The organism is Pandoraea sp. E26 (assembly GCF_000681415.1).
GTDB classification, from domain to species: domain Bacteria; phylum Pseudomonadota; class Gammaproteobacteria; order Burkholderiales; family Burkholderiaceae; genus Pandoraea; species Pandoraea pnomenusa.
In genome coordinates this window covers 1-230,686 of sequence record NZ_AYXJ01000002.1, presented here as the reverse complement: position 1 = coordinate 230,686, position 230,686 = coordinate 1, and the positions used below count along the sequence as shown (strand labels likewise).

Here is a 230,686-nt window from a genome sequence, read left to right as displayed (position 1 = left end):
CTTCGAAGCCTTCGCGCTCGAGTTCGCGCATGGTGTCGAGCACCGCCTTGTGCTCGGTCTTCACCGTGATGAGGTGCTTACCCTTGCCTTGATAAAAGTGCGCCGCGCCCTTGAGGGCGAGGTTGTTCGACTCGGTGGCGCCCGACGTCCACACGATCTCGCGCGGATCGGCGTTCACCAGCTTGGCAACTTCCTCGCGCGCCTCTTCCACCGCCTGCTCGGCAGCCCAGCCGAACGAGTGGCTGCGCGACGCCGGGTTGCCGAACTGCTCGCGCAGGTAAGGCAACATCTTGTCCACGACGCGCGGGTCAATCGGCGTCGTGGCGCTGTAATCCATGTAGATGGGGAGGTTGAGGGTGTCGTTTTTCATGGGGTGCTCCAGGATCGTGCCGCGGCGCCTGTTATGAACGGGCCATATCGAAGACCGAATTGGGAATACGCGCTGCAATGGTCTGGTTGTTGGTGCCGGACTCGCGCGTGTCGCGCAGAACAGCCTGCTGGGCCTGCTTGCTGCGCTGCTGCTCGACGAGGTCGCGCAGCGAAACGGAATCGAGATACTCGACCATCTTCTGGTTGAGCGTCGCCCACAGCTCGTGCGTCATGCAATGACCGCGATGGCCGTCCTGGCCCTTCTCGCAATTACCCTTGCTGCCGCACTGGGTGGCGTCGAGCGGTTCGTCGACCGCAATGATGATGTCGGCCACCGTCACCTCTTCCGCGCGACGCGCCAGACTGTAGCCGCCGCCCGGCCCGCGCACGCTCTCCACGATTTCGTGGCGACGCAGCTTGCCGAACAACTGTTCCAGATAAGAGAGGGAGATTCGCTGACGCTGACTAATGCCCGCAAGCGTCACGGGACCCGCGTCCTGGCGCATGGCCAGGTCGATCATCGCCGTGACGGCGAAACGGCCTTTCGTGGTAAGTCTCATGATGATGCAGGGGATTAATCTCGACTATTTTCGTCAAGTATAAATTCCCTACGAATTTAGTCAAGTACTTCTGGCCCACTTTTTGCGAAAGTTCCGTCGCCCGCTTGTGAAATTTCTCATTTTTCGGGACGAATGTCTGGCTGCGGGGAGCGCAGCGGGAACAGCAGCACCAGGGGATTGCGCAGCACGGCGCGCCAGATGGCGCGATGGAGTTGCCGGCGGTCGCCCAGTCGCAGTGCACGCGATCGGAGCGCCATGTGGAATGCTAACGCAAAACTGACGCCGACGTTGAGCAGCGCCATCGATCCGACCCCGGCCACCGCCAGCCACAGGGCCGGGTCGTGCAGCACCGGCAGCCCCAGCACCCCGATGGACGTAGCGATCGCCCCCGTCGACAGCGTGACGTGACGGACTTCGAAGGGCAGCGCAAAAGCCGTCAGCACCGCCGGCACGAGACCGAGCATGAAGCCGAGCGTCAGGTTCCCCAGCACCGGTGCGATGTGCCGACGGCACCCGTCGGCGATGCGCGCCGCGCCGTTGCGGCCGAAGACGAAGCGCAGCCGGCGGTTGTAGGCCAGCACGTCGCCGATGCCGTGAAGCGCGAACCAGTTGTCCGCCCATCCGGAGATCAGGCTCGAGCACCAGAGCAGCACGCCGGTGAGTGCGGCAAAGAACGGGGTGACCCCCAGGATCGAGAACGACGCCAGCGTGGCATGCGCCTTCTCCGGCGGGATCGTGTTCATGCCGAGCGCCGCCGATACGGACCACTGCACCAGCAGGCAGAACGGGAAGACCATGGCCAGATTTCCGAAGATGGCAGCCGCCTGCGTTCGCACGAGGGCGAGTACCTCGCCCACGAAGGCGTCCATCCCGGCGGGCGTATCGACGTCGTCGAGCTTGCTCGCGATGGCCGGCGCGGTCATGGCCGGCTGCTTGGTTGCCAGCGTGAAGTGGCAGAAGTGCATGAAAAGAAAGCACAGCGCATAGTTCGCCCCGGCCAGGAAGCCCTCCACGATGGTGGGCAGGTGCGCACTCGTGATCATGAACTTCACATACACGGTGACCACCGTCACGAGCCCGCCGCCACAGGCCATTTTCAACATCGTGAAGTATTCGCTGCGATTGCGGGCGATGTAGTGCTCCCCGGTTTCCGCACTGCGCTCCACGACCTTGCGCGCGAGCAGGCCGAACGACGTACGCGCGAGCTCGCCCACACTCTGGCTGGCCTTGTTCGCCCGCACCAGGTCGGCGAGCAGCTTGACCCGCGCGACGGCCCGGTCGCCACGCTCGCCCTGCGTAAGCCATGCGTCGAGCAGGCGCTCCAGGCGGCGGATTCTCGCTTTCGCGCGCTCGACCTGGAAGACGATGTCCACGCTCACGCCGTTCTCGTCGAGATGCGCATAGACCTGACGCACGGCGCGGCCACAGTCGTCGAGCAGCGCACGAAACACGTTGATCTGCTGGACGAAGCGCTGCGACGGTGGCGCGCCGTGCGCGAATGCCTGGCCGGCGTCCTCCAGTTCCTGCATGGCCCGCCCCAGCCGGTAAAACGGCGATTCGGTCACGCGCGGATAGGGCAGGCGCGAGCGCACCGCCTGCGACAGACCGGTCGACGCAATCTGGTCGACGAGGTGGTGCATCGCCGCGAGCAAATCCTGCGCAAAGGGATTCCAGTCAGTGTTCTCGTCCTCGCCTTCGCCGAAATGCAGCAGCGCGATGAGGTCGGCCAGCAATTCGGGCGGCATGGCCGCGATCCAGTCGGCGGCGCGGCCGTCGGGGAACATCAGCGAGCACAGCGCCGAGAGATCGCGGCGCGTGGGCGGCGGCGGAATCAGCGCCTTCTCGATACGCTCGACCAGGGCGCCCCAGAACCCGGGACGCACCGGCATGCCGGTGTCGCTGAGCAGCGAGATGGCGTCGCTTTCGTGGATCACGCTGCGCAGCGTGCGCGCCACCGGCAACCGCCACGCCGGATTTCGCCCGAGCATTTGCAGCAGATAGCGCAAACGCGTGTGCGGGCGATACCTCGCCGTCTCGCCCTCCTCCCGATCTTCGTTGACGAGCGCACCCCGCTTCTGCACCCAGTGCGCCAGTTCGATCAGCCACTGATTGCGAACGGCAAGCGGCGCGCCGGGGTCGGCGTGTGCGAGCAGTTCGTCGAGCTGATGGCCGGCGTGACGGGAGGCACGCCACTTGCGCCAGTACGAGGTAAGCGAATTGAGCATCGATGGGAGAGGCGAGAAAACGGATGAAAGGAGTCGCGAAAATGCCGTGGAAACCGCGCAGGTGCCGCGAACGCGGCAGTGGCGACAGCAGCAAGGACGGCCACACGCCGGCGATGGGGCGAATGATAGCGCCATCGGGACTGCTGGCGAAATCGTCGGGAGCGGCGCACACGCGCGCGAACGAGGATTCGCCCGGTGTGCGCCGGGAACGCGGCAGAGCGCGGCCGATGATCCCGGCAAGCCGCGCGCCTCCCTGGAGCCGGTCAGGCGCCCTGTCGAAGCCGTCTGAGCAGGCCGTCGATGCCGTCTTCGATGTAGTCGAGCACCGTCTCGAAGCCCTGCGCGCCGCCGTAATACGGATCGGGCACCTCCTCGGCGTCGTGCCGCGTGGCGAAGTCCATCAATCGCACAATCTTGTGACGATGCTCGGCCGGACAATCGGCCATCAGCTCAGCCACGTTGGCGTTGTCCATAGCCACGATCCACTCGAAGCGCGCGAAATCGCCTCGCTCGACGCGTCGCGCGCGCAGGGCGCTCAGGTCGTAACCGCGACGCTCGGCCGCCGCCTGCGTGCGAGCGTCGGGCGCATGACCAATGTGATAGCCGTGCGTGCCCGCCGAATCGACCTCGATCAGATCGCTCAGCCCGGCTTCGGCCAGACGGTGACGAAAGATGCCATCGGCACTGGGCGAGCGGCAGATGTTGCCCATGCAGATAAAGAGAACCGAGGTTTTTTTCATTGAAGTCAGTGAGTTGAGCGAAGCATCGAGCCACACATGGCAGGTGCCGGAACGTCCTGTCGTCAGCCTGTCGGACTCATGACGTGCGAACCGGTTCTGAACACCGGCTCGCCCTGCTCCCCGATCCGGCGATCGGAAGTCGCGTCGCCGCGGGCGTTCCCGAGTTTGCCCGGAAAGATCGGAAATACTTCCTTCCGAGCGCCGTGCCATTTCGTGACCGGCGCGGCAAATGCGTCGCCGACGCCCAACGCGACACGTCGGACGCGGCACGACGCGAATCATCGAAGCATCTGCGGTGGCTCGGGAGCGGGGGGCATAGATTCTGCTCGACATCGAGGCGTTCGTCGACGATTTCCGGTGCTGGGCGTGACGCTCCCGCCACTGTTCAGTTCACTCCGCCCGGATTGGCGATCCGCAACCTCCAGCCCCCATCGCGGCCCTTTTCCATCACGTGCGTGGCCGTGCCGCGCGTTTCGTGATCACGCCCGTCCGGCAGCGTGACGCCCAGCGTCCAGTCGAGCAGGACGAGGGCAATGTCGCCGCTCGTCACCACTCGGCGCACTTCGCTACGGATACGGGGGCGCAATGACAGCAACCGAGCCAGGCCAACACGCAAACCGGCCGGACTTTCCCGCACCTCGAGACCCTCCGGCATCCGCATGGTGGCCATGTTGCTGAACACGCCGAGCACGGCATCGAGATCGCCGGAATTCAACGCGGCATCGAAGGCGGCCGGGACCTGATCCGGCGAGCGGCAGATGACCGAGTCGCTTTCGATCGCCGCGACGAATCGCGCGATGCATCCCGCCACTTCACCCGGCGCCTCCAGAGGAGACAAGTGCCCCGTTTCGGGAAGGACGTGCAGCGCCGCATGCGGGATGCGCGGAAGCAGTTCCGCCTCAAGCGTTTCAATGCTGTCGACCTTGTCGAGTTCACCGGAGATCACGATGGTGGGCACGTCAATCGACGCCGTCGCCGCAGTGATATCTTCGCGCATGGCAATGTCGGGCCAGGCCGCCTTGGCCTGCGGCGCCCCTCTCAAACTATCCTCGATGACTTGCTCGCGCTGAACGGCGCTCAGCGGTCTTGCGGTCAACACGTGATCGATGACGAACGACACGGATTCACGCGTTTGGTAGGCGCCCGTCAACGTTGCGCGTTGGGCGTCGGAGAGGCGCGTGGGCGACGGCGGCGATGGTGCGACAAGGACAAGCCCCCGCAGGCCGTCCGGACGGCGCGAAGCGATCAGTTGGGCAACCTTCCCACCCATCGAATGACCGATCAGAACGTAGCGCCTGAGTCCCAGAGTGTCGATGACGCCTTCCGCGTCAGCGGCGAGGTCGGCGATGCGGTAGCCATCGGCAGGTGCCTCGGAATCGCCCCAACCGCGGTGATCGGTGGCAACGATTCGGTACTTGTCCGCGAGCTCGTCCGCCACCGCATCCCATGTGCGCGCAGAGCCGCCGTAGTAGTGAAGGAACACCAGCGCCAGCTCGCCGCTGCCCCGCTGGTTGACGTGAATCCGCGTACCGTTCGACTCGATGACCATGATGGTGCCCTCGGCTGTTAGTTGAGGCTCATATCGTAGATACGATTCCGTGGATCGATAATTGCCCGTTTAGTTTGTTCAGTCGATAATCCTGCTATCGAATCGGAGGGCAACATGGATCGACTGACGAGCCTCGCCATATTCGTCGCCGCTGTCGAGGAGGGCAGCCTCGCCGCCGCGGCGCGCCGCTTCGGGCTGTCCGCTGCGATGGCCGGCAAGCACGTAAGTGCCATCGAGGCCGAGTTGAGTGCGCGACTACTGCATCGCACCACACGCCGCTTGAGTCTGACCGAAACCGGCCAGACGTACTACGAACGGTGCAAGCGGATTCTCGAGGCCTTCGACGAAGCGAAGCGGGAGGCGAGCGATACGCAAGCCACGGCGCGCGGTGTGTTACGCATCGCGGCGCCCGTCACGTTCGGTGTGATGCATCTGGGCGAAGTCGTGGCGCGCTACATGGCGGATCATCCGAACGTGAATGTGGAGGTGCAGCTTGGAGATCGCTATGTCGACCTCATCGAGGCAGGCGTCGACGTCGCGATCCGAATCGGCCGCCTGGAAGACCCTGGGCTGGTGACGCGCAGACTCGCGCCGTGTCGAATGGTTTTGTGCGCGTCTCCCGCGTACCTGGAGCGCCACGGAACACCACGCACCCCGGAAGCATTGATGCAGGCGCAACGTCTGGCGTTCAGCGAGGCCGTGTCGGCGGGTGACTGGACATTGCGCGACCGCGAGAATCGCGCGCATGTCATTGACGGACCGTGTCGGATGACAGCCAACAACGCCCAGATGTTGCTCGCTGCCGCGATCGGAGGTGCGGGCATCGTGTATGGCCCGACCTTCGTGCTCGGCGCGCACCTCCAGCGCGGCGAACTAGTGGAACTGTTGCCGGCCTACCGCGCCGCTGACCTGACGATTCAGGCGGTTTATCCGAGCACGCGGCGCATTCCGTTCAAGGTGCGGCGGTTCATCGATTACCTCGCGGAAGCGTTCGGCGATGAACCGCCTTGGGATCGGAAGACGACGCCTTAGGTCGACGTCATTACCTGTCAGCACCAATCCCGGTGCCATCCGTCGGTTCAGAAGTCAAAATGAAACGACGCGCGTGCCGCCCAAGGCCACAATCGGCGGCCGACGCTGAACGATTGCGAGTCAGTGAAGCGGTGCGACGCGTTCTCCGCTTCGGCACGATTCTGCACTCGTCTTGTCGGAGCATGGGGGCAGCGCCGACATCGGGTCGCCCGAGCCGACAGGCCGCTTGCCGTCGATCGCAGATCTTGCCAACTGGCGGCACGCTCGGGCCGCGTCGGCGCGTGCATCGAACGCGACACCGGAATCGGGCTTGAGAGGAATGAAGTTGTCGAACGGCGCGCTGCGATGCCGGCAAAGTCCAATGAACGAGTACAGTTCCACATCGTCATTGGTTTGAATGCACTGAAGATACATCCAGACTTCAAAGCCATTCATATCACCATCGAGCATTTCCCACATTCAAGCCCTCACGGTGTTCGCGCGACTGAGTTGTCGGGGGCCCGCACCCACCGCCCATTATTTGCCGCGCAATTGGCTCCCCTGAAAGCCCCATTGGAACGCAGAATCGTGACGGGGAGAAGTCGAGTATTTGCCCCTAATACGTCCGGTCTAATTCAATCCCGGCCCCCCCTTCCAAACATTGGGCCGCGCTTGATTGGCAGACCTGACCAGCGCGCCATGCGCGACCGCCGAATTGCCCCGATCGCCCCCGCGCCGAAGATTGCGGGCACCTCTGCACGCAATGCTTGCGCCCCGCCAACCCGATGCCATTCAGAGCGTGGGCTTCGATGCGTTGAGAATCAGCCGCAGGCCCAGCAGGGAAATGGCGCCGGCGGCGATCCGATCGATCCACGTCTTCGCTCGGAGGTAAAGCCCGCGTGGTCCCTCGCTCGAGAAACACAGCGCCACAATCGTGTACCAACCGCATTCGACGGCGAACACCATGGGCGGAAGCACGATGTAGCACCAAAGCGGCGGGTGCTGCGGCAGCAACGCGGCAAAGATACTGCCGTACCAGATCGCCGTCTTGGGATTGCTCAGTTGCGTTGTGAGCCCCATCAGGAACGACTTGCGACCACTGCGCACGAGACCCGAATGCGCGTCGTGGACCGTGACGGGACGCCCGGCGTCCCGCCAGATCTTCGATGCGACGTAAATCAGATACACGCCGCCCGCGATCTTCAGCCCGATATAGAGCCACTCCACCGCCTGCAACAACGTATAAAGCCCGGCCAGCGCCACGCCGCCGAAGACGAGGCCACCCGCGCCCATTCCGAGCGCCGTGGCGAGCCCGTCGCCGCGCGACTGACCGATGGCGTTGCGGGCGACGAGCACGAAGCTGGGGCCGGGAATCATGGCACCCAGCCACAAAGCGGCCAGGATGGCGAGAACGGCTGCCGATGCGCTCATGAGAATGACTCCTTGAAGTCGAGGATTTACCGGCGCGAATGTTCGCGCAACCACTGAATTCCCGCCTACGGCGTCGGCGCGCGAGCGCGTCAGGCCTTCGGCCCCAATTCAGTCTCGCTGGCCCCGTCGGTGCCGAACACCAGCGCCTTCACATGCAGCAACTGGTCGCGCACCTTGGCGGCCTTCTCGAACTCGAGATTGCGTGCATGCTCCTGCATTTGCTTCTCGAGCTTCTTGATCTCGCGGGCCAACTGCTTTTCCGACATGTCCTGATAATGGGCCTGCTCTTTCGCCTCCGCCATTTCGGCCTTGGCATCCTGCGGATCGTAGACTCCGTCGATGATGTCCTTGATGCGCTTCTTCACGCCCTGCGGCACGATGCCATGCGCCTCGTTGTGCGCCATCTGCTTCGCGCGCCGGCGTTCGGTCTCGCCGATGGCCCGCTTCATCGAATCGGTCATCTTGTCCGCGTACAGAATGGCCGTCCCGTTGACGTTGCGCGCCGCCCGCCCGATCGTCTGGATCAGCGAGCGCTCCGCACGCAGAAAGCCCTCCTTGTCCGCATCGAGAATTGCCACGAGCGACACTTCCGGAATATCCAAACCCTCGCGCAACAGATTGATCCCAACGAGTACGTCGAAAGCGCCCAAGCGCAAATCGCGGATGATCTCCACGCGCTCGACGGTGTCGATGTCGCTGTGCAGGTAACGGACCTTCACGCCGTTGTCGGACAGATACTCGGTCAGTTGCTCGGCCATGCGCTTCGTTAGCGTGGTCACGAGCACGCGCTCCTCCACGGCCACACGCTTGTTGATCTCCGAGAGCACGTCGTCGACCTGCGTGCGCGCGGGACGCACCTCGATGATCGGATCGATCAGCCCGGTCGGCCGCACCACCTGCTCGACCACTTGTCCGGTTCGCTTGTTCTCGTAATCGGCCGGCGTGGCCGACACGAAGATGGCCTGCCGCATCTTGCGCTCGTACTCCGCGAACTTCAGCGGACGGTTATCGAGCGCCGACGGCAGGCGGAACCCGTAGTTCACGAGGTTCTCCTTGCGCGCCCGGTCGCCGTTGTACATGCCGTTGAACTGCCCGATCAGCACGTGCGACTCGTCGAGGAACATCAGCGCGTCGGGCGGGAGATAGTCGACGAGCGTCGGGGGCGGCTCGCCCGGTGCCGCACCGGACAAGTGCCGGGAGTAGTTCTCGATGCCCTTGCAGAATCCCAGTTCCTGCAACATTTCCAGATCGAACCGCGTGCGCTGCTCGAGGCGCTGCGCCTCGACCAGCTTGCCCTCCTTGTAGAAGAAGTCCAGTCGCTCGCGAAGCTCGTCCTTGATCGTTTCGATCGCACGCAACACCGTCTCACGCGGCGTCACGTAATGAGACGACGGATATACGGTGAATCGCGGCACCTTTTGCCGTACCCGGCCCGTGAGCGGGTCAAACAGTTGCAGCGTGTCGACTTCGTCGTCGAACAGCTCGATGCGAAGCGCCAGTTCGGCGTGTTCGGCCGGGAAGACGTCAATGGTGTCGCCACGCACCCGGAACGTGCCGCGCCCGAAATCCGTCTCGTTGCGCGTGTATTGCATGGCAATCAGCCGCGCGATGATTTCGCGCTGCCCGAGCTTGTCGCCCTGGCGCACCGTCAGAATCATCTGGTGGTATTCGCTCGGGTTACCGATACCGTAGATCGCGGAGACCGTCGCGACGATCACCACGTCGCGCCGCTCCAGCAGGCTCTTGGTTGCCGACAGACGCATCTGCTCGATGTGCTCATTGACCGACGAGTCCTTCTCGATGAAGAGGTCTCGCTGCGGCACGTAGGCTTCCGGCTGGTAATAGTCGTAGTAGGAGACGAAGTACTCGACCGCATTTCGCGGGAAGAACTCGCGAAACTCCGAGTACAGCTGGGCGGCCAGTGTCTTGTTCGGGGCGAACACGATCGCCGGGCGCCCGAGGCGCGCGATGACGTTGGCCATCGTGAATGTCTTGCCCGAGCCCGTCACACCGAGCAACGTCTGAAACGCCAGCCCGTCTTCCACGCCTTCGCTCAGCTGGGCGATGGCCGTCGGCTGATCGCCCGCGGGGGGAAAGGGGCAATAGAGCTGATAAGGCGAATCGGGAAACGTCTGGAACTTGCTTTCGTCGAGATCGTGGTCAGCCGCAGGAGTCATGGCGAGGCGCAAGCATGGAGGACGGAATCTGGCATTTTAGCGCGTCGGACGATTCCCTGAATCCGATGGGTGACAAGCCGGACACCGCACCGCCCCGAACGGCGCGACCGGCGCCACCGGCGTGCAGCCTTGCCGCCGTTCGCAACAACGGCAGCCGATTTCGCCGGCTTCTGGCCAATTTCTGGCATTCCGTGGCAGTTTTCGTGCCGAAATACCGCCAATTCGCGTGACGGGCCTGGGTGTTTACCACAAGCGCGGTCAATCTTCGCTAAAATACCGTGTTGGGCCGATCCTGCGTCCGTTGGCGCCGACCCGCTGCATTTTCCTACTACCTGCCTCGAGCCGTCGAAATGACTCTCTTCTCCGCTGTCGAACTCGCCCCGCGCGACCCCATTCTTGGCCTGAACGAAGCCTACAACGCCGATCACCGTCCGAACAAGGTGAACCTGGGCGTGGGCGTGTATTTCAATGCGGAAGGCAAACTGCCCCTGCTCAAGGCCGTGAAGGCAGCGGAAGAACAACGCGTGGCCGCCGGCCTGCCGCGCGGCTATCTGCCGATGGAAGGCATTGCCGCCTACGACAAGGCCGTGCAGGAAATGCTGTTCGGCAAGGAGTCGCCCGTGCTGGCCGAAGGCCGCGTGGTCACGGCGCAGGCGCTCGGCGGCACTGGCGCACTGAAGATCGGCGCGGACTTCCTCAAGCAACTGAACCCGAACGCCACCGTCGCCATCAGCGACCCGAGCTGGGAAAACCACCGCGCGCTGTTCACCACGGCAGGCTTCAACGTCGTGTCGTACCCCTACTACGATGCCGAGTCGCACGGCGTGAACCTGCCGGGCATGCTCGACATGCTGGGCAAGGAACCCGAAGGCACGATCGTGGTGCTGCACGCATGCTGCCACAACCCGACCGGCGTCGACCTGACGATGGACCAGTGGGCGCAAGTCGTGGAGGTCGTGAAGGCCCGCAAGCTCGTGCCGTTCCTCGACATCGCCTACCAGGGCTTCGGCGACGGCATCGATGCCGACGCCGCCGTGGTACGCCTGTTCGCTGCGTCCGGCCTGAACTTCTTCGTGTCGAGCTCGTTTTCCAAGTCGTTCTCGCTGTACGGCGAACGCGTGGGCGCGCTGTCGATCGTCACAAGCAGCAAGGACGAAACGACCCGCGTGCTCTCGCAGCTCAAGCGCGTGATCCGCACCAACTACTCGAACCCGCCGACGCATGGTGGATCGGTCGTTGCCGCCGTGCTGGGCAGCGCCGAGCTGCGCGCCCTGTGGGAAGAAGAGCTGGCCGAGATGCGTGAGCGCATCCGCGCGATGCGTCTGGCGCTCGTCGAAAAGCTCCGCGCGCACGGTGTGGACCGCGACTTCTCGTTCGTGATCAAGCAGCGCGGCATGTTCTCGTACTCGGGCCTGACCGCCGACCAGGTCGAACGCCTGCGCGAAGAGTTCGGCATCTACGCCGTGAGCACGGGTCGCATCTGCGTGGCCGCGCTCAACGACAAGAACATCGATCACGTCGCGTCGGCCATCGCCCAGGTGCTGCGTTAATCGCGCGCTCGAGCACCCCCGGAACGGCGCGAACCGGCGCCGATCGAAAAGCCCGCCTTCCGGCGGGCTTCTTCATGCCCGGCGCCTGCTGCGGCGCAGCATCGATAGTTATCACCAATGACGCCAATTAAACAAAACTATCGGGCTGATGCGCAAATGCCATATATCAGGGTTATGCTGCGTTGCACAGCCGCGATAAACGGTTGCATAATTCCTTCATCATCCGCCTCAGGGCACACAACATGCTGTATCAGATTCATGAGTACAACCGAGCGTGGCTGAATCCCCTCACCACGTGGGCCAAGGCGGCGGCGACGACTTTCGTCAACCCGGGCAGCCTCCTCGCCATGATGCCGGGCGCCCCGCGCATCGCCGCCGGATACGAACTGCTGTACCGGCTCGGCAAAGACTACGAAAAACCCGAATTCAACATCAAGGCGGTCGAAGTCGACGGTCACAACATTCCTGTCGTGGAAATGACCGCGATGGAAAAGCCGTTCTGCCGCCTGCTGCGCTTCAAGCGCTACGCCGACGACGCGAGCGCCGTGGGCCAGCTCAAGGATGACCCGGTCGTGCTGGTCGTGGCACCGCTCTCGGGCCACCACGCCACCCTGCTTCGCGACACCGTCACCACGCTGCTCAAGGATCACAAGGTCTACATCACCGACTGGGTCGATGCCCGCATGGTCCCGCTCGAAGCCGGTGCGTTCCATCTGGACGACTACGTGGCGTACATCCAGGAGTTCATTCGCCACATCGGCGCCGAGAACCTGCATGTGATCTCCGTTTGCCAGCCGACCGTGCCGGTGCTCGGGGCGATCTCGCTCATGGCGTCGAATGGCGAGAAGACACCGAAGACCATGACGATGATGGGCGGGCCGATCGACGCGCGAAAGAGCCCCACGTCGGTCAATTCGCTGGCGACCAACAAGTCGTACGAGTGGTTCGAGAATCACGTGATCCACCCCGTGCCGGCGAACTACCCGGGCTCGGGGCGTCTTGTGTATCCGGGATTCCTGCAGCACGCCGGCTTCGTGGCCATGAATCCGGATCGCCACCTGAAGTCGCACTGGGACTTCTACCTGGACCTCATGCGCGGCGACAATGACGACGCCGACTCCCATCGTCGCTTCTACGACGAGTACAACGCCGTGCTCGACATGGCGGCCGAGTATTACCTCGACACGATCAAGACCGTCTTCCAGGACTTCAGCCTCGCGCGGGGCACCTGGGACGTCGCCGGTCAGCGAGTCCGTCCGCAGGACATCAAGACCACTGCCCTGTTCACGATCGAAGGCGAACTGGACGATATCTCGGGCAGCGGCCAGACGCAGGCCGCGCATGAGCTGTGCACCGGCATTCCTGCCAAGCGAAGGGCCCATTTCACGGCGCCTTCGTGTGGTCACTACGGCATCTTCTCGGGTAGCCGCTGGCGCAACGTGATCTATCCGCAGATCCGCGACTTCATTGCCAGGCACGCCTGATCGCAAGCCGTCGTTCGTCGGATAAAAACAAACCGCCGCGCGGGCCGAAGCCCCCGCGGCGGTTTGTTTTTTCCTGCATGCCGCAACGCGAACGAACGCGGCCGCGCTGCCTCAGCGCATACGCAGCGTGTCGAGCAGCATCCGGGTGTTGAACGCGGAATAGGACTTGCGCGACTCCCCGACCATCACATCGCGCCCCATGACGATGGCCAGCGTGTGGCGATTCGACATCACGTAGTAACCCATGGCGGAAATCGTCACGTAGAGATCGACCGGATCGATGCCCTCGCGAATCTCCCCGCTGGCCTCGCCCCGCTTGAGCGTCTGCGCGAGCAGCTCCACGATGGGTGAGATCCGCTGGCGAATTTCGGTCGACTGCCGCATCGACCGGGCCTCGTGCAGATTCTCGTTGTTGATCAGTTGGATCAGCTCGGGATGCTCGGCGTAGTAATCCCACACGAAGTGGGCCAGCTCGGCCACCGCGTCGAGCGGCGCGAGCACGTCGAGTCTGAGCGCGTGTTCGGCGCGGTTGAATTCGCCATAGACCTCTTCGAGCACGGCCAGATAAAGCTGGTCCTTGTTGCCGAAGTAGTAATACAGCATACGTTCATTGATGTCGGCCCGGCGAGCGATGCTATCCACGCGGGCACCGCTGGAACCCCGCTCCGCAAACTCCTCGATCGCCGCGGCAAGAATGCGCTGGCGGGTACGTTCGGGGTCCCGTTTGATCTTGGTTTGGGATGTGGTCATGATCGGCCGGTCGTTCTCAACGGGCGGAATTATGGCACATCGGTTCAGTGTTTCCGCAAAATGCAGGATAATTTGACTTTCCGCAGAATCCCCCGCAAACGACGTGTCCGAAGTCACCGCGCTCGCGCAGCGCATCGATGCCCTATTGCCCCAAACGCAGTGCACCAAGTGCGGTTACGAAGGCTGCCGCCCTTATGCCGACGCGATTGCCAGCGGCGAGGCCAGTTACAACCAATGCCCGCCCGGCGGCGCGCAGGGCGTGGCACGCCTGGCGCAACTGCTCGGGCGCCCCGTCATCCCCCTCAATCCGCAGAACGGCATCGAGCGCCCGCGTCCGCGCGCCGTCATCGACGAATCGCTATGCATCGGTTGCACGCTTTGCCTGCAGGCCTGCCCGGTCGACGCCATCGTCGGCGCCGCCAAGCTCATGCACACCGTCATCGAAGCGCGCTGCACCGGCTGCGATCTGTGCGTCCCGCCCTGTCCGGTCGACTGCATCGACATGGTGCCGGTGACGGGCGAGCGAACCGGCTGGGACGCCTGGTCGCCCCCGCAAGCCGACGCCGCCCGCGCACATTTCGAAGCCCATCAGGCACGCCTGGCGAAGGAAAAGGCTGAACGCGAAGCGCGTCTGGCCGCCCGCGCGGCGCGTGTCGCGCAAGCCGGTGGATCGAAAGGGCCGGACGCCGGCGCCGTCGTGCCCGCTGTCTCGCAGGTCGAAACAAGCGCGCCCCCCCAGTCGCCCCAGGACGCCGACGCCGCAGCGGCAGCGGCCCGCAAGCAGGCCATCATCCAGGCCGCGCTGGAGCGCGCCCGGCAAAAGAAGGCCGCGCTGGCGGCCGAGGGACTGGGTCCGAAGAACACCGAGAATGTCTCCGCCGCCGTGCAAGCTCAGATCGATGAAGCCGAAGCGCGGCGCAAGCGTCTGGGGCTTTCCCCGGCGTCGCCCCACGGTGACGGCGACGATGCCAAAACGGTCTGAGACGCCACACGCCACCCCGACAAAGCCACATCCGACCGACGCGCCAACGCCATGAACGACGCCAAACGCCGTGCCCTGTTCGAGACCCTGCAACGACTCAATCCGAACCCGACGACGGAGCTCGAGTACACGTCGCCGTTCGAATTGCTGATCGCCGTGTTGCTCTCGGCCCAGGCGACCGACGTGTCCGTGAACAAGGCCACGCGCAAGCTGTACGCGGTGGCCAACACACCGGCGAAGATGCTCGCACTCGGGGAAGCGGGCGTATCGGAGTACATCAAGACGATCGGCCTGTACCGCACCAAGGCGAAGAATGTCATCGCCACCTGTCGGTTGTTGCTCGACGCGCACGGCGGTGAAGTGCCGCGCTCGCGCGAGGCGCTGGAGGCGTTGCCGGGCGTGGGTCGCAAGACCGCGAACGTCGTCCTCAATACGGCCTTCGGCGAGGACACGATCGCGGTCGATACGCATATCTTCCGGGTGGCGAACCGCACCGGCCTGGCGCCCGGCAAGGATCCGCTCGCCGTGGAACTCGCGCTCGAGCGCGTGACGCCGCGAGAGTTCAGGCACGACGCGCATCACTGGTTGATTCTGCACGGTCGATACGTATGCAAGGCCCGCAAGCCCGAGTGCTGGCATTGCGCGATCGAACCGCTGTGCGATTTCCGGCCGAAAACCCCTGCACCGAAAACCTGACGCGCGAACTCTCGCCACCAACGACAACGGGCGGCCCCGACATCGGGACCGCCCGTTTTGCATGACGCGCTCGCCGCCCGACCCGGCTTCCGGGCGGGCCGCACGTGCGTGCCTTAGATGATGCGCGCGGCCTCGTCGAACGACAGGCGCGGATTGCGCGGGAAGAGCTGCGCGTGATCGCCGTAGCCCAGGTTGCAGATGAAGTTCACGCGCCACTCGGTGCCGCCGAAGAACGTGTCATTGACCTTCTGGGCGTCGAAGCCGGCCATCGGTCCGCAATCCAGACCCAGCGCACGCGCGGCGAGGATGAAGTAGCCGCCTTGCAGCGAGCTGTTCATGTGCGCCGCGCCAGCGGCCTTGGCAGCGTCGCCCGAGAACATCGGCACCATCTTCTCGGCGCCGTTCGGGAACAGTTTCGGCAGGTGCTCGTAGAACTTCAGATCGAAGGCGATGATTGCCGTCACCGGCGCGGTGCGCGTCTTTTCGACATTACCGGGTGCCATGCACTCGAGCAATTTCGCCTTGGCTTCCGGGCTCTTCACGAAAACGATGCGTGCAGGCGTGGTGTTGGCCGACGTCGGGCCCCACTTCACGAGTTCGTAGAGTTCGCGCAGCGTCTCGTCGCTGACCGGCTTGTCGAGCCACGCGTTGTGGGTGCGGGCGTCGGTGAAAAGTTGGGCGATGGCTTCTTTGGCAATGCTGCTCATGACGAATGACCTCGGGTGATGGTTGGCGAACGATGCGCGATTGTACCGTCGTCGCGCCGCGCGTGCTGACGCGGCAAAATTCGCTACCGCGGGCCACCCGGGCGACCTTCATGCTCCCGGGGCACCGCCGCGCGCGGAGAGCCAGAGTACGCCGCCGAGAATCAGTACGCCCCCTCCCCACTGGGCGATGGAGAGCGTTTCGCCCAGCAACATGGCCGCGAGCAGGACCGTAACCACGGGTTCGAGCGTCGAGAGCATCGACGCGCGCCCGGCCCCCAGACGCTGAAGACCGGCGAAGAAGGTGAGAATCGCAATGACCGTCGAGCACACGGCGATGGCCAGCAGCGCCGCCCATCCGCCGAAGCTGCCCGGCCATTGCAGCGAAACGCCCTGAGATGCGCGTATCGCCACCATGGCGCCGAACGACACGGTGGCGGCCAGGCAGACGAGCGTCGCGGTCGCTCTCGCGTCGACTCCACGTGTGAGACGCGCGCCCACGACGATGTACCCCGAATAGATCAGCGCCGCCGCCACGGCCAATGCCATGCCGAGCGGTTGCCCCTGCCCCCCGCCCACGGTCAGTGCCGTGCCCAGCGAACACAGCGCGAGCGCGCCGAGCTTCACCGGCGTGAGGCGCTCATGCAGGAAGATCGCAGCCAGAATCGTCACGAACACCGGATAAAGGTAGAGCAGCAGGGCAACGAGCGACGCCTGCGCGTATTGCAGCGCCCCGAAGAAGCACAACGACTGCCCGACGTAGCCGATGCCGCCCATGAGCGCGATGCCGATCGTCTGGCGGCGCGACGGAAACGACACGCGCCGCACCCGGCACCAGATCAGCAGCAGCGCAGACGCGACAAAGAAGCGGAACAGGAGCATCGCGTACATATCGGCCCCGGACGCCGAGGCCGCGCGCGCGAAGATGGCCATGGCGCCGAATGCCGACGCCGACAGGGCGATCAGCGCCACGCCGCCCCATGCCGACGGCGGCGGGACAGACGGCATGGCGGGAACGCCGCCGGAGGCGGCAGGCATGCGGGGGCTTTGCGACATGATTGGGAAAATTGAGCGACAATACGGCGTGTTTACAAGGGTTATCGGCGCGTTACGTTCACGGCGGACCGACCCGGCATACCGCGGCAATGCATGCGCCATTGTAGCCACGGCATGCCTTACCCGAACCCCACGGAGTCCCCATGTTCAATCCGAGCCGCGACGAAGTCCGGCAATTCTTTTGCACCACCTGGCACAAGCAACGCAGCGGTGGCATTCTCACGCCGCTCGAGACGATTGCAGCCGACTGGATTCAGGAGCACCCCGAGTATCACGATGCGCTCGACGATACCGAGGATGCGAGCAGTCGCGACTATTCGCCCGAGGCCGGGCAAACCAACCCGTTCCTGCATCTGTCGATGCATCTGGCGATCAGCGAGCAGGTCTCGATCGATCAGCCGCCAGGCATCCGTGCCGCCTACGAGAAACTGACGAACCGCCTCGATTCACCGCACGAGGCGCAGCACCGGATCATGGAGTGCCTCGGACAAACGCTTTGGGAAGCGCAGCGCAGCGGCCAGCCGCCGGACTCCGACGCCTACCTCCAGCGCATCGAGCAGCAGGCCTCGCGATAACGCCTCGCCAGACGACAGAAAACGACGGACACCCATTGGGTCACCGTCGTTTTCTTGTCTGCCGGACGGCAGGTCCTCCCTCACGACACCGCCCCTCCTCGGGCGCGCCTCGCGGGCCCGTACCGGGGGGCCGTCGTCGCCCTTACTTCTTCGTGACGAGATCGCCGGGAAGCGATTCCACGTAGGCGGCGATGTCCTTCAATTCTTCCGACGTGAAGGGACGCGGCTTGCCGTCCTTGCCCACCGTGGCGGGATTGGACATGACCTGGGTCTTCATGATGGCATTGGAGCGGCCAAACACCAGGCTCGTTTCGTTCTGGTAGGCACGCAGCGCGTTGTAGACGTAGTCGGCGTATTGCCCCGCCAGCTTCGGATATTCGGGGGTGATCGGCGCGTTCAGATTGGCGCCATGGCAGCTCACGCACATGCCCTTCTCCACCAGCGCCTTGCCATTGGCCACATTGCCGGCAGCATGCGCCGAGCCGGCGAACATGGCGCCGACCAGCAGAGGCATCAGGGATGCCGCCAGGGCGGCCTTGGTCGTCGCATACATCGAATGCTTCATCGTGTTCTCCTCAGCCACGCACGTTTTACTTCTGGGGATTGACCGGCGTCGACGCCGACTGCGCCGCGTAGTAAGCGGCGATGTCGACGATGTCCTGATCGGACAACGTGGCTGCGATGGCGTGCATCGACTGGAACTTGCGATCGCCCTTCTTGTATTCGTTCAGCGCGTTTTCGATGTATTTCGCGTTCTGTCCGCCGATCCTGGGCACGTGATACACCTCGGGGAACGCGGTGCGATAGTCGGGAATGCCGTGGCATCCGATGCACATGGCGACCTTGCCCTTCGCCGCTTCGATGTTTGGCGTGAGTTCGGCCGCATGCAGCGTGAGCGACGTGCCACCAAGCGCTAGCGCCATCATCGTGAGGAACTTTTTCATGGTCTTCTTGGGAACGTTTTTGGTTGGAATACCGGCCCGCAACACGCAGGTCCGCGTCCCGGCTCCAAGGCCGCCGACCTGTGAAAAAAGCAATCGATTGTAACCTACCCACTCCGCCCCGCAAACTCGGGGGTGACCCGCACAGTTCTCCGAAGTTTTTGCACAAGTCCTTGACGCAAAGGCAGATTTTCGCCGCTCAAGCGAGCCGTATGCGCAATGTCTTATACTGAACTTTTTCCCTGACCGGCCGACTGGCCGGCTGTTTGCGGACGGCTCCGATCATGCGCTTTGAAGGCTCTTCCCAGTACGTCGCCACCGACGACCTCAAGCTCGCCGTGAATGCTGCGGCCACGCTCCAACGTCCGCTGCTCATCAAGGGCGAACCCGGCACCGGCAAGACCATGCTCGCCGAGGAAGTCGCCGCCGCCCTCGACATGCCGCTGCTGCAATGGCACGTGAAGTCCACGACGAAGGCGCAGCAAGGGCTTTACGAATACGACGCCGTGTCGCGCCTGCGCGATTCGCAACTGGGCGACGAGCGTGTTCGCGACATCGCCAACTACATCGTCAAGGGTGTGCTCTGGCAGGCCTTCGAGGCCGACCGGCCCGTGGTGCTGCTGATCGACGAGATCGACAAGGCCGATATCGAATTCCCCAACGATCTGCTGCGCGAGCTCGACCGCATGGAGTTCTACGTCTACGAGACGCGCCAGCTGATCAAGGCACGGCATCGCCCGCTCGTCATCATCACGTCGAACAACGAGAAGGAGCTGCCCGACGCCTTCCTGCGCCGCTGCTTCTTCCACTACATCAAGTTCCCCGAGCCGGCCACGATGCAGTCGATCATCGACGTGCACTTCCCGAACATTCGCCGCGAACTGGTCAGCGCCGCCATGGCGACGTTCTTCGAGGTGCGCGAGATCCCGGGGCTGAAGAAGAAGCCGTCGACCTCGGAGCTGATCGACTGGCTCAAGCTGCTCATGGCCGAGGAAATCGGGCCGGAGGCGCTGCGCAGCGCCGACAACAAGCTGGCCATTCCGCCGCTCGCGGGCGCGCTGCTCAAGAACGAACAGGACATGCATCTGTTCGAGCGTCTCGTGTTCATGAATCGCGCCAACCGGTAAGCGCGCTGCCGTCATGCTGATCGACTTCTTCTACACCCTGCGCGCGGCAAAGCTGCCGGTCTCGGTCAAGGAATACCTGACGCTGCTCGAAGCGCTGCAGCGTCAGGTCATCGCGCCCTCGCTGGACGAGTTCTACTATCTGGCGCGCCTCTCGCTCGTCAAGGACGAGAAGCACTACGACAAGTTCGATCAGGCGTTCGGCGCGTACTTCAAGGGCGTGCAGCAGGTCGTCGACGCGTCGGGCGAAGTGCCGCTCGAATGGCTCAGGAAGCGCATGCAGCGCGAACTCTCGCCCGAGGACAAGGCACGCATCCAGGCGCTGGGCGGCCTGGACAAGCTCATGGAACGCCTCAAGCAACTGTTCGACGAGCAGAAGGGCCGCCACGAAGGCGGCAGCAAATGGATCGGCACCGGCGGCACGTCGCCCTTCGGCAACGGTGGTTTCAACCCCGAGGGCATTCGCATCGGCGGCGAGAGCAATGGCAATCGCACCGCGGTGAAAGTGTGGGATCAGCGCGCATACCGGGATTACGATGACACCGTCGAGCTCGGCACGCGCAACATCAAGGTCGCACTGCGCCGACTGCGCAAGTTCGCGCGCGAGGGTGCGGCCGAAGAACTCGATCTCGACGACACCATTCGCTCCACGGCCGCCAACGCGGGCTGGCTCGATCTGAAGCTGGTGCCGGAGCGCCACAACAATGTGAAGGTTCTCATGCTGCTGGACGTGGGCGGCTCGATGGACGACCACATTGCGCGCACGGAAGAGCTGTTCTCGGCGGCAAAATCCGAATTCAAGCATCTCGAGTTCTATTACTTCCACAACTGCGTCTACGACTTTCTGTGGCGCCAGAATCGTCGTCGTCACAGCGAGCGCTTCGAGACATGGGACGTGCTGCGCAAGTATCCGGCGGACTACAAGCTGATCTTCGTGGGCGACGCCACCATGAGTCCGTACGAGGTGCTGCAACCGGGTGGCTCGGTCGAGTACAACAACAAGGAAGCCGGCGCGGTATGGCTGCGCCGCTTCATCGATCGCTTTCCGCACCATGCCTGGCTCAACCCCGAGCCCGAGGCGATATGGCAGTATCGCCAATCGATTTCGGTGATCCGCCAGCTATTTGCCAATCGGATGTATCCCATCACGATCGCCGGACTCGAATCGGCCATGCGGGTGCTGAGCAAGTAAGCCCGCCGTCACACGGTCGGTGCGGCGCCCGTGCAGCGCCACGGCATGGCCTCGCGCCGCTGCACCGCCGCACTGCGGCACGACGGCGCATTAGCAACCCACCACCGATGCACTACCGGCGCACTACCGACGCAATAACAACGTAATAACAACGCAATAACAACGTAACGAGAGACACCTTTCCATCATGACGTCCAGCACGACCTCCCTGCCGCCGCTCCGCCCCCTGGCAGACACGTCGCCGTCGGCCATCGTGGCCGGCTTCGTAGCGATGATGACGGGCTACACCAGCTCGCTGATTCTGATGTTCCAGGCGGGCCAGGCCGCCCATCTCTCGCCGGCGCAGATTTCGTCCTGGATCTGGGCGCTGTCGATCGGCATGGGGGTGACCACCATCGGGCTGTCGCTGCGCTATCGCACACCCGTGGTCGTGGCGTGGTCGACGCCGGGCGCCGCGCTGCTGATCACGTCGCTGCCTGGCGTGCCCTATGGCGAGGCCATTGGTGCCTTCATCGTCTGCAATGCACTCATTGCGGTGTGCGGGTTGACGGGCGGCTTCGAGACGATCATGCGCCGGGTGCCGCCCGCGCTGGCGTCTGCATTGCTTGCCGGCATCCTGTTTCGCATCGGGCTGGAGATCTTCGTCGCCGCGCAGCACCAGACCGCGCTCGTGCTCTCCATGTTCTTCACCTACCTCGTGGTCAAGCGCTTCGCGTCGCGCTACGCGATCTTGCTGGCGCTGATCGTGGGCACGGCCGTCGCGGGCGGACTTGGCCTGCTCGACTTCAGTCGTTTCGACGTGTCGCTGGCCAGACCCGTATGGACTACGCCGTCGTTCTCGCTGTCGGCGACGATCAGCATCGCGATTCCGCTGTTCGTGGTGGCGATGGCCTCCCAGAACGTGCCCGGACTGGCCGTGCTGCGCGCCGACGGCTATAAGGTACCTGCATCGCCACTGATTTCGACGACGGGCATCGCCTCGGTACTGCTTGCGCCGTTTGGGTCGCACGGGATCCATCTGGCGGCGATCACGGCCGCCATCTGCACCGGGCGCGAGGCCCATGAAGACCCCGCCAAGCGTTACACCGCAGCAGTCTGGTCGGGCGTGTTCTACCTGATCGCGGGTACCTTCGGCGCGACCATTGCCGCCTTGTTCGCGGCGTTCCCGAAAGCGCTCGTGGTCTCGATCGCCGCCCTTGCGCTGTTCGGCTCGATCATGAACGGACTGGCCAACGCCATGCACGACACCAGGCAGCGCGAAGCGGCGCTCATCACCTTCATGGTGACGGCCTCCGGGCTGACGCTGCTGTCCATTGGCTCGGCGTTCTGGGGCCTGATCGCCGGCGTGCTGACGCTGGCGATTCTTCAGTGGCGTCGCGCCTGAATCGATCGCGCACCGTGCGCCGCCGCCGCGCCCGGTGATACCATCCCGCGCGCAGCGACACTTCAATTCTTACGTAACCGCAGGAGCAGCAGAACCATGGCAGTGATCGAACCGACTCCGGTCTTCAAGGACAACCTCGCGCAGATGACGCAGCAGGGCATCACCATCGACGGCATTGCACGCATCGAGTTGCACGACACCGCCGGCGCGCTCGTCGCGACCATCGAGAACGCCCCGGGCAAGCAGGGCTCGCTCGCCGTGTACCACTACCTCAAGCAGGCATTCGGCACGCTCGACGCCAAGGCAGCGCAACACGGTCTGGCCGTGTTCGCGGAACACACGGCCGACGCGCGCAATCGTCCGGGGGCTCACCCGAACGTCGATCGCCTGCTGGCCATCGTCGCCGGCGGCGAAGCGCTGCGCATCGAGGAAGTGCCCGCGTAACAACGGACACGCACGGACACGCACGGACACGCACGGGCATGCACGGGCATGCGGGCAACGGTGGAATGCCGCCGCATGCGAATGCCGCGCCCCCCAACGAAAAAGCCAGCCTCCCGGCTGGCTTTTTCATTGCATGCGCGCGGTGCGCTCGCGGTCAGATCGTGAGCACGGGACCGCCATCGCCATTGGCGGAACGCAGTTGCTTGACCCAGCGCTTCGCGGGCAAGCCCGTCGCTGCTTCCACTACCTTCGCGCGCGCCTCCACGTCCTTCCATTGCACGGACAGCAGCGGTCCATTGAAGGCCAGCACGATGACGTTGCCATCGTGCACTTCCGGGAATTCGATCACGCGGTTGTCGAATGCCTGACGCAGGCGGCGAATGTTCTTCGGATAGCTGTCGTGGTCGCCGAACAGGTTCATCGTCAGCATGCCCGGCTCGCGCAGCGTGGCGCGACAGGCCTTGTAGAACGCCGGCGTGTCGTGCACCGGACCGCGTGCGGTGGCGTCGTAAAGATCGACCTGCAGCACGTCGACGGTGCCGTGATTGGCGGCGTCGGTCACGAAATCCCAGGCATCCATTTCGCGCACTTTCAGGGTGCGGGAGTCGCCCGGCAGATCGAACATCGTGCGCGCGGCGACGACCACGGCCGGATTCAGCTCGACGGCGGTGACCTGCGTGCGCGGAAACTGTCTGGCGCAAAACTTCGTGATCGAGCCGGTGCCCAGCCCCAGTTGCACGACGTGCTTCGGCGCGCGCATGAACAGCAACCACGCCATCATCTGCTGCGCGTATTCGAGTTCGATACGGTCAGGCTTGGACAAACGCATCGCGCCCTGCACCCATTCCGTGCCGAAATGCAGGAAACGCACGCCCCCGATCTCGGAGAACGTCACCGGTGCGAAACGCGGCTTGTAGGCGGGACGCTGCGAGCGGGCGGACGACGCGTCGGCGACGAAGGCTTCGGCTTCGATGGATTTGCGTTTGATGAGGGTCATGTGTCCTTCTGTGAAACTCGGGAAATTCCGATGGGTTCGCATTGTACCGGGTTCGCCCCGAGTACCGACGACGCCGCCTCATACCGACACCCCCGACACCGCCCGACACGTCCGACACGCCCGATGCGCTCGACACAACCGGTGAGCCCGATGTGCGCGCATACGCACGACACGCAGCAAACGCCGCGTTCGCCGCCCCTGCCAGGCGCTCACGTCAGCCAGTCGCGCAACGCGAGCCACGCATCGCGCTTGGTCGCGTAGGGAATGGTGTATGCCGGGCTGCTCGACGGCAGAAGCAACACCGGCAGCGCCAAGCCGCCTTGCGCGAGCGCACGCTGGCCGATGCGGGCCGCCGTCCCGCCGTTGAACGCCACGGCGCGCAACGTCGGCAACGTGCCGATCAGACCCGCGAGGTCGCTCCCGGCGTGCAGGCGAATGTTGCTGTCGAGGCTGCCCTCACGGCGCGCCTGCGCCACGACATCCCACAATCCGACGCCATGCGCGAGTACCGCCTCGAGCCGCTGCGCGTAGGGCAGCGAAGGCAACGGTTCGCCGATCACCTCGCCCACCAGATGCCAGAAGCGATTCTGCGGATGCGCGTAATACTGCTGCTGCGCGAGCGAGACTTCGCCGGGCAGGCTGCCGAGAATCAGCACGCGCGTTCGCGCGTCCACCACCGGCGGGAAGTTGCGTTTCAGATCGGAAAGATCGCCAGGCAATGCCATGGACGGCTCACGCATGCGCCTTTGGCCCCGATGCGCTCTGGCGCGCTTGTGCGGCATGTGCGGATTCGGTCGCTTGCAGGCGCCGCCAGAAGCGGGGCAGGAAGGCTTCGGTGACCAGCAACGGTGCTCCGTGTCGCAGGAAAACCGAGCGCCGCGCCCACAGCCGCGCACGCGGGTTGGCACCGATGAGCGGATCCCGGGCATCATGCCGGGCACGGCCGTGCAGCAGATGGCGCGGCCCCAACGGACTCGACACCAACACGGATCGCGTGACCGCGGGATCGTGATAGAGCAGATCGGCCAACGGGCGCGTGCGCAAACGGCGCATCGCCTGCCAGATCGACCGGCTGTAAGTGAGCGGCGTCACACTGTGCGCCACGACCACGGGCTCGCCATCGACGAGCAGGATGACGTCGCGCGCCCACATCGGCGTGCGCGGCGCCACACCGATCGCGCGGCACTGATCGGCATCGGCCGGCATGACGCGCTCGGCAACGACACGTACGCTCACGCGCCCGAGCGCACACAGATGACGCGTAAGCGCGCCGCCCCGCGTCAGCCAGTCCTTGTGATGACGCGAGAGCGCCGGCGCCGGGACGGCCTGCCAACGCCGCCCGCTTACATCGAATCGGAAAGTCATGGCTCGGCATTATAAGGGGGCTGCGCACCCCCTTGCTTGCTCAGGACAGCGCGGGCGGGCGAGAACCGCATCGGCACATCGCCCGCGCGAGCGGCGCTCAGCGTGCCGTGAGCAACAGCGCGTTAGTGCGCTTCACGAACGCGGCCGGATCTTCCAGACTGCCGCCCTCGGCGAGCAGCGCCTGATCGAACAGCAGGTGCGTCCAGTCGGACAGATCGGCGCTCTCGGCCGTCAGTCGCTTGACCAGCGCGTGGTCCGGATTGATTTCGAGAATCGGGCGGAACTCGGGCATTGTCTGGCCGGCGGCTTTCATCAGACGCTGGAGCGTACCGCTCATGTCGTTCTCGTCCGAGACCAGGCACGACGGCGAATCGGTCAGGCGGAACGTCACGCGCACGTCCTTGGCCTTCTCGCCGAGCACTGCCTTCATCTTTTCGACGAGCGGCTTCAGGTCGTCGCTGGTCTTCTCCTTGGCAGCCTTCTCTTCGGCATCTTCCAGCGCGCCCAGATCCAGATCGCCGCGTGCCACGCTCACGAGCGCCTTGCCGTCGAAATCGTGCAGGTAGGAAAGCATCCATTCGTCCACACGGTCCGTGAGCAACAGCACTTCCACGCCCTTCTTGCGGAACACTTCCAGATGCGGGCTGTGGCTTGCCGCCACCCAGCTCTCGGCCGTCACGTAGTAGATCTTGTCCTGACCGTCCTTCATTCGGCCCACGTAGTCCGCCAGCGACACGGTCTGCTCGGCGGAATCGTTGTGAGTGCTCGCGAAGCGCAGCAGCCTGGCGATGCGCTCGCGGTTCGCATGGTCCTCGCCCGTGCCTTCCTTGAGCACCTGACCGAATGCCCCCCAGAACTGCGCGTACTTGTCCTGCTGGTTCTCGGCGAGGTCCTCGAGCAGGCTCAGCACGCGTTTCGTGCAGCCTTCGCGAATCGCCTTCACGTCGCGACTTTCCTGAAGGATTTCGCGCGAGACGTTCAGCGGCAGATCGGCCGAATCGACCACGCCGCGCACGAACCGCAGGTAGTTCGGCAGCAACTGCTCGGCATCGTCCATGATGAACACGCGCTTGACGTACAGCTTCAGTCCGCCATGCGAATTGCGGTCCCAAAGGTCGTACGGCGCGTGGCCGGGCACGTACAGCAGCTGCGTGTATTCGCTGCGGCCTTCCACGCGGTTGTGCGTCCACGCGAGCGGCGGTTGCGTGTCGTGCGCGATGTGATGATAGAACTGCGTGTACTGCTCGTCGGTGATGTCGCTCTTGCCGCGGGTCCACAACGCGCTGGCCTGGTTGACGGTTTCATCGGCCTCGGCCGGCACCATCGCCTGTTTGTCCGCATCCCATTTCTCGCCGCGCATGACGATCGGCAACGAAATGTGATCGGAATACTTGCGGATGATCGATTGCAACTGCCACGACGAGAGCAACTCGTCCTCGCCTTCGCGCAGATGCAGGGTGATCGCCGTGCCGCGCGCGTCGCGCTCGATGGTCTCGACCGAGAAGTCGCCCTCGCCCGTCGACGACCAGCGAACGCCTTCGGACGCCGGCAGGCCGGCGCGGCGCGATTCGACCGTCATGCGGTCCGCCACGATGAAGCCCGAGTAAAAGCCGACACCGAACTGGCCGATGAGCGCGGCATCCTTCTGCTGGTCGCCCGACAGACGCGAGAAGAATTCGCGGGTGCCCGACTTGGCGATCGTGCCCAGGTGCGCGATGGCTTCCTCACGGCTCATGCCGATGCCGTTGTCCTCGATGGTGATGGTGCGGGCGTCCTTGTCGAAGGACACGCGAATCTTGAGCTCCGGATCCTGCTCATACAGCGCGGCGTTGTTGATCGCTTCGAAGCGCAGCTTGTCGGCGGCGTCCGAGGCGTTGGAGATCAGCTCGCGCAGGAAGATTTCCTTGTTGCTGTACAGCGAATGAATCATCAGTTGCAGAAGCTGTTTGACTTCCGCCTGAAAGCTCATGGTTTCTTGCGCCATGGTCGGGAACCTCGTGAATCGGTGAGATGGATGGAATGTCGACGCGAACCGCCGCCGGGCGCACTTGCGCGCGCGCTGCCGCGCCGGCGGTACATGCTGGAACATAGGGACGGGCGACCGGCATTTCAAGGCCGCCGGAAGGGTTATTTTGCCGCGAGATGCACGACGATGTGGCGCGTACCGACAAGACTCGGCGATGGCCCCGCCACCGCCGGTGGCGCGCACCGCAGGTTACGGACCTCAGGCCTTACGCGGCCATTTCAAGCTGGCGGGCGAGGAACATCAGCATGGCGGGGTCGCTGGAACAGGCGATGTTCATGCGCATCCACGTGCTGGGCGCCTGACGCGGCGAGAACAGCGCGCCGGGCGCGAACAGGAAGCCCGCCTCGTGACCGGCCGCCGCGATTGCATTCGTGTCGACGCCCGTGTCGACCCAGAGGAACATGCCTGACGTCGGATCGCCGAACATGCGCATTCCCATGCGCTCCAGGTTGCGCCGCGCGCCGTCGCGAACCTCGTCCAGGCGCGAGCGCAGACGCTCCACGTGGCGCCGGTAGTGTCCCTCGGTCAACGCCTTGTAGACGATGCGTTCGTTGATCTCCGGCGTGGTCGAGCCCGACAGCATCTTGTGGTCGACGAACGTCTTTGCCAATGCTGGCGAGCAGGCCACGAACGCCACGCGCAGGTTGGCGGCGAGCGTCTTGGAGAAACTGCCCATGTAGATCACGCGCTTGAGCTGATCGAGGCTCGCCAGGCGCGCGACCTGCTGGTGCGGTGGGCACAGGTCGCAGTAGATGTCGTCTTCGAGCACCATGAAGTCGTACTGCTCGGCGAGCCGCAGAATCTGGAATGCGCGCGCCGGCGTGAGCGATGTGCCGGTCGGGTTCTGCAGAATCGAATTGAGGATGAGCAGCTTCGGCCGGTGCTGCTGCACCAGACGCTCCAGCGCCTGCATGTCGAGCCCGTCGGGGGTGTAGGGGACCCCGACCGTGTGGGCGCCCTGCGACGCGATCCGGCCGAACACGACGAACCACGCCGGATCGCCCACCAGCACGGTGTCGCCCGCGCGCACGTAAAGCCGCAGCAGGAAATCGACCGCTTGCGTGATGCCCGACGTCAGCACGATCTGCTCCGGGCGTGCGCCGATTTCCAGTTCGGCGAGCTGGGTCTGAAGCTGCATGCGCAGCGGCAGGAAACCGTGCGGATTGCCCGCCTGCAACAGATGCGCGCTCGACTGACGGCTCATCGAGCGCATGGCCGACGTCATCATGTCGGCGTCGAGCCAGCTCGACGGCAGATATCCCATGCCCGGCCCGCGCTCGGGCGCCACCTGATGCAGCATGCTGCGCACGAGCCACGCCACATCGAGCGGCCCCTGGGCCACCATGGGTGCGGCAGCGTTCTGCGGCGGCATCACCGGCCGTTCGCGCACGTAAAACCCCGAGCCGCGACGTGCTTCGAGATACCCCTGCGCCACCAGCCGCTCGTACGCTTCGACGACCGAGAAACGTGACACGCGCTTGTCTTCGGCCAATGCGCGAATCGACGGCATGCGCATGCCGGGCAGGAACACGCGCTCCTCGATACGCAGGCTCGCCCAATGCACGAGCTGATCGACGAGCGTCATGCGCGCGGTGTCGAGCGCCGCGTTGTCCGCAAGGACCAGCGGGGAAATGCGGTTCGTTGTCGTCATCGTCCATCCACCTTCGCGCCCCCTCGGATGAGGGGCGCGCTGCGCCAAACCTACGGAACGCACCGGTTGTGCCGGTGCCGGCGTTTGCGGTGGGCGCCTCCGACAGGTGACGCCCTTCCGGCTGACAGTTGCCTCGTGGTCAAAGTGTCAGCCCCATTCCGCTCATGGGTCGCCACTTTACGCCAGCCACATTCCCTGTCAATCCCGAACTGTACCGAAGATTAGATGCGCATCTGTATCGGTACTGTACCGGCATTAACCGATAAAGTGTCCCCTCAACTGGAGACCGCCATGCGTGAAATCCGACTCTTCGAACTGGACCGGGATCAGACCGTCTTCTGGCAGAGCCCGGCTGCCGACCTGCCGCAATCGCTTCAGGTCCTGCAAGGCCTGCTGTGGCTGACGGTGGAGGGCGAACCCGCCGACCACTGGTTGCGGGCGGGCGACAGTTTCGAAATCCGCGCGGGCCAGCGCGTGTGGCTGGGAACCTGGAACGAAGGCGCCCGGTTGCGCGTGAGTCAGCCGGCCCCCACACTCTCGGCCATCGCCGGATCGCGTGCACCGCGCGCGGGCCGCCTCGCCTGGCGTCTGGTGTGGCGGGATCTGTCGGCCCGCCTGACGAGCCGCGCGGCGACATGAGCGCTGCGCGGATGCACCGGTATCGCGTCGCCGTGCACGTTGTCGAATGCGCGACGGCCCCACGAGCCGGAGTAAGCTATCGGTTTTGCCGTCTGAACCCACTATGTCCACACCCCACGCCCTGAAACTGGACCATCTCGTTGTCGCCGCCGCCACGCTGGAAGCCGGCGAGGCGCATGTCATCGAGCAACTGGGGTTGAAGGACGTCGTGCCGCAGCGCGGCGGCAAGCACGCCCGCATGGGTACCCACAACAGCTTGCTGGGTCTGTGGGGCGGCGTCTATCTCGAGATCATCGCGATCGATCCGGAGGCACCCGCACCTGCGCGCCCGCGCTGGTTCGGGCTTGACGACGACGCGGTGCAGGCACGGCTGGCGCGCGGCCCGTATCTGGCGCACTGGGTGGCGCGCGTGGAGCGGCCTCGCTCGCTGCCGCGCTGGCAGGCGCAATACCCGACGCGCCTCGCGCCGGTGATCGAAATGCAGCGCGGCGTGCTGACGTGGCGGATCGGTGTGCCCGAGGACGGCAGCCTGCCTGCATGGCAAGGCGCCGGCGAGGGCTTGCTGCCGACGTTGATCCAGTGGGATTCGCCGCACCATCCGAGCGAGTCGCTGCCGTCCTCGGACTGCGCCGTGACCGCCTTGCGCGGCTTTCACCCCCGGGCGAGCGTCCTCAACGAACAACTGCAATGGCTGGGGGGCGACGCCTTGATTCGCATTGAAGACACGCTGGTCGAGCCGTCGCTCGCCGCCGAAATCGAAACCCCCGACGGGCCGCGCACCTTGCGCTGATCCGACACCGCCCACGATGCCCGGCACAACGCATGGCGGGCAGACGGACCCCGAGACACACGAGGCGACATCATGAATTCGCGCGAATCGCAGGGCATGCTGATCGGATTGATTGGCGTGCTCATTTTCAGCCTGACACTGCCGATGACGCGCATCGTCGTGGCGGAGGTCAACCCGCTGCTCAACGGACTGGGTCGCGCGCTCGTCGCCGCCGTGTTCGCAGGGGCGCTGCTTTGGTGGCGACGCGAACCCTGGCCAACGCCGCGTCAGCTCAAGCGCCTCGCCGTCACCTCGCTCGGCGTGATCATTGCCTTCCCCGTGTTCTCCGCCTGGGCCATGAAGACGATTCCCGCGTCGCACGGCGCGGTGGTCAACGGCCTGCAGCCCTTCTTCGTTGCCATCTATGCCTACTGGCTCGGTGGCGAGCGTCCGTCGCGCGGCTTCTGGGTTTGCGCCCTGGCGGGCAGCGCACTGGTGATCGCGTTCGCACTGCGCGCCGGGGGCGGTAGCCTGCACGCGGCAGACGGTCTGATGCTGCTCGCCGTCGTCATCGGTGCACTCGGTTATGCCGAAGGCGGCAAGCTCGCGCGCGAAATGGGTGGCTGGCAGGTGATCTGCTGGGCGCTCGTGGTGTCCGCGCCGGTATTGCTCGTGCCCGTGGGCTGGCTCGCGTGGCATCAGCCGTGGCCGGTGAGCGCGAAGGCCTGGGGCGCGTTCGCCTACGTCACGTTGTTCTCGCAATTCATCGGGTTCTTCGCGTGGTACGCGGGCCTCGCCATGGGCGGCATCGCGCGCGTGGGCCAAGTACAATTGCTTCAGATTTTTTTCACGATTGCATTGTCCGCGCTGTTCTTCGGCGAACAGGTCGACACCGTCACTTGGCTGTTCGCCGCGGGCGTGGTACTGACCATTGCACTCGGCAAGAACATGAAGATCGGCGCCTCGCGACTCACGGGCAAACCGGTCTGACGACGCTGCGGCGGCGCGTGCGATCCTTGCGCCGCCCCGCGTCTGCCCCCTGACGCCTGCGCCTGCCCTCACGCCTTCGGCACCCGCGGCGTCCGACACTCGCGGCGATACGCAAACGCCGCACCATCCAAGCGAGACCATCATGCATGATTGGCAATATTCGGAACGTGCCCGCAATCTGACCAGCTCGGCCATTCGCGAGATCCTGAAGGTCACGGAGCGCCCGGACGTCATTTCATTCGCCGGCGGCCTGCCCTCGCCCGCCACGTTTCCCGTCGCCCAGATGCGCGCTGCCGCCGATCGCGTACTGACCGAATCGCCGCAGGCCGCCCTGCAGTACAGCGCGACCGAAGGCTTCGCGCCGCTGCGCGAATGGATCGCAAAGCGCTACTCGCGCGACGGCCTTACGCTCGCCCCCGAAAACGTGCTGATCACCACGGGCTCGCAGCAGGGGCTCGATCTGATCGGCAAGATCTTCATCGACGAAGGCAGCCGCGTGCTCGTGGAAGCGCCAAGCTATCTCGGGGCATTGCAGTCGTTCTCGCTGTTCTCGCCCGAGTACGTGCCTGTGCCGACCGACGACCACGGCCTGCTGCCAGAAGCGCTCACGCCGGCGTTGGTGCAGGGCGCACGCTTTCTGTACGCGATGCCGAACTTCCAGAACCCGACCGGTCGTCGCCTGCCGATGGCACGCCGCGAAGCGTTGGCGGCCGTGGCCAGGCGCGACGGCCTGGCGATCATCGAAGACGATCCGTATGGCGAGCTGGACTACGAGGGTCAGCGTCTGCCGAGCCTGATGTCACTCGCGCCCGAGCACGTGCTTTACATGGGATCGTTCTCGAAGGTGCTGGCACCGGGTCTGCGCCTGGGGTTCATCATCGGGCCGCAGGCCGTCATCGCCAAGCTCGTGCAGGCCAAGCAGGCCGCCGATCTGCACACGCCGAGCCTCACGCAGCGCATCGCGTACGAAGTCGTGAAAGACGGCTTCCTCGACACGCACATTCCGTCGATCCGCACGCTCTATGCCGCGCAGGCGAAGGCGATGCTCGCCTCGCTCGCCCGGCACATGCCAGCCGATGCGACGTGGACGACGCCCGCCGGCGGCATGTTCATCTGGTTGACATTGCCCGCAGGCATCGACACCATGCAGTTGCTGGAAAAAGCGATTGCGCAGAACGTGGCGTTCGTGCCCGGCGCTCCGTTCTACGTCGGCACGCCGCAGTCGAATACGCTGCGACTGTCGTTCGTGACGGTGCCGCCCGACAAGATCGAAGTCGGTGTGGCGCGTCTGGGCGCGCTCGTCGCCGACGCGCTCACGCGCCGCGCCGCCTGATCGGTGCGCGTGCCGGGGCGGTGTGGCTCGCACCGACCTGGCGCCAGGTGCCGCTGGCCCGCCACGCCGGCCACGCCCGCGCATCGCCAGCGCACTCGCCGGCGCCGTTCGATCGACGTCAATGACGTCCTCGTTGCGCCGGCCCGAATCCCATCAACGCCTCTGCAAGGAAGCTGTACATGTCCGTCTACGACAAACTGAAGCAACTGGGTATCGAACTCCCGAGCGCCGGCGCCCCCGCCGCCGCTTACGTCATGAGCGCCCAAACGGGCAATACTGTGTTCCTCTCGGGCCACCTGCCGAAGAAGGATGGCAAGATCTGGACCGGCAAGCTCGGCAAGGACGTGAGCGTCGACGAAGGCAAGGCCGCCGCGCGCGCCGTCGCCATCGAACTGATCGCCACGCTGCACGCACACACGGGCGACCTGAACAAGGTCAAGCGCATCGTGAAGCTCATGAGCCTCGTGAATTCGACACAGGAGTTCACCGAGCAGCACCTGGTAACCAATGGCGCCTCCGAGCTGATCGCGGAAGTGTTTGGCGACGCCGGCAAGCATGCCCGCTCGGCCTTCGGCGTGGCGCAGATTCCGCTGAACGCCTGCGTCGAGATCGAACTGATTGCCGAACTCGCGTGAATCCGGCATGCGCAAGGCGGCGCAACGTGCGCGCCTTGCGAACGGTGAATACGACAACAGCCACTCTCGGGTGGCTGTTGTGCTTTCGGCGGAAGCCGTTTCCGGCGTCGATCAGAGCGGCTTGACGTTGCCGTAAGCGCGACGCATGGCAACGGCAACGCCCAACGAGACGACCACCGTGACCGTGAGCAGCCCGACCACGCCGTACCAGCCGTGCGACTTGAGCATCACGCCGGAATAACTGCCAAGCAGGCTCGAGCCCAGATAATAGAAGAACAGATACAGCGCCGAAGCGATGGCCCGCCCCTGCGTCGCGCGCCGTCCGACCCAACTGCTCGCGACGGTGTGCGCCCCGAAAAAGCCGAACGTGAAAATCGCGAGGCCAATCACCACGCCCAGCACCTGCGACGCGAGCATCGTCAGCAACCCCACGAGCGACAGCGCGACCAGCACCCACAGCAGCCGCGGACGCCCCACGCGGTCCGACAGCGGGCCTGCGATGAACGAACCCACCACACCGATCAGGTACATCGCGAAAATCGCGCCGATGGCGGCGTGCGGCAACTGAAACGGCGGCGCCGACAGGTGAAAGCCCAGATAGTTGTAGATGCTCACGAAGCTGCCCATCATGAGACCGGCAAACAGATAGAGGCCCAGCAGCGCCGGGTCGCCCAGATGGCGGCGCGCATGTCCGAGCGCCTCACGCACCGTCATGTGGCGCGGCGTGAATCGACGCGACTGCGGCAGGCTTCGCGCGAACTCCAGGCCCATCGCGAGACACACCAGGCCGATGGCGGCAACCGACACCCGCCACGAGAACATGTCGGCGACGAAGGCCGAAAGCACGCGCCCTGCCATGCCGCCAAGAATGTTGCCCCCAATGTACAGCCCCATCGACATGCCGAGCGAGCGCTGGTCGATCTCCTCGCTCAGGTAGGCCATCGCGATGGCCGGCAATCCGGATAGCGCCAGTCCCTTGAGCGCGCCAAGAATGACAACCGTCTGGAAGTTGGTGGAAAACGCGCTGGCGATCGTGAGCACCGAGGAGCTCAGCAACGCGATCGTCATCATGCGCTTGCGGCTCACGCGATCGGCCGCCACGCAGGTCACGAGCAGCCCCAGCGCCATCATCATCGTCGCCCCCGACACCGACCAACTGGCCTGCGCCGGCGTGATACCGAACGTGGTGGTCAGCAGCGGCAACAGCGACTGCATGCAGTACAACTGCGCAAACGTCGAGAAGCCGCCGAAGAAGAGCGCCCGGCTGATGACGGCGTACTCGCGCGTGCCTCGGGCGATGCCCGCCGGAAGCGCGGACGCCGATTCGCCGCCTGCCGCCGCGCCCTTGGGAAAAGGAAGGGAATTCGTTGATGCCATGACGCCGGCCCGCCTCGCGCGAGCCAAGAATGAAATGTATACGACGAATGATAGGTTTGCCGTTACCCATCGTCCAATATATATTTAAGCGACATTTTCATATATAAAAGCAATCAATCGAGCACCGGCAAGGAGGCAGGGGTGGAACTGCGGCACTTACGTTACTTCATCACCGTGGCCGAGGAACTGCACTTCAGTCGGGCGGCGGAAAAGCTCAATATCGGGCAGCCCCCGTTATCGATGCAGATTCGCGCCCTCGAGGAGGAATTGGGGGTGGCGTTGTTCGAGCGCTCGCGGCGACGCGTCTTCCTGACGGCGGCCGGGCGGACATTCCTCGCGCGCGCGCGTCAGATCCTCGCGGATGCCGATGCGGCGCGCCGGGAAGTTCAGCAGATTGCCGGGCTCGATGCCGGGGAACTGCGCATCGCATTCACGACCTCGGCGCCGATGACGAATCTGATGAAGCGCGTGCTGACCGCTTATCGGCAACGATATCCGCGCGTGACACTCACGTTGAGCGAGTCGCCCTCGGAGCGCCAGCGCGATGCCTTGACCGAGCGCACGCTCGACATCGGTCTGCTGCGACAGGCGGAGGACGCACCGCCCATGTCAGGGTTGCATTTCGAAACGTTGATCGACGAAGCGCTGGTGGTCGTATTGCATCAGGGGCATGCACTGGCGCACCGGGAGAGCCTGTCGATCGCGGATCTGGCGAACGAGGCGTTCATCATGCATCCGCCCGACGTCGGGACGGCGGTCGATGGAAAGATCCGTCGCATGTGCGAGCGTGCGGGCTTCGCCCCGCGCGTCGTGCAGGAAGCGCGCGAGTCGACGACGATCGTCGCGCTCGCCGCCAGCGGCCTGGGCGTTGCGGTATTGCCCGAGGCGGTGCGTTGCATCCAGATCGAGGGCGTTCGCTTCAGGGCCCTGAGCGAGCCCGACGCCCATACCCCGCTGCTGCTGGCAAAGCGTCGCGACGACACCAGTCCGCTCGTTCAGGCCTTCGCGGCAATGTGCCGCGAAGTGGCCGGGCAGCTCGACGCGACGTCGCAGCAGGCAGACTGAGACGATCAGCCGCGCAGCGACGCGGCCAGCCCGATCACCACCACGCCGAGCACGAGATTGAGAATCACGAGGCGGCGAATGCCGTTCACCGCCGCCGCGCCGTCCGGCCACGACTGCGCCTGCACCGCCCGCTGCAGGCGCGGAAACAGGGCAAACCGGATGTGACCGAAGACGAGCATCATCACCACACCGATGCCGGCCATCGCATGCACTGGCCAGCGCGCGTGAAGGCCGCCCATGCCGAGCATCATGTGACCGCCCGAGAGCAGGATGACCACGATGGCCACCCCGACCCAGGTGAAGAAGCGCGTGAGCGCCGCCTCCCACAACGGCAGGCGCTGCTGCGGCGAGAGCTCCGACGACGCCGGGCGCAGGCACACCAGCGCGAAGAACATGCCGCCGATCCAGACGGCGACACTCACCAGATGCAGAAACAGACTGAAGGCATAAACGCTCATGCGTGACTCCCGTCAGGATGCCGAGGGCGCGGCGGGCAACACCGGCTCGAGCGAACGTGGTTTGAACGTCGCGAACTTGACGCCCGGCGCACGCCCCTTGCGCGCACGCTTGCCGATGTTCGGCGCCAGCGATGCGCCCGAGAGGGCCTCCGATTGCAACTTGCCGCCACGCACTTCGCCATGGACGATCACGCCGGCTTCGCTGATCGGCACTGCCGACACCAGCGTTTGCTTCGCTTCCAGTCCAATCAACGTAACGCCGCGTCCACCGCCGGTGAGCGACTTCATTTCGTCCATGCCGAAAACGAGCAGGCGACCGTCGCTCGACAGGCACGCCACGGCGCTTGCCCCCTGCCAGATCGGCGTCGGGGCCAACGGCTCGGCGCCCTCGTCGATGGTCATGAACGACTTGCCCGCCTTCACGCGACTGACCATGTCGCCCAGTTTGGTGGTGAAGCCGAAGCCCGCCGTCGTGGCCAGCAGCAATGGCTGCTCGCCCGACGCCGCGTAGTAGTGCAACAGCCGGGAGCCCGATTCGAGCTCGATCAGCGACGTCAGGGGCACGCCGTCGCCGCGCCCGCCCGGCAGTTGCGACACCGCCACCGAGTAGACACGGCCGTTGCTGCCCCAGGCGATGAGCGGATCCACGGTACGGCATTCGAATGCGCCGTACAAGGCGTCGCCCTGCTTGAACGAGAAGCCCTGTGCATCGAGCCCATGCCCCTTGAGCGCCCGGACCCAGCCCTTGGCGGAAACGACCACCGTGACGGGTTCATCGACCACGCGCGCCTCGGCCACCGCACGCTTCTCCTCCTGGATCAGCGTGCGCCGCTCGTCGCCGAACTGCTTCGCGTCGGCTTCGATTTCCTTGATGATCAGACGCTTCATCGCGCTGTCGTTGGCCAGCAGCTCCTCGAGCCTGGTCTTTTCGTCGCGCAGCGAGGCGAGTTCCTGTTCGATCTTGATCGCTTCCAGACGCGCCAACTGACGCAAGCGAATCTCGAGGATGTCCTCCGCCTGACGCTCGCTCAGCTTGAACGCGTTCATCAGCGCGGCCTTCGGCTCGTCCGACTCGCGAATGATCCGGATGACCTCGTCGATATTCAGGAAGACGATCATGCGGCCTTCGAGAATATGAATCCGGTCGTCGACCTTGCCCAGACGGTGGCGCGAGCGGCGCGTGACCGTTTCGAAACGGAAGCCGATCCACTCGGTGATGATTTCGCGAAGCGACTTCTGTCCCGGGCGCCCGTCGGCGCCGACCATCACCAGGTTGACCGATGCGCTCGATTCGAGGCTCGTGTGCGCGAGCAGCATCGTGATGAATTCCTGCTGGTCGATGCGGCTCGACTTCGGCTCGAACACCAGGCGCACCGGCGCGTCCTTGCCCGATTCGTCGCGAACGGCGTCGAGCATGCCGAGCACGGACTGCTTGAGGTTCTGCTGCTCGGGCGTGAGCGACTTCTTGCCCAGCTTGACCTTCGGATTGGTGATTTCCTCGATTTCCTCGAGCACCTTCTGGCCGGACGTGTTCGGCGGCAGCTCGTAGACCACCGCCTGCCACTGGCCGCGCGCCATCTCCTCGATCTTCCAGCGTGCACGTACCTTGAGACTGCCGCGCCCGCTTTCATAGGCGGAGCGAATCTCCGCGGCGCTCGAGATCAGCTGGCCGCCACCCGGGAAGTCCGGGCCCTGCACGTGCGTCATCAACTCCGCGTCGTCGAGCTTCGGATTGCGGATCAACGCCACGGCCGCCGACGCCACCTCGCGCAGGTTATGCGACGGAATCTCCGTTGCCAGGCCCACGGCAATGCCCGAGGCCCCGTTGAGCAGCACGAACGGCAGGCGCGCCGGCAACAGACGCGGCTCTTCGGTCGAGCCATCGTAGTTCGGCACGAAATCGACCGTACCCGCGTCGATTTCATCGAGCAGCAGTTTCGCGATCGGCGTCAGGCGCGCTTCCGTGTACCGCATGGCCGCCGCGCCGTCGCCGTCGCGAGAACCGAAATTGCCCTGGCCGTCGATGAGCGGATAGCGCATCGAGAAGTCCTGCGCCAGGCGCACCAGTGCGTCGTACGCGGACTGATCGCCGTGCGGATGGAATTTACCGAGGACGTCGCCGACCACGCGCGCCGACTTCACCGGCTTGGCGTCGGCCGCGAGGCCCATTTCGTTCATCGCAAACAGAATCCGGCGCTGCACCGGCTTCTGACCATCGCAAACGTCAGGCAGGGCACGGCCCTTGACCACGCTGATGGCGTAATCCAGATAAGCACGCTCGGCGTATGCGCCGAGCGTGAGCGTGTCGTCATCCGACGGTTGCGTAAAGAGATCTTCTACTTGTTCCATAAAACCTGTGGGTTTGCTGCGAACGTTTGGCGAATGTTCGGGGAGACGTCGACCGCGAGATCATACCAAGCTCGTCGGCACATTTCGGCAAAAAGCATGGGCGAACGGCAAAGCAAGTCGCGAATTCAGATTCGTGCGGGGTTGGCATCCGGACGGCGTCGCCGACCATCCGTCGTGGCCCGGGGTCGGGACGTGCGCTAGTCCGTGGCCGGCGGCGACGACAGCGCCGACGCCGGCGCCCGTGCCGACGCGTTGGGCAGCGTTGCCGGCACGACCGGCAGACCGGAGGGCGCGCCGAGGATGACGTGAATTCGCCCGTCACGAGATCCGCTCACCCGCGCCCCGCCGACCTTCGCCGCGCCCGCACGCAGTGGCGCGCCGGCGGCAGCGATGACGGGCGCGTCCGGATTGAAGCGGCGGTAAAGCTCGAGCACCGCGGCGACGTAGTCGCGCGTCTCGGCGTAAGGGGGAATCTGATTGGCGTGGCGCGCCACGGCCCCTTCGCCGGCGTTGTAAGACGCGAGCACGAGTTCGAGACGATTCGGATAGCGCGATTGAAGATCACGCAGGTAACGCGCCCCCGTCAGGACATTCGTCCGCGGATCGGTCAGCTTGTCGGCTACTGTGCGTCGTGCGTCGGCACGCACGCCGTAGCGCTCGCCCGTGGTCGGCAGCACCTGCATCAGCCCGACGGCGCCCTTCGGGGATACGGCGTCGCTGTCGAAGCCCGATTCGGCGGCGATGACCGCCTTGAGCAGCGCCGCATCGACGTGAAACTGCTTCGACGCCTGCGCGATCAGGGGCGCGAGTTTCTTCAGGTTGGGATGGCGCGCCAGCGCGTCGTAAAGGCGCGACCGGTCCGCGCCGCTGACGACACCGCCTTGCGACGCACGCAGGTCCACATTGCCGCTCGTGCCGAGCACCAGGCGATAACGTGCATCGAGCTTGCGCGCCGCAAGGTGCGCGACACCGTTCTCGTCGACGTAGCCATAGAGTTCGGCGTGCGCGAGCGGTGTCGCGGCAAGCAGCGCGGCTGCCAGCGCGACGCCCGCAAAACGCCTCAGGGACGCGGGCCGACGGATCGCGCGAAGCCGATCCGTCATCGGAAGTTGATTATTGCTGGCCTTTGACATGCACCTTGATCGTCTGGCTCATGGCCGGACCGTACGACCGGTGCGCACCGTCGGCGAACTGCATCGTCAACGTGTGGTCGCCCGGCGTGAGATTGACCGTCGTCTCGGTCTGGCCCTTGCCGAAATGCAGATGCGAGTCGTCTGCGGGTACGACCTGACCTGCCGGAATCGGATCGCCGTCGATGATGAGATGGTGATGGCCGGTGTTGGCCACCACTTCCCCAACCGGTTTGACCGTCATGCCCTCGACGCCGAACTTGACCACCACCGGGTTGCTCACCACGGCCCCATTGGCGGGCGCTACGAAGAAGACGCGCGGCTGGGCCGACTGTGCCAGAACGGCAGTGCTTGCGCACGCGAACGCCAACGGCACGACAATGCAACGCATGGAACGCAACATAACGCGACTCCCGGTAGGGTGGAGGTTGGATTATCCCATTATGTGAGCGCTCACGCTCGCCTGGACGTGCGCGAGGCTCCTATCGTGGGAAAGATTGCGAGCCGCTCAGATGTCGGCTTCGACTTCGTTGCCCTTGGCCTCGAGCCAGCTGCGGCGCTGGGCCGCCTCGCCCTTGCCCATGAGCATGTTCATGCGTGCGACCGTGGCATCGAAATCGAGGCCGCCAAGCGCCACCGGGCTCAGCCGGCGGGTATCGGGGTTCATGGTCGTTTCCCAGAGCTGCTCCGCGCTCATCTCGCCCAGCCCCTTGAAACGGCTGATCGACCACGCGGTCTCGCGCACCCCGTCCTTGCGCAGCTTGTCGAGAATCGACTCGAGTTCGCCTTCGTCCAGCGCGTAGAGCTTCTGCGCGGGCTTCTTGCCACGGGCCGGCGCATCCACGCGATACAGCGGCGGACGCGCAACGTAGACGTGGCCCTTGGCGATGAGTTGCGGAAAATGCCGGAAGAATAGTGTGAGCAGCAGCACCTGGATATGCGAACCATCGACGTCAGCATCGGAGAGGATGCAGATCTTCCCGTAGCGCAGGTTCGACAGGTCCGGCGTATCGTTCGCGCCGTGCGGATCCACACCGATGGCCACGGCGATATCGTGCACTTCGTTGTTGGCGAAGAGGCGATCGCGCTCGGTCTCCCACGTGTTGAGCACCTTGCCGCGCAACGGCAGGATCGCCTGAAACTCCTTGTCACGCCCCATCTTCGCCGACCCACCCGCCGAGTCGCCCTCCACGAGGAAGAGTTCGTTGCGCGTGATGTCCTCGGTCTCGCAATCGGTCAACTTGCCGGGCAGCACCGCCACCCCTGAGCTCTTCTTCTTCTCGATCTTCTGACCGGCGCGCGTGCGCGCCTGGGCCTGACGGATCACGAGCTCGGCGAGCTTCTTGCCGTGCTCGACATGATGGTTGAGCCACAGCTCGAGCGCGGGGCGCGTGAACGACGACACGAGACGCACGGCATCGCGACTGTTCAGGCGTTCCTTGATCTGCCCCTGGAACTGCGGATCGAGCACCTTGGCCGAGAGCACGAACGACACGCGCGAGAAGACGTCCTCAGGCAGCAGTTTCACGCCCTTGGGCTGGAGATTGTGCAGTTCGATGAAGCCGCGCACGGCCTGGAACAGCCCCTCGCGCAGGCCGGATTCATGCGTGCCGCCGGCAGGCGTGGGAATCAGGTTGACGTAAGACTCGCGCACTTGCGCACCGTCTTCGGTCCAGGCCACGACCCACGCGGCGCCCTCGCCTTCCGCAAAGCTGTCTTCGTTGCCGTCGGCGAAACGCTCGCCTTCGAACAACGGAATGAGCGGCTCCGCGCCGTTGAGCGATTCGACCAGATACCCTCGCAGGCCATGCTCATAGAACCAGCTCTGCGCTTCGCCGTTCTTCTCCTGGCGCAACGTGACGCGCACGCCCGGCAACAGCACGGCCTTCGAGCGCAGCAGGCGTTGCAACTCGCCCAGCGGCAATGTGGGGCTATCGAAGTATCGGGCGTCCGGCCAGACCGTGACACGCGTGCCACTCCTCTTCTCGCCACGTTGCGCAGCACGCGAGTGCAGCGCAACGCTGACGTTGCCGCCGTCGGCGAATTCGAGCTCGGAGACCTGACCGTCGCGCCAGACCGTCACGGCCAGCCGCGTGGCCAGGGCGTTCGTCACCGACACACCCACGCCGTGCAGGCCGCCCGAGAAGGTGTACGCGCCCCCGGCAGCCTTGTCGAACTTGCCACCGGCGTGCAGCCGCGTGAAGACGATTTCGACCACCGGCACGCCTTCTTCCGGATGGATGCCGACCGGAATGCCGCGACCGTCGTCCTCGACGCTCACGGAGCCATCCCGGTTCAGGGTGACGAGAATCTCCTTGCCGTACCCGCCAAGCGCTTCGTCCGACGCGTTGTCGATGACTTCCTGAATGATGTGCAGCGGGTTTTCCGTGCGGGTGTACATGCCCGGGCGTTGCTTGACCGGCTCAAGGCCCTTGAGGACCTTGATGGACGCTTCGCTGTACTGGGCAGGCGTATTTTTTTTCGACATAGCGTGACTGAATTGGGGTTCGGCGCCCGCCGATTATCCACACTTCCTGTGGACAACCACGGGGAAAACCCATTAACACATGACAAAAGTGACGCCGGATCAACGACTTGAGTTGCGGCGCCCACATAATGGGCACTCGGTGCCCGTCCGACGTGCGGACGGCACCGCATGAATCGCGGCCTATTGTACTGTCACTCGCGGCGCCTTCGGGTTAGCGCGCCACGGTGCCAACGCAAGACGGCCGGACAACCGGCCGCCTGCGTGTCTTTCGTGTCGCGAAGGGAACCCCAACGCGACGAGCGCGATCAGGCGCTCTCGCCGCGCTGCTTCGCCTCGAGCACTTCCCAGCGTTCGAGCGCCTCGAGCAACTCCAGTTCAATCGCCTCGAAACGTTCGGACAGTGCCGCCCCGGCCGCCGGATCTTTCACAAAGATCGAACCGTCCTCGAGCCTGGCGGCCGCGTCTTTCTGCTCGTTCTCGAGCGCGGCGATGCGCTCGGGCAGCCCGTCGAGTTCACGCTGCTCCTTGTAGCTGAGCTTGACCGTGCGGTTCGTGCCGCGTCGGGTTGCGCTCGCGGCTTCCTTCGGCGCAACGTCCGCCGGCGCATGCTGTGCCGAAAGCGCCGCCGCGCGCGCGCTCTGCACCTGCCAGTCGGTGAAGCCGCCGACATATTCGCGCCAGTGGCCGTCGCCCTCGGCGGCGATCACCGAGGTCACGACGTTGTCGAGGAACGTCCGGTCGTGACTCACCAGGAACACCGTGCCGCTGTACTCCTCGAGCAATTCCTCGAGCAGTTCGAGCGTGGGGATATCGAGATCGTTGGTCGGTTCGTCGAGCACGAGCACGTTGGCCGGACGCGCGAACAAGCGCGCGAGCAGCAAACGATTGCGCTCGCCGCCGGAGAGCGACTTCACCGGCGAGCGGGCGCGCTCCGGCGAAAACAGGAAATCGCCCAGATAGCTCATGACGTGCTTGCGCGTGCCATTGATTTCGATCCAGTCACTGCCCGGGCTGATCGTGTCGAGCAGATTGCGTTCCGGGTCGAGTTGCGCGCGCATCTGGTCGAAGTACGCCACCTGCAGGTTCGTGCCCACGCGAATCTGTTCGCTGTCCGGCGCGATCTCGCCGAGGATCAGCTTGAGCATGGTGGTCTTGCCCACGCCGTTCGGTCCCACGAGACCGACCTTGTCGCCACGCATGAGCGTCGCCGAGAAGTCGCGCACGATCACGCGACCGTCGTACGACTTGGTGACGTTGGTCAGCTCCGCGACGATCTTGCCCGACTTCTCGGCCTGCGCCACGTCCATGCGCACGTTGCCCTGGATCTCGCGACGCTCGGCCCGTTCGTTGCGCATGGTCTTGAGTCGTTCGATGCGCGACACGCTGCGCGTGCGACGCGCCTCCACACCCTTGCGGATCCAGACTTCTTCCTGCGCGAGCAACTTGTCGAACTTCTCGTTCTCCACGCGCTCGACCTCGAGCTGGGCCGCCTTACGTTCCTGATATTGCGTGAAGTTGCCCGGGTAGGAGAGCAAATGTCCGCGATCGAGTTCGACGATGCGCGTGGCAACGCGATCGAGGAAGCTGCGGTCGTGGGTAATGAACAGCAGTGCACCGCGATAGCCGATCAGCAACTCTTCGAGCCAGCGAATCGCCTCGAAATCGAGGTGGTTGGTCGGTTCGTCGAGCAGCATCACGTCGGGCTTCGCCACCCAGGCCTGCGCGAGCGACACGCGCTTTTGCATCCCGCCGGAGAGCGCGCCCACGCGGGCATGGCCGTCGAGGCCGAGCTGCGCGATGGTGGTCTCCACGCGCGTCTTGAGCTGCCAGGCGTCGGCGGCGTCGAGCGACGACTGCAAACTGTTCAGGCGGGCGAGCAGCGCGTCGTGCTCCGCGCCCTCGGGTGCGTCGGCGAGCGCCTCGGCCGTGTGGTCGTAGTCGGACAGCAGCACGTGCAGATCGCCCAGCCCGAGTGCAACGGCGTCGAACACGCTTTGCGCCGGATCGAACTGCGGCTCCTGCGGTACATAGACCGTATTCAGGCCGGCCTGACGCGCAACGAGGCCGTCGTCGGGCGCGGTCAGCCCCGCCACGATCTTGAGCAGCGACGACTTGCCGGCGCCATTGCGTCCGATAAGCCCGACGCGCTCACCGGCTTCGAGCGAAAAATCGGCATTGTCGAGCAATGCCACGTGACCGAACGCCAACTGGGCGCCGGTGATGGAGTACAAGGCCATGTGTCGGGAAACGCGTGAACTGCGATGGAAGATATTGTAGTGCCGGGTGCATTGCCCCGGCCGAAATTGCGGCACCCGCGGCGACAACATCCGCCGCGCCGCCTTGCCGACGCGCGTCTAGGGGCTCGCTGGCGCACGCAGCATTTCGATGTGCATGATGCCGTCTTCGTCATAGGGCTCGCTCGCCTTGACGAATCCAAAGCTACCGTAAAACGCCTCGAGGTGGGCCTGCGCACCGATTCGCAGTGGGGCCTTTGGCCATTTCGCTTCGGCGATGGCCACCGCGCGCGCAAGCAATTCGCGCCCGAGCCCGGTGCCCCGGTGCGACGCCGCCGTGATCACCCGCCCGATCGACGCTTCGTCGTAGGCCAGCCCCGGAGGTAACAGCCGCAGGTACGCGGCAATCTGTGGTTGATTCGACGCGTCACGCGATTGCGCGACAAGATGCAGGCTTTGAGGGTCGCGACCGTCGATGTCCTGATACGGGCATTGTTGCTCCACCACGAACACCGCGTTGCGCGCGGCCAGAATGCGGTACAGCAACGTGGCGCCCAGTTCATCGAACGACTTGCACATCCATTCCATTCCCGACTCTCCAGCCTCGCGACGCAAAGGCGGGACTATAGCACCGTCGCAAAACGGCGATGCCGCATCTCGCACACAAGGGGGAAGGGAAAAACCGGCTTACTGATAATAGACGATGCCCTGCTCGATATCGGCACGGGCGTTACGCTCCGCGTCGTCGAGGGCGTTGCCCTGCGTGGCGAAACCATAGGCGGTCTGCACCTGGTACGCCCCTACCTTTTCCAACCCCTGACGGGTCGGGCGATGAATCTCGTAGAACGCGTCCCAGCGAGCATTGTCGCGCTCGACGGCATGGACGACGTACTGGAATTCCTGATATTGGGTTGTTTTCATTTTGTATTCTTCCTACTGCAAAAAAATTGACTAATAACTATTCCTCTCGAATCGGCTTACGGTGGTGAGAGTGCAAATTTGCACAAATGTTTCCGTGAAGTGCACGCAGCGTAGCGACCGAATGTGACAAAGACACGACATTCGCATGACCGACACAAGCGACAAAAGCGACACAAGCCCACGGCGCTCACTGGGTCAGGCCATGTCGGACGCGCCTGAGCGCGAATTCGATGCAAGACGGTGCAGGCCGCGTGCGCACCTGGATTGCGCAAACCTGACGCAAGGCGGGTGATCTGAACGACTTCCTGTTTCGGGGAACGATGACCGCGCATCCGGTACGGACGGCGGCGGGAGCGCCTGAGCGCTCGGAGCGGTGGCCACAACGCGTCGCGCGACACCTCTGTAGTGGTTTTCGTGTCGTGCGCTCGCTTTCGCCGGACAGGCAACGCTTTTGCCCGGCAAGGCATACCGCTGAAGACTGCCCTCAGGGCTCCCGGAATTAGCGGGAAATCGAGTGCAGTTGACGAATGATAGCAGAAATCGACGCACCGTGCCGTTTGACGCGTCGACTCGATGCAAAACGCCCGACGTCAGCGGCTTGCCGAAGGCTCGTCCATCTGCCGCAGGATCCAGTACATGTAGCCGGCGAACGCGCCGAAGATGACGTGCCCGGCGAGCATCGTCCAGCCTCGCGATTCGATGAACCACGGGAAAAGCTGCGTCATGACGTAGAAGTTCACGGCATACACGGCCAGACCGAACACGGCGCCCGCGACCGATACGGTCACTACGTCCGAATCCAGCCGGAACGGGGCGACGATCGCGCCCAGCACCACGCCGAGCACCACACCGATGGTGGCGTGGACGACCAGCGCCATGGCGACGATGGAAAGATCGAACGTGGCGGGCTGGGTAATGATGCCCGGCCCGAGGACGATGGCCGCCACCATGCGCGGCGGCACCCAGGGACTCTGGCCGGAGACCAGCAGCACCATGAGCATTTCCACGGCGGAGAAAAAGGCGCAGGCGACGAAACCGGCCACGGCGGCGGCGGCCCAGTCGGGCGAGCGGTGCGTGTAGCGATGCGAGTGGAGGTGCAGTTCCATGATGTCCTCCCGGAAGGGTCACTCACAGAGCCGCCGGTGGGACCGGCAGTGTTTTCAGGATAGGACAATCCAGCCGCGGTGAAGGGCGGGCGTACCGGGCGACGCTATATACTGGGTCACAACCCGCCGCCGGCGGGACTTCAGGGAGATATCGTATGTCCAGTCTGATTGGCTTGCTCGTCGCTATCGTGCTCGTCGGAATCCCCGTCTGGCGCATTCTGACCCGGCTGGGCCTGTCGCCGTGGTTCACGATATTGGCCTTCATTCCGGTGATCAACATCATTTCGCTGTGGCTGCTCTCCTATGCCAACTGGCCGGGGCAGCGCGCGTCCGCGCAAGCGCCGACGGTCTAGTCCCGCCGCGCGGGTGCCTCGCATGCGCGGGGCATCGCGCGGGCGCCCGGGGCGCCTGCGTGTCGGCGCATCGATGCTCGCCCGTGGTGCAGTGCGGTACGGTAGAATATTCGCCAAACTCCGAACACTGGACTGGCATGAGCACAGAGCTGAACGCGGCATCCAATTTCATCCGCAACATCATTGACGAAGACAATCGCTCGGGCAAATGGGGCCAGCGCGTCGAGACGCGCTTTCCGCCGGAGCCGAACGGATATCTGCACATCGGTCACGCCAAGGCGATCTGCCTGAATTTCGGCGTGGCGCGCGACTACGACGGCGTGTGCCATCTGCGCTTCGACGACACCAACCCCGAAAAGGAAGAGACCGAATACGTCGACTCGATCATCGACATGGTCAAGTGGCTCGGTTTCAGCTATCAGACGCCGCAAAAGGAACACCTGTACTTCGCGAGCGATTACTTCGAGCAGCTGTATCAGGGTGCCGAAATCCTGATCCAGCGCGGCAAGGCCTATGTCGACAGCCAGAGCGCCGAAGACATGCGCGCCAATCGGGGCACCCTCACCGAACCGGGCAAGGATTCGCCGTTCCGCAATCGCACTGTCGAGGAAAATCTCGACCTGTTCCGCCGCATGCGCGCGGGCGAATTCGCCGACGGCACGCACGTGCTGCGCGCCAAGATCGACATGGCGTCGCCCAACATCAACCTGCGCGACCCGGCGATCTACCGGATTCGGCACGCCCACCACCACCGCACGGGCGACGCGTGGTGCATCTACCCGATGTACACGTACGCCCACCCGCTCGAGGACGCCATCGAGAACATCACACACAGCCTGTGCACGCTGGAGTTCGAAGACCAGCGCCCGTTCTATGACTGGGTGCTCGGTGAACTGGCCGATGCGGGCATGTTCACGCGCCCCACGCCGCAACAGATCGAATTCGCACGCCTGCAACTGACGTATGCGATCACGAGCAAGCGCAAGCTGCGTCAACTGGTCGACGAGAAGTTCGTCGACGGTTGGGACGATCCGCGCATGCCCACGCTGGTCGGCCTGCGTCGCCGCGGCTTCTCGCCCGAGAGCCTGCAACTGTTCTGCGAGCGCATCGGCGTTGCCAAGTCGGCGTCGTGGATCGACATGAGCATTCTCGAGCAGGCATTGCGCGATGACCTCGATCCGAAGGCACCGCGCGCGACGGCCGTGCTCGATCCGCTCAAGCTGATCATCGACAACTACCCCGAAGGCAAGCAGGAAGACTGCCAGGCGCCGGTGCATCCGCACTTCCCGGAGCGCGGCATGCGCACGTTCCCGATCTCGCGCGAGCTGTGGATCGAGCGCGAAGATTTCCAGGCCGAGCCGGTCAAGGGCTTCTTCCGGCTCTTCCCGGGAAACAAGGTGCGTCTGCGCTACGGCTACGTGGTCGAGTGCACCGGTTTCGACACCGATGCCGACGGCAATGTCACGGCGGTGCACTGCAACTACTTCGAGGACAGCCGTTCGGGCACGCCGGGCGCGGACAACTACAAGGTCAAGGGCAACATCCACTGGGTGAGCGCGGCGCACGCGCTGGCCGCGGAAGTGCGCATCTACGACCGCCTGTTCCTGGACCCGCATCCCGATGCCGGCGAGAAGAACTTCCTCGACGCCCTCAACCCGAATGCGAAGCGCGTCACGCAGGCGTACATCGAGCCGGGGCTGGTGAGCGCGGCGCCGGAAGATCGCGTGCAGTTCGAGCGTCACGGCTACTTCGTTGCCGACCGCCACGACGCGGTCCCGGGCAAACCGGTGTTCAACCGCATCGTCTCGCTCAAGGACAGCTGGGCAGTGAAGCCGGCCAAGGGTGGCGGCAAGTAAGCCCAGGCGTCCCGCCCCTCAACGCAAAACCCGCGCTCCCGAGCGCGGGTTTTTGCTTTGTGCCTTCGCTCTCGCCTTCGCCTGAAATATCGACTATAAGGCGCGCGCACGCCCGTCTGCGTCGGTTCGGCGTATGCTCGCGACCGACATCGCCGGATACCCAGTCCGGCCTCGACTCACCGAATGCGCGTTCTCATTCGCCAGCCGCCGCTTCCGACGCCCGTCCATGCCCACGCTCCGCCCTTCGTCAATGCAGCCCGCTACGTCGACCTCGCCGGGGGCGGCGCCCTCACCGAGCTCACCGAGCTCACCGACATCACGGAACGCGTCGATCTCATCGACCGCACCGACCTTGCCGTCCGGCGGTGGGGTCCTCCAACGCCTGGCGGATGAGTTGCATGGACTGGCCGCGAACTTCGCGCAAATCTACTTCATTCCGTCGGCTGGCGCCGGTGTGTTGCTGCTCGCGGTCCTCGCGCTCGCCGATCGCCCTGCCGCCCTCACCGGGCTGGCGGCCAGCGCCATCGCCTCGGCGATCGCCATCGCGCTGCGACTGCCGGCCGAGCAGCGACGAAAGGGGCTCGTGGGTTACAACGCGGCGCTCACCGGCATCGCATTCGGCGCGCTTTGGCAACCCGGCGTCTCCGGCTTCGTCTGGCTCGCGGCATGCGTGGCACTGACCGTCGTCGTGTCCGCCGGACTCGCGCGCCGCCGGTTTCCAGCGCTCACAGGCCCCTTCATCGGCGTGATGGCGCTCACCTGGGTCGCACAGTCCTGGGTCGGTCTGGTGCCACGCGCGGGCGCGCTGGCCTGCGACGCCGCCACGCCCGGGTTCGTATTCTGCTCGGTGGGACAGGTGGTCTTCATCGCGCCGCTGGTGCTCGGCCTGCTGACCTGGTACGTGCTGGCACTCTGGAACGTTCGCGCCACGCTTTGGGCGCTCGCGGCGGCGGTAGCCGTCTGGGCAGGCCTCGTATCCGCCACCTCGCTCGTTTCACGGACATTGCCGACATGGCTGGCCTCGCTCAGCTCGCTCACCTCGTTCGGCCTGTCCTGGCCGTCGATCGCGGCGCAGGCCGGGGGCATGGGTGTCAATGCGTTTCTCGCCGCCCTGGGCCTCGGTGCCTTCGGTCGCCCGGCCTCCCAGCGCTTCGCGGGCGCTTGGCTGGCCAGCATCCTGTGTGTCGTGCTCGGTCACGCCCTCGCGTCGATCGGCTGGCCCTACTTCACCCTGCCGTTCAATCTTGCGGTGTGGACGGTGCTCGCCGTCTCACGAGCGCAGCCGTCGCCGGAAAGCGCATAAAAAAATGCCCGGAACGGTCGACGTTCCGGGCACTCGCTCATCGCTAACCCCGTTTCGAGAAGCTGCCGTCTGCGCGGCCGTGGAGATGACTCAGCTTCCCTGTGTGGTTTTGGCCTGCCCTCGCTCACGTTCGCGCCCTTTCGGGCGCCGGAGCATTTTCAACTACGGCTTGTTGTTATCGCTGCTTCTTCCCTGACGCCCGCCAACGCCCCCCGACGTTACGAACCGCTGCCGAAGCCCAGGCCTCTTGCGTGCCATACCTGTATCAACGGCTGTTGGCGGGAAAAGTTGACCGGGGTATACACCGATCCCTTCGCGGATACCTCGCCCGATCGACGGGATCAACCGGCGCCAGGCGCGCCACTCGCCTCGGCCGATGTCGCCGGCGATTTCACGATTGCATACCGCGTCAGCGTCTCCTGACGCGCCACGTCGTGCGCGACCAGCGGCTCCGGATAGTTTCGCCCCAACACCACGCCGGCGTCGCTCAAGGTCTGCGCATCGGCGCGCCAGGGCGCATGCAGCGCCTTGTTGGGCAGATCAGCCAGTTCGGGCACGTACTTTCGGATGAATCGCCCTTCGGGGTCGAACTTCTCCGACTGCGTGACCGGGTTGAAGATGCGAAAGTACGGCTGGGCATCGCAACCGGTCGAGGCGGCCCACTGCCACCCGCCATTGTTCGCCGCCAGATCGAAATCGTTGAGGGCCTGCGCGAAGTACGCCTCCCCGCGCCGCCAGTCGATGCCCAGATCCTTGACCAGAAAGCTTGCCGTCACCATTCGCAGGCGATTGTGCATATAACCGGTCTGATTGATCTGACGCATCGCCGCGTCGACGAGCGGATACCCGGTGCGCCCCTCGCACCAGGCCAGGAACGCAGCGTCCGCCGCCTTGCCCGTCGCCCACTCGATCGCGTCGTACGCCGGCTTGAACGCCCGGCCGTCCACGTGCGGGTGATGATGCAGGATCATGAAATAGAAGTCGCGCCAGATCAGCTCGCCGAGCCATGTCTGCGCGCCGCGGCCGGCCTCCCCGCCGTGCTGCATGGCAGCGTGCGCCTCACGCGCGAGCGTGCGGATCGACACGGTGCCGAAGCGCAGGTGCACGGACAGATAGCTCGGTCCACGCACGGCCGGATAGTCGCGTCGTTCGTGGTAGTGCGCCATGCGTGGCAGGAAGTCGTCGAGCAGCTGCTGCGCGCCCGACTCCCCCGCGGGCACCGCGATGCGGCGCGACTCGGGCACATCGAAGCCCAGCGTCGCCAACGACGGTATCGCCCCGTTCCCGGCGCGCGGCGGTGGGGCCAACCGCTGGAAATCGGACGGCTTGCCGTGCGGTGCAAGGTCGACCGGCCTCACCTGCCTGAGCCAGGCACGCTGGTACGGCGTGAATACGCTGTAGGGCTCGCCCTGAGCGCTCAGAACCTCGTTCATCTCGAAGATCACGTGGTCCTTCACGAGTTCGAAAGCGATACCCTGATCGCCCAGCGACCGGGCGACGGCACGGTCGCGCCTGAGCGCAGCCGGCTCGTAGTCCCGGGCGGCGAACACCGCCTGCACGCCGAGCGTCTTCGCCAGTGCCGGAATCTCATGCGCCGGGTCGCCGTGGCGCACGACCAGCCCGCCACCGCGCGCCCTGAGCGTTTCGTCGAGTTCGCGAACACTGTCGTGAAGGAAAGCGACACGCCGATCGTTGCGCGGCAGTCCGTCGAGAATGGTCGTGTCGAAAACGAACGCGACATAGACCTCGGCGCAACTCGCGAGCGCCTGCGCCAGCGAAGCGTTGTCCGCGCAGCGAAGATCGCGCCGCAGCCATACCAGACCTTTGTGGAATTCGCTCATGTCAGTTCGGCGCGACACATGCACGCCCAATTCGGTGGAATGCGAGGACGTCCCCGCCAAATCCCGTACCATAGCGAGATCGCGGACTTTTTGCCATCGGCCTCGATCACCTCATGATTCGGAAGTTTCCGATTTTGACTCAAATGCGCGCCGCTCCGCTCCTGGCGTGTCTCGCGGCGGCCCTGCTCGTCACCGGCTGTGCCAGCCCTTCAAAAACACAAGCCGGTGCGACACCCGCGCATGCCCCGGCGCCCGACGCCGCTACCCTGCGCGAGCGTCACCTGGCCGCCGCCGACGCCGCGGCCACCCAATACCGCTCCTGTCTATACGGACACGTGGCGCGTTACGTCAATCTCGTGCCCGACGCCGGCCGTTTGGCCGACGAAGCCGCGGCGGAGTGCGCCCCCATCACCGAGCGCTTTCATCGGGAACGTCAGGCGGCGGTGCTCACGTACACGTCGCCGTCGGAGGCGTCGCAGCAAGCCGATGCCGCCACGCTCACGCTCCAGGCCGACGGCTTGCGAGTCGCGCGCGCACGTGCCACGGAGCTTCGGGCGCTGCGGTAAACCGACACCACGGGTCGATACGATGGGTCGCTGCGGTGTGCCTTACGTAGTCTCCCGAACGTGCTTTCCCTAATCGGGCAAGCCCCGATTGGCGAAAAACCGGCAGGTCACCAAAATGAAATCGCCCTCTTACGTCCTTTTGGGGGTACTGCGACAACGTCATTTGCCCGCTTCGGCGGGCATTTTTCTTCGGTATCCGCAACAATCGCGCCGCCAGTGGTCAGCGCGCGGGGAGGCCGCGATGTGCATCTTTTGCCAACGCAAGATGGAGGTCACTTGTCGTCGCGCTCGCGCGGCGCCGGCGCGTCCGCATCCGCATTCGCATTCGCATCCGCCAGGCCATTGCGGGGTTCGTCGTGTCCCAGCCATCGGTGCGCGAGCGCTTCGACCCGCCCGCCGACCGCCAGCACGATAAGCAGCAGCACCATCGCGGCCACGGCAATATGCCAGCGGCCCAGACCGCAGATGATGCCGATCCCCGTGGTACTCCAGAGCGCCGCCGCCGTGGTGAACCCATGAACCGAGGCGCCTCGGCTGGGCCGGACGATGCAACCCGCGCCGAGAAAACCGATCCCCGCGACGATCCCCTGCACGACACGGCTGACCGACGAGTTGTCGTAGGTCAGCGCCGAGCCCGGAAACGGCACCACGGCCAGCACGAACAACGCCGAGCCGAACGACACGATCGCCAGCGTGCGCAAGCCAACCGACTTGTGGTGCAGATTGCGGTTCAGGCCCACGAGCCCGCCCAGAATCAGGGCCGCGGTAAGCCGCAATGTGACTTCGATGATCTCCGTCATCCTTCACCTCGTCCGGGTGCGCATTGCTGCGCGAGTCATATGTCATATGCGCTGTCGCACGACGCGGGCATGGCAAGCCGCGCGCGCGTGCCATGTTCCCGTCATCGCCAGCGCGTCATCTACGCCTGTGATGCCGCATTATCGCCCGCGTTCGTGGACATGGTGCGCTCAACGGCGTCCCAGTCGTCGAACAGTCGCAGTTGACGCGTCGCTTCGGCGTCGAGCATCCGCACGCCCACGCCCAGCAATCGCACCGGCCGACGCTTGCGGCCCACGGCTTCAGCCAGCAGTTCGCGGCATTGACGGGCGTCCACCCCCAACGCCCCGGCCTCGGCCGTCGTGCGTGAGAAGTCGGCGAAACGAATCTTGACGAAGACCTTCGCAATGGCGAACGGCTCGTTGCGGCGCGCGCGCTCGATACGCTCGGCAAGCAAACGAAGCAGTGGATCGAGGGCCGCCTCGCAGTCGGCCAGCGTGCGCAAGTCGCGCGTGTAGGTGGTCTCCACGCTGATGGATTTCCGCTCGCGATCGGGGCTGACTTCGCGCGTGTCGATGCCACGGCAACGCTCGAACAGCCGCTGCCCGAACACGCCGAAACGCTCGATGAGCTCGGTCAGCGAGTGGCTTCGCAAATCCGCGCAGGAATCCACGCCCAGCGCGCGAAGCTTCTCCGCGGTCACCTTGCCCACGCCGAACAGGCGCTCCACCGGAAGCGCCGCCACGAACGCGTCCACCTCGGCGGGCTTCACCACGAACAGGCCGTCGGGCTTGCGCCAGTCACTGGCAATCTTGGCAATGAACTTGTTGGGCGCCACGCCCGCCGAAACGGTGAGTCCCACTTCCGCGGCCACACGTGCGCGAATCTCGCGAGCCATCAGCGTGGCCGAGCCCTCGCAGCGATCGCCAAGGGTGACATCGAGATACGCTTCGTCGAGCGACAAGGGTTCGACGAGGTCGGTGTAATCGCGATAGATCGCCATGATCCGCCGCGATGCTTCCTGGTACCGCGCCATCGAAGGCGGGATGATGCGCAAGTCGGGACACAGCTTGACGGCCTGCGCGGAGGGCATGGCCGAGCGCACGCCAAAGGCGCGCGCCTCGTAATTGCAGGTGGCGACCACCCCGCGCTGATCCGGCTGGCCGCCTACCGCCAAAGGAATCCCGCGCAGCGACGGGTCGTCCCGCATCTCAACGGAGGCGTAGAAACAGTCGGCGTCGCAGTGAATGATCTTGCGCGTGGCGGGTGACATGGCGGGCAGCGAAAATACTGTGCAAATATACAGCATCCGCGTGAGATTTGCGCCCCATCAGCGTCTCCCATCGCACGCGTCACGCTCAGCGCACGGGCAGGAACTGGAGAAACTGGGCACCCAGCAAGTTTTGCACGTAGCCGATTCCGGCGCGGCGGAATTTTTCGTCCAGCATCTCGGCGAGCAGGTCGAGCCGGCCGACGATCTTGCCGAACTCGCGCTCGAAGCTCACGTTTCGCACCTCGGCGATTTCGTTCGCGAGCAACAACGGATGTCCGGCCGTGTCCTGACGGCTCGCCAGCAGCCACGCCGCGATTTCCACGTTGCGCGCCGCGTTATAGATGCGCTGCGCATCGAGGCCGTCGCTCAGGTAGAACACCGTCGAGCCGCCATGCGCCGTGATGATCGTGTCCGACAGGCTGAAGATGAACGCGGCCACCCGATCCCCCTGGAACGCCGGGTCGAGCGACAGCGACAGCGCGCGCACGTCGCGCAGCGCCTTCAGGTCGGTCAGCGTACGGCGTCCTTCGACCGCCGCGCGAAGTTGCGCCATGGCCTGCGCTTGCGACGCGGCCCCCGACTTTCGCCATTCTCTCGGATTGCGCTTGTAGAGCTTGTCGGCCAGCCGATACAGGCTCTCGAGGTTGGCACGCATGCCCAGCGTCGCCATGCGATTGATGTCGGTCTGCGCCAGATCGCCGGTCGTCATCGGCGTGGAGCGCACCGCCCCGCGATCGGTCGGGACGTCCTGATACGACGCACAGCCGCCACACAATGCAGCGCCCGTGACGACGCCGAGCACGGTCATGGCGGTCCACGGGCGGGGCGCGAGTCGTGCGAAGTCCGCAAGCCAGTGTCGTCGTTCGGGAAGTGCAAGCCGTCGGGTCATCGGAGGTCGGGGCGCCAGGCGGTAAAGTCAGCGACGACTCTACGCGATCGCGCCCTGGACTTCGCAACTCCGCGGCCCGAAAAATTGTGACATTCGGTAACGCGCCGCCGATCAGGGCATCAGTGCATCGCGCACCTGCGCGAACAACGGATGCACCATCGCTTCCTCGAGCCGGAGCACCGGGGTGACGCAACAATCGGCGTGGGCGAAGCGCTCGACCCACTCGCGCTGCGACGCGCTCGCAAAGACCGCCGCCAATTCCGCCTGCAGCGCGCGTGCGTCATCGCCGCCCACGACCTGACCGAGCGACCAGTGACGCGACTTCCATTCGTCGCGCCCCAGTACGTCGCACAGGGTCTGCCAGAACTTGAGTTCGAGCGCCCCGACTGCCATGAAGCGATTGTCGCGCGTGCGATAGACCTGGTAACAGGGCACGCCGCCGTTGAGGAGATCGCCGCCGGCGCGCGCCGTGCCCCCCTGGCGATGCATCGCCACGGCGGGCACGATGTTAGAGCGAAATACCTCGTGCGTCATGGAAATATCGAGCCAGCGGCCACGACCGGTGCGTTGCGCCGACACCAGCGCCGCCAGCACGGCCTGCACCGCAGCCTGGCCGCCCCCGTAGAGGTCGCCGATCTGGAAGTTCGGGACGATCGGCGCATCGAGCGCGTCGCAGAGCTGATCGAGCACCCCCGCGTAACCGATGTAGTTGATGTCGTGCCCCGCCGCCTGCGACATCGGCCCCTGCTGCCCGTATCCGCTGATCGACGCCATCACGAGCGACGGACGTCGCCGCGCCAGCGAGGCGTAATCGAAACCGAGCCGGGCCATCACGCCGGGACGAAACCCTTCGAGCAGGATGTCCGCGCGCGCCACCCAGTCGAGGAAAGTCGCCCGGTCGGTGTCGTCCTTGAGGTCGAGGCGCACCACGGTCTTGCCGCGATTGAGTAGCCGCCAGAACCCGCCCGGCGGCGTCTCCCCGTCGCCCAGCATCATCTCGCGCGCATAGTCGCCCGCGCCCTTGTCCTCGATCTTGACGACGTGCGCGCCCAGCGCGGCGAGTCGCATGCCCGCGAGCGGGCCCGGCAGCAAACGTGTGAGATCCAGCACGGTCACACCGTCGAGCGGCGCATCCGCGCCTGCATGGGAACCATCGGCTTCGGGCGTGGTGGCGGTGTCGGTCATGGCGTGGTGGCTGTCGGCGAACTCGGAGGCTCAACCGTACCGCGCCGCGTGGTTTGACCGCAACCGGCCGGCGAGCCGCTTTCGTTCGGAAAATGCCGATTGCGCGCGGCCCAGCGTTGACTTCTCACAAAACGGGACCTGCGCCGTCGCCCTCCCCGCCCTCCCCGCCCTCCTTGCCCGCCTCGTTGGCGTCACCGGCGTCACCCGCGTCGCCGGCGTCTCGCGGTGTTGATGGGTGCGCGGGCCCGGCCACCACCCCCTCGTCGAACAGTCGGGCGATCTGGCTGTCGAGGTATCCCAGCTCGCGCAGAATTTCGGCGGTGTGCTCCCCGGTCGCGGGCAGCGCTCGGCGCGCCGGCAGTCGCTGGCCCGCCATCGCGATCGGCAGCAGCGGCACGCGCGTGTGCTCGCCGTGCTCCGTCACCAGATCGCCCAGACCGCCGCTCGCGAGCAGATGAGGATCGTCGAACAACGCCTGCGGCTTGACGATCGGCGCGAACGGCAGGCCGTGGCGCTCGAACGCCGCCGCCAGATAGTCGGCGTCGAAGCCCTGCATCATCTCGCGCAGCAACGGCAACAGCCAGTCTCGCGCCAGCACCCGGTCGTTGTTGGTGGCGAGCCGCGCGTCCTCGGCCAGATCGTGACGGCCGAACACGTCGCAAAAAATCCGCCACTGCGAATCGCTCACCACGGCCAGAAAGATCTGCACACCGTCGCGCGCGGCGAAGACGTCGTAGATGCCCCACGCCGAGACCCGCGCCGGCATCGGATCGGGCGCCACGCCGGTGACGGCGAACTGCTGCATGTGCTGCGCGGCGAGCAGCACGCAATTCTCGAAGAGTGCACCCTGCACTTCCTGCCCGCGTCCGGTGCCCTTGCGCTCGTAGAGCGCCGCGAGCGCCGCGAGCGCACCGAACACGCCCCCCATGATGTCGTTGACCGACGCCCCGGCGCGCAGCGGCTGCCCGGGCGGCCCTGTCATGTACGCCAGCCCTGCCATCATCTGCACGACCTCGTCGAGCGCCGTACGCCCCGCATACGGCCCCGACAGAAAGCCCTTGAGCGAAACATAGACCAGCGCCGGATTCAGGCGCGAAAGCGTGGCGTAATCCAGTCCGATCCGACGCATGCGGCCGGGTTTGAAGTTCTCGGTCAGTACGTCCGCCCTGGCCGCCAGACGCAGGATCAGCTCGCGTCCCTGCGGCCGTGTCACGTCCACGGCAAGGCTGCGTTTGTTGCGGTTGAACGCGCGGAAGAAGCCGGCACCGGTCCCAAGCAGACCCCGCGTCGCATCGCCGCCGACCGGTTCCACCTTGATGACGTCGGCGCCGAGGTCGCCGAGCACCATGCCGCACGTGGGTCCCATGACCATATGGGAAAACTCCACGACACGAATGCCCTTCAATGGCATCGGTGCCGCAGGGGACGCGTCCTGCATCGCCTATCCTCCCCAACCCGTATGCGACGCCTCACGGTGCACCCGGTCCGGCACGCTCGCGGGGTGCGACGGGAATCCGCCGCGCCGCGGTTGATCGAATCCGGCGATGTGCCCTGCCGGGGCACTCGCCGCCACCGTGGCCGGACGGCTCAGCCACCTCTGTCCCGGCCCCGAATTCAAACCTCCGTTCGTGGACCGATGCTCAGGGATACTGGCGATTCGCCTGCACGGCGAAGGTATTGGTCCAGGTGTCGCCCAGCCGGATCTGCGACGGTTTGACTTCGGGCGAAAACGAGGCCAACGCCTTGAGCGCCGTGGCCGGGCCGCCGGCGGGCATCATGCCGTCGGGCGAGAACGCCTCGCGGCAGTTGGCAAACGCCTTCAGGTAGAGCGCCTGATTGCCGAGCAAATACGATTCCGGCACGGTCTTGATCAGATCGGCCGCCGACGCGTGCTGGAGCCATTTGTCCGCGCGCACGATCGCATTGGCGAGTGCCTGCACCGTGTGCGGATACTTCTGGATGAAGCCCTGCGGCGCGTACATCACGGCGGCCGGCATCGGGCCGCCGAACACGGCGCGCGTGCCCGCCTGAGTGCGCGTGTCGACGAGCACCTTGAGATCCCCCGACTCTTGCAGCAGCGTGATCATCGGATCGACGTTCGAGACGGCATCAACCTGCCCGCCGCGCGCGGCGGCGACCACCGTTGCGTTGCTCCCGACGCCCACGATCGACACGTCGCCCGGCTTGAGTCCCGCCTTGGCCAGGGCGACATTGACGAGCATGTGCGTGCTCGAGCCCGGGGCGCTCACGCCGACGCGCATGCCCTTCAGATCCTTGACCGACTTCACTTCGCCCGCCTTGGCCTTGACCACACCCAGCACCAGTTGCGGCGCCGCGCCCAGCACCACGAACGCCTGATACGTCAGGCCCTTGGTCTGCATGAGCAGCGTATGTTCGAACGCGCCGGCGCCCACGTCGGCGCTGCCGCCCACCACGGCCTGCAAGGCTTTCGAGCCACCGGCGAAGTCGTCGATGGTCACCTCCAGGCCTTCGTCCCGGAAGTAGCCAAGTTGTTCGGCGATGGTCAGCGGCAAGTAATAGAGCCCGGGCTTGCCGCCCACGGCGATGGTGATCTTCGGCTTCTCCAGCGGCTGTACCGACGCGGCGGACCCAGCGGACGCGGCTGTCGCGGCAGGCGCGCCGGGACTCAGGCTCAATGCCACGAGGCCCAACACCATCAGCGTGAGAACGAGGATCAGTCGTCCCACGGCATCGCGCACACGGCGCGTGTCGGCTTGTCTCATCGCGTGTCTCCTCCCGCCCGATGCGGGACACAGGCGCGCTCCGGCTCGCCGGCCGGAATCGCTATCGGCCTCGAAAGCATCGCCGCGCGATGCCGGGGCGACAAGTTGTGTTTCGGCATGCCACGCATCGCCGTTCGCGATGTCTCGAAGCACGCCTGCCGCCTCGACGCCTTTGCTCGATGCGTCGCCCAACCCCCGCCGCAAACCCTTCGACCGTCTCGGTGACGCTTCGCGCCCCCGCACCCGGGCGAGGACTGCAAGGGTCGGGTTACGTCGCCCGACCGCTCGTGCCGTCATCGGGTGGGCTCGTGCGGCACATTTGCTCCGTCGGTTACGTTACGCGCGCACAAGTGATCGACCAGCATGCGCGAGGCTACCGGCAAAGCGTCGTAGCGTCGCACGCACACAATCAGCCGACGCTGCGCCCACGGGTCGGTAAGCGGCACGATACTCAGCGCCTCCCCGTCCGTCACCTGCGAGTAGATGCCCACCGCCTCGCGCGGGACCACCGCCAGACCGAGGTTGGCGCGCACCATGCGACACACCGCTTCGAAGGTCGAGACGTGGATGCGGAACTTCACGGTCTTGCCCTGCTCGGCGGCCAGACGCCGCAGCACGGTGTACATGGCGCTGTCCGGATGCACGCCGACGTGGTCGTAGTCGAGCGTCTCCGCAAAGGCGAGTTGGGCAGCGCCGGCCAGCGCGTGATCGCGGTGGAGCACGGTGACGATCTGGTCGTGGCGGTAGGGAAAGACTTCGACGTCGCGGGTGTCCACGGCGTCCCAGCAGATGCCGATGTCGGTGGCGCCGTCGGCGACCCCGCGCACGACCTGCGCGCTGGTGTGCTCTTCGAGATCGACCTTCACGCCTTCGTGCCGGCGCAGGAACGCACCGAGTTCGTCGGGCAGCGTCTCCACGATGGACGACACGTTGGCGAAGATGCGGATGTGGCCGCGCACCCCGCTGGTGTATTCGGACAGATCGCCCTGCATCTTCTCGAGACTGCGCAGCACGTTGCGCGCGTGGTGCAGCAGCGCTTCGCCGGCGGGCGTGGCGCGCACCCCCCATTTATGGCGTTGCAGCAGCGCCGACCCCACCAGTGATTCCAGGTCGTTGATCCGCTTGCTGACCGCGGAAGGCGCGATGAACTCGCGCTCGGCCGCGCGCGCGATGCTGCTTTCCTCACACACCGCCACGAACAGCCGCAGCGACACCAGATCGATCCGCCATAGCGCCATGCCTGTCTCCCGGAGGCACTGCATTGACAGCGAAATTGCGACGTGTGTGGCAAAAACGCCACGCGGCGCCGCACCCGACGACACAGGAAAACACCACCGAACACCATAAGGACGAGCGCCGCCGACGGCATCCGCCTCGTGCAACGGCTCAGGAGGAAGGCGCCCTCGGCGCCCGGTGACACGAATCCGACTTCAGCCCGACAGGTTGCACGCCACCATCGGGCGTCTTGCGCCCGTGTCGACGTATCGTGCCTGTGCCGGTCCCTCCCAGGACCACCGCTAGCGCATCGCCCCCGCGAGCAGTACGGTGCTCCAGCCCCCGTCCGCCGTGTTGAACGATACCTCCGGCGGCGGTGCCGACGCCAAGGCCATGAACAGCCAACATTTGCAAATGATGATCGCAATCATTTTGTCGCCGCTCGGATATCCCGGTTTCGTCGCCGGGTCTGATTTGACTATAGTGCGGCGCTATCGGGGCGGCAACTCCCAATCGTTTCCGGAAACGACAGCGACAACGTGCGCGCCGCCGGTCGGGCTGTGGGTCTGGCGGGTCAGGAACGTCGGGCGATCGCGCGCGCGAGCACCAGTACTGGCAGCAGACCGACCAGCACGAGCGTGAGGGCCGGCACGGCGGCCTCGGCGAGCCGCTCGTCGGCGGCGAGATGGTTAGTGACGACCGCGAGCGTGTCCATGTTGAAGGGGCGCAGTGCGAGCGTGGCAGGCAGCTCCTTCATGACATCGACGAAGACCAGCAGCGCCGCGGTCAGCACGCTCCCGCGCAGCAGCGGCAGATGCACGCGACGCAGCATCGACCAACCGCCCACGCCGAGGCTGCGGGCGCTCGCGTCGAGATTCGGCGCAATGCGTGCGAATCCGGCATCGACGCTTTGCAGCGCCGCCGGCAGGAAACGCACGAGATAGGCGTAGATCAACACGCCGCCCGTGCCTGCGAGGACCAGGCCGTTGGCACCGAACATGTTGCCGAGCCAGGTGTCGAGGTGCAGCACCGGCGTGAGGATGCCCAGCGCGATGACCGCGCCCGGTATCGCGTATCCCACGCTCACAAGGCGCACGGCGATTCGCGTGACACGTCCCGGCGCCAGCCGCTTCGCGTAGCCCAGCACCACGGCAAAGACGCTGGCGACCAGCGCGGCGACCGCCGCCAGACGCACGGTGTTGTAGACCCATTCGCCATAACGGGGCCAGGGCACCTGATCGAGTTCGGACACCGCCAGCCGCAGCATGATGAACGCCGGCAGCACGAAGCCGATGACCAGCGGCAACGCGCAAACGACGGTGGCGAGCGCGGCCCGCGCGCCGCGCAGCCGGGTGCGGCGCATGGTCGTCGGCGCCCGGCCGGGCGTCCCGTAGTACCTAAGCCTTGCCCGGCTGCGTGCCTCCGCGATCAGCAGAACGAGCACCGCGAGCAGCAGGCAGGCCGAGAGCTGCGCGGCCGCCACACGGTCGCCCATCGAAAGCCAGGCGCGGTAAATGCCCGTGGTGAAGGTGGGCACGCCGAAGTACGCCACCGCGCCATAGTCGGCCAGCGTCTCCATGAGCACCAGCGCCACGCCGGCGACCAAGGCCGGTCGCGCCAGCGGCAACGCCACCCGCACGAAGGCCTGCGCCGGTGTGCAGCCCAGGGTTCGCGCGGCTTCGAAGAAGCGCTGGCTGTGCTCGAGGAACGCCGTACGCGCCAGCAGGTACACGTAGGGGTAGAACGCGCCGGCGAAGACCCAGGCCGCCCCGTACCACGAGCGCACCTCGGGGAACCATGCAACGCGATCGACGGCCAGCCACCGACGCAAGACACTTTGCACCGGCCCGGCGAACTGGAGAAAGTCGGTGTAGGCGTACGCGGTGACGTAGGCGGGCATTGCCAGCGGAAGGATCAACGCCCATTCGAGTACGCGCCGCCCGGGAAACGCGTAGTGCACCACCAGCCAGGCACTCGCCACGCCCATCGCCAGCACGCCCGTGCTGACGGCGAGTGAAATGCGCAGCGAGTTCAGGGCGTACTCCGGCAGCACCGTGTCGAGCATATGGGTCAGTACGGCCCGCGTGTCGGCATCGCCCGTCCCGAGCGCCGCCACGATGCCGATCATCGGCACGAGCACGATCAGCGCGGCGCCCCATGCCACCAGCCGCCACGTCCATTGACCCGCCCCATGTCGCGCACGCCGATGCGGTGCGAGAGGCGACACGCGCATTGGCGAGGCCGCGATCGGCGCCGCCCCTTCCGAGGGAACGGCAGGACAATCGGCGGAGACAGGCTCGGAGGCGGCGCGTGACACAGGCGTCGATGACATCGGCAATTCGGTAGTGGAAAACGTTGATCGGGGCACGGCGCGCGAAGGCCTAACACCTGACGCGGGCCCGGCAATTCGAACCTTGCCGAACCTTGCGTCGCCGTTTGGCATCGCCTGACGGGAACCGGCGCAGACTCATCGGTCTAAAGCGATGTAAATTATACGCATTCGCAATTGTGACTCTGACGCGGTGAGGTACGGAAAGTGCCCCGCCGGATTTCCGACACGTCGGCCCGCCCTGTCGAGCATCTGCCTCTCCCGCTTTCACGCCCATGCCGCTGCCTTATCTGTTGCTTGACCATATCTCGGTGAATTACGACACCGCCGGCCGCACCCACACCGCCGTGCGCGATCTGTCGCTGTCGCTCGCGCGCGGTGAGATCGGTTGTCTGCTCGGCCCCTCGGGCTGCGGCAAGACGACCGTGCTTCGCGCCGTGTGCGGCTTCGAGCCGCTGGCGGGCGGGCGCATCGTGCTCGACGGGCACGAAGTGGCCAACGCGCAGACGAGCGCGCCGCCGGAGCGGCGCCACGTCGGCGTGGTGTTTCAGGACTACGCGCTCTTTCCGCACCTGAGCGTCGCGCAGAACATCGGCTTCGGACTCACGCGCCTGCCGCGCGCCGAGCGCGAAGCTCGCGTGGAGATGCTGGCCGAGCGCGTCGGGCTGGCCGGGGCGTTGCGCAAGTATCCCCATGAATTGTCGGGCGGGCAGCAGCAGCGGGTGGCACTGGCCCGCGCACTGGCGCCGTCGCCGGCGCTGTTGCTGCTCGACGAGCCGTTCTCGAATCTCGATCTCGATCTGCGCGAACGCCTGGCGGTGGAGGTGCGCGAGATCATTCGCGCGAGCGGCGCGACGGCGATCCTCGTCACGCACGACCAGCACGAAGCGTTCGCCATGGCCGATCGCATCGGCGTGATGCATGCGGGCGCGATCGCCCAGTGGTCGCCCGCCCGGGAACTGTGGCGCACACCGGCCAATCGCGTGGTAGCCGATTTCATCGGGCGCGGCGCGCTGATCCCGGGCACCTTCCGGGGCAATGCCGACGGTGGCGGCATCGCGCTCGAACTCGGCGAAATCGCGATCCCGCCGTCGATGGCCGACAAGTTGCTGCGCAGCGCGCCGAAGGGCGCGTATCCGGTCGATGTCGACGTGCTGCTGCGCGCCGACGACGTTTCCCACGATCCGGCCAGTCCATTCGAAGGCACGCTGGTGCGGCGCGCCTTTCGTGGCGCCGACCAGCTTTACACGCTGCGATTGGCGTCGGGCCGCGAAGTCGTGGCCCGCGTCGACGGCGAACTGACACATGCGCCCGGCGAGCGGGTGGGGCTTCGCCTGACGGTGCAGCACCCGGTCGCCTTCACCACGCGGGACGCCACCGTCTGAAGGGCCTGGGGCGCCATGGCGGGGCGCGCACCGCGCTCGTGACGCACGCGTGACGTGCCGCGCAGCACGCCGGCGCGCAGAGGCTGGTAGAATCCGCCAAAACGGATGGGCCTATGAAACAGTACCTCGACTTCATGCGCCATGTACTCGAACATGGCACAGACAAGACCGACCGCACGGGCACGGGCACGCGCTCGGTATTCGGTTATCAGATGCGCTTCGACCTGCAGGAAGGCTTCCCGCTCGTCACCACCAAGAAGGTGCACATCAAGTCCATCGTGCACGAACTCCTCTGGTTCCTGCAGGGCAGCACGAACGTGCGCTATCTCCAGGAAAACGGGGTATCGATCTGGAACGAATGGGCCGATGCCGACGGTGAACTCGGTCCGGTCTACGGGGCGCAATGGCGCTCGTGGCCGACGCCGGACGGCGGTCACATCGACCAGATCACGCAGCTGGTCGACCAGATTCGCCAGACGCCGGACTCGCGTCGCCTGATCGTCTCGGCCTGGAACGTGGGCGAGATTCCGCGCATGGCGCTGCCGCCTTGCCACGCATTCTTCCAGTTCTACGTCGCGGACGGCAAGCTGTCTTGCCAGTTGTATCAGCGCAGCGCCGACATCTTCCTTGGCGTACCGTTCAACATCGCCAGCTACGCCCTGCTCACGCACATGATGGCGCAGCAGACCGGGCTGGACGTGGGCGACTTCATCTGGACCGGCGGAGATTGCCATCTCTACAACAATCACCTCGAGCAAGTGAATACGCAGCTCGCGCGTGAGCCGTTCCCATTGCCCCGACTCGAGATTGCCCGCAAGCCCGATTCGATCTTCGACTATCGCTTCGAGGACTTCCAGATCACAGGATACGAAGCGCATCCGCACATCAAGGCGCCGGTGGCCGTATGACGATACTGACGCTGGTCGTCGCCCGCGCCGAGAACGGCGTGATCGGGCGCGACAATCAATTGCCGTGGCGCCTGCCCGAGGATCTTGCCCACTTCAAGCGCACCACGCTCGGCAAGCCGATCGTGATGGGTCGCAAGACCTACGACTCGATCGGACGTCCGCTGCCCGGTCGCCGCAACATCGTGGTCTCGCGCAACCCGGCGCTGACGATCGAAGGTTGCGACGTGGTCGGCTCGCTGATCGACGCGATGCGCCTGTGCGTGGGGGCCGAGGAAATTTGCCTCATCGGCGGCGCGCAGTTGTACAGGGAGGCCCTGCCGAGTGCCGACAAGGTGGTGGTGACGGAAATCGCCAGGGCCTTCGAGGGTGACGCGCACTTTCCCGACCTGCCTGCGACGCAGTGGCGCGAAACGGCGCGCGAGACGCATCACTCCCCTGCCCCCAACGACTTCGATTACGCGTTCGTGACCTACGAGCGGATCTGACATCCCGGCGCGCGCCACGCTCGCGCGCCGACGCGATCCGGGGCGTTCCCGTTTTTCTGCTTCCCCCGCTCCCCCCACTCCCCCCGCTTCCCCCGCTTTCCCCACTTCCCACGCCCCGCTCCGCGCTTCGCGGCCCCGCTCGCGCGTTCAGGCGCTGAGATTTTCGTGCGGCGCGGCCGTCCCCGCTTCAAACGGACCGGCCACGGACGTCGACATGGCGCGCGAGACGAACACGCGATCGCGGCCCAGGCGTTTCGCCGTGTACAGGGCCTCGTCCGCAACACAAACGAGACGCTCCGGCGTGTCATTGAGCGCCCCCTGTGCTGGCACGTGCGTCGCGCAACCGATGCTGACCGTGACGAGCCCCGTCGGCCCTGTGCAGGGTTTGGCCAGCGCACGCACGCTTTGCGCCACGCGTTTTGCCACGAAACCCGCGCCGTCCGCGTCCGTTTCGGGCAGCACGATGACGAATTCCTCACCGCCGTAGCGAGCCACCATGTCGGCGGGCCGATGCGTTGCCCGCAGCAGGGCCAGCGCCACTTGCGCGAGACACTCGTCACCCACGACGTGTCCGAATTCGTCGTTGTAGCGTTTGAAGTGATCGACGTCGACCATGAGAATCGACAAGGGGTGCCCCGAGCGGCGTGCCTGTTCGAACTCGCGCGGGAAGCGTTCGTTGAAGTAGCGACGATTGAAGATGCCGGTCAATGCGTCGCGGTTGCTGTATTCGATCAGGCGCAGATGGGCACGCGTGAGCTCACGATACAGGCGCGTGACCTCCCATACCAGCACGCATACGAGCACGCCCGGCGCCGACATGCTGAACAGACGCGCGAGATACCATCCCAGCGAGAACTTGACGGTGCTCATCAGGCTGAGCACGGTGTCCGTCACACAGGCGAGTACCGCGAGCGCCACCCACAAGTCAAGCACCGTTCGCAGGCGTCCGAGCGCGAGCACGGCGCCCAGCGCCACGAGGTTGACCGCGAGCAGCACGACGCCCGCGCCGCTGGCGGAGAACGCGCCCGGCACGCTTGCGGGCGTCAACGCCGGCGGCAGCGGCACCGCCAGCGCCGTCAGGCATAGCAATATGCCCACGGCGACCGGCAGGCCGACATGGATCCAGACGGCGCGTCCGGCCGATGGCAATGGGGTGACGACCTGCGGCGTGAAGCGATGCCGCGCGATCATCGCGATCAGCACGAGCAGGGGGAACCCGGCGTGCCAGAAGACCCAGATCCAGCCCGATGTCGTCGGATGCGCGGCCAATAGGCCCTGTGGGGCGAACAGGCCGGGATAGGTGAGCAGTTGCATGGCGACGGTCAGTGCCATGAAGGCATAGGCGCCGGCCAGCCAACCAAACGCTGGCCAGCGATTGACCTGGAACTGGGCGCCAAGCAGGAACGCGGCGATGGAGGCGGTCGTGAAAACGGTCAGGCCGCACATCGGGAGAAAAGGCGCCACCGCGGGCAACGCCATCGTGGCATTGGGCGCGGCCAGTATCAGGGCGGCGAAAACGACGATCGCCAGGCAGCCGGCCAGCGCCCGCTGCCCGCGCGACGCTCGCTGCATCAGAAAGCCGTCCATGAAGGCCCCTCCTGCCCGCCGCGGGTCGGTGTCTGGATAGTGGTTGGAATGACACGCTTCTACGCAACGCAATCGAGTCCCGATCGGGACCGATGATTCGGGAAGGATGCACCAATTGCTGGTGAATGCCAACCGCCGAGACGGTGTGGGCACCCGCCGATGGCGCCGCTCGCCTCATGGTCTTCGTTCTCGCGACGCCCCCCCGTCCGGGAATCGCGTCGCAGGACAAGCGCCACGCTTACAAAAGCAAAGCGCGCCGCCCCCTGCTCCCAGGTGGGTCGACGCGCTTGCGTTGGGTTGCGTCAGCGAGTTGCCATGCGAAAACCGCCGGCCACTCGATCGGAGATCACCCGCCCAGGTACGCCTCCAGCACGCGAGGGTTGCCGAGCAGATTCCGCCCCGTGTCGTCGAGCACGACCTTGCCCGTCTCCAGCACGTAGCCGTGCTGGGCAATCTTCAGCGCCTGCCGCACGTTTTGCTCCACCAGGAAGATGGTCAGCCCATCGGCATTGATCTCCTTGAGCGTATTGAAGATGCCCTGCACGATGATCGGCGCCAGCCCCATCGACGGCTCGTCGAGCAGCAGCAAACGCGGGCGGGCCATCAGCGCGCGACCGATCGCCAGCATCTGCTGCTCCCCGCCCGACAGGTTACCCGCCATCTGGTCGATCCGTTCCGCGAGGCGCGGGAATCGCTCGAGCACCTTGTCCAGGTCCGGCTTCACGTTCTGCTTGTCACGACGCGTGTACGCACCCAGTTCCAGGTTCTCGCGCACGCTCATGGTCGTGAGCGTGGCGCGCCCCTCGGCAACCTGCACCAGGCCACGCTGCACGATCTTGTTCGGCGCCAGCCCACCGATCTCTTCGCCCTCGAACAGGATCGATCCCGCCTGCTTCCGGATGAGACCGGACAATGCGAGCAGCGTGGTCGACTTACCCGCCCCGTTGGCGCCCACGAGCGAGGTAATCTCATGCTCGCGCAGCGCAAAATCGACACCCTTGACCGCCTCGATATGCCCATAGGCGACCTTCAGACCCTTCACTTCGAGCAGCGCGCTCATGCCTTGTCCTCCGCGCCGGCCGCCAGTGCGGCCACATCGTCGTCGTCATCGCGCCCGAGATAGGCTTCGATAACTTGCGGGTTGTTCTTGATCTCGTTGGGATTGCCCTCGGCGATGATGCGCCCGAAGTTGAGCACCGCGATCCGCTCGCACAGGCCCATCACGAAGCGCATGTCATGCTCGATCATGAAGATCGTGTAACCGCGCGCCTTGATGTTCTCGATCTCGCTCATGAGATCGACCTTCTCGCCCGTATTCATGCCGGCGACCGGCTCGTCGAGCAACAACAGCTTGGGCTCCGTCGCCAGCGCGCGCGCCAGTTCGAGCTTGCGCTGATCGCCATACGACAGGTTGTCGGCAATGTCGTACGCCTTATGGTCGAGCTTGACCCAGGAGAGCAGCTCATGCGCGCGCTCACGCGAACGCTTTTCCATGTCGCGGAACCCCGGCAGCGAGAGCAGCAAACCGGCGGGTCCGTAGGAGAGATGGCGATGCATGCCGACCACCACGTTCTCGATGAGCGTCATCTCCTTGAAGATGCGGATGTTCTGGAACGTGCGCGCAATTCCGCGCTGCGTGATCCGGTGCGGCTTCTCACCCACGAGACTCTCGCCGTCGAACGTGATGCTGCCGCCCGTGGGCTGCAACAGCCCGGTGATCAGGTTGAATACGGTCGTCTTGCCGGCACCGTTCGGGCCGATCAGCCCGAAGATGGTGCCCTGCGGCACTTCGATGTTCACGTCCTGCAGCACGTGAAGACCGCCGAAACGCTTGGAAATGTTGGAAAGCTTGAGCATGTCGTGTCCCCTGTCCGCTTACGTGGAAGAGGCCGAGCGCGCCTTGCCGGCACGGAACCAACGGCGAAAACGCATCGGATCCCAGATACCCTTGGGCAGAAACAGCACGATCAGCACCAGGATCAGGCCGTTGACCACAAGACGGAAGTCATTGAACGCACGCAGCAACTCGGGCAGCAGCGTGAGAATGGTGCTGCCGAGCACCGGGCCCACCAGGCCATTGATACCACCGAGAATGGCCATCGTCAGAATTTCGACGCCACGATCGAAGCCAAACTCGTTTGGCCCGATGAAGAACGTCAGATGCGCATTGAGCGCGCCCGCCAGACCGGCCAGCACGGCGCCCAGCACGAAGGCGAGCATCTTGTAGCCGGTAACGTTGATCCCCATGAGACCCGCCGCCGTTTCATCTTCCTTGATGGCCTCGAACGCACGGCCCACCTTCGAGCGGCGCAGGCGCCACAGGACCGCGAGCGTGATCACCACCGCACCGGCGACGTGCCACCACTGCGTGAGCTGCGGAATGCCGTTCAGGCCCAGCGCGCCGCCGGTCAGGTCCTCCGTGTTCAGGATGAGCACGCGCACGACTTCGCCGAAGCCAAGCGTTGCCATCGCCAGATATACGCCGGACAGGCGCAGCGTCGGCTTGCCGATGATGAAGGCCACGATTGCGGGTGCGGCCATGCCGCCCGCGAGCGACACGGCAAACGACGTCTCGTAGTTCATCGTGAGCAACGCGGCGGTGTATGCACCGATGCCCATGAACGCGGCGTTGGCCATGGCCAGCATGCCGCACGAGAGGGTGAGATAAATCGACAGGGCCAGCAGCGCATTGGTGCCCAGAGTCAGCACCAGATTGCTGTAAACCGCCCAGAAATTATTGAACCAGTCCATTGCGCCCCCGTGATTACGCTTTGCGTTCGAGCACTTTGCCGAACAACCCCTGCGGACGCACCAGCAGGATCAGGAACAGCAGGCCGAACGCCACGGCGTCGCGCATGTTCGAGCCGATGTAGGCCACCGAGAGCACCTCGGCAAAGCCGAGGAACAGGCCGCCGATCATCGCGCCGCGAATGTCGCCCATGCCGCCCAGAATGATCACCGCGATCCCCTTGTGCAGCATCGGCTGCCCCATGAGCGGGAATACCGCATTCGAATACAGTCCGATCAGCACCCCCGCCATGCCCCCCAGGCCCGCCGCCGCAAATGACGTGGCCAGGAACAGACCCTCGACGTTGATGCCGAGCAGGTACGCCGCCTTCGGTGATTCGGCAATGGCGCGCAGCGCGCGCCCAAGTTGCGTCTTCTTGATCGTGGTGATCAGCACCGCCATGAGCGCGAACGAGATGAAGATGATCGCGAGCTCGAGCACGGTCATGTGCACGCCTGCCACCGTCAGGGTGTCCTGCGACACGACGTCGTAAGGAAAACGCAGGTTCTCGGCGCCGAAGATGCCCTGCACACCGTTGTTGATCAAAATGCCCACGCCGATGGTGGCGATCATCGGAATCAGGTGAGGCGCGCCGCGCTTGCGCAGCGGTTTGAGCACCAGCACGTCGATGAGCAGGCCGAGCAGGCCCGCGACGATCACCGCGGTGACGATGGCCGCCCACAGCGGCAGGTGTAGACGTACCACAGCCTGCAGGGCGGCGTAGGCGCCGACCATGAAAACCGCGCCGTGCGAAAGATTGATGACGCCGAGGATGCCGAACACGAGTGTGAACCCGAGCGCGAACAAGGCGTACACGCACCCGAGGGAGAGCGCGTTGACGAGTTGCTGTTCCAGCATGGTGTGTATTCCAGCCTGAGGGACAAAGGCGTGCGCCGCGCGGGGGTGCGGTGTGCGCCAGAAACGCCGATGGGCGTAGCGCCTTTCGGCCCTACGCCCATGCGGACTTCTTCAAGTACTGCCGGGCTGCTTACTTCTCGATGACGTACTTGCCACCCTTCGTCACGCTGACGATCGGTGCCTGTTGCGCATCGTAGCCGGCCGGCTTGCCGTTCTTGCCCATGGCCTGACGGAAAGCGAACTTGCCCGTCGCGCCGTCATGCGTGACCTTCGGCAGTGCGTCGCGCAGCGCCTTGCGGTCGGCTTCCAGGTTGCCCGAAATCTTCACGTTCTTGATCGCACCGGCGGCGATGTACATCGCGTCGTAGGCCTGCGCGGCAAACTGGTCAGGAGCCACGTTGTACTTGGCCTTGTAGGCACCGATGAACTTCGTGTTGGCCGGCGAGCCGTTCTCGATCGACCACGGGCTACCCACCCACAGGCCGTCCGAGCTGCCCTTGGCCAGGTCGAACACCTTGACCGAGTTCATGCCGTTGCCGCCGATGAACGGCACGTTGATGCCCAGTTGACGGGCCTGCACCATGATCGGCGCACCTTCGGCGATCAGGGCCGACAGCACGATGGCGTCGGGATTGCTTGCCTTGATCTTCGTGAGCTGCGCCTTGAAGTCCACATCGCCCTTGGCGAACGTCTCGGTCGTCGTGACCGGGATCTTCAGGTCGGCGAGCGCCTTCTTGAAGTTGTCGTAACCGCTCTTGGTAAAGACGTCGTCGTTACCATAGAGCACGGCCACCTTCTTGATGCCGGTGTGCTTGGCCGCGACCTTGATCGTCTCGGGCAGCACGTCGGCTTCGGTCACCGAGTTGCGGAAGATGTAGTCGCCGATCGACGTGATGCCGTCAGCCGTATTCGAAGTGCCGAACGCCACCGTCTTGCCCGCCTGGGCGATCGGATCGGCCGCCTGTGCCGAGTTCGACAGCGTCGGGCCGAAGACCATGAGCACCTTGTCCTGGAAGATCAGCTTCTTGAAGACGTTGATCGCTTCTTCCTTCTTGCCCTGCTCGTCTTCGATCTGCAGCACGAGCTTGTTGCCGTTGATGCCGCCCGCGGCGTTGATTTCGTCGGCGGCAAGCTGGAAACCGTTCTTGATTGCCGCGCCGTACTGCGCAGCGCCGCCCGACAGCGCTTCGGCCACGCCGATCTTCAGATCGGCTGCGTGAGCCGCGGCCACCATCCCCGTGGCGACAAGTGCGCTCAGCAACTTGGTCATGGTGCTTTTCATGAGTCCTCTTCCTCCAATACCTAGTCTCTAGTTATGAGAAGGCGCGCCTTATGAGCGCGCCCATTACCCTAACCACCGCATCCACTCTTAAGCCGTAGCTTAAGAAAACCCCTAAGCATAACGCAAACTGCTTGCAACGGACACGACAAATGGGGTTTTGCCCCGTTCTGGCGCATAAATGCAACGTGTTTATGGCGCCGAAATCGACTTTTGCAGCATCAATGACCGGCGATGGTCATTTGTTCAATCAGGATTGACCCGACTTCCTTGGTTCCGCGCACGAGCGCGTCGGCGCCAATGGCCACGATCTGCCGGAACATGTCGTTCAGATTGCCGGCCAGCGTGATCTCCTCCACCGGAAACTGAATCTCGCCGTTTTCGACCCAGAAGCCCGAGGCACCCCGGGAATAGTCGCCGGTGACGTAATTCACCCCCTGTCCCATGAGCTCGGTCACGAGCAGGCCCGTGCCCAGCTTGCGCAGCATGGCACGGAAGTCGTCGGTCGGCGCGGTCAGCTTGCTGAACATGCGCAGGTTGTGCGATCCGCCTGCGTTGCCGGTCGTCTGCATGCCGAGCTTGCGCGCGGAATAGGTCGACAGGAAGTATCCCTGGACAACGCCGTCGCGCACCACGTCGCGCGCGCGCGTCTTCACGCCCTCCTCGTCGTAAGGCGCACTGCCCATGGCGCGCGGGACGTGCGGATCCTCGTGAATGCCCACGTGATCGGCAAACACCGGCTTGCCGAGCGTGTCGACGAGGAATGTCGCCTTGCGGTAGAGCGCCCCGCCGCTCACGCCCTGCACAAAGGCGCCGAGCAGGCCTGCCGCGAGCGGTGCTTCAAACAGAACGGCACATTTCCGGGTGGAAAGCTTGCGGGCATGCAGACGCGCCAGCGCGCGCTCGGCGGCGTAGCGGCCAACCGCTTCGGGCGACGCGAGGTCGCTGGCAGCGCGTTTGGACGAATACCAGTCGTCGCGCTGCATGTGGCTGCCCGAACCCGCGATCGGCGAGACCGACAGGTAGTGACGCGAATACGGATAGCCCGACAGGAAGCCCTGCGTCGTGCCCAGCATGAACTGGGAGTGCTGCGCCGATACGCCGGCGCCTTCCGAATTGCGGATGAGCGGGCTCACGTCGAGCGCCGCCTTCTCGGCGCGTCGCGCCAGCTCCACGGCTTCGTCGGCGGTGATATCCCACGGATGGAACAGCGACAGGTCCTGCGGATGCATCTCGAGCAGTTCGGCCTCGGCGAGGCCCGCGCAGTCGTCCTCGGCCGTGAAGCGGGCGATGTTGAACGCCGCGTCGACGGTGTCGTGCAGCGCCTTGCGCGAGAAGTCCGACGTACTGGCGTTGCCGCGTCGCTGGCCGATGAAGACCGAGACGCCCACCAGCTTGTCGCGATTGCGCTCGATGGTCTCGACCTTGCCGCGTCGCACCGAGACCGACAGCCCGTCGCCCTCGGAGATCTCGGCCGCCGCGTCGGTGGCGCCGAGCGAACGGGCGTACTGCAATACGTCGCTGACGATTTCCTTGAGTTGATCCTGGGTATGCGTGAAGTGCTGGGTCGCTTGGGACATCGGCGCGATTCGGTCAGTGGCTGATTAGGAACCGCCATCTTAGCGCGAGTTGCGCGCCGTCGTGCACAGGCCGGGTAACTATTTGGACGCCGCGCGCCGCGCTACAATAGCGCCCATGACGCACATTCAACGCTTTAACCGTATCGCCCACAGCGAGCTTGCCGACGAAGGCCCGAGCAAATCCCAGCGCAAGCGCGAGTCGCATGCCTTGCAGGATCTCGGCGAGGAACTGGTCAACCTGGCCAAGGACGCGCTCGCGCGCGTGCCGATGCCCGAAAATCTCGAACAGGCGGTGCGCGACTGCCGCAAGATCACCGCGCACGAAGGCCGCCGCCGGCAATTGCAGTACGTCGGCAAGCAGATGCGCACCCTGCACGAGTCCGAAGTCCAGGCCATCAGGCAAGCCCTCGACGTCATCAAAGGGGTCTCGAAGGCGGAAACGGCCAAGCTGCACGCGCTGGAACGCTGGCGCGAGCGGCTGCTCGCCAAGGACGAGGCGCTTACCGAGCTGGTCGCCCAGCACCCGGGTGCCGACGCCCAGCAACTGCGCACGCTCATTCGCAATGCCCGGCGCGAACAGGCGGCGCAGAAGCCGCCCAAGGCGTTCCGCGAGCTGTTCCAGGCACTCAAGGATTTGCTGGGGACCGGTACGGCCGACACCGAAACTTCGGACGACGCGCAAAGCGATCTGCCGGAATTCCCAACCCGCGAGGAAGACTGATGGTTGCGCGCTCCCATCCGGACGAACTTCGCGTCGGCCTCGTGTCGATCAGCGATCGGGCGAGCCAGGGCACTTATGAAGATCAGGGCATCCCGGCGCTTCAGGCTTGGCTCGGCACCGCGCTCACGTCGCCGTGGGTGGCCGAGACCCGCCTGATCCCCGACGACGCCGACGGCATCACGGCCACCCTGATCGAACTTGTCGACACGAGGCAGTGCGATCTGGTGCTCACGACCGGCGGCACCGGACCGGCGCGGCGCGACGTCACACCCGAGGCCACGCTGCGCGCGGGCACGAAGGAAATGCCGGGGTTCGGCGAACAGATGCGCCAGATCAGCCTGCGTTTCGTCCCGACCGCGATTCTGTCGCGCCAGGTCGCCGTGATTCGCGAGACGCCGGCGCATGCCGCGCTCATCATCAACCTGCCCGGACAGCCCAAATCGATCAAGGAAACGCTCGAAGGGCTGCGCGACGCCGACGGCAAGCCGATCGTGCCCGGCATTTTTGCCGCCGTGCCCTACTGCATCGATCTCATCGGCGGCCCGTACATCGAAACCGATGATGCGGTGTGCAAGGCATTCCGTCCGAAAAACGCCATTCGGGCGCCGAAATCGGCCTGATCTCGCGCGTCGGGACTGCCTGCCGGCCGCGCGATCGAATCGCGCGGCGCTTTCATGCAAAACGCCAGCGGGATCGCTGGCGTTTTTTTGTGTCCTGGCAGGACTCAGTCCGGGTTGGCCACCGGAACATCCGGGGCGCCGGGCACGGCAGTCTTCAGGAAGTGCTCGCGGTAATAGACCAGTTCGTCGATGGATTCGTGGATGTCGGCCAGCGCCGTGTGGGCGGCCCGCTTGGTGAAGCCCTTGTAGACCGTCGGTTCCCAGCGGCGGCACAGCTCCTTGAGCGTGCTGACGTCCAGGTTCCGGTAATGGAAGAAGGCCTCGAGCCTGGGCATGTAACGCGCCATGAAGCGACGATCCTGGCAGATGGAGTTGCCGCACATCGGCGACTTGTTCGGCGGCACGTACCGGGACAGGAACTCGATCAGTTGGACTTCGGCCGACGCTTCGTCGATGGTCGATGCCTTCACGCGATCGATCAGGCCCGAGCGGCCGTGAGTCGACTTGTTCCAGTCGTCCATGCCATCGAGCACGGCGTCCGACTGATGAATGGCGAATACCGGCCCTTCGATGCGCCGCGTGAGCGCCGAATCGGTCACGACCACCGCAACTTCGATGATCCGGTCGCTGTCGGGCTGCAAGCCGGTCATTTCCATATCGAGCCAGACCAAATTGAACTCGGCGCGCGCGAGCGTCGTTTCGGCATCGGCGGGCGTGGGATTCTGGGATGGGATAACGGACATGATCGGAAGACTCTGGAAAACAGATCGATGGACGACCGGCACGGCGCCTCGCCGGTCGAAAGAACTTATAATTCTCGCATACTTCAGATTCCCCAAAAGCGCATGTTCACTTATCTCTTCGTGATCTTCCTGCTGGCGATGGTCATGACCAAGCTCTGGCTCGCGGCCCGTCAGGTCCGCCACGTGGTCGCCCATCGGGCGGCGGTACCCGAGCGGTTCGCCGACACGATCACGCTGACCGACCACCAGCGCGCGGCCGACTATACCGTGGCGCGCACGCGCCTGGGCATGGCGGAGATCTTCGCGCAGGCGGTACTGCTCGTGGCGTTCACGCTGCTGGGCGGGCTGAACCTGCTGCATGCCGGCATCTCCGCGTGGCTCGGCGAAGGCTATGTCGGCCAGATCGCGCTGATCGCCGCCGTCCTGTTGATCTCCGGCATCGTGGACCTGCCGTTCACGTATGTGCGACAGTTCGTCATCGAGCAGCGCTTCGGCTTCAACCGCATGTCGCTGGGTCTGTTCATTGCCGACATGCTCAAGGGCACGGCCGTCGGCGTGGTGCTCGGCCTGCCGCTGTTGTTCGTGGTGCTCTGGCTCATGGACCGCGCCGGCCCCATGTGGTGGCTGTACACGTGGGTCGTCTGGGTCGCCTTCAACCTCTTCGTCCAGTTCATCTTCCCGCACGTGATTGCGCCGATGTTCAACAAGTTCGAGCCGCTCACGGACGCCTCGCTGGCACAGCGCATCGAGGGCCTGATGAAGCGTTGCGGCTTTGCGGCGCGCGGTCTGTTCGTGATGGACGGGTCGAAACGTTCGGCGCACGGCAACGCCTACTTCAGCGGATTCGGCCGAACCAAGCGCATCGTCTTCTTCGACACGTTGATCGAACGTCTGTCGCCGGCGGAGATCGAGGCGGTACTCGCTCACGAGCTCGGACACTTCAAGCGTCGCCACATCACCAAGCGCCTGATCGTCGCCTTCGCCCTTTCGCTGGTGTTCCTGGCACTGCTGGGCTGGCTGGCCGGTCGCACCTGGTTCTATACGGACCTCGGCGTAATGCCCTCGATGACCGGCAACAACAACGCCCTGGCCCTGATCCTGTTCTTCCTCGTGCTGCCGGTGTTCGGCTTCTTCGCCAGTCCGCTGAACAGCCTGACTTCGCGCAAGCACGAGTTCGAGGCGGACGCCTTCGCCGCGAGCCAGACACAGGCCGGTGATCTGGTCAACGCGCTCGTGAAGCTGTATCAGGACAATGCGTCGACGCTCACGCCCGACCCGGTCTACACCGCGTTCTACTATTCGCACCCCCCGGCGTCGCAACGCATCGACCGACTGCTGGGGCACGCATGAAGCGCGGGTTCAAGGGCAAGGCCTCGCCAGTCGAGACGACGGCGACGGAACGACGTCTCGGCCGTGTGGCGGCGGCTCACGGCCGCCACTATGTCGTGGAAGCGGATGACGGCGAAACGGTGCTGTGCTTTCCGCGCGGCAAGAAGAGCGAAATCGCGGTCGGCGACGAAGTCGCCTGGGCACGCACGGGCGACCAGGGCGTGATCGAGGAAATTCTTCCGCGGCGCAATTTGCTTTATCGCTCGGACCAATTCAAGAGCAAGCTCTTCGCGGCCAACATCGACCAGTTGGTCATCATGCTGGCGACCGAACCGTACTTCAGCGAGGACCTGCTCGGCCGTGCACTGGTTGCCGCGGAGGCCAATGCGTTGCGTCCGCTGATCGTGCTCAACAAGACCGATGTGACGCTCGCGTTGCCCGCCGCACGCGAGCGTCTGGCGCCCTATCGCGCCCTCGGCTACGAAGTCCTCGAGCTGTCCGTACGTGCCGACCCGGAGACGGCAACCGCCCTGCTGCTGCCGCGCCTCGCGCACCAGGCGTCCCTGTTGCTTGGGCAATCGGGCATGGGGAAATCGAGCCTCGTCAACCTGGTCGTCCCCGATGCGGATGCCGCGACGCGCGAGATTTCCACCGTGCTCAATTCCGGCAAGCACACGACCACGTTCACCCGCATCTTTCATTTGCCGGACGGCGGATTGCTCATCGATTCGCCGGGCTTTCAGGAGTTCGGTCTGCACCACCTCAAGGAAGGCGCGCTGGAGCGGGCATTTCCCGAGTTCCGCCCGCTACTGACAGGATGCCGGTTCTACAACTGCCATCACCTGAAAGAGCCCGGCTGCGCCATTCTCGAAGCGGTCGCCGACGGGCGAATCTCCGCGCAGCGCCACGCACTCTATGCACAACTGGTGCACGAGTCGGAACAGCAGATTCCCTATTGAAACATCTCCGGATAGCGCTTTGGGGTCGTGGACGGCCCTGTCGCCGCAGCAAACAGAAAACCCCGCATCTGCGGGGTTTTTTGTCCGGTGCGGTGCTTATCCGGATCAGCCAAGCCAAACGGCAAGCGTCAGCAGCAAAAGCAGCAGCATCCATAGCAGCACGGCGCGCCACACGAGCCCCACGGCAGCCTGAAGCGTGCGAGGCGTACATTCGCTCCCCACCGGCAAGACCGCGTCGTCACCCTGATTGAGCGCGTCGACACTGGACACCTCCGCGAGCGGCCCGGTCAGCCGCGCACCGAGGGCGCCGCTGCCTGCCGCGAGCAGAATGCCTTCGTTTTCGTTAGGCCATTGCTTGGCATAGTGTCGCCACGCGTAAATGGCGTCTTCGAAATTGCCGACGATGGCAAAGCCGATGGCAGTCAGGCGCGCCGGCACCCAGTCGATGACGTAGAACGCCTTTCGCGCAAACGCGCCGAATGCCGGGCTGCGATCTGGCGCCGGTTCGGTCCAGCGGCGCGACAGGTATTCGGCCAGGCGGTACAGCACCGCCCCCGCCGGCCCGATGGGCATCAGGAACCAGAAGAACACGCCGAAGACATGCCGATGCGACGCGATAACCGCATGCAGCAGCGTGTGACGCACGATCTCGTCGACCGGCATGTCGACCGTGTCGATGCCGATCCATTGACGCAGGATCTCGCGCGCTTCATTCACATTGTCGTTGTTCAGCGCGACGTGAATGTCGGTGAAATAGTGGCTGAACTGACGAAATCCCATCGTCAGATATACGATGAGAACGTTCCACGCGAAGCCGAGGAAAATGTTGACCCGCATGAGCAGGTAGTAGACCACGGCGACAACCAGGACGAACGGCAGCACGACGACGAGCCACGCCAGCACGCCATGACGCGGTTGCCCGGCATCGAACGTTTGCGAAGTGTGCGTCGCGTGGGAGCGAATCAGGTTGTAGACCGGGTTTTGCGTGGAGAGGGCACGCACCTGCTCGAGGATCAGCGCGAGGAGTACTGAAAAGAATGTCATGCGTGCGATCAGATCATCGGACGGAATGGTGTAACGATAGCACAGCTAGCCGCGAATGCCCGTCCCATGCGGCTTGGCGACGCACAGCGCGGCAACTTCAGGCAGACAACCCGCGCAAACGCGTCGCACGTCGCGTCAGGCCCGCAAAAGCTGATAGAAGTTTCGCAGCATGCCAGCCGTCGCGCCCCAGATGAAATACTCCCCCCCGGCAGGCTTGGGATAGGGCATCGCGTAAAAACGTCGCTCCCCGACCTGGTAATGGAAGACACGAATCTGGTGGTGCGCCGGATCCATCAGGAATGCGAGCGGCACCTCGAAGATTTCGTCCACCTCGCCGACGTCCGCCACCAGATCTAATGGCGGCTTGACCAGACCGACCACAGGCGCGACACGGAAACCGGTCCCCGTCACGTAATCCGGCAGACGCCCGATCACTTCCACCGCCCGCGAATCCAGACCGATTTCCTCGCGCGATTCGCGCAAGGCCGTCGCGATCAACGACGGATCGTCGGGCTCGCGGCTGCCGCCCGGAAAGCTGACTTGTCCGGCATGTGTACTCAGGTGCTGCGTTCGGCGCGTGAGCAGCACGGTGGTGCCGTGCGGGCGCATGACGATCGGCACCAGCACAGCGGCGGCGCGAGGCGTGAACAACGGCGGGGAAATCAACTCGATGTTGCCGGTCTCCGGCGTCCAGACCGGTGGACTGGCAAGACGGTCGCGCAACGCATCGGGAGTCAGCCGCTCCGCCGGCACCGGCTCACCCTCGCCCGTCGAGACGATGGGTAACGCTTCTGGATGCAGGATGAGAGGTGGCGCCACGTAGACCTTTGAAAGATGAGCAACGTCGCTATTCTAGCGAGGAAGCAAAAAATGCGTGCACGCGAAGAAAATGCCAATTGCATGGCAATTCCTCGCATACCCCCGTCATGACGCAGCGCCGCATCAACGCAATGTCTCAATGTCGGGCCCACGACGAAAAAAGCACCCCGAAGGGTGCTTTTTCCATGCGGCTTTGGCTGCGCCCGACCACGAGGTTGCCGGGCGTAGCGGCGTCCGGCTTACTCGGCGGCAGCAGGCTTGCTCTTGAACGAGAGCTTTTCCTTGATACGTGCCGACTTGCCCGAACGCTCGCGCAGGTAGTACAGCTTGGCGCGACGAACGTCACCACGACGCTTGACTTCGATGCTGGCGATCAGCGGCGAGTACGTTTGGAACGTACGCTCAACGCCTTCACCCGACGAAATCTTGCGCACGATGAAGCCCGAGTTCAGGCCACGGTTACGCTTGGCGATCACAACGCCTTCGTATGCCTGAACGCGCTTGCGGTTACCTTCAACCACGTTCACGTTGACGATCACGGTGTCGCCCGGGGCGAATTCGGGGATCGTCTTGTTCGCGGTCAAACGCGCGATTTCTTCCTGCTCGATCTTGGCGATCAGATTCATTTACCACTCCTAGTGCCATCGTATCGGCGTTCCATACCGGCAATGCCGGCCCCGACAGAGGATGGGTTCAAACCGAATGCCGTCCCCATGACGACACCCGCTGCCTAGCCGGCCGACGCATCATTCGCATCGGCCTTCAGGCTTGCAAGCCATGCCTCATCGGCACGACTCAACAATCCGTTGGCACGCGCGCTCTCGATCAGGTCGGGGCGTTTGCGCCAGGTATTGGTCAACGCCTCGCGGCGCCGCCACTTCTCGATCTCGGCATGGTGCCCGCCCAGTAACACATCGGGCACCCGCACACCTTCGTACTCTTCCGGACGCGTGTAGTGCGGACAATCCAGCAAGCCGTTGACGAAACTATCCTGCTGCGCCGACTGCTCGTCGTTCAGTGCGCCCGGCAGGAGCCGGATCACCGAATCCATCAGCGCCATCGCAGGCAGCTCACCGCCGGACAGCACGAAGTCGCCGACGCTGACTTCCTCGTCCACCACACGATCGATCAAACGCTGATCGATGGCTTCGTAACGTCCGCAAAGCAGGATCAGTCCCTGCTCCTGCTCGCTGAACTCGACTACGCGACGATGCGTCAGCGGCTTGCCCTGCGGCGACATCAGCAGCACCCGCGCGCGCGGTACGCCGGCTTCGGCTTGCGCGGCCTTCGCGGCGGCGATCGCGTCGTCGAGCGGCTTGGCCAGCATCACCATGCCGGGGCCGCCGCCATAGGGCCGATCGTCGATCGTGCGGTAATTGTTGTGCGTGAAATCACGCGGATTCCAAAACCGCAGACCGTAGCGCGACTGCTTCAGCGCCCGGCTGGTGACGCCCCAGTCGGTCAGCGCCCGAAACATCTCGGGAAAGAGCGTGACGACGTCAAACTGCATCAGACCGGTTCCGTCCAGAGTTGCCCGGACGCAACTGCGGCCGGGCGATCAATCGGTAATTCAGTAATCGAGACCCCAGTCGACCACGATGCGCCCCGCGTCGACATCCACGGTCTGCACATACTGGCCGACGAACGGGATCAGACGCTCGGCAGTCTTCGCCGGTTTGTCGTCGGCGGCCGGACTCTCATAGGCGACCCGCAACACCGTGTGCACGCCGTTGTCGAGCAACCCGACGACCTTGCCAAGCGATTCGTCCTGCAAATTCGTGACCTGGGCGCCGATCAGGTCGACCCAGTAAAACTCGTCGTCGCCCGCACTCGGAAATGCACTGCGCGGCACCCAGACCTGAAGCCCCTTGAGCGCTTCGGCAGCCGTCCGGTTGTCGCTGCCGCGAAGCTGCGCGACGACGGTTCCGGAGTGCGCCCGGCTAAACATCACATCGGCCTTCGTATAGGTCGATTCGCCGGGGCGGCGAAAATACCAGCAATCCGCGGACAACAGGCTCTCGCCCTCGCCCGTATGCGGCTGCACCTTGATCCAGCCGCGAATGCCATAGGCGTCGCCGATGTAACCCAGCTCGACGAGATCGTCGGGCGCGTCGGTCACCGGGGCAAGCACCTGTTCGGCGCGTGTGCCGGCGGCACGTCGTGCCTCGGCACCGATTTTCAGCGGTACGCGCTCTCGCGCGGGTCGGGCAGAACGAACCATGCCAATCCAACGTTGTGACGAACACACGGCGATGCCCGCTCCGGATCACTCGGGAGCAGGCACCGCCGTTCAATTCTCATGCCATCGGCACGCCGACAGCAATGCGTACAGCTTGATCAGCGCAACGCTCAGGCAGCAGCCTTGGCGCCTTGCTTGATCAGACGAGCCACGGTCGGCGACAGTTGTGCGCCAACGCCTTGCCAGTACGTCAGACGGTCCTGAGCAATACGCAGACCTTCCGTGCCTTCGGCAGCGACCGGGTTGTAGAAGCCAATACGCTCGATGAAGCGACCATCGCGACGATTACGCGAGTCGGTTGCAACGATGTTGTAGAACGGGCGCTTCTTCGCGCCGCCGCGAGCAAGGCGGATAACGACCATGATAAATCCTTGTGAATCCAGAAGTGTTCGGACAGAAAACGCGTGATTATAGCGCAAAACCCTCGTCAAAACAAACACTTCCCCAGGCACCGGATGCCCGGCGCCCAGCCCCGTCCCGATTGGGCGCGTCGCGCGCTCCCCCCAGGGCCCTTGGGACGGCGATGCTGGCCGCCGCAGGCGCTGGTCTACAATGCATCCATCCTTTGAGCGAAGCGAGTCCGGCATGCGACGAATTCCCGATGGACGGCACCGCGTCCGGCGCACCCCGACGGCGACATGGCTGGCACGGCTTGCAGGGCAGATCGCCGGACGCGTCCGCCACGCATCCCCGACCTATCTATTGGCCAGTGTCATATTCGCGCTGGCCCCCTCGCTTTCGAACGCTCGCGACGCCCTCCCCATCGAACGTCTGGCCCTCCCACCGGGTTTTTACGTCGAGGTGCTCTCCGATCAGGTTCCCGGAGCGCGCGGCATGTCGCTCGGACCGAAGGGCACGCTCTTCGTCGGCAGCCGAGGACAAGGCAAGGTGTACGCCATCACACTCGATCCGTCGCGCGCCTATGCTGCCAAGGTCAGGACCATCGCCTCGGGACTGAACATGCCCGTGGGCGTCGCCATGCGCAATGGCGCGCTGTATGTCTCTGCGGTGTCACGCATCCTCAAGTTCGACGACATCGAAAATCGCCTCGACAATCCGCCGAAGCCGGTGGTTGTCTTCGACAAGTTGCCGACCGACACCCACCATGGATGGCGCTATATCGCCTTTGGCCCGGATAAACGCCTGTATGTCGGCGTCGGTGCGCCGTGCAACAGTTGCAGGCGCGACGAGAACCGCTACGCCATGATCGGCAGTATGAAACCGGATGGCAGCGACTGGCGGGTCATTGCCCGTGGCGTACGCAATACCGTGGGCTTCGACTGGCAACCCGGCACGAACACGCTCTGGTTCACCGACAACGGCCGCGATGAAATGGGCGACGATGTCCCGGACGACGAACTGAACCGGCTCACGCGCGCCGGCGAGCATTTCGGCTATCCATACTGTCATGCGGGGGATGTCGCCGATCCCGAATTCGGACGCATGAGAACGTGTGAGGCCTTCACTCCGCCGATGGCCAGACTGGGGCCGCATGTGGCCGCCCTCGGCATGCGCTTCTATACAGGCAGGCAATTCCCGGAGAACTATCGCGGCAGTATTTTCATCGCGGAACACGGCTCATGGAATCGAAGCCGCAAGGTGGGCTATCGCGTCGTACGCGTGGTGCTCGACGCCAGGGGCGCCGTCACGAAACAAGAGGTGTTCGCGCAAGGCTGGCTGGCAGACGACGACACCGTCTGGGGCCGCCCGGTTGGCCTTCTGACGTTGCCCGACGGTTCGCTGCTGATCAGCGACGACTACGCCGGCGCGATCTACCGCATCACCTACCGAAAGCCATGAGGTGCCCGGATGACGAACCATCGACATGCCCGCCGCTTGCGGCAAAACGGCCACGAAGGAACTGACCCGCCCCCGGGCGGGTCAACGATTCACGGTACTCACGGCGCCGTTCGGACCTGCCACGCGCGGTCCATCGTGACCGCTTCGCCGTTCCTGCCCTCCGCGCAACCACTCCCATACAAAATCATGAACCAACGCCGACTCTCGCTCCTGCCCTCCTCGTTCGCGACCTACCTGGCCACCCTGCTGGTGCCTGCCGCCCTGCTGGCCGGCTGCGCGGCGCCCTCCGGCGGCGGCGGCGCCAATCCGGCAGCGGAACCGTCCGGCGGCACCGCAGCCGCCACCACCGCCGCCGATCTGATCGGCACGTGGCAACTCACGAAATGGGAAGGCCCGACCAACCTCCCGAGCCTGCCGGAAGGCCGCATGATCAACCTGACGTTCAATGACAAGGGCGCCTTTTCCGGCACTGGCGGCTGCAACCGCATTTTCGGGCAGTACAAGGTCGGGCCCGGCAATGGCCAATTGACGATCCAGGCGCCGGCTTCGACCCGAATGGCCTGCCAGGATTCGATGACGTTCGAAGACCGTTATCTGAAGACCCTGCCCACGGTCACGACGTTTGAGCGGCGCGGCACGCAGCTGACGCTGGCCACCACGAACGGCGAAAAGCTCACTTACGCATCCCAGACGCTGCTCAATCGCACCGTCGCGGGCGCGGGCGGCGCAGCCAGGACCGAAGACCGCGTGCTCGACGTCGACTCGCAAATGGCCGACTGCGTCGGCGTCGCGCCACGCAAGTGCCTGCGGGTGCGCAACGCCGACGATTCGGGCAATTCGCCCTGGGAACTGTGGTACGCCCACATCGATGGATTCGACTGGAAGCCGGGCGTAGAATACCGCGTGAAAATCCACGGCGAACCCGTCGTCAATCCGCCCGCCGACGCTTCGAACATGCGCTGGACGCTGGTCGAAGTCATCCGCGAAACGCCTGCCCGATAACCATTCCAAATGAACGCAGTCGCTTATAAATCCAAAACCCTGACCGCCGGCCTGGCGATGCTGTTCGGCACGCTCGGCCTGCATCGCTTCTATTTGTACGGTCTGCGCGATCGCTTCGGCTGGGCTCATATCGCGGGATCGGCGTGCGGTGTCGCCGGCTGGGGGCTTTTGGTCACGAGCGAGCTGCGTTCTCCCGCGGGCTGGGCACTGACGATCCTGGGCGCGATTTCGCTGTTCTCGGCGTTCCTCGCCGCCATCGTCTACGGACTTCGTCCGGACGAACGGTGGAACGCCCAGTTCAATACCGGCACCCCACTGAAGTCTCGTTCGGGATGGACGGCCGTCATCATCGTTGCCGTCTCGCTTTTCGTGGGGGCGATGCTCATGATGGTCGGATTTGCTGTCGCGTTCCAGACCTACTTTGAAACGCACGACACGCCGAACCGCCTCTCGCAGTAACTTACGCAACCGCCCAACGTGAGCACACCGCACACCCCCAACCCGAATGTCCGGCCGACACTCGGCTTCGTCGGCGCCGGACGTGTGGCCCGAGCACTCGCGAGCGCCTCGGCGAACGCGGGCTACGATGTGACGGTGATCGCCAGCCGCCGGCTCGACGCCGCGAAGCGCGTGGCCGACGCCACCTCGGGATGCCGCGCGATCGCGATCGACCGCCCGGAGGCAATGGGTGCCGTATTCGCGCACGCCGATCTTGTCTTCCTGACCGTGCCCGACGACGCCATCGCGTCCTGCGCCTCGCATCTCGCGCCTCGTGCCGGGCAGGCGCTGGTCCATTGCAGCGGGGCGTCGGAAGTTGCACTGCTGGCCCCAGCGGCGCGCCACGGCGCTGAGATTGGCGGCTTTCACCCCCTGTTCCTCTTCGCCGGCCTCGACGACGACGCCACGCGCCTGTCCGGCAGCACCATCACGATCGAGGCCGAGGGCCCGCTCAATGATGCGCTGCACGCGCTGGCGAATGCGATTGGCTGCCGCGCCCTGTCCATCCCTGCCGGGGAACGCATGCGGTATCACGCGGGTGCCAACTACGCCGCGAGCTTCCTGCTCTGCCTGCTCGAAGAAGCCACACAGCTCTGGCACGCGGTCGGCATGCCCGAAGACGCAGCGCGCGACGCGATGTGGCCGCTCGTCATGGGAACGCTCAACGCCGCGCGCGAACGCGGACTGTCTGGCGCGCTCGCCGGTCCAGTGTCGCGCGGCGACGCGGGCATCGTCATGCGGCATACGGAAGCCCTGGCCTCCATGGGCGGCAACCACGCCACCCTGTATTCGCTTCTCACGCTGCGCGCCATACGTCTCGCCCGCCAGCGCCCCGGCGCCGATGGCGCGGCCCTCGACGCCATTGCCCGCGCCATCGCACCTTATCTGCCCCCCGCCGCCGCGGCGCCCACGCCACACGACAGCGCCGAATAGTCGCCGCCAGGCACACCGGACCACCCCACCCCGCGCCACACGGCAAGGGGTCGCGTTCGTCCCCGAAGCCCGGCGCCCTTGACACAACCCCTTCGCCCCGCGATTTCCCGACATTGTCGCCTCGCCAAAATACTGTACAAAAACACAGTATAATGACAAGCATCCCTCGCGAATGCCGCACGTTCGCGTTCTGGACCGCCATCAAGGAGAGGTGTCATGGCTTCCTCATTCGCGCCGCCCTCGTCACGCAAGGGCCGAGGCGCCGTCGCCAACCTGGAATCGCGCTTTTCCGAATACCGCAGGGAGAGCGACGAAACCCGTCATGAATCGGACGCCGCCCAGGAATGTGAAGTCAAATTCGTCACGCAGGTCGCGCTCGAAAGTGCGAGAACGATCATCTCGCGCAACACGTCGGCGGACATTCCCTTCGATCGCTCGATCAACCCTTACCGAGGCTGCGAACACGGGTGCACCTACTGCTTCGCGCGCCCCACCCACGCCTACCTCGGCCTGTCGCCGGGACTCGACTTCGAAACCCGCCTGTACGCGAAGCACAATGCCGCCGATCGGCTCGACGCCGAGCTGCGCAAGCGCGGCTATCGGCCCGCCATGCTGGCGCTCGGCGCCAACACCGATCCGTATCAACCGATCGAGCGCGAGTACCGCATCACGCGAAGCGTGCTCGAGGTGCTGGAGACGTTCGGCCATCCGGTAGGTATCACTACCAAATCGGCGCTGGTCACGCGTGACATCGATATCCTGTCGCGCATGGCGCAACGTGGACTGGCCCGGGTGTTCATTTCGGTGGGCACGCTCGACGCGGACATCGCACGCCGGATGGAGCCGCGCGCCAACACGCCGGCGCGCCGGATCGAGGCCGTGCGAAAACTCACCGATGCGGGAATCCCCACAGGGGTCATCGTGGCGCCGATCGTGCCGGCGCTGACAGATTTCGATATCGAGCGCGTGCTGAGCACGGCGTCCGAGGCGGGCGCGACCTACGCCGGGTATGTGATGCTGCGACTGCCGAGCGAGGTGCACGACGTCTTCGTCGACTGGCTGGAGGCGAATTACCCGATGCGGGCACGCCACGTGATGAGCCTCATCGAGCAAGTGCGTGAAGGCAAGCACAACAGCGCCGAATTCGGCAAGCGCATGACGGGAACCGGCCTGCATGCCGAACTGATCCGCCAGCGCTTTCATCTTGCCGCGCGCAAGCTGGGGCTCAATCAGGCCAGACCGCCGCTGCGCACCGATCAGTTCAAGGTGCCGCCGCCGGCGCCCCCCGCCTTGCACGCCGACAGCCGTGCCAACCCGCAGATGCCGCTCTTCTGAGCACGCACGCTCACTCCTCGACAGCGATCGTCAGCGTCTCCTTGATCTCCTCCATCACAACGTAGCTCTTCGACTGCACCGCGCCGGGCAATTGCAGGAGGATGTCGCCAAGCAGCTTGCGGTATTCCGACATCTCCCGAATGCGCGCTTTGATCAGATAGTCGAAGTCCCCCGAGATGAGATGGCACTCCATCACCTCCGGAATGCGCAGCACCTCGCGGCGGAACTGGTCGAACATGTTGCCCGACTTGTGATCGAGCGTGATCTCGACGAAAACCAGCAATGCCGCGCCAAGCGCCGCCGGATTCACGCGGGCAAAGTAGCCCATGATCACACCGTCGCGCTCCATTCGTTTGACCCGTTCGATGCACGGCGTGATCGACAGCCCGACCTGCTCGGAGAGGTCTTTCATGGACATCCGGCCGTCCTGTTGGAGCAACGTCAGAATGCGCCGGTCGAGCCGGTCCAGCGTTCGGACCGATTGCTGCTGAACTCTCATTATTTTTTCCTGAATTCAGACCATATACATTAACTAAACCTACGAATCCGAGAATAGCATGCGAATTATTACTGGATAACCATGGTTTTACAGGAGTCAACGCAATGAAGGTCATCGTTCTCGGCAGCGGCGTCATCGGTGTCACCAGCGCGTACTACCTGGCAAAGGCCGGGCACGACGTCACGGTGCTCGATCGCCAGGCGGGTCCGGCGCTCGAGACCAGCTTCGGCAATGCCGGCCAGATTTCACCCGGCTACGCGTCGCCGTGGGCCGCACCGGGGATTCCGACGAAGGCCATCAAGTGGTTGTTCCAGAAGCACGCCCCCCTTGCCATTCGCCCCGACGGCACGCTCACTCAGCTCAAGTGGCTTTACCAGATGCTGCGCAATTGCACGCCCGAGCGTTACGCCGTCAACAAGGAGCGTATGGTGCGGATCGCCGAATACAGCCGCGACTGCTTCCGCGCGTTGCGTGCCGAGACCGGTATTCCGTATGAAGGCCGTCAGGCCGGCACGCTGCAACTGTTCCGCACCGAAGCGCAACTGGCAAACGCTGCGCGCGACATTGCCGTACTGCAAGACGCCGGCGTGCCGTTCGAACTGCTGGACAGCTCGGCGCTCGCGGGTGCCGAACCGGCATTGGCGGCCGTGTCGCACAAGCTCACCGGCGGCCTGCGTCTGCCGAACGACGAAACCGGCGACTGCCAGTTGTTCACTACGCGCCTGGCGGCCATGGCCGAGGCGCTCGGCGTGAAGTTTCGCTACGACATGCCGATCGACGGCCTGCAGGTCGCGGGCGACAAGATCGAAGGCGTGATGTGCGCCGGCATGATGCAGCGCGCGGACGCGTACGTGGTCGCCCTCGGCTCGTATTCCACGCCGTTCCTGCGCGGCATCGTCGACATCCCGGTATATCCGCTCAAGGGCTACTCGATCACCGTACCGATTGCGGACGCACAACGGGCACCGGTCTCCACCGTGCTCGACGAAACGTACAAGATTGCCGTGACCCGCTTCGACGACCGCATCCGCGTGGGCGGCATGGCTGAAGTGGTCGGCTACGACAAGACGCTCAATCCCGCGCGCCGCGCCACGCTGGAGATGGTCGTCAACGATCTGTATCCGGGCGCCGGCAACACGGCCGAAGCCTCGTTCTGGACCGGCCTGCGTCCAATGACGCCGGACGGCACGCCGATCGTCGGCGCCACCGCCCTGCGCAATCTGTTCCTGAACACTGGCCATGGCACGCTGGGCTGGACCATGTCGTGCGGCTCCGGCCAATTGCTGGCCGATCTGATGTCAGGTCGCCGACCCGCCATTCTCGCCGACGATCTGTCGGTGGCGCGCTACAGCGGCGCGCCCGATGCGCAGGCCCAACCGGCCTTCGCCTGATGTCACGAACGGCACCTTAGGGTGCCGTTTTTGTTTGGGGCACGTGCGGTCGTGAAGGTGCTCATATTGCCGTCACATCACAACAATGGAGACGCATCATGAAAATCGGTGTACCGAAGGAGATCAAGAACCACGAATACCGCGTAGGCATGACGCCCGCAGCCGTGCGCGAAGTGGTGGCACGCGGGCACGAGGTGTGGATCGAGACGCAAGCCGGTGCGGGCATCGGCATGGACGATACCGTCTACGCTGCCGCCGGTGCACACATTGCCGCCAATGCCGTCGACGTCTTCGACCGGGCCGAGCTGATCGTCAAAGTCAAGGAGCCCCAGGCCGTTGAACGGGCGCGGCTGCGTCCTCACCACACGCTCTTCACCTACCTTCACCTCGCTCCCGACCCGGAGCAGACCCGCGACCTCATCCAGAGTGGCGCATCATGCATCGCGTATGAAACGGTGACGTCCGCCAATGGCGGTCTGCCGTTGCTCGCGCCCATGTCGGAAGTCGCGGGACGCATGTCGATCCAGGCCGGCGCCACCGCGCTGGAGAAGACCCACGGCGGGCTTGGTCTGTTGCTCTCGGGCGTGCCGGGCGTGGAAGCCGGCAAGGTTGTCATTCTCGGCGGCGGGGTGGTGGGGACCAATGCCGCGACGGTCGCCGTCGGTATCGGCGCGCAAGTCACGGTGATCGACAAATCGGTCGACGCACTGCGCCGCATCAGCGCGCAGTTCGGCGGGCGCGTCCAGACGGTCTATTCGACGCAGCACGCCATCGAAACGCACTTGCGCGACGCCGATCTCGTGGTTGGCGGCGTGCTGATCCCCGGAGCCGCCGCGCCCAAGCTGATCACACGCGCCATGCTTGGCTTGATGCGCAAGGGCGCCGTGATCGTCGACGTTGCCATCGACCAGGGCGGATGCTGCGAAACGTCGCATGCCACCACGCACGCCGATCCGGTCTATGTCGTGGAGGGCGTGGTCCATTATTGCGTGGCCAACATGCCTGGCGGCGTGCCGCGCACCTCGACCTTCGCCTTGAACAACGTGACGCTGCCATTCATCCTGCAATTGGCCGATCATGGGCCGGTCGCCGCCATGCGCGCCGATCCCCACCTGCTGGCGGGCCTGAACGTGGCGCGCGGCCTGGTGACCAACCGCGGGGTCGCCGATGCGCTCGGCCTCGCCTATCACGAGCCCGGCGCGGTACTGGCGAACCTGCCTGCTGCCGCCTGACCGGCTCGCGGTTCGGCGTCTACGCCATATTCGCCACATTCACGATATTCGACGATGCGGCGTCGCGCTACCGTGCGAACGTCCAACGGACGTTCGCACGGAGCCTGTGCCGACGGGACACGGTCTTCCGACAAGCCGCGCCACGCCTTGCGCTTTGGACATGGGCGCACTCACTTCGTTATACTTCTCCCATCCCGACGGCGCGCCGGCACCCCCGGCAACCGGGCACGCGCCACCGCGCGGCTCCCCGCCTGCCCGAAGCCGTCAATGTCCACGAGCAATTGATGAACGCCGATCCGCAAGAACTCAACAAATTCAGTGAACTGGCCCACCGCTGGTGGGATCCGCACAGCGAATTCAAGCCGCTGCACGAGATCAACCCGTTGCGCCTCGACTGGATCGAGCAACACGTGCCGCTTCAGGGCAAACGCGTGCTGGATGTCGGTTGCGGCGGGGGCATCCTGACCGAATCGATGGCGCGCCAGGGCGCTCGCGTCAAAGGCATCGACCTGTCGACGAAGGCGCTGGGCGTGGCCGATCTGCACAGTCTCGAAGCCGGACTTTCCATCGAGTACGAAGAAATTTCGGCCGAAGCCCTCGCAGCGCGCGACGCCGGCACGTACGACGTGGTGACATGCATGGAAATGCTCGAACACGTGCCGTCGCCCGCGTCGATCGTGGCGGCATGCGCCACGCTCGTCAAACCCGGCGGGCATGTGTTCTTCTCCACGCTCAACCGCAATCCGAAAGCCTGGCTGCTGGCCGTGGTCGGCGCCGAGTACCTCCTGCGCATGCTGCCTCGCGGCACCCACGATTACGCGAAATTCATTCGCCCGTCGGAGCTTGCGTCGTTTGCCCGTGCCAGCGGCCTCACGATCCGTGATTTACGCGGCTTGACCTACAATCCGATCAGCAAGCGCTACGCGATCAATCGCGATACCGACGTCAATTACCTGGTCGCGTGCACGCGTGACGCCTGATATGTTCGAACCCCCCGTCCTGGTTTCCGCTTCGTCTTACGGCACGTCGGCGCGACTGCTCGACGGCGACGTGCGCGCCGTGCTGTTCGATCTCGACGGCACGCTCGCCGACACGGCGCCCGATCTCGTTGCGGCCGTCAACAAGGTGCGCATCGACCGCGGCATGCCGCCCGGGCCTTACGAAACCCTGCGCCTGCAAGCGTCGCACGGCGCGCGCGGTTTGATTGGCAGTGCATTCGGTGTCGCCCCGGAAGATGCCGCCTTTGCGTCGTTGCGCGACGCGTTCCTTGCCAATTACGAAGCCGCCCTGTGCGTGCGCAGCCAACTGTTCGACGGCATTCCGGCGTTGCTCGCCGCGCTGGCCGAGCGTGGACTGCCGTGGGGGATCGTCACCAACAAGGCGGCACGCCTGACCGATCCGCTCGTGAAGCTGCTCGGCCTCGCCGACGGCGCTGCCTGCGTGGTGTCGGGCGATACGACGCCACACAGCAAGCCGCACCCCGCGCCGTTGTTGTATGCCGCCGAGTGCATCGGCATTGCGCCTGCGCGGATCGTGTACGTCGGTGACGACCTGCGTGACATTCAGGCGGGCAAGGCGGCCGGCATGGCCACGGTCGCCGCAGCCTACGGTTACTGCGGCGACTCGCTCGCACCTGCCCAATGGCAGGCGGATGCCGTCGTCGAACGCGCGGGCGCGATCGCCCCGCTGGTCATGCCGCCGGCCTGACGGTCGCGTCATGACCTTCCGGGACCCGTCCGCTGTCGCGGCCGGTCCCGGGTCTGTCCCGCCGCGCGCCAGTGGCGCGGCGCGTGCTTCACTGGCTGCTTACGGGAGACCGCATGGCCGAGCAAGCGAACGATCGCAAACCCTCAACGAATTCCTCCGCGGGCGGCAACCGTCTGCAACAAGGCGTCGCCCGCGCACAAGCGTTCGGGCGCGACCCCGACGTACGCCGACGCGCGCGCAAAGGCGGCCTGTGGGCCGCCGCGGTCATTGCGGTTTTCGGCGTCGTGGGCTATTTCACGGTGCCTGCGGTACTCAAGCACTACGCCGTCGACAAGCTCTCGACGTACCTGCAACGGCCGGTGAGCGTGGGCGACGTGAGCTTCAACCCGTACACGCTGCGCCTCGACCTTCATCAGGTGCATATCGGCGACAAGACGCCGGGCCAGCCCTTCGTGGACGTCGGCATGCTGCGTGTGAACGCGTCGTGGGGCTCGCTGTTTCGCCTGGCCCCCGTGGTCGACGAGCTCTATGTCGATACGCCGGTGATCAATATCGTGCGCACCGCGCCCCAACGCTTCAACTTCTCTGACATCATCGACCGCGCGACGGCGGGTCCGCCCTCGCCCGAGCCGTCCAAGCCGGCGCGCTTTGCACTGAACAACGTCCAGATCAGGAACGGCACGGTGCGCTTCGACGACACCGTGCAGAACGAGAAGCACGTCGTCGACAATCTCCAGATCGGCGTGCCGTTCATCGCGAACCTGCCGGCCGACACCGACATCTTCGTGCAGCCGTTGCTGCAGGCGTCCATCGACGGCTCGCCGCTGCACATTTCCGGGCAGACAAAACCGTTCGCCGACTCGCTCGAATCGACGGTCGACATCAAGCTCGACCGGCTCGACGTGCCGAAGTACCTCGGCTATTCGCCCATGACCGTGCCCGCGCAGATCAAGAGCGGCGCGATCAGCACCGATCTGAAGCTGCGCTTCACGCGGGACAAGGCAGGCAATCACGTTCTGCTCACGGGCACGGCGGGTTTGTCGGACGCGGTCGTGACGGAACCCGACGGTTCGCCGCTGGTTGCCGTCAAGCAGATCGATGTGAAGCTTGGCAAGGTCGAGCCGCTGAGCAACATTTATCACATCGACAGCGTCCGCATCGACGGGCTCGACCAGCAGGTCACCCTGGAAAAGGATGGCTCGATCAATGTCGCCAAGGCCCTCGCGCCGCAGCGCCCCGTGATCAAGGCGGTGGGCAAGGCGGTCGATCAGGCGGCCGCGTCGCCGCAGGCAAGCGAAGCCGCCAAGTCGGCGCCCAAGGTGGCGGCGGAGCAAACGGCACGCCCGGCCACGCCCGCCTCGGCGGCCGAAGCCGCGCAGGCCAAGGCCATTGCCGCCGAGCAGCCCACGCCGCTCGACCTGCTCGTGGGCGAACTCTCGGTCGTGAACAGCAAGCTGCGCCTGACCGACGAGCGCGGCGCGAAACCCGCCAACCTCGCGCTCGAGAACATCCAGATCGGCGTGAAGCAGTTCTCGACGCTGGGCAAGGATCCGGCCACCTACGACGCGTCGCTCGGCCTCCAGAGCGGCGGCTCGCTGAAGGCGCACGGCCAGTTCAGCCTGCCGGCGTACAACGCCAGCGGTGAGCTCGACGCCGAGGCCATCGCCCTTGCTCCCTTGCTGCCCTTCGCGCAGGGCGCTCTGGCCGGCGACCTGAAGAGCGGCACCGTCGGCGCGCAGGCCAGGTTCACTGCGGCGTTCGCGCCCGACAAGCAGCCGAACGTCCAGATTTCGCCCGCCACGGCGACGCTCGAGAAGGTCGAATGGCTCACCGGCATCAAGGGCGACGCACCGTTGCGGTTGGCCAAGGCGCAGGCGAAGCTCTCCCATTTCGATCTCGGGGCGCGGCAGGCCGTGCTCGACGACGTCACGGTGAGCGGACTCGACGTGTCCGCTCGCCGCGACAAGGACGGCAAGATCAACCTGCTGGCGTTGACCGGCGACGGAAAGCCGAAGGCCCCCACGGGCACCGGCAAGGGTGTCGATGCCCGCGTCGGTACGGAGCGTGGGCGCAAGACGTCTGCCAAGGCGGGCGGCTCGGGCGCGACAGCCGCGAGTGGCTGGCAGTGGAAGGTCGGCAAGGTGGTGCTGGACAATGCGAGCATCGGCTTCGAGGATCGCGCCGTCAAAGGCCGTCCGATCAATGCGCGGTTTGCGCCGCTCAATGTCACGGTGCACGGCGCGTCGCAGGACATGGGCAAGCCCTTGCAGCTCGAAGTCGCGGGCACCCTCAACAAGAAGGGCACGCTCAACGCCTCGGGCAACGTCACGCCACAGCCGCTCTCGGGCGATCTGCAGGTCAAAACCCAGCAGCTCGACCTCGCCGCGTTCGACTCGTACATGAGCGACGAGCTCAATGCCAGTATTGCCAGCGCCCTGCTCTCGAGCAATGGGCGCGCGACGTTCGCGATGAAGGGCGACACGCCGCAGGTGACCTATCGCGGCGATGCCACGCTGGGCAATGTGCGTCTGCTCGACAAGGTCACGACGGACGACTTCATGCGCTGGAACGCCCTGTCGGTGCAGCAGATCAATCTCGCGGTGGGCAGTGGCAAGCCGAACGTGAAGCTGGGCAGCATTGCGCTGTCGCGCTTCTATGCGCGGTTGATCATCAACGCCAACGGGCGCCTGAACCTGGCCGACGTGGTGGGCAACAAGCAAGCGGCGCCGCGCTCGCTTACCCGGGCGAACGAGGGCATTCCGCTTGACGGCGCACCGGCCAGGCCGCCGCTCGACGCCGCGGCGTCGGCGGTCGAGGCCGGGCAGCCGACCGAAGTCGAGAAGAAGGAACAGAAACCGGGCGAGACGACCGTGCAGCGCGGCCCGGGTTACGGCACGGGCAAGGCGCTGCCGGCCGACGTCCATATCGGGCGTATTACGCTGCAGGGCGGCAACATCAACTTCACCGACAACTTCGTCAAGCCGAACTACACCGCCAACCTGACCGACATCGGCGGGCGCATCGGGGCGTTCGGCACCGCGACGACCGAGCCGGCCGAGGTTGCCCTGCAGGGCAAGGTCAACCGCAACGCGCCGATCGACATCAGCGGCAAGATCAATCCGCTCGCGCCGATGGCGTTCGTGGATCTGGGCGCCAAGGCCGACGGCATCGAGTTGACCAACCTGACGCCCTATTCCACCAAGTACGCCGGCTATCCGATCGAAAAGGGCAAGCTGACGGTGGACGTGCACTATCTGCTCGACCAGGCGAAGCTCACGGCGAACAACCACATCTTCATCGACCAGTTGACATTCGGCGACCGCGTGGAGAGCCCGACGGCGACGAACCTGCCAGTGCGGCTGGCAGTATCGCTGCTGAAGAATTCGCGCGGCGAGATCGACGTGGACATCCCGATTTCCGGTTCGCTTGAGGATCCGCAGTTCAGTCTTGGCGGTGTGATTTTCCGGGCGTTCGTGAACCTGATCGTCAAGGCGGTCACGGCGCCGTTCAGCCTGTTGGCGTCGGCGTTCGGCGGTGGCGATCAGGAACTGGGCTACGTGGAGTTCGCGCCGGGCAGTGCCCGTCTCACGCCGGAGAGCGAGAAACGTCTGGAAACGCTGGTCAAGGCGCTCAACGACCGCACGGCGCTGAAGCTGGACATCGAGGGCCGGGTGGATCCGGCCAAGGACACCGACGGATTGCGTCGCGTTGCCGTCGAGCGGGCCATCAAGGCGCAGAAGGTGAAGTCGATGGTCGGCAAGGGCGAGAGCATCGACGTGGACAGCGTGACGGTGAGTCCCGAGGAGCGCAGCAAGTACCTGACGGCGGCCTACAAGGCGGCCGATTTCGCCAAGCCGCGCAACATGATCGGGTTCGCCAAGTCGCTGCCGGACGACGAGATGGAGAAGCTGATGGAGACGAACATCAAGGTGGGCGACGACGACCTGCGGGCGTTGGCGGAGCGCCGGGCGCAGCGGGTGAGATCGTGGCTGGACGGCAAGATTGCGTCCGACCGGTTGTTCGTGGTGGCGCCGAAACTGAACGCTGACGGCATCAAGGACAAGGGGGCGACGACGCGGGTCGACTTTGCACTGAAGTGAGCCATTTGTGTCATAATTGGTCACTCCACGGGGCCGACATGGTTTCGACGTGGGTAGCGAAGCGATTCAGGGCATACCGAGGACCCGTCACCTCGTTAATCAATGGGAAAAAACGTAACTGCAAACGACGAAACGTTCGCACTGGCAGCCTAAGGGCCGCCGTCCTCTGCCTAGTTCACTGACGGACTAGCGTCGCAAGACCGGTAGCAATACCGCCAGAGGTCATACACGTCAGTTAAGCCTTGGCGGCGCCACGACGCCGAGGTCGAAAACTTAGTGGATCGCTGTTGCGTAGCGTGTTCGTCCGCGACAATACGGTTAAATCAAATGACAGAACTAAGTATGTAGAACTGATCGTGGAGTACTTGCGGACGCGGGTTCGATCCCCGCCGGCTCCACCAAACACCTGGCCGTCAGACGAAAGACGGTTGCAAATCGCGATTGAAAACGGGCCTTCGGGCCCGTTTTCATTTCAGCGCCGGGCCCGTCAACGCTCGACGCGAAGGTCCGCATTCACGGCGCTTGTCGTCGCCAGCGCTTGCCGACGGCGCGCAAGGCGCCCCCCGTGCGCTCATAGCTTCACGTCGTGGCAGAATGGGTACACCGCGCCCCTGCCCGCCATCGGAGTCGACCCGATCGTGAATCCGGCCCCGCCCACCCCACGTCCTGCCATTCCCCGCACCGTCTGGGCGCTCGGCTTCGTCAGTCTGTTCATGGACTTGTCGTCCGAGCTGATCCATGCGCTTTTGCCGATCTATCTGGTGACCACCATGGGCATGAGCGTGGCCGCTCTCGGTGTCCTGGAAGGCGCCGCGGAAGCCACCGCGATGATCGTCAAAGTCTTCTCGGGCGCGATCAGCGATTGGCTGGGCCGCCGAAAGGGGCTGCTGCTCCTCGGCTACGGCCTCGCCGCCGTTTCCAAGCCCCTCTTCCCCCTCGCCGGAACGCCAGCCATCGTCGTCACCGCGCGCTTGCTCGACCGCGTCGGCAAAGGCATCCGCGGTGCGCCGCGCGACGCCCTGGTCGCGGACGTCGCCCCCGCCGAGATCCGCGGTGCCTGCTTCGGACTGCGCCAGTCCATGGACACCGTCGGCGCCTTTCTCGGCCCGCTTCTGGCGATCGGACTGATGGTCTGGTTCGCCGATCACATCCGCGCCGTCCTGTGGTTCGCCGTGATCCCGGCATTCATCGCCGTCGCCCTCATCCTGTTCGGCGTCAGCGAACACGACCACGCGCCGGAGACGCGCCGATTTCGCTCGCCGCTTCGCTGGCAGGCGCTTGGCGAATTTTCCGCACATTACTGGTTCGTCGTGGCAATCGGGGCCATCTTCACGCTCGCGCGATTCAGCGAGGCATTTCTTATCCTGCGCGCCCAGCAGACCGGACTCGACCTCGCGCTGATCCCGTCGGTCATGGTCGTGATGAGCCTCGCCTACGCCGCCTCCGCCTATCCGGTCGGCATCCTCTCCGACAGGATCGACCGACGGGGCCTGCTCGCCTGTGGCCTCGTACTGCTCATCGTGGCCGATCTGCTGCTCGGGGCGTCCACATCAATCGCGGCCATGTTCGTCGGCGTCGCGGTGTGGGGGCTTCATATGGGATTCACGCAAGGCATTCTGGCGGCAATGATCGCGCAGACCTCGCCTGCCTCGCTGCGCGGCACGGCATTTGGCGTCTTCAATCTGGCCAGCGGCCTGTGCATGCTGCTGGCGAGCGCGATCGCCGGTGTGTTGTGGGATCGATTCGGCGCGCCGGCGATGTTCTTCACCGGCGCGGGGCTCGTCATTTTGCCCCTCGTCATGTGCTGGTTCGTTCCTCGCGAACCCGTGCCGACCGCCGAGGCGCAACCGTAAGCGCGCGGCGCCGTGACGGGTGCGACCGACACCCCCGAGCCGGGCGCCCGGCCCGTCCGGAAGTCTTGGACCGTGCGGTTCAGTGCGCCTTTGCTGCCGCCCGCTGACGAAACACCAGCAAGCTGGTCAGAATGAATGCCAGCAAGGTGAGCGAGGCCGAATAACGGCTCAACTCGAGTCCGCCGGCGCTGACCGGTTTGTCGAGAAAATCCCCCACCACGGCCCCCAGCGGACGCGTCAGAATGAATGCCGCCCAGAACAGGAAGGTGCGCGACAGACGCGTCCAGAAGTATGCGGCCACCAGCATCAGCAGCAACGCGCCGAACACCATCGCCGCGCCGGTATATCCCAGCCCGGCCGTGTCCGCCGTCCAGTCGCCCAGCGCCGTGCCCAGCGTCTGGGAGAACATGATCGTCACCCAGTAGAACGCCTCCGCCCGCGGCGTGGTGATCGAACTCACCGACACGGAACCCGTCGTCCGGTACCAGAGCCAAAGCGACGCCCCCAGCAACGCCAGGAGAATCGCCGATCCGCCAGCGTAACCGATGCCCAACGACCGGTCGGCGAAGTCCGCCAGTGTCGTCCCCACCGTCGTCGTCGCAATGATCGTGGCCCAGTACAGCAGCGGATGAAACGCCCTCGCCCGGATCTGCGCGGTCACGGCAACCGCGAATATCACGGCGAAGATCGCGGTCCCCACCAGATAACCCAGATTCATCGACATGGAGACGGCGTCGCCGCCCGTCTCCCCCAGGGTGGTCGCAGCAATTTTGATCACCCAGAATACGAGCGTTACCTCGGGCACCTTGCTCAGCGCGTGCTGGTTGCTTTCCGTCATGACGAACTCTTCCCGTTGCTGTGACGCATGCCAGGTGCATGCGCCAATGGATAACAGGTTAAGTGTCGCGCGGAAAAGTTAGTTGCCCCATAGCCCGTCGACGACGCGTCGAGTGCCCCGTGTTAGCTCGACTTGGCGTCCTGCAGCCCGAGGAACGGGAACGGCGGCGCCACCTTGAACTGGCCGGAGACCTCGCCGCTGAACGTATTGCGCTGGTCCTTGCCCAGGTCCAGCCGCTTGACGGGTGCGCCCACGGCGAAGTCCAGCTTCTTCACATCGACCCAGAATGTGTTGGGGGTTAGCGCGGACTCGAAAAAGTACAGCATGCGCTTGTGATCGACGACCGTGCGCCAGCGCGTGGACGAAATGTTCGGCTGGTCCGGCGTGGTGATGCCGAACGGCACCGACGCATTGCGAATCACGCTGAACACACTCGCCAGCGCCTCGACCGGATCCTCGCTCTTTGGAATCGCATTGACGTAGAACGACGCGCGGGCAAACCGGTCCGACGCGCGATTCGTGCCCGGCAGAAAGGTCGTGCCGCCAATCTGCTTCCAATAGGTGTTGAGCGCGAGCTGCTCGTCGAACGTCGGCGAATTGGTCATCACCTGATACTGCCGCCCGTGGTGAATCACCTGCCGGCCGTTGATGTATTCGACGATCGCGCTGTCGCCCGTCTTGTCCGACATCGACAAATGCAGCGTCGTGAGACGGTCCTCGCCAGGCACGTTGGCCGTCACCACGGTGAACGGCTCCTTCTCGAGCGCCTTGACCGCCTCGTCCACCGTGGCGAAGTTGTCGAGCACGTACTGCGCCCATGCGGCGATGGTCAGCCCCGGCTTCGCGTTGCGGTCGAACTTCGGATATTGCGACTCCACCAGCCAGAGCAACTGCGCGGACAGCCCTTTCTCGTTGACGCCGTCGGTCGTCGACACGTCGTAGCCGGTCGCCACCACACTGCCGTACTTCGCGGTCCAGCGAATCGAGTTGGGTCCGGCCTCGCCGTTGCGCGCGATGCCGCGAGGCAGCACGTAGAGATTGGTCGCGACATCGAGCTTCCAGTCCATGGAGCGCGCGGTGATCACGTCGTCGTTCGCGCCGAGATACACCACGCGGGTGCAGGCAAGCGCGGAAAGCGGGGAAAGGGCAAGCGTCGCGGCGGCGACAAGACACGGCAGGGTTCTGGCGAGCGTGCGGGGCATGGCGATACCTCACGTTGGGGGGGAAGCCGCAAGAATCGTCAGTATAACGATGGAGTGCCCGTATGCAATTGTGATGCGCGGCCCCCCTGTCGCACGTTCTTGCGCCCTCATCCGCGTCGGCCCGCCGGCTCACTCGAACAAGATCGGGTAGAGCGACGCCACGAGCAAGGCGGCGGCGAAGCCGTTGAAAATCCGTACCGAGCGCGCATCGGTGAGCACCCGGCGCATCGCCACGCCGAACCCGGCCCACACACCGATACATGGCGCGCCGAGCACGCCGTAGATCAAGGCGAGCGCCGCCACGTCGGGCAAGTGCGATGCATTCGGCAAATAGGTGCTGATCGCCCCCACGGCCATGACCCAGGCCTTCGGGTTGACCCACTGGAACGCCGCCGCGCCGACGAACCCCATCGGACGCTCGCGGGCGCGCCTCGCACCGTCCATCGGACCGGAGCGCGCAAGATGCCACGCCAGCCACAGCAGATACGCGGCCCCCACATATTTCAGCACGGTGTGAATCACGGGGAATTGCAGGAACACCGAGCGCAGCCCGGCGCCGGTGAGGAACACCATCAGCGCAAAGCCGAAGGCAATGCCGGCCAGATGCGGCAATGTGCGCACGAAGCCGTAATTCAGCCCCGAGGCGAGAATCATCATGTTGTTGGGTCCCGGCGTCACCAACGTGATCACGGCGAAGGCACAGAAGGCCAGCAGTTGTTCGGTCGTCATGGTCGAATGCAATGGATACCCGCGCCGGCGCGGCCTCAGTCGTGGGCTTGCGCGTTCGCGGAGTCACAGCATAGGCAAGCGCGACGCCGCGCACCCGGTACAGTTCGCCGATTCCGGACGGGCCTGTACCGGCCGCCGGCCATGACAGTTGCCACCCCGCCTCCCCGGTCAGCATGCCGCCGCGCGTCATGCGAGAATCGACACCATCCGAACAACGCCCGCGGTGCGTCGCGCCGCCACCCGCTCCGCCGATGCCGCCTCGCCTGCCACCGCTGTCCGCCCTGCGCCTGTTTGAAGCCGCGGGACGTCACCAGAGCTTCAAGCGCGCCGCCGCCGAACTGCACCTCACGCCGAGTGCGGTGAGCCACGGCATCGTCGGACTGGAGCAGACGCTGGGCGTCGCGCTATTCACGCGCTCGCCGCAGGGGCTGACGCTCACCCCCGAAGGCGTCGACTATCTCGCGTATGTCACCGAAGCGTTCTCGCTATTGCTGACGGGCACGCGGCGCCTGCCGACGCCCGACGCGTCTCGCGCCATCGCGATCACGTGCGCGCCCACCCTGGCCTCGCGATGGCTGTTGCCGCGCCTGAGCGGCTTTCTGCAGAGAATGCCTGGCGTGGACATTACGGTCGACACCTCGCGCCGCCAGGTCGGTTTCCCTGCCGATGGCTTCGACTTCGCCATTCGCCTCTCACGCGCACCGGTAGCCAGCGATGCATGGCATCGGCTCTTTGGCGAACGGTTCGTGCCCGTGTGCAGCCCGGCGTATCTGGCCAGACACGCGAGCGCCGATGGCAACCTCGACTTGCGCAGCGCCTCGCGCATTCACGTGAGCAGCGCCAGCGAAGACTGGCAAGTCTGGGTCGAAGGCGCCGGAATCGACGATTTCGACACCCGGGGAGGCCTGAGCTTCGACAGCATTCAAATGGCCTTCGATGCCGCCAAGTCGGATCTGGGCGTCGTGATCGGTCGCCGCCCGCTCGTCGACGACTATCTCGTCAGCGGTGCGCTGGTGCCGGCCCACGGCGTGACCACGCCCTCGCAGGGCGCCTATTGGCTGATCTGCGCGCCCGAGATCGAAGCGCACCCCGAATGCCTGGCGTTTCGCGATTGGATGATCGAACACGCCCAAACGCACCGAGATGAATAAAATTCACCCGGCTGCACACACAACTCCTTTGCCACACGGGCATTTCATTGCGAGACTTTGGTGAGGAGGACTCTTCACCATGTCGAACACTGCCATTCCCGCATCGCCCTCGCTACAGGGCCGCGTCACCCTGATCATCCTGGCCGGCGCGCTCGTGCTGAGTGCCGCCATGGGCACGCGCCAGACCTTTGGGCTGTTCATCAATCCGTTTTCCTACGATCGCGGCGTACCGGTCACGCTCGTCGCGTTCGCCATCGCGCTGCACAACCTGGTCTGGGGATTTGCGCAGCCGTTCGCGGGTGCGATGGCCGATCGCCTCGGGCCGGCGCCCGTGGTCGCGTTCGGCGCCGTGGCCTTCGCCGCCGGGCTCGGCATGGCCGCACTCGCACCGTCGGGTCTTTGGCTGGTCATTGGCCTGGGCGTGCTCGTCGGGCTGGGTATCAGTTGCACAACGTTCGGGGTGGTGCTGCCCGCCGTGAGCCGCGCAGTCACGCCCGAGAAGCGCACCATGGCCATGGGACTCGTCAGCGCGGGCGGCTCGCTTGGCCAGGTCGCGCTCGTGCCGATCGCCCAAGGGCTGCGTCAGACCTACGGCGTATCGACGTCGCTTTTCGTGCTCGCACTGATCCTGTGCTGCGCCGCGCCGCTGGGCCTGCTCATGACGCTGCACCGACGCAACGCGCGAATGGACGCGGCAAGCGCCAATGCGGTACCGGCGCCGCCGACCGCCGCCGCGCACCACGACGGCGAGCACGTGTCGCTGCGTGAGGTGCTCGGTCAGGCGCGCACGCATCGCGGCTTTCAGTTACTCACGCTCGGCTTTTTCACCTGCGGCTTTCAGCTGGCCTTCATCGCCACGCATTTGCCGGGCTATCTGGTGATGTGCCACATGCCGATCGGATTGGGCGCCACGGCACTTGCACTGATCGGCCTGTTCAACATGCTCGGGAGCTGGGCGTGCGGCTGGCTCGGCGGACGTTATCGCCAGCACCATGTGCTCGGCTGGCTGTATCTGCTACGCGGCGCGGCCATCGCATTGTTTTTCCTTCTGCCGAAGACCGATGCGAGCGTGGTGATCTTTGCCGCGGTCATGGGGCTCACCTGGCTGGGCACGGTGCCGCTGACGAGCGGGCTCGTGGCCAAGGTGTTCGGCACCCGGCATCTCGGCACGCTCTTCGGCGTGTGCTTCATGAGCCATCAGGTCGGCTCCTTTCTCGGCGCATGGCTGGGTGGCTACGTGCTCGACGTCACCGGTTCCTACAACCTCATCTGGGCGGTGACGGCGATCCTCGGCGCGGCGGCGGCCGCCCTGCACTTCCCCATCGACGACGCGAGCGTCGTGCCGCCGATACCCCGGGCCGTCCCGGCGAGCGCCTGAGTCTCATACGACGACGACGGCGAGACGAAATACGTGGCGCGCTCCGCGCGATGACAAAAAACCCCGCGCCGGCATGGCGTCCGGGCGGGGCTTCATTTCACCACAGGCCGATCCTGCGCGCCGCCGATCACCGGCGGCGCGGCCCGGCGTCAACGCTGCGGCTGCGCGGCGGCGCCGACGTCCTTGCGCACCTTGGCCACCTGTGCCGCGGTCACGGCCGGCGCCTTGTTACCCCAACTCGAGCGCACGAAGGTCAGCACGTCCGCCACGTCCTGATCGGTCAGGCGGTCGTCGAAGCCCGGCATCGCATATTGCGTCGGTGCCGATTTCGTCCACGGCATCTGGCCGCCGCGCAACACGATGTGGATGAGCGAGGTCGGGTCGGCCGAATTCACCGTCGAGCTCAAGGCAAGCGTCGGGAACGTTTGCGTGTACCCCTTGCCCGTGCTGCGGTGGCACGCCGCGCAGTTATCGAGGAACGTCAACGCACCGTTGCTCTTGTCGGTCCCGGTGCGCAAGGCCCTGGCCACGGTATCGTCGTAGGCGAGCGCCTTGGCATTCGGGTCGACAGGCTTGAGCGTCTTCAGGTACTTGGCGATAGCCGTGAGGTCGTCGTCGTTCATGTACTGAGTGCTGTGCTGCACGACGTCCGTCATGCCGCCGAACGCGGCCGAGTGATCGTTGCGCCCGCCCTTGAGGAACGCCGTGATGTCGCCCTCGGACCAGTTGCCCAGCCCGTCGGTCACATCGCCGCGAAGGTTCTTCGCGAGGAAGTTGTCGACCACGCCGCCCGAGAGGAATGCGGTGCTGTCGTCGGTCAGCGCCTTTTCCTGCAACGCGAAGCCGCGCGGCGTGTGGCAGGCACTGCAGTGGCCCAGCCCCTCCACGAGATAGCGTCCGCGCGAAATCGGGTCGTTATCGGTCGAGGCGGCGTCGGCGACGACGGCCGGCGCGAACATCTTGCGCCAGATCGACAGCGGCCAGCGCATGGACATCGGCCAGGGAATGTCCGCTGCCTTGTTGGCCTGCGCAACCGGCTGCACGCCGCTCATGAAATACGCATAGAGCGCTTTGACGTCCGCCGGGCGCACCTTCGCGTACGAGGTGTAAGGCATGGCCGGATACAGCGTGTCGCCGTTCTTCGCAACGCCGTGGCGCACGGCCTTGTCGAAGTCTTCGAGGCTGTAATTGCCGATACCGGTGTCCTTGTCCGGCGTGATGTTCGTCGAGTAGATCGTGCCGATGGGCGAGGCAATCGGCAGACCGCCCGCGAACGGCTTGCCCTTGGGCGCCGTGTGGCACGCTGCGCAGTCGGCCGCGCGCGCGAGGTATTCGCCCTGCCTGACGAGCTGCGCCTGCGGATCGTTGGCCGCGGGCGCTTGCGTGCCCGCGGTAGTCACCGCCGAGGCGCCGACCGACGGCGTCGGCACCGGCGACACACTCGGCGATGCCGGTGGCGTGGCATTCTGCGCCCACACCGCTGCGGCGGCGAAGGCAAGCGCGCCGAGCGTGAGCGCGCCGGCAGAGCGTTTCATCATCGTTTTGCGGATCATGGTGGCGCTCCTCAGGCCTGCACCAGCGGGCCGGCGTTCTTGAGGTACTGCTCGCGAATCGCCTTCGCGGACCAGTACGCCAGCGCCGCCACCACGCCCGTGGGGTTGTAACCCATGTTCTGCGGGAACGCCGAAGCGCCCATCACGAACACGTTCGACACGTCCCAGCTCTGCAGATACTTGTTGACCACGCTGTTCGACGGGTTCGTGCCCATGATGGCGCCGCCCGTCGTGTGCGTGCTCTGATAGATCCGCGTGTCGTAACGCGTGCCTTTCTTGCGAATCGCGCGGAAGACCTTCTCGGGATTCATGGCCTTGCCGACTTCCTCCATCCGGTCGCCCATGTAGCCGAGCATGGCGTACTCGTTGTCGTGCCAGTCGAAGGTCATGCGCAGCAGCGGCACGCCGTAGGCGTCCTTGTACGTCGGGTCGAGATCGAGACAGGCGTCGCGATACGACATGACCGACCCGGAAATGCCGATGGTCATGTAGCGCTGGTATGCATCGGCAATGCCGGCCTTCCACTTGCTGCCCCACGCGGGCGTGCCCGGCACGGTCGGCGTCATCTTGATGGGTCGGCCACCGTAGCGCACGTGGCGGATGCTCGCACCGCCGATGAAGCCTAGCGGACCGTGATCGAACTGGTCGCCGTTGAGGTCGTCCATCGACACGCCGCCCGCGCCGGTGCCGATGAACGGATTGAGCTGCGTGCCCTTGGGCAGCAGCACGTTCACGGCGCCGTTCATCTGGTAGGCGTAGTTCTTGCCGACGACGCCCTCGCCCGTCTTCGGGTCGTAAGGCTTGCCGATGCCCGAGAGCAGCAGCAGCCGCACGTTGTGCAACTGGTACGCGGCCATGATGACGATGTCCGCGGGTTGCTCGACCTCGCGGCCCTGCGCATCGATGTACGTCACCCCCGTGGCCTTCTTGCCCTCACTGTCGAGATTGACCTTCACGACGTACGAATGCGGGCGCAATTCGAAGTTGGGCTTCTTGAGCAGCACCGGCAGGATGGTCGTCTGCGGCGAGGCCTTCGAATACATGTAGCAGCCGTAGTTCTCGCAGAAGCCGCAGAAATTGCACGGCCCGAGGCGCACGCCGTACGGGTTCGTGTAGGGCTGGGAGGTATTGGCCGCGGGTGCGGGATAGGGGTTGAAGCCGACTTCGCGTGCTGCCTTCTCGAACAGCGTGGCGCCATAGGTATTCTGCAGCGGCGGCGTCGGATATTCGCTCGAGCGAGCCCCTTCGCGCGGGTTGCCGCCCGGGACGATCTTGCCGTTCAGGTTGCCGGCCTTGCCCGACGTGCCGAACACTTTCTCGGCAAAGTCGAAATGCGGCTCGAGTTCCTCGTAGGTCACACCGAAGTCCTGAATCGTCATGCCTTCGGGGATGAACTTCTTCCCGTAGCGCTCTTCGTAGTGGCTGCGCAACTTGAGCTCTTCGGGCAGGATCCGGTAATGCATGCCGTTCCAATGGAAACCCGCGCCACCCACGCCATTGCCCAACAGGAACGAACCGTTCTGACGGTAGGGCACGGCCAGGTCATCCGGCGTGTGACGAATCGTGACCGTCTCGCGCGCCAGTTCCTGGAACAGCTTGCCGCGCACCGAGTATTCGAGTTCGTCGATCACCTTCGGATATTGCGCGTCAGTCGGCGTGTCGCGCATCGCGCCGCGCTCGAGCGCCACCACGTTCAGCCCGGCATCTGTGAGCTCCTGGCCGAGGATCGCCCCGGTCCAGCCGAAGCCCACGATGACGGCATCGACCTTGTCTTTCTTGATTGCCATGGTTTAGCCCCGCTTTCCGGAAATCGACACGGGCCCGTACGGGTACTTGACGTTGGGCTGATCCACCCAGTCCATGAAGTCGGCGCGCGCGCCGGGAAAGCCCACCAGCTTCCAGCCGACCATGTCCTTGTTGCCGCCATGGATCGGGTCCGAGAGGAAGCCCTCCTTGGTGTTGGCCAGCAGATACGAGAAGAACGTGCGCGCGGGCACGCTTTCGAATTCGATCTTCGCGTGCTCCATATCGCCGAGCACGGCCTCCTGCGTGGCGTGATCGAGATCGGCGAACGCCTTGTTGAACTGCTTCTTGCAGTAGGCGTCGCATGCCGCAATGCCGTGGCGGTAGATGTCGCGCGGCACGAGACTCAGTTGGTAACCCATCTCGGGCGGCTGATCGGTATGGAACGGCCCCTGCATGTACCAGAGCTTGCCGTGACCGAACGGGGTCTCCATCTGGCGATCGATGAACTGCGGCACGTCGGCCTGCAGCGCGCCCGGGCCGAGCTCGTCGGCGGGAATGAGCCGATCGACGGCCGCGTTCACGAAACGCCATTCGTCGGCGGTGAAGTACTTGGGCTCGTAGGATGCGTTGGAGGCGGCGGGGGCAGCGGGTTTGTCGCCGCTACAGGCGGACTGCGTAAGCGTCGCACCGGTGGCGAGGGTCGTGGCAGGCACGATCGCCAGCACCTGGCGCAAAAAGCGCCGGCGCGGTTCCTTGTCCTGTGACATGGAGTTCTCCGTTTTTGGGGGGACGAATCACGCATGACAGTCAAGCGATGGCTCGCCATGCGTGAGGAAAACCTGACAGGCTATTCACCTCGCGTAGCGCATTTAACGCGGCCATTCTACTGACAAGTTCCCTACATGGCAAAGCCAGAGATCGTTGCGCAAATTGCGCAACGCATTGATTAAAAAGGCTTGCGGATAATTAAAATATTTACTATCACGCGCGCATGAAGCGTTTTGGAAGACGAAACGTGCGGGGTCATGTTCGCGACGGAAAGTCAGGAATGCCGGCCACCGACGTGCGGACGGAAATCGGGCCGTCCCCACCTCGCGGCGGGAGGCGGCCCGGCGCCCGGCGAATGCCGGTCAGACGTCGGATGGCTCGTTGGGCTTGCCAGGGGGATTCAGCGAGTTCGGTGAATCCGGCGGCGGCGATTTCGGCAACGGCGGCGGGGTCGACCCGCGCCGCGAGAGCACGACGGGCACCGCCACCGACGGCCTCGGGCTGGTGCGCGGGTGCGCGCCGGCGCGGTGCCACGCCATCACTTGTTCCACCTGCTCGTTGAATCGATCCAGGCGCCCGCCGTAGGCCCCGTCATGCGACTGCGGCGCGCCCGCATCCACCGTATCGAACCCGAAGCGCGTGCTTGACGCCGGACGAGACCCCGGCGATGCGGAATAGACCGACGTCACGCCCGATCGCAACGAGAGACTGGACGTCGACGATGCGTCGTCGCCCTCCTCCCGGAGCTCCGGGATGACATCGACCGGCGCGCGCCGGTGCAGGCGCGTCGCACGGTCCGGCCCGAACACCGGCTGCGGCGACGCCACGGGCTTCCGCCCTCGCGCCTCAGTCCGGCGCTCGCTCCGATGCCCGGCCCCGCGCCGTTCCGACGCCGCATCGTCCACGCTCGGACTGCGCCGATACGAGGCATCGTCCGGCGCGGCACTCGCCCGCCTTACCGTCGCCAGACCGGCATGCCACTCCGAAGCGCGCGCCGACATCGGCGGCACGCGCTGCAAGTCGTCGTCGACCACGCCTTCGACGATCCCCTTGGGCACGGTGTATGCGGGTGGTAACGCCGACGTCGCTGTGCTTCGCATCTGCGAGAGAACCTCGTTCGCCTGCTGCCGGCTCCGCTCCATCTCCCGGATGCGGTTGAAAAACCATGAAGTGTGATCGCCCGCCGCGGCGTACGCCGATTTCGCATCGTTGAGCACGACGGTGTTTTCGTGGCATCCGAAGCCGCGGGCACGCAGCGTATTGAGCGTGACGGCCGCGCCCGTCGGCAGACCGATCAGCATCGCCAGATTGCCGGCTTCGCGTTTCGCGCGATGCGTCCCGCTTGCCAGCCAGGCACGCGACTTCGCCGGCTTCAATACGCATCGGTCACCGCGAAATGCCAGGCGCAGCGGCACATCGGCCCCGCCACGAGCGCGCTCCTTTTCCGCCTCGCGGGCCATCTCGTTGAGCAGGAACAGATCCCGGCGGTCGTACGCGATTTGAGTGAGCTTATTGTTCAGCGATTTCGTGGTGAAGGCGGTCATTTCGTCGCGCAGCCGGGACAGGTCTTCACGCACCAGGTTCAAGCGTGGCGCCAGCGGATGGTTCACCGCGTCGCCCAGCGCCGCATCGAGTTCGGCGATCAGTTGCCCGATGCCCGCCACCGATGCCGCCTGCACGCCGTAAGCCGCCATGTCGAAGCGTCGTAGTCGAGGCACGTCCTCGGGCACCTCCCCGCGCGCGATGCCGCTGAGCGCCTCGTATCTCGCCGTCTCGAATGCCCGATCGACGTCGGCGGCCGCAAGATACGAAGTGCGCCACGCCTTGAGGTGACTGCGCGCATCGCGCGATGCGCCCGCCAGATTGCGCACCGCCTGAATGTCGCGAGACGAGTCGAGCAGCCACGCGTTGAACGTCACCTGCGACGTGCCGGCGATCTCGACGCGCGAGCGCGACGGACAGTTGCGCCATGCACGCGCATTGCCAAGCGCGCCTGGCACCCCGCCAAGCCGTTGAAAATCACTGCCGAAGCTGTCGTGCACCTCCGGCGACTTCGAATGAAAAGCTTGTAATACGACGGGCGCGCACGCGCGCGGTGAAAACAACCGAGCCAATCCCATATGAGTGATCTCCTTGTCGCCAGACCGAACGGTCTTCAGGCGCAGGGAGACTAGAGGGCATGGCGCACGCGGTATGTCGATTGTGTCGGGAGATTTCGCTTTGTGGCACAGGCTCATCCCTTTCCCGCACGCTGGGCGCGTGGCTGGCCGCGCACCCGCCGCATCGCGCGGCCCGCCAGGGAATCAAGACGGGGATGACAATGACAGCGGCACCGACCGTATATCAGAACCGTGCGAGCAATTGGCCGAGCAACGCAGCACCTTCCTTGCCCTTGGCCGAATCGGCCCAAAGCCGATCGATCATCGCGCGGTACATGCCAACGCCGTCGGGCGACGTCGTGATCGTCGCGATGCCAGTACGCAGATTCGGCAACTCACCGAGACGGAACGGCGAGACCGCCACATAGGCTTCGCCCTGGGCTTCGAAAATCTGGAATGTCTCGTTGGGCATGTTGTCGCTCACGATGCCGATCTGCACACCCGTGGTATCGGCCTCGAGAAACTCGACAATACGCGCGACTTCGCGCCGCGCCGCCATCTTGCGTTCGAGCTGCACGCCCGGCGGCAGCCCCAGACGCCCTACCAGGCCATGATGCAGGAACTGCTCGATCTGCCGCAGGCCGATGAGACTGGTCACGGCCAGCCGCTGACGCGAAAAACTCGACTTGCGCTCCTGCAGAATGCCGAGCACACGATCGATGGTGTTGCTCCAGTGCTTGTCCGCAAGCGTGGGCGGAATGCTTTCGTCGAGCATGTGCCGCAGCCAGACGTCGTAGTCGTCCGAGGTCAGCAGAAACGAAATCGGGTCGAAGTGCGCGACGATGCGATCGGAGCGGCTCTCGAGCTGGCGCATGCGTTCGAAGTAGCTCACGGCCGAGTCGTGATATTCGACTTCCACGCCCAGCAGATTCGCCAGCGATACACCCAGCAGCGCCGCGAGCCGCTCGAGCGTGTCGATTTTCACGATCTCGCCGCGCTCCAGCTTGTAGATGGCCGCGCGCGAGATATCGAGCTGCTCCGCCACATCCTCACTGCGTAACTCCGCCGCCAGACGGTACGCGCGCAGGCGCTCTCCAATGGCCCGGAAATTGAAACGCGCGCCTCTCGGCGCCCGCGATGCATGAGTTGCTGCCGCTGCTCGATTCAAATCGCCCCCTGTCAGTTGCCCGCGCGAGACCCGGCCAATCGTGCCGCGCCCGCATCGCAGTGCCGGGATTATACCGGTGGCCGCCGACCCTTCGGCCCTCGCTCGACCGTCGTCCCGCCCTCGTGCGGTGCCCCGCGGATGCGCGCTCGACGGGCGCTCGGCCGCGGGTCGGCGCACGTTCGATGCCGCCCCCTCGCCGGGGCGCCCCAAGCACACCGGTGCGCAACGCCTGGCAACTGTGTCGATTTCGGCACGCGGAATATTTTTCCGATTGTCTATTTTTTTAGACATTGGCACGATCCGATGCACGCGCCCCCCCCGGTGGGATGCGTCTGACTGTCTCGTGGGCATGCGCCCGCCCCGTAATGGGGGGCCAACGGGTGACCGCAAGCGCCGACAGTGATAGTCTGCGCGCCGTCCACAAATTTATACAAACAAAGAGGGAATGATGAACACCTGGCACAAACTGGCTGGCGCCGCGGCGCTGAGCGCTGCGGTACTCGCGCCTGCCGCGCACGCCCAATCGAGTGTGAATTTCTACGGTCTGGCCGACGCTTACGTCGGCTCTGTCAAGAATCCGGGCGGGAATGCGGCCGTGGTGCAGCAAGGCGGCGGCATGACCACGTCGTTCTGGGGTCTGTCGGGCAATGAGGATCTTGGCGGCGGCAACCACGCGCTCTTCGTGATCGAGAGCTACTTCCAGCCGAACAATGGCACTTACGGCCGCTTCGCGGGAGACAGTTTCTTCTCGCGCAACGCCTACGTCGGTCTGTCGAACGGCGCCGGCACGCTTCGCCTTGGCCGCATCACCACGCCGCTCTACCTCGCGACCATCCAGTTCAACCCGTTCAACAACTCGTACACGTTCTCGCCGATGATCTTCCACACCTACAAGGGTCTGGGGACGCAAGGCGTGGTGGGGGACTCGGCCTGGAACAACGCGATTGCGTACACCTCGCCGGCATTCGCGGGCCTGACCGGCACGCTGCTGTATGCCACCGGCAATAGTGCGGCCGACCACAGCGCGAAGAAATGGGGCGCCGCGCTCAACTACAGCAACGGTCCGTTCGCCGCCGCGTTCAACTATCAGTACGTCAACTTCAGCGCCACGCCGGGCGACTTCGGCTCGCAGTTGCCGGGCGTGACCGGGCTGACGAACCAGAACACGGCGCAACTCGGCCTGTCGTACGACTTCGCCGTGGTGAAGGTGTTCGCCCAGTACATGCTCGTGGCGAGCCAGGCCGCCAGCGGCAACTTCCACGCCAATACGGGGCAGTTGGGCGCATCGGTGCCGCTCGGGCGCGGCAGCGTGCTAGCGTCGGTTGCGTACACGGGATCGAACGGTTCGGGCGACAACCAGCGCCGCACCACGTGGGCGCTCGGCTATGACTATCCGCTGTCCAAGCGCACCGACATCTATGCCGCCTACAAGTACGACCACATGAGCGACATGTCGACCGGGCAGACCTACGGCGCCGGCCTGCGCATGAAGTTCTAAGTCACCGCGCCCGGGCGACGCCGCTCGCCCGGAGCGCTTGCCGCACCCGCGCCGGCGGCGCATCCACGCCAGAAACGACGGCCGCCGCCGCACCTCGCCATCAGGGTATGACCCGATAATTTTCGTCTTGCCTGCCCTGCCCGGTTCGTTTAGTCTAAATATTTAGACAAAGGAGAGCATGATGGATCTGCAACTCGCCTGCGCCTGGCTACAGCGCGACACCGTCGGTTTGTCCGACATCGAAGACTTCGCCGCGCGTTGCCTGACTGCCTCACGCACCGCCACGCGCGAATCCGCCGCCCTGCTGTTGCTCGCCCAGGCCGCGCAAACGTTTGCGGAACGTCAATCGGGTGTTGCCGTCAACGGCGAGACATTCCAGGCATTCCTGACCGGTACCAAGGCACACGCCACAACGCTTCGCGACGCCGCATCGGCATCCGACGCCCGCTTCCTCGAAGCGCTCAACGACTTTGCCGCCCAGTCGACGGCCGACGTCCACGCCTGACGTACGATGCGGCCGACACACCGATCCGGGTATTTTTTTATCTCGACAGTCTAAAAAATTAGACAATCGGACGAAACTCGCGGGGCCACGGGCGCTGCGTTGATTCGCCGCCCCCCCCCCCTCACAGGAACCGATCATGGAAGCCAACCTGAACACACCGAGGGCGCAACGTGCGGTTGCCGCGTCCGACGACACCGTCACCCCTTATGCATGGAAGGCGCTCGCCGGCTCGGCCATCGGCTACGCGATGGACGGCTTCGATCTGCTGATCCTGGGCTTCATGCTGCCCGCCATCACCGCCGGGCTTCAGTTGTCGCCCGGTCAGGCCGGTGCGCTGGTGACGTGGACGCTCATCGGCGCCGTGGCGGGCGGCATCCTCTTCGGTGCGCTGTCGGACCGTTACGGCCGCGTGCGCATGCTGACCTGGACGATACTGCTGTTCGCGGTATTCACGGGACTGTGCGCGCTCGCGCAGGGCTTCTGGGACCTGCTGATGTACCGCACGATCGCGGGCATCGGGCTCGGTGGGGAATTCGGCATCGGCATGGCACTGGCGGCAGAGGCCTGGCCGGCGGCCAAGCGTGCGCGCGTCTCGTCGTACGTGGCGCTCGGCTGGCAGACCGGGGTGCTCGCGGCCGCGCTGCTCACGCCATTGCTGCTCATGCATATCGGCTGGCGCGGCATGTTTGTCGTGGGCGTGCTGCCCGCGCTCGTGGCCTGGGTGCTGCGCAACAAGCTGCACGAACCGGAAGTCTTTGTGCAACGTGACAAAGCACCGAAGACCGGCGGGTCGAACGCCTTTCGTCTGCTCGTGAAAGACGCGCGCACCACGCGCGTGAGCCTGGGCATCGTGATTCTGTGCTCGGTTCAGAACTTCGGCTACTACGGCATCATGATCTGGCTGCCGACGTTCCTCTCGCAGAAGCTCGGCTTCTCGCTCACGAAGTCCGGTCTGTGGACGGCCGTCACGGTCATCGGGATGATGTTCGGCGTATGGGTTTTCGGACAGTTGGCCGATCGCATCGGACGCCGGCCGACCTTCCTGCTGTATCAGGCAGGCGCCGTGGTGATGGTGATCGTCTACTCGCAGTTGACCGACCCGACGATCATGCTCTTCGCCGGCGCGCTCATGGGCATGTTCGTCAACGGCATGGTCGGCGGCTACGGCACGCTCATGTCCGAGGCCTACCCGACCGCCGCTCGGGCCACGGCACAGAATGTGCTGTGGAACATCGGTCGCGCCATCGGCGGCCTGGGTCCCGTGGTCGTCGGCGCCCTTGCCGCACGCTATTCCTTCCAGATCGCCATTGCGCTGCTCGCGAGCCTCTATGTGCTCGACATGCTCGCCACGCGCTTTCTCATTCCCGAACTCAAAGGCGTCGAACTCGAATGAACGTTATGCATGATGCGGTTTGCCGCACGCCCACGGTCGCGACACATCGCTGCCGCGTGCTGAGTCATCGCGCCGTGAACGCCCGCTATCGCTATCTGCGCCTGCAGGCCGATGCCCCCGTCGCGCTCACCACGCAGCCCGGACAGTTTTATCAGCTCAAGTGCCCGGTGACCGACAGCGAGGCGCCGTTCCTGCCGCGCCCCATGAGCGTGTACGGCACGGGCCCGGAACCGGACACCATCGAGTTCCTGTACAACGTGACCGGCGTGGGCACACGCGCGCTCGCCACACTCGCCGAGGGCGCCACGCTCGATATCGTCGGCTCGCTCGGCAACACCTTCTCGCTCGACACCGCGTGGCAACGCGTGATGTTCGTCGCACGGGGCGTGGGGCTCGCCACGATGGCGCCGCTCGTGCAGCGCGCCGCGGCGGCCGGACTCCGGCTGACCGTCGTGATGTCCGCGCGCAGCGAAGCCGATCTGATGCGCGACGAATTCCTGCGTTCGCCGCAGGCCCGCGAACTGGCCGACGTGCACTGCGTCTTCGACAGCGACGGTTCTTCCAGCGTCGAAGCGCTCGAGCCCCGCGTGCGCGCCCTGCTCGACGCGGCACCGCACGACGCCGTCTACACCTGCGGCTCGCATCGCTTGCTGATGCTGCTCCAGCGCGTGCTTGCCGAGCATCCGCACATCAAGGGCGAAGTCGCCATGGAGCAGCGCATGGCGTGCGGCATGGGCGTCTGTCTGTCGTGCGTGCGCCTGTTCGATTGCGACGGCGAAAAGCAATTCCTTCGCGTGTGTCGCGAAGGCCCCGTGTTTCCCATTCGCGACGTGGTCGGGGAGGTGGACTTTGGCTGATCTTTCCGTCCGTATCGGTGCGCTGACGCTGCGCAATCCCGTGATGCCCGCATCGGGCTGCTTTGCAGTCGAATACGCCGAAGCCCTCGATCTCGATCGCCTCGGCGCGCTGGTGATCAAGAGTGTCTCGCCCGCCACGCGGGCGGGCAATCCGACGCCCCGCGTGGCCGAGACCGCCAGCGGCATGCTCAACTCCATCGGCATTCCGAGCAAGGGGCTGGACGTCTACCGGCGCGACGTGCTGCCCGCCTACACCCGCTTCGACACCCCCGTTGTGGTGTCGGTCTCCGCCGACACGGCTGAATCGTTCGGGCAGGCGTGCGCGACGTTGTCGCTGCCGGAAGTGGCGGCCATCGAAGCGAACATTTCGTGCCCGAACCTGGAGGCCGACGGCATGGCCTTCGCCATGCAGCCGGAGACGACGTACAAGGCGGTGAGCGCGATTCGTCGACGCACCACGCACCCGCTTTGGGTCAAGCTCACGCCGAACGCCGGTCAGATCGCGCTCATCGCGCGCGCCGCGGAAGATGCCGGTGCCGACGCCATCGTCATGGGCAACACCGTGCTCGGCATGGCGATCGACGTGCGCACTCGCAAGCCCAAGCTCGGCAACGTCATGGGCGGCCTGTCCGGGCCGGCGATCAAACCGCTCGCGATACGACTCGTGCACCAATGCCACCGTGCGGTGCGGATTCCGATCATCGGATGCGGCGGCATCGAAACGGCGGACGATGCCGTCGAGTTCATGCTCGCCGGCGCCACCGCCGTGCAGGTGGGCACCGCGTCGTTTCGCGATCCTGCCGTGATGGGACGCATCGTCGACGGTCTCGACGCGTACTGCAACGCGCAGGGCGTCGAGACCATCGCCTCGCTCACCGGCGCCGTGGCGCTCGACGCACAACTGACCGATCGCTGGCTGCGCTTCGCGCAACAGTCGGGCTGAAACGAAGGGCACGCGTGCGGCTTGACGCACAGCACGCGACACGCAAAACGCGGAGCGACATCCGCAACGACCTACGCAACGAAATACGCAACCCCAGCGGCTCCGGTCGCGACAAGAAGCATACTCATGGAACTCAACGCGCTGGCCCCGATGGCCGAGCAACTCTTCGACGACCTTCGCCGCCTGGGCGACGACGGCGTCGGCATCACTCGCGACAGCTACGGCGAAGGCGAGACGGCGGCGGCTTCCTATCTGACGGAATGGGCGGGTCATCAGGGGCTGACAGTCTCGCGCGACCGGGGCGCCAACCTGGTGTTCACCCTTCCCGACGACGATGGCCAGGCGCCGGCCACCTGGATCGGCTCGCACCTCGACTCCGTGCCGCAGGGCGGCAACTACGACGGTCTGGCCGGCATCGTCGCCGGCCTGCTGTGTCTTGTGGATCAACGACAGGCGCAGCGCCCCACGTCCACGCCGGTACGCGTGCTCGCCTTACGTGGGGAGGAGAGCGCGTGGTTCGGGCGGGCCTACATGGGATCGAGCGCGCTCTTCGGCAAGCTGAGCGAGGCGGATCTCGCCATGACGCATCGCTCGCACGGACGCACGCTCGGCCAATGCATGGCCGAGGCGGGCGCCGACGTGCAGGCCATTCGCGAAGGGCAGACGCTGTTCGACACATCGCGCGCCCGGGCGTGGCTCGAACTGCACATCGAACAAGGACCGGTGATGCTCGCGCGCGACATGCCGGTGGCGATCGTGCCCGGCATTCGGGGAAATGTGCGGCACAACCGCGTGACGTGTGTCGGCGAGGCGGGACACTCGGGTGCGGTGCCGCGCTGGTTGCGGCATGACGCCATGTTCGCCGTGGCCGATCTCATCACGCGACTCGACGAGCATTGGCGAGCCCTGCTCGAACGCGGCATCGATCTCGTGGTCACCACCGGCATCGTTGGCACCGACCCCGCCGAGCATGCCATCTCGCGCATTCCCGGCAAGGTGGATTTCAGTCTGGAGGTCCGCAGCCAGAGTCCCGACACGCTCGACGTGTTCTACGAACTGATGCGTACCGAATGCCGCGCCATCGAGCGCGACCGCGGTGTGCAATTCGTGTTCGACCGCCGGTTGTCGTCGGCCCCGGCGATCATGGATGCGCACGTGTCGTCGCTGCTGGTCGACGCGTGTCGTGCGCTGGATCTGCCGCAGGAGCGCGTGCCCAGCGGCGCGGGCCACGACGCCGCTATCTTCGCCAACGCTGGCATTCCCAGCGGCATGGTGTTCGTGCGCAACGCCAACGGTTCCCACAATCCCCACGAAAGCATGGCAATCGATGACTTCATGCGCGGCGTGCAAGTGATGGCAGACACCACTTACCGGCTCTGATGGCACCACGTCGCGCGCCTTCCCGCGCGCGACGAGGCGACGCGTCAGGGCGCCAGCGCAATGACCTCCGCCACGGCCGCCGTGAGCTTCTTCGCATACGGCACGTGCAGGAACTCGTTCGGACCATGCGCATTCGACTTCGGCCCGAGCACGCCGCACACCATGAACTGCGCACTCGGGAAGCCGGCTTGCAGCGTGTTCATCAGCGGAATCGTGCCGCCCTGCCCGATGAAGGCAACGTCGGCGCCGTAATGGCGTTGCGACGCGACGCTCAGCGCCGACGACAGCCAGGGCGCCACCTCCGGCGCGTTCCAGCCGGAGGCCGCGCCGGCGTCGGGCTTGAACGTCACTTTGGCGTTGTAGGGCGGATCGACTTCGAGCAGCGACTTCAGCTCGCTCACGGCCTGCACCGCGTCAACCAGCGGCGGCAGCCGCAGCGAGAGCTTGAATGCCGTGCGCGGGCGCAGCACGTTGCCCGCGTCAGGCAGCGCGGGCATGCCGGCGGCACCGGTGACCGACAGCGACGGGCGCCATGTCGAGTTGAGCAGCGCTTCCTTGGGATCGGTCGTGGTGGGCAGCACGGACAGACCGTCCTGGCCGCAGGCCCACGGCAGCTTCTTCCAAACGTCGTCGCCAAGAATGCGCGCCGTCGCCTCGGCTTCATCCAGGCGCTGCAGCGGAATGGCAGTGTGAAAACCCTTGGGCAGCACCGTGCCGCTACCCGCGTCCTCCAGGCGCTCGAACAGCTGGCGCATGATGCGGAAGCTGGACGGCGCGATACCGCCATAGCCGCCGGAGTGAATCCCCTCGTCGAGCACCTGCACCTCAAGACTTCCCGAGATCAGGCCACGCAACGACGTGGTCAACCACAACTGATCGTAGTTGCCGGCGCCAGAATCGAGGCACACGACCAGTCCCACACGCCCGAGCCGGTCGCGCAGCGCGTCGACGTATGGCAGCAGATCGTAGCTGCCTGACTCTTCGCACGTCTCGATGAGACCGACGCAGCGCGGGCGCGCCACGCCCTGCGCGTCGAGGGCGGCCAGCGCGGTAATGCTCGAATAGATGGCGTAGCCGTCGTCGGCGCCACCACGGCCGTAGAGCTTGCCGTCTTCGAACTTGGGCGTCCACGGGCCGAGATCCTTGCGCCAGCCGTCGAACTCCGGTTGCTTGTCGAGGTGCCCGTAGAGCACGATCGTTTCGCTGCTGCCCGAGCGCGTTGCCGGTGCTTCGAAGAAGATGACCGGCGTACGGCCTTCGAGACGGATCACTTCGAGCGTCAGCCCCTTGACTGGCTGCCGCTCCGTCCACTGCGCGGCATCGCGCACCACCCGGTCGATATAGCCGTTGCGCGCCCAGTCCGCATCGAAGCCGGGGCTCTTGGCCGGCACGGCAATGTAGTCGGTCAGCGCGTGGAGGATTTCATCGTTCCATTTGCGCTCGACGAACTCGCGCAATGCGGCCGTGTCGAGCGACGGCTGGGTCGGGGTGACGATATCGTTCATGGGGGGCGTGTCCTTGGGAAGGTCCGGCGCACTCGCCGGGACGAATGCCGGCGCACCGTATGGCGTCATGATAGCCATTCCGGCACCGGCTGGCGACCGGCCGACCGACGCTCACGAGGCCTTGGCACGGACTCGGCAGACCGAACGGACCCGCGGGCGGAACGGTGGGGACCGTGGGAACGGATGGAAGGAAATGTCCGCAAGGGACAAGCTGCCACACTCAGTTGCCGGTGCCCGGCGGGTCGAATCGGAAGACGATTTCACCGGCGGCGCCGCTGGCCTTCACGCACTGCGCCGTTTGCCGGCCTTGAGCGGGTACGTCGAGCGTGTGTTCGGTGTCCGCCGCATTGCAGCGCCAGAAGAAGGTCACTTTCCGCGCACAATGGTTCGTCACCTCGTAACGATAGTGCGTCACGTCCGCGGGCAACGCACGCAGTGCGCCGCAGGGCTGGCCCGAGGCGTCCAGCGGTTCGGTGGGCATCGCCGGCACCGACGACGCCTGCGCGCACGCCGCCCCGCTCGCGACAAGCGCGAGTGCGAGCAGGCAACCTGAGATCCCCGAGCGGTAAATTCCGATGCGGTCCATCAGATCCAGCGCCAGGCGATGGCCACGGCACCGACGGCAACGCCGATTCCGATGACCACGCCGAACCACGCCAACTGCGCGCGCCGCGCCCGTCGACGGCTCGATTCCGAAGTGTCGTAGAAACGACCCAATCCGCCCGAGTACAGCTTTTCCCAGCGAATTTCCATGACGCACCTCACAAAACAATCAAAGCGGCCCGCACAATCTGTTCTTTTCTTCTTTATCGAAAGTTTTGAGGCGCAAGACAATTCGGGTCAATCCGGGCAAATTCCGATAGGTGAAATACCCAAAATTCCGACATTGCGCCTTCGCCTCAAGATCGCACTATTCTTTCGGAATTGCAATAGCGTGAACTTGCGGAATGCAGCCATCAAACCACGACAAACCTTTTCAATGACGACGGTTATCGTCTTGCTTAACGCTGCCGTAGATGACTTTGGTCCGATTTTTTCGGGCGATGTGGCCCTCGCTGCGCTGGATATTTAATTCCCGCCACCTCGACATAGGCACGCCAATTCAATCACACCGGCATTTCCGAAACGCAATACAGATGTAACCATACGTTTCAAAAATGCACGACCGTTCGTTTAGATCGGGGGATGGAAGGCACGCGGCGAGACGGCCGCACCGCCCGGCATTGGAGGGCGGCGGCAAGCGTTTCCGGCGAAAGGGAAGCCTGATTTCAGGCGGCGCAACGATGCGCGGCAACCCGCCGTAAGCGGGGCCGCGCACGAAAAAGAAGATCGGGAAGATCGGTGACTTTAGCGTCCCAGGAAGGCCGCGCCGACAGACAAAAGGACGAAACCGCCGACGCTGCAAGCGATCGCGATCGCCAAAAGGCGTTGAAAGAGCTGCTCGCGCTCAGTGGCGCTGCGATGGGAACGGGGTACTTCGTGATGAATCGTTCCCCAACCACTCGAATACACTTTTTTCCAACGGATGTGCATATGTTACCTCGCGTTGTTTAGTGTTCGTAGCCTTGCCGGTCATCGACTCTCGCTATCGGAATCGACGAGACGCAGGGCTAGTATGCGCTTTGTCGGACAGCCGTAAACCCCTCATCCGTGGTGCGTCGCGGCATGCCGGATCACACATTCGCGGCAATTGCGAAACAAGTCGTCGGCAAGAAGAAAACCGACAAGGTGACGCGATTCGCGATTTTTGTCGGACCCTGTCAATGCGACAGAATGTCGCAGGTGCGACAAGTTGTCGCGCAACCCGCATGGACGCTCGCATACGTAATTTTTCAGGGTGCGACAGAGGGAACGTTGTCGCAGACGCGACCGGACGAGAACATGCGCATTTGCGGCGCGGACAACGGTGGCGCGACGCGGCGGCGATCGCGTCGTGCGGCGCAACATCGATTTTTGGGTTTTACGACAAATCTCGGGTAAATCCGGGGGCCGGGGCGCCCCCTTCCCGTTCGACTCAGGATTCGAATGGGTTTTGGACCTGCCGCGCCGTTGTGCTGTCCGTGGCCAGCGTCGGCGTCGTCAGCTCGGCGCCCGCGAGCGATGCCACGACGGCATCGAGCACGGCCTTGAGCGCCTGGGCCTGGCGCAGGCCTTCGACGTCGCGGCGAATCTCCAGGTTGCCGAAAAGGGCAATGTGGTCCGTGTGATTTTCCACGTTCAGTTCGCCAAGCGTGAGCGCGTCGGACTCGTTGGCGAAGGGGACGAAGGCGACCAACGCGACGTCGGGGACACGCTGCGTGGATGACGGGTTGGCGGGAGACGATGCGGACATTGGGGGGCTCCTGAATCGTTGGGAGAAAGGTGGACGAGGCGCCTGCCCCCCGACCCGAGATGGAGTCGCGGTGGCGAGGCGGCCACGGCAGCGCTTAGCGGATGATCGTACGCAGGAAATCGAGCACCGTCTGCACTTCGCGGTACGACGGCACCTCCGGATCGCGCTTGCGCTTGCCGCCAGCGGCCTTCGGCCTGGGCAACGTCATGGCAGTGGCCTTCACGTCTGCCGCCATACCCGGGAAAAAGTCGATACCGGCGATCTTCTCGAGTTCGGCCACGCTCACGACCGAATAGTCGCCTGTCGCCTCGTTCGCGACAAGATAGGCCCCCGCCTGCTTTCGCTTCGGATCGTAGACGACCTTGTACAACTGCGTGGGTACCATCACGCGATCACCGACCTGCGTGATCGTCTTGCCCTTGAAGAGGGGTCCGGTGATCACGTACAGCTCACCGCGATCCTGCGCCAGCTTGCGCACGCTCGATTCGATGCCGGCCCACAGGTAGCGGTTGTTCTCGCTGTTCTGCGGCACCATGTTCGCCAGGGAGAAGCTCTCCGACTGCGTGCGCGAGTCCGGCATGTCGGCCGATGGCGCCATGTGAAATACCCGGCAAAGAAATATACTCAAAACACCACACACTGATGGTACATCATCTTCCAGATGAGGTTTGTGCAGTCTCTTGGCTGGGCGTGGAATCTATCGAAGAGGGCCGCTCGTGAGTTCGCTCAAGGGCAGGCCAAGCGCTTGAGCAATCTGCCCGAGCAGAGTACGCAACGTCCCACGTCCGGCTAACACTTGTGAGACGGAAGACCGGATAATTGGAACCGTAATCTTAGGAACTGGCAGTTGAAACGGGTTTTGCAGCACGCCTAACCACTGGCGCGCAAATTCTCGGGCCAAATGGAGATTGAATAAGTCTTGGCAGGCAGCGCTCGGGTCACTCATGATTGCGGCGGTAAGCCAATCCTGAATTCGGAAAAGGTCGGCTGGACTTAGGGGATAAAGCCTCAGCTTGGCGACCGCTCCGCATCGCTTCCCAACGTCGGCCCTAGGGTCGGCCGCCAAATTCCACAACTCGTCTCTAGCTTCCAATTTCGCGCCAGCATAGAGCCGACCTAAAAGGTCTTCGAGACCGTTCAGCATTACAGGAGAACCCCGAACGAGGTCGAGCCAATCAGTTAATCGGTCCATCAGTTCGCAACCAGCGCAGCATGCACCGGCAACAAGAATACCCAACCACTGATTAGCAGCCACCATTCCAACGCCAACGGACGACTCGTGCTCCTTCAGATTTTGCGAGCCCAAACTTTGTATTGTTGCCGTGGCCTCAAGAAATCGTGCGTAGCAACCAATAAAATCGGCTCCCACATTCGAAAACGAGGAAGCGAGCCGCGCCTCAGCAACTAGCCATCGCACATATGGATACGGTGATGCTCCCATGTCCGCTGCTGCCGAGGAATTGACGAGTGCCGTATTAACGCCAAGGCAACCGGACAACTTCATCACCTGCCCGTGCAACAGAGCCGTCCGCAACCTCTGCCCCGCCGCGGACTGCGGAACCCTTAGACCGGGGTCACTGGGGTAGCCCGCCAGAAACTTCGGCTTCGCCTCCGCAGGAGTCCATTGCGCGTACTCGATATATCTGCAAACCTCGGAAGCCGCTCTTTGATAGGCCTCCGCTCGGTCGTCCCCCTCCTCGGCAGCACTCGATGGCAAGACCTCGAGTGCACTTCCCAGAATTTCTACAGCCTCGCGCAAACTGCCGCCTAACGAGGCAGAAAGTGCACAGTCCACCAGGAGTCCGAATCGAATCCACCCATCACCAAGAGTGCTCGCGAAAGCAGCTGCAGTTCGGAACAGCTCCTCTGACTTCGCCCATTCTCCGAGGCGAGCCGCACTGATAGCGACGCGCCGATAAGCGAACGGGTCTGAAACCGACCGATTATTAGCGACAAGCTGACGCCAAAGAATCAAGACCTGCTCATCGTCGTTAGTCTGAAACAGCACGTTGACTCGCTGCTCGCTGAGTATCGGAGATGAGCCAAACTCCTGCTCGGCAGCGTCGAGTACTTGAAGGGCTTCGTCCGAGCGCGAAAGGTATTCTGTCAGGACGATAGCCTTGGCCTTGGCTGCCTCGCGTCCCAAGTTCGGCGAAGCCCTATCTATCGCGTAATCCCTCGCTAGGTCAAATAGGCTCAACCACGAAATCCAGTCAGTAGCATCCTTGTGCACAGCGACCCACGCGCTCTGAACAAATGCTCCTGAAATCTGCACAATGGGCCACTCAAGTATCGAATCGAAATCGCGTCTTAGCTCGTCCGTCGCGCAGATATTCAGCCAATCGAGGAGGTCGCGCAATCGTGCGGCGCCGCGCATCCAGCGCACACTTAAAGCTAGGAGAATTTGGGGCTCAGTTGCCGTCGCAGGTATGTCATCCGTGATGGCATTGGTGGCACGAAGGAACGATGCGTGGCCCTCGACCACCGCGGCTCCAATTTCGCCGTCTGGACGGAGGCTTGTAAGGGCAAGTATGGCGTCCAGTCGCATTCTGAAGGGCACCTTTGCAGTGTCGGCTATCACAATGGACGACCACATGACGACCTGCATGCCCATGCGCATCTGAGCATGCGATACACGGTCAGATTCTTCAACCCAACGTGCGCATATGTTCGGCAATGTGTCAGAGTCAAGCGTTACCGCAACATCGAATTGCAGGGCTCGGAATGCCGAAGCCGCCGCGGCGTCATTTATGACGCGCTCCCCGGCCGCAAGTGCCACATACGGAAGCCAGAGAAGGCTTCGCTTCACCGCTTCACGTGCTTCGTCGTTTTCAAGAATTCGAAGCGTCATTGCCGCAGCGGCAAGGCGTTGCGGCTCTTGGCCAACGAAGGCATGGAAAAGCAGAGCAGCCGCTTCCCCCGGACTAAGTGAATCCTTGCTGCGTATCGAATCGTGCAAACGAATGTGCGCAATAGCTCGCTGCTCCGGCGACCAAGCTTCAGCAGCAGCACCGTTCAAAAGTGGCGTTGCCCGAAACCGGTTGCCCTCAATGCAATCTAGCCACTTACCGGCGAGTCGGTCCAGCACATCCCCCGGATTCCTGATACCCCCAACCAATTCCGCGAGTTTGATAGCAACGTTTCGATGAAGCAATACGGAGCACTCGGACGCACTGTATAAAAACTCGACAATTTCCGGCGCCGCGGATTCTCCTAGCAACCGGCGCGTTAGACGTCTGACCGAGTCGGCAGCGAACGACGGAGTGACCAAATACTCAGCAGAAGGGCGCTGCCAACCTCGCTCAACAAGCTCAGATATACGTACCTGAACCAATTTGGGATGACCGGCCGAAAGGGTACAGACCGTGGCCCCCCAAAACCCGGCGTCTTCGTCGGGGCAACCTTCCTGAACACAAAGCTGCTCCACTTCCTTGGGATACAGTTCTGGCACATCGACAACGTCAATCCCATCCCATTGGGCAGCCTGTGCCACATCGATTGTGCTGCCTTGCGCACTGATTATGAGTACGCGGCCGGAAGTTCGCGTCCTGTGGAGCACCAACGCAAGTGAGCTGTGGTAAGCGCGAAGTACTGATGGGCTAATATCCAGGTCATCAATCACAATCAGTGCAGGGCACGCCTGGCCGTCAATCTCCGCAGCGAGATTCAACAGTAAATTGTCGATTTGGTCGGCTTGGCGGCCACTGAGATTTATCCACCATGCATCGGGACACAGCGTGCTTGCAACCTGCTGCGCCACCGTTGTCTTACCTTTGAAGACCGTACCGGTCAATAGTATGGAACGACGCTGATTAACCGCCGCTTCAATGCGGCGAACGAGGTCCGTCCGCTGAATGAGCGGACTCGGCGGTTGCGGTACCTTTTCTCGGAGAAGACGCAGAAGACCAACACCTTGCCGCCCCCCGCTCAGCACATCAGCTATTTGGTCAGCGGGAACCGGAAGGTAGGTCGTTGTGGCTATGTCGACCTGCTCGAGCAAGTCTGCTAGCGTTAAGCGTCGCTCACTCGACACCGTCTTAACCACGAGCTGCCAGAATCGAGATTCCAGCTGAATTCGGACCTGGGGAGAAAGGGAACCACTGCGCTTCAGATAATGCAATAGGACCCGAATTCGTTCGTCCACACTTTGCTGCACAGCTTCAATGCCCGGTTGGCCGGTCAACCAGTGGAATCGGGAGAAAAATCGCTCCTGCATCTCCACTGTAGTGGCCGACGCAAGAAAGGACCGCAGAATTGACTGCGGGGGAAGGTGTTCGACAAGATACTCGGCGACAAGACGGGCTAGTTCCGAATTGGTACGGGCCGCGCGCCAAGCATCCAGGCCACTGAGCCCCCCGAAGTCTCCGTCAGCCTCAACACTAACCGCACTGGTCGTCAGGTAATGGTACTCAACCTGGCGCGTGGGCTCACTCGTCACCAGCGACCAGAAGTGCTGAAGCGCCTCCTTAGCTTTGGCTGCGCCAAGCGAAATCGGAGCTGCGGTGTGCCTCACCTGAATGGTGACAGCGCTATCCGTCCCGACAACATCGAAGTCTTCCGCACCTTCGAGATAAATGACTTGGTCCGCAGTGGACAACTGCAACCAAGCGTCTATTGAACACCACGCTTGATAGACGGTTCCACGAATAGATGGAACCGCCTGTCGGCGCGGGTCGCCTGAGAGCTCTCTCACAATCCCAAAATTGTCGATAGGTGTGGTTGAATCGGTCACGATGGTCAAGCGAAACTGACTTGCCAACGACTGACTAGCGTCTGACCCGCTAGCCGAGTCCATGGACACACGAGCTATGACTGCTTATTCACAATAAGCAAATTGTCCGATTTAGCCACCTGCATGGCCCACCTCCACGATGCCAAGTCATGAACTCGCGTGAATCTCTCGCCCATCGCAACTAGTGTCGTCACTACTGCGGCTCGCAACAGTGGCTTGGACGCGAAAGCCGCGGAATCCTCTGTCGGTGTGCCAGACCGAAGCCTTTGCAGAAGCAAAGCAAGCGAGGAGCATAGCGTTTCGCATTTAGCCTCGAAATGTCGTTCTGCCCCTAGCCGCAGAAGCTCGGCGATGTTCAATAGTCGAAGGTACAACAACGGCGCATTTTCTCCATGAACGCTATCAACAAGGTAGTTGACGTAACGGTGAGTTGCCTCGGTCTGCTGCTCCTCAGAGAGCAACCAATGTCCAGCAGCATTGAGCGCGGCGTTCACGGCTCGACGTTCGGTGGTTGAACTTAGCGCAACAATTACCGTATCGATAGCTTCTGCCGAACGTTCAGGCCACCAGTGAAGGCCCGCAAAGACCACGGGTACCAGTGGGAAATCCAATTGGAGGCCACTATCCCACAATTCGGCGAACCAGTCAGATATTCGCTGCCGCTCGTGGTCGGAGCGCGCAATACGCGGCGAGACGATACGATGCAGTACGTGCGCGATAAGCGTCAGTCGACCAGTTAGAATGTTCCATGCAAACTCTCCACGGACTTCATCTCTCGCCCTTTCCAGCAGGAATGGCCCCTCATCTTTCCACCATATTTCAACTTTATTTACAACGTCGAGTAACGCAGCCCGCTTCCATATCAGCCTGACGCCCTTATTTCCACTAATCAGCACGTTCGTGAGGAACGATTCCCGGACACTTCGAATCGACGGTCTCTTCTCGCCGTTCACCTCGCTGACACCGACTATCGGCTCAATGACTTCATTTCTAATCCAATTGCAGAATGCGTCACCTGCAATCTGTTCACTTATTGCGGGCCACTTCAAGACCACTCCGCGATAGAAACCAGGAACAGTCGGCAGACTATGAGAGCTACCGTCCCGCCAAAGCAGACCTGCAAACTGCTCCTTCTGAAGCTGCGTCATCAAACCGTGGTCGTGCATCCATCCAAGCCGAGCGTAGTAATAGCTTAACGCGTCATCAGTCGACGAAATTGCCTCTACCTGGCTAAGGACGGAATCAATCAACCCTTGCCAGTCGGCACCATCATCGGGCTTCACTCCACCAGAACTCAAGAGTTCGACTAGGCTCGGCCATGGCGACCGATGCAGCAGGGCCGTGTTTCTCGGACTGAGCTGCAGCAATCGAAAACTGTTTGCGGCCAATTCGCGGTTTGGAAGCAAACGCAACGTTCGCTCAAAAAAATTCGCGAGAGGTTCATGTAGCGAATATTCCTCCTGAACTTGCTGCAAATCGTAAAGCTGAATGGCTACATCCAACATTGAGAGTGCGTGCTGAACATTGAGCCTAAAAGCCAATCTTGACGCCAAATCCAGAGCGAGCTGCACTCTAACAACAGTTCCATGGTCCCAGCCAAGCACCGAACTCCCTTCGTCAGATTCTCGCTTAATTTCGAAAATGGAACGATGAAACAAATCTTCGGCTCGTTCAAAAGAAAGCTGCTCTACGAGCGCAAGCCCGAGTGACTCCACCGCTGATTCGTTGTTTGCCCTACAAAGTATCCGCAAGTTCTTGTCGGAACCATCCACCAGCGACAGAATTCGAAAACAAGAAGCTAAATCCTGCCTTGTAAGCCCGACGTTTCCGAGAACCGGGACAAAAGAGGCCTTTTCGACCAAGCGATAGAAGGCAATCGCCGCTAGACCTACCTCAGACCGCACATGCGGTAGGCCAGGCCCCGCGCTAACGAGATTGGCGTCAAATTTGAGCTTGTTGTGTTGCAGGAGATAATCACTGGTGTCTAATTCTCGACGAAGTATCTCTATCTGAACGTTGGGATGTTCGATATTGTCTAGTGCATCTATATCACGATGCACAATATCTTCCGGCTCTCGGCTTGTCTGGGGAACATCCTCTTCGCGTGGCACCGTTTCGCGCAAAGTAACCTCCGGCGGCACCGGGGTCGCCGTAGCGTCACTTGCATTTCTTCGAGGAAGGGGCTTAGTTTCCGAGGCGAGATTCAAAGCGTCCAATAGACGTTCCGCCCAGTGTTCCCGCGACAGGAGGTAAGCGGACTCCCCCTCAAACTGAATTGCTTCCCGAATAGCACGCAAGCCAGTTCGCACGAACTCTCGTCCGCGCTCCGTCCAGCCCAATTCCCCGTATAGTGCACCGATTCGCACCGACCAATACAGGTCCCCATCGCCCGCGACCGAAGCCAGTTGGGTCAGAAGGTCAAATCCCTCACCGCGTCGACGTTGCTCAAGCTTAAGCAGGATTTTTTCATGTATCGCGAGTCGACGAACCTCAGGCATGTCCCTCACTGACATCCATTCCTGTAGAGTCTGCATCCAGCCGTCGAATTTGGAAGCGTCGCCGCATTCTCTCGCATCTCGCAACATCGAAACCGCGAGCTGGGCCCATATCGACCTTAACTCGGCATCCGTTGGCTTGATGGAACACATGGCATCGGGAAACGCTGATGCAGGGACCAGTCCCGCACCGTCCACATATGCTTGAAGTTCGGGCGCTATTTCATCCGCAAAATATTTTCCCACCGAGTTCAGCGACTCATCGAGAATCCACATCACTTCCCAAAGGAAAACGAGTCGGAACCATAACGGCAGACTGTCCTTGAGCCGGCGATAAGCGAGTCTGGCAGGTCCTATTCCAGATTGAAGTGTTAGCCGAGCCCGATTGCCAGCTGGCGCAACGAGCCAGCCCGGATAATCGTCTCTATTCCTCCGCGCGCACGCCGTCCATTCCACAAGTTGCTCGACTGTCGGCTCAACAGACCGCAACGTGTCTGTTGGTCGCATGTATGGCCAATTAGCCCGGCGTGGTGGGGGGCTGTCTTCCCAGAAACTAACCAGCGCCTTGAGTGCCGCGTTGGCGTTACTCTTTCCGTCCGAATTACCCAGTTGGCTAATATCGATTGGGAAAACGCTCCTTCGCTCCAATGTGAGGCGCTGCCCCTCCGGAACGGGCTTCAGCGTTATGAGATAGATTGGAGGTGTTTTGAGCCCAAGTCGGTCTCGCACCCAGCCGGTCCAGGCCAAGAAGTTCGGGTCATCCCCTGAAAATCCTACGAGACAAAACACGTTCTCCAGCATTGATTGCTGGACGGTATTGACAAACGGTGCGAACTTGGTGGGGTATGACCTGTAATCCTCCTCCGTCACGATTAGCCGCGACCCAGTGCGGAGGCTGCCATGCAACTTCACGATACGTGGTCGCCCATTGCTCTTGGAAAATGGCACATCTTCGGCAGCAACAACCACTTGGTACCGCCTCTTGATTTGCGGATTAAATGCCCTGCGGTCGGTGTCTAGTGCACGCTCAAGAAGCGTGTCGTAGTTTGTTGTATACACATCCGACCAGTTGAGTGACAGCAGCTTTGTATGCAGGTCGCCCGGCATGACCACGCCTGCGTCTGGCAACAACTCATGTAGTCGCTTGTCCAACTGCGCTCGCGAGAGGACAGCTTCGTACTCCTCAGCCAATCGAAGCATGCCACTTGTGCCACCGAGTCTGCGTCGAGCAGCTAGCTTGTCCGCTTCGGAGGGGAACAAGTCGTTAAGCAAGCTTTCAATGAGACCGTCCCACATCGGGAGCAGGCTGCCATTTTGCGCGTTGAGACTGAAACCCGACCCAATCATTACAGCCGCATGGCCACTACCGAGAGCTTCGCGAATTCTGTATAGGTGGCCTCCGTTTGGAATGCCGCGAATGATGTTTTCCACTTCAGTCTTTGAGCTCAGAACACCGTCGCTAGAATTCTTCATAATTCGCAAAACGAAATAGTTGGTTAATCGCCTTGACTTTCGAGGAGGCTGGTTGGTTTAGATTGAGACTATTTTGGCGGTCTCGCTGGCGAGTTTGCCCCGCTTCTGCTGGTGAGATATTTCCGATGGACAGGGTAGCCGGATATGGTTGAACCAGAGCACCCATTGCAGGGTGGCAAGCTCTATCGATTCCCTGAATTTCGGGGGTACCCAGCGGTGAATTAATTCGCCTTTATACAACCCAGTGATGGTTTCAGCCAAGGCACTGTCGTAAATGCTGCCGCGACTACCCCCGACGGTTCAATGCCGACGACGGCAGGTCACTCTGCGCACCGAATGGAAACACATTGCGTCGCTTTGTCCGAAGGGTGGCCCAAAGTATCGATGAGGCCGGTTGGCGGTCGCACAGGGTGTGCTCCTGCGCATCCAGTTCGAAATCTGTACGCATGACGCGGCTCACCCGTCAACTGACAAGGCCCCGAGCAAACGCGTCAATGACGAACGCCACAGACAACCAGCCTTGCCAAGTCAAGACATAGGTGAATCCGACACCCACAAATTGTTAGGTCGTTCGCTTGCCTAGGTCTTCGTTCATCTCAATCCAAATACTAATAGCGCGGCGTCGACTCGCCGCTCTCGTTAGCGACTGATTAAGTCGGAAGGGTCTACCCCAAGCCCAAACGCGAGCTTCTGCAGATTGTCGAGCGTGATGTTAGTCGAAGCTCGTTCAATTTGGCTTACGTACGTCCGATGGAAACCGCATTCGACGCTGAGCAATTCTTGGGAAATACCCTTTTCCAAACGCAGTCTCCGGACATGGTCTGCCAGCCGGCGCCGGAGATAGGGGGCGAGGTCGTTGTTATCAGTGTCGGTCATGGCCCGGAGGTTGGCCCAACATGACCTTTCCGTCTACCGCGCAAACATATACTGCCCAAACATCTACCGTGTAAACATATACAATGCCAACATTCACGGCATATTTTTGGCTAGGAGGAGTTGTCGTGCATCGACATTTCCTTGAAGGCAAGCGCCTCATTAAGGCGAAACGACGGAGGTTCTTCGACAATGGTCCACAGCGCGCATCATGCCCAGAAGTCACTCAACTGCTCGCCGGCACACAAGCCACAGCGCGTTAGAGAGACTGCGGAGCAGAGTCGCCTGATTTCGCAATATCCGTTGCTTTTTCGCGCGGCGCGGAATCCGGGGGCGTACCCGTCAAACTTTGCACACTTCGGCATTCAATGTGGCCGCGGCTGGTATCCAATCGTTGAAGCTGCGGCACGAGAAATTGAGCACGAGTTACGCACGATGTGGTGCGACCAGTCTCAGGCCCCGGAGAGTCTGTCCGCCATGGACGAATGGCTCCTTTCGGGAAGACGCGTGTACCCCGTACTTCCATTTTGCACAGACATCAGCCAAGTCGCTGGTGAACTGAAGATGGAACTCCAAGATGGATACCTTTGCGACATAGACGCGTGGGGACGTATTCGCAAATCCGTTGAGAGGGCGGTGTCTAAAGCCCGTTCAGTGTGCGAAAGCTGTGGAGAGCCCGGGAAGTTTCGGGCGATTTATTGGCGGCACGTGTACTGCGATGGATGCACAGCCCCTTTTCACTTCGACTCTTCAACGTCGTAGCTCCGTCTGGCCGTGGACAACATTTTCACAGCCAGGCTTGAGAGCCACGAAATGTCGCAGCGACACCGAGACATTCTCGGAAAACTCTACGGGCCACCGACTGGCGGGACAGGTCAAGTGTTTGCGTTATCGATGGCTTATGCGGAAGGGCTACCTCTACGGCCATCGATTGCCATCATCTCAATCACTGCACCGGAACGCCCCTCCAGCCATTATCGGCGGCGTCGTTCACGTACTGCGTCTGAGCTTCGCCGACGTAGATTTCCTCAATCCGGACACCCGCATTCGTAGCTACGAGTTTCCGGTATCACGCGGTTTCATCGCTTTTGAAACTTCTCACCCTCGATGAAACCGTACCGATTTCGAGAGGGGCTCATGGCAAGTACAACTTCGACTGGGGATGGTTGGAGCAATAAACTAGGAAGTGAGCGCCGTCACTCACGTTCGTCCAGAGTGAGTCTGCCACACCGGAAGAAAGGAACACGATGATGCCTTCTGAGAATCAAATCGACCTGGACATTGCACTTCGCAAATTGCACGACCTAGCGTTTGCGGATGGCGACGTGGGTTACGAGTATTGGTATCGAGTTGGTGAGTTGCTAAAGCGGGCAGCTGGCATGCAGTCGGAAATTGACGCATTGTCTCAAGAACTCGAAATTTGCCGCGCGAAGCAGAAAAAGTACGTCGCCGCCATAGAATCCATCGGAGCGCCAGGCCCGCTGCGGCAGCGCTACTGACAGGGTCTGACCGCCGCTATCGGCTTAGTCGTCAAAGACCCGAATTTCGCTCAAGCGCCCGCGGACGTATTGAAACGCACAGAAGACCAAGCGCCAGGATTTCGAGCCATTCTTCTCGACGAATTGAATAAACTGGAAGCGTTCAATCGCGCCAGATATGGCCTGACACTGCCATTCGTACAAACCGGATTGACGCCAATCGCTCCCACTAGGCGCGGGTAGCGCCGCGAAGTTGTTCGTTCTTCAGCGCTCACGAGACGAACATGCCATCAACGTCCGCGGCGAAGGTCTAAGGAAGCCAGCCCCTCCAGAGTTTGTACAACCAGCTCCACCTGGTCACCATCAAAGTCATCTCGGTCCGCCTCCTCATGAGTTCCTTTGTTCAAGTAAGTCCAGATGAGATTGGTTGATGGGATTCCTAATATGCGGCCCAAGGCTTCCAGGATTGGTTCCTTGTTTGGGTGAGTGAAGGTTCTCGCGTCACGTAACTTTTTGGCAAGAGCGTCACAGAGATTCCTGAGCGCTGGTTCAGCTCCCGCGCCAGCGAGGGGCACAGTGAGCGTACCCAAGTCGTGACTTCCCAACCAGGACCAAATTTTCTCTGAAAGCATTTCTAGCGCTTGCCGAGAAGCCGCCAAGGCCTCACGGTCGTTCAATGCCTCGCGTGCGGCGCGAGCTTTCACGATGTAATTTGCGCTCGGGACATTTCGAGTGACGCGCGGGTGATAGTCACCAGTGTGGTGACGGAAAAGATAGACCACGCAATCGTTTCGCAGCGAGGTAGGTAGATGCTGCTGAATGTCCTTGATGAACTCGTTGCTATGGCACGTGACGATAAATTGGACATCTGCAAAGGTGCCGCTCTCGAACAGCGTTTCGCGAATTCCGCCCCGGTGGTCGTGGTCGATTGCGTTAATTGCGTCGTCGAAGACAATCGTCGGACACTGCATGCTTTTCGCTTTGGCTAAGAGAATTGCTAACCCGAGACAACGAATGTGCCCTTCGCTGAGCACATGCAGTGCATCCACGCGATGCTGCGGATTACCTCTGAATGCGATTTCAATCTTTTCCTCGGCTGTCACGGGAAGGCGGAGTGCGCAAAGTTTGTCGGCATCGAGGTCGTTGCGATTGAAGGCGTTATACAAACTTAATGCGGTGTCGTTGAGGCCGGCCATCAACTGGCCGGGTAGCTGGTCTCGGTACACCTTTAGCTTTTCAAGAAACTGGTCGTACGTCGCCTTCAAGGGCGCATCCCGGTCGATAGCAGCTTTCTCCTGTTCCGCATCTGCGATAAGGTCCGCATTGGCGGTATCGAAAGCTGCAATGCGACCTTTGGCCGCGGTGATGTTGTCCGTCAACTGCTGCCGGCGAAGGTCTTGAGCTTGCACTTTCAGTCGAAAATCATTAAGCCGCCTCCGCTCGGCTATGTATGGCTCGCGTTCTTGCTGCGCCTTACGCGTTTGAGTATCCTGGTCCTCGATGCGCTCGGCCACCTTTAGTAGTTCTTCTAGAATGTCAGTAATGGTCTCTGCTGATTGCGGCAGAGTAATGTCGCGCCACCATTTGCCAGCGGGCACCGCGGGCAAGGAAAAGAGAAAGCGTGCTACGAGCGTTTCCTGCTCCTGCTGAGCTGCAAGGAATTGGGAGACGCTCGCAAGCGCAAGGTGAAGCACACGCGCTGCCTGTTCGAGGTCGCTTTGCGATGCACGCTGTTTCTCTTGCAACACCCCCAGCTCCTTCAACCCGTCCAATCCGGCACCAGCCTTCGTGTAAGGGTTTGTCATGACGTGCTGTGGCCCGCTCAATGGTGTGTCGCACGCTGGGCACCGCTCGCCAGTGGACTGCTGCAACGCTAGCACAGCGTCATACAGACTTTTGAACGACACCTGTTCGCTGCGGGCTTGCAATGCAGCCCCGTTCTCGTCAACGCTGTGCTGGTGTCGGCATACAGTCTCTAACGCGTCGACAAGTCCCTGACGCGTAACGCCGAAGACTGGTGGCGTCACACGCTCAAGAATCGCTTCCAGCTCTTGAAGCCGACCAGGACTCTCAGCCGAGCCAATGAGTTCCTTGAGCATGCGGTATGTGGTCCCGGCAGAGTATTCGTTTGCTAATTCCGCCTCTTCCTCGGTGAGTTTCCGCAGTGTTTCACCTTCTGCGTTGACCGTTTGCTCGTCATTGACAAGGGCAGTGCGATTGGCAGTCAGCGAGGCTTGTTTCGTTCCGACAAGTACAAGTTGACCGTCGATACTCTCATTGAAATTGCCGACAAAGTCATTGAACTGTTCCATGCCGAACAGGGTCGCAATCAGTTCAGCGCGTTGAGCTGTTGGTCGCGCGGCAATTCGCGAAAAGGCGTCGATTCGATTCTTTTCCACGAAGCAGAAGCGATAGGTGTCCAGATTAGCGACCACCTCGAAAGCGCGACCTTGGTGGTCCATAGCTAGGAGTGTAGGCTCGGCGAATAACCGAGCATGGACATTCGCAAGATAGATACGGGGATTGATTCTCTTGCTATCGGCTTCTGCGACTTCCCCCAACAGCGCATATTCAAGTCCTTCACACAGACTCGTCTTCCCACTGCCGTTCGGTCCGTAGAAGAGGACAATTTGCTTTGTCAGGTCGAAGGTCTCGGGGGTCCTGAAGCCGCGAAAAGGGCCAAGCGTGAATTCTCGCAGCCGTTTCCACGGCCACGCTCCGTCAGCCGCCTCTGGCACCTCCGTGGGTACCATATCAGCGGTTGCGCGGAGTACGTTCCGCGCTAGCGAAACAAGATAGACAGAGCGCTGACTCTTATGTCTCGAGGTAGCTGCCAGTTCGTCGAAGTTCTGAAAGCACAGATTTGCGAGCTGTCGAACTTCTGGGGAGACCGCTCTATCGGGAGCATAAAGCCACCGAACAAAGCGTTCGAAGTCCCGTTTGGCGGCCCGCATAACTTCTCCTCTCTGTATTGTTGTAATTGCAGGTGAGTGCGCGGACGCGCGACGCTCGCGTCTGTGCTGCCGCTCTCAATCCAAAACGTTGTTAACGCTAGCGCTCAGCGAAAAACCGCGATTGGCGTTCAGGCGGAGAAGCAAAGCTTAAACGATACTTTCGCCTGCGTGAAGGCTCAGGCTCTTCCCAGAATTGTCTGAATCGCGGTAACGAAGGCGGGCGGGAAAAACTTGTCGCCATGAACATTCTCTATGCTGCCGTCCTCTCCGACATGCAGCCCTTGTTGCGCCAAACGCGAGCGGTCAATACCCTTGCGGAGCGCATTTACGAGTCGAGGAGACAGAGTGCTCCCGGCTGCGGCAGGCGCTCGTAGCGACGGTACAGCTTCAGCGGCCACCCGAGATTCGAGCGAGGCTCCCACCTGTAGCGCCTTGAACGCCGCGTGCAGATTGTCGTTGACAACCTTCAATCGCTTGGCCTCATCAAGCGCAAACCGAATGGTCGCTCGAATGCTGGGGTCGATTATCAGGTCGAGCGCCTGCTCCACGTTGGATTTGGTCTTGGCGACATACCGCGTGGCTCCGCTGACAGCATTTGCGTAGGCCGTGATGATTTCGCGGTAATGGGCGCCCTGAGTGTTGCGGAGGCTTTGCGTTTTCGGGCCGCTCATCTTTTCCAGTCGGCGACCGACCTCAGCAAGGGAATAGTCCCGGCCTCCTTCGTGGCGGATGGCGTTGAGCACTTCCCACACCTTGTCCAGGTTCTCGACCTTAGACGGCTTGGTCGCCGCGTTGCGGTGTACTTGATATAGCCTTCGGGCATCCTTGAGAATGTCCGGGGCAGTCGCGGGTAGTTGCTCGGTCATACCTGCTCCAAAATATGGTGCGCCCGGGTAATTGCCAAGGTCTTGGGCTCAAGATGCTCAAGTTGGTCGACAAAGGCCTTTTCGAGTCCAACCGCTCGCAGGGTAGTACGGCCGTCCACCAATGCGTGCACCGTGTTGGCATCCATCCTGGCGTAGAGGAACTCACTCATTGCGTTGGCTGCATGTAGCACATCCTCGTCATCGAGCAGGGAGAACTTCGATTCATAGCCGGAATTGCGGAGCATCCGGTCAAACAAGCGCGCCCGCTCAAGGTTTGGCTGCTGCCATTTGATGTTCAGGCCGTCAAACAAAGTCGCGCTCGTGCAAATGCGGTTGAGTTGCTCAAACTCGTGCCCCTCGGACAGGACGGCTTCCAACTGCCCCGTGCCTCCAGCCGCGACTAGCGCCACGCCAACAGCCTTGCCGTCGGAGGCAATGCGAACACACTGTTCGGTTAGCGCATAGGCGGCCTGCAAGCTCAGCGCAATGGCATCCACGTCAGATGTCGCCGATTCAAAAGCCGTTTCCGCAATCTCCAGCTCTCGTTGCCGGGGGAAAGGCGTTCCATCACTTAAGGCCGCAGCATGGGCATCAGCCAGGGCATCAAACCGCTCCTGCGCCTTCTCGAACGTGTACGATGCCTTCTTCAACCGATATGCTAGGTCGTTGACATGGGCCTCTAGGCCGAAGAGAAAAGCCGGCCCCGTCATGAAGAATCGACAGCGGGCGCAGTTGGTAGCTCCCCCCGGCACAGCCTGGAAACGCGTAACTCCTGTAGCTGGGTCCGATACCGCAAGGCCTTCATGGCAACGCTTGGCGGCGACCGGACAGATACCATGGTCCATCACCAGCATGCCGACTCCGGTTCCGCTGGCTGCGGCGTCCAAGGCAGAGGTATGACGACAAGCAATCGCCTGTTCCAGTTCTTTTCGGCTGGCCCGTTTGATGAAGCCCACCATCTCCGCTTGCGACTTGCGCAACCGTTCCAGTAGAGCTTCATCCATTCGGAGGCTCAGAGTCTCGGCGTTAAGTTTCGTGTAATAGAGCGTCATCAGCACAGTGGCGTGGCCGACAATCTTCATCAGATATTCTGGGGGTACGCCCTCCTCGTACATAGCCGTGATTATGGAAACCCGCATGCTGTGAAGGTCGAAGGTGGCAGACACTGGCTGTCCCCTGTGGTCTCTGGTCAATATCAGTTTGATGGGGTCACCGTTGCTCAGGGTCTCGCCTGAGTCGGCCAGACGCTTTTCCATTTCATCCATCAGCTTAAGCCATAGCCCTCGTACGCGCACGTCGGTTACGGGCAAGTCCGGGCGAGTCTTACTAGCGGGGTCTCGAAAAAGGAAAAAGTTTGCCCCCATCTTTGCAAGGTCGTCGGTGTGTTTGTTCTTCTTCAGTTCCACAATGTCCAACCATGCAGTAGGCCCCTTGACCGGATTGAATTTTTCCTGCCAGTTGCGCAGCTCCGAAAGCAATTGCAGTGCGTCCTTCTTCTCCCAGGGCATGACATAGCCCTTCACTACGCTCTCGATGTCGGCAGTCTTGTTGGTATTGAAATAGAAGACCGCTCCGTCACTGCCGTCCTTGCGCTTGTAGCGTCGAAATATGCCGCGCTCTACTGGTTTGCCACCGGCCTGCGGACGATGTGGTCCCAAGTTCAGCCCCCATTGCCCACCGTTTTCGTAGCGATAGGTATCCCCTTCGCCGCTATCGAGCATGCGGACTTGGTACGTTCTGGCCGGAAGCAGGAGCTTTATCAGGATGGCATAAGCTCGAACAGGGCTCCAAACGGTCTCGAATTCGCCAGTTCCAGTATTCCGCCAGCGGAAGACATCCTGGATACGGCCAACCTCTCTTGCCCAAGCGAAGTCATTCTCGGTCAGGATATGTGACGCTAGGCTAATTAGCCGGGTAGGCATGGCTTCGCGATGAGTTTCACCCTGATTTACGTTCTTATAGCTAGGCCGAGCATGCGGATTGGAAAATCCTGGCATCAGGACGGGCACTTCGTTGTCATCCGGCTGGGCACAGACCTTGAAGAGCACTTCGTTCAGGAAATCGTGGATAACCGACATAGTCTGCCGGCCCTGGTTGCCCGGAGCCTGGAATAAGGGTGTCGGCCGACGGCGAATATCGAAATATTGAGCCGGATTGCGAGGAAGCTCTGGATGGTCTAGGTGGTGCGTCAAGAAGTTGTTAAGTGACGATTTCCGCTTGCGGAAATTGGCCGGATTAGCTTCCATGTGCTCAACAGCCAATCGTGCCCACTCTGCCATCGCAGGCTCTTTCGTGACCAGCCATGTGAAATTGTCGTCACGCGCCAAGTGACCCATTCTGCTTTTGAAGAATCCAAAATCCTCTGGCACCCACGCAATCGCCTGCTCATGGTGCTCTTCGCGCAAAACGCTTAGCACTCCTTGGATGCCGGCAGACCGCAGCACACGTAGGCGGCTACGCTCCTCAGTCAGATAGAATGTCTTTGGAGTCAAGTCACCGATTTCACTTACCCCCGCCCGCGCCAGCAGATGGTCTACGATGAATCGAAAGTCAGACGCGTCGCCAGAGCCACCGCGGTTGAGATATGAGCGAATTCGGGCCAGATAAGAGATATGTTGCTGAGTAAACCCTGGATTGCCGACCACAAGAGAAGGATTGGTAAACGGTCGTTGCTCACTGGCTGGCCAAGCCACGGCTCCGCAGGACCAAAGCCGTAACATTAGCGTAACTACAAAACGCTGGTAGGCCGCTACGCAACTAGAAGCCACCCTGTCCTGGAACTCGGTAATCAGAATAGTATGTATGCCGACCGCAACGTCTTCGCGGGTTCCGCAATCGCTTAATGCGGCCACTGCAGTACGCAGCCCCGGAGTTGGGCGATGCTCAGGCCGGCTTGCGTCCACATTTGCCAACCACTGGCGAGCAACTTCAGCGACATCGTCATATGAAATTACTGGAGATACCAGGAATTGGTCCATAGCATCGTTGATGTAGACAGTCCGCCCGGTCAGTTCGCTGGTGACGGCTGTGTATCGGTCAAGTTGGCAAATTTGGGTCATTCGGTGTCGTTGAAGTGGCGCAGTGGCGTGACGGATAGGGTGCCAATTGCTGCGGCCACTCCGGCGATACCCTGCTGACGATAGACTTCCTGGCTTTTTGCATTCAGGTGATGCATAGCTACCTGGCCCTCCTTATCGCCTAGGCCAAGGTCATTTAGCCACTGCCCATACCGGTGGCGAAGCCCGTGACTAGAGGTGCCTGCCCACTTTGCGGGTGTCATGCCAATTCGGCGTACCGCCGCCCTGAAAGAGTCATCAAACCCTTCAACTCCGAGGGGCTGTCTGTCCTTGGTAAGGAAGGCCCAAGGCAACTGCGGGGTCACCGGCCGCACGTGCTGGATATACAACCGCCACAGCGTCAAGAAGAGGCGCCCAGCGTTCTTGTCAATCCAGAATACCTGGAAGGCTTTGCGCTCTCGGTGCGTCAAAAGGCAGCCTTTCCATCCCGCACGTCGACGCCCTGTTTCCAGGGTAAGGGGTTTTTTGCCGCCGCAGAAGCGTTGCAGGAAGTCAGTACGAGAAGTTTTTCGGTGGGCGCCGGTCAACGGGTCTGTGTATTTCACCAAGCCTTCGCTGGGTTCATGCACGAGAACCAATGCCAATGTCGGCTCGTCAGGGTCAGTGAAAACGTCATCGACCCAAAGGTGGAGGGGTTCTGATGCTCGGCAGCCGCCATATGCGCAGAGCAAGGTGATAAGGATGTCGCGCAGGTTGTACTTCACCCACGGCCGCGGGTCATTCTCTCTCCCGGGATTGAGAAAACCTTGCCATATCAGTTCATCCAGGCGCTCGGCGGGAAACGCCCTGACCTCTTGCAGTAATCCGTTCCGGTCTCGAGATGGTGCCACTTGGCGGCCGACATATGCATACGGGGCAGCTCGCTGGCGCCCCATAGTGTGAGCAAGGAGGGACGCTGCCTTCATTTTGTTCCACCTGCGCCAGAAGATAAGCTGGTCGGCCGGTGAAACATGTTGGTGAATTGGATTCAGCATCGTGGCGCCGTAACGCCTGTTCAGCCAATCGCTGAATTCCAGCAGGGCCCGCGTTAGCCGTCTCAGATTCTGCTGACTGGTTGCCTGCCAGTGAAGACCATATTCGTCCTTTGCGTCCTCGTACGTGCCAAATCGCACATCATGCAGAAACGCCGTGTAGAGCAAATTACGCTTCGAGGCCTCATAGAACTCTTCTCCGCGCACCGAAAGCCACTCTATAAAGCGACCAATTGCCTGCGCATAGGTCCGTTCCGTAGAGACGGAGGCGCATTTCTCGCGAAAAAACTCAAGTAGCTGCTCGAACGGAACGGTGCCCACAATAAGAAGTATTGTGAGCGAATTAGCACGAATTCTGTCTCGAACTAAAACCGCTTCCGTGTAAATCATCGAGTCATCTGTGCTCAGAGAATCATGACCTTCCTGCCGTCCCCGTGACAGGCACCCCATCTAGCAAGTTAAGCCCTGTGGCTTTTACAAAAGCCGAGTAGTCCATAGGACTTTCAACATGAGCCTCCGCATTGGGGAGTACGTACGCCCACGCACGCTTAGACGACTCGTCATACACCAGCTTAAATAGCCTTGTCGGCTTCCAGACCTTGTTCCTACCAATTGTCTCGTGCCCCTCATCGAAGATGGGACCGGTGTAGACAAATACATTGCCACGGGCGCGCTTTGCGAACTTCCTTACGTCGGATTCGACTTTGCTCCAACTCCTGCGGTTGTTGGCTGGGTCCTGCGGCACCATGTTGGAAAGCGCGAAGGATTGAGCCATGGCTCTCTGATTTGGTGCGTCCGCCGCAGGCGCCTGATGCCCTCGGTCCACTGCCGGACTCTGCCCACGATAGTCACTCAGTTCGGCGCGTCCACTTTTGGGAATGCGGGGGTCTGGGTAGAACTGATTAGTACGTTCCTCACCCTGTGCATCCTTAAGCTGAGCCGCTGAAAGTCTTTCCACTACAACCAATGGCGTCTTGCTGGCTTGTGAATAGACCACAGCAAAACTATCTGAGCACAACGCTATCGCCTTCAGCGCCGGGGATACTAGCGCTGTATCCAGCGGCTTCCCGTTAGGAAAATGCCCCTTGCAGGAGTCGAACGACGCCTGCAGTTGCTGCGCAGAATATAGCGCAAGAGCCTCGTCCCTGCGGAGGCTCTTCGAACGATATTCCTGGTTCTCGAGGGGAACGACAGGGCTTAGCGAATTGCGAGCCTCAGCCGCCGCGAACAAAAGCAGACAAAGGGTCACCAGGCCTGCCCCGCATTTGCGCAGGTTCATAACTTTGAAATTCCCAAATTGCGATGAGTATGTCACATTGAGTATTAATACTCAACATAACATGTTGATTTTATTGAATGAGTATATTTTTAACAGGGTATTGGAGGTGGCCCCGGTCATAGCCTGAGCGCACGTAATCGCGCAGCTCGGCGCGCTCGCTCGCGGGCAGGCGCGATTCGGCGTGGAAGTTGTTCACGCGCGAAATTTGCCGTGCGTCACTCAGCCCCGCGCGCGTGAGGTGCTCGGCCGACCAAAGTGGCGTGCGCGTCACGCCCGAGTGCATGACCCCGAAGGCCCCGAAGCACACTTCGCGCGCACTGCGCGTCAGCGCGGCCTGGGTGATGTCGGGTGCGGCGCCCGACCAGTAATGATCGCTGCAAGCCGAGGCTGCCGCGAGCGCCGACAGGGGCGTCGCCGTGACGGCGGCGACACAGAAAAGCGTGGCAAGGGAAACTGCCAACTGCCCGGCCATCGCGCGCAGTTCGCCTGCGCGCACCGCGGTGACCGTCCTTCGAGACTGCTTCATCGCACTGCTTGGGGGTAAGACTTGAGGGGGTGCGATTGTAGCGGATGAACGGCTATTCGGGGGCCACGCTTCCCGCACCATAGGCGGCGCATTGCAGGGTCTGCGCGGGGCCGAGGTTGCCGCACTCGTCCGCCTGCGCGCTCGGCAGCCAAGCCTGCTCCAAAAAGAGCAGGCAGAGCGTCAGGGCGATCATGAGAAGCAGCGTTTTCATTGCGGCATCCGGGTCGGGTTGCCGCATTGTATGCGCCCGCATCATCAGGCAGACCGTCGCGCGCACCATGAAATTGTTTCGTTTCGTTACCAGCGACGCCCAGCGAACCGTCACGCGACAGTCTCGCGCCGCGTTGCCGACCGGCGTCAAGCGTCGGGGACGTCGCCACGCAAGGCGACGAGCGCCGCGAGCGGTTCGTTCGGCACGCGCTCGGCGCGCAGGCCCCGAACCACGCCGACCCGATCGGGCATCGCGCGATTCTGCGACATCTTGAATTTGCCCTCGATGCGCCGAATCGGAATCTCCACACCGATGATGGCGCGCAGCATGCCGTCGATAAAATCGGCCGGCGCGTCATCGACCGCCCATGGCGTCGCACGCCCATGCTCCTGCGACTGCGTGAGATCGCCCACGAGATTTCGCAACCACGCAGTGTCGTCGATCACGCGCGGCGGCCCCTGAACGTGTACGGCCGCGTAGTTCCACGTGGGCACCACCTTGCCGTGCTCGGCCTTGGCCGCATACCACGACGGCGTGATGTACCCCTGTGGCCCGGTGAAGGCAACCAGACAGTCGCTCGCATCGCGCAGCGCGGCCACGTGCGGATTCGCGCGCGCCAGGTGAGCGCGCAAGACACCCGTCTCGCCTTCATCCGGGTACACCAGAAACGGGATCGAATCGGCCATCAGTCCGTGCGAACCGGCGCTCACCAGCAAGCCGAGCGGAGATTGACGAATGAGTTCGTGCAGGACTTCGGGACGGTCCTCGGTGAAGGCGGCGGGCTGGTACATCGATGACTCCGGGCAAGACGGCGGGGAAGGAATGAATGCCGGATAGCGTACGGCCGGGCGTGGCCCGTGGCAAAGACCCAATATCGATGATTTTTTTGATGCCACGAGAATGCCCGGCGGCATCGCGGCGCGAAAACAAGGCGCCGCGCCGCGGGGCACGACGGATGCCGGCCGGCGCCCCTGCGCCACTGCGGCTCGAGCCGCTCGAGCGACGGGAGCGGATTGAGAGGTGTTAGAGGAACGACTTCGCCTGACTCAGGATCTTGTCGCACACCTGACGCGTGAGTTGCTCCTTGAGGCCACCGCCGTTCAGGTCGACCGTCTTGCCGTCGGGCGACGACAACAGGCCCTTCGCGCCGTCGAGATATCCGGGACTCGCCTCAGGCGAGCCCGACTGCGTGCCGATCTTGCCGAGGAGCTTGTCTTTCACGTCCGTGGCCGAACCGAGGTTCGCACCGCTCAGATAATTGTTCTTGATGCAGAACTGCAACACGCCGGTCGCGTTGCCGATGCTGCCCGAGGTCAGCGAGCCGGGCGATGCCAGGCCGCCCAGGCCACCGGCCAGACCACTGGTGTTGCCGCCGCCCACGGCGTTTCTGAGCATGTCGAGCTGGGCCTGCGCCGGCATCGGCGCCCCGAGGGTCAACGCCAGCGCGACGCCCGCGCTCACCGCGCCGAGCTTCGACCATCCCTTGAAGCCTGCATTTGCCGAATGTTCCGTGCTTCGCGACATACGCTCCTCCGTGAGGTGAATGACGTGGGGTCAGGTCGACTCACTATAGCAGGCCGTCGGCCGGGCACCTCGCCCTACAGTGCGAATGTCACGCGCCGCGGCTCGCGACTAAGCCAGCGCGGCGAACGTGTCGACGGTCTGCGCCAGGCTAACGCTGGCGTCAACGCCAGCATTCTCCTTGAGCAGGAAGACCAGGTGATGGCCCGCCAGCAACTCGATGCGACGATCGCGCGCAAATTCCTCAACGCCCTCGTCGAAGTTGCCGGTCGTGATCAGCATGCCGCGCGCCGCGCCGATCTGCTGCATCTCGGCGAGGATGGCGCGCGCTGCGGCCAGTGTCAGGCGCGCCGCCGGGTCCATCTCCCGATAGATGCGAACGACGACATCGCCGCCAAAAATCGGATGCGGATCCCACGCACGGCACGTGAGCATGCCTGGCGCGTCGCCCGGCAGCAGCGGTGGCCCTTCGAACCCGTGCGAGCGCAGCAGGTGGAACATCACCTGGGTGAAGTCCTTGTCGGGGAGCGTCATCAGATTGAAGCGCCGGTCCACCGCGACATCTTCGTCGGTGACGACCTGCGTCATGTCGACGCCCGCGACCGGCGCCACCGCCTCCAGCGCTTCCGGACGTGCCGACACACGCGCTCCCAGCCTGGCCAGATGGGTTGCCGCGTCGCCTTCGCCCAGCGCGAGTGCCGCGAAATCGCCACGCGCCGCGTGCACGCTCGCCAGACACACGCGGTTCTCGCCATCGCTGGCGTAGACATTGAAAACGATCGCGTTCACGTTGCGCAGCGGATCGGCCGAAAAGAGTTCATGCAGCGAGCGCAGCACGATCTGGCGCAACGCCTCGCCGTATGCCTTGGCGCGAATCGCTTCGCTGGCGGGCACACCGTGTATGGCGGCTTCGGCGACGTTGTACCGATATTCGAGGGCGACGGGCACGGCCGCGTCGAGCGACGGCACGTCGTAACCGATGGCGAGCAGCTTGTGGTTCTCGACGAAATGCGCCGCCAGCGTTTGACGGAAGGCTTCGGGATACGGGCTTCGGCTGAGCACGATGCGCGCGTAGCGGGTGATCGCCGCGGCTTCGCCGCGCAGCAGCGCGCCTTCGAAGTCGGCTACCGCCGCGTTGTGATGCGCGCTCTCCACACGCGCCGCTTCGGTCGCCTTCTGCTGTGCGATCTGGAGAATCATCGAGCCCTGGGTACGACGGATTTTCGACGCCTCGTACTCGCGCTCCGCATGCACGAACTCGCTGCGCGCCTTCGCGACGGCCTGCTCGTACCGACTCGCCGCGCCGGGCATGGCCAACGCGAGACGCCCCGGCTTCTCGGGCGCGAACGTTTCCCACTCGGGCTTGGCCAGAATCTTCGGAAGATGCCGCGTGTCGAGGACCGGCGGCGTATTGCGGGCGCGCAGATCGGCGGGCGGGATACGCAAATCACGTGCAAGGCCATCGGCAAGCAAACGCTCCAGCCGCGCGACTTCAAATTTTGCGCGCGCGCCCAATGCCGCCGCTTCGGCCTGCCGCAGGGCAACCTGCACCTTCTCGCGGGCGGCCGGATCGGCGGCCGGCGCGTCGTCGGCGGCGCGCTGGGCCTGTTCCAGGGCGCGGACTTCCGCCAGCGAGCGCGCCTGCGACTGGGCGTGTTGCTGCTCACGCGTGTGTGCGGCGCGCCAGAATTCCCGCGCCAGACGATCGATGCTGCTCTCGAATCCCCGGTTCACTACTGCCCCCGCATGCGATATAGGTATTGTTCTATCCGGTCAGGTGCCACGCCCGAACGGCTGATTATTATGTCGGGGCCGTGCGCCGGCGTTCCGTCCCGACCGGCAAAATCTGATATTTACGTAGGGGACGATTGTAGGACGATGCCCCCTGAACTCGCAAAGAAATCTTTCCGGGAATTTCCGCCAGCCCCGATGCAACATGACACAACTGAAACGCACTCGTTCTGACCGTCATCAAATCGCCACGGCGATCGCGCAAGCTCACTGCGTCTTCCGGGTCATCGCACCATGAACGATCCTGCTTCCGCCCCCCGGCCTGCGACGCGGCCATCGCGAACGGCCAGGCGCGCCCCAGGCGTGCACGACAGGTCCGACACGCCCGACACGCTCGACACGCTCGACGGCCCCGACATGACCCGAACGTTCGGGTCGATCGATGCGGCCATCCTGCGTGCGGCATGGGTCAGTGCGCTGGCCTGCCTCGTGCTTGCGATGGTGGCCATCGTCTGGATCGACCGGCCGGTCGTGGATTTCGTGCATCTCCATACCCAAGGCAACCCGTGGATCCAGCACGTTGCCGAGTTGCCCTCGATCTTGTTCGTGCTCGCCTGGCCGACGTTCGCCGTCCTGGGGGCCATGCAGATATGGCGCGGCCGCCTGCCTGCGTGGGTGACCACCCTCTGGCTCGCCGGCGGCGCGGTGGGCGTTGCCAGCGTGCTCAAGCAGGCTTTGAAATTCGTGTTCGGCCGGACCTGGCCGGCCACCTGGATCCACGACAACCCCTCGTACCTTCGCGACGGCGTATTCACATTTCGCTTCCTCGCCGGTGACGGTTCGGCCTACGCATCGTTCCCGTCGGGCCATCTGAGCGTGATGCTCGCGTTCGCGACGGTGCTGTCGCTGCGCCATCGTTCACTGCATTGGCCCTGCGCGATCGCCGTCGCGCTCACCGCATTCGGGCAGATCGCCGCCGCCTACCACTGGACCAGCGACGCGCTCGCCGGTGCAGCGCTGGGGATCGCGGTCGGTACCGCGGTCGTGACGGCCTGGCAGCGATGGACGGCGCGCTGAGGGAATTCCCCTTTCGTGAATCGGTGGCGCCCCCGCATAATGGCGAATTGCCTACGCGCACCGGTATGGCGCGCCGCCTGATTCATGACTGCCGATCTGTTGCTCCCGCTTGTCGCCGGCGCCTGCGTGGCCGGATTCGTCCAAGGTCTGTCCGGCTTCGCGTTCAGCCTCGTCGCGCTCTCCTTCTGGGCGTGGTCGCTTCCTCCGACGGTCGCCGGCCCGCTCGCCGCCTTCTGTTCGCTCGTGGGCCAGTTGCTGGGGCTTCGCGCCGTGCGTCGGGCCGTGCCCCTCGAGCGGCTCGCGCCGTTCGTGCTTTGCGGACTCGTGGGCGTGCCGTTCGGGGTGTGGATTCTGCGCTACCTCGACCCGATCTGGTTTCGCGCGGGGATCGGTGCCGTGCTCGTCATCTACTGCTCGATTCTGCTGCTGGCGGCACGCCTGCCTCGCATTCGGCACGGCGGGCGGGCCGCCGACGGCGTCGTGGGCTTCATCGGCGGCGTGATGGGTGGCATTGGCGGACTGGTGGGCGTGGTCCCCACGCTGTGGTGCACATTGCGCGGTTGGGACAAGGACATGCAGCGCGCGGTCATGCAGCTCTTCTTCATCGCCATGCACACGCTCACCATCACCCTGTACGTCGTGCATGGCGTGATCACGACGCAAACGCTGCATGTGTTCGCCATCGCCGTACCGTCGATGATCCTGCCGACGCTCGCCGGCGCCTGGGCCTACCGGTTTCTCTCCGACCACGCCTTCAGACGCATGGTGCTTGCGCTGCTTGCCTGCTCGGGCGTCACGCTGCTCATGGGCACCGTGCCGGAGCTGCTCGCGCGGTAGGAGCGCCAAACGCGCATGCATGTCCGGCGTTACGATGTGGAAATCGCCCGTCGCCCCGCACCGGGTTCGCGCCCGTCGCCCGCCATGTCCTCCTTGTCCGCCGCTGCCGCGTTTCCCGATCGTGCCGCCGCCGGCAACGCGCTTGCCGAAGTGCTCGCCTCGCACGCGTTGCTCGCGCGCTGCGCCCCGCCGCTGGTGCTCGCCATTCCCCGCGGCGGCGTACCCGTGGCCCTGCCCATTGCCCGTCGACTGAACGGCACGCTCGACGTGCTGCTCGCGCACAAGCTTCGCGCGCCGCATCAGGCGGAGCTTGCCGTAGGCGCCGTCGATGAGTTCGGCGGCATCTTTCTTGCCGAGCACGCCCTTGCTCTCGGGGCCACCGGCACATATCTCTCGCACGAAACCGCGCGTCAACGCGCGCGCATCCAGCAGCGGCGACAGGCTTACACCCCCGGGCGCGGCGCGCCGCATGTGCGGGATCGGCCGGTCGTGGTGGTCGACGACGGCATTGCCACCGGCGCGACGATGATCGCGGCGTTGCGCGCGATGCGGCGTCTGGGCGCCACACCGCTGCTCGCCTGCGCGCCAGTGGCGGCGCGCGAAGCCATTGCCCGCCTCTCGACGCTGGCCGATGCCGTCGTCTGTCTCGAGACACCGCACCCCTTCCATGCCGTGAGCGTGGCGTACAACGATTTCGTCCAGACCGACGATGCCACCGTCATCGCCCTGCTGGCGATGGCAGCCGATCGCCCCTAGGCGCTAGCGAAGTGCCGTCCCGACGCGCGCAGGCCCAGTCGCGTCCCGGCGCGGGCGCCCCCGCCCGGCGGCGTAGCGGCATCCCCCGCGATTGCACTACACTTGAGCCTGCTGTGCGACGTCGGCGCCACGCGATACCCCGGTACCTCGGTGGACGGCCGGCGCGGTGCCTGCGCCGGCCGCCGGCCGCCTCATTCTGCTTCTTGCCGCTTCTTGTTGCTTCTTGCCGCTTCCTGCCGCCTCAGTTTCGACGGAGCCTGTGATGACGACGTCCCTGATTCTCAACGTAATCGGCCCTGACCGCCCGGGCCTGGTCAATGCCATCGCCGATCGCGCCACCGCCGCCGGCGCCAACTGGCTCGAGAGCCGTCTCGCGAATCTGGCCGGCCAGTTCGCCGGCATCATTCATCTGCAAGTCCCCGACGACAACATCGCGTCGCTCACGCAGGCACTGCATGCGCTCGAGACGCATGGCCTGAAGATCTCCGTCACGCCCGCGCAAAGCGCCGCCGCCGACCCGGCCGCGCGCACGCTCCAGCTCGACCTCGTGGGCCAGGACCATCCGGGTATCGTGAAGGAGATTTCACACGTGCTGTTCGCGCGGGGCGTGAGCATCGACGAACTCGTCACCGAGTGCGTCGAGGGATCGATGTCGGGTGGCACCCTGTTTCGCGCAACCGCCCGGTTGCATGTACCCGCCTCGGTCAGCACGGCATCGCTGCGCGAGACCCTGGAGAGCCTTGCCGACGATCTGATGGTCGACGTCGAACTCGATTCACCTGCCGGTGCCTGAGCGCGCGCCGATGAAGCGAGCCTTCCTGTTCGTCCTCGCGGCCGTTGCCATCCTCGCGCTGCTTTCGCTGCTGCCCCTGCCCTTCGAGCGCCAGACTCACATCACGAACACCGTGACGCTGCGCGCGCCGCCGCAGGTCGTCTACGACTTCGCCACCACACCCGCTAACTGGCCGAAATGGCATCCGGCATCGCTCGCCGTGCAAGGCGCCACGGACCATCCGCTCAAACTGGGCGAAAAAGTCGCCGAGGAGTTTCGGCTTGCAGGCCGCCACGGCATTCTTCACTGGACGGTCGTCGATGCCAGACCGCCGTACACATGGCGCATCGAGGGCGAGGTCAACCGCCGCCCCGCGGGAGAGGTTCGCTACACGCTCACCCCCGACGGTACGGGCACGCGCTTCGAACGCGACTTCGTCTATCGCACGCCGAACCTGCTCTTCCTGATCCTCGACCCTATCTTCATCGGCCCGCGCGTGCGCGCCGAGTCGAAGCAAGGCGCCCGCCAACTCGAGCAGATCTTCGCGACGCTCGCGCCGGCCATTCCGGCGGCGGCGTCGATGCCCGTAGCCGCAAGCGGCGTACCCGCGCAATAGCACCCAGGGCCTCGTCGCAACGACGGCAAGACTGACGGCGGCATGAGACCGGAGACGCCGTCGGGCGCAAGTGGCGTCGTTGGCGTGGTCGAGCGTGCGACTACTCGTTGAACGTCGCCGACATTTTGTCCGCCGCCGCCTGAAGATCGGGCAGGAACGTCATCAACTTTTCCAGTGTGCAGTGCTGCGCGCTGGCCTGTACGGCAATGGCCGCACAGGCGCGGTTACGGTCGAGCATCACCGGCACGGCTACCGCGATCATGCCCGGCACGTGCTCCTCGTTGTTGGTGCCCACGCGACGCTTGCGCGTCTCGGTCAACTCCTCGCGCAGGTCTTCCAGGTCGGTGATGGTGTTTTCCGCCCGCGGGCGCAACGGCAGGTGCGCGATGAGCTTCTCGCGGCGCGCGCGCGGCAGGAACGCGAGCAGCAACTTGCCGCTCGCGGTGCAATGCAGCGGCACGCGCGAACCCGGCGAGAGTTTGAGCTGACGCGACCAGTCGGTCTCGATCCGATCGAGATATACCAGGTCGTCGCCCGAGAGCATCGACAGGTTGCAGGTCTCGCCGAACTTGTCGACCAGCTGTTGCAGAATGCCGTGGCGCGCGGCCGCAGGCCCCACATGCATGAGCGCGTTCACGGCCATTGCCCGCACGCGCGACGACGGCTCGTAATGACGGCTGCCGGCCTCGCGGGTCACAAGCCATGCGGCTTCGAGCTGTTTGAGAATGCGGTGCACGGTCTGCTTCGGCAGACCGATGGCGGCAACGATCTCCGCCAGGGTCATCGGCGCACCGGCTGCACTGAGGATTTCGAGAATGCGAAATGCGCGGACGGCCGCGGCGTTCGACTGATTGCTCATGTCGGTACTTGGCTCTCGGGGTCGAGTTGTGTTTTAGGTCGTTATCGCTCGCGGCGGTCTCCCCCTTCTGCCCTCGCGCGACACGCCGCCGCCCAGCCCGTTGCCAACCGCATCAGGCTGCCGCACCGCCGTGCCGTCGCACCGCGACGTCCCGTTTTCCGCATTCTAGTGCGATTCTTCCAAGCTGACGATTCGAGACAAACCCGGAGATATTCGGAATACAAAATGCAAAACAAGAGGACCGGGACGCCGTCGGGCGTCCCGGTCCTCGCAATCGCCTCCGGCGGTACCCGCCATTCGCCGTCAGGACTTGCCGGACAGTACGCGCAAACGATGAATCAGACTCGACGTATCCCAGCGCGAGCCACCCAGCGCCTGCACATCCCCGTAGAACTGGTCGACGAGCGCCGTGACGGGTAGCGAAACGCCGGCGCGCTGCGCCTCGGCCAGACACAGCCCGAGATCCTTGCGCATCCAGTCGACGGCAAAGCCGTAATCGAACTTGCCGTCGATCATCGTCTGGCCGCGGTTGTCCATCTGCCAGCTGGCCGCGGCGCCCTTGTTGATGACGTCGAGCACGAGCGGCATGTCGAGCCCGGCGCGCTGGCCGAAGTGGATCGCCTCGGACAATCCTTGCACGAGGCCGGCAATACAGATCTGGTTGACCATCTTTGCCAGTTGGCCCGCGCCGGCGTCGCCGATACGCGTGACGGCACGGCCATACGCGGAGAGCGTAGCTGCGACACGATCGAAGGCGGCCACGTCGCCACCGCACATGATCGTGAGCACGCCGTTCTTCGCGCCGGCCTCGCCGCCCGAGACGGGCGCGTCGACAAAGTGCAGGCCTTGTTTGCGTGCCGCCGCATAGAGCTCGCGCGCCACGTCGGCCGATGCTGTGGTGTGATCGACGAAAACCGCGTCGGCCTTCATGCCGGCAAATGCGCCGTGCTCGCCGAGCACGATGCTGCGCAGGTCGTCGTCGTTGCCGACGCAGGCGGCCACGATGTCGGCATTACGAGCGGCCTCGGCCGGCGTGGCCGCGTGAGCCCCGCCGTATTCCTTAGCCCATTGCTGCGCCTTGGCGGTCGTACGGTTATAGACCGTGACCTGATGCCCCGCGCGTTGCAGGTGACCGGCCATGGGATAACCCATCACGCCGAGACCGAGAAACGCGATGCGCAGGGAGGATGCTTGCGATGAGGGGGAAGTCAATTCGAGGGCCTCGCAGGTGGAATCTTGATGAGAGACCGAACGGGGTGCCGATGGCGCCTTGCACACCCAGGGGTCCCGTCTGAAATACAGGGGGGCTTGCGAGACATCATTATAGAGACGGGCGGGGTTCGGGCGCCAGCGCAATCCCCCGCCACACGGGGCATTCGCGCGAATTCGCCCCAGAATGGTGCGCCGGCTGTCTTCCAATAATCATTCGTAAACATTGCCCGATCGTTTCCGTTTGAAAAATTCTGTTTCCGTGACTGGCGTTGGTGCCCGGTTCCGATACAATGCGCGGCATGGCTGATTTTGATACTTGTTGGTCAATTCGCGTTTACTACGAGGACACGGACGCCGGCGGCGTCGTCTTCTACGCCAACTATCTGAAATTCTTTGAACGGGCCCGCACCGAGTGGCTCCGTTCGCTCGGTATCGAGCAACTCGAACTGGCCCGCAATACCGGCATGATGTTCATTGTGCGCGCCACCGCGCTCGACTACCTGAGCCCCGCCCGACTCGACGATCTCGTCGTCATCAAAAGCCGCATCGAACGCCTCGGTGGCGCATCGGTCGACTTCCTGCAGGAAGCGTGGCGCGACACCCCCGACGGCAGCAGCGAACTGTTGGCGCGCGGCAGCATCAAAATCGGCTGCGTGCGCGCGGACACGCTGCGTCCGGGCAAGATTCCGGCGCATGTGCGTGCCGCCATGCAAGCGGCCACCAACGCCGCGCAGGCCGAGACCGCCCAGGCGCCAGGCCGCGCGCCCCGGCCGGCCGCCGCCTGACGCCAATGACAAGAATTCCGGTCATTCAATAACCACACCATGCCCGATCAAGACCTTTCCATCATTTCGCTGGTCATGCACGCCAGCGTGCTCGCCCAGGCCGTCATGGGCCTGCTGCTGCTGCTGTCGCTGCTCTCATGGACGCATATCTTCCGCAAGATCTTCGCGATCCGCCGCGCACGCACCCAGACCGAGCGCTTCGAACGCGACTTCTGGTCCGGCGGCGATCTCCAGGCGCTCTATCAAAGCGCGCTGAACAATCGCCACCAGACGGGCGCCCTCGAGCGCATCTTCGAATCAGGCATGCGCGAATACATCAAGGCGAGCGAGAAAGGGCTGAATGATCCTCACGCGATTCTGGACGGTGCGCGCCGCGCCATGCGTGCCTGCTATCAACGTGAAATGGACTCGCTCGAAGCCAACCTTCCGTTCCTCGCATCGGTCGGTTCGGTGAGCCCGTACATTGGTCTGTTCGGTACCGTGTGGGGTATCATGAACGCTTTCCGCGGCCTGTCGAACGTGCAGCAAGCCACGCTCGCCAATGTGGCGCCGGGCATTGCGGAAGCGCTGGTGGCCACCGCCATCGGTCTGTTCGCCGCTATCCCTGCCGTGGTTGCCTACAACCGCTTCGCCACCGACATCGACCGGCTGTCGATCCGCTTCGAAAGCTTCATCGAAGAGTTCTCCAACATCCTGCAACGGCAGATTCACTAAGCACTCCGGGAGCGCCGAGACATGGCAGGTTCTATGCGCAACGCTCGCCGCGGCCGTCGCGCCATGGCGGACATCAACGTCGTGCCGTATATCGACGTGATGCTGGTGCTGCTCGTCATCTTCATGGTGGCCGCCCCGCTGGTGGCGCCGTCGATCGTCAATCTGCCGAGCGTCGCCAACGCGAGCCCGCAGCAGCAGACACCGCCGGTCGTCGTCAATATCGAAGCCGACAATCGCATGCTGGTGCGCTACAAGGATGGCGAGAACACCATCGAGCAGCGCATGAGCGGGGGCGATCTGACCGGCTTCCTGCAAGGCCGTCAGGCCGCGAATCCGGATCAGCCCGTCGTCATTGCCGCCGACAAGTCGGTGCGCTATGAAATCGTCATGAACGTGATGTCCGATCTCAAGGCCCAGGGCGTCAAGCGCGTGGGCCTGCTCGTCAAGCAGAAATGAGCCGCACCGTAGCCCGTTCCGACCGTCCCATTGGCCCGCGCAAGGATGAGCGCGGCACGGGTCGGGCATTCCTCCTCGCGCTGCTCATGCACGCGCTGTTGTTCGCGCTGCTCTTCTACGGCATGCGCTGGCAGAACAGCTCCCCCGCCGGGTCCGAAGCCGAACTGTGGACGCCCGCCGAAGTCGCGGAGCCCACGCCGCCCGTCGTGACACCGGCGCCCACGCCCGCGCCGCCGGCCGTGGCCGCACCCACGCCGCCGGCCGAAGACGCCGACATCGCCCTGCAGCAGAAGAAGCGCAAGCAGGAGCAGCAGGCCGCGGAACAGGCCCGCCTGCTCGAAGCCCAGCAGGAAAAGGCGCGTCAGGAAGCGCTCAAGCAAAAGCAGCTCGCCGAGCAGCAGGCGGCTGCGGAGCTCGCGCGCAAGAAAGCCGCCGAGGAAGCGGCGCGTCAGCAGAAGCTGGCCGACCAGAAGAAGGCCGACGAACTGAAGCGTCAAAAGGAAGACGAGGCGAAGAAGGCGGAACAACTGAAGCAACAGCAGCTGGCGGAAGCGCAGAAAAAGGCGGACGCGGAAAAGAAGGCCGCGGAAGACAAGGCCGCGAAGGCCAAGGCAGCGAAGGAAGCGGCGGCCCAGAAAGCCGCTGACGCGGCGCGTGCCGAACGCCTGGCTTCGCTGCGCGGCATGGCTGGCGGCACACCTGGCGCGCATGGTAACGGGCTGGGCTCGCAGGCCGGCGGCACCGGCTCCGGCGCGGGCGGCACGGCATCCGCCGGCTACGCCGACCGGGTGCGGGCCAAGGTCAAGCCGAACATCGCCTATGGCGGCGACACCGAGGGCAATCCCACGGCCGTCGTTGCGGTACGCCTCGCCCCGGACGGCAGCGTACTTTCGATGCAGCTGGTCAAGTCGAGCGGCAACCCGGCCTGGGATGCCGCCGTGCAGGCCGCCATCACCAAGTCCGACCCCCTGCCGCGCGACACCAACGGCAAAGCGCCCCCGAGCGTCAACCTGCGCTTTAGTCCAAAAGGCTGAGTCTGTTGTCAAACGGGAACGAAAACCGAGCGATGCGAGTCCATTTTCATTCGGATGTGGTAAAAATGGCGCTTGCACCGCGTAACTGACCAATCGAACGCATGCGAATTTCCAGTCAATATGCATGGCGTGCGCTGGTGGCCACCTGGCTCACCGCGGCTTGCACGATCGCCCATGCGCAGACACCGCTTACCGTCGACATCACCGGCGTCGGCACCAACCGATACCCGATTGCCGTGTCGAACTTCAAGGGCAGCGCGCCGACGGACATCGTGTCCGTCGTCAAGGCTGACCTGAGCAACAGCGGTCGCTTCAATCAGATCGACACCGGTGGCGCCGCCGTCGGCGTCGACGATTCGGTCGATCTCGGTACGTGGCGCGCCAAGGGCGCCAACGCCTTCGTCTCCGGCACCATCGTTCCGCAAGGCAACGGCAACTACCAGGTCAGTTTCCGTCTCTACGACGCCGTGAACGGTCAACCGCTCGGCGGCCTGGCCCTCACGTCGTCGCAGGCGAACCTGCGCCTGACCGCGCACAAGATCGCCGACTACATCTACCAGAAGCTGCTGGGCGATCGCGGGGTATTCGCCACGCGTCTGTCGTACGTGCTGCACAACGGCCCGAACTACCAGTTGCAGATTTCGGATTCCGACGGTCAGGACGCCCGCGTGGCGCTCAACAGCCGCGAACCGATCATCTCGCCGGCGTGGTCGCCGGACGGCACGAAGGTCGCCTACGTATCGTTCGAGAAGCGCAAGCCGGTCGTGTACATCCACGATCTGCCGACGGGTCGTCGCGCGGTGCTCGCCAACGAGAAGGGCAACAACTCGGCACCGGCATGGTCGCCGGACGGCAGCAAGCTCGCCGTGGCCCTCTCACGCGACGGCAACACACAGATTTACCAGGTCAACGCCAATGGCGGCGGCCTCAAGCGTCTTTCGCGCAGCAGCGCGATCGACACCGAACCGCAGTATTCCCCGGACGGCAAATGGATCTACTTCACGAGCGATCGTGGCGGTGGTCCGCAGATCTACAAGATGCCGGCCGGTGGCGAAAGTGCAGGCGGCGCGCAGCGCGTCACTTTCAAGGGGAGTTACAACGTCAGCCCGCGAATCAGTCCCGACGGCAAGTTGCTCGCGTTCATCGCGCGTCAGGGCGGCGCATTCAAGCTGTGCGTGCAGGATATGAGTACTGGCGATGTTACGGCTCTGACCGACACCAGCCACGACGAGTCACCGAGTTTTGCCGCGAACGGCAAGTACATTCTTTATGCAACGCAGTCAGGGGGCCGCAAGGTCCTCGCAGCAGTCTCGGTGGACGGGCAAACCCGGCAGATTCTTCAGGTCCGGGGAGGGGAAGTTCGCGAACCCTCCTGGGGCCCCTTTATGCAATAACATCAACAGCAACATCAATTGGAGGCTCATATGAGTTCCCTGCTTCGTAACATCCTCGCCATCTCTTCGCTGGCCGCTCTGGCCGCTTGCTCGTCGGGCGTGAAACTCGACGACCAGGCTAACGCCAACAAGGGTCAGACCACGACCGACGCCCGCGCCGTCGCCCCCGTCGACGCATCGGCTGACGAACTGAACAACCCGAACGGCCCGCTCGCCAAGCGCAGCGTGTACTTCGGCTTCGATTCGTACACGGTCGATCCGCAATACACCCCGCTGCTCCAGGCGCACGCACAGTTCCTGGCCAAGTACTCGCAACGTCACGTGCTGCTCCAGGGCAACACCGACCCGCGCGGCACGAGCGAGTACAACCTGGCCCTCGGCCAGCGTCGTGCCGAAGCGGTGCTGAAGTCGATGTCGGCCCTGGGCGCCAACACGAGCCAGATGGAAGCCGTGTCGCTGGGCAAGGAAAAGGCGACGGGTACGGACGAAGCCACCTGGGCTCAGGACCGTCGCGTCGACCTGGCTTATTGATTGAATCGTCATGACGTCTCGTTTGCTTAAAAACATCATCTGCGCGGCGACGCTCGGCACTGCGGTGCTGAGTCCGCTGGCGCATGCCGGATTGTTCGATGACGACGAGGCGCGCAAAGCGATCCTCGATATCCGCAGCCGTCTGGATTCGGACAAGCAGCGGATCGATGGTCTCACGCGCAACGTGCTGGATTTGAACAATCAGATCCAGCAGTTGCAGCGTGATCTGGCCGACCAGCGCGGTCAGAACGAAGATCTGAAAAACCAGCTTGCGAACCTGCAACAGAGTCAAAAGGATTTCTACACCGACCTCGACGGTCGCCTGAAGAAATTCGAACCGCAGCAGATGACCGTCGGCGGCGTTACCGGTACCGTCCAACCGGGCGAGAAGGATGTATTCGACGCCGCCCTGACGAAATTCCGCAATGGTGACTACAAGGGTGCGCAAACGGCATTCCGGACCTTCTCGGCGAAGTATCCTGACAGCCCGTATCAACCCGAAGCCCTGTTCTGGCTTGGCAATGCGCAGTACGCCAACAAGGATCTGAAGGGTTCGACCGCGACGCTGCAAGGGATCGTGACGAAGTACCCGACGAGCCCGAAGGCCGCCGAGGCCATGCTGGCAATCGCCAGCAACCAGGCGGAATCCGGGCAGACTGCGGCAGCGAAAAAGACGCTGGCGGAATTGGTGGCCAAGTACCCGGACACCGAATCGGCAGCGGAGGCCAAGAAGCGCGCGGCCAAGCTGAAGTAGAACGCCCCCCGGAAGGCTGCGCGAACCAGCCGTCCGTGTGAGGTCACTCGTCAAACGCACAACGCCGCCTTTGGGCGGCGTTGTCGTTTTCCGCGATTGCGGGAGACCTGCGCACCTCGCGTAGAATACGGACTTTCCAAGAACGGCCGGTCACGGCCGCTATCGTCCTCTCGCCTCATGACCGACGTCGATCTCACCGCCCTCTCCCACACGGTTGTGTGGCTCACCTTTGGCCTTGCCTTCATCTTCGGTGCCGTGTTGCAGCGCACGCACTTCTGCACGATGGGCGCGCTCTCCGACATCGTCAATATCGGCGACTGGAATCGCATGCGCATGTGGTGGCTGGCCATTGGCGTGGCGACCATCGGCACCGGCGTGCTTGCTTCGCAAGGCATCGTCGATCCGGTCAAGGCAATCTACACCACGCCGCGCTTCACCTGGCTGTCGTATCTGGTCGGTGGTTGGTTGTTCGGTTTCGGCATGGTGCTGGCCTCGGGCTGCGGCAGCAAGACGCTAGTGCGCATTGGCGGCGGCAATCTCAAATCGTTGCTGGTATTCGTGATGATCGGCTTGTCCGCCTACATGACCCTGAAGGGCCTGTTCGCCGTTTTTCGTGTGGCCGCGCTCGACAGCGTGCAAACGACGTTCGCCAATTCGCAGGATCTGCCGACCCTGCTCGGCGGCCTGTTCGGTGGGGACCTGCATCTCGCGCAGTTGGTGCTGGGCCTGGCAGTCGGCGGCGCGTTCGTGATCGCTGCACTGGCGCGACGCGACTTCTGGACCCTGGATAATCTGCTTGGCGGCGTGGTCGTCGGTGCGATCATCGTGGCCCTCTGGTACGTCTCGGGAAAGATCGGCTACGTGGCCGAGAATCCGAATACGCTCGAGGAGAGCTTCGTGGCCACCAACTCGGGCAAGATGGAAGCGTTGTCGTTCGTCTCGCCGCTGGCGTACACCATGTATTGGCTGATGCTGTGGAGCGACACGAGCAACGTGATCACGCTGGGCATCGCCAGCGTGCTCGGCGTGATTGCGGGGTCGTTCGCTTACGCCGTGGTCTCGCGCAATTTCCGCTGGGAAGGTTTTCAGGGCACCGAAGACACGGCGAATCACATGGTGGGCGGCGTGCTGATGGGTTTCGGAGGCGTGACGGCGCTGGGCTGCACGGTGGGCCAGGGGTTGTCGGGCGTATCGACGTTGGCGCTGGGCTCGTTTATCGCCATGGCGGCGATTCTCGCGGGCGGCATCTGCGCGTTCAAGTACCAGATGTGGCGAATCGAGCGCAGCGTTTGAGCGAAATTCGCGCGTGCTCGCGGGAAATGGCGGCGAAACGGACATATTCGCGTCACACTGCTATTGACACTATAACGCCTGCAACGCTATAATCTTTTTCTTCGTTGGGTCGTTAGCTCAGTTGGTAGAGCAGCGGACTTTTAATCCGTTGGTCGCAGGTTCGAATCCTGCACGGCCTACCAGAATACGAGAGGGGTTGCGAGAAATCGCAACCCCTTTTTCGTTTGCCGCGACCGGCTTCGCAACGCGCCGAAAATACTCGAATGCCGTGCCCGGCGGCCGGTACTTCGCATGCGACAATGCGAGGGCCAGCTTGTCCGAATCGTGAGATGGTGTAACGACGGCGACTCACGGCATGATTGCGGCGGCATCCCATCGAAGTCACTCTCGAAGACCCTGGGAAATACATCCGCCATTGCCTTGAATCTGCCCTACAATCGTGGCCCCGAAAGGCAAACCGGCACCGAATCTGCCCACACGAAGCGCTTACAGATTCGCAGCTTTCTCATTAGAACGATCTATGAAGCATAGTCTTTCCTCTCAAACGCAGCGCCGCCCCGGTGCGGCTGCTTTATGGAACGGCTTCGCCAAGGCATTTTTCTTTTTGACGCCGCTGACCTATGTGGCGGCGGAAGGCGGCGCCAGCGCGCTGTTCCTGGTTGCGTGTTGTGCTGCGATGTACGTTGTTATCAAGAACGTACGGGACCCGGAGCTCCAACCTTTCAAAATCAAGCCGGACGAATGGTTGTTCTGTGCCGCAATGTCCGCGCCGATTCTCGTCGTGCTGATCATTGAGATGTCGCATGGCAAGCTCGTTGGCAGGACACTGGACTCTCCCGTGCGTTTTTTGCTCGGCGTGCCGCTGTTTCTCGCCTTCCGTCGACTTCGTCCGAGCGCATTCGCAAGGCTGGATCTCTCGTTGTGCGTAGGTGCCATCGCATCGCTCGCCGCGTTGGTTCCCAGCTTTCCGGAGTGGGGAAAAGGTCGAGTGGAAAGCTACTTCATGAACCCGATTCACTTCGGCGATGTGGCCCTGCTGCTGTCGCTGTTGGTAGTGACGACGTACCGACGCGCGGATACCGTCGGTATGCTGGCCTTCAAGACGATAGCGGCGGCTTCTGCATTGTTCGCGTCGTTGCTGACCGGCTCACGAGGCGGATGGATTGCGCTTCCCGTTGTTGCGTTGGTCTACGTATGGAGCATCAATCGAGCCTTCACCTGGAAAGGCAAGACGGCGATGACTCTGGTCGCGACCGCCCTGATCGCACTGCCGATCATCTTTTCGCCGTGGATCGGTGAGCGCGTAGCGGCGGCGACGGCCGATCTCAGGAGCTATTCGCAAGGTCACCGGGACACATCCGTGGGCGTTCGCTTTCAGTTGTATGAATACGCGTTGCGGGCGATTGGCGACAATCCGATATCCGGCCTGGGCGCGGAAGGGTTCAAGCGAGGCATTCCGTCCCAGGTCGAGCTGGGGCGCCTTACGCCAATCGCCGGTCAGTTGGGGCTTGGCGAGGCCCACAACCAAATCCTCGCGTACGGAGCGGACTACGGAATCCCGGGCATCCTGGCATTGCTCGCCATCTACTTTGTGCCGTCAGTGCTGTTTCTTCGTGCGGCATCGCTTGCGCCGATCCGCAGCGCGCAACGCACGGCCGCCCTCCTCGGCTTGTGGACGTGCCTGGCATTCTTCATCTTCGGTCTGACCGTGGAAACGTTTAACCTGAAGTCGACCGTCTCGCTGTACGTCAGCCTCTTGGCGGTATTTGCGGCGGGAAGCCAGATACGGGACGAAGGGCCAGTCGAATCGGTATGAAATTCCGACACTGCCGGGCCGTATGCCGCTTCCACGACGGTATGGGCTCCCTACGCCAAACCGCCCGCGGACTGCGATTTGGCTGACCCATCTGCAAACGTGCGAATCCATTTCAAGTGTCCCGGAAATGTCGAACCCAGGGTTCGCGCCCACCAAGACCTTCGCTAATCGATGCCACGACGTATATTTCGCCGGCATTCTGGGCTTTTCGTTCCTCAAGGCGCTGGTCGTCAATTCGTGGCGTGATCCGAAATATTTCGTGCTGCAGTTGAAAATGATTGCCCGCTTTATCGGCTGGCGCTTCCTGGGAAAGAGTCGCAACGGCGAAATTTGATTGACCTCCCGGACAGTTGCTCCAAAATGGGTTGCGGTAAATCGCAGCCCATTTTTCATTCAGCAGGCCATTCTGATGACATCGGCAAGCCGACACGATTCCTGGTGGAAGAAGCTCATTGAACGCGAGTTCGTCCGCTTCCTGCTCGTCGGCGCGTCCAATACCGCGTTCTTCTACGCTGCGTATGCGCTATGCCTCAGGCTTATCGAGTACCGGCTGGCCTACACCGTCGCGTTTGCGCTAAGCGTCGTATTTTCGTATTGGCTGAACGCGCAGTTCGTCTTCCGCGTGAAGATGTCGCTGACCGGCCTGCTCCGCTTTCCCCTCGTGTACCTCGTCCAGTATGTGATGGGAATCGCGATGATGTACGTCCTCGTCGATCGCTTGAACGTGTCGGCCTATGTCGCCCCCATCTTCGTTGTCTGCCTGACCATTCCCATCACTTTCGCCCTCTCCCGACACCTGCTTCGCGGCGGACGTTCGCGCTGAACAGCGCGTCTCAACCGGCCTGAGTTGCTGTCTTCACGACGAGCGCGGCACGCCCTGACGTCTCCCCCCCGCGACGCCCCGCCATGTCCGGGCTCGCCGGATCGATCACGGGAAGCCGGTGCTGCTCGATGTCCTGCACCACCTGGACGGCCGTGGCATCGATGCCGTCGGTGAGGGGCTTGGGATCGAGACCGATCGCCAGCACCATCACCGCCATGGCGCCCAGCAGCGCGAACTCGCGGCGGCTCACGTCGCCGAGCGACGCCACCCGCGCGTTACCCACGCGACCGAAAATCACGCGCTTGTACATCCCGAGCGTATAGGCGGCACTCAGCACCAACGTCAGCGAGGCTAGCGCACCGATCCAGAAATTGGCCTTGATCGCGCCCATCAATACGAGGAACTCGCCCACGAAGCCCGACGTGCCCGGCATTCCGACATTCGCCATCGAGAACAGCATCGCGAATGCGGCAAATCGCGGCATCGTGGCGGCCACTCCCCCATACGCGTCGATCGAGGCGCTTCCCGTACGGTCGTACAACATGCCGGTGCACAACAGCATGGCGCCCGAGACGATGCCATACGAAATCATCTGCATGACGGCGCCATCGGTACCCATCTCCGAGAACAGGAACAGACCGAGTGTGACCAACCCCATGTGTGCGACTGCCGAATACGCGAGCAGCTTTCGCAGATCGGTTTGCACCAACGCCACCAGACTCGCGTAGATGACGGCAATGAGCGACAGCACGACCATGACCGGCGCAAGGAAATGACTCGCATCGGGCAGCAGCGGCAAATTGAAGCGCAGCAGGCCGTAACCGCCCAGCTTCAGCATGCCCAGCATGACCGCCGCGCCGGTAGGCCCGTCAAGATGCACCTCGGGCAACCAGGTGTGCACCGGCCACATCGGCACCTTGACGGAGAACGCACCGAGAAAGCCGATGAACAGCAGCACCTGCACCGCCAGGGGCAACTGCAGGGCCTGCCATCGTGCGATGTCGAAACTCTGCGTGCGCATGTACAGATAGAGCATCGAGAGCAGCATCATCAGTGAGCCGGTCAGCGAGAAGAAGAAGAACTTCACGGCGGCATGCGTGCGATTGAGGCGTCCGTACACGCCGATGAGCAGATACATCGGCAACAGCGTGGCTTCGAAGAAGACGAAGAACAGCATGCCATCCTGCGCCGTGAACACCCCCTGCATCACCCCGGAGAGCACGAGAAAGCTGCCGAAATACGCGCTCATGCGCGTGGTCACCGCGCGCCACGACGCCAACACCACGATCACGGTCGTCACGCCGGTCAGCGCGACCAGCCACAGCGAGATGCCGTCGACCCCGACGTGCCAGGACGCATCGAACGAATCGATCCAGCGAAAACGTTCGACGAACTGAAGACTCGACACACCGGTTCGGAATCCATGGACCAGCGGCAAAATGGGGGCAGCCGACGCCAGGGCGGCAGCGAGCGACGTCCAGCGAACGACATCGGGGTGACGATCCCGACCCAGCAGCATGACGAGGGCACCGGCGACGATGGGAAGCCAGATGAGAAGCGACAGAATGGGAAACATTGGGGGACCTGATGGACTGCAACAAAAACCGGATGCCAAGGGGCAAAACCGTCGCAGCCAGGGACGAACCTCCCCCGCACGCCATGCCTGCGGCAAGGCGCGCAAATCAAGGCAAATCAATGCCGGCGGGAGGGGACGCCAGGCGCGGCGGCGTCAACGAAGGTCGCCAGCATACGCGCCTCAAATAAATTTTGCATCGCAGCAAATTTTACAAATGATTGCGCGACCTTCGGCCGACGGGACGGTCGGCGACGGGGCACAACACGGCCTGCCCACGCGCCAGTGCATGGCGACACCTCCGCACGCTCCGCCGACGACGTCGCTTCGAGGACGCATCGAACGCGTTAACGACGCCTTTCGGATTGTGAAGACAATGCTGCCGGGTCAGGCCTTCGGTCGGCGCAGATCGAACATCGGGCCGATCTCGGCATAGTCGCCGAGATAGCCCGCGCGCATGACCGGATGCGCCTTCGCGGTATCGAACGTGCCGTCCTCGCGCAGGAACTCGCGCCGGATGTGCACTCCGACCACCTGCCCGAGGGCGAGCCAGTTGTCCATCGGCTTGCCGTCGAGTCCCTGCAAGCGCACGATCTGCAACAGTTTGCATTCGAGCGATGCCGGCGACTCGGCTACGTGCGGCACGCCGACATTCACGCCGGGCGCCTTGGTCAGCCCGGCCAGCTCGAACTCGTCGACCTCATGCGGCACCGGTGCGGACGTACGATTCATCTGTGCGACGAGCGACTTGCTGGTGAAATTCCAGACGAACTCGCGCGTCGCCTCGATATTGGCGATGGAGTCCTTGAAGCCTTCGCTGCAAAAGCCGATGATCGGCGGGAAGGTCGCGAACGCGCCGAAGAAGCTGTACGGCGCGAGGTTGACGCGGCCTTGCGCGTCGTGGCTGGAAATCCAGCCGATCACGCGCGGCGCGACAATGGCCTTGAACGGATCGTGGGACAGGCCGTGGCCCTTGGCGGGGTCGTAGAAGTGAACGTCGTTGGACATGAGGCGGCAGGACCGGAAAGGAAGCGTTACCGGAGATGCTAGCGCACTCCGTCAACTCGTGTGACATGGCGATCAGTCCGCTCCATACCGGACGCCGGGCGCCGCACGCCCGAGCCGTGTCACCAGTTCGCGATGCATGGGCCATCGCGAGGCGAGCGCCGCCGCATCGGCCATCTCGAAGTCCTCGAAGGCAAAGCCCGGCGCCACGGTGCAGCCGACGAGCGCGAACCCGGTCGACGGTGCAGGCTCCGCGGCGAACCAATGGCCGGCGGGCACCACATGCTGGACCCGCTCCCCGCCCGCGACGTCATGCCCGAGCCGGGTGGTGGCGAGCATGCCGCTTGCGTCGATCTCGTGAATCAACAACGTGCCGCCGAGATGAAAATGCCAGACCTCGTCGCTGCGGATGCGATGAAACGCGGAGAAATCCCCCGCTTCGAGCAGATAGAGAATCGCCGTGGAAATGTTGCGTGCCCCGGCAAAACCTGGTGCAAGGACTGTTTGCGGCAGGATGTCCGCGGCGCGATAGGTCTCGCGATAATGGCCACCTTCGGGGTGGGGCTGCAGCCCTAGCGACGTGACGAGTTCGGCGGCTGACGGCATATCGGGCTCCTGATCGACGGGTCGGACGAATGCCTCACACGATACCGCATCGGCGCGCGCCCCCGCCGTGCAGATACCAAAAGAATTACCAGGCAAAACAATCATTCCGACAGACAAAACGACCTTGCTTCCCCATGGGGAATCGCTCCCGCTCGCAAAGCGCCGTGGATCCTCGCGTGTGGCGTGACGACATGGGCCGCCGACGAGGATTCGTGATTTGTGCGACGATTGCCGTGTTGCGTCGCGCAAGGCGGCGCGTTTTTCATTGCAGGCGCCGCGACGGCGCCGTCATCACATGCCAGCTACGCTCAAGATCGATTTTGTCTCCGATGTCGCCTGCCCCTGGTGCGCGATCGGCCTTGCCTCACTGAAGACCGCGCTCGGCCGCCTGGGAAGCGAGGTCGAAGCCGACCTGCACTTCAGCCCGTTCGAACTCAACCCGGACATGCCCACCGAGGGCGTGCCGCTCGCCGATTACATGTCGCGCAAATATGGCCTGTCGCCGGAGCAACTCGCCCAGAATCAGGCGAACATCAGTGCACGCGCCGCAGCGGAGGGTTTCCCGATGCACATGGAGCTGCGCACGCATGCGTACAACACGTTCGACGCACACCGCCTGCTGCATTGGGCACAAACGCTGGGCAACGACAAGCAGCTCGCGCTGAAGGAAGCGCTGTTTCGTGCGTACTTCGTTGACGGCAAGCGCACGAGCGACCCCGATGTGCTCGCCGACGCAGCGGCGCAAGCGGGGCTCGATACGACGCGGGCGCGGGAAATTCTCTCCTCGGACGAATACGCCGAACAGGTGCGCGCGCTGGAGCGTCACTACCAGAACCTGGGTATTCGCTCGGTGCCGGCAATCATCTTCAACAACCGCCACCTCGTGAGCGGCGGCCAACCGCCGGAAGTGTTCGAACAGGCCATCCGCCAGATTCTGGCCGAGGGCTGATCGACGATGTCGTCGCTCCCCCCGACCACTGACGTCGCGGCGGTCAATCCGCCTTCGCAGACGCAATTGCACGAGCCGCCCGCGACCGGACGCGGTCTCGCCATGACGGCAATTCTCCTTGCCGTCTCGCTCGCCAGTCTCGACACCGCCATCGCGAATACGGCCCTGCCGCAGATGGCCATCGATCTGGATACCACGCCGTCGGCGTCCGTGTGGATCGTGAACGCCTATCAACTGGCGATGGTGGCCACACTCCTGCCCTTTGCGTCGCTGGGCGAGCGCGTGGGTCACAAGCGCGTGTTCATGACCGGCGTGGCGGTCTTTCTCGTCGCCTCGCTGCTGTGCGCGCTGTCACCGACGCTCGGCTTCCTCGCGGGCGCGCGCGTGCTGCAAGGCATTGGCGCCGCGGCGGTCATGAGCGTCAATATCGCCCTCATCCGCTTTCTGTATCCGGCGCATCAACTGGGGCGCGGCGTGGGGCTGAACGCCCTCATCGTCGGCATCTCGTTCGCCATCGGGCCGACGATCGCCTCACTGGTGCTGGCGTTCGCGAGCTGGCCCTGGCTGTTCCTGATCAATGTGCCGACAGCGTTGCTGGCGCTCGCGTTCTCGCGGCGCAACCTGCCCGACACACCGCGCAGCGAACACAAGCCGGATATGGTGGCCGCGCTGCTCAACGTTGCGACATTCGCGCTGCTGATCTTCGCGCTGAGCCAAAGCGCCCAACAGGCCGACTGGCGTCTCACGCTGGCATGCTTCGTGGGCGCGCTCGTCTTCGGATGGGCGCTCATTCGCCGCGAGCGCGGCCATCGGGCGCCGATGCTCCCGGTCGATCTGTTGCGGCTACCCGCGTTTGCGCTGTCGACGGTGACGGCCATTTGTGCGTTCGCCACCCAAGGACTGGGGCTCGTCTCGCTGCCGTTCTATTTCGAGAACGTCTTGCATCGCAGTCCTATCGAGACCGGCTTCCTCATGACGCCCTGGCCGTTCTTCGTGGCCGCCGTTGCCCCGATTGCCGGCCGACTCTCGGACCGGTATCCGCCGGGCGCGCTGGGCGCGATCGGCCTGGCCATGCTCAGTGCGGGCATGGGTTTGCTCGCGATCATGCCCGAGCATGCGGCGCTTTGGGACATCGGCTGGCGCATGGCGTTGTGCGGGCTGGGTTTCGGCTTCTTCCAGTCGCCGAACCTGAAGGCATTCATGCACAGCGCGCCGCCCGAACGCAGCGGCGGCGCGAGTGGCATGGTCGGCACGTCGCGCCTGCTGGGACAGGCGACGGGCGCCGCGCTTGTCGCGCTGGCGCTCGGTCTGGCGGGTACCCACGGCTCGACATGGGCGTTGGCGTGGGGTGCGGCGTTCTCCGCGGCCGGTTGCCTGGCAAGCGGACTACGGCTGGTGGGCGGCAAGGACTGAAATCCGGCACAGTGCCCCCGCGTGACGTGCGTGTTCGAAGCCCCGCCTTGCGGGGCTTCGTCATTTCGTCATTTCGTCATTTCGGCGCTCCGGCAACCGGGGCGCTCGACGACGCGTCGGTTCGCCCTTGCATCCCGGCCAAAGTCGAGTACACTAAATACTGTACAAAAACACAGTACACACATCATTCCCGGGAGGACTACCCAATTGGAACGAACCGCAAAAGGCCTGTTCGACGTTCAGCTTGCCCCTCACCCCCTGAGTGGCGTGGCCGAAGCGACCGGCCTCGGCCGCATGTCGCTGGACAAGCAGTATCACGGCGATCTCGAAGCGACGAGCCAAGGCGAGATGCTCGCCTTTCGCAGCACCACGCCAGGGTCGGCCGGCTATGTCGCGATGGAAAGGGTTCAGGGCGCCTTGCACGGCCGCAGCGGGACCTTCGTGCTGCAACATAGCTCGACGATGACCCGAGGGGCGCCCGAACAATCGATCACCGTGGTCCCCGACTCCGGCACGGACGGGTTGTCCGGCCTGGCCGGGCGTCTGGTCATCGTCATCGCCGACGGCCAGCACTCGTACGAATTTCGCTACTCGCTGCCCGACGGTCAATGACCTGTCGGGCATCGTCCATCACCGGAGCACGCCAATGAGCCACCACGGCACGGATCGTCAGATCGACAACATCGAGTTCAACGTCAGCGACATCGCCCGAAGCAAGGCGTTCTATGGAAGCGTGTTTGGTTGGACCTTTACGGACTACGGCCCAACGTACACGGAATTCAGCGACGGGCGGCTCACGGGCGGCTTTACGACCGGCGGCACCATCCGGCCAGGCGGGCCACTGGTGATTCTGTATGCCGACGACCTCGCGCAAACGCAGTGCCGTGTCGAAGCCGCCGGTGCCGCCGTTTGCGTGCCAGCCTTCGACTTCCCCGGCGGCCGTCGCTTTCACTTCACCGACCCCGACGGGTACGAACTCGCGGTGTGGTCGGCGGCGAAATGATCGCAGACGTTGCCACGCGTCGCCGTCCAAAGCTTGCGCGGTGCGGATGAGCGGCGAGCACGGGGTGCGCCGCCGGCGCTCCTCGCGTTCACGGCACCCACGGCACTTACTGCACTTACGGCACTAGGGGAAAGGGCACGTCCTCGGAGAGTGGCCAGTACTGCCCCTGAAGGCGCTCACGCGCGAACGACGTGATGTCGGCGGTGCTCAGCCCCACGCTGTCGACGGAAATGATCTGCCTGGCCAGTTGGCGGTAGTAGGCGCGAAAGTGATTTGCGCCCTTCAAGGCGATGAGGCGGTGGCGGCTCACGTCGAGCCCATGCATCGCGAAGGGCTCGACGTCGTAAATCTGCTCCGCGCGCGACGCGACGATAACGTCCACCCCGTCGATCACTAGCCGGCACATCGCGCCCAGGTCGAAGTGCACACCGGCGAACATCGCCCCCGGCCGGTTCACGAATTTGCCGTCCGTGATCGACTTGACATAGGCCTGAGCCTCGATGGGCCGCCCCTGATAGCGTCCCAGCTTCCCGCCGAGCGACACGGCAATCGTGGCGCCGACACCGGCGGCCTGCGCCTGTGCGACCACCTGTGCGTCGTTGATGGAGGCAAAACATGCCGTTCCCGGCTCGGGACGCGCCGACAACAGGGCGCGCAGCAGGTGCGTGCCGTCGCCCGGCGTACCGCCGCCGGGGTTATCCGCGTATTCGTTCACGACAATGGGCCCTGCTTCGGCGGCAAGCGCTGCCGCCACGCCTTCGGCGGGCGACGGGAAGGATGGCCGGAACGAGACCCGATGACGCCAGATCCAGTCGGCCACCTCGTCGGCAAGGCGTTGCGCCAGCGCGGGATCGTCGTTCGTCGTGCAGATTACCGAGGGACATGGCGCGGCAATGTCGGCGTACGGAAAGCCGTGAAACCACGAACAGTCGACCACACCGTGCTGCGCCGCGAGCCTGGCACACAACGCGTTGACGAGCGCCGGGGTAAAACCCTCCTGCGTCGTGACGATGTACGGCAGCATCGGCAGGTAGCGCACGGCGGTGACAGGCTTGAGGCGACCATCGCGCATTTGCGCCAGCAACGCCACGGCCTCCACACCGCGATCGAAGAAATCGGTATGCGGGTACAGCTTGCATGGCAGGGTGATGTCGCATGACAGACGCATGGCTTCCGTAAAGTTGCCGTGCAGGTCGTAGACGGCGGCAATCGGCACACTCGCGCCGACGAGATCGCGCACAGCGCTCGCCAGATCGCCCTCGATGTCCTCCACGCCATCCGCCACGCCGGCGCCGTGCAGCGCGAGCAGGACGCCGTCGACCGGGAGCTGCGCCCGAATGCCTTCGACGATCTCGCGCCTCATCGACGCGTAGGCGGCCGCGTCGATGGTGCCGGACGGCGTGGCCTGTCCCACGAAGGCGTAATCGAGCGTCGCGCCCACGCGACGCGCGCCCTCGATGAATCCGCCCACCTGGTGATTGGCGTTGTCGAACACCTCGGCAACGCGCTGTCCCCAGTATTGCTCGAAAGCCGCCAGCGGCGTCAGGCCGGAGAATTCCGCGGCGTAGGTATTGGTTTCGTGGATGATGCCGGCCACCGCGAATCGCATGGGTGTGCGCTCCATTGTCGTAATCTCCTCAATGCTTCGGTCGCTGTTCAGCGATTGACGGTCTTCGGATCGAAGCTCAGCGCGATGACGGCGCTGATGAGCAGCGAGCCGGCAATCACGAAGATCGCGGGCGCCGTGCTGTGATAGGTGTCTCGAATCCAGCCGATCAGGTAAGGGCTCACGAATCCGCCCAGGTTCGCCAGGCTGTTGATGGCTCCGATCGACGCGGCGGCCGTGGCACCACCGAGAAACGCCGTGGGCAACGTCCACATGATGGGCGAGAAGCTGATGATCCCCGCAGCGGCAATCGACAGCGAGATCACGGCCAGCGCCAGATGCTGACCGGCGAACACGCTGGCCGCCAGACCGAACGCGCCAACGAGCATGATGCCAGCCAGATGCCAGCGGCGCTCGCGGCGACGGTCCGAGCTTCGGCCGACCAGTACCATCGCCACCGCGGCGACACAATACGGAATCGCGCTCAACAGTCCCACCTGAAGCCCGCCGACCGCGCCGGCGTCCTTGATGAGCGTGGGCAGATAGAAGCCGAGCGTGTAGAGCGCCATCATCGCGGGAAAGGTCATCAGAATGATTTTCCCGATACGCGCGTCGCGCAGAATGTGCGACAGCGGCATGTGCGGGCGGCCCTTCTCGTCCTGCGCGATATCCCGGGCGATGAGCTCGCGTTGTTCGCTCGACAGCCACTTGGCGTCCTTCACGCGGTCGGTGAGGATGAGCAGAACGCCCACGGCCAGCGGCAGGGTCGGGAGCGCTTCGAGCACGAACACCCATTGCCAGCCGGCGTGGCCGCCGACCTGATGGAAGGTGTCCAGAATCCAGCCCGACAGCGGACTGCCCAGCAGACCGGCGACGGGAATGCCTGCCTGGAAGATAGCCGTCATCCTGGCGCGGCGATGATTGGGAAACCAGTACGTCAGGAAGAGAATGACGCCAGGATAGAAGCCCGCTTCGGCGACACCGAGCAGGAACCGCACGACGTAGAACTGCCATGGCGACGTGACGAACGCCATGATGCCGGAGAGCATGCCCCACGAAATCATGATCCGGGCGATCCACAGGCGTGCGCCGACCCGATGCATGATGAGATTGCTCGGTACCTCGAACAGCATGTAGCCGATGAAGAAAAGCCCTGCGCCCAGACCGTAGGCCGCCTCGCTGAATTGCAGATCGGCGAGCATGTTGAGCTTTGCGATGCCGATGTTGACGCGGTCGAGATACGCCACCACGTAACAAAGCATCAGGAACGGAATGAATCGCAGCGCGACCTTCCGGTAAGTGGCGTCTTCAAATGCCAAACGGTCGGTGCGTGTGCCGACGGCGGATGACAACGTGACCTGAGGTTCCATGTGTCTGACTCCTGCTGCGAGTGAGTGGCTTCGATGCGTCAGGCAACTTGCCCGGCGCGTTCAGGGTCGCGCGCCAGTGCGTCGGCGCGCTCGAGAAATTCCTTGAGGGCTTCCGGAGGCACCAGCGAGCCGCCCGTCGACCAGATCACGTGGGTGGCCTCGCGCATGTCGAGGTCGTGCATGCGCACGTACGCCTGCCCTTCGGGAGAATTGAGCAACCAGTCGGGCCCGCGCACGCCTGCGGCCGCCGACGGCTCGACCAGCACGTCGAGGGTATGCTTCAGCATGCGCAGGTTCAGGAAGAGCTCGTCGTCGGTCACGGTGAACACCCCCGACAGTTGCGAGACCATGAGCGGAGCGACGAGGTGCGACGCTTCACCGACGGCCAGGCCGTCGGCATCGGTCTTGTTGTCCAGCCCGATGTCGTAGACCGACACGGGCGAATCGCTTCGCGACGCCAACTGGACCAGCATGCACGGCGAAGCCACGGGTTCGGCGAAGAAGCAGTGAACGTGCGCCCCGAAGATCGCCTTCAGGCCGTGCGTGATGCCGCCGGGCGCTCCCCCCACGCCACAGGGCAGATAGACGAAGAGCGGATGCCCGGCATCGACCGTGCGCCCCGCCGCCGCGAGTTGCTCCGCGAGATGGCGGGCACTGGCCGCATAACCGTGGAACAGCAGGGGCGATTGCTCGTCGTCCACGAAATGACTGCGCGGCGATGTCGAGGCTTGCGTGCGGCCGGCGGCAACCGCCTTTGCGTAGTCGCCCGCATGTTCGACGACACGCACCCCGCGCTGGCGCAGTCGCGCCTTCTTCCACGCCTTGGCGTCGTCCGACATGTGCACGACCGTGTCGAATCCGAGCGCGGCGGCCATCACCCCGATGCTCAGTCCGAGATTGCCTGTGCTGCCGACGGCGACCGTGTATTGCGCGAACAGGGCGCGGGCTTCGGGGGAACCGAGCACGCGGCGGTCGTCCTGCGCTGCGATCAAACCTTGTTCCAGCGCGATTCGCTCGGCAACGGCCAGCACCTCGTGAAACCCTCCCCTGGCCTTGATGGAGCCTGCAACGGGCAGCGCATCGTCGCGCTTGACGAACCATGCGCTCGCATCGTCGGCGCCACCGCGGACAACCGCGCGCTTCAGGGCATCCGCCGGCATCAAGGCCGACTCGATGTGTCCGTCGGTCCCGGCCAGTTCGGGAAACAGGTCGGCGAGCAGCGGAGCGAAGCGTTGCATCCGCGCCTGGGCGTCGAGAATCGCGTCCGTCGAGTCGCTGTTGGGCGCGAGCGGCTGCCCGAGGCGGTCATTGACCCAAAGCGTCGGCGTCTTGCCTTGAAGTCTGGCTAATAGGAGCTTTGGCAGATACGGGAGAGACATTGTTGGCATATTCCGAGAATTTCCTGATACTTCACGGAATGCTAGCGCTCTGGTTCGCGTAAAAATAGCGCTGGATTCTAATGAACGCATTAGCTGGACTAATACTTATGCAACTGGATGCATCGATGCTGGGCGCCCTGCGGTGCTTCGAGACTGCGGCCCGGCTGCTGAGCTTCACGCAGGCGGCACGCGCCCTGAACCTGACGCAAAGCGCGGTGAGTCAAAAGATTCGTTATCTGGAGGATCGCCTGGGTTACGTGTTGTTCGTTCGGCAGGCGCGCAGTCTGAAACTCACGGAGAACGGAGAGGCGCTGTTCGAGACGACGGCCCGCGCATTGGGCGACATCGAGGCCACGCTGCAACGGCTCGGCATCTCCAACGCGCCGCTGCAGGTCAGTTGCCTGCCCTCGTTCGCCTTGCAATGGCTGATGCCGCGGCTGACGGACTTTCATCGGCAGGAGCCCGACGTCTCGGTACGGCTGAAGGCGGAGTTTCAAAGCGTCGACCGACAGTCCATGCGCGCGGACGACATCGACGTTGCGGTACGCTACGACCCCACGCAATACGCGGAGGTCAAGGCCGACGTCCTTTTCGACGAGTACCTGGTCGCGGTGGCTACGCCGGCATATCTGGCGACGCACCCGGGCCTGGCGGACGGTTCGTCATTCGACGGCGTGGTCTTCCTTCACGACGCGTCGCCGTGGGACGGCGCGACCGAATTCATCGAATGGCGCACATGGATGGACGCGAACCGGCCCGGCAGTGTGCAGAACATCGACGGACCGCAGTTCAACCTGTCGAGCCTGGCGCTGGCTGCCGCGCTCAATCATCAGGGCATTGCCATTGGACGCAGCGCGCTGGTGCACGATGACCTGCAAAGCCGCCGTCTCGTGCCGATCGGCAAACCGGTCAGGTCGCCCGCGCGATATGTGCTGCTCTCGCGCGATCCCTTCGACCGGCGCACGACGATCTTCTGCGAATGGATACAGCAGGAATGCCGGCGCTTCGACGGTGCACGGTTTGGCGTGCTGGGGTTGTAGCGTGTCCTGCCCCCCTTTCACTCCACCGTCACCGACTTCGCCAGGTTTCTCGGTTTGTCGACGTCCGTGCCGCGGGCGACGGCGGCGTGATACGCGAGCAGTTGCATCGGAATGGTGTGCAGGATGGGGGATAACAGGCCGTAGTGTTCGTTCAGGCGAATCACATCGATTTCCGGCCCCGGCGACAGGCCGCAATCGCTGTCGGCGAAGACATAGAGCCGGCCGTTGCGCGCGCTGACTTCGTGCATGTTCGACTTGAGCTTTTCGAGCAGACGGTCGTTTGGCGCGACCGCGACCACCGGCATTTCGTCGCTCACCAACGCCAGCGGCCCATGCTTGAGCTCGCCGGCCGGATAGGCTTCGGCGTGGATGTACGAAATCTCCTTCATCTTCAGCGCCCCCTCCATCGCCACGGGATAATGCAGGCCGCGCCCGAGAAACAGAATGTCCTGCCGCCGCGTCAGTTGTTCGGCCCACGCCATGATCTGCGGCTCCAGCGCCAACACCTTGGCGATGGCATCGGGCAAATGTCGCAGCGCCTTCAGGTGTTGCTGCTCGTCTTCGTCCGACAGTCGCCCACGCGTCTGGGCGAGTGTTAGCGCCAGCAGAAACAGCGCAACCAACTGCGTCGTGAACGCTTTGGTCGACGCCACACCGATCTCCACGCCCGCCCGCGTGAAAAACGTCAGCGCACACTCCCTCGCAAGCGCACTCGTCGCGACATTGCAGATCGCCAGCGTGTGCCGCATGCCACGCTGCCTGGCCACGTGCATGGCGCCCAGCACGTCCGCCGTCTCGCCGCTCTGCGACACGGCCACCACGAGCGTGTTCGAATTCGGCACGCTGTCGCGGTAGCGATACTCGCTGGCGATTTCCACATTCACCGGCAGTTGCGCGAGACTCTCGATCCAGTACTTGGCCGTGAGCGCCGCGTGATAGCTCCCGCCACACGCGAGCAAAAGCACGGAATCGACCGCGTTGAACACCCGCCAGGCGTTGTCGCCGAACAACTCCGGCATGATCGCCGTCACGTCCTGCAACGTGTCGGCGACCGCACGCGGCTGTTCGAAAATCTCCTTCTGCATGTAATAACGGTAAGGCCCGAGATCCGCCGCACCACTGTGTGCCGCCACGCGATGCACCGGGCGTTGCACGCGCTGGCCCTCATCGTCGACCACCCAGAAGCGATGCAGCTGAACGTCGGCGACGTCGCCGTTCTCGAGATACACGATCTGGTCGGTCACATTGGCCAGCGCGATCGCATCGGACGCAATGAAGTTCTCGCCTTCGCCGACGCCAAGCACCAGCGGCATGCCGTCACGTGCGCCAACGAGCCGATGCGGCTCGTCGCGGCAAATCACCGCAATCGCATAGCTGCCCTGCAATTGCGCCGTGGCCGCCCTCACCGCTTCGAACAGGTCGCCGTCGTACAAATGGTCGATCAAATGCGCAATGACCTCGCTGTCGGTCTGGCTGGCGAATCGATAACCATGGGCTTCGAGCTTGCCGCGCAACGCTTCATGGTTCTCGATGATGCCGTTGTGCGAGAGCGCAATGCGCGGCGTCCCGGCGTTCGGCGACACGTGCGGATGCGCGTTGTCCGTCACCGGCTTGCCATGCGTGGCCCAGCGCGTGTGAGCAATGCCCGTATACCCGGCCAGCCCCATGCGCGTGACTTCCTCCTGGAGATTCGCCACACGCTCGACGCTTCGCGCGCGTACCAACGCGCGATCCGAATACAACGCTACGCCGCACGAGTCATACCCGCGATACTCCAACCGCTTCAGCCCATCGACCAGCGTGGGGACCACGTCCCGTTGCGCAACTGCACCGATAATTCCGCACATTTCGCCTCTCCAGAAGATTCGTTTTCCGTCAGTGAAGCGATGGTAGAGTGCGACTGGTGAAATTAATCATCGAAATAATTCAGCGAATGAAATTAAATTACACATAAAATCACGAATGAAATTTAATTTCATCGAATAACGCCCCGGCGGAGATGGCATGCCCCCTATCAATCTGGACGATCTCGACCTGCGCATCCTCGGCGTACTGCAGGTGGACGCGTCGATTTCGAATCTCGAATTGTCCCGGCGTGTACACGCATCCGCGCCGACCTGTCTGCGACGCGTGCGCGCGCTTCGCGACGCTGGCGTCATTGCCCGCCAGATCGCGATCATCGATGCCGCGAAGCTCGGGCCGACCCTGAACGCGGTGGTGGAAGTGAGCCTCGACCGACAGACTGCGGAAGACTACGACGCCTTCGAGTCCTACATCTGCGAAGAGCCCGCCATCACACAGTGTTATCGGGTGTCGCCTGGGCCGGACTTCGTCCTGATCGCACAAGTGCGGGACATGGCCGAATACGACGATCTCGCGAGGCGGCTCTTCAAGAGCGCAGCGAACGTTCGCAACGTGCGCACCTTCTTCTCGACACGGCTTGCGAAGTTTGAAGCGAATGCCCGAATTCCGCCCGTCCGCGCCGGGTGACGTGGAGGGCACACGCATGCCTGTCAGCCTTGACAGGTGCGCAATGGCGGCGGCTCGCCTAGATTGAAAGCGCTCAAATTCACGGCAAGGCCGAGGCGCATCATGGCGAACATCACGCAGGTCAGCCCAAGCCAGATCGATCGCGACGGGGGAACCTCCATCACCATCAATGGCACAGGGTTCTCGGAAGCAGTCCAGGTGTATTTCGTGGACAAGAACAACCGCAAGACCCCGGCCCGGACCTTTGCCATCGTCGACGACGGCACGATCACCGCGGTCAGCCCGTCCCTGGCCGAGACGGGACGTGCCACGGCCAACGTGACACTGGGAGATTGCCTGGCATCGGCCAACAGGATTGACGGCGCCGTCCGGACACCCGAGCAGTTGCTGTACAACCTGCAATACGTCAACGATCTATACGCGCTTGGCTCCGGGGCCGGGTCGATGCGGTAGCGCGTCGCCCCGTCGCCCCGTCGCCTCGACGCATCGTCGCATCGACGCACTGCCGTGCCGCCGGATGCCGAGCCCCGAACTACGCCTATGTTCATTTGAACATTAGCCATCGTCATTTGAATGTCACCATCGGCTGTCAAAGTGACGCTCATTGCACACTCAATGCGCGACACAGGACCCATCCGATGGACCTCTCCGAGCGTCAGACCCGCATCGTTGCGCTATTTCGCCAGCATGGCGAAATGAGCGTCGATGCGCTCGCCGAGCATTTCGGCGTGGCCACGCAGACCATTCGCCGCGACGTGAACCTGTTGTGCGACGCCAACGTGTTGCGTCGCTATCATGGCGGTGCGCGCCTGCTCACGCCCGGGCCGAACCAGCCGTATGAAGTCCGCCGCGTGCGCAATCTCGAGGGCAAGCTCCGCATTGGCCAGGCAGCCGCCGAACGCATCCCCGACGGGGCGACCGTACTGCTCGGTATCGGCACCACGCCGGAGCAAGTCGCCGTCGCGCTCGTGCATCGCAAGCGGCTTTGCGTCATCACGAACAACCTGCGCGCGGCGCTTGTGCTGGCCGGCAACCCCAATCATCGCGTCATTGTTCCCGGCGGCGAGCTGCGCTCGCCCAACCCCGAGATTCTCGGCGACGAAGCCGACCGGCTGTTCCGCGCTTACCGGGCCGACGTCGGCGTGTACAGCGTGGGCGGCATCGACGACGATGGCACGCTGCTGGACTACGACCGGCTCGAAGCGGCCTCGCGCGAAGCGCTGCGCGAAGCCAGCCGCTATCGCATCCTGGTGGCCGACACGTACAAGTTCACGCGCAAGCCGAGCGTGCGCGGCGGACAACTCCGCGAACAGGATCTTGTCGTCACCGACGGGCCGTTGCCCGACGCGCTCCATGCGCACTTGCATTCGGTCGACTCGTCATCCGTGCCTGAATGGCTCGTCGTCTGAAACGCGCTTGCCTTTCTTGCACCCACCGCTTCCGGCCACTTTTCGTCCCGAGACTTCCGCCATGCCTGCCGCCCCCGTCACCGCCATGTCCCAATGCGTCCGCCGGCTTGCCCGTCCAATGGGCTGGCATCGCCTCGCCGCCACCAGTCTTGCCGCCTTGGCCTGTGCCGTTGGCACGTTGGCGTTGCCGGGCGCCTACGCCAGCCCGCTCATCGTCGCGCATCGCGGCGGCACGGGCGACACCCCGGAGAACACGGTGCAGGCGTTCGCCAACGCCTTGCACAACGGCGCGCAGGCGCTGTGGATGACGGTACAGGTCACGCGTGACGGCGTGCCGGTGATGTACCGCCCCGCCGATCTCTCCGCACTGACCGACGGGCGCGGCAAGCTCGCCGACCTCGACTACGCGCAGGTGCGCAAACTCAATGCGGGCTACGCGTTCGCTCGCAAGGCGGACGACGGTCGCACGATTTATCCCTACCGAGATCACCCGCTTCCGATCCCGACGCTGCGCGAAGCCCTCGCCGCCGTCCCCGAGAACGTGCCGATTCTGCTCGACATGAAGCAAGTGCCCGCCGCCCCGCTCGTCGAAGCCGTCATCGAGGTACTCGACGAAACCCACGCCTGGGCGCGCGTGCGGCTGTACTCGACCGAAGCCGACGCGACCGACCGCATGCGCGCGCGTCGCCCGCAGGCGCAACTGTTCGAATCGCGCGACGCCACGCGCAACCGACTCGTCGCCTCGGCACTCGCCGGCCAGTGTGCGACGCCGCCCGCGCCGGGCACATGGGTCGGCATCGAGCTGCACCGCCAGGTTGAAGTCGTGGAACGCTTCACGCTCGGCCAGGGGGTATCGAAGGTCGTGGCCAACTGGTGGACACCGGCGGCCGTGCAGTGCTTCAAGTCGCGGGGCGACGTACACCTCGTTGCGTTCGGCGTGGAAACGCCGCAGGACTTCGAGAGCGCATCTCAACTCGGCTTCGACGCCGTCATGACCGACTCCCCGTCGCGCCTGCGCGCCGCACTCACCGCGCAAGGACACGACGCCTCGAAATAATCGCCTGCAACGGCTGCGGCCACGCGCGCAGCCGCCTCCCCGAGGAAGGTCGGACATCAATTCCCGGGAAAGCGCTTTCATTATTCTTAGGACTTCTAATTTCAAGAAAGCGACGCAGAACACCGGAACGCCAGCGTGCGGCACCGGAGGATCGCATCGCCCGCTTCGTCTCACGCTCAGGAAAATTCACCATGACGTTTCGCCCCCGCACCGTCCTCGTCCACGCCGCCACCTTCGCCCTCGGGTGCGGCGCCGCCGTACTTGCCCATGCGCAGTCGAACATCGCGCTTTACGGGATCGTCGACGGCGGCATCGGGTATGCCAGCAACGTGGCTTCGGTCACCCGAGCCGGTGCCACCGGCCGTCCAGCCGTGCTCGTCGGCAGCTCGAACACCACCTTCCAGAACGGCACGTGGCAAGGCAGCCGCTGGGGTATTCGAGGTTCGGAGGATCTGGGCGCCGGACTGAAGGCGCTGTTCCGTCTCGAGAACGGTTTCAGCATCGCCAATGGCACGGCCAGCCAGGGCGGCGCGCTGTTCGGGCGTCATGCCTACGTCGGCCTCCAGGACAAGACTTACGGCACCATCACGCTGGGCCGACAGTACGACCCGTTGATCGACCTCGTCGGTTCGGTCGGCGGCAGTGCACTGCTCTCCGGCGTGGCCGCCCATCCGGGCGACGTCGACAACCTCGACCACAGCTCGAGGGTCAATAGCGGCGTGAAATACCGCTCGCCGTCGTGGGGAGGCGTCACGTTCAGCGCCATGTATGGGTTCGGCAATCAGCCCGGTTCGATGAGTCGTCAGAACACCTGGGGCCTCGGCGCCCAATACGCCAACGGGCCGCTGGTGTGGGGGGCGGCCTTCTCACACGCGAACAACGAAAAATCGGGCCCCGGCGATACCACGATCGGCAGTTGGGCAGGGTCGTCCGACTCGGCATTCGCATCGTCGATCAACGCTGGTTATGCAAGCGCCAGGGCGCGCGACGTGATCGCCACCGCCATGACCTACCAGATCGGCGACACCACGCTGGGCGCGAACTACAGCCACACGGAATACTCGCCGGGCACCTTCTCGCGTTTCTCGCGCACGGCGAAGTTCGATACGGTCGGCGTTCTGGCGATGTACCGCGTCACCCCGGTGTTGCGCATCGGCGGCGGCTACAGCTTCACCAACGTCAACGCCCCGGCGGCGAACGTCTCTGGCGCGAAATACCACCAGTTCAATCTGGCGGCGTTCTACAACTTGTCCAGGCGCACCGAACTGTACGCGCTGGCCGGTTACCAGAAGGCGTCCGGCAGCACGCTCGATGCCTACGGAAACGTGATCGACGCCACGGCGTCGGTGGGCGACGCGGCCAATGGCATGTCCTCCGCCACCAACACCCAGACGATCGTGCGCATCGGGGTCAGCCACGTGTTCTGAGCGCCCTGCCCTCGGCCGGCCGCCCGACGCGAGCGCCGTCGACGCCCCACCGTTACGCCGCTATGCCGCCTGCGCGGGCAGCGTCGGCACGAGCGTCACTCTTGGCGGGGGCAGCATCGTCACGGCGTGCATCTGCGCGCGCAACCAGTCGCGCGGACTACTGCCCGTCTTTCGACGAAATGCACGGGCCAGCGCCGACGCACTGTCATAGCCGACCTCCTCGGCCACCCGGGCAATCGGCTGGCCGTCCCGCAGGCGCTTTTGCGCCAGACCGATGCGCCAGTCGAGCAAATAATCCGCCGGCGACTGGCCAACGACTTCGCGAAACTGCGCGGCGAAATTGGCTCGCGACATATTGGCGGCGCCGGCCAGCGACTCCACCGTCCACGGCTCGCCGGGCTGGTGGTGAATCACGTGCAGCGCTCGGGCCAGACGTGGGTCGGCAAGCCCGGCCAGCATGCCGTGACTCACCATGCGCTGCTCCAGCACGTGGCGCAACAGCTGGATCACCAGAAGTTCGAACAGGCGGTCCATCACGGCCAGGCGCCCGCACTGCGTACCGAAGGCTTCGGCAAACAGCCAATTGAGCGTAAGTTCCAGTGTCGAAACCGATTGCGTCGGCAGCACCAGATACTCCGGCAGCGCCGCCACGAGCGGATTGCGCGTGCCGCCGTCGAACGACAACGATCCGCACACCAACTCCGTGCGGTCACCCTCGCCCGAAAGCAGTTGGTGATGATTGCGCCGGGGAAAGAAGATCAGCGACGGCTGCGCGATCTCATGCCGGGAGCCGTCTTCGAGCACCAACGAAACCTCGCCCGAGCGAAGCAGGTGCAGATGGCCGCCGTCATGGGCGTCGATGCCATAGCTGGCGATGCCGCACAGGCCGCCGCTGTGAAACACACCGGCGCGAACGCCGAAATTCGAAATCAGGGTGGAGAGCCGATCCATGACGCACTCGAAACGAATAACCCGGTGCGCTGATTATGGGGGAATTGCCGAAGCCTTGCTCGGAACGCCTCTCACCCCTTCGATGAATGGCAAGGCGTCAGGCGCGGCTGTCGGCAACCGGTGCGCCCGTTCCGATTTCCGAGCGAACTTCCGCGCGCGAGCGCCCGGCCGACGCCCCTTGCTGGAGCAGCGACGGATACGTCTGCAATGATTGGTCAAGCTCGCCGGAGGCGCGTGCCACGCGCAGGGCCTCACGCACCTGCGCGCGTGTCACAGTCATAGCCTGGGAGACGCCCGTCTGCGCGGCGTCAGCGGTCTGGGTGTCGGCAAAGGCAGGCGCGCCGGCCAGCGAAGCGGTGGCGATCAGGGCGGCGGCGAAGATGCGAGCGTTCATGATGTAACTCCTTTCTGTCGGCACAGGTGGCCGTGGGTCGGTTTCCGCTTGGCACCGAGGAAGGGAGCTTTCCGGTGCGATCGGGTACGACTCAAGATTACGAAAGGACGGCCGGAATTTCGCCGCAGCGCGTCTGCAAGATGCGACCAATCGTCCAGAAATCACGATAGTCATTGCCTGCCGCTATGACCACGATAGGGAGGATTGATGAGGGGTGAAAAAACTGGCATACCACGCGCACCCAAGGCGCCAACCGTACACGACGCCGGTCAAGCGTCGCCGGCGCGTTGCTTGACCTTGATCTGCGCGACGGGGATCGCCGCCGCGACCGCGTCGCCGAGCAGGCGGCGCAGCACGGTCGGCTTGCCGAGCAGGTCGGCCAGCGTGTAGCGATCGAGAACCTCGAAATAGGCGCGCAAGGCCTCGCCCAGCACGCCGCGCAGGTTGCACGCCGAGGTGATCACGCAGCCGTTGTCGCCCTGGTGAAAGCATTCGACCAGGGCAAAGTCCGGCTCCATGGCGCGCACGACTTCCCCGAGGCCGATCCGCTCGGGCGGGCGTCCCAGTCGAATGCCGCCTGAACGGCCGCGCACGGTGTGCAGAAAACCCAGTTGCCCGAGCTTCTGCACGATCTTGACGAGGTGATTCTTGGGAATGTCGAACGCATCCGCCACCGATTGCACGTGCACGAGCTCGTCGGGATACACCGCGACGTACAGCAATGTGCGCAGACTGTAATCGGTATGGTCGGTTAGTCGCATTCGATCGAAAACGGCAAGAGAGAAGCGGACAGGATGTCCGGCCGCCCGCACGGTCCGGCACACAGGCGGCACAGCGGCGGCACAGCGGCGGCACAGCGGCGAAGCAGTTTAACATGGCCCTCAAATGCATCTTATGCCGACCAAAGGCGCAGCGCCACCCGAACTTTGCCGCATCGGGCGAGCCGCTTTCCAGCGGCTTCCCGGCCGTAGGGTGCCGCGCCTGCGGCTTACCCCTTGGCGGCGCCGGCCAGCGCCGCCCGGCGGGCACCGACCGTGCCGCGCGATGTCCACCGGCCGTGCACGACGAGCCACTCTCCCACGATGCCCCGGCGGAACAACAACACACACAGCACGAAGATGCAGCCGGTCACGACGCTCACCATCGTCCCCAATCCGGCGAACGCCTGCCAGCCGGTCGCCTGCGCAAGCCAGTTGCCGATATCGCCCAGCTTCGTCTCCAGCGACACGATCAGCAGCGCGCCCACGACGGGGCCGAAGCGCGTGCCCATGCCGCCGACGAGCGTCATCAGAATGACCGACCCCGAGAGCGACCAATGCACGTCGGAGAGCGTGGCGAAACCGAGCACGAGCGTCTTGAGCGACCCCGCCAGCCCCGCGACGGCAGCGGAGAGCACGAACGCGAGCAGTTTGAAGCGCGCGGCCTCATACCCCAGCGAGATCGCCCTGGGTTCGTTCTCGCGAATCGCCGCGAGCACCCGGCCGAAGGGCGAGGCGATCACACGCGAGATCAGCGCAAAAGTTGCCGCCACCACGGCAAGCACCACGTAATAGAGCGTGAGATCGTGGTCCAGCGAGAGCCCGAAGAGCGTCTGCCGGGGCACGCCCTGCAAGCCGTCTTCCCCACCGGTGAAAGGCGCCTGCAGACAGAAGAAGTAGAACATCTGCGCAAACGCGAGTGTGATCATGGCGAAGTAAATGCCCTGGCGCCGGATCGCGAACAGCCCGAAGACGAGCCCGAACAAGGCACCCGTGACCACACCGGTCAGCATGCCCGCGAGCGGCGACCAGGCAAGATCGCGCATGACGTAGCCCGCGAAGTACGCCGCGCCGCCGAAGAAGGCCGCGTGGCCGAACGAGAGCAGCCCCGTATAGCCGAGCACCAGATTGAGCGAGCAGGCAAACAGGGCGAAACACAGCACCTTCATCGCAAAGACGGGATAGACGCCGAGGGCCGGCAACGCTAGCAACAATGCGAGCAAGGCGAAATCGAAACGGTATTGGCGCATCATCGACGACTCAATTGTTGGCATAACCACCGAACAGACCATGCGGACGTACGAGGAGTACGAGCGCCATGATCACGAACACGACCGTGGCCGAAGCCTCCGGGTACCAGAGCTTGGTCAGCCCCTCGAGCACGCCGAGCGCCAGGCCCGTGACGACCGAACCGGCGATCGACCCCATGCCGCCGATCACGACGATGGCGAAAACCGTCACGATCATCGGCTGGCCCATGATCGGAGAGACCTGCATGATCGGAGCGGCCAGCACGCCCGCGAACGCCGCCAGTGCCGCGCCGAAGGCGTACGTGAGCGTGACCATGAGCGGCACGTTCACACCGAATGTCTCGACCAGACGGGCATTCTCGGTGCCGGCGCGCAACAATGCGCCGACGCGAGTGCGCTCGATCACGAACCACGTCAGCGCGCAAGCGCAGAGCGACGCGACCACCACCCACGCCCGATAATTGGGCAGCACCATGAACGGCAGGCGGGTGGCCCCGGCCAGCAGCGCGGGGCCGTCGAACGACATGCCCGAAACGCCGTACGCCGAGCGGCCGAGCCCTTCGATGATCAGCGTGAGGCCCAGCGTGAGCAGCAGTCCGTACAAATGATCGAGCTTGTAGATGCGGCAGAGCAGCCCCCGCTCGATGGCCGCGCCCAGCACGCCGGCGGCCAGCGGCGCGAGCAACAGCATCGTCCAATAGTCGAGCCCGAGGTACTGGCCCCCCATCCACGCGATGAGCGCACCGATCATGAACAGCGCACCGTGCGCGAAATTGATGACGTTGAGCAGGCCGAAGATGACCGAAAGGCCCAGGCTCAGCACGGCATAGAAGCAACCGTTGACCAGCCCAAGCATCAACTGGCCGAGCAGCGACGGCAAAGGAATATCGAAAGGATTCACGGCATTGACCTTGTGAGCGGATTACACGTTGAGCAGCGTTTGCAATGCCTCGGTGTGGACGGGCAACTGCGCGGCGTCGAATTGCAGCGCGATGCGGCCGTGCTCCATCACGTAGAAGCGCTCGGCGAGGGGCGCGGCAAAGTGAAAGTTCTGCTCGACCAGCACGATCGTGTAGCCCCGCGATTTGAGTGTCTCGATCATGCGCGCCAACGTGCGCACGATGGCCGGGGCCAGTCCCTCCGAGATCTCGTCGAGCAGCAGCAGACGCACGCCGGTGCGCAGGATCCGCGCGATCGCCAGCATCTGCTGCTCGCCACCCGAGAGCCGCGTGCCGGGACTGTGCCGGCGCTCGGCCAGGTTCGGGAACATGGCGTAGATCTCGTCGAGCGACATCCCCGCCCGCGCCGACACCCCGTCGCCGGCCGCGAGCACGGGGGGAAGCAGCAGGTTTTCCTCGCACGACAGGCTCGCGAAGATGCCGCGCTCCTCCGGACAGAAACCCACCCCGCAGCGCGCGATCCTGCGCGTCGGCAGGCCGATGGTTTCGCGACCGAAGACACGTACCGAGCCGTCGCGTGCGTCGGTCAGGCCGAGAATGGCGCGCAGCGTGGTGCTGCGGCCCGCGCCGTTGCGCCCGAGCAGGCTCACGACCTCGCCCTGCGCGGCCACCAGATCCACGCCGTGAAGAATGTGCGATTCGCCATACCACGCCTGCAGGCCCGATACGGCCAGCGCCGGTACGCTCGCCGCCGCAAGGGAAGCGTCATGCGCGTTCATGCGTGCGCTCCTTCCAGATCGGCGTCTGCCGTACCCATATAGGCTTCGCGCACACGCGGATCGGCCGTGACCGTGGCGTAGTCGCCCTCGGCCAGGATCTCGCCGCGTTGCAGCACCGTGATCGTGTCGGCGATGCCCGAAACCACTTTCATGTTGTGTTCGACCATCAGCACGGTTCGACCGGCAGCCACCTGCCGGATCAAGGCCGCGACACGCTCGACGTCTTCGTGCCCCATGCCCTGCGTGGGCTCGTCGAGCAGCATGACATCCGGCTCCATCGCCAGCGTGGTCGCAATCTCGAGCGCCCGCTTGCGACCGTAAGGCAGCGAGACGGTCAGCTCATGCGCATACGCCGCGATGCCCACCTCGTCGAGCAGCGCCATGGCGCGCGTATCCAGATCGCCCACCGCGCGTGTGCTGCGCCAGAAGTGGTACGAGCGGCCAGTGGCACGTTGGAGCGCCACGCGCACGTTTTCGATAACGGACAAATGTCCGAACACCGCCGAGATCTGAAACGAGCGGATCATGCCGCGCCGTGCAACCGTCGCCGGGGCGAGCCGCGTGATGTCCTCGCCCCGATAGAGAATCTGGCCCGACGTGGGCGTGAGGAACTTCGTCAGCAGGTTGAAGCACGTCGTCTTGCCCGCGCCGTTCGGTCCGATCAGCGCGTGGATCGCGCCGCGCCTGACCTTCAGATCGACGCCGCCGACCGCCGTGAAGCCGCGAAACGCCTTGGTGAGTTGCCGCGTCTCGAGAATGATGTCGTCGTGCGCCATGGACTTATCCCAGGACCGGCAACGGCGTAATGCCGTAGCCGTGCTGCAGCCGGCGCCCGAGTACCGGGTCTTCGAGTTCGAAGTCGAAACGCTCGGCCGAACGAATGCCGCCGATGGCCGCCAGCGTGCCGCAAAGCATGGCGGTGCCGTCTTCGAAGCGACCGCCCGCGTCGGCAAACCGTGCCAGCAAATCCGACGGCGCACGCATCGTCGTGACCGGTCCCTGCTGGTACAGCACCTTCTCACCGCCAATGTTGGCGTAGCTTCGCAGCACGAGACGGTCCCAATGCGGCTCGATGTCCTCCAGGCGCCAGAGCACCGTCGCGCAAGGCTTTTCGCACATCTGCTTGGACACCGTCACGCCGTACGTCTCCACTTCGCGGTCAGTGTGATCCGACGCCACGCCGACATACGTCTGCCCACCGCTGCGCACGAGCAGGAACTCGACCTCGCCGCTGCTCGCGCGCCCGCTTGCCTCGATGTGCGCCTGCGTCGTGAGCCGGTCGCTGGATACGCGATAGAACATCGGCGTGGCCGCGGGACGCTTCACGCCCAACGCCTCCAGCTCGCGGATGTGATGCTCCATCGCCTCGGTATCGCGCCCGGTCCAGCCCGCGATCACCAACTGCCTGATGGGAATGTCGAGATCGACGGCACCCTGCGCCGTCTGCACTACGAAATGCATGAGATTCATCTTGCCGACTCCGGTCATGGACTACCTTCCTGATGGGACTGCCCCGATCACTTCTTCACGAGCGCGCATTGGCTCTGCGCGAGGGGGCGAAACGCTTCGGCGGCGGGAATGGTCTGCACCACGTTGTAGTAGTCCCATGGCTTCTTCGATGCCTTGGGCGACTTCACCTGGACGAGGTACATGTCGTGCACCATCAGGCCGTCGGGGCGAATTTGTCCGCCCTTGGCAAAGAAGTCGTTCACCGGCGTCGCCTTCATCGAGGCCATGACCGTGTCGGCGTCGTCCGTACCGGTGCGCTGCACCGCCTGCAGGTAATGCATGACCGACGAATACGTGCCGGCATGCACGAGCGTGGGCATCTTGCCGGTCTTGGCGTAGAACCGTTGCGCCCACGTGCGCGAGGCGTCGTCGCGGTCCCAGTAGAAGGCGGTGGTAAGCGTCATGCCCTGCGCCGCTTCGAGCCCCAGGCTGTGGATATCGCTGATGAACATGTGCAATCCGGCGATCTTCTGCTTGCCCGGCCCCGTAATACCGAACTCACGCGCCGTCTTGATCGCGTTGACGGTGTCGGCGCCAGCATTGGCAAGCGCGATCACCTTGGCGCGCGACGCCTGCGCCTGAAGCAGGTACGACGACAGGTCGGAGGAATTGAGCGGATGTTTGGCACGGCCCACGACCTTGCCGTTCACGTGTTGCAGCGCGTCCGTGGCATCTTTCTCGAGCGAAGCGCCGAGCGCGTAATCGACGGTGAGGAAATACCAGCTGTTGTCGCCGCTCCTCGTCATGGCCTTGACGGTGTTCGACGCGAACGAATAGGTATCGTAGGAATACTGGACGGTGTACGGCGAGCACTCCTCGTTGACCAGCCGCGTGGTGCCCGCGCCCGTCACGATCGCAATGCGCTTCTTGGCCCTGGCCACGTTCGACACCGCCAGCGCCACCGACGACGGCAGCAGGTCCTCGACCACGTCGACCTGCTGGTTGTCGAACCAGTCGCGCGCAATGGTCGCGGCTACATCGGTCTTGTTCTGATGGTCGGCCGAGATGACCTTGACCGGCACGCCGTTGACCTTGCCGCCGAAATCGTCGACGGCCATCTGCGCGGCGATCACCGATCCCTTGCCGCCGATGTCGGAGAAGATCGACGACATGTCGGTGAGCACCCCGATCTTGACCACGCCGTCGCTCATCTTACCGGGCTGGGCCTGGGCGGAAAGCGAGGCGGCGAAGGTCGCGGCGGCGATCGCCAATGCGGCCAATGACGTGATACGACTTGCGCGAAACGTAGACATGATGTTTTCCCGATAGCCTGTGGAGATGTCGTGTGTGCTTGCGTGTGCGAATGCCTGCGGCGGTGCGGCAACGTCCTGGCGTACGCCGCACCTGTGCCTTTCCCTGAACGTGTCAGGCCGGATCGTAGTAATGAATTTCGAGCAGCAGACAGCCGCCGTTCGACTTGAACGGCCCGTGGAACGCGCCGGGCGGGCGGCAGGCGTAGGTATTCGGCGCGAACGCCTCGCCCCCTTCGCCCTGCGCGTCGTTCCCGACCGTCAGATCGCCCGAGACGAGATACACCTCCTCCCAGTAGGTGTGCACGAACGGCGCCGTGGTATGGATACCCGGCGCGAAGCGCAGCAAGCGCGTGCGACTGCCGGCACCGTTCGCTTCGTCGAGCGAGCCAGCGAGAATCTTCTGTTCGATGCCGGGGGGATAGCCGGGCGGCACCTCCCAGCCCTGCGTCATGTCGATGGTGCGAAACTCATCGTGCAGCTTGTTGATTGCCATGCGAACTCCTTATCTTTGGCTGAAATTTGCGGTGTCGTGAATGTGCAGGAAGCGACGGCGCGGATCAGGCCGCGACCGGCTGCCGGACGATTTCGTCCGAGAGCGCATAGGTGCCGAGCAGGTTGTCGACGAGGCGCGTGGCCTTTTGCCAGTCGTACGTGCGATAGGCGTGGCCCTTCGTGACGAAAGTCGCCCCGGCGTAGAACATCTCGTACTGGTTGTGGCGCGACGCGAACTCCGAACCTACGGCGTCCCAGGCGAGCTTGAAGAACTTGACCCGCTCCTCGGCGTTGGCCACCGGCGACTTCTGCGTCTTCTCGATGATGCTGGCGAGCATCGGGTTCTCGAAGTCGTGGATGCTCGAGGGCAGCATGATCATGCCGCCGCCGGCCAGCTCGCGAAGCGTACCGAGCACCTTCGTGTAGAGCTGCTGGGTGAGCACCTGCGAGCCGTAGAGCAGGCTGCGGTCAGGCACGTAGAAGCCGTTCTCCATGTGCCCCTTGGCTTCCATACCGTGCACCCACGCCTCGACCATGGCCGCCTCGGCCGCCAGTTGCCCCAGCGCTTCGCGCACCTGCGGGAAGGCGTTGGTGCCATTGACCTCGGTGATTCGCAGGGCGATGCCGACCAGAAAGCGCAGCTTGACCATGAGCCGCACCTGACACTGATAGTTCTGGTAACTGTGCGCGGGCGTGGCGTGAAACTGCTTTGCGCACATGGCCGTGTCGCCCGCGACGAAGATTCGCTCCCACGGCACCTTCACATCGTCGAAGTACAGCACGGCGTCGTTCTCGTCGAAGCGCGAGGCAAGCGGATTGTCGAACACGGACGTGGCACTGCCCTCGTAGGACTTGCGCGACAATATGCGCAGCCCTTTCGTGTTCATGGGAATGGCGAACGACAGTGCATACATCTCGTCGCCGGCCTTGAGCGGCTGGATGCAACTGCAGAACACCTCATTGGCCATGATGCCGCTCGTGGCAAGCATCTTCGCGCCGCGCACCGTAATGCCCTCGTGGTCCTGGTCGACGATGCCCACCGCGAGGTACTTGTCTTCCTGTTCGTGGGCCGCCTTCGACTGGTTGGCCTGCGGGTTGACGATCACGTACGTCAGGAACAGATCGTTGTCACGCGCGTATCTGTAGTAGTCGCGCAAGGCGCCGGCGCGCTTCGTGTCGTACTGTTCGAACACGTCGATGCCCATCACCATGCCCGAAATGCACGAGGCGACGTGGTCGGGCGAGCGTCCCATGAAGCCGTAATGCAGCTCGCTCCAGGCCTCGAGCATCTCGCGGCGCTGCACCAGTTCGTCGTAGCTCGCAGGCAATTGCCAGATGCGCGAGACACGATCGCCCGTGTCCGGCGACGCAAACGTCATCGCCTCGAGGTTTTCCGGACGCGCCTGAAAGTCGTACAGGCTGGCGTAGCTGCGAATCGAGTTGCGGAACGCCGGGTGCGTGGTCACGTCGCCCACCGCCTTGCCGTCGATGTACACTTCGCGCCCGTCGCGCAGCTGACCGATATGTTGACTACCGTTCTTTACCATGACTCTCTCCTGAAACCCCTGGTGAACTCACGCCGCCACCGGCGTGGTATCTAGCGAGCAGTACCGCCCGCCGAAGAAAATGAGCGGTCGGCCGTCGTGCCGCGCCGCGTGACGAACGACCCGTCCGACAAAGATCACGTGATCGCCGCCGTCGTGCTGGGCATGCGACTCGCACTCGAAGGCGGCCAGCGCCCCCGGCAGGCGGCCGACGCCTTCGCCCGCGAAGCTCACGCCCTCCCACTTGTTGCCCCTCGCCGTGGCGAAGCGGTTCGACGTCTCGCGCTGGCTCTCGTCAAGCACGTTGACGGTGTAGCGCCGGGCGGCGCGCAGGTCATCCAGACTCAAACAGCGCCGGTCGACCGAAAACAGCACCAGCGGCGGGTCGAGCGACACCGAATTGAACGACGCCACGGTGATGCCGATGGGCGATCCGTCCGCACGCTCGGACGTGATCACGGCCACACCGGTGGCGAACATGGCAAGCGTGCGACGAAACTGTCGCGCTTCGTCTTCCTGAGCCGGCATTGCGCTCGATACATCGGTCATGGCTACCTCCATTGCAAGCCGATCCGACGTGCGAATTCGCCCTGACCGGCCGTTCCGCACACCACACCGCCTTGTTCATTTAGCTTTGTTTGTTAGTCATTATTCAACGTTAACAAAATTAGCTAAACAAGCAAGGTAAACCCCGAGAGTCGTGACGGTGCATCTGCATTTCTCTGGTGCATTGCCGCACGAATTCCGGGCAAGATCCTCTTGGTTATTGGGTTTTCATGACCATCGCGATGCACCAGACACAACTGGATTGCGCACAATTCATTGCATCGCATTTCGAATAATTTCTCGTTTACCCGATGCAAATGCCGCCCGATTCGACGGCAATGAAACCCTTTTTCCAATGTGGGAGAGTGCGATGCGCGCAATGTGCGGTGCTACACTCGGCCGCAATTCAAGATGTCCATCGGACGATTCGGAGTCCCCTATGCCGTCAGCCACACCGTCGCTTTTCGAAGCCCCCATCTACATGGACTACAGCGCCACGACACCCGTCGATCCGCGCGTGGTCGAGAAAATGGTGCCGTATCTCGCCGTCAATTTCGGCAATCCGGCCTCGCGCAGTCACAGCTATGGCTGGGCCGCCGAAGCGGCCGTCGAGACGGCGCGCGAGGATGTCGCCGCATTGCTGGGCGCCGATCCGCGCGAAATCGTCTGGACGTCGGGCGCCACCGAAGGCAACAACCTCGCGATCAAGGGGGCGGCGAATTTCTACAGCGGCAAGGGCAAGCACCTGATTACGGTGAAGACCGAGCACAAGGCCGTGCTCGACACCATGCGCGAGCTGGAGCGCCAGGGCTTCGAAGTTACTTATCTCGACGTGCAGGCCGACGGCCTGATCACCGTGGATATGCTGCGCGACGCGCTGCGGCCGGACACCATCCTGGTGTCGGTCATGATGGTCAATAACGAGATCGGCGTGATTCAGCCGATTGCCGAGATCGGCGAGCTTTGCCGCGAACGCGGCATCGTGTTTCACTGCGACGCCGTGCAGGCAGCGGGCAAGATCCCCATCGATCTGCAATCGCTCAAGGTCGACCTGATGACGGTCACCGCCCACAAGGTGTACGGGCCGAAAGGCATTGGTGCGCTCTACGTGCGCCGCAAGCCGCGCATTCGCATCGAGGCGCAGATTCACGGCGGCGGACACGAACGCGGCATGCGCTCGGGCACGCTGCCGACGCATCAGATCGTGGGAATGGGGGAAGCGTTCCGACTGGCCCGGCTGGAACTGGCCTCCGAGGCGGCACGTGTCGGTGCGCTGCGCGACCGGTTGCTCGCCGGCCTGAAGGCCATGGACGAGGTCTACGTCAACGGCGACTTGACGCACCGCGTGCCGCACAACCTGAACGTGAGCTTCAACTTCGTCGAAGGCGAATCGCTCATCATGGGCATCAAGGGCGTGGCGGTGTCGTCAGGCTCGGCCTGTACGTCGGCTTCGCTCGAGCCGTCGTTCGTGCTGCGTGCGCTCGGGCGCAGCGACGAACTCGCACACAGCTCCATCCGCTTCACGCTCGGCCGTTTCTCGACCGAGGCCGAGGTCGACAGCGTTATCGAGCAGGTGCGCGGCACCGTCGGCAAGCTGCGCGCGATGAGCCCCCTGTGGGATATGTATCAGGACGGCGTCGATCTGAACACGATCCAATGGGCCGCGCACTGAACGCGCGCTCCGCGGGCGCCGCGGGCGCCGCCTAACGCACGCGGCACGTGGCGCCTACCGCTTGTCGCGAATCGCCAGCAGATGGCCGAGATCGAGCGTGGCGCGGTCGCCATTGGCGACGAGCCGATCGACCACGGCGCACAGCACCTTGAATTCGGTGCGCGTCACGCCGTCGAACAGTACGTCGTTGATGCGCTGCTGTGAGGGGGTGAGTTCGTGGAGCAGTCTGGCGCCTGCCGTGGTCACGGTGAGGCTCATCTTGCGCCGATCCTCGGGGTTCTGACGCTTGTCGATCAGCTTGAGCGCTTTGAGCTTGTTCGTCTCGATGGTCACGAACGCACCGGACAGGTGCAGGTGCTCGGCCAATTGGTTGACGGTCACGTCGCCCACCGACGACAGGTGCACGACCGACTGCAACAGCGAATACTGAATGCCGGTCAGGCCGATCAGGCTGCCAAAACCGTCGCGCACCGAGAGCAAACGCGCGGCGAATGGGAGCAGGCCGTTGATCAGATGACGGAATTCGGCGTCGGAACCGTCGATGAGACAGGCCGGATTGGTAACGGTCAAGGCCTTCGGGGCCGACGATTTGGACATGATGGGGAAGCGGAATGCGGCGCAACGCGCCGGAACAATGACTTTGGAAAAAAATTATACTGCAAAGTTATCATTGCGCCGGCGGGCGGTTTGCCCGCCTCCCCGCGTCGTCTCGTCGTGCGCTGTCCGGCCATGCGCGCCGACGACCGGCAGCGGCTCGCCGGCCTCGGCGCCCGACGCCGGTTACCAACGCACGGTCAGGCCGGCCATCCACGAATCGTCATAGGTCTGCGGGTTCAGGCCTCGTCGATAACCCATGTCCAGGTCGAGCCATGGCCGAGGGCTATAGATTGCGCCGAGAATCACGAACGTCGGATTGGTTCGCTGCGAAAAGTCGGGGTTTTGCGACATGCCAACGTCCACAATCAACTGTGTCGTCGGCAGCACGCGGTAAAGGACCGCCCCCGACACCTTCCATAGCGATTGACGCTGCCCCTGCGTGTTGGCCTGATAGGCTGCCCCGGCGTTGACGAGAAAGGTCCAGTCATGGATCGCGTATTGGGTAAGCAACGTGGCGCCGGCATTCACCCGGCCGGTGCCCAGGCCGCGCTGATCGTTGCCCGACGGAAGCGTCAGATACGGTTTGATGCCGATACTCAGCGCGCCGTCGTCGAACAGGCGCCATTTGGCCCCCGCTTCCATATCGCCCACGCCGCTGCCGGCCGAGTCCGATCGATGCTGGAGATTCGTGTACGGCACGTTGACGTACAGGTCCAGCGCCTCGCCGACGCCGCGCGTCAACGTACTGTTCCAGAGGGTTTGGCGGCCGGTGTCCGGCTGCTTTGCCGTGACCTCGCCATTTGACTCGAATTGCCAGTTGCCGTCGCCCTGTGTGCCGGTGTCGTCGCTGACCAGCGGGTGAGCCGCGAAAGCGCTGAGCGGGCAAACGAGCGCGAGCGTCATGCATGACTTCTTCATGTTGCGTTCTCTTTCGATGTGTTTTGCCCGGGGCATGCTGCGCCCGGGCGCGTGTGTCGGGGGCGCCCCCAGCTCACCGGAGCGTCGGCGGGGCGCGTTTGTGGCGTTGGCGCTCAGAACCAGCGGCCGAAGCGACGGATGTAGATCGTCTTGACCATCTGTGCCAGTGCGATGTAGCCGAGCATGGTGGCCACGAGCCAATAGAAGTACGAACCCGGCAGGCTGACGAAGCCCAGCGCGGCGGCGAACGGCGAGTACGGCAGCCAGCAGGCCAGCGCAATCGCAACCGATGTCGAGAGCATGATCGGCAGCGCCGGCGTGCTTTGCAGGAATGGAATCTTCTGCGTGCGCAGCAGGTGCACCACCAGTGTTTGCGACACGAGTCCCTCGATGAACCAGCCGGAATTCATGATCACCTGGCCGGCATCGCCGCCGTGGGCGTGATAAAGCGCTCCCGCACCGAACACGGTCCACATCAGCGCGTATGTCGTGATGTCGAACACCGAGGACGTCGGCCCGATCCACAGCATGAAGCGACGGATGTTGCCCGCATCCCACTTGCGCGGCTTCTTGAGGAACTCCGGATCCATGCGATCCCACGGCAGGAACATCTGCGAGATGTCGTACACGAGGTTCTGCACGAGCAACTGCATCGCAAGCATCGGCTCCCACGGCAGGAATGCGCTGGCGACCAGCACCGAGAACACATTGCCGAAGTTCGAACTCGCCGTCATGTTCAGGTACTTGAGGATGTTGCCGAACGTCTCGCGGCCCTTGATCACCCCCGCCTCCAGTACCATCAGGCTCTTTTCCAGCAGGATGATGTCGGCGGTCTCCTTGGCGATGTCCGCCCCGGTGTCGACCGAAATGCCCACATCCGCGTCGCGCAGCGCCGGCGCATCGTTGATGCCGTCGCCGAGAAAGCCCACGGTGTGGCCGTTGGCCTGGAGGGCCTTGACCACGCGCGCCTTGTGCAGCGGCGCGAGCTTGGCGAACACCGTCGTGGACTTGACCACGTTGCGCAGCGTGTCGTCGTCCATCGGTTCGATGTCCGCACCGAGCAGCGGCGTCCCCGGCTCGATGCCGACGTCGCGGCATACCTTCATCGTGACGATCGGGTTGTCACCGGTGAGCACCTTCACCGTCACGCCATGCTCGCGAAGGGCGGCGATGGCCGGGGCGGCCGAATCCTTGGGCGGGTCGAGGAACGTCAGGAAGCCGCAGACGGTCAGTCCGGCCTCGTCGGCCGTCTTGTACTGCGTCTTCGCCTCCCCGGCCGGGATGTCGCGGGTTGCCACCACCAGCACACGAAAGCCGTCTTCGTTGTACGCCTCGGCACGGGCGAGCAGCATGGCGCGCGAGGCATCGTCGAGCGCGCGCACCCCTTGCGGCGTCTTTACGTGCGTGGAGACCGCCAGCATTTCCTCGACCGCGCCCTTGGTGATCATCAGGTGTTCGCCGCGTTCGTTGGCGACTACCACCGACAGGCGACGGCGCACGAAATCGAACGGCAGTTCGTCGATCTTGGCGAAGGCGCGCGGCTGCACCGGATCACCGATCTCGTTGGCGCGACGCAGAATCGCCACGTCGATCAGATTGCGCTGGCCGCTCTGGTGATAGCTGTTGAGCCACCCCAGGCGCAGCACGTCTTCCTGCACGTCACCGCTCACGTCCAGATGCTGTTCGAGGATGATGCGGTCCTGCGTGAGCGTGCCCGTCTTGTCGGTACACAGCACGTCCATGGCACCGAAGTTCTGCACCGAATTGAGGCGCTTGACCACCACCTTGCGGCGCGACATCGCCATCGCACCGCGTGCGAGGTTGGCACTCACGATCATCGGCAGCATTTCGGGTGTGAGGCCCACCGCCACGGCCAGCGCGAAGGTCAGCGCGCTCAGCCAGTCGCCCTTCGTCAGGCCGTTGATCATGAAGACGACCGGCACCATCACCAGCATGAAGCGAATGAGCAGCCAGCTCACGCTGTTCACGCCGCGATCGAAGCTCGTCTCCACACGCTTGTGGCTCACCACGTTCTTCGCCAACGCACCAAAATAGGTGTCACCCGCGGTGGCCACGACCACGCCGGTTGCCGTGCCGCTCACCACATTCGTGCCCATGAAGCAGATGTTGGACAGGTCGAGCAGCGCCGCGCCCGCTTGCCCGGCCGGCGCTTCCGTGGCGCACACCCCGGACGCCGCGGCGGACTTCTGGGCCACGGCACCGAGCGTGTCGTACTTCTCCACAGGCAACGCTTCGCCGGTGAGGACCGCCTGGCTGATGAACAGATCCCGCGACTCGATCAGACGCAGGTCGGCGGGAATCATGTCGCCCGCCTGCAGCGTCACGATGTCGCCTACGACCAGTTCGCGCATGGCGACTTCGTGACGCTCCGGCTCGCCGGAGGCACTCGCGCGACGACGCACGCTTGCCGTGGTGCGCACCATTGCCTTGAGCTTCTCGGCCGCGCGCAGCGATCGGAATTCGGAGAAAAAGCGCAGCAGGCCGCTGATCGTCACCATCGTGAGCAGGATGATGATGCTCTTGTAGTCCTGCTCGCCCGGGTCGGCGAAGTAGACATCGGTGAGGAAACTGATCGCCGCGAGTACGAGCAGCACCATCACGAAGGGGTTGTTGAAGGCACCGAGCAGTTGCACCGTCCAGTGGGGTGGCTTGTCGTGCGCGATCTCGTTCGGGCCGTGGCGCGTCTGACGCAGACCGGCTTCCGCGAGCGTGAGGCCGCGCGGGTCGGTACCGAGGGTATGAAGAACATCATGCAGCGGTTCGACGGCCAGACGTGCGATGACGTCGGGGCCGCGGTGCTGCAGATCGGAAGGCGTCGAATGCTCGACGAAGCCGCGCTGCTTCTGGCGCGATCGGAGTTGCTTGGTCATGACGAGTTTCCCTGGCGCGACTTGCACGGACATGCCGGGCATGCCCGGCACCGCGGCCGGCCGGTCTCGTCAGGCGCTACCGGATAGGTGTCTCCGGAAGTCGGCGCGAACGCTCCCAGCCGCGCCGCGCGTCGCGCGGTCGGTGATAACGAAAATGCGTGGGTCTGGCTCTGCGTCGCCCGTCGGGGTATCGCACGCCATGGGTGCGGTCCCGACGGGCCACATTCGTGGACTTCCGTCTTCCATTTCGGACTCCTTATTTTTTATGGATCGATACGCTTACCGGGTCACGCGCCGGTCGGCGCGTTGCGGCTAGGCGCGCGCAGACGCCCCAGCGGTCGGCATGCGGCGCACGACGTCGTCCGACCAGAACACCCGGCGCACGCAGCGCTCGTCGGACAGGCGCATGACCAGCGACGTGAGCGAGGCCCTGGAGGCTTTCGGACAATCGAGCGTGACGGTGGCGGAGGCCTCGTCGCGGTCGTTCCAGTGCGTGATGCTCACGTGCGTGGCACGCAAGCCGAGGGCGGTCAGATCGACGAACATCTGCTTGCGCAACGCGCCAAGGGCATCGGCCAGGCAGACGACGGTGAGGTGCGACACCGGTGTGGCGCGCGTGGGTTGGCCCTGGAAGGCCTGAAACGTTTGAATGGCTCGCATGACTTCCTCGCATGGCTGCGAAGCGTCTGTGCCGCGGTCGGCACGGACGGTCGGCACGTGCGCGGGCGACGTCGCAATCCGAAGTACGGACGCGAAACGGCGACACCCTTCACGGGCACGACGATGGAAATTTTTGCGGGAATGGCGCCGGGGACATCGCGCTCAGGCAGCGCGTCGAGTGGCGCAAGACACCGCATCCTGCATGAGGATGCGGCACAGGGAATGGCTGTGGATCCTCAGGCAATCAATCGATCAAAGATCGAGGACTACTGGCATCGGAATTCACGGACATACCCCTTGAATGGAAGACAGGGCGGATGGTAACTGAGCCTAATTTGCGACGTCAAGCACAAATTGATGCATTGCAATATGGATCGGATTTCCCCTACGACAGATGCGACGCTCTGCCGCATAGGGCCGCGTGACGGCCTGCTCTCACTCGTTCTCTTCGAAGTAATGCCCGAACTTCACCTGCTTGGTGCGGATGTAGCGTTCGTTCTCTTCGCGCATGGGAATGTCGAGTGCAACGCGCTCGCATACCGGGATACCGTGTTTGGCGAGCGTGTCGAACTTCTTCGGATTGTTGCTCATGAGACGAACGGAGCGAACGCCGAGAATGCGCAGGATGGCGGCGGCCGAGTCATACTCGCGGGCGTCGTCGGGCAGGCCGAGATCGAGATTCGCTTCGACCGTATCGCGCCCCTGCTCTTGCAAAAGGTACGCACGGATCTTGTTGCTCAGACCAATACCGCGGCCTTCGTGACCGCGCAGGTACAGCATCACGCCGCGCCCTTCCTTGGCGATCTTGCGCATGCCGGCGTCGAGCTGCTCGCCGCAGTCGCAGCGATAGGAACCGAAGACATCCCCCGTGAGACATTCCGAATGCAGGCGCACGAGCGTCGGCGCGGCGCCGGACACGTCGCCCATGACCAGCGCAAGGTGCTCGTTGTCGCTGTCCTTGACGCGAAACGCATGTGAGGTGAAGGTGCCGTAGCGGGTCGGCAGCGTTGCCGACGCGACAAGCTCGACGCATTCGCCGGCGTCGCACGCGGGCTTGGCAGGGGCAGTACCGGGGGACTTCATCTTGAGGTTCAAACAGGCCGAATTTGGGGTATCTCGAGCCGCCCGACAAGGGCGGCGTGCGCTAGGAGTGTACCGCCATTTGGGTTTTTCGGCCGAAGGCAGCATGCAACACACTGTTGCATGGGGCCGTCCAATCGCTTGCGGGACCGCGTGAGCCGCGCCACCGGGCGTCGCTGCGAGTCCCGCGCGACCCTGCTTCGGCGGGACGTTGCATGTCAGGGCGGCGGCATTGAGCGCCCGGGGGAATGCGCCGGGTCATCGCGCCGCACCGGGGTCGGGCCGCTGCTCAGGCCCTCCCGACGGCCAACGTCGACACCTCGGCGGGCGAAGCCGTCCGCGCGAATACCTTGCGCGAGATCCAGACGGCAAGCACCCCGACCGCGACTCCGGCGACGACATCGACCACATAGTGCCCGCCGTGCGATGGCGTCGAGATCACCATGAGCGTGTTGAGCACGATGAAAATCGGAAACAGGCGACGAACGTGGCGCATCGCGTAGGCGAAGAGCATCGCCATGACGGTATGAAACGAGGGAAACGACACCAGCCCCTGCGCCGCTGCGAACGACAGCGTTCGCACATGATCGATCCGGAAGGCAAGGTAATCCGACACGGTGGACGCCGTGCCAGGGTCCTGCACGTTGAAGTGTACGAAGGCGCTTTCGGCAGGAAACGGCGTGGCGATCATCAACACCAGTACGGTACCGATCATGAACTGGACGACGAACTCGGCATAGTCGCGAACGTTGCGGGTGACGACCAGCAAGAATGGCACGCATGCCATCTGAATCCAGGTGGACTGGTAAGCCGCGCCCAACACGGCATCCAGCCACGCATGCGCTCGCACGGTCTGATATATCGTGGGCCAATGGATGCCGAGCCAGGCATCCGCGGCCACGAGCGAACTCGCGATGTCCGGGGCGGCAAGGGTGAGCGACAGGTATTGGAAAACGAGTGCGCCGCAGGTGAAGCCGGCGAGCGTGACGATCCAGAGAATGCCCGCGCCGGCGTCGCGATAGAACACTTCGCGCGCCGTTCCGCGCAACCGGGGCAACCGCGAGATCGCGAGCAGCAACGCGCCGACGGCCAGACTGGCCAGGCCGCGAACGACAATGCGCACGATCTCGTCGTGCCTTGCCACCAGCCCGGCGTGCGCGCCCCACGCCAGATCCACGGCGATCAGCGCAAGATTGAAAAGCCACGTCGCCCAGTAGATCCGCCAGACCGTCGCCGGCATTTCGCCCCCCCTTGTTCACGTCGAAACCGGCGCCCGGGCGCCGAAGCGAGAGACTGCACGGCATCGGGGGAAGTGGCGGAAAGCAGCAGGAGTCGAACCTACCTGGGAGCGGCTGACGCCCCCAACCGGGTTTGAAGCCCGGCCGCATCACCGGATACGGATGCCTTCCTTCAGACGAAGCGACCTAGGACGCCGCACCCCATGTCACACCGGGACGCCGTACGTGGCGATCGCCAACGCGGCGAGTATATCCCGCACGATCGAAGAACTCCAGAATCTGAATCGCGCGCTTGCGCCCCAACCCCGTGGCATCCCGAAACGTACCCGCCTCAACCGCGCCGTTCGCATGCGCGATCATCTCCGCCAGCGTCTGCACGCACGCTTCGTCGTAAAAGAGGTCCTTGACGATCTGATGCACGCGGCCCTGCCGGGCAAGTTTGCGAAGCACCCCACGCACGCGTTCCTCCGGCACACCGAGCTCGCGCCCCATGTCGCGCACCCACGGCGGATCGAAGCGGCCCTGCGCCACTTTCGGCAGCAACGCCCGCGCCAGTGCCGATTCCTCATCCGTCATTTCGACGCGATGCGTGGGCAGATGCCACCACGCGCCCGTACGTGCCACCCCGCCTTCGCCGAGCATCGCCTGCATGGCCATGCGCCAGCGCGGCGCGTCCAGCGCCGGCCACGTCATCCGTCCCAGGCGCGCCGCATCGAGCCCGGGCTCGTCGGGCAGGCGCGCATGATAATCGCGCAGGGCGTCAAGCACGCGCACCCGCACGGCTTCCCACGCCCGGGGCGCAAACGCGAGCGACTCGCCCTCCGAACCGGGCAGCACCACCGCGTCCGACGGCCACTGCCATTGCCCAGGCGGCAACCCGGTCAGCGCCACGACCTGAGCGCTCGTCAGCCCGAACGGCGACTGCGACAGGAGGGCTTCGAGCCCATCACCGTCGAGAAACTTCGCCACGGCATCGAGCCACGCCAATCGCGCCGCCGATCGGCGCTTGCGTTCCGGCGCCGCCGGATCGAGCACCCGTCCGCCGCCGACGGTCGCCGTTGCCTGCGGATTGCGCACGATGAAGCGATCGCCCGGCATCGCACAAACCGGCGCATCGAAGACCAACTGCACGCGCATCGTCCCGCCCGGGGCAAGCGTGTCGCCCCCCAGCAAAACGGTGCGCGCCTGAACGTGCGTCGTGCCCAGATGCACATGCAATGGAAACCACTGCGTGAGCGGTGCGCTGGCCTCGAACCAATGCAGGTCGACGTCGATGTGCGTCGAAGGCGCCGACAGACCGTCGGCGACGATCCAGTCGCCTCGCCCAAGTTGATCGCGCTCCACACCGGCCAGATTCAGCGCGCAACGCTCACCGGCCCTGCCCGCATCGACGGGACGATTCTGCGCGTGAATGCTGCGCACCCGTACCGGCACCCCCTGCGGCATTACCCGCAGACTGTCGCCCACGCGCACCGTGCCCGCGAACGCCGTGCCGGTCACGACCGTACCGTGCCCCGGCAACGTGAACACGCGATCCACCGCCAGACGAAACAGTGCGTCGTCGCGCCGTATCGCGTTGCCCGACGCCTTGAGCGCCTGTGCCGCCGCAACGAGCCGCTCGCGCAACGCCGCCACCCCCGGGTCGTCCGGCGTGGTGGACGACACCGGCACTACCTCGGACTGCGCGAGCGGCGTGCCGGCCAGCCACCGGTGAATCTCCTGCGTGAGCGTGGCCAGCCGCCCAGCGTCGACGCGATCGGCCTTCGACAACGCCACGACACCGCGTCGCACGCCCAACATCGAGAGAATGGCCAGATGCTCGCGCGTCTGCGGCATGATCCCATCGTCAGCGGCGACCACCAGCAGCGCGAAGTCGATGCCGACGGCGCCGGCCGCCATGGTGTGAATCAGCTTCTCGTGACCGGGCACGTCGATGAACCCGAGCACGTCGCCGTCGGGCAACGGCGTGTACGCATAGCCCAGCTCGATGGAAATACCGCGCGCCTTTTCTTCCTTCAGACGATCCGTGTCGACGCCGGTGAGCGCGCGAACGAGACTCGTCTTGCCGTGGTCGATGTGTCCTGCCGTGCCAACGATCATGCGCGCAACTCCGCAAACTGCAACGACAACCGCGCCTCGTCACTCGCTTCGAGACACCGCAAGTCGAGCCACAGCGTCTGATCCGAAATGCGACCGATCACCGGATACGGCAACGCGCGCAGCGCCGCCTCGAGCCGGGCAAGCGCACGGCCGCTGCCGCGCTTGCCGCCCCCCGCCGGCACGATCGCCAACCCGAAACTCGGCAGTTGTTCCACCGGCAACGCACCGCTGCCGATCTGGCTCATCATGGGTGCGGCACGCACGGTGTAAGCCTCGCCCAACGACGCCGCGAGCACCGGCGCCAGACGCTCGGCCTGCGCCGCCATGTCCGCGCGCGCCCGGGTGAGCAGCCGCAGCGTGGTCAGCCGCTCGGTCAGATGATCCGGGTCCCGATACAGCCGCAGCACCGGCTCCAGCGCGGCCAGCGTGAGCTTGCCGACGCGCAGCGCGCGCTTGAGCGGATGCTTCTTGATTCTGGCGATGAGGTCCTTGCGCCCGACGATCATGCCCGCCTGCGGACCACCCAGCAGTTTGTCGCCGGAGAAGGTCACGAGATCGGCGCCCGCCGCGATCGTCTCCTGAACAGTGGTTTCGTGCGGCAACCCCCATTGCTCCAGCCGCGCGAGCGTGCCGCTGCCAAGGTCGACCGCCACCGGCACGCCGTGCGGCCTCGCGATCTCCACGACCTCGGCCACGTCCACGCTCCGCGTGAAGCCCGTGACTTCGTAGTTGCTGCAATGCACCTTCATCAGCAACGCGGTCTTCTCGCCGATGGCATTGCGATAGTCGGCGGGATGCGTGCGATTCGTCGTGCCGATCTCGACCAACCGCGCCCCCGCGTGCGTCATGATGTCGGGAATGCGGAACGCGCCGCCGATCTCGACCAGTTCGCCGCGCGAGACCACCACTTCGCGACGCCTGGCCAGCGTCGCCAGCATGAGCAGCACCGCGGCGGCATTGTTGTTGACGACCGTGGCCGCCTCCGCGCCGGTCAGCTCGCACAGCAACGGCGCAACGAGGTCGTCGCGATCGCCGCGTCCGCCAGTCGCCAGATCGAATTCGAGATTCGCCGGGGCGGTGAGCGCCTGCATCACCGACTCGACAGCCGACTCGGGCAGCAACGCGCGTCCGAGATTGGTGTGCAGCACGGTGCCCGTCAGGTTGAAAACCGGCCGCAGCGCGGCACGGTTGCGCTCGGTCAAGGCACGCGATACCCGCGCGCCAAAGGCATCGGGCGTCACGGCATCGCGGGTCAGCGCGCCCGCCAGCGCCGCCGCACGGCACGCATCGAGATCCTGACGCAACGCCGCCGTAACCTGAACGCGTCCGAAGTCGGCCAACGCCGCCTCGAAGACCGGCATTCCCAGCAACCGGTCGACCGAAGGCAATTCCGCCGCGCCCGCCAAGGCGTCATTGTCCGCCGGCTGGCGCGTCATCGCCGTCGTTCCCGTCATGGCGTCTCTCCCCTCAGGCGTCTTCGGCGTTTTGCCAGAGCAGCGGATTGCCGTTGGCACGCGCATAACCCGCCTCGCCCATCAGCACGTCGAGCGCGAGACTGGCCAGGTCGTCGGCGACCGGTTCCACGAACGGGTCCTTGTCCTGATAGAAGATCTTCCGGTAGCCATGGCAGTCGTCGCACGATTCGGCCCGGACGGGAGACGATGCGACACGCTTGGCCGCCTCATCGAGCTTCGGACGCCCGTTCTCGCCCTTGAGAATTTCTCCCCCCGAACTCGCGGCGAGCACGGCGTCGCCCGATGCGGTGGCCTCCCCGCCCTTGTCGACAACGTGATACGCGACGTGCTCGCTGGCCTCGCAATGCGTGCACTTGACGCGCACCATGTGCCATTCGGTCGCGCACAGCCCACACGCAAGGTAACGATAGCCCTCGTACGCACCGCCGATGCGAACCACGCTTGCCACCGGCAGCGTGCCGCACACCGGGCAGACATTGGGGACGTCGAGCATCGGCACGTCGCCCACGTCGAAGGTACTCGCCACGCCGGTCCAGAGGACTTGCAGCGCGGCCATGATGAACGGCGCGCTAGCGGCGTCGACGCCCTTGCCATGCCCGGCGAGCAATGACTGGGCGCCGGCCTCGAGCGCGGCCGGATCGGCCGCGCGAACCCGCGTCAGTACGCCGCGCACGGCGGCGGGCAGGTCGGGCTGCGCCGCAACGGCGTCGAGTAGCGGGGCGAGAAGCGGTTGCCACCGGCCGGCGTCATAGCCGCCGGTCGCGGGGACGAGCGGCATGCAGTGCTGCTGCGCCTGCGCGATCGACTCGGGCGACGGTGGCGACGGCGTGAAGTTGTCGAGCACGCGCTGCTGCGCGTCGACGAGCGCGGCCATCAGCCGCAGGTAATCGCCAAGCGGATGACCGTCGGCCAATTGACGCAGCCGCGCCGCGCGCGCCGAAAAGACTTCGGCGCGCTGGGGCAGGCGCACACGGGGAATGGAGGTGCGATCGAGGGACTCGATCTGTCCGGGTTCGAGAATGCGTTGCAAGGTGGCCGGCCTCGTAAGAGCGTCCGGCCACCAACCCGGCCGGACTTATTTGTTGAGCTGCTTGTACCAGGCGCGATGGTGCTTCCACGCCCAGCCGCGGGTGACGGTTCCGCGCGTCATGGCGCGCACGGAACCCTTGATCCAGATCGCCGCGTAGATGTGCGTAATGATGCCGCAAATCAACACGAATGCACACACCGCGTGAACATCCGACGCCAGACGAATCGCCCAGATCGGAAAGTAGAACGCGAAGTAGGCACGCCAGATCACGATGCCCGAGAGCAGCAGGCCGATCATGCACAGCACCATCACGTAGAAAAGCAACTTTTGGCCGGCGTTGTAGCGCCCGACCTCCGGCAGATTCTCCTCGCGGTTCTCGAGCACGTCGCCGATCTTCTTCATCCACTCGGCGTCGCGCGACTCGAACTTGTTATAGCGGGCAAGCCGCAGTGCGAGCCACACGAACGCGACGAACATCACCACACCGACGAACGGATGCAGCACGCGTGTCCAGGGACCGCCTCCGAACAGGTTGGTGAGCCAGAACATGGACGGATGGAACAGCGCCAGCCCGGAGAGCGCGAGCAGGATGAACGTGCCCGCGACGATCCAGTGATTGATACGCTCCGAGGCGTTGTAGCGCTCGATCAGATCGCCCTTGTCTCCCGTACGATCGCTTCGTTCATACGACATGGTCAGACCTCCTCGTGCGTGATGGCGCCCTTCTGTCGATCGGGACCGCTACCCTTGCGCGACGCGTCGTAGCGGCGCGCCGCTTCTTCATCCTCCTCGGTCGTCTCGTTCGGGCCGGTCTTGATGTAGTGGAAGAAGCCGGCAATCGCCGTGAGCGCCATGGCGGCGACCCCCAGCGGCTTGGCGATGCCTTTCCAGAACGTGACCATCGGGCTGATGCGCGGATCGTCCGGCAGGCCGTGATAGAGCGACGGCTTGTCGGCATGGTGCAGCACGTACATGACGTGCGTGCCGCCCACGCCGGCCGGGTCGTACAACCCCGCGTTGTCGAAGCCTCGGGTCTTCAGGTCCTCGATGCGCTCGGCCGCCTGATCCTTCATCGCGTCCTTGGTGCCGAACATGATCGCGCCGGTCGGGCAGGTCTTCACGCACGCAGGTTCAAGCCCCACGGACACGCGATCGGAACACAGGGTGCACTTGTATGCCTTGTGATCCTTCTGCGAGATGCGAGGAATGTTGAACGGGCAGCCGGTGATGCAGTACCCGCAACCGATGCACGCCTCTTCATGGAAGTCGACGATGCCGTTCGCGTACTGCACGATCGCCCCGGGCGACGGGCATGCCTTCAGGCAGCCCGGGTCCTCGCAGTGCATGCAGCCATCCTTGCGGATGAGCCACTCGAGGTCGCCCTTCGGGTTTTCGTACTCGGTAAAGCGCATGAGCGTCCACGAGTCGGACGTCAGATCGGCCGGGTTGTCGTACACACCGACGTTCGTGCCCACCTCATCGCGCAGGTCGTTCCACTCCATGCAGGCGGTCTGGCACGCCTTGCAGCCGATGCACTTGGTGACGTCGATGAGTTTGGCGACGTCACCCGTGTACGCCTCGCGCTCCGAGGGTGACGGCAGCGTGGTTGCCGAGCGCCGTTTGATATCCAGAGATTGCAATGCCATGGCGCCCCCTTATGCCTTCTCGACCTTCACCAGGAACGACTTGAACTCCGGTGTCTGCGAATTGCCGTCGCCCACGATGGGCGTGAGCGTGTTCGCGAGGAACCCGGGTTTGGTCAGTCCCTTGAAGCCCCAGTGAATCGGAATGCCCACGTGGTGAATCGTCTTGCCTTCCACCTTGAGCGCGCGAATGCGCTTGGTCACGACCGCGCGCGCCTTGATGAAGCCGCGGTTGGACGTCACCTTGACCATGTCGCCCGCGGCCACCCCGATCTCCTTGGCCAGCGCCTCGCCAATCTCGACGAATTGCTCCGGCTGGATGATCGAGTTGAGCAACGCGTGCTTGGTCCAGTAGTGGAAATGCTCGGTCAGACGGTACGTGGTCGCGACATACGGGAACTTGTCGGCGGTGCCCATCGTGGCCAGATCGTCCGGGAACACGCGGGCGCCCGGATTGCTCGTGGCCTTGGGCTGCTTCGGATGCAGCGGGTTGTAACCCAGCGGCGTCTCGAACGGCTCGTAATGCTCGGGGAACGGCCCTTCCGCCATGGCACCCTTCGCGAAGAACCGTGCAACGCCCTCGGGGTTCATGATGAATGGACTCATGCCGCCGGCCGGGTCTTCGTCGATCTTGAAGTCCGGCACGTCGGACCCTGTCCAGACCTTGCCGTTCCAGTACACGAGCTTGTGCTTCGGATTGAAAGGCTTGCCCGCAAGGTCCGACGACGCACGGTTGTAGAGGATGCGACGGTTCGCGGGCCACGCCCACGCCCAGTTCAGTGTCTGGCCGATGCCGGTCGGATCGCTGTTGTCACGACGCGCCATCTGGTTGCCCACCTGCGTCCACGCACCGGCGAAGATCCAGCATCCGGACGACGTGCTGCCGTCATCCTTCAGTTCCGCGAAGCCCGCGAGCTGTTCGCCCGCCTTGCGCGTGACCTTGGTCGGATCCTTCGGATCGACGAGGTCCTTGAGCGCACGGCCGTTGTACTCCTTGGCGATCTCTTCGGGCGACGGGCTCTCCGGCCGTGCGTAGGGCCACGACAGGTTCACGATCGGGTCCGGGTACTTGCCGCCCTGCGTCTTGTACATCTCGCGCAGGCGCAGGAACAACCCGGTCATGATCTCGATGTCGGTGCGTGCCTCGCCCGGCGGCTCGGCCCCCTTCCAGTGCCATTGCAGCCAGCGCCCGGAGTTGACGAGCGCGCCGTCTTCCTCGGCGAAGCAGGTCGTAGGCAGACGGAACACCTCTGTCTGGATCTTGCTGGAGTCGACGTTGTTGTGCTCGCCAAAGTTCTTCCAGAACTCCGACGTCTCGGTCGCCAGCGGGTCCATGACGACCAGGAACTTGAGCTTGGCCAGCGCCTGGTCCCACTTGAACTTGGCCGGCGCCGCCGCGATCGGGTTGAAGCCCTGCGCGATGTAGCCGGTCATCTTGCCCTGGTTCATCAGCTCGAGAACCTGCAGCAGGTCGTACGGCTTGTCGAGCTTGGGCAGGTAGTCATAGCCCCATTGATTCTCGGCGGTCGCCGCGTCGCCCCACCAGGCCTTCATCAGGCTCACGTAGAACTTCGGGTAGTTCTGCCAGTAGCTGAGCTGGTTCGGACGCAGCGGCTTCTGGGTGCGTGGCGTCAGGTATTGCTCGAGGGTCTGCTCGGCCTGCTTGGGCAAGGTCATGTAGCCCGGCAGCAGGTCGGTCATCAGCCCCAGGTCGGTCAGCCCCTGGATGTTCGAGTGACCGCGCAGCGCGTTCATGCCGCCGCCCGCCACGCCGATATTGCCCAGCAGCAGCTGCACCATCGCGCCGGTGCGAATCATCTGCGAACCGATCGAGTGCTGTGTCCAGCCCAGCGCATACATGATGGTCATGGTGCGCGTGGGGGTGGAGCACTCGGCGATCTGCTGGTAGATGTGCTCGACCTTCTCGGCCGGCGTGCCGCATACGCGCTCGACCGTCTCGATCGTGTAGCGCGAGTAATGCTGCTTCATGAGCTGGAACACCGTGCGCGGGTGTTGCAGCGTGGGGTCGGTCAGCACATAGCCGTCCGCGCCCTTCTGATAGTCCCAGGAGCTCCTGTCGTAGGTGCGCTTTTCGGCGTTGTAGCCCGAGTAAAGACCGTCTTCGAACGCGAACTCGTCTTTCACCAGGAAGGTGAAATCGGTGTAGTTCTTGACGTATTCATGCTGGATCTTGTCGTTCGTGAGCAGGTAATTGATCAGCCCGCCGAGGAAGACGATATCCGTGCCGGTACGGATCGGGGCGTAGTAATCCGCGACCGATGCCGAACGGTTGAAGCGCGGGTCGACCACGATCAGGCGCGCCTTGTTGTGCGCCTTCGCCTCGGTCACCCATTTGAAACCACACGGGTGTGCCTCGGCCGCGTTGCCGCCCATGATGAGTACCAGATCCGCGTTCTTGATGTCGACCCAATGGTTCGTCATCGCGCCACGGCCAAACGTCGGGGCAAGACCTGCCACCGTCGGGCCGTGTCAGACACGTGCCTGGTTGTCGAATCCCAGCATCCCGGTACTGCGGATGACTTTGTGCGTGAGGTAACCGACCTCGTTGCTCGATGCCGACGCGGCAAGCATGCCCGTCGTCAGCCACCGGTTGACCGTCAGGCCATCGTCCGTCTTCTCGACAAAGTTGGCGTCGCGGTCGTCCTTCATCAGCTTCGCAATGCGGTCGAGCGCATCGTCCCACGAAATCCGCTCCCACTTGTCGGAGCCGGGCTTGCGGTATTCCGGGTGGGTGAGACGGTTCGGGCTGTGGATGAAGTCGATGAGACTGGCCCCCTTCGGGCACAGCGTGCCGCGATTGACCGGATGGTCCGGGTCGCCTTCGATGTGAAAAACGCTCTTCTTCGCGTTCTTCGCACCGTCGCCGTAGCTGTACATGAGCAGGCCGCAGGCCACGGAACAGTACGGACAAGTGTTGCGCGTTTCGGTCGCGCGCGCGAGCTTGAACTGGCGGACTTCCGCCAGCGCCGCGTCGGGCGCGAACCCGAGCATCGCCAGGCTGGACCCTGCCAGCGTTGCGCCACTCACTTTGAGGAACTGGCGCCTGGACATATTTAGCATGGGGGAATTCTCCTCAAATTTTCGGAAACTTTGCGGGAGTGCGTTGAGTATAGAGCAAAGTGCCTACGTTTTCCGCGACTTAGCACAAACCATGCCTCATGTTGCGCCACACCCGGATTATTGGGAACTTCCTTGACATTTTGGTATTCTGAGCGTCACTTTGGTCACCGTCCCCGGTAATGGACACATTGCCCCCAGAAGATGATGTGACGGACCTGATCGCCTGTCCGAACTGCGACACGCTGCACCGCCGCACGGACTTGCCGCCGCGCGAGACGGCGCGATGCGTGCGCTGTCACTCGGTGCTTTACCGCGCCCCCGACCTGCGCCTCTCGCGGGTGCTCGCGCTCACCCTGACCTGCCTGATCGTGTTCGCCATCGCGAACGCCTTCCCGATCGTCGAAATCGAGGTGCAGGGCATCTACACCGAAACCACGCTCGTGGGCGCCGCCTGGGCCCTGTATCGCGAAGGCATGTGGCTGGTCGCGCTGCTGGTCTTCGCCACGACCGTGCTCTTCCCGCTCTCGCAACTGGTTGCCCTGGTGCACCTGATCGCGCCGCTGTCGGTCGGCCGTCGGCCGTACGCGGTGTTCCATGTGATGCGCGCCATCGAATTCTGCCGGCCGTGGGGCATGATCGAGGTCTTCATGCTTGGCGTGCTCGTCTCGCTGGTCAAACTCTCGGCCATGGCGAGCGTGCTGCCGGGCATTGCGCTGTGGGCATTCGGCGCGCTCACCGTGTTGCTCGCCATGGTGCTGTCGTACGATCTGCGCAATCTGTGGCTGGTCATCGACCACACGCCGGACCCGAATGCGCCCGGTGCCGCCCCGTCGCGGGTGCCGCGATGAAATATCTCTCGGCCAAGGCCGCCGGACTTGTCGCCTGCACCGTTTGCGGGCGACTCTCCCGCGAGGTGAAGACCATGGAGAAGGAACGGTGCCCGCGCTGCGGCGCCGTGCTGCACCAACGGAAAGTGGACAGCCTTGCGCGCACGTGGGCCTTGCTCATCGCGGCGGCGATCCTGTACATTCCCGCCAACGTACTGCCCATGATGCAGACGCGCTCGCTGCTCGGAAATTCGAGCGACACGATCATGAGCGGTGTCATCTATTTCTGGACCAGCGGCGAGTACGATCTGGCCATCGTCGTGTTCACGGCGAGCATTCTCGTACCGATGCTCAAGCTCATTGCCCTGTCGCTGCTGTGCTTCACCGCGCAGCGCGGCGCGCGCTGGAAACCGCATCAACGCACCAGGCTGTATCACATGATCGAGTTCATCGGCCGCTGGTCGATGCTCGATGTCTTCGTCGTCGCGCTGATGGTGGCGCTCGTCAACATTCAGTCGCTGGCCGTCATCCAGGCCGGCCCGGGCATCGTGGCGTTCGGCTCCGTGGTCGTGCTCACGATGTTGGCCTCCATGCAGTTCGATCCCCGGCTGATCTGGGATCAGATTCGCGACGACGATACCGAACAGGACGACCATGACTGAACCGAACGACCCGCAAGCCCCGAAGGCGCCGCCGCCCGAGGCAAGCGAGCTGCCGACACCGACCATCGAGCCGCGCAAGCGCTGGGCGCCGTCGCTCGTCTGGCTGATTCCGCTGGTAGCCGCCGTGATCGGGCTCTCGCTCGTGGCCAAGGCGCTCATCGAGCGCGGGCCGACCGTCGTCATCGACTTCAAGACCGCCGAGGGCCTGGAGGCGGGCAAGACCAAGGTCAAGTACAAGGAAGTCGACATCGGCACGGTCAAGAACATCGAACTCTCCGACGATCTCTCGCACGTGCGTGTGACGGTGGATCTGACCAAGAACGCCAAGCGCTTCGCCGTCAAGGACTCGCGCTGGTGGGTGGTGCGCCCGCGCGTGGCCGGCGGCAGCGTCTCCGGTCTGTCGACATTGCTCTCGGGCGCCTACATCGGTGCCGATGCCGGCAAGTCCAGGGAATCGGTCTCCCATTTCACCGGCCTGGAGGTGCCGCCGGTGGTCTCCAGCGGGCAGCCCGGCAAGCCGTTCGTGCTGCACGCGAGCGACGTTGGCTCGCTCGACATTGGGTCACCGATCTATTACCGCCGCATTCAGGTCGGTCAGGTCGAAGCCTATTCGCTCGACCCGGACGGCAAGGGCGTGACGCTGCGCATTTTCGTGCAGGCGCCGTATGACCAGTACGTCGGTTCGAACACCCGCTTCTGGCATGCGAGCGGTATCGACCTGCGGCTCGACTCGAGCGGCTTCCAGGTCAACACACAATCGCTGGCGTCGGTGGTCATCGGCGGCATCGCCTTCCAGGCGCCCAACGATGCGGGCGCGGGCGTGATGGCGAAGGCGGGTCAGGAATTCCGGCTCGCGCCCGACGAGGCCACGGCCATGAAGGCCCCGGACACGCATCCGGTCACGGTGGTGTTCCGCTTCCAGCAGTCGCTGCGCGGCCTCGTCGTGGGCGCGCCGGTGGACTTCCGTGGCATTACGCTCGGCGAAGTCACGTCGATCGGGGTCGAATTCGACGCGGCCACCAAGCAGATCAACATGCCGGTCACCGTGATGGTATACCCGGACCGTCTGCGCCGCCGCGACCCGAAGAACAACCTTCCGCCCAACGAACTCGCCAGCCGCCAGATCCTCAACGCGCTGGTCTCGCGGGGCCTGCGCGGGCAATTGCGCACAGGCAACCTGCTCACCGGTCAGTTGTACGTGGCGCTCGACTTTTTCCCGAATGCAAAGCCGGCCAAGGCCGAAGAAGTCGACAACGTGCTCGTCATGCCGACAGTGCCCAACACGCTCGACCAGTTGCAGCTCCAGATCGCCGACATCGCCAGCAAGCTCGACAAGATTCCGTTCGACAGCATCGGCCAGAATCTCGACGCGTCGCTGCGCAAGCTCGACAAGACGCTCGAGAGCGCGCAAGGGCTGTTCCGTCAGCTCGACAATGAAATCGCGCCCGAGGCGAAGGCCACCCTGGGCGAGGCGAAGAAGAGCTTCGGCGCCGCCGAGCGCACGCTTTCCGAAGACTCGCCGGTTCAGCAGGACGTGCGTCAGGCCATGCAGGAACTGACCAGGACGCTGCGCTCGCTCAACACGCTCGCCGATTACTTGCAGCAGCATCCCGAGGCATTGCTGCGCGGCAAACCGAAGGATCCGCAACCATGACCAGGCCGAACGAGATGATTCGCAGCCCGCGCCAACGCGCCGCCCGACGGCCGGCAGGCCTTCGCGCCCTCGCCGTGCTCGCCTCGACGCTTGCCGCCGCGCTCGCCGGCTGCGCGTCGCCCACGCCCACGTTCTACACGCTCAGCGATGCGCCCGGCCTCCCCGGCACGCCCACGGCTTCCGGCACTTCCGGCACTTCCGGCACTTCCGGCGCCCGGACGATCGGCGCCGAGGCGCCGGCCGCGCCATACGCTGTTGAAGTCTCGCCCGTTGCCGTGCCGGAGCAGGTCGACCGGCCGCAGATCGTCATCACGCGTGGCGGCGGTCGCGTGGATATTCTGGAGGCGTCGCGCTGGTCGGCACCGCTCAAGACCGAACTCACCTCGACGATCTCGCGAGACCTGACGCAGCGCCTTGGCGCGATGGATGTTTACGGGCTGCCGCGCGCCGACGGTCTGACCGTATACCGTGTGTCGACTTCGGTGCAGCGGTTCGAGTCCGTCCCTGGCGAGCAGGCTGCACTCACGGCCGTGTGGAGTGTTCGCCGCGCGCCGGGCGACCTCGTGCTCACGTGCCGTTTCGCGGGCACCGAGCCCGCCAGCGGCGGCGTGGCGGAGGTGGTTGCGGCCCAGCGCAAGCTCGTCGACCGGCTGGCCGAAGGGATTAGCCGCGCCATCGCGACCAGTGCCCAGGGGGCGGGATCCACACCTCGCTGCCAGGACTGAACGGCGGCGCAGGTGACGGCACAGGTCGCGGTAAAGGCAACTGTGGGCAACGGTAGGCAACGGTGCGGCCGTCCGGGGACCTGGCGAAATCCGGGTGCCAGCACCGGACACCCGCATTGGACTAAAGTCCCATGCGCCGCGGAAATTTCCGTGGGAGACTCGAGACTTATCCGAAGCCGCAACTTCCCGACGCGCAACGGCCCATTGAAGCCCGCTCCGTGACATCACACGCTCCTGACGCTCCGTCGAGACGCTCGCCGTCCTCGAACCCTCACACTGCCCCGCCCCCGGCCCATGCGCCGAGGCCGCCGTCCCAGACTGGCAAAGCCCCTTTCGATGCCCACGCGACGGACGTCTATGTCGCGCGTCTGGCTGCGCTCCATGCGAATTTGCCGGTCTCGCTGGCCGGTTCATTCCTGACGGTATGGTTGATCGTGGCCGTGCTGCACGAGGTATTTCCCTTACGGGATCTGTTGCTCTGGGCCGGAGCGCAGGCGGTGCTCACCCTGTGGCGCGCATCGGCCCTCGTCATGTATCCCGGCGTACGCCGCCGCCGAAAGGAGCGTGCGAGCCGCGCCGACACCGGCGGCGTCGACATCGCTGCAGTCCGACGGTGGGACTGGCGGGTGCGCGTCGGCTCGCTCGCCGCGGGTCTGCTCTGGGGCGTTCCGCTCGCCGTCTGGCTCTGGCAGGCGCCCGCCGCCCAGCAAACGTTCCTCATCGTCGGGCTCCTCACGCTGGGCACCGGCGCGATCTACGCGTACTGTATTCATCCACCGGTGTTGCTGGCGTTCGAAGTGCCCTACTACGCGCCCAGTTTCGTCGCATTGGCCGCCCTTGGCGGCACCATTCCGACCACGCTCGCGGTTGCGGGATCGGTTTATCTGGCGGTCACCTTCGCATTTGCCTACCGGATGTACCTCACGCAAATCGACTCGCTTTCGATGCGCTTCGAGAACGACGACCTGATGGCGCGGCTCGCCGTGGAGCGCGACGCCGCCGAGCGCAGCAATCTGGCCAAATCTCGCTTTCTTGCCGCCGCCAGCCACGATCTGCGGCAACCGGTGCATGCCCTGAGCCTTTATGTCGGCGTGCTGCGCGAGCAGCAACTCAACGCGCGCAGCCGCCAACTGGTCGACCACATCGGTCGCGCGACCCTCGCAATGGGACAACTCTTCGACGGGCTGCTCAACATCTCACGGCTGGATGCCGGCGTGATCCAGCCCAAACCCCGAGCCCTGAGACTTGCGCCGATCATCGATCAACTCCAGTTGGAATATGCACCGCAAGCGGCAGCGAAAGGGTTGATCCTGCGCGTTCACGCGGCCCGCAATAGCGAGGCGGTCGCCGTGCGTTCCGATCCGGTGTTGCTCGAACGCGTACTGCGCAACCTGCTCGACAACGCCATTCGCCATACGATGCGAGACGGCGTGCTCATCGGCTGGCGTCGACGCGGGCCTCACATCCTCATCGAAGTCTGGGACACCGGCGTCGGCATCTCCGACACCGATCTCGACAAGATATTTCTGGAGTTTCATCAGGTCGGAAACCCGGAACGCGATCGATCGAAGGGATTGGGCCTCGGGTTGGCCATCGTACGGCGCACCGCGGATTTGCTCGACCACCCGCTGACCGTGCGTTCCGTGCCGGAGCGCGGCAGTGTCTTCAGATTGCGCGTGCCGATTGCCGACGCTCAGGCGGTGCGTCCCGCACACGAGGCACCATCAGGCGGGCTCTCGTCACATGACAGATCGGGGCAAATCGACGGCCCCCTCATTTGCGTGATCGAGGACGACGCGGAAAACCTTCACGGGCTCTGTCTGCTGCTCGACACTTGGGGTTATCGCACGGTCAGGGGCGCCAGCGGCGAGGAGATCGTGCTCGCCGCCGTGGCGGCACGAGCGAGGCCGGCCCTGATCGTCAGCGACTTCCGCTTGCGCGACCACGAAACGGGCATCGACGCGATCGATCGTCTGCACGAAGAGTTCGGCGACGACTCCATTCCGGCGATTCTGATGAGTGGGGACACCGATCCGCAGCGCCTCGTGGAAGCGTCGGCACGCGCATGGCCATTGCTGCACAAGCCGGTGGACGCTCAACTGCTGCGCCGCACAATCGAACAGACGCTTGGCGCGCAGTCCAGCCCTCAGGATATCGTGCGCGACGCCTGAAACCTCAGGAGGGCTTGCCGAGAAGCCCACCGCGCCGTGCAAGCGTGGCCGCTTGCGTGCGATTGAGCGCTCCCAGTCCGGCCAGCACGGCAGACACGTGCGCCTTGACTGTTTTTTCCGTCATGCCAAGCCGCGCAGCAATTTCACCGTTTCGCAAGCCGTCGCAGACCAGCAATAAAACCTCGCGCTGGCGCGGCGTGAGTCCGGAAAGCCGCTCGGCGATCGAGCGATCGTCGGAAAATTCCGTGCCGTCTCCAGGCGTGCGGGGACCGGCGAGCGCATCGTTCTCGACGTCGCAGTCCCCCAGTCCCGCCGGGAAATACCGCTCGCCGCGAAGCACCGCGCGCAAGGCACCGATCAACGTGTGGCTGTCGGCGGACTTGTGCACGAAACCGTGCGCGCCCGCGATCAGCGCAGAGCGCACATCCTGACGGTCTTCCGACGCGGAAATCACCAGCAGGCGCAGGTCGGGACGTGTGGCGCGCAACCGGGCAAGCAACGCGGCTCCGGCCAGATCGGGGAGGTAATAGTCCGACATGACGGCACGCACGTCGGGGCGACCGGCGAGCGCCGCTACCGCCGACTCGCCGTCGGAGAAAGCCTCGAAATCGAGTTCCGATGTCCCCGCACGCAACGCCAGCAGGAGACCCTCGCGGAACATCGCATGGTCGTCGATCAGGAAAACGGTCGGCATCTGGGGGGAAGCGCGAAATCGCGCTTGTAAATATCCGGCGTCGACAATACGCGGAATTATGTCGCATTCCTGAATTAAAGTCCGGGATTTCCAAAATTCCACCTCGACCGTTCTCACCGGATGAAAATGCCGTCCCACGGGATCGCGTCCGTCCCCGGGCATACCTCGATTCCGGCAAACGCGAAAGGTCAGGAAAACCCGATGCCCCACTTCGCGCATTACGGATTGCGCAATCGATTACGTGATGTTTAAGATGTTCGAGACCCGGCGGCTCACGCCTCCAGCACGATAACGAGAGACGACGGCCGGCGGATCGCGATAACTCGAACATTGGAGACAAGCCATGTCCAGCTTCACCGGCCACCTGCGCCGCACGATCACCGTGGCGGCCTGCGCCACGGTTCTCTCTGCCGTCTCGGCGACGGCTTCACATGCCGCGCCGGGCGGCAACGTTTCCGACGGCGTCGTGAAAATCGGCGTGCTCACGGATCTGTCGGGCGTGTCGAGCGACAACGCCGGCAAAGGCAGCGTGGTGGCCGCGTCGATGGCGATCGACGACTTTTCGCGCGAGCACAAGGTGCTTGGCGCCCCGATCGAGCTGGTGTCCGCCGATTCGCAAGGCAAGACCGACACGGGCGCGACCATCGCGCGCGAGTGGTACGACCGGGGCAAGGTGGACATGATCACCGACCTCACCTTCTCCAACGTGGCGCTGGCGGTGGACCGGATTGCCGACGAGAAGAAGAAGATCGCCCTCGTGACGGGCGCCGGCTCGTCTGCCATCAGCAACGAGCAGTGCACGGCGCACAGTGTGCAATGGATGTACGACACGTATGCGCTGGCGAACTCGACGTCGCAGGCGCTGCTGCGGCGCGGACTCAAGTCGTGGTACTTCATCACTGCCGACTACGCGTTCGGCCATGCGCTCGAGAAGGATGCGAGTGAAATTCTCGCTCGCCAGGGCGGCAAGGTCGTCGGCTCGGTGAAGCATCCGGTGAACTCGCCCGACCTGTCGTCGTATCTGCTGCGCGCGCAGACGTCCGGCGCCCAGGTGATCGCGCTGGCGAACTCGGGCACGGACACGCTCAACACCGTCAAGCAGGCGTCCCAGTTCAACATGATCCAGGGCGGCAAGCAGGTCTTCACCCCGCTGCTCTCGCTCATTACGGAAGTCCACGGCATGGGGCTGAAGAATGCCCAGGGCATGATTCTCACCAACGGCTTCTACTGGGATCAGGACGATCGCTCGCGTGCGTTCGCCCAGCGCTTCTACGCGCAGCACAAGAAAATGCCGACGATGATGCAGGCTGCCGTGTACTCGGCCGTGCTGAACTACCTGAAGGCCGTTCAGGCGGCGGGCACCGATGATGCGGACGCCGTGATGGCCAAGCTCAAGTCGATGAAGATCGACGACCCGGTGATTCGCAACGGTCAGATTCGCGCCGACGGCAAACTGGTCCACGACATGCTGCTGGTACAGGTCAAGACGCCTGCCGAATCGAAGTCGGAGTGGGATCTGTACAAGATTCTGGAGACCATCCCGGCCGACAAGGCATTCGCGCCGCTGGCCGAATCGAAGTGCGCGCTGGTGAAGAAGTAAGCCATGCGCTCGCGACTCGGGATCGGTCGCACCCACCGCGCGTGCGCCGCCATTAGCGGCGCACGCGCGCCGACGGCCGCTTGCGAAGCGCTCAGGCCGTCGTATTGACCTTGCTGCCTCGCGTCTGCAGCGGATTCATCAGCGCGAGAATCTGCGCCTGAATCGACATGGCCTGTGACGAGAGGCTGGCCGTCATCTGGAGCTTTTCATCGGGCGGCATGCGGTCATTGTTGCGCACCGCGTCTAGCTGCGCCATCACCTTGGCGAGCATCGCCTTGAGCTTCTTGATGGTCTGCGCCACGACGGGATCCGCGCCACTGGCGTCGCCGACATCGCTTACCGCCTTGCCCATCTGGCGCGCACCGTCGCGTGCGCCACGCACCATCTCGACCATATTGGCGTCGATCCGGCGCGAATCGGTGTTGTTATTGTTCTCGCCACCGCTATCGGCACCATCGCCACGGCCGTCGCGCGTGTCGCGGCCGCCCGCGGCAGCGCTGCCCGTCGCCGACGCTCCGGTAGCACTGCCGGCATTGGCCGAATCGGATTGCCCGCCGGGGTTCGACGTGCTGACCGCCGCCTGCGCCTTGTCGACCTGCTGTTGCTGAATGTGGGCTTGCCATACGTCGAGCAGGCCGGAAGTCGCACTGCCCTTGATCGGAATGATGGTCGCCATACAGAGGGGAGAGAGCTCCGTGAAAGGGTCGGTAAGTTTTGGTAAGGATTCGAAAGGTATTACGGCATCCTTATCGAATTCCTTTAACCCCACCCAGCACTCCTTGCCGCTCTCCGTACTCGAGCGCAGAGCGCGTGGACCTCAGACCTGCCCCGCCCGCCGCCGGAACACGATCAGGCGCGGATCGCCCGATATCCGACGTGCTCGAAGCGTTCTTCATCGACCGGTGCGACGCCGTCTTCGCCGTCCGTCCGATCGTCGCTGGCCAGTGCGTCGAGACGGATCGCCGCGTGGACGAGCGCAATGTGCGAGAACGCCTGCGGGAAGTTGCCAACCTGACGCTGATGATGCGTGTCGTACTCCTCGGCAAGCAACCCAACGTCGTTGCGCAGCGCGAGCAAGCGCTCGAACAGGGCGCGGGCGTCGCGCTGACGGCCCAGCATCACCAGGCAATCGACCATCCAGAAACTGCACGCGAGGAAGGCGCCCTCGCCGGCCGGCAGGCCATCGTCGACACGGCTCGTTCGATAGCGCTGCACCAACCCACCCTCCATCAGCTCTCGCTCGACCGCCTCGACCGTGCCGACGACCCGCGGGTCGTCCGCCGGCAAAAAGCCGACGAGCGGAATCATGAGCACGCTCGCGTCCATTTCGGACGAACCATACGCCTGCATGAACGCGTTGCGCTCCCTGTCGAAGCCGTGAGCACACACATCGGCATGGATTTCCTTGCACAACTGCTTCCACCGATCGACCGGCCCCGGCAATCCGAAGCGCTCGGCCGACTTGATGGCGCGATCGAATGCCACCCACGCCATCACTTTGGAATACGTAAAGTGTTGTCGACCGCCGCGTACTTCCCATATCCCCTCGTCGGGCTCGCGCCATACGGTCTCAAGGTGCGCCACCAGCTTGGTCTGCACCTCCCAGGTCGCCTCGTCGCGCGGCAATCCACCCAGGCGAGCCTGATGCAGGGCGTCCATCACTTCACCATACACATCGAGCTGCAGCTGGCCGACCGCGCCGTTGCCCACGCGCACGGGCTTCGCCCCCTCGTAGCCGGGCAGCCAGTCGACCACCCATTCGGGCAGGCGCCGCTCGCCGGCCAGTCCATACATGATCTGCACTTGCGAGGGCGCGCCGGCCACCGCGCGCACCAGCCATTGGCTCCAGTCGGTGGCTTCGGTGTAGTAGCCACCGAGCATCAGCGCCTGAAGCGTGAGCGTGGCGTCCCTGAGCCAGCAGTAGCGATAGTCCCAGTTGCGCTCTCCCCCGAGTTGCTCGGGCAGCGACGTCGTCGGCGCGGCCACCACGCCGCCGGTCGGCACGAACGTGAGCGCCTTGAGCACGATCAGCGAGCGGCGAATCGCCTCGGCCCAGCGACCGTCGAGCTGACAGCGATTCGCCCAGGTTCGCCAGTAGCGCTCGGTGTCCGTTAGCGCGGCCAGGGGATCGATCTCGCGCGGATCGGCGTGATGCGAGGGCACGCGCGAGAGCACGAACGGTACCGTTTCGCCCGCGTTCACGTCGAAGCGCGCGCGCAGCCGGCCGGGCACGTCCTCGATCGGCACCGGGGTGCGCAGCACCACTTTGTCGGGGCCCGCGATCAGGCGCATGCCGGGGCCCGTGGGATCGTCGTCGTCGAGCGGACGCGACCATGGCACCGACGCGCCGTAATCGAATCGCAGGATCAACTCCATCGACATCGACACGGTGCCATGAATGCCCTTGACGAGCCGAACGAGATCCGCGGCGCCATCGCGCAGCGGCATGAAGTCGATCACAGCCACGCAGCCCTCTACCGTCTCGAAGCGCGTCTCGAGAATCAACGTGTCGTCGTGGTATCGCCGCGTGCAGGTCGCATGCGGATCGTCGGGGGAGAGCTTCCAGCGGCCGTGCTCGGCGCCGCCGAGCAGGGCCGCGAAACAGGCGGGGGAATCGAAATACGGCCAGCAGAGCCAGTCGATGGAGCCGTCGCGCGCCACGAGCGCAGCGCTGCGGCAATCGCCAATCATTGCGTAATCTTCAATACGTGCCGGCATGCTCACCTCGCGAACAGGAGAGGATCGTGGCCCCCGTCGGCGACTGGGGGCGCGCGAGCGCATGGAGCCCTATGGTACGCGCGTCGCTCGCGCTCGGCCATCGGGCTCTCCCGGGAAGCCTCGGTAATGAGCGGGGTTCGCGAAAGATGCTGCCTGGGGTCATGCCTTCCCTCCTTGCGACGACGTCGTCGGATCAGGTTTGTCGGTGGCCAATCCTGCGCCCGTTCAAAAACCGACCCGCCGACGGAAGGGAAGTTCGCTATCGCGAATCAAGACGCGGAAAATCCGCATGCATGGCGCGACGAATACGTCACGCACTCGTCGATGTGCCCTCCTCCAGCGCGTGCACCGCTCCCTGCATCATCAGCTCGCGGATTTGCCCGGCGTCGAATCCGTACTCGGCCAGCACCTCACGGGTGTGTTCACCAAGGCGCGGTGCGGGTCCGCCGGTGCATTTCGGGGTCTCGGAGAAGCGGATCGGCAGGCCGATGCTGCGTGTCGTGCCGTCCAGCGGGTGCACCGTTTCCACCACCATGTCGCGCGCCACGATCTGAGGATGGGAGACGGCTTCGGAGATCGACAGCACCGGTCCGACCGGCAGGCCAACGGCGTCCAGGCGCTCGACCCAGTGCCGCGTGGTATCGCGCACGAGGTACGCGGTAAGCCGTTCGACGAGTTCGGCGCGATGCGCGGTGCGCCCGGCGTTGGTCGCGAAACGCGGGTCGTCCGCGATCTCGGGCGCGTCGAGCACCTGCAGCAAGCGCTCGTAGTTCGCCTGGTTCGCCGCGCCGATGTTGACCCAGCCGTCCTTCGTGCGAAACGCCTGGTAAGGCGTGCTCGTCGGATTGGCCGAGCCGAGCTTGGGCGGATTCTCGCCGCTCGCGAAGAAGTTGGCCGCCGCCCAGTACATCTGCTGGAAACCGGCTTCGAGCAGCGACGTGTCGACGATCTGCCCTTGGCCCGTGCGCAGCCGATGGGCGTAGGCTGCGGAAATGCCGAGCGCCGCCAGAATGCCCGCGTTGATGTCGGCAATCGGCGAGCCCGCCTTGATGGGCGCCTGCCCGGGCTCCCCGGTCACGCTCATCAGCCCTGAGAGTCCCTGCGCGATGAGGTCGAAGCCGCCCTTGTCGGCGCACGGACCGGTGCGCCCGTAGCCGGAGATGGCGCAATAGATGAGCGCGGGGTTCGCCTCGCGCAGCGTCTCGTAGCCCAGGCCGAGCTTCTCCATCGTGCCCTTGCGATAGTTCTCCGTCACCACGTCTGCGCTCGCGAGCATCTTGCGCAGCACCGCCTGGCCGCCCGTCGTCTTGAGATTGAGCGCAATGCCGCGCTTGTTTCGGTTGAGCATCATGAAAGATGCCGACTCGCCATGCGAGAGAATCGGCGCGAAGCGGCGCGCATCGTCGCCGTCCATTTTCTCGACCTTGATGACGTCCGCGCCCATGTCGGCCAGCATCATCCCGCACACCGGTCCCGACATGATGTGCGACAGCTCGATGACCTTGACGCCCTGCAGCGGCCCGCTTACCCGTCCCGTCGATTTCGTCGATGTCGTCGATTCGCGCATGTCATCGCCCCTCGAAAACCGGGGCCGTCTTCGCAAGGAAGGCGCGATAGCCCGTGCGGAAATCGGCCGTGCCGAAGCATGCGAAGCCCTCGTCGATCTGCGCCGGCGTGAGCGGCTCGCCGCTCGTGAGCTCGCGCACGAAACGCTTGTGCCAGCGCGCGACCAACGGCGCCCCGTCGGCAATGCGCTGCGCGCTGGCGAGGGCTTCGCGCGTCACATCGGCGTCGGGCACCACACGCGTGACGAGACCGATGCGCGCCGCCTCCTGCGCGTCGAAGATGCGTCCTTCGAGCAGAATCTCGAGCGCCCGCGCCGGCCCCAGCAGACGCACGAGCCCCGAAAGTTCGGCATGCGCCATGACCAGCCCCAGCTTGTTGATGGGCGCGCCGAACCGGCTCGACTCGCCGCAGATGCGCACGTCGCAGGCCGAGGCGATTTCCATGCCGCCGCCCACGCAGATGCCATGAATCATCGCTACCAGCGGCACCGGGCAATGTGTGAGCGCGTCAAGGGTGCGGTGCATCAGGGCGCCGTAGGCGCGCGCCTGCTCCACGTTGGCGCGATCCGTCTCGAACTCCGCGATGTCGTTGCCGGGGGCGAACGACTGCTGTCCCGCACCGCGCAGCACGATGCAGCGCACGTCCGGTGTTTCGGACAACGTCAGAATCGTGTCTCCGAGCGCCTGCCACATCGGCTTGGTCAGGGCGTTGAGCTTCTCGGGACGATTGAGCGTGACGACCACGATGGCGCCCAGCCGCTCGGTCAGAACGGTCGATGTCACATTGCCTCCTTGCGTTGCCGGCCGTTGGCCGTCAGAGATTTTTGGTATACCAATTTTTTGTAAACGATAGAATCTCCAGCGGCTGATTGGCAAGAAGGAATCGATGAATTAAGGGTTAACGTGGGAAATTCAGCGCTCCCCCGTTGACGTTGTGTCGCGTCTTCATCAAAATTGGCATTCCATTTTTTGACGAGCTTCACGCATGAGCACATCCGCTTCGCTCAACGCCACCGCGTACGAGGCCCTGAAGGCGCGCATCGTGCGCGGCGAGTTGCGCCCCGGCGCCCCGCTCTCGGAGCGCGCGCTGTGCGACGCGCTGGCCGTATCGCGCACGCCGCTGCGCGAGGCGCTCAAGCGGCTGGCGAACGAAGGGCTCGTGGAGATATCGGAAACACGCCGCGCCCGGGTGGCGCGCGTGAGTGTGGACGAGGTGGTGAATCTGCTTGCGGTCATGGCCGTGCTCGAAGGCCTGTCGGGCGAGCAGGCGTGCGAGAAGGCGACGGACGCCGACCTCGACGAACTGGCGCGGTTACAGTCGGCCATGGAGTCGGCCTACGCGCGCACCGACCACGCGGCGTATTTTTCACTGAACCAGCAGATTCACCTGAGCATTCTGCGCATGGCGGACAACGCGCCGCTCGCCGAATATTTCCACAATCTCAATGCACGGCTTCGGCACGTGCGCGAGCGCCTGACGCCAACGCCGGAGCGCTGGCGTCAGGCCGTGGACGAACATGCGGAAATGCTCGCGTTGCTGCGTCGGCGCGACGGCAAGCGATTGCGGACCTTGATGGAAGCGCACTTGCGCAGCAAGACCGACGCGTACGTTGCGGCGATGCTCAACGAGGGATTGGTGAGTATGCGTCGGCCCGCCTGATACCCGGCAAGCGCGCGCCGATCAGGCGGCGGCGCGCCTGTTGGCGAGCACGGTGGCGCACTTGGCCTTGAGGTGCGCGCGCAGCAGACGCCCGAGCGCCGCCCCGTCGCGCCGATGCAGCGCGTCGAGCATGGCGACGTGCTCGTCGATGGCCCGCTCCCATTTTCCGGCGTGCAGGTTCGAACCGAACCGCAGCGCCTGCAGGCGGCCATTCACCGACTGATACATCTGGGTGAGCGACGGATTCCGCGCGGCGGCATTGATGCGATCGTGAATGCGTTGGTTGCAGTCGAAATAGCCGGACAGATCGCCATTGGCGTGGCAGGCATCCATCGCGCCATGCAATTCCTGTATCTCGTCGACTTCGGCCTGTGTGATGCGCTCGCAGGCCAGTTCGCCCGCGAGCGCTTCGAGCCCACTGAGCAACTCAAAGGCGTCGGCGATGTCCGACGACGAGAGCATGACGACACGCGCGCCGCGATTGGGCAGCAACTCGATGAGCCGCTCCACGGCCAGCATCTTGAGTGCCTCGCGCAACGGCGTGCGCGAGACGCCAAGATGTTCGCAGAGCGCGCGTTCGTTCAGGTGGGCGCCGGGCGGCAGCATGCCCTCGGTAATCATTCTGCGAAGACGATCCATCACAGCCAGATGCAACGCGCGTCGGCTAATGGGTTGCGACGCGTCGTCCGGCGGGTGGACGGCGGGATCTCGTAGGGCGTTCAGGGTCACGGAGTGCATAGGCTCGGCCAGGTCGTTCGCTTGAAGGGAAGGTCATCGACTGCACGCACTGCACTTTCGCGGGCCACGGCGCTCACGACCGCTGCCATGCCGCACGAAATATTACGAAATATTACGAAGTCTGATTCTCGCAGATCAGCGCCACTTTGACTATGTTAGGTGGTGTTTTCACTGAGTACGCAACAGTTCGCTGCAGTGCGCAATATCGCCGCGATCTTGTATAGGATGTGGGGCAATGTGCTGCCGACGCACGGCCGTTTCGGCCTCACGCAACCCCAAATTCCGGAGACACCGCCCATGTTCGATACTTCCCCCGCCGTCGAATCGCTCGCACAGTTGCTGGCCGACACGCGCCGCGGCGACACGCCCATTGCAACGGCGCCGGCCGCATGGCTGCCGGTCGACACCAATGCGGCCTACGCGGTGCAATTGCGCACGCTGGATCTGCTCGGCGAGACGATTGCCGCGTGGAAAGTCGGCGCGAAATCGCCGATGGACGTGCACAATTGCGCGCCGATTCCCGCGTCGGTGGTCAGCGAGGCTGGCGGCGCGCTGGCGCTCGGCAACTTTTTTCGCCCCGGGCTGGAACTGGAGATCGCGTTTCGACTGGCGCGCGACATCAAGCCGGGGCGCTATGACGAACGCGACGCGCTGCTCTTTGTTGGTGAAACGCTGACCACCATTGAGATCACCGACAGCCGCTTCGCCCAGACCGGACTGGACAGTCGCTTCGCGCTTGCCGATCTGCAGAACAATGGCGCGCTGGTCGTTGGCAGCGGTCGCGACTACACGGGCTCGCTCGAATACATGAAGCCGAAGCTGTCGTTCACGCTCGACGGCGCCGCGATCACGCCAATGCGCGCGGGACACAACACCGGCGGCGATCCGCGCGAATTGTTCACGTGGCTCGTGAACCACAATGGCAAGCGCGGCATCACCATGCGCGCCGGCGCGATCGTGACTTGCGGCTCCTACGTCGGGATGATTCCGGCGAGCGGCCCCGGTCTGCTGCGCGGCACCATCGACGGGATCGGCGAGGTCTCAGTCACCCTGACGTAACTTACATAACCCTGGCGCGCCTCGGCGCCAGGCATGCTCGGAAGTCTGACGCGACCGGGCTTCAATGCCCGGCGCGAGCGTCGACGCCCGCCAGCATCGTCGGGGCAAGCAGCGCGATCGGCACGATGCAGAGCAGACCGGCACCCAACGCGAACGGCAGACTGACGCCGTGCGCCATTGCCCCGATCACGACCGGTCCCACGAGCAATCCGAGATAGGCCAGGCGTGCCATGACGGCGATCGCCTCGGCACTCGCCATGCCGCCCGCGCGCGCCGCTTCGCCCGATGCCGCGAACATGACCGGCATGACGTTGGAGAGTCCGAGCCCCGCGAGCGCGAAGCCGGCAACGGCTGCCGCCGGAACTCGCCAGAGCAGCGCCATCAGCACTCCGCCCACGCAAACCAGACTGCTCACGCGCAACAGGCGCGCCCCACCCATGCGGGCGCGCACGGGGTCGCCCCCGAAGCGGCCACCGGCCATGCCGAGTGAGAACGCGGCGTAGCCGGCGCCGATCCAGGCGCCCTGCGCCGACACCACCTCGCGCATGTACACGGCGGTCCAGTCGTACATGGCGCCCTCGACCACGAGGCCGAGAAACGCGAGAATGCCGAAGCCCGTGAGCCTTCGGTGCAACTTGCGACGCGCCGCCTCGTCGAGCACGGGCAGCGGCGTGCGCGCCACGGGCGTATCACCCGACTTGCCCGACTTGCCTGCGTCGACCGGCGCCTCGCCAGGCAGCATGTCCGGTTGGAGATAGCGTGCGCCGACCACCATCACGAGAGCGCACGCCAATGCGGCAAGACCGACGTGCCACTGCGGCGAGCCCTGATGCGCGAGCCACGCGCCGCCGACCATCGCGCCGGACATGCCGCCGAGGCTGAAGCAGCCATGCAACGACGCCATGATCGGTTTGCGGTAACGCGCTTCGAGCGTCGCGGCCTGTGCGTTGACGGCCACGTCGTACGTGGCGTTCGCCGCGCCGTAGAGCGCGAGCCAGCCCACGAGGCCCCAGTAGTTCGGCATCGACAGAATGAATGCGCTCGTGAGCGCGAGCGCGATGCCCGATTGCAGACTCGCCCGGCGGCTGCCCGCGCGCCCGACCCAGCGCGCCATGCGCGACATGGTCAGGAGCGCGCCGCCGGCGACCGCGAACATCGCCACCGACAGGTTCGCATCGTTCAGGTCGAACATGGCCTTCACCGTGGGGACGTGCACGCCCCATGTCGCATACAGGAAACCGCTGCAAAACAGCAAGGCCATCGTCGCCGCGCGCGCAGGCCAAAAGCCCCCGCGTGGCTTCGTCGTGTCAGAAGTCATGGGAATCGCAAGAAGAACCGGAAAGACGCGGCAGAGAACACTGCGTTGTCGTGAGAGAAGAACCGTGAGGCAGCCCCGGCGCGATGCGGAACTCGTTGAGGCGAATTCTAACGCACTCTGCGTGACATTGCCGTGCACTGCCACATGAATGGAAACGCGTGGGGAGAACGCCGGCCGCCGCGTCGCGACGGCCGATGGATTACCAGGCGGACAGCTTGCGCAACAATTCGCCGAGCGACCAGATGGCGTCATCCGGACGATCCGCCGCATGACTCGCCGCGAACGCCATGACTTCGGGTACACCACAGCCATGCGGCGTATCGAAGCGCACGCCCAGATCGCACAGCTTGACGACCAGCGCCTCGAACGCCGGCCAATGCGCGCGCCCGCCGCCGTCGCGCGCCGCCATGACCGAGAGCACCAACGCTCGCCCGACGCTCAGCCCATCGCGACCGCACAGTCGCGGGTCGGCGCCAAGGCTCAACAACATGCGCACCACCGCGGCCGTATCGTCGCGCAACCTGGGGTCGGTGCGGCCCGCGATACGCACGATTGTCGACGGATTACCGCCATGCAGCGTCGCCGCGCCCGCTTTCGCATACAGGATGGGCGGATACCCGCGCGCGTCCCGCGCGTTGACATCCACGCCATGGCAGGCCAGCAACCCGAGCGTGGAAATATCCCCGTGGATGGCCGCGTAATGCAACGCACGCGCCTCCGGCAAGACAGGCACCGCGTCGCCAGCCACCGCGCAAGCATGGGGCGACGGCACATTGGGATCGAACCCCAGCGACAACATGATGTCGACGGCCGCCGCCGGCATGCCGTGGCGCATCGCGAACAGCAGAACGGGCTCGCCGGTAAATGTCGTCATCAGCCGTTGCGCCTGCGGATTGCGCGGCAGCAGATCGAGCAAAGCCCGCCCCAGGAAAGGGTTGCGAGGCTCGCCGGACACGGGATCGAGCCGCAACGCCCGTGCCGCCAGCATGACCGCCCCGCGCCAGATCGGCTCGTCGAAGGGCCATTGGCGGTAGCCCGCCAGTTGCAATACGCGAAGCGCACGGCAAGCGTCGCGCGCCCCGACGTCGTCGACCGAGGTTGCCGCCTGCGCCCACCACGTCGCGAGCGGAGACGGCGATGCACCGAACTCGACGAGCGCTTCCATGATCGCGTCCTCGGGCGCTTCCTGGAGCAGGTCGCACAGATCATGCGCGGCTTCCTCCGACAGCCCGGCGTCTCGCAGCAGGTCGATGCCGATCCGGTCGGCCGGCAGCAGGATTACCTCCCGCAAGGCCAGTTGCTCGTGCTCGCCGACCAACGCCCGCCCGGCCGGGTCGCGGGCCAGCAGCGGTTCGAGAAACGCCGCAATCTTGCCCGCGGGCATTACGGCCGCCGAACGCAGTGCGGCGCGCTGCGTGCTCGACGGCGGCAACGCCGCGAATTGCCAGCGCAGGTGCGCCACGTCCGATTGCCAGAGCTGGCAACAGGCCTCGCGGTCGAATGCCGGCGCGCATGCCTGCGCAGGGTACGTCCGCGTATCGTCTTGATGTGACGCCGCATCGGCGATGGGGGCGAGGCCCGGGGGTGTGGGAGAAGAAGGCGGTGCGGCAGGCGCGGAAGATCCGGATGACGCTGATGGCGCGCAAGGCGGCAGGGAAGGAAACATCGAACACTCCTGATCGGGGAACGAAGCCCCGGGTCACGGCACAACCTGCCGTACCCGGTGCCGGAAGGGGGCCCTGAGGCATCCTAGGCATCGGCGCGGCAGCGCATCTTGGCAATGCGACGTTGCGCTGTGGGGAGTGGTCGCCGGCCCGCGATGTCGTGACCGTCGGGACAGGCGTCGAGGGGCGGGAACGCACGGCGGCGAAGACTTATCCACCGTTTTTGTTCACAAAGCTGTGGACAACGAACTGCGCAGTGCCGCCAACCGCTTGATCGGAAAGGTAATTTCGCTCAAAGGCATCAGGCGCGGGCACACGCGGGCAGATTACCCTGCCCGCGCCCCCGCTTATCCACAGATTTTGTGTTCAAGTCTGTGGACAAGTACTTGAGGAATCGATGCAAGTGCTTGATTCGAATCGCGGATTCATTCGGTCGAGGTGGTCTGGGCAGCCACCTCGCGCGCCGCCGTCATCGCAAATCCCTTGTTGCGCTCGCGCACGACACGGTGGATCAGTTCCCAAACGGTGTGCGCCACCGGCGAGAGCGAGCGGTTCTTGCGCCGCACGAGCACGATGTTGCGCTCGAACGCCGGCAGCAGCGGGCGCACGGCCAGCGTCGAGTTCTCGGGCAACGGCAATGCCAGCGGCGGCAGGACGCTCACGCCGAGGCCCTCCTGCACCATGCGGAAAATGGTGCTGACGTGACCGAGCTCCTGCGTGATGTTGCCCTGGACCTTTTGCGTCGTGAGCGCGCGGTCGATCAGCGGCCGGCTGCCCGAGCTCTGATTGAGCAGCACGAGGTTTTCGCCAGACAGTTCCGACCAGTGCACCGCGCCCTGCTCCGCGAGCGGATGATCGCTTCGGCACACCAGGCAGAACGGCTCGCTCATCAGGTGTTCGGTCGTGAGATCGTCAGCCCCCTGCGGGGCGACCACGATGCCGAAGTCGACGTCGCCGGCCCGCACGCTGTCGAGCACCGCCCGCTGCATCTGGTCCACGAGCGCGAGCGCAATGTCGGGATACGTCGCCTGCGATGCCAGCAGCACACGCGGCAGGAGCGTGGCGGAAATCGTCGGTGCCGCGCCAATGCGCACGCGGCCCGTGGTGCGCGCTTCGGCGCCATGCGTTTGCAGCAACGCGATTTCGAGCTCGTCGAGCACGCGATCGAGGCTGCTCGCGAGGGTGATGCCGGCGTCGGTCAACGCGACTTCGCGCGTCGTGCGATCGACCAGACGCAGGCCAAGCTGACCTTCGAGTTCGTTGATACAGCGACTGATGGCCGGTTGTGTCAGACCGATCTCGGCGCCTGCGCGGCTGAAGTTCTTGCTGCGCGCCACGACCATGAAGACCTTGAGTTGTCTCAGCGATACGTTCATGTGCTAGTGCCCTGCGAGGAAGTGAGCCAACGAGCCATCGGAATGACTCCGGCGCGCCGCACAGCGCGGCGCGCCCCTTACGCGTCAAACGTTGCCTGCCGCGGCTTCAGGCGATCAGGCGGCCGCCTTGACCATCTCCTCGACGACCTTCTTCGCGTCGCCGAATACCATCATGGTCTTGTCGAGATAGAACAGGTCATTGTCCAGACCGGCGTAGCCGGCAGCCATCGAGCGCTTGTTCACGATGATCGTCTTGGCCTTGTAGGCCTCGAGAATCGGCATGCCCGCGATCGGGGACTGCGGATCGTTCTTCGCGGCAGGGTTCACCACGTCGTTCGCTCCGAGCACCAGCACTACGTCGGTCTGGCCGAACTCGCCGTTGATCTCGTCCATCTCGAGCACCTGGTCGTACGGCACCTCGGCCTCTGCCAGCAGCACGTTCATGTGCCCCGGCATGCGGCCCGCGACCGGGTGAATCGCGTAGCGCACGCTCACGCCCTTCTCCACCAGCTTGTCGGTCAGCTCCTTGAGAGCGTGCTGGGCCCGTGCCACGGCGAGGCCGTATCCCGGCACGATCACCAGCGATTCGGCGTTGCTCATGAGGAACGCGGCGTCGTCGGGCGAGCCCGACTTGACCGGGCGTTGCTGCTGCTCGCCACCCGCGGCGCCGGCGCCGGCCTGCGCACCGAAGCCGCCCAGGATCACGTTGAAGAACGAGCGATTCATCGCGCGGCACATGATGTACGAGAGAATCGCGCCCGAGGACCCCACCAGCGATCCCGCGATGATGAGCATCGGGTTGTTCAGCGAGAAGCCGATCCCCGCGGCCGCCCAGCCCGAGTACGAGTTCAGCATCGACACGACCACCGGCATGTCCGCGCCGCCGATCGGGATGATGATGAGCACGCCGAGCACGAAGGCGATGGCCGTCATGATGACGAACGGCGTCCAGCTCTGCGAGGCGAAGAAGGCGATGCCGAAGCCGAGCATCGCGATGGCCAGCGCCAGGTTCACCATGTGCTGGCCCTTGAATACCACCGGCGCACCCTGGAACAGTCGGAACTTGTACTTGCCCGAGAGCTTGCCGAAGGCGATGACCGAGCCCGAGAACGTGATCGCGCCCACGAACGTGCCGATGAACAGCTCGATGCGGTTGCCCGGCGGCAGCAGCGTCTCGCCGGCCGGCACGATGCCGAACGCGGCCGGTTCCGCCACGGCGGCCACCGCGATGCACACGGCCGCCAGACCGATCAGCGAGTGCATTGCCGCGACCAGCTCCGGCATCTTCGTCATCTCGACCTTGCGGGCGACGAATGCGCCGATGCCGCCACCGACGACCAGCCCCGCCAGAATCAGGCCGAGGCCCGAGAAATTGCCGTTCGAGAGCTTACGCAACTCGAAGATCAGCGCCACGGTGGTCAGCGCGGCGATCGTCATGCCGATCATGCCGAAGGCATTGCCCCGGCGCGCCATCTTTGGATTCGACAGGCCCTTGAGCGCCTGAATGAAACAGATCGACGCGACCAGGTACAACAGCGTCACAAGATTCATGCTCATGTCAGTGCGCTCCCTTTGCCGCGGCTTCGTCGTTGGCCGCCGTCTTCGCCGGGGCCTTGTCTTTTTTCTTGAACATCTCCAGCATGCGCTGCGTGACGAGGAAGCCCCCGAACACGTTCACCGCGGCAAGCGCCACGGCGACCACGCC

At 64.1% G+C, this 230,686-nt stretch carries 207 protein-coding genes, 2 tRNA genes, 1 other RNA gene and 1 pseudogene (1 of these 211 cut by a window edge); 86 read left to right on the top strand and 125 right to left on the bottom strand.

The features are described 5' to 3' along the window. The 5 genes from W930_RS0101100 to W930_RS0101075 form a co-directional block, all read right to left on the bottom strand. Positions 1-370: the 5' portion of an IscS subfamily cysteine desulfurase gene (locus W930_RS0101100; protein ID WP_023596700.1), read on the bottom strand. Its footprint begins 854 nt before the window's first position; only the first 370 of its 1,224 coding nucleotides appear in the window; its start codon is at positions 368-370; its stop codon lies off the left edge, out of view. 31 nt (positions 371-401) lie between these two features. Beyond that, positions 402-929: a Fe-S cluster assembly transcriptional regulator IscR gene (iscR, locus tag W930_RS0101095; protein WP_023596701.1), complete on the bottom strand. Its 528-nt coding sequence runs from the start codon at positions 927-929 to the stop codon at positions 402-404. A 116-nt stretch (positions 930-1,045) separates the two neighbouring features. Continuing rightward, positions 1,046-3,154 carry a site-specific recombinase gene (locus W930_RS0101090; protein WP_023873819.1) on the bottom strand — a complete coding sequence of 703 codons (2,109 nt, stop codon included), beginning with the start codon at positions 3,152-3,154 and terminating at the stop codon, positions 1,046-1,048. Between the two features lie 263 nt (positions 3,155-3,417). Beyond that, entirely contained in the window at positions 3,418-3,894 is a 477-nt protein-coding gene (locus tag W930_RS0101085) for a low molecular weight protein-tyrosine-phosphatase (protein ID WP_023596703.1), read from the bottom strand. Between the two features lie 385 nt (positions 3,895-4,279). Next, positions 4,280-5,443: an alpha/beta fold hydrolase gene (locus W930_RS0101075; protein ID WP_023873817.1), complete on the bottom strand. Its 1,164-nt coding sequence runs from the start codon at positions 5,441-5,443 to the stop codon at positions 4,280-4,282. A gap of 114 nt (positions 5,444-5,557) precedes the next feature. Between W930_RS0101075 and W930_RS0101070 the strand changes: the two genes are divergently transcribed. Continuing rightward, positions 5,558-6,475 carry a LysR family transcriptional regulator gene (locus W930_RS0101070; protein WP_023596706.1) on the top strand — a complete coding sequence of 306 codons (918 nt, stop codon included), beginning with the start codon at positions 5,558-5,560 and terminating at the stop codon, positions 6,473-6,475. A gap of 120 nt (positions 6,476-6,595) precedes the next feature. Here the strand turns inward: W930_RS0101070 and W930_RS0101065 are convergent, their stop codons facing one another. The 3 genes from W930_RS0101065 to uvrB all read right to left on the bottom strand — a co-directional run bounded on the left by W930_RS0101065 (position 6,596) and on the right by uvrB (position 10,062). After that, positions 6,596-6,934: a hypothetical protein gene (locus W930_RS0101065; protein ID WP_036642936.1), complete on the bottom strand. Its 339-nt coding sequence runs from the start codon at positions 6,932-6,934 to the stop codon at positions 6,596-6,598. Between the two features lie 312 nt (positions 6,935-7,246). Beyond that, the gene (locus W930_RS0101060; protein WP_023596708.1) at positions 7,247-7,885 is read right to left on the bottom strand and encodes a LysE family translocator; all 639 of its coding nucleotides are present in this window, start codon (positions 7,883-7,885) and stop codon (positions 7,247-7,249) included. An 89-nt stretch (positions 7,886-7,974) separates the two neighbouring features. Then, entirely contained in the window at positions 7,975-10,062 is a 2,088-nt protein-coding gene (uvrB, locus tag W930_RS25540) for an excinuclease ABC subunit UvrB (RefSeq protein ID WP_023873814.1), read from the bottom strand. A 350-nt stretch (positions 10,063-10,412) separates the two neighbouring features. Here uvrB and W930_RS0101045 point away from each other — a divergent pair, with 350 nt between their 5' ends. Further along, positions 10,413-11,612, top strand: a complete 1,200-nt coding sequence (locus tag W930_RS0101045) for an amino acid aminotransferase (protein ID WP_023596711.1) — start codon at positions 10,413-10,415, stop codon at positions 11,610-11,612. A 242-nt stretch (positions 11,613-11,854) separates the two neighbouring features. Further along, complete coding sequence (locus W930_RS25535; RefSeq protein ID WP_023596712.1) at positions 11,855-13,096, top strand: polyhydroxyalkanoate depolymerase; 1,242 nt, start codon at positions 11,855-11,857, stop codon at positions 13,094-13,096. 111 nt (positions 13,097-13,207) lie between these two features. Here the strand turns inward: W930_RS25535 and W930_RS0101035 are convergent, their stop codons facing one another. Further along, a complete protein-coding gene (locus W930_RS0101035) occupies positions 13,208-13,846 on the bottom strand; it encodes a TetR/AcrR family transcriptional regulator (protein WP_023596713.1) in 639 nt (212 codons plus the stop codon). A 103-nt stretch (positions 13,847-13,949) separates the two neighbouring features. On the opposite strand from W930_RS0101035, the gene rsxB reads away from it, so the two are divergent. Next, the gene (gene rsxB / locus W930_RS25530) at positions 13,950-14,828 is read left to right on the top strand and encodes an electron transport complex subunit RsxB (protein ID WP_023873813.1); all 879 of its coding nucleotides are present in this window, start codon (positions 13,950-13,952) and stop codon (positions 14,826-14,828) included. A gap of 51 nt (positions 14,829-14,879) precedes the next feature. Then, the gene (gene nth / locus W930_RS0101025) at positions 14,880-15,524 is read left to right on the top strand and encodes an endonuclease III (protein WP_023596715.1); all 645 of its coding nucleotides are present in this window, start codon (positions 14,880-14,882) and stop codon (positions 15,522-15,524) included. Between the two features lie 113 nt (positions 15,525-15,637). Here the strand turns inward: nth and W930_RS0101020 are convergent, their stop codons facing one another. Next, the gene (locus tag W930_RS0101020; protein ID WP_023596716.1) at positions 15,638-16,231 is read right to left on the bottom strand and encodes a malonic semialdehyde reductase; all 594 of its coding nucleotides are present in this window, start codon (positions 16,229-16,231) and stop codon (positions 15,638-15,640) included. 108 nt (positions 16,232-16,339) lie between these two features. After that, positions 16,340-17,236 (bottom strand): DMT family transporter, encoded by an 897-nt coding sequence (locus W930_RS0101015; protein WP_024788912.1) that lies wholly within the window; start codon positions 17,234-17,236, stop codon positions 16,340-16,342. Between the two features lie 191 nt (positions 17,237-17,427). On the opposite strand from W930_RS0101015, the gene W930_RS0101010 reads away from it, so the two are divergent. Continuing rightward, positions 17,428-17,859, top strand: coding sequence for a DUF1841 family protein (locus W930_RS0101010; RefSeq protein ID WP_023873811.1), 432 nt, complete (start codon positions 17,428-17,430; stop codon positions 17,857-17,859). 142 nt (positions 17,860-18,001) lie between these two features. Here the strand turns inward: W930_RS0101010 and W930_RS0101005 are convergent, their stop codons facing one another. Both W930_RS0101005 and W930_RS0101000 read right to left on the bottom strand, forming a co-directional pair. Beyond that, on the bottom strand, positions 18,002-18,424 hold the full coding sequence (locus W930_RS0101005; protein WP_023596718.1) for a c-type cytochrome: 423 nt from the start codon (positions 18,422-18,424) through the stop codon (positions 18,002-18,004). Positions 18,425-18,449: 25 nt separating this feature from the next. After that, positions 18,450-18,803 (bottom strand): c-type cytochrome, encoded by a 354-nt coding sequence (locus W930_RS0101000; RefSeq protein WP_023596719.1) that lies wholly within the window; start codon positions 18,801-18,803, stop codon positions 18,450-18,452. A gap of 281 nt (positions 18,804-19,084) precedes the next feature. Here W930_RS0101000 and W930_RS0100995 point away from each other — a divergent pair, with 281 nt between their 5' ends. From W930_RS0100995 to W930_RS0100980, 4 genes are all read left to right on the top strand, one after another. Then, positions 19,085-19,927, top strand: coding sequence for a MoxR family ATPase (locus tag W930_RS0100995; protein WP_023596720.1), 843 nt, complete (start codon positions 19,085-19,087; stop codon positions 19,925-19,927). A 13-nt stretch (positions 19,928-19,940) separates the two neighbouring features. Further along, positions 19,941-21,116: a VWA domain-containing protein gene (locus tag W930_RS0100990; RefSeq protein WP_023873809.1), complete on the top strand. Its 1,176-nt coding sequence runs from the start codon at positions 19,941-19,943 to the stop codon at positions 21,114-21,116. 187 nt (positions 21,117-21,303) lie between these two features. Further along, the gene (locus W930_RS0100985) at positions 21,304-22,500 is read left to right on the top strand and encodes a benzoate/H(+) symporter BenE family transporter (protein ID WP_023596722.1); all 1,197 of its coding nucleotides are present in this window, start codon (positions 21,304-21,306) and stop codon (positions 22,498-22,500) included. Positions 22,501-22,602: 102 nt separating this feature from the next. Further along, complete coding sequence (locus W930_RS0100980; RefSeq protein ID WP_023873808.1) at positions 22,603-22,944, top strand: DUF2322 family protein; 342 nt, start codon at positions 22,603-22,605, stop codon at positions 22,942-22,944. A 154-nt stretch (positions 22,945-23,098) separates the two neighbouring features. Here W930_RS0100980 and W930_RS0100975 read toward each other — a convergent pair whose 3' ends face one another. The 5 genes from W930_RS0100975 to W930_RS0100955 form a co-directional block, all read right to left on the bottom strand. Continuing rightward, positions 23,099-23,941: a spermidine synthase gene (locus tag W930_RS0100975; RefSeq protein WP_023596724.1), complete on the bottom strand. Its 843-nt coding sequence runs from the start codon at positions 23,939-23,941 to the stop codon at positions 23,099-23,101. A 209-nt stretch (positions 23,942-24,150) separates the two neighbouring features. Next, positions 24,151-24,666: a DNA-deoxyinosine glycosylase gene (locus W930_RS0100970; RefSeq protein WP_023596725.1), complete on the bottom strand. Its 516-nt coding sequence runs from the start codon at positions 24,664-24,666 to the stop codon at positions 24,151-24,153. Positions 24,667-24,673: 7 nt separating this feature from the next. Beyond that, positions 24,674-25,306: a chorismate lyase gene (locus tag W930_RS25525; protein WP_023596726.1), complete on the bottom strand. Its 633-nt coding sequence runs from the start codon at positions 25,304-25,306 to the stop codon at positions 24,674-24,676. Positions 25,307-25,403: 97 nt separating this feature from the next. Then, the gene (gene htpG / locus W930_RS0100960) at positions 25,404-27,290 is read right to left on the bottom strand and encodes a molecular chaperone HtpG (RefSeq protein WP_023596727.1); all 1,887 of its coding nucleotides are present in this window, start codon (positions 27,288-27,290) and stop codon (positions 25,404-25,406) included. 247 nt (positions 27,291-27,537) lie between these two features. Then, positions 27,538-28,983: a PLP-dependent aminotransferase family protein gene (locus W930_RS0100955; protein ID WP_072619095.1), complete on the bottom strand. Its 1,446-nt coding sequence runs from the start codon at positions 28,981-28,983 to the stop codon at positions 27,538-27,540. A gap of 291 nt (positions 28,984-29,274) precedes the next feature. On the opposite strand from W930_RS0100955, the gene W930_RS25520 reads away from it, so the two are divergent. The 5 genes from W930_RS25520 to W930_RS0100930 all read left to right on the top strand — a co-directional run bounded on the left by W930_RS25520 (position 29,275) and on the right by W930_RS0100930 (position 33,349). Further along, positions 29,275-29,622 (top strand): DUF2917 domain-containing protein, encoded by a 348-nt coding sequence (locus W930_RS25520; RefSeq protein WP_023873805.1) that lies wholly within the window; start codon positions 29,275-29,277, stop codon positions 29,620-29,622. A gap of 103 nt (positions 29,623-29,725) precedes the next feature. Further along, positions 29,726-30,412 (top strand): VOC family protein, encoded by a 687-nt coding sequence (locus W930_RS0100945; protein ID WP_023873803.1) that lies wholly within the window; start codon positions 29,726-29,728, stop codon positions 30,410-30,412. A 72-nt stretch (positions 30,413-30,484) separates the two neighbouring features. Then, the gene (locus tag W930_RS0100940; RefSeq protein ID WP_023873802.1) at positions 30,485-31,381 is read left to right on the top strand and encodes a DMT family transporter; all 897 of its coding nucleotides are present in this window, start codon (positions 30,485-30,487) and stop codon (positions 31,379-31,381) included. Between the two features lie 142 nt (positions 31,382-31,523). After that, positions 31,524-32,714, top strand: coding sequence for a PLP-dependent aminotransferase family protein (locus tag W930_RS0100935; protein WP_023596732.1), 1,191 nt, complete (start codon positions 31,524-31,526; stop codon positions 32,712-32,714). Between the two features lie 179 nt (positions 32,715-32,893). Next, positions 32,894-33,349, top strand: a complete 456-nt coding sequence (locus W930_RS0100930; RefSeq protein ID WP_023873801.1) for a RidA family protein — start codon at positions 32,894-32,896, stop codon at positions 33,347-33,349. A 111-nt stretch (positions 33,350-33,460) separates the two neighbouring features. On the opposite strand, the gene W930_RS0100920 is transcribed toward W930_RS0100930, so the two are convergent. Next, on the bottom strand, positions 33,461-34,726 hold the full coding sequence (locus W930_RS0100920; protein WP_023873799.1) for an MFS transporter: 1,266 nt from the start codon (positions 34,724-34,726) through the stop codon (positions 33,461-33,463). A gap of 141 nt (positions 34,727-34,867) precedes the next feature. On the opposite strand from W930_RS0100920, the gene W930_RS0100915 reads away from it, so the two are divergent. After that, a complete protein-coding gene (locus W930_RS0100915) occupies positions 34,868-35,791 on the top strand; it encodes a LysR substrate-binding domain-containing protein (RefSeq protein WP_023873797.1) in 924 nt (307 codons plus the stop codon). Between the two features lie 5 nt (positions 35,792-35,796). Here the strand turns inward: W930_RS0100915 and W930_RS0100910 are convergent, their stop codons facing one another. From W930_RS0100910 to W930_RS0100870, 9 genes are all read right to left on the bottom strand, one after another. Further along, the gene (locus W930_RS0100910) at positions 35,797-36,249 is read right to left on the bottom strand and encodes a CopD family protein (protein WP_023596734.1); all 453 of its coding nucleotides are present in this window, start codon (positions 36,247-36,249) and stop codon (positions 35,797-35,799) included. 12 nt (positions 36,250-36,261) lie between these two features. Then, positions 36,262-38,598 carry a DNA topoisomerase IV subunit A gene (parC, locus tag W930_RS0100905; RefSeq protein ID WP_023596735.1) on the bottom strand — a complete coding sequence of 779 codons (2,337 nt, stop codon included), beginning with the start codon at positions 38,596-38,598 and terminating at the stop codon, positions 36,262-36,264. Between the two features lie 197 nt (positions 38,599-38,795). Continuing rightward, positions 38,796-39,731 carry a lytic transglycosylase domain-containing protein gene (locus W930_RS25515; protein WP_235195471.1) on the bottom strand — a complete coding sequence of 312 codons (936 nt, stop codon included), beginning with the start codon at positions 39,729-39,731 and terminating at the stop codon, positions 38,796-38,798. After that, on the bottom strand, positions 39,712-40,119 hold the full coding sequence (locus W930_RS0100895) for a DUF4399 domain-containing protein (protein ID WP_023873794.1): 408 nt from the start codon (positions 40,117-40,119) through the stop codon (positions 39,712-39,714). Before W930_RS0100895 ends, W930_RS25515 begins: the two co-directional genes overlap by 20 nt. Positions 40,120-40,236: 117 nt before the next feature. Then, a complete protein-coding gene (locus tag W930_RS0100890) occupies positions 40,237-42,216 on the bottom strand; it encodes a DNA topoisomerase IV subunit B (protein ID WP_023873793.1) in 1,980 nt (659 codons plus the stop codon). 305 nt (positions 42,217-42,521) lie between these two features. Then, positions 42,522-44,453, bottom strand: coding sequence for an ATP-binding cassette domain-containing protein (locus W930_RS0100885; protein WP_023873792.1), 1,932 nt, complete (start codon positions 44,451-44,453; stop codon positions 42,522-42,524). Positions 44,454-44,570: 117 nt separating this feature from the next. Beyond that, positions 44,571-45,038: a GNAT family N-acetyltransferase gene (locus W930_RS0100880; protein WP_023596740.1), complete on the bottom strand. Its 468-nt coding sequence runs from the start codon at positions 45,036-45,038 to the stop codon at positions 44,571-44,573. A gap of 99 nt (positions 45,039-45,137) precedes the next feature. Further along, positions 45,138-45,371, bottom strand: a complete 234-nt coding sequence (locus tag W930_RS0100875; protein ID WP_023596741.1) for a hypothetical protein — start codon at positions 45,369-45,371, stop codon at positions 45,138-45,140. 590 nt (positions 45,372-45,961) lie between these two features. After that, positions 45,962-46,477 carry a hypothetical protein gene (locus tag W930_RS0100870; protein ID WP_023596742.1) on the bottom strand — a complete coding sequence of 172 codons (516 nt, stop codon included), beginning with the start codon at positions 46,475-46,477 and terminating at the stop codon, positions 45,962-45,964. A 155-nt stretch (positions 46,478-46,632) separates the two neighbouring features. On the opposite strand from W930_RS0100870, the gene W930_RS0100865 reads away from it, so the two are divergent. The 4 genes from W930_RS0100865 (at position 46,633) to W930_RS0100850 (ending at position 49,989) form a co-directional block, all read left to right on the top strand. Then, positions 46,633-46,830 carry a hypothetical protein gene (locus W930_RS0100865; protein ID WP_023596743.1) on the top strand — a complete coding sequence of 66 codons (198 nt, stop codon included), beginning with the start codon at positions 46,633-46,635 and terminating at the stop codon, positions 46,828-46,830. Between the two features lie 137 nt (positions 46,831-46,967). After that, positions 46,968-48,686, top strand: a complete 1,719-nt coding sequence (locus tag W930_RS0100860) for a glutamine--tRNA ligase/YqeY domain fusion protein (protein ID WP_023873790.1) — start codon at positions 46,968-46,970, stop codon at positions 48,684-48,686. Between the two features lie 183 nt (positions 48,687-48,869). Next, positions 48,870-49,079 (top strand): hypothetical protein, encoded by a 210-nt coding sequence (locus tag W930_RS30345; protein WP_023596745.1) that lies wholly within the window; start codon positions 48,870-48,872, stop codon positions 49,077-49,079. Position 49,080: 1 nt separating this feature from the next. Further along, on the top strand, positions 49,081-49,989 hold the full coding sequence (locus W930_RS0100850; RefSeq protein WP_023873789.1) for an urea transporter: 909 nt from the start codon (positions 49,081-49,083) through the stop codon (positions 49,987-49,989). A 341-nt stretch (positions 49,990-50,330) separates the two neighbouring features. Here W930_RS0100850 and W930_RS25510 read toward each other — a convergent pair whose 3' ends face one another. Continuing rightward, positions 50,331-51,830, bottom strand: a complete 1,500-nt coding sequence (locus W930_RS25510; RefSeq protein WP_023873788.1) for a deoxyribodipyrimidine photo-lyase — start codon at positions 51,828-51,830, stop codon at positions 50,331-50,333. A 143-nt stretch (positions 51,831-51,973) separates the two neighbouring features. Between W930_RS25510 and W930_RS0100840 the strand changes: the two genes are divergently transcribed. After that, positions 51,974-52,396, top strand: a complete 423-nt coding sequence (locus W930_RS0100840; protein ID WP_145929446.1) for a hypothetical protein — start codon at positions 51,974-51,976, stop codon at positions 52,394-52,396. A gap of 272 nt (positions 52,397-52,668) precedes the next feature. Here the strand turns inward: W930_RS0100840 and W930_RS25505 are convergent, their stop codons facing one another. From W930_RS25505 to W930_RS0100795, 8 genes are all read right to left on the bottom strand, one after another. Continuing rightward, on the bottom strand, positions 52,669-53,196 hold the full coding sequence (locus W930_RS25505) for an MgtC/SapB family protein (protein ID WP_023873786.1): 528 nt from the start codon (positions 53,194-53,196) through the stop codon (positions 52,669-52,671). A 119-nt stretch (positions 53,197-53,315) separates the two neighbouring features. Further along, a complete protein-coding gene (dinB, locus tag W930_RS25500; protein WP_029754134.1) occupies positions 53,316-54,446 on the bottom strand; it encodes a DNA polymerase IV in 1,131 nt (376 codons plus the stop codon). An 85-nt stretch (positions 54,447-54,531) separates the two neighbouring features. Further along, the gene (locus tag W930_RS0100825; protein WP_369798637.1) at positions 54,532-55,335 is read right to left on the bottom strand and encodes a hypothetical protein; all 804 of its coding nucleotides are present in this window, start codon (positions 55,333-55,335) and stop codon (positions 54,532-54,534) included. A gap of 111 nt (positions 55,336-55,446) precedes the next feature. Continuing rightward, entirely contained in the window at positions 55,447-56,520 is a 1,074-nt protein-coding gene (locus tag W930_RS25495) for a CaiB/BaiF CoA-transferase family protein (protein WP_023873785.1), read from the bottom strand. Positions 56,521-56,644: 124 nt separating this feature from the next. Then, the gene (locus W930_RS25490; protein WP_023873783.1) at positions 56,645-57,958 is read right to left on the bottom strand and encodes a CaiB/BaiF CoA-transferase family protein; all 1,314 of its coding nucleotides are present in this window, start codon (positions 57,956-57,958) and stop codon (positions 56,645-56,647) included. A 202-nt stretch (positions 57,959-58,160) separates the two neighbouring features. Further along, complete coding sequence (locus tag W930_RS0100810; protein ID WP_051399346.1) at positions 58,161-59,198, bottom strand: ABC transporter substrate-binding protein; 1,038 nt, start codon at positions 59,196-59,198, stop codon at positions 58,161-58,163. Positions 59,199-59,557: 359 nt separating this feature from the next. Continuing rightward, on the bottom strand, positions 59,558-60,502 hold the full coding sequence (locus W930_RS25485; RefSeq protein WP_023596755.1) for a LysR family transcriptional regulator: 945 nt from the start codon (positions 60,500-60,502) through the stop codon (positions 59,558-59,560). A gap of 551 nt (positions 60,503-61,053) precedes the next feature. Beyond that, positions 61,054-62,712 carry an iron ABC transporter permease gene (locus W930_RS0100795; RefSeq protein ID WP_023596757.1) on the bottom strand — a complete coding sequence of 553 codons (1,659 nt, stop codon included), beginning with the start codon at positions 62,710-62,712 and terminating at the stop codon, positions 61,054-61,056. Between the two features lie 371 nt (positions 62,713-63,083). On the opposite strand from W930_RS0100795, the gene W930_RS0100790 reads away from it, so the two are divergent. The 3 genes from W930_RS0100790 to W930_RS0100780 all read left to right on the top strand — a co-directional run bounded on the left by W930_RS0100790 (position 63,084) and on the right by W930_RS0100780 (position 65,586). Continuing rightward, positions 63,084-64,193, top strand: coding sequence for an ABC transporter ATP-binding protein (locus tag W930_RS0100790; protein ID WP_023596758.1), 1,110 nt, complete (start codon positions 63,084-63,086; stop codon positions 64,191-64,193). 113 nt (positions 64,194-64,306) lie between these two features. After that, positions 64,307-65,101, top strand: a complete 795-nt coding sequence (locus W930_RS0100785; protein WP_023596759.1) for a thymidylate synthase — start codon at positions 64,307-64,309, stop codon at positions 65,099-65,101. Further along, positions 65,098-65,586, top strand: coding sequence for a dihydrofolate reductase (locus W930_RS0100780; RefSeq protein ID WP_023873779.1), 489 nt, complete (start codon positions 65,098-65,100; stop codon positions 65,584-65,586). Before W930_RS0100785 ends, W930_RS0100780 begins: the two co-directional genes overlap by 4 nt. A 147-nt stretch (positions 65,587-65,733) precedes the next feature. On the opposite strand, the gene W930_RS25480 is transcribed toward W930_RS0100780, so the two are convergent. The 7 genes from W930_RS25480 to pmbA form a co-directional block, all read right to left on the bottom strand. Further along, a complete protein-coding gene (locus W930_RS25480; RefSeq protein WP_023596761.1) occupies positions 65,734-67,173 on the bottom strand; it encodes a sensor domain-containing diguanylate cyclase in 1,440 nt (479 codons plus the stop codon). A gap of 346 nt (positions 67,174-67,519) precedes the next feature. Continuing rightward, positions 67,520-68,233 (bottom strand): ABC transporter ATP-binding protein, encoded by a 714-nt coding sequence (locus W930_RS0100770; protein ID WP_023596762.1) that lies wholly within the window; start codon positions 68,231-68,233, stop codon positions 67,520-67,522. Further along, positions 68,230-69,030: an ABC transporter ATP-binding protein gene (locus W930_RS0100765; protein ID WP_023596763.1), complete on the bottom strand. Its 801-nt coding sequence runs from the start codon at positions 69,028-69,030 to the stop codon at positions 68,230-68,232. The genes W930_RS0100770 and W930_RS0100765 overlap by 4 nt, the downstream gene beginning before the upstream one ends. A gap of 18 nt (positions 69,031-69,048) precedes the next feature. Next, positions 69,049-69,924: a branched-chain amino acid ABC transporter permease gene (locus tag W930_RS0100760; RefSeq protein WP_023596764.1), complete on the bottom strand. Its 876-nt coding sequence runs from the start codon at positions 69,922-69,924 to the stop codon at positions 69,049-69,051. Positions 69,925-69,937: 13 nt separating this feature from the next. After that, positions 69,938-70,819, bottom strand: a complete 882-nt coding sequence (locus W930_RS0100755) for a branched-chain amino acid ABC transporter permease (RefSeq protein WP_023596765.1) — start codon at positions 70,817-70,819, stop codon at positions 69,938-69,940. A gap of 130 nt (positions 70,820-70,949) precedes the next feature. Next, positions 70,950-72,101 (bottom strand): ABC transporter substrate-binding protein, encoded by a 1,152-nt coding sequence (locus W930_RS0100750; protein WP_023596766.1) that lies wholly within the window; start codon positions 72,099-72,101, stop codon positions 70,950-70,952. 218 nt (positions 72,102-72,319) lie between these two features. Beyond that, the gene (pmbA, locus tag W930_RS0100745) at positions 72,320-73,678 is read right to left on the bottom strand and encodes a metalloprotease PmbA (RefSeq protein ID WP_023873778.1); all 1,359 of its coding nucleotides are present in this window, start codon (positions 73,676-73,678) and stop codon (positions 72,320-72,322) included. A 115-nt stretch (positions 73,679-73,793) separates the two neighbouring features. Here pmbA and yjgA point away from each other — a divergent pair, with 115 nt between their 5' ends. Continuing rightward, a complete protein-coding gene (gene yjgA, locus W930_RS0100740; RefSeq protein WP_023596768.1) occupies positions 73,794-74,399 on the top strand; it encodes a ribosome biogenesis factor YjgA in 606 nt (201 codons plus the stop codon). Next, the gene (gene mog, locus W930_RS0100735; RefSeq protein WP_023596769.1) at positions 74,399-75,019 is read left to right on the top strand and encodes a molybdopterin adenylyltransferase; all 621 of its coding nucleotides are present in this window, start codon (positions 74,399-74,401) and stop codon (positions 75,017-75,019) included. Before yjgA ends, mog begins: the two co-directional genes overlap by 1 nt. A gap of 104 nt (positions 75,020-75,123) precedes the next feature. Here the strand turns inward: mog and orn are convergent, their stop codons facing one another. Continuing rightward, on the bottom strand, positions 75,124-75,762 hold the full coding sequence (gene orn, locus W930_RS0100730) for an oligoribonuclease (RefSeq protein ID WP_023873774.1): 639 nt from the start codon (positions 75,760-75,762) through the stop codon (positions 75,124-75,126). A gap of 102 nt (positions 75,763-75,864) precedes the next feature. Here orn and W930_RS0100725 point away from each other — a divergent pair, with 102 nt between their 5' ends. Together W930_RS0100725 and rsgA are read left to right on the top strand one after the other, a co-directional pair. Next, positions 75,865-77,112, top strand: coding sequence for a M48 family metallopeptidase (locus tag W930_RS0100725; protein WP_023873773.1), 1,248 nt, complete (start codon positions 75,865-75,867; stop codon positions 77,110-77,112). After that, complete coding sequence (gene rsgA, locus W930_RS0100720) at positions 77,109-78,050, top strand: ribosome small subunit-dependent GTPase A (protein WP_023596772.1); 942 nt, start codon at positions 77,109-77,111, stop codon at positions 78,048-78,050. The genes W930_RS0100725 and rsgA overlap by 4 nt, the downstream gene beginning before the upstream one ends. Before the next feature lie 105 nt (positions 78,051-78,155). On the opposite strand, the gene W930_RS0100715 is transcribed toward rsgA, so the two are convergent. The 6 genes from W930_RS0100715 to rpsP form a co-directional block, all read right to left on the bottom strand. Next, entirely contained in the window at positions 78,156-79,094 is a 939-nt protein-coding gene (locus W930_RS0100715) for a CobD/CbiB family protein (RefSeq protein ID WP_023596773.1), read from the bottom strand. Between the two features lie 135 nt (positions 79,095-79,229). Beyond that, a complete protein-coding gene (locus W930_RS0100710; RefSeq protein ID WP_023596774.1) occupies positions 79,230-79,913 on the bottom strand; it encodes a CoA pyrophosphatase in 684 nt (227 codons plus the stop codon). Positions 79,914-80,152: 239 nt separating this feature from the next. After that, on the bottom strand, positions 80,153-80,539 hold the full coding sequence (gene rplS, locus W930_RS0100705; RefSeq protein WP_023873771.1) for a 50S ribosomal protein L19: 387 nt from the start codon (positions 80,537-80,539) through the stop codon (positions 80,153-80,155). Positions 80,540-80,643: 104 nt separating this feature from the next. After that, on the bottom strand, positions 80,644-81,423 hold the full coding sequence (gene trmD, locus W930_RS0100700; protein ID WP_023596775.1) for a tRNA (guanosine(37)-N1)-methyltransferase TrmD: 780 nt from the start codon (positions 81,421-81,423) through the stop codon (positions 80,644-80,646). A 60-nt stretch (positions 81,424-81,483) separates the two neighbouring features. Beyond that, complete coding sequence (gene rimM, locus W930_RS0100695) at positions 81,484-82,134, bottom strand: ribosome maturation factor RimM (protein ID WP_023596776.1); 651 nt, start codon at positions 82,132-82,134, stop codon at positions 81,484-81,486. Positions 82,135-82,262: 128 nt separating this feature from the next. Then, complete coding sequence (rpsP, locus tag W930_RS0100690) at positions 82,263-82,514, bottom strand: 30S ribosomal protein S16 (RefSeq protein ID WP_017234865.1); 252 nt, start codon at positions 82,512-82,514, stop codon at positions 82,263-82,265. A gap of 223 nt (positions 82,515-82,737) precedes the next feature. On the opposite strand from rpsP, the gene W930_RS25475 reads away from it, so the two are divergent. The 5 genes from W930_RS25475 to W930_RS25470 all read left to right on the top strand — a co-directional run bounded on the left by W930_RS25475 (position 82,738) and on the right by W930_RS25470 (position 87,720). Beyond that, entirely contained in the window at positions 82,738-83,952 is a 1,215-nt protein-coding gene (locus tag W930_RS25475; RefSeq protein ID WP_080685392.1) for a sorbosone dehydrogenase family protein, read from the top strand. Between the two features lie 186 nt (positions 83,953-84,138). Then, entirely contained in the window at positions 84,139-84,954 is an 816-nt protein-coding gene (locus tag W930_RS0100680; protein ID WP_023873767.1) for an META and DUF4377 domain-containing protein, read from the top strand. 9 nt (positions 84,955-84,963) lie between these two features. Beyond that, a complete protein-coding gene (locus tag W930_RS0100675) occupies positions 84,964-85,413 on the top strand; it encodes a membrane protein (protein ID WP_023596780.1) in 450 nt (149 codons plus the stop codon). Between the two features lie 18 nt (positions 85,414-85,431). Next, entirely contained in the window at positions 85,432-86,385 is a 954-nt protein-coding gene (locus tag W930_RS0100670; protein ID WP_023596781.1) for a Rossmann-like and DUF2520 domain-containing protein, read from the top strand. Positions 86,386-86,601: 216 nt separating this feature from the next. After that, positions 86,602-87,720, top strand: coding sequence for a PA0069 family radical SAM protein (locus W930_RS25470; RefSeq protein WP_023873766.1), 1,119 nt, complete (start codon positions 86,602-86,604; stop codon positions 87,718-87,720). Positions 87,721-87,730: 10 nt separating this feature from the next. Here W930_RS25470 and W930_RS0100660 read toward each other — a convergent pair whose 3' ends face one another. Then, positions 87,731-88,219 carry an Lrp/AsnC ligand binding domain-containing protein gene (locus tag W930_RS0100660; protein WP_023596783.1) on the bottom strand — a complete coding sequence of 163 codons (489 nt, stop codon included), beginning with the start codon at positions 88,217-88,219 and terminating at the stop codon, positions 87,731-87,733. A gap of 104 nt (positions 88,220-88,323) precedes the next feature. Here W930_RS0100660 and W930_RS0100655 point away from each other — a divergent pair, with 104 nt between their 5' ends. The 7 genes from W930_RS0100655 to W930_RS0100630 all read left to right on the top strand — a co-directional run bounded on the left by W930_RS0100655 (position 88,324) and on the right by W930_RS0100630 (position 98,502). Continuing rightward, on the top strand, positions 88,324-89,610 hold the full coding sequence (locus W930_RS0100655; RefSeq protein WP_023596784.1) for a D-amino acid dehydrogenase: 1,287 nt from the start codon (positions 88,324-88,326) through the stop codon (positions 89,608-89,610). Positions 89,611-89,708: 98 nt separating this feature from the next. Further along, the gene (gene ald / locus W930_RS0100650; protein WP_023873765.1) at positions 89,709-90,842 is read left to right on the top strand and encodes an alanine dehydrogenase; all 1,134 of its coding nucleotides are present in this window, start codon (positions 89,709-89,711) and stop codon (positions 90,840-90,842) included. A 281-nt stretch (positions 90,843-91,123) separates the two neighbouring features. Continuing rightward, complete coding sequence (gene ubiG, locus W930_RS0100645) at positions 91,124-91,822, top strand: bifunctional 2-polyprenyl-6-hydroxyphenol methylase/3-demethylubiquinol 3-O-methyltransferase UbiG (RefSeq protein ID WP_023873764.1); 699 nt, start codon at positions 91,124-91,126, stop codon at positions 91,820-91,822. A gap of 1 nt (position 91,823) precedes the next feature. Next, complete coding sequence (locus tag W930_RS0100640) at positions 91,824-92,549, top strand: HAD-IA family hydrolase (protein ID WP_023596787.1); 726 nt, start codon at positions 91,824-91,826, stop codon at positions 92,547-92,549. Between the two features lie 113 nt (positions 92,550-92,662). Beyond that, the gene (locus tag W930_RS25465; RefSeq protein ID WP_024788907.1) at positions 92,663-96,649 is read left to right on the top strand and encodes a DUF748 domain-containing protein; all 3,987 of its coding nucleotides are present in this window, start codon (positions 92,663-92,665) and stop codon (positions 96,647-96,649) included. 29 nt (positions 96,650-96,678) lie between these two features. Continuing rightward, positions 96,679-97,050: a transfer-messenger RNA gene (ssrA, locus tag W930_RS29400) on the top strand. A gap of 237 nt (positions 97,051-97,287) precedes the next feature. After that, the gene (locus W930_RS0100630) at positions 97,288-98,502 is read left to right on the top strand and encodes an MFS transporter (protein WP_023596789.1); all 1,215 of its coding nucleotides are present in this window, start codon (positions 97,288-97,290) and stop codon (positions 98,500-98,502) included. Between the two features lie 79 nt (positions 98,503-98,581). On the opposite strand, the gene W930_RS0100625 is transcribed toward W930_RS0100630, so the two are convergent. The 3 genes from W930_RS0100625 to W930_RS0100615 form a co-directional block, all read right to left on the bottom strand. Beyond that, complete coding sequence (locus W930_RS0100625; protein ID WP_023596790.1) at positions 98,582-99,340, bottom strand: membrane protein; 759 nt, start codon at positions 99,338-99,340, stop codon at positions 98,582-98,584. Between the two features lie 122 nt (positions 99,341-99,462). Then, positions 99,463-100,542 carry a linear amide C-N hydrolase gene (locus W930_RS0100620; protein WP_023596791.1) on the bottom strand — a complete coding sequence of 360 codons (1,080 nt, stop codon included), beginning with the start codon at positions 100,540-100,542 and terminating at the stop codon, positions 99,463-99,465. A 129-nt stretch (positions 100,543-100,671) separates the two neighbouring features. Then, positions 100,672-101,271, bottom strand: coding sequence for a LysE family translocator (locus W930_RS0100615; protein WP_023873668.1), 600 nt, complete (start codon positions 101,269-101,271; stop codon positions 100,672-100,674). Between the two features lie 251 nt (positions 101,272-101,522). Between W930_RS0100615 and W930_RS0100610 the strand changes: the two genes are divergently transcribed. Next, entirely contained in the window at positions 101,523-102,422 is a 900-nt protein-coding gene (locus tag W930_RS0100610) for a LysR substrate-binding domain-containing protein (protein WP_023873666.1), read from the top strand. A 79-nt stretch (positions 102,423-102,501) separates the two neighbouring features. Further along, positions 102,502-103,800: an MFS transporter gene (locus tag W930_RS0100605; protein WP_023596794.1), complete on the top strand. Its 1,299-nt coding sequence runs from the start codon at positions 102,502-102,504 to the stop codon at positions 103,798-103,800. 149 nt (positions 103,801-103,949) lie between these two features. On the opposite strand, the gene W930_RS0100600 is transcribed toward W930_RS0100605, so the two are convergent. The 5 genes from W930_RS0100600 to W930_RS0100580 form a co-directional block, all read right to left on the bottom strand. Then, positions 103,950-105,353, bottom strand: coding sequence for a cytochrome c (locus W930_RS0100600; RefSeq protein ID WP_025249395.1), 1,404 nt, complete (start codon positions 105,351-105,353; stop codon positions 103,950-103,952). An 11-nt stretch (positions 105,354-105,364) separates the two neighbouring features. Then, on the bottom strand, positions 105,365-107,140 hold the full coding sequence (locus W930_RS0100595; protein ID WP_023596796.1) for a GMC family oxidoreductase: 1,776 nt from the start codon (positions 107,138-107,140) through the stop codon (positions 105,365-105,367). Positions 107,141-107,143: 3 nt separating this feature from the next. Next, positions 107,144-107,866: a gluconate 2-dehydrogenase subunit 3 family protein gene (locus W930_RS0100590; RefSeq protein ID WP_023873663.1), complete on the bottom strand. Its 723-nt coding sequence runs from the start codon at positions 107,864-107,866 to the stop codon at positions 107,144-107,146. Between the two features lie 363 nt (positions 107,867-108,229). Next, positions 108,230-109,909, bottom strand: coding sequence for a hypothetical protein (locus W930_RS0100585; RefSeq protein WP_023873662.1), 1,680 nt, complete (start codon positions 109,907-109,909; stop codon positions 108,230-108,232). Between the two features lie 301 nt (positions 109,910-110,210). Then, positions 110,211-111,053 (bottom strand): helix-turn-helix domain-containing protein, encoded by an 843-nt coding sequence (locus tag W930_RS0100580; RefSeq protein ID WP_223272210.1) that lies wholly within the window; start codon positions 111,051-111,053, stop codon positions 110,211-110,213. A gap of 526 nt (positions 111,054-111,579) precedes the next feature. Here W930_RS0100580 and W930_RS0100575 point away from each other — a divergent pair. The 6 genes from W930_RS0100575 (at position 111,580) to W930_RS0100550 (ending at position 117,710) form a co-directional block, all read left to right on the top strand. Further along, positions 111,580-112,632, top strand: coding sequence for a porin (locus tag W930_RS0100575; RefSeq protein ID WP_023596800.1), 1,053 nt, complete (start codon positions 111,580-111,582; stop codon positions 112,630-112,632). Positions 112,633-112,813: 181 nt separating this feature from the next. Next, entirely contained in the window at positions 112,814-113,137 is a 324-nt protein-coding gene (locus W930_RS0100570; RefSeq protein ID WP_023873659.1) for a hypothetical protein, read from the top strand. Between the two features lie 136 nt (positions 113,138-113,273). After that, positions 113,274-114,530 carry an MFS transporter gene (locus tag W930_RS0100565; RefSeq protein ID WP_023873658.1) on the top strand — a complete coding sequence of 419 codons (1,257 nt, stop codon included), beginning with the start codon at positions 113,274-113,276 and terminating at the stop codon, positions 114,528-114,530. Continuing rightward, positions 114,527-115,387, top strand: coding sequence for a dihydroorotate dehydrogenase electron transfer subunit (locus W930_RS0100560; protein WP_023873657.1), 861 nt, complete (start codon positions 114,527-114,529; stop codon positions 115,385-115,387). Before W930_RS0100565 ends, W930_RS0100560 begins: the two co-directional genes overlap by 4 nt. Continuing rightward, entirely contained in the window at positions 115,380-116,330 is a 951-nt protein-coding gene (locus W930_RS0100555) for a dihydroorotate dehydrogenase (protein WP_023596804.1), read from the top strand. Before W930_RS0100560 ends, W930_RS0100555 begins: the two co-directional genes overlap by 8 nt. Positions 116,331-116,456: 126 nt before the next feature. After that, positions 116,457-117,710, top strand: coding sequence for a hydantoinase/carbamoylase family amidase (locus W930_RS0100550; protein ID WP_023596805.1), 1,254 nt, complete (start codon positions 116,457-116,459; stop codon positions 117,708-117,710). Between the two features lie 44 nt (positions 117,711-117,754). On the opposite strand, the gene W930_RS0100545 is transcribed toward W930_RS0100550, so the two are convergent. The 3 genes from W930_RS0100545 to W930_RS30340 form a co-directional block, all read right to left on the bottom strand. Next, on the bottom strand, positions 117,755-119,215 hold the full coding sequence (locus tag W930_RS0100545; RefSeq protein WP_023873655.1) for a M20 family metallopeptidase: 1,461 nt from the start codon (positions 119,213-119,215) through the stop codon (positions 117,755-117,757). A gap of 220 nt (positions 119,216-119,435) precedes the next feature. Next, the gene (locus tag W930_RS0100540) at positions 119,436-119,801 is read right to left on the bottom strand and encodes a hypothetical protein (RefSeq protein ID WP_023596807.1); all 366 of its coding nucleotides are present in this window, start codon (positions 119,799-119,801) and stop codon (positions 119,436-119,438) included. Beyond that, a complete protein-coding gene (locus W930_RS30340) occupies positions 119,801-119,968 on the bottom strand; it encodes a hypothetical protein (protein ID WP_023596808.1) in 168 nt (55 codons plus the stop codon). The genes W930_RS0100540 and W930_RS30340 overlap by 1 nt, the downstream gene beginning before the upstream one ends. Between W930_RS30340 and W930_RS29980 the strand changes: the two genes are divergently transcribed. Continuing rightward, positions 119,967-120,287 carry a hypothetical protein gene (locus tag W930_RS29980; protein WP_145929444.1) on the top strand — a complete coding sequence of 107 codons (321 nt, stop codon included), beginning with the start codon at positions 119,967-119,969 and terminating at the stop codon, positions 120,285-120,287. The genes W930_RS30340 and W930_RS29980 overlap by 2 nt on opposite strands. Positions 120,288-121,229: 942 nt before the next feature. Here the strand turns inward: W930_RS29980 and W930_RS30630 are convergent. The 6 genes and pseudogenes from W930_RS30630 to W930_RS25450 form a co-directional block, all read right to left on the bottom strand. After that, positions 121,230-121,547 carry a hypothetical protein gene (locus W930_RS30630; protein WP_023596811.1) on the bottom strand — a complete coding sequence of 106 codons (318 nt, stop codon included), beginning with the start codon at positions 121,545-121,547 and terminating at the stop codon, positions 121,230-121,232. Positions 121,548-121,641: 94 nt separating this feature from the next. Continuing rightward, the gene (locus W930_RS25460) at positions 121,642-122,145 is read right to left on the bottom strand and encodes a DNA/RNA non-specific endonuclease (protein WP_235195470.1); all 504 of its coding nucleotides are present in this window, start codon (positions 122,143-122,145) and stop codon (positions 121,642-121,644) included. Between the two features lie 99 nt (positions 122,146-122,244). Beyond that, a complete protein-coding gene (locus tag W930_RS0100510; RefSeq protein ID WP_152552651.1) occupies positions 122,245-126,288 on the bottom strand; it encodes a M48 family metallopeptidase in 4,044 nt (1,347 codons plus the stop codon). A 65-nt stretch (positions 126,289-126,353) separates the two neighbouring features. Then, positions 126,354-130,205, bottom strand: coding sequence for an SIR2 family protein (locus W930_RS25455; protein ID WP_161782792.1), 3,852 nt, complete (start codon positions 130,203-130,205; stop codon positions 126,354-126,356). Between the two features lie 142 nt (positions 130,206-130,347). Continuing rightward, positions 130,348-130,823 (bottom strand): annotated as a pseudogene (locus W930_RS30710) (DDE-type integrase/transposase/recombinase); the annotation flags it as partial. A 63-nt stretch (positions 130,824-130,886) separates the two neighbouring features. Beyond that, entirely contained in the window at positions 130,887-131,123 is a 237-nt protein-coding gene (locus tag W930_RS25450; protein ID WP_028730730.1) for a helix-turn-helix domain-containing protein, read from the bottom strand. A 1,244-nt stretch (positions 131,124-132,367) separates the two neighbouring features. Between W930_RS25450 and W930_RS25445 the strand changes: the two genes are divergently transcribed. Then, positions 132,368-132,619, top strand: a complete 252-nt coding sequence (locus tag W930_RS25445; protein WP_235195469.1) for a hypothetical protein — start codon at positions 132,368-132,370, stop codon at positions 132,617-132,619. 269 nt (positions 132,620-132,888) lie between these two features. Here W930_RS25445 and W930_RS0100485 read toward each other — a convergent pair whose 3' ends face one another. From W930_RS0100485 to W930_RS0100440, 10 genes are all read right to left on the bottom strand, one after another. After that, on the bottom strand, positions 132,889-135,552 hold the full coding sequence (locus W930_RS0100485) for an AAA family ATPase (protein ID WP_028730729.1): 2,664 nt from the start codon (positions 135,550-135,552) through the stop codon (positions 132,889-132,891). Positions 135,553-135,728: 176 nt separating this feature from the next. After that, on the bottom strand, positions 135,729-136,418 hold the full coding sequence (gene gmtX / locus W930_RS0100480; RefSeq protein WP_028730728.1) for a gamma-mobile-trio protein GmtX: 690 nt from the start codon (positions 136,416-136,418) through the stop codon (positions 135,729-135,731). Beyond that, positions 136,415-139,477, bottom strand: coding sequence for an integrase family protein (locus tag W930_RS25440; protein ID WP_036655628.1), 3,063 nt, complete (start codon positions 139,475-139,477; stop codon positions 136,415-136,417). Before W930_RS25440 ends, gmtX begins: the two co-directional genes overlap by 4 nt. After that, entirely contained in the window at positions 139,474-140,856 is a 1,383-nt protein-coding gene (gene gmtY, locus W930_RS0100470; protein ID WP_023873649.1) for a gamma-mobile-trio recombinase GmtY, read from the bottom strand. Before gmtY ends, W930_RS25440 begins: the two co-directional genes overlap by 4 nt. A 22-nt stretch (positions 140,857-140,878) precedes the next feature. Then, positions 140,879-141,745: a DNA/RNA non-specific endonuclease gene (locus W930_RS0100465; RefSeq protein ID WP_023873648.1), complete on the bottom strand. Its 867-nt coding sequence runs from the start codon at positions 141,743-141,745 to the stop codon at positions 140,879-140,881. 70 nt (positions 141,746-141,815) lie between these two features. After that, complete coding sequence (locus tag W930_RS25435) at positions 141,816-142,271, bottom strand: DNA/RNA non-specific endonuclease (RefSeq protein ID WP_023873647.1); 456 nt, start codon at positions 142,269-142,271, stop codon at positions 141,816-141,818. Between the two features lie 52 nt (positions 142,272-142,323). Beyond that, positions 142,324-142,596, bottom strand: coding sequence for a hypothetical protein (locus tag W930_RS25430; RefSeq protein WP_145929443.1), 273 nt, complete (start codon positions 142,594-142,596; stop codon positions 142,324-142,326). 32 nt (positions 142,597-142,628) lie between these two features. Then, positions 142,629-143,273: an FMN-binding negative transcriptional regulator gene (locus W930_RS0100450; protein WP_023873645.1), complete on the bottom strand. Its 645-nt coding sequence runs from the start codon at positions 143,271-143,273 to the stop codon at positions 142,629-142,631. A gap of 232 nt (positions 143,274-143,505) precedes the next feature. Then, entirely contained in the window at positions 143,506-144,006 is a 501-nt protein-coding gene (locus W930_RS0100445; RefSeq protein WP_024788804.1) for a DUF2501 domain-containing protein, read from the bottom strand. A 108-nt stretch (positions 144,007-144,114) separates the two neighbouring features. Further along, positions 144,115-145,737 (bottom strand): restriction endonuclease, encoded by a 1,623-nt coding sequence (locus W930_RS0100440; protein WP_023873642.1) that lies wholly within the window; start codon positions 145,735-145,737, stop codon positions 144,115-144,117. A gap of 360 nt (positions 145,738-146,097) precedes the next feature. Between W930_RS0100440 and W930_RS28945 the strand changes: the two genes are divergently transcribed. From W930_RS28945 to W930_RS25420, 5 genes are all read left to right on the top strand, one after another. After that, a complete protein-coding gene (locus W930_RS28945; protein ID WP_023873641.1) occupies positions 146,098-146,811 on the top strand; it encodes a phosphatase PAP2 family protein in 714 nt (237 codons plus the stop codon). Between the two features lie 84 nt (positions 146,812-146,895). Further along, the gene (locus W930_RS0100430) at positions 146,896-147,648 is read left to right on the top strand and encodes a sulfite exporter TauE/SafE family protein (protein ID WP_023873640.1); all 753 of its coding nucleotides are present in this window, start codon (positions 146,896-146,898) and stop codon (positions 147,646-147,648) included. Positions 147,649-147,732: 84 nt separating this feature from the next. Next, entirely contained in the window at positions 147,733-148,404 is a 672-nt protein-coding gene (locus W930_RS0100425; RefSeq protein ID WP_028730726.1) for a phosphoribosyltransferase, read from the top strand. 262 nt (positions 148,405-148,666) lie between these two features. After that, positions 148,667-149,197, top strand: a complete 531-nt coding sequence (locus tag W930_RS0100420; RefSeq protein WP_023873638.1) for a glycine cleavage system protein R — start codon at positions 148,667-148,669, stop codon at positions 149,195-149,197. 10 nt (positions 149,198-149,207) lie between these two features. Then, entirely contained in the window at positions 149,208-149,792 is a 585-nt protein-coding gene (locus W930_RS25420) for an SRPBCC family protein (protein WP_023873637.1), read from the top strand. Positions 149,793-149,892: 100 nt separating this feature from the next. Here W930_RS25420 and W930_RS0100410 read toward each other — a convergent pair whose 3' ends face one another. Together W930_RS0100410 and W930_RS0100405 are read right to left on the bottom strand one after the other, a co-directional pair. After that, a complete protein-coding gene (locus tag W930_RS0100410) occupies positions 149,893-150,651 on the bottom strand; it encodes an IclR family transcriptional regulator (RefSeq protein ID WP_023596822.1) in 759 nt (252 codons plus the stop codon). Between the two features lie 303 nt (positions 150,652-150,954). Beyond that, the gene (locus W930_RS0100405; protein ID WP_036642557.1) at positions 150,955-151,863 is read right to left on the bottom strand and encodes an NAD(P)-dependent oxidoreductase; all 909 of its coding nucleotides are present in this window, start codon (positions 151,861-151,863) and stop codon (positions 150,955-150,957) included. A gap of 290 nt (positions 151,864-152,153) precedes the next feature. On the opposite strand from W930_RS0100405, the gene ybgC reads away from it, so the two are divergent. The 12 genes from ybgC to W930_RS0100345 all read left to right on the top strand — a co-directional run bounded on the left by ybgC (position 152,154) and on the right by W930_RS0100345 (position 161,463). Then, positions 152,154-152,648, top strand: a complete 495-nt coding sequence (gene ybgC / locus W930_RS0100400; RefSeq protein WP_023596824.1) for a tol-pal system-associated acyl-CoA thioesterase — start codon at positions 152,154-152,156, stop codon at positions 152,646-152,648. 39 nt (positions 152,649-152,687) lie between these two features. Continuing rightward, entirely contained in the window at positions 152,688-153,362 is a 675-nt protein-coding gene (tolQ, locus tag W930_RS0100395) for a protein TolQ (protein WP_023596825.1), read from the top strand. Between the two features lie 21 nt (positions 153,363-153,383). After that, a complete protein-coding gene (gene tolR / locus W930_RS0100390) occupies positions 153,384-153,818 on the top strand; it encodes a protein TolR (protein WP_023873635.1) in 435 nt (144 codons plus the stop codon). Next, positions 153,815-154,852 carry a cell envelope integrity protein TolA gene (gene tolA, locus W930_RS0100385; RefSeq protein ID WP_023596827.1) on the top strand — a complete coding sequence of 346 codons (1,038 nt, stop codon included), beginning with the start codon at positions 153,815-153,817 and terminating at the stop codon, positions 154,850-154,852. Before tolR ends, tolA begins: the two co-directional genes overlap by 4 nt. A 101-nt stretch (positions 154,853-154,953) precedes the next feature. Further along, positions 154,954-156,246: a Tol-Pal system beta propeller repeat protein TolB gene (tolB, locus tag W930_RS0100380; protein WP_023873634.1), complete on the top strand. Its 1,293-nt coding sequence runs from the start codon at positions 154,954-154,956 to the stop codon at positions 156,244-156,246. A 30-nt stretch (positions 156,247-156,276) separates the two neighbouring features. After that, positions 156,277-156,777 (top strand): OmpA family protein, encoded by a 501-nt coding sequence (locus tag W930_RS0100375; protein ID WP_023596829.1) that lies wholly within the window; start codon positions 156,277-156,279, stop codon positions 156,775-156,777. Between the two features lie 10 nt (positions 156,778-156,787). Then, complete coding sequence (ybgF, locus tag W930_RS0100370) at positions 156,788-157,531, top strand: tol-pal system protein YbgF (RefSeq protein WP_023596830.1); 744 nt, start codon at positions 156,788-156,790, stop codon at positions 157,529-157,531. A 177-nt stretch (positions 157,532-157,708) separates the two neighbouring features. Then, a complete protein-coding gene (locus W930_RS0100365) occupies positions 157,709-158,824 on the top strand; it encodes a YeeE/YedE family protein (RefSeq protein ID WP_023596831.1) in 1,116 nt (371 codons plus the stop codon). Between the two features lie 106 nt (positions 158,825-158,930). Continuing rightward, positions 158,931-159,006, top strand: a tRNA-Lys gene (locus tag W930_RS0100360). A gap of 338 nt (positions 159,007-159,344) precedes the next feature. Further along, positions 159,345-160,640, top strand: coding sequence for an O-antigen ligase (locus tag W930_RS25415; RefSeq protein WP_080685288.1), 1,296 nt, complete (start codon positions 159,345-159,347; stop codon positions 160,638-160,640). Between the two features lie 22 nt (positions 160,641-160,662). Further along, positions 160,663-160,974, top strand: coding sequence for a hypothetical protein (locus W930_RS0100350; protein ID WP_145929442.1), 312 nt, complete (start codon positions 160,663-160,665; stop codon positions 160,972-160,974). Between the two features lie 75 nt (positions 160,975-161,049). Beyond that, positions 161,050-161,463, top strand: a complete 414-nt coding sequence (locus W930_RS0100345; RefSeq protein WP_023873631.1) for a GtrA family protein — start codon at positions 161,050-161,052, stop codon at positions 161,461-161,463. 10 nt (positions 161,464-161,473) lie between these two features. Here W930_RS0100345 and W930_RS25410 read toward each other — a convergent pair whose 3' ends face one another. From W930_RS25410 to W930_RS0100330, 3 genes are all read right to left on the bottom strand, one after another. Beyond that, positions 161,474-163,039 carry a NuoM family protein gene (locus tag W930_RS25410; RefSeq protein WP_023873630.1) on the bottom strand — a complete coding sequence of 522 codons (1,566 nt, stop codon included), beginning with the start codon at positions 163,037-163,039 and terminating at the stop codon, positions 161,474-161,476. Between the two features lie 384 nt (positions 163,040-163,423). Beyond that, positions 163,424-164,044: a flavin reductase family protein gene (locus W930_RS0100335; protein WP_023596836.1), complete on the bottom strand. Its 621-nt coding sequence runs from the start codon at positions 164,042-164,044 to the stop codon at positions 163,424-163,426. 72 nt (positions 164,045-164,116) lie between these two features. Further along, positions 164,117-164,647: a cupin domain-containing protein gene (locus tag W930_RS0100330; RefSeq protein WP_023596837.1), complete on the bottom strand. Its 531-nt coding sequence runs from the start codon at positions 164,645-164,647 to the stop codon at positions 164,117-164,119. A 295-nt stretch (positions 164,648-164,942) separates the two neighbouring features. On the opposite strand from W930_RS0100330, the gene W930_RS0100325 reads away from it, so the two are divergent. From W930_RS0100325 to W930_RS0100310, 4 genes are all read left to right on the top strand, one after another. Continuing rightward, positions 164,943-165,596 carry a DsbA family oxidoreductase gene (locus W930_RS0100325; RefSeq protein ID WP_023873629.1) on the top strand — a complete coding sequence of 218 codons (654 nt, stop codon included), beginning with the start codon at positions 164,943-164,945 and terminating at the stop codon, positions 165,594-165,596. A gap of 6 nt (positions 165,597-165,602) precedes the next feature. Next, complete coding sequence (locus tag W930_RS0100320) at positions 165,603-167,009, top strand: MFS transporter (RefSeq protein WP_023873628.1); 1,407 nt, start codon at positions 165,603-165,605, stop codon at positions 167,007-167,009. Positions 167,010-167,216: 207 nt separating this feature from the next. Continuing rightward, positions 167,217-167,621, top strand: coding sequence for a DUF3224 domain-containing protein (locus W930_RS0100315; protein ID WP_023873627.1), 405 nt, complete (start codon positions 167,217-167,219; stop codon positions 167,619-167,621). Positions 167,622-167,655: 34 nt separating this feature from the next. Then, entirely contained in the window at positions 167,656-168,012 is a 357-nt protein-coding gene (locus W930_RS0100310; protein WP_023596841.1) for a VOC family protein, read from the top strand. A 115-nt stretch (positions 168,013-168,127) separates the two neighbouring features. Here the strand turns inward: W930_RS0100310 and W930_RS0100305 are convergent, their stop codons facing one another. Genes W930_RS0100305 through W930_RS0100295 form a run of 3 tightly spaced genes read right to left on the bottom strand, consistent with a single transcriptional unit; the run spans position 168,128 to position 172,376 of the window. After that, positions 168,128-169,636 carry a M81 family metallopeptidase gene (locus W930_RS0100305; protein ID WP_051399247.1) on the bottom strand — a complete coding sequence of 503 codons (1,509 nt, stop codon included), beginning with the start codon at positions 169,634-169,636 and terminating at the stop codon, positions 168,128-168,130. Positions 169,637-169,668: 32 nt separating this feature from the next. After that, positions 169,669-170,988 carry an MFS transporter gene (locus W930_RS0100300; RefSeq protein ID WP_023873625.1) on the bottom strand — a complete coding sequence of 440 codons (1,320 nt, stop codon included), beginning with the start codon at positions 170,986-170,988 and terminating at the stop codon, positions 169,669-169,671. Positions 170,989-171,026: 38 nt separating this feature from the next. Then, positions 171,027-172,376 carry a D-serine ammonia-lyase gene (locus W930_RS0100295; protein WP_023873624.1) on the bottom strand — a complete coding sequence of 450 codons (1,350 nt, stop codon included), beginning with the start codon at positions 172,374-172,376 and terminating at the stop codon, positions 171,027-171,029. A gap of 98 nt (positions 172,377-172,474) precedes the next feature. On the opposite strand from W930_RS0100295, the gene W930_RS0100290 reads away from it, so the two are divergent. After that, positions 172,475-173,407, top strand: a complete 933-nt coding sequence (locus W930_RS0100290; RefSeq protein ID WP_023873623.1) for a LysR substrate-binding domain-containing protein — start codon at positions 172,475-172,477, stop codon at positions 173,405-173,407. 17 nt (positions 173,408-173,424) lie between these two features. Here the strand turns inward: W930_RS0100290 and glmS are convergent, their stop codons facing one another. Beyond that, positions 173,425-175,254 carry a glutamine--fructose-6-phosphate transaminase (isomerizing) gene (gene glmS / locus W930_RS0100285; RefSeq protein WP_023596846.1) on the bottom strand — a complete coding sequence of 610 codons (1,830 nt, stop codon included), beginning with the start codon at positions 175,252-175,254 and terminating at the stop codon, positions 173,425-173,427. Between the two features lie 157 nt (positions 175,255-175,411). On the opposite strand from glmS, the gene W930_RS0100280 reads away from it, so the two are divergent. The 5 genes from W930_RS0100280 (at position 175,412) to W930_RS0100260 (ending at position 179,790) form a co-directional block, all read left to right on the top strand. Continuing rightward, positions 175,412-175,897, top strand: coding sequence for an Lrp/AsnC family transcriptional regulator (locus W930_RS0100280; protein ID WP_023596847.1), 486 nt, complete (start codon positions 175,412-175,414; stop codon positions 175,895-175,897). A gap of 102 nt (positions 175,898-175,999) precedes the next feature. Further along, entirely contained in the window at positions 176,000-176,350 is a 351-nt protein-coding gene (locus W930_RS0100275; protein WP_023873622.1) for an IPT/TIG domain-containing protein, read from the top strand. Between the two features lie 185 nt (positions 176,351-176,535). Then, positions 176,536-177,306: a DeoR/GlpR family DNA-binding transcription regulator gene (locus tag W930_RS25405; RefSeq protein WP_023873621.1), complete on the top strand. Its 771-nt coding sequence runs from the start codon at positions 176,536-176,538 to the stop codon at positions 177,304-177,306. Positions 177,307-177,367: 61 nt separating this feature from the next. Continuing rightward, the gene (locus W930_RS25400) at positions 177,368-178,363 is read left to right on the top strand and encodes a glycerophosphodiester phosphodiesterase family protein (RefSeq protein WP_235195468.1); all 996 of its coding nucleotides are present in this window, start codon (positions 177,368-177,370) and stop codon (positions 178,361-178,363) included. 191 nt (positions 178,364-178,554) lie between these two features. Beyond that, positions 178,555-179,790 carry a porin gene (locus W930_RS0100260; protein WP_023873619.1) on the top strand — a complete coding sequence of 412 codons (1,236 nt, stop codon included), beginning with the start codon at positions 178,555-178,557 and terminating at the stop codon, positions 179,788-179,790. Positions 179,791-179,850: 60 nt separating this feature from the next. Here the strand turns inward: W930_RS0100260 and W930_RS25395 are convergent, their stop codons facing one another. The 12 genes from W930_RS25395 to W930_RS0100200 all read right to left on the bottom strand — a co-directional run bounded on the left by W930_RS25395 (position 179,851) and on the right by W930_RS0100200 (position 190,168). Further along, the gene (locus W930_RS25395) at positions 179,851-180,741 is read right to left on the bottom strand and encodes an AraC family transcriptional regulator (RefSeq protein ID WP_023596852.1); all 891 of its coding nucleotides are present in this window, start codon (positions 180,739-180,741) and stop codon (positions 179,851-179,853) included. Positions 180,742-180,838: 97 nt separating this feature from the next. Continuing rightward, complete coding sequence (locus tag W930_RS30335; RefSeq protein ID WP_023873618.1) at positions 180,839-181,135, bottom strand: DUF4148 domain-containing protein; 297 nt, start codon at positions 181,133-181,135, stop codon at positions 180,839-180,841. A gap of 269 nt (positions 181,136-181,404) precedes the next feature. Then, a complete protein-coding gene (locus tag W930_RS25390) occupies positions 181,405-181,896 on the bottom strand; it encodes an Rrf2 family transcriptional regulator (RefSeq protein WP_023596854.1) in 492 nt (163 codons plus the stop codon). A 227-nt stretch (positions 181,897-182,123) separates the two neighbouring features. Further along, entirely contained in the window at positions 182,124-183,146 is a 1,023-nt protein-coding gene (locus W930_RS0100240) for a branched-chain amino acid ABC transporter permease (RefSeq protein ID WP_023596855.1), read from the bottom strand. Between the two features lie 7 nt (positions 183,147-183,153). Further along, on the bottom strand, positions 183,154-184,044 hold the full coding sequence (locus W930_RS0100235) for a branched-chain amino acid ABC transporter permease (protein ID WP_023873617.1): 891 nt from the start codon (positions 184,042-184,044) through the stop codon (positions 183,154-183,156). A 21-nt stretch (positions 184,045-184,065) separates the two neighbouring features. Next, positions 184,066-184,821 carry an ABC transporter ATP-binding protein gene (locus tag W930_RS25385; RefSeq protein ID WP_023596857.1) on the bottom strand — a complete coding sequence of 252 codons (756 nt, stop codon included), beginning with the start codon at positions 184,819-184,821 and terminating at the stop codon, positions 184,066-184,068. Further along, positions 184,818-185,597, bottom strand: coding sequence for an ABC transporter ATP-binding protein (locus W930_RS0100225; protein WP_023596858.1), 780 nt, complete (start codon positions 185,595-185,597; stop codon positions 184,818-184,820). Before W930_RS0100225 ends, W930_RS25385 begins: the two co-directional genes overlap by 4 nt. A gap of 4 nt (positions 185,598-185,601) precedes the next feature. Then, a complete protein-coding gene (locus W930_RS0100220) occupies positions 185,602-186,291 on the bottom strand; it encodes a DUF2848 domain-containing protein (protein WP_023873616.1) in 690 nt (229 codons plus the stop codon). 47 nt (positions 186,292-186,338) lie between these two features. Further along, complete coding sequence (locus W930_RS0100215; RefSeq protein WP_023596860.1) at positions 186,339-187,583, bottom strand: ABC transporter substrate-binding protein; 1,245 nt, start codon at positions 187,581-187,583, stop codon at positions 186,339-186,341. Between the two features lie 112 nt (positions 187,584-187,695). Next, positions 187,696-188,076 carry a cupin gene (locus W930_RS0100210; RefSeq protein WP_023873613.1) on the bottom strand — a complete coding sequence of 127 codons (381 nt, stop codon included), beginning with the start codon at positions 188,074-188,076 and terminating at the stop codon, positions 187,696-187,698. Between the two features lie 64 nt (positions 188,077-188,140). Continuing rightward, a complete protein-coding gene (locus tag W930_RS0100205; protein ID WP_023596862.1) occupies positions 188,141-189,622 on the bottom strand; it encodes a 4-hydroxyphenylacetate 3-hydroxylase family protein in 1,482 nt (493 codons plus the stop codon). 27 nt (positions 189,623-189,649) lie between these two features. After that, a complete protein-coding gene (locus W930_RS0100200) occupies positions 189,650-190,168 on the bottom strand; it encodes a flavin reductase family protein (RefSeq protein ID WP_023596863.1) in 519 nt (172 codons plus the stop codon). Between the two features lie 436 nt (positions 190,169-190,604). On the opposite strand from W930_RS0100200, the gene W930_RS0100195 reads away from it, so the two are divergent. Next, complete coding sequence (locus W930_RS0100195) at positions 190,605-191,837, top strand: IscS subfamily cysteine desulfurase (RefSeq protein WP_023873612.1); 1,233 nt, start codon at positions 190,605-190,607, stop codon at positions 191,835-191,837. A 54-nt stretch (positions 191,838-191,891) separates the two neighbouring features. Here W930_RS0100195 and W930_RS0100190 read toward each other — a convergent pair whose 3' ends face one another. From W930_RS0100190 to fdnG, 13 genes are all read right to left on the bottom strand, one after another. Next, positions 191,892-192,434: a MarR family winged helix-turn-helix transcriptional regulator gene (locus tag W930_RS0100190; RefSeq protein ID WP_023596866.1), complete on the bottom strand. Its 543-nt coding sequence runs from the start codon at positions 192,432-192,434 to the stop codon at positions 191,892-191,894. A 183-nt stretch (positions 192,435-192,617) separates the two neighbouring features. Further along, entirely contained in the window at positions 192,618-193,352 is a 735-nt protein-coding gene (locus tag W930_RS0100185) for a transporter (protein WP_023873611.1), read from the bottom strand. Positions 193,353-193,465: 113 nt separating this feature from the next. Continuing rightward, positions 193,466-196,243: a magnesium-translocating P-type ATPase gene (mgtA, locus tag W930_RS25380; RefSeq protein ID WP_023873610.1), complete on the bottom strand. Its 2,778-nt coding sequence runs from the start codon at positions 196,241-196,243 to the stop codon at positions 193,466-193,468. Between the two features lie 312 nt (positions 196,244-196,555). Continuing rightward, the gene (locus W930_RS25375; RefSeq protein ID WP_023596869.1) at positions 196,556-196,903 is read right to left on the bottom strand and encodes a hypothetical protein; all 348 of its coding nucleotides are present in this window, start codon (positions 196,901-196,903) and stop codon (positions 196,556-196,558) included. A 435-nt stretch (positions 196,904-197,338) separates the two neighbouring features. Then, entirely contained in the window at positions 197,339-197,986 is a 648-nt protein-coding gene (gene ribA / locus W930_RS0100170) for a GTP cyclohydrolase II (protein ID WP_023596870.1), read from the bottom strand. 286 nt (positions 197,987-198,272) lie between these two features. Next, positions 198,273-199,223, bottom strand: coding sequence for a phosphatase PAP2 family protein (locus tag W930_RS25370; RefSeq protein ID WP_023873609.1), 951 nt, complete (start codon positions 199,221-199,223; stop codon positions 198,273-198,275). A 73-nt stretch (positions 199,224-199,296) separates the two neighbouring features. Continuing rightward, positions 199,297-199,392 (bottom strand) — tRNA-Sec (locus tag W930_RS0100160). Between the two features lie 15 nt (positions 199,393-199,407). Continuing rightward, entirely contained in the window at positions 199,408-201,321 is a 1,914-nt protein-coding gene (gene selB, locus W930_RS0100155) for a selenocysteine-specific translation elongation factor (protein ID WP_023873608.1), read from the bottom strand. Next, the gene (selA, locus tag W930_RS0100150) at positions 201,318-202,775 is read right to left on the bottom strand and encodes an L-seryl-tRNA(Sec) selenium transferase (RefSeq protein ID WP_235195467.1); all 1,458 of its coding nucleotides are present in this window, start codon (positions 202,773-202,775) and stop codon (positions 201,318-201,320) included. The genes selB and selA overlap by 4 nt, the downstream gene beginning before the upstream one ends. 13 nt (positions 202,776-202,788) lie before the next feature. Next, a complete protein-coding gene (gene fdhE, locus W930_RS0100145; protein WP_072619138.1) occupies positions 202,789-203,817 on the bottom strand; it encodes a formate dehydrogenase accessory protein FdhE in 1,029 nt (342 codons plus the stop codon). A 54-nt stretch (positions 203,818-203,871) separates the two neighbouring features. Continuing rightward, positions 203,872-204,519: a formate dehydrogenase subunit gamma gene (locus tag W930_RS0100140; RefSeq protein WP_023596891.1), complete on the bottom strand. Its 648-nt coding sequence runs from the start codon at positions 204,517-204,519 to the stop codon at positions 203,872-203,874. 2 nt (positions 204,520-204,521) lie between these two features. Continuing rightward, the gene (gene fdxH / locus W930_RS0100135) at positions 204,522-205,472 is read right to left on the bottom strand and encodes a formate dehydrogenase subunit beta (RefSeq protein WP_023873604.1); all 951 of its coding nucleotides are present in this window, start codon (positions 205,470-205,472) and stop codon (positions 204,522-204,524) included. A gap of 9 nt (positions 205,473-205,481) precedes the next feature. Then, positions 205,482-208,550 carry a formate dehydrogenase-N subunit alpha gene (gene fdnG, locus W930_RS0100130; RefSeq protein WP_145929441.1) on the bottom strand — a complete coding sequence of 1,023 codons (3,069 nt, stop codon included), beginning with the start codon at positions 208,548-208,550 and terminating at the stop codon, positions 205,482-205,484. Positions 208,551-208,756: 206 nt separating this feature from the next. Here fdnG and W930_RS0100120 point away from each other — a divergent pair, with 206 nt between their 5' ends. From W930_RS0100120 to W930_RS25365, 5 genes are all read left to right on the top strand, one after another. Further along, positions 208,757-209,398, top strand: a complete 642-nt coding sequence (locus W930_RS0100120; protein ID WP_024788798.1) for a paraquat-inducible protein A — start codon at positions 208,757-208,759, stop codon at positions 209,396-209,398. Continuing rightward, entirely contained in the window at positions 209,395-210,039 is a 645-nt protein-coding gene (locus W930_RS0100115) for a paraquat-inducible protein A (RefSeq protein WP_023873599.1), read from the top strand. Before W930_RS0100120 ends, W930_RS0100115 begins: the two co-directional genes overlap by 4 nt. Then, a complete protein-coding gene (locus tag W930_RS0100110; protein ID WP_023596897.1) occupies positions 210,032-211,693 on the top strand; it encodes an intermembrane transport protein PqiB in 1,662 nt (553 codons plus the stop codon). Before W930_RS0100115 ends, W930_RS0100110 begins: the two co-directional genes overlap by 8 nt. Next, positions 211,690-212,418 carry a membrane integrity-associated transporter subunit PqiC gene (locus tag W930_RS0100105; protein ID WP_023873598.1) on the top strand — a complete coding sequence of 243 codons (729 nt, stop codon included), beginning with the start codon at positions 211,690-211,692 and terminating at the stop codon, positions 212,416-212,418. The genes W930_RS0100110 and W930_RS0100105 overlap by 4 nt, the downstream gene beginning before the upstream one ends. 389 nt (positions 212,419-212,807) lie before the next feature. Continuing rightward, positions 212,808-214,589, top strand: a complete 1,782-nt coding sequence (locus W930_RS25365; RefSeq protein ID WP_023873597.1) for a hybrid sensor histidine kinase/response regulator — start codon at positions 212,808-212,810, stop codon at positions 214,587-214,589. Positions 214,590-214,593: 4 nt separating this feature from the next. Here the strand turns inward: W930_RS25365 and W930_RS0100095 are convergent, their stop codons facing one another. Continuing rightward, complete coding sequence (locus W930_RS0100095) at positions 214,594-215,283, bottom strand: response regulator transcription factor (RefSeq protein ID WP_023596900.1); 690 nt, start codon at positions 215,281-215,283, stop codon at positions 214,594-214,596. A 343-nt stretch (positions 215,284-215,626) separates the two neighbouring features. On the opposite strand from W930_RS0100095, the gene W930_RS0100090 reads away from it, so the two are divergent. After that, a complete protein-coding gene (locus tag W930_RS0100090) occupies positions 215,627-216,883 on the top strand; it encodes an ABC transporter substrate-binding protein (protein WP_048806571.1) in 1,257 nt (418 codons plus the stop codon). Positions 216,884-216,974: 91 nt separating this feature from the next. Here the strand turns inward: W930_RS0100090 and W930_RS0100085 are convergent, their stop codons facing one another. The 5 genes from W930_RS0100085 to W930_RS29975 all read right to left on the bottom strand — a co-directional run bounded on the left by W930_RS0100085 (position 216,975) and on the right by W930_RS29975 (position 222,149). After that, positions 216,975-217,559, bottom strand: a complete 585-nt coding sequence (locus tag W930_RS0100085) for a hypothetical protein (RefSeq protein ID WP_023596902.1) — start codon at positions 217,557-217,559, stop codon at positions 216,975-216,977. A 173-nt stretch (positions 217,560-217,732) separates the two neighbouring features. Then, complete coding sequence (locus tag W930_RS25360) at positions 217,733-219,601, bottom strand: glycoside hydrolase family 15 protein (RefSeq protein ID WP_023596903.1); 1,869 nt, start codon at positions 219,599-219,601, stop codon at positions 217,733-217,735. Between the two features lie 310 nt (positions 219,602-219,911). After that, a complete protein-coding gene (locus W930_RS0100075) occupies positions 219,912-221,168 on the bottom strand; it encodes a CaiB/BaiF CoA-transferase family protein (protein WP_023873595.1) in 1,257 nt (418 codons plus the stop codon). Between the two features lies 1 nt (position 221,169). Further along, positions 221,170-221,949: an enoyl-CoA hydratase-related protein gene (locus W930_RS0100070; RefSeq protein ID WP_023873593.1), complete on the bottom strand. Its 780-nt coding sequence runs from the start codon at positions 221,947-221,949 to the stop codon at positions 221,170-221,172. Continuing rightward, a complete protein-coding gene (locus W930_RS29975) occupies positions 221,946-222,149 on the bottom strand; it encodes a hypothetical protein (RefSeq protein WP_145929440.1) in 204 nt (67 codons plus the stop codon). Before W930_RS29975 ends, W930_RS0100070 begins: the two co-directional genes overlap by 4 nt. A 2-nt stretch (positions 222,150-222,151) precedes the next feature. Here W930_RS29975 and W930_RS0100065 point away from each other — a divergent pair, with 2 nt between their 5' ends. Then, positions 222,152-222,826: a GntR family transcriptional regulator gene (locus tag W930_RS0100065; RefSeq protein ID WP_023596906.1), complete on the top strand. Its 675-nt coding sequence runs from the start codon at positions 222,152-222,154 to the stop codon at positions 222,824-222,826. 21 nt (positions 222,827-222,847) lie between these two features. Here the strand turns inward: W930_RS0100065 and W930_RS0100060 are convergent, their stop codons facing one another. After that, on the bottom strand, positions 222,848-223,465 hold the full coding sequence (locus W930_RS0100060) for a GntR family transcriptional regulator (protein WP_223272125.1): 618 nt from the start codon (positions 223,463-223,465) through the stop codon (positions 222,848-222,850). A 396-nt stretch (positions 223,466-223,861) separates the two neighbouring features. Here W930_RS0100060 and W930_RS0100055 point away from each other — a divergent pair, with 396 nt between their 5' ends. Next, positions 223,862-224,623, top strand: coding sequence for a 2-keto-4-pentenoate hydratase (locus tag W930_RS0100055; protein ID WP_028730717.1), 762 nt, complete (start codon positions 223,862-223,864; stop codon positions 224,621-224,623). Between the two features lie 61 nt (positions 224,624-224,684). Here W930_RS0100055 and W930_RS25355 read toward each other — a convergent pair whose 3' ends face one another. The 5 genes from W930_RS25355 to W930_RS29380 all read right to left on the bottom strand — a co-directional run. Continuing rightward, positions 224,685-225,884, bottom strand: coding sequence for an MFS transporter (locus tag W930_RS25355; RefSeq protein WP_024788796.1), 1,200 nt, complete (start codon positions 225,882-225,884; stop codon positions 224,685-224,687). 256 nt (positions 225,885-226,140) lie between these two features. Further along, positions 226,141-227,403: an ankyrin repeat domain-containing protein gene (locus tag W930_RS0100045; RefSeq protein WP_023596910.1), complete on the bottom strand. Its 1,263-nt coding sequence runs from the start codon at positions 227,401-227,403 to the stop codon at positions 226,141-226,143. A gap of 627 nt (positions 227,404-228,030) precedes the next feature. Beyond that, a complete protein-coding gene (locus tag W930_RS0100040) occupies positions 228,031-228,981 on the bottom strand; it encodes a LysR family transcriptional regulator (protein WP_023596911.1) in 951 nt (316 codons plus the stop codon). 114 nt (positions 228,982-229,095) lie between these two features. Further along, on the bottom strand, positions 229,096-230,538 hold the full coding sequence (locus tag W930_RS0100035; RefSeq protein WP_023596912.1) for an NAD(P)(+) transhydrogenase (Re/Si-specific) subunit beta: 1,443 nt from the start codon (positions 230,536-230,538) through the stop codon (positions 229,096-229,098). Between the two features lies 1 nt (position 230,539). Beyond that, positions 230,540-230,686 (bottom strand): proton-translocating transhydrogenase family protein (locus W930_RS29380; protein ID WP_036655622.1); only part of this gene is annotated, 147 nt, incomplete at its 5' end.

Excerpts from the sequence above, each read along its gene's own strand:
- tolQ (WP_023596825.1), top strand. The coding sequence starts at position 152,688 with ATGCCCGATCAAGACCTTTCCATCATTTCGCTGGTCATGCACGCCAGC.
- W930_RS0100860 (WP_023873790.1), top strand. The coding sequence starts at position 46,968 with ATGAGCACAGAGCTGAACGCGGCATCCAATTTCATCCGCAACATCATT.
- W930_RS0100930 (WP_023873801.1), top strand. The coding sequence starts at position 32,894 with ATGTCCGTCTACGACAAACTGAAGCAACTGGGTATCGAACTCCCGAGC.
- rplS (WP_023873771.1), bottom strand. The coding sequence starts at position 80,539 with ATGAATCTGATCGCCAAGATCGAGCAGGAAGAAATCGCGCGTTTGACC.
- W930_RS0101010 (WP_023873811.1), top strand. The coding sequence starts at position 17,428 with ATGTTCAATCCGAGCCGCGACGAAGTCCGGCAATTCTTTTGCACCACC.
- W930_RS0100055 (WP_028730717.1), top strand. The coding sequence starts at position 223,862 with ATGTTCGATACTTCCCCCGCCGTCGAATCGCTCGCACAGTTGCTGGCC.
- yjgA (WP_023596768.1), top strand. The coding sequence starts at position 73,794 with ATGACGCACATTCAACGCTTTAACCGTATCGCCCACAGCGAGCTTGCC.
- rpsP (WP_017234865.1), bottom strand. The coding sequence starts at position 82,514 with ATGGTCGTTATCCGCCTTGCTCGCGGCGGCGCGAAGAAGCGCCCGTTC.
- W930_RS0100620 (WP_023596791.1), bottom strand. The coding sequence starts at position 100,542 with ATGCCCCGCACGCTCGCCAGAACCCTGCCGTGTCTTGTCGCCGCCGCG.
- W930_RS0101020 (WP_023596716.1), bottom strand. The coding sequence starts at position 16,231 with ATGAGCAGCATTGCCAAAGAAGCCATCGCCCAACTTTTCACCGACGCC.
- W930_RS0100680 (WP_023873767.1), top strand. The coding sequence starts at position 84,139 with ATGAACCAACGCCGACTCTCGCTCCTGCCCTCCTCGTTCGCGACCTAC.
- ribA (WP_023596870.1), bottom strand. The coding sequence starts at position 197,986 with ATGAAGTCCCCCGGTACTGCCCCTGCCAAGCCCGCGTGCGACGCCGGC.
- W930_RS0100840 (WP_145929446.1), top strand. The coding sequence starts at position 51,974 with ATGCGCGCCGCTCCGCTCCTGGCGTGTCTCGCGGCGGCCCTGCTCGTC.
- W930_RS0100140 (WP_023596891.1), bottom strand. The coding sequence starts at position 204,519 with ATGTCGTATGAACGAAGCGATCGTACGGGAGACAAGGGCGATCTGATC.
- W930_RS0100260 (WP_023873619.1), top strand. The coding sequence starts at position 178,555 with ATGACGTTTCGCCCCCGCACCGTCCTCGTCCACGCCGCCACCTTCGCC.
- trmD (WP_023596775.1), bottom strand. The coding sequence starts at position 81,423 with ATGCAGTTTGACGTCGTCACGCTCTTTCCCGAGATGTTTCGGGCGCTG.
- W930_RS25355 (WP_024788796.1), bottom strand. The coding sequence starts at position 225,884 with ATGGCCTTGCTGTTTTGCAGCGGTTTCCTGTATGCGACATGGGGCGTG.
- W930_RS0100085 (WP_023596902.1), bottom strand. The coding sequence starts at position 217,559 with ATGGCGACCATCATTCCGATCAAGGGCAGTGCGACTTCCGGCCTGCTC.
- W930_RS0100780 (WP_023873779.1), top strand. The coding sequence starts at position 65,098 with ATGACGATACTGACGCTGGTCGTCGCCCGCGCCGAGAACGGCGTGATC.
- W930_RS0100545 (WP_023873655.1), bottom strand. The coding sequence starts at position 119,215 with ATGAACGATATCGTCACCCCGACCCAGCCGTCGCTCGACACGGCCGCA.
- W930_RS0100320 (WP_023873628.1), top strand. The coding sequence starts at position 165,603 with ATGTCGTCGCTCCCCCCGACCACTGACGTCGCGGCGGTCAATCCGCCT.
- W930_RS0100065 (WP_023596906.1), top strand. The coding sequence starts at position 222,152 with ATGAGCACATCCGCTTCGCTCAACGCCACCGCGTACGAGGCCCTGAAG.
- W930_RS0100450 (WP_023873645.1), bottom strand. The coding sequence starts at position 143,273 with ATGTACCAGCCCGCCGCCTTCACCGAGGACCGTCCCGAAGTCCTGCAC.
- W930_RS25495 (WP_023873785.1), bottom strand. The coding sequence starts at position 56,520 with ATGACCGACACCGCCACCACGCCCGAAGCCGATGGTTCCCATGCAGGC.
- W930_RS25410 (WP_023873630.1), bottom strand. The coding sequence starts at position 163,039 with ATGTTTCCCATTCTGTCGCTTCTCATCTGGCTTCCCATCGTCGCCGGT.
- W930_RS25385 (WP_023596857.1), bottom strand. The coding sequence starts at position 184,821 with ATGAACGCGCATGACGCTTCCCTTGCGGCGGCGAGCGTACCGGCGCTG.
- W930_RS25490 (WP_023873783.1), bottom strand. The coding sequence starts at position 57,958 with ATGCAGGACGCGTCCCCTGCGGCACCGATGCCATTGAAGGGCATTCGT.
- W930_RS0100445 (WP_024788804.1), bottom strand. The coding sequence starts at position 144,006 with ATGTCGCGAAGCACGGAACATTCGGCAAATGCAGGCTTCAAGGGATGG.
- W930_RS0100910 (WP_023596734.1), bottom strand. The coding sequence starts at position 36,249 with ATGAGCGTTTATGCCTTCAGTCTGTTTCTGCATCTGGTGAGTGTCGCC.
- iscR (WP_023596701.1), bottom strand. The coding sequence starts at position 929 with ATGAGACTTACCACGAAAGGCCGTTTCGCCGTCACGGCGATGATCGAC.
- W930_RS0100675 (WP_023596780.1), top strand. The coding sequence starts at position 84,964 with ATGAACGCAGTCGCTTATAAATCCAAAACCCTGACCGCCGGCCTGGCG.
- W930_RS0100105 (WP_023873598.1), top strand. The coding sequence starts at position 211,690 with ATGACCAGGCCGAACGAGATGATTCGCAGCCCGCGCCAACGCGCCGCC.
- W930_RS0100225 (WP_023596858.1), bottom strand. The coding sequence starts at position 185,597 with ATGGCGCACGACGACATCATTCTCGAGACGCGGCAACTCACCAAGGCG.
- W930_RS0100095 (WP_023596900.1), bottom strand. The coding sequence starts at position 215,283 with ATGCCGACCGTTTTCCTGATCGACGACCATGCGATGTTCCGCGAGGGT.
- W930_RS0100795 (WP_023596757.1), bottom strand. The coding sequence starts at position 62,712 with ATGCGCGTGTCGCCTCTCGCACCGCATCGGCGTGCGCGACATGGGGCG.
- parC (WP_023596735.1), bottom strand. The coding sequence starts at position 38,598 with ATGGAACAAGTAGAAGATCTCTTTACGCAACCGTCGGATGACGACACG.
- W930_RS25470 (WP_023873766.1), top strand. The coding sequence starts at position 86,602 with ATGGCTTCCTCATTCGCGCCGCCCTCGTCACGCAAGGGCCGAGGCGCC.
- W930_RS0100825 (WP_369798637.1), bottom strand. The coding sequence starts at position 55,335 with ATGACCCGACGGCTTGCACTTCCCGAACGACGACACTGGCTTGCGGAC.
- W930_RS25445 (WP_235195469.1), top strand. The coding sequence starts at position 132,368 with ATGATGCCTTCTGAGAATCAAATCGACCTGGACATTGCACTTCGCAAA.
- W930_RS25505 (WP_023873786.1), bottom strand. The coding sequence starts at position 53,196 with ATGACGGAGATCATCGAAGTCACATTGCGGCTTACCGCGGCCCTGATT.
- gmtY (WP_023873649.1), bottom strand. The coding sequence starts at position 140,856 with ATGATTTACACGGAAGCGGTTTTAGTTCGAGACAGAATTCGTGCTAAT.
- W930_RS0100550 (WP_023596805.1), top strand. The coding sequence starts at position 116,457 with ATGGAACTCAACGCGCTGGCCCCGATGGCCGAGCAACTCTTCGACGAC.
- W930_RS0100560 (WP_023873657.1), top strand. The coding sequence starts at position 114,527 with ATGAACGTTATGCATGATGCGGTTTGCCGCACGCCCACGGTCGCGACA.
- W930_RS0100870 (WP_023596742.1), bottom strand. The coding sequence starts at position 46,477 with ATGGAACTGCACCTCCACTCGCATCGCTACACGCACCGCTCGCCCGAC.
- W930_RS0100765 (WP_023596763.1), bottom strand. The coding sequence starts at position 69,030 with ATGCTCAAGCTTTCCAACATTTCCAAGCGTTTCGGCGGTCTTCACGTG.
- mgtA (WP_023873610.1), bottom strand. The coding sequence starts at position 196,243 with ATGACCAAGCAACTCCGATCGCGCCAGAAGCAGCGCGGCTTCGTCGAG.
- tolR (WP_023873635.1), top strand. The coding sequence starts at position 153,384 with ATGGCAGGTTCTATGCGCAACGCTCGCCGCGGCCGTCGCGCCATGGCG.
- W930_RS0100755 (WP_023596765.1), bottom strand. The coding sequence starts at position 70,819 with ATGCTGGAACAGCAACTCGTCAACGCGCTCTCCCTCGGGTGCGTGTAC.
- W930_RS0100275 (WP_023873622.1), top strand. The coding sequence starts at position 176,000 with ATGGCGAACATCACGCAGGTCAGCCCAAGCCAGATCGATCGCGACGGG.
- W930_RS0100600 (WP_025249395.1), bottom strand. The coding sequence starts at position 105,353 with ATGATCCGCAAAACGATGATGAAACGCTCTGCCGGCGCGCTCACGCTC.
- gmtX (WP_028730728.1), bottom strand. The coding sequence starts at position 136,418 with ATGACCGAGCAACTACCCGCGACTGCCCCGGACATTCTCAAGGATGCC.
- tolB (WP_023873634.1), top strand. The coding sequence starts at position 154,954 with ATGCGAATTTCCAGTCAATATGCATGGCGTGCGCTGGTGGCCACCTGG.
- W930_RS0100895 (WP_023873794.1), bottom strand. The coding sequence starts at position 40,119 with ATGCGTTGCATTGTCGTGCCGTTGGCGTTCGCGTGCGCAAGCACTGCC.
- W930_RS0100330 (WP_023596837.1), bottom strand. The coding sequence starts at position 164,647 with ATGCCGTCAGCCGCCGAACTCGTCACGTCGCTAGGGCTGCAGCCCCAC.
- W930_RS0100810 (WP_051399346.1), bottom strand. The coding sequence starts at position 59,198 with ATGGTGTTGGGCCTCGTGGCATTGAGCCTGAGTCCCGGCGCGCCTGCC.
- W930_RS0100615 (WP_023873668.1), bottom strand. The coding sequence starts at position 101,271 with ATGACGACCGAACAACTGCTGGCCTTCTGTGCCTTCGCCGTGATCACG.
- W930_RS0100920 (WP_023873799.1), bottom strand. The coding sequence starts at position 34,726 with ATGGCATCAACGAATTCCCTTCCTTTTCCCAAGGGCGCGGCGGCAGGC.
- W930_RS25390 (WP_023596854.1), bottom strand. The coding sequence starts at position 181,896 with ATGCGACTAACCGACCATACCGATTACAGTCTGCGCACATTGCTGTAC.
- W930_RS0100875 (WP_023596741.1), bottom strand. The coding sequence starts at position 45,371 with ATGAAAACAACCCAATATCAGGAATTCCAGTACGTCGTCCATGCCGTC.
- W930_RS0100035 (WP_023596912.1), bottom strand. The coding sequence starts at position 230,538 with ATGAGCATGAATCTTGTGACGCTGTTGTACCTGGTCGCGTCGATCTGT.
- W930_RS0100090 (WP_048806571.1), top strand. The coding sequence starts at position 215,627 with ATGTCCAGCTTCACCGGCCACCTGCGCCGCACGATCACCGTGGCGGCC.
- W930_RS25415 (WP_080685288.1), top strand. The coding sequence starts at position 159,345 with ATGAAGCATAGTCTTTCCTCTCAAACGCAGCGCCGCCCCGGTGCGGCT.
- W930_RS0100865 (WP_023596743.1), top strand. The coding sequence starts at position 46,633 with ATGTCCAGTCTGATTGGCTTGCTCGTCGCTATCGTGCTCGTCGGAATC.
- W930_RS0100075 (WP_023873595.1), bottom strand. The coding sequence starts at position 221,168 with ATGCGCGAATCGACGACATCGACGAAATCGACGGGACGGGTAAGCGGG.
- W930_RS0100995 (WP_023596720.1), top strand. The coding sequence starts at position 19,085 with ATGCGCTTTGAAGGCTCTTCCCAGTACGTCGCCACCGACGACCTCAAG.
- W930_RS0100975 (WP_023596724.1), bottom strand. The coding sequence starts at position 23,941 with ATGACCCTCATCAAACGCAAATCCATCGAAGCCGAAGCCTTCGTCGCC.
- W930_RS30630 (WP_023596811.1), bottom strand. The coding sequence starts at position 121,547 with ATGTCCGCATCGTCTCCCGCCAACCCGTCATCCACGCAGCGTGTCCCC.
- glmS (WP_023596846.1), bottom strand. The coding sequence starts at position 175,254 with ATGTGCGGAATTATCGGTGCAGTTGCGCAACGGGACGTGGTCCCCACG.
- W930_RS0101085 (WP_023596703.1), bottom strand. The coding sequence starts at position 3,894 with ATGAAAAAAACCTCGGTTCTCTTTATCTGCATGGGCAACATCTGCCGC.
- W930_RS0101005 (WP_023596718.1), bottom strand. The coding sequence starts at position 18,424 with ATGAAGCATTCGATGTATGCGACGACCAAGGCCGCCCTGGCGGCATCC.
- W930_RS30335 (WP_023873618.1), bottom strand. The coding sequence starts at position 181,135 with ATGAACGCTCGCATCTTCGCCGCCGCCCTGATCGCCACCGCTTCGCTG.
- W930_RS25460 (WP_235195470.1), bottom strand. The coding sequence starts at position 122,145 with ATGGCGCCATCGGCCGACATGCCGGACTCGCGCACGCAGTCGGAGAGC.
- W930_RS0100575 (WP_023596800.1), top strand. The coding sequence starts at position 111,580 with ATGATGAACACCTGGCACAAACTGGCTGGCGCCGCGGCGCTGAGCGCT.
- W930_RS25480 (WP_023596761.1), bottom strand. The coding sequence starts at position 67,173 with ATGGACGGCTTTCTGATGCAGCGAGCGTCGCGCGGGCAGCGGGCGCTG.
- mog (WP_023596769.1), top strand. The coding sequence starts at position 74,399 with ATGGTTGCGCGCTCCCATCCGGACGAACTTCGCGTCGGCCTCGTGTCG.
- W930_RS0100540 (WP_023596807.1), bottom strand. The coding sequence starts at position 119,801 with ATGGACCGCATCGGAATTTACCGCTCGGGGATCTCAGGTTGCCTGCTC.
- ybgF (WP_023596830.1), top strand. The coding sequence starts at position 156,788 with ATGACGTCTCGTTTGCTTAAAAACATCATCTGCGCGGCGACGCTCGGC.
- W930_RS0101045 (WP_023596711.1), top strand. The coding sequence starts at position 10,413 with ATGACTCTCTTCTCCGCTGTCGAACTCGCCCCGCGCGACCCCATTCTT.
- W930_RS0100770 (WP_023596762.1), bottom strand. The coding sequence starts at position 68,233 with ATGAGCGCGCTGCTCGAAGTGAAGGGTCTGAAGGTCGCCTATGGGCAT.
- W930_RS0100640 (WP_023596787.1), top strand. The coding sequence starts at position 91,824 with ATGTTCGAACCCCCCGTCCTGGTTTCCGCTTCGTCTTACGGCACGTCG.
- W930_RS0100790 (WP_023596758.1), top strand. The coding sequence starts at position 63,084 with ATGCCGCTGCCTTATCTGTTGCTTGACCATATCTCGGTGAATTACGAC.
- W930_RS0100935 (WP_023596732.1), top strand. The coding sequence starts at position 31,524 with ATGCATGATTGGCAATATTCGGAACGTGCCCGCAATCTGACCAGCTCG.
- W930_RS0100425 (WP_028730726.1), top strand. The coding sequence starts at position 147,733 with ATGTCCTCCTTGTCCGCCGCTGCCGCGTTTCCCGATCGTGCCGCCGCC.
- uvrB (WP_023873814.1), bottom strand. The coding sequence starts at position 10,062 with ATGACTCCTGCGGCTGACCACGATCTCGACGAAAGCAAGTTCCAGACG.
- W930_RS25420 (WP_023873637.1), top strand. The coding sequence starts at position 149,208 with ATGAAGCGAGCCTTCCTGTTCGTCCTCGCGGCCGTTGCCATCCTCGCG.
- W930_RS25435 (WP_023873647.1), bottom strand. The coding sequence starts at position 142,271 with ATGAAGCAGTCTCGAAGGACGGTCACCGCGGTGCGCGCAGGCGAACTG.
- W930_RS0100890 (WP_023873793.1), bottom strand. The coding sequence starts at position 42,216 with ATGTCGAAAAAAAATACGCCTGCCCAGTACAGCGAAGCGTCCATCAAG.
- W930_RS30340 (WP_023596808.1), bottom strand. The coding sequence starts at position 119,968 with ATGGAAATTCGCTGGGAAAAGCTGTACTCGGGCGGATTGGGTCGTTTC.
- W930_RS0100465 (WP_023873648.1), bottom strand. The coding sequence starts at position 141,745 with ATGAACCTGCGCAAATGCGGGGCAGGCCTGGTGACCCTTTGTCTGCTT.
- W930_RS0100945 (WP_023873803.1), top strand. The coding sequence starts at position 29,726 with ATGTCCACACCCCACGCCCTGAAACTGGACCATCTCGTTGTCGCCGCC.
- W930_RS0100215 (WP_023596860.1), bottom strand. The coding sequence starts at position 187,583 with ATGTCTACGTTTCGCGCAAGTCGTATCACGTCATTGGCCGCATTGGCG.
- W930_RS25405 (WP_023873621.1), top strand. The coding sequence starts at position 176,536 with ATGGACCTCTCCGAGCGTCAGACCCGCATCGTTGCGCTATTTCGCCAG.
- W930_RS0100785 (WP_023596759.1), top strand. The coding sequence starts at position 64,307 with ATGAAACAGTACCTCGACTTCATGCGCCATGTACTCGAACATGGCACA.
- W930_RS30345 (WP_023596745.1), top strand. The coding sequence starts at position 48,870 with ATGCGCGTTCTCATTCGCCAGCCGCCGCTTCCGACGCCCGTCCATGCC.
- W930_RS0100725 (WP_023873773.1), top strand. The coding sequence starts at position 75,865 with ATGTTCACTTATCTCTTCGTGATCTTCCTGCTGGCGATGGTCATGACC.
- pmbA (WP_023873778.1), bottom strand. The coding sequence starts at position 73,678 with ATGTCCCAAGCGACCCAGCACTTCACGCATACCCAGGATCAACTCAAG.
- W930_RS0100420 (WP_023873638.1), top strand. The coding sequence starts at position 148,667 with ATGACGACGTCCCTGATTCTCAACGTAATCGGCCCTGACCGCCCGGGC.
- W930_RS0101000 (WP_023596719.1), bottom strand. The coding sequence starts at position 18,803 with ATGAAAAAGTTCCTCACGATGATGGCGCTAGCGCTTGGTGGCACGTCG.
- W930_RS0100365 (WP_023596831.1), top strand. The coding sequence starts at position 157,709 with ATGACCGACGTCGATCTCACCGCCCTCTCCCACACGGTTGTGTGGCTC.
- nth (WP_023596715.1), top strand. The coding sequence starts at position 14,880 with ATGAACGACGCCAAACGCCGTGCCCTGTTCGAGACCCTGCAACGACTC.
- W930_RS0100955 (WP_072619095.1), bottom strand. The coding sequence starts at position 28,983 with ATGACGACAACGAACCGCATTTCCCCGCTGGTCCTTGCGGACAACGCG.
- W930_RS0100430 (WP_023873640.1), top strand. The coding sequence starts at position 146,896 with ATGACTGCCGATCTGTTGCTCCCGCTTGTCGCCGGCGCCTGCGTGGCC.
- W930_RS0100280 (WP_023596847.1), top strand. The coding sequence starts at position 175,412 with ATGCCCCCTATCAATCTGGACGATCTCGACCTGCGCATCCTCGGCGTA.
- W930_RS25370 (WP_023873609.1), bottom strand. The coding sequence starts at position 199,223 with ATGCCGGCGACGGTCTGGCGGATCTACTGGGCGACGTGGCTTTTCAAT.
- W930_RS0100985 (WP_023596722.1), top strand. The coding sequence starts at position 21,304 with ATGACGTCCAGCACGACCTCCCTGCCGCCGCTCCGCCCCCTGGCAGAC.
- W930_RS0100305 (WP_051399247.1), bottom strand. The coding sequence starts at position 169,636 with ATGGAGCGCACACCCATGCGATTCGCGGTGGCCGGCATCATCCACGAA.
- rsgA (WP_023596772.1), top strand. The coding sequence starts at position 77,109 with ATGAAGCGCGGGTTCAAGGGCAAGGCCTCGCCAGTCGAGACGACGGCG.
- W930_RS0100040 (WP_023596911.1), bottom strand. The coding sequence starts at position 228,981 with ATGAACGTATCGCTGAGACAACTCAAGGTCTTCATGGTCGTGGCGCGC.
- W930_RS0100625 (WP_023596790.1), bottom strand. The coding sequence starts at position 99,340 with ATGACGGAAAGCAACCAGCACGCGCTGAGCAAGGTGCCCGAGGTAACG.
- W930_RS25485 (WP_023596755.1), bottom strand. The coding sequence starts at position 60,502 with ATGGCGCTATGGCGGATCGATCTGGTGTCGCTGCGGCTGTTCGTGGCG.
- W930_RS25515 (WP_235195471.1), bottom strand. The coding sequence starts at position 39,731 with ATGTCAAAGGCCAGCAATAATCAACTTCCGATGACGGATCGGCTTCGC.
- W930_RS0100060 (WP_223272125.1), bottom strand. The coding sequence starts at position 223,465 with ATGGATCGTCTTCGCAGAATGATTACCGAGGGCATGCTGCCGCCCGGC.
- W930_RS0100240 (WP_023596855.1), bottom strand. The coding sequence starts at position 183,146 with ATGATGCGCCAATACCGTTTCGATTTCGCCTTGCTCGCATTGTTGCTA.
- W930_RS0100595 (WP_023596796.1), bottom strand. The coding sequence starts at position 107,140 with ATGGCAATCAAGAAAGACAAGGTCGATGCCGTCATCGTGGGCTTCGGC.
- rimM (WP_023596776.1), bottom strand. The coding sequence starts at position 82,134 with ATGGTTCGTTCTGCCCGACCCGCGCGAGAGCGCGTACCGCTGAAAATC.
- W930_RS25510 (WP_023873788.1), bottom strand. The coding sequence starts at position 51,830 with ATGAGCGAATTCCACAAAGGTCTGGTATGGCTGCGGCGCGATCTTCGC.
- W930_RS0100350 (WP_145929442.1), top strand. The coding sequence starts at position 160,663 with ATGCCGCTTCCACGACGGTATGGGCTCCCTACGCCAAACCGCCCGCGG.
- htpG (WP_023596727.1), bottom strand. The coding sequence starts at position 27,290 with ATGGCGCAAGAAACCATGAGCTTTCAGGCGGAAGTCAAACAGCTTCTG.
- W930_RS0100990 (WP_023873809.1), top strand. The coding sequence starts at position 19,941 with ATGCTGATCGACTTCTTCTACACCCTGCGCGCGGCAAAGCTGCCGGTC.
- W930_RS0100605 (WP_023596794.1), top strand. The coding sequence starts at position 102,502 with ATGTCGAACACTGCCATTCCCGCATCGCCCTCGCTACAGGGCCGCGTC.
- W930_RS0100310 (WP_023596841.1), top strand. The coding sequence starts at position 167,656 with ATGAGCCACCACGGCACGGATCGTCAGATCGACAACATCGAGTTCAAC.
- ald (WP_023873765.1), top strand. The coding sequence starts at position 89,709 with ATGAAAATCGGTGTACCGAAGGAGATCAAGAACCACGAATACCGCGTA.
- W930_RS25395 (WP_023596852.1), bottom strand. The coding sequence starts at position 180,741 with ATGGATCGGCTCTCCACCCTGATTTCGAATTTCGGCGTTCGCGCCGGT.
- W930_RS0100295 (WP_023873624.1), bottom strand. The coding sequence starts at position 172,376 with ATGCCAACAATGTCTCTCCCGTATCTGCCAAAGCTCCTATTAGCCAGA.
- W930_RS0100655 (WP_023596784.1), top strand. The coding sequence starts at position 88,324 with ATGAAGGTCATCGTTCTCGGCAGCGGCGTCATCGGTGTCACCAGCGCG.
- dinB (WP_029754134.1), bottom strand. The coding sequence starts at position 54,446 with ATGTCACCCGCCACGCGCAAGATCATTCACTGCGACGCCGACTGTTTC.
- W930_RS0100195 (WP_023873612.1), top strand. The coding sequence starts at position 190,605 with ATGCCGTCAGCCACACCGTCGCTTTTCGAAGCCCCCATCTACATGGAC.
- W930_RS0100885 (WP_023873792.1), bottom strand. The coding sequence starts at position 44,453 with ATGGCCTTGTACTCCATCACCGGCGCCCAGTTGGCGTTCGGTCACGTG.
- W930_RS0101065 (WP_036642936.1), bottom strand. The coding sequence starts at position 6,934 with ATGTGGGAAATGCTCGATGGTGATATGAATGGCTTTGAAGTCTGGATG.
- W930_RS0101015 (WP_024788912.1), bottom strand. The coding sequence starts at position 17,236 with ATGCCGTCTGTCCCGCCGCCGTCGGCATGGGGCGGCGTGGCGCTGATC.
- W930_RS0100220 (WP_023873616.1), bottom strand. The coding sequence starts at position 186,291 with ATGAATCTCATGCATTTCGTAGTGCAGACGGCGCAGGGTGCCGTCGAT.
- W930_RS25475 (WP_080685392.1), top strand. The coding sequence starts at position 82,738 with ATGCGACGAATTCCCGATGGACGGCACCGCGTCCGGCGCACCCCGACG.
- W930_RS0100300 (WP_023873625.1), bottom strand. The coding sequence starts at position 170,988 with ATGGAACCTCAGGTCACGTTGTCATCCGCCGTCGGCACACGCACCGAC.
- W930_RS25520 (WP_023873805.1), top strand. The coding sequence starts at position 29,275 with ATGCGTGAAATCCGACTCTTCGAACTGGACCGGGATCAGACCGTCTTC.
- W930_RS0100610 (WP_023873666.1), top strand. The coding sequence starts at position 101,523 with ATGCCGCCTCGCCTGCCACCGCTGTCCGCCCTGCGCCTGTTTGAAGCC.
- W930_RS25525 (WP_023596726.1), bottom strand. The coding sequence starts at position 25,306 with ATGACTTTCCGATTCGATGTAAGCGGGCGGCGTTGGCAGGCCGTCCCG.
- W930_RS0100880 (WP_023596740.1), bottom strand. The coding sequence starts at position 45,038 with ATGGAATGGATGTGCAAGTCGTTCGATGAACTGGGCGCCACGTTGCTG.
- W930_RS25375 (WP_023596869.1), bottom strand. The coding sequence starts at position 196,903 with ATGCGAGCCATTCAAACGTTTCAGGCCTTCCAGGGCCAACCCACGCGC.
- W930_RS0100205 (WP_023596862.1), bottom strand. The coding sequence starts at position 189,622 with ATGGTAAAGAACGGTAGTCAACATATCGGTCAGCTGCGCGACGGGCGC.
- W930_RS0100410 (WP_023596822.1), bottom strand. The coding sequence starts at position 150,651 with ATGAGCAATCAGTCGAACGCCGCGGCCGTCCGCGCATTTCGCATTCTC.
- W930_RS25360 (WP_023596903.1), bottom strand. The coding sequence starts at position 219,601 with ATGCCGGCACGTATTGAAGATTACGCAATGATTGGCGATTGCCGCAGC.
- W930_RS25465 (WP_024788907.1), top strand. The coding sequence starts at position 92,663 with ATGGCCGAGCAAGCGAACGATCGCAAACCCTCAACGAATTCCTCCGCG.
- W930_RS25400 (WP_235195468.1), top strand. The coding sequence starts at position 177,368 with ATGCCTGCCGCCCCCGTCACCGCCATGTCCCAATGCGTCCGCCGGCTT.
- W930_RS0100375 (WP_023596829.1), top strand. The coding sequence starts at position 156,277 with ATGAGTTCCCTGCTTCGTAACATCCTCGCCATCTCTTCGCTGGCCGCT.
- W930_RS0100570 (WP_023873659.1), top strand. The coding sequence starts at position 112,814 with ATGGATCTGCAACTCGCCTGCGCCTGGCTACAGCGCGACACCGTCGGT.
- W930_RS0100660 (WP_023596783.1), bottom strand. The coding sequence starts at position 88,219 with ATGAGAGTTCAGCAGCAATCGGTCCGAACGCTGGACCGGCTCGACCGG.
- W930_RS0100970 (WP_023596725.1), bottom strand. The coding sequence starts at position 24,666 with ATGGCATTGCCTGGCGATCTTTCCGATCTGAAACGCAACTTCCCGCCG.
- tolA (WP_023596827.1), top strand. The coding sequence starts at position 153,815 with ATGAGCCGCACCGTAGCCCGTTCCGACCGTCCCATTGGCCCGCGCAAG.
- W930_RS25450 (WP_028730730.1), bottom strand. The coding sequence starts at position 131,123 with ATGACCGACACTGATAACAACGACCTCGCCCCCTATCTCCGGCGCCGG.
- W930_RS0101060 (WP_023596708.1), bottom strand. The coding sequence starts at position 7,885 with ATGAGCGCATCGGCAGCCGTTCTCGCCATCCTGGCCGCTTTGTGGCTG.
- W930_RS0100325 (WP_023873629.1), top strand. The coding sequence starts at position 164,943 with ATGCCAGCTACGCTCAAGATCGATTTTGTCTCCGATGTCGCCTGCCCC.
- W930_RS25535 (WP_023596712.1), top strand. The coding sequence starts at position 11,855 with ATGCTGTATCAGATTCATGAGTACAACCGAGCGTGGCTGAATCCCCTC.
- W930_RS0100210 (WP_023873613.1), bottom strand. The coding sequence starts at position 188,076 with ATGGCAATCAACAAGCTGCACGATGAGTTTCGCACCATCGACATGACG.
- W930_RS0100760 (WP_023596764.1), bottom strand. The coding sequence starts at position 69,924 with ATGGACTGGTTCAATAATTTCTGGGCGGTTTACAGCAATCTGGTGCTG.
- orn (WP_023873774.1), bottom strand. The coding sequence starts at position 75,762 with ATGTCCGTTATCCCATCCCAGAATCCCACGCCCGCCGATGCCGAAACG.
- W930_RS0100200 (WP_023596863.1), bottom strand. The coding sequence starts at position 190,168 with ATGACCGATGTATCGAGCGCAATGCCGGCTCAGGAAGACGAAGCGCGA.
- W930_RS0101090 (WP_023873819.1), bottom strand. The coding sequence starts at position 3,154 with ATGCTCAATTCGCTTACCTCGTACTGGCGCAAGTGGCGTGCCTCCCGT.
- W930_RS29980 (WP_145929444.1), top strand. The coding sequence starts at position 119,967 with ATGACGCACCTCACAAAACAATCAAAGCGGCCCGCACAATCTGTTCTT.
- W930_RS0101035 (WP_023596713.1), bottom strand. The coding sequence starts at position 13,846 with ATGACCACATCCCAAACCAAGATCAAACGGGACCCCGAACGTACCCGC.
- fdxH (WP_023873604.1), bottom strand. The coding sequence starts at position 205,472 with ATGGCATTGCAATCTCTGGATATCAAACGGCGCTCGGCAACCACGCTG.
- W930_RS0100590 (WP_023873663.1), bottom strand. The coding sequence starts at position 107,866 with ATGTCACAGGACAAGGAACCGCGCCGGCGCTTTTTGCGCCAGGTGCTG.
- W930_RS0101070 (WP_023596706.1), top strand. The coding sequence starts at position 5,558 with ATGGATCGACTGACGAGCCTCGCCATATTCGTCGCCGCTGTCGAGGAG.
- W930_RS0100335 (WP_023596836.1), bottom strand. The coding sequence starts at position 164,044 with ATGTCCAACGACGTTCACTTCTACGACCCCGCCAAGGGCCACGGCCTG.
- W930_RS0100115 (WP_023873599.1), top strand. The coding sequence starts at position 209,395 with ATGAAATATCTCTCGGCCAAGGCCGCCGGACTTGTCGCCTGCACCGTT.
- W930_RS0100190 (WP_023596866.1), bottom strand. The coding sequence starts at position 192,434 with ATGTCCAAATCGTCGGCCCCGAAGGCCTTGACCGTTACCAATCCGGCC.
- ybgC (WP_023596824.1), top strand. The coding sequence starts at position 152,154 with ATGCGCGGCATGGCTGATTTTGATACTTGTTGGTCAATTCGCGTTTAC.
- W930_RS0100565 (WP_023873658.1), top strand. The coding sequence starts at position 113,274 with ATGGAAGCCAACCTGAACACACCGAGGGCGCAACGTGCGGTTGCCGCG.
- W930_RS0100185 (WP_023873611.1), bottom strand. The coding sequence starts at position 193,352 with ATGAAGAAGTCATGCATGACGCTCGCGCTCGTTTGCCCGCTCAGCGCT.
- W930_RS25440 (WP_036655628.1), bottom strand. The coding sequence starts at position 139,477 with ATGACCCAAATTTGCCAACTTGACCGATACACAGCCGTCACCAGCGAA.
- W930_RS0100110 (WP_023596897.1), top strand. The coding sequence starts at position 210,032 with ATGACTGAACCGAACGACCCGCAAGCCCCGAAGGCGCCGCCGCCCGAG.
- W930_RS0100715 (WP_023596773.1), bottom strand. The coding sequence starts at position 79,094 with ATGACATTCTTTTCAGTACTCCTCGCGCTGATCCTCGAGCAGGTGCGT.
- W930_RS0100485 (WP_028730729.1), bottom strand. The coding sequence starts at position 135,552 with ATGCGGGCCGCCAAACGGGACTTCGAACGCTTTGTTCGGTGGCTTTAT.
- selA (WP_235195467.1), bottom strand. The coding sequence starts at position 202,775 with ATGACGGGAACGACGGCGATGACGCGCCAGCCGGCGGACAATGACGCC.
- W930_RS0100290 (WP_023873623.1), top strand. The coding sequence starts at position 172,475 with ATGCAACTGGATGCATCGATGCTGGGCGCCCTGCGGTGCTTCGAGACT.
- selB (WP_023873608.1), bottom strand. The coding sequence starts at position 201,321 with ATGATCGTTGGCACGGCAGGACACATCGACCACGGCAAGACGAGTCTC.
- W930_RS0101075 (WP_023873817.1), bottom strand. The coding sequence starts at position 5,443 with ATGGTCATCGAGTCGAACGGTACGCGGATTCACGTCAACCAGCGGGGC.
- W930_RS0100750 (WP_023596766.1), bottom strand. The coding sequence starts at position 72,101 with ATGAAAAGCACCATGACCAAGTTGCTGAGCGCACTTGTCGCCACGGGG.
- W930_RS0100940 (WP_023873802.1), top strand. The coding sequence starts at position 30,485 with ATGAATTCGCGCGAATCGCAGGGCATGCTGATCGGATTGATTGGCGTG.
- W930_RS0100345 (WP_023873631.1), top strand. The coding sequence starts at position 161,050 with ATGACATCGGCAAGCCGACACGATTCCTGGTGGAAGAAGCTCATTGAA.